Genomic DNA, 192,553 nt, shown 5'->3' with positions numbered 1-192,553 from the left:
CCTTAAAATTCAGGGGGTGGCAAGTTTTTTGCATTCATTCCCCTATAAATCAAGGGGTTATTAACTTTTTACTATAGATTATTTGACAATACGCTTTTGTAGTTAGGAGGTAAGGAGATGAAAACAATCATTTTAGCTGGGGGTCAATCAAGACGAATGGGCCAAAATAAATCTTTAATGAAGCTGGAAGGTATTCGCCTCATTGATCGGATTATTCATGAATGCATGCCAATTTCCGAAAAGGTGATTTTAGTGTCCAATCATGATCTTGCTGATATTCCTGAAGAGGTATTAATGGTTGCTGATTTTCCTCCATTTAAAGGAGAAGGTCCCCTTGCTGGAATTTGGACCGGATTGACTTTGGCGAAAGAGGGAACTTGTTTAGTTGTGGCTTGTGATATGCCATTTATTTCGAAAAGCTTTGCGCGGAAATTTGAGAAAATGATGTTGGAGAAAAAAGTAGATGCGGTCATACCAGTCATAGCAGGCCGTATGCATCCTCTTTTTGCAGTCTATCATACGAGGATAAAGGATCAAATTTATCAAACATTGCTAAATGGTAAACGATCTGTCCGATCGATGATAGCGGATATACATGTGGAATTTTATCCGATGGATGAATATGAGAAGATTCTTTGGAACATGAATACAATGAATGATTACATCCAAGCAGGAAAAATGACTGACAGAGGTGTTTTAGATGAATTGTGAAATCACAAGAGAAGCGATTCAAATTGAAGAAATATATCAGAAAGTAGTACGGAGAGAAGCGGGGGCGATTACAACTTTTATTGGAACGGTCCGTGAATTAACCCATGGCCGTAAGACACTTTATTTAGAATATGAGGCATATGAAGGTATGGCCCTGAAAAAGCTTGAGCAAATTGCTTCTGAAATGAAAAAACGTTGGCCAGGGTTAGAAGTGGCCATTAGCCATCGTATTGGTCGACTGGAAATTAGTGATATTGCTGTGGCCATTGCGGTTTCATCCCCACATCGTCCAGCAGCTTATGAGGCAAATCGCTATGCGATTGAGCGGATCAAGGAAATGGTTCCGATTTGGAAAAAAGAGCATTGGGAAGATGGGGAAGAATGGATTGGTAATCAGCAGGGGACAAAAGAATATCAAGCAGGACAACCTAAGGAGGGAGATAGAGATGAATAAAGTGCTGTTATTTGCCCATTTAAAGGAAATAGCTGGGCAAAGCTCATTGGAAATCGATGCAGCTGGTCAAACGGTTCAGTCTGTGCGTGACACATTGGTAGCGTCATTAGGAAATTTAGACGGAGTGATGATCGCTGTGAATGAAGAATTTGCCACAGATGAAATAGTTATTCAAGCCGGAGATGAGATCGCCCTTATACCTCCAGTAAGTGGTGGATGAGCCTTTACATCCAACATTAGCGGGCAGCAATCTTCCCGTTTCATGGTTTTAGATTCTACAAAAAAGCATAGGTGGGACGAACGGCCATTCAAAGTCTGGATTGGTTAGACCTGCAGGATGCGAGTCGCAAAGGCGTCGCGGCCTACAGAACGCGGTGCAGGCGAAACGATGGGATATCGTGCTTTGAGCTGTTAATAGGATGTTGCACTCTTAACCTTTGATCCTCTTAAATCTGTGGGGAATGGAAAAGGTAATTATTGAAGTTTCACCTTAGAGTCAATCAAAAAGGAGGGGAATGAATATGTATGATCGATATTCCCGACAAATCTTATTTAAACAAATTGGAGCTAAAGGGCAGGCCGAAATCAGGAAAAAGCATGTGTTGATTCTAGGTGTTGGTGCACTTGGTACTCATACCGCGGAAATGCTAGTGAGAGCTGGTGTGGGGAAAATCACCTTGATTGATCGAGATTACGTTGAAATGAGTAATTTGCAAAGACAACATCTATTTACAGAAGAAGATGCCCAGAAGAAATGGCCAAAAGCGGAAGCGGCTAAGATAAGATTACAAAAGGTGAATCATGAAGTTGAGATCGAAGCCATTGTTGGTCATGCAGATGCCACCATGTTAGAAAGCTTAATCGCTAATATTGATTTATTAATGGATGGTACAGATAATTTTGAAGCTCGTTTTTTGCTAAATGATCTAGCCCAGAAATACCATATCCCTTATTTATTTGGTTCCTGTGTTGGAAGCTTTGGGATGGTATTTACGATTATACCTGGTGTTACACCATGCCTCCAATGTCTTTTAAAGAGGCTTCCCCTTCAAGGACAAACTTGTGATACTGTTGGAATTATTGAGCCAACTGTACAGATGGTGACAGCCCATCAGGGGGCAGAAGCATTAAAAATTTTATCAGGGAATATGGAGACTATTAGGAAATCCTATGTTTCCTTTGATCTTTGGGATAATGAATATGTATCCTTGAAAGCAGACGCTCTGAAGGATAGCGGTTGTCCTTCTTGTGGTCTTGAAGCGACCTATCCTTATTTGCAGGCAGAGACAGGATTAAAAGTCGCCGTCCTTTGCGGTAGGGACACTGTACAAATACGTCCGACATCCACAAAACCATTGCCCTTGGAGCCATTAACGAAGCGATGGCGTTCAGCAGGATTAGAGGTAGGGGGAAATCCCTTCTTAGTATCCGTGGTGTTGGAAGGGAAAAGAGTAGTTTTCTTTCAGGATGGCCGGGCCCTTATTCATGGAACCAATCATGTGGACCAAGCACGAAAAATTTACCATTCTTTAATTGGCTGAAACTTTCAATCTTTTCATACGTATGGAATAAGGGAGTGGTTTTTTTAGTGGGGACGGTTACATCCACTATCACCACTTACTTTTCTAAAATTTGAAGGTTGGTCTCACTGCCAGTGGATACGGAAAAACAGAGATGGACTCAGTTTTTTATTAAGGAGATGGTAAATGTTGGTTTCTACTTCTATGTTTGTCGCACTCATTGGTTCCATAGTCATAGCGATCGGATTGCCCATTGTATTAGTCGTCTTATTTAAAAAGAAATTCGGTATTTCCCTTTACGTTCTTTTAATAGGAATGGCCACATTTTTGGTCTTTGCACTCATTCTAGAAAATATTCCGCACGTATATTTCCTAACTATTAACTCGAGTACAAGTGAATGGTTTAAGAATCCTTGGTTATATATGCTGTATGGTGGCTTAATGGCTGGGATTTTTGAAGAGACCGGCCGATTGATTATGATGAAATATGTTCTAAAAAAATACCGAGGATGGAAAGACGGTTTAGCCTTTGGTTTAGGGCATGGCGGTTTTGAAGCGGCGGTCTTAGTGGGGATTTCGAGTATTAGTACGATTGCGATGGCCATTATGATTAATAATGGATCCTTTGATTCAATAATAGCTGCAGATCCATCCCTTGAAGTTGTGAAAGAACAGCTAACAGGGAGTTCAGCCCTTGTATGGCTAGGAGGGATTGAAAGAATCAGTGCCATTGCCATTCAACTCGGATTATCGATTCTCGTCATGTATGGAGTGAAAAATAGGAAGCTTATATTCTACTTTCTTGCGATATTGATTCATGCGCTTATCGACTTTCCGGCAGCCCTTTATCAAACAGGTACGATTGAAAATATCTTCGTTGTAGAAATCATCATCGCTATCATTGCAGTAATTGCGATTATTTGGATCGTGAAATCGAGGAGATTATTTAAAGAATCAGTAACTGAAGTATAAGCTAATATAAAAAATACCTCATTTAAAATGAGGTATTTTTTATATTAGCATTTTTCTAGTGTTTCTGAGCAACAATCACAACTTGTCCTTTATCTAGGATGCTTTCATATTTCTCAGCTTCTTGTTGTGTTAGACCAACTGACTCGAATTTTGAGCGAAGCTCGTCACCTTTCTTGCGAAAGACGTTTTTTACGGAATCCATTAGTCCTTCTTCTTGAAGGCCCACTGTTTCAACTTCTGCTGCATCAGCTAAATCTTTTGTTCGATCATCGTCATGGGTGAATAAATAAATATCATCATGAGAAAACCCTTGGGCTGTTAATTGATTAATAATATTATTAGCTTGTACACCATTTTCACAAACTTCGATTCTATTCATCAAAAATCATCCTCCTCAAGAAATATGATCGGCACATTATGTATATTTCCGATTTTCGTCATTTCAAACATGCTTTTTTCTGATCTTTATAGGAGAGGTGCGAAAAAATCTAATTCAAAGAATGGATAAATCTTGATGGATATAAATTTTTGCTTTTTCAAGAAATAAAATTTAAGCTAGAGAGATAAGAGGTGATGAAATGAGCATTCCCTATGAAATATTAATTGCAAAAATGGAAGAGGAATTAAATAAAGCCAAACAAGCAAGTGAAGCATCGACTAGAAAGGCACATTTGTATACAGTCAAAACATTAGCAGAGCTTGGGGTAGGGGGAGAAGAACTGGGCCAACACGTGGAAAAAAAGGAGAAGGACTTAACATTCACGACACCTTTTACCCAACAGCCCCCATCAAAGCCAATATCGATTCCGCAATCAGATCCACTTCAAACAGAAGACGGAGCTAATGGAGATTCTATATTTGATTTTTAAAAGGGAAAGCGCAGGCGACTGTCCAGCTGCGTACAAGCTTTTATAAAAGTGTGCAGTCCTGGTGCAACACTGTTCTAACCAACATCTGTGGGCCTAACGGCTAATAGAATGAAAATAATAGCTAATAAGATCCCACAACGTCTAATAGAAAGCTTTTAACAGCTAATGGAATAAAACAGAAGTGTTTGCTCAGGTGGATTATTTTCCATATATAAAGAGATGTTAGCTATGAAAATGAATCTTTAAAAAGGAAGGTTGGACATAATGAAGATTTTTATTATCTTAGGTGCTTTGAATGCCTTTTTAGCCGTGGCATTAGGGGCTTTTGGGGCCCACGGTTTGGAAGGAAAAATAGAACCGAAATATTTGGAGGTTTGGAAAACAGGGGTTCAATATGAAATGTTCCATGCAATCGGTTTGATTGCGATTGGGATTCTTTCTGGGAAATACCCGGCATCTTCCCTGTTGTCATGGTCTGGTTGGATTATGTTGATCGGGATTATTCTTTTTTCAGGAAGTTTATATGTATTAAGTACCTCAGGAATCAAGGTATTAGGAGCGATTACTCCTTTAGGTGGTGTCGCATTCCTCGTATCCTGGATTTTACTGATTATTTTTGCAGTGAAACATCTATAGGATTGTATTTGAAAAATAAAAATGCACTGGGAAACAAGTTTGCTTTCTCAGTGCATTTTTAATCGAAATGATTTCTGTTCCACCAAAGGAATGAAGTCTTAACGCGGTGGTGCAGAGGCAAGGGGACCAGAGCCAAAGGGATATTCATATTCAACTGGTTCATTAAATGTTACATAATCTACATAAACCATTGGAATTAGATATCTCTTTCCTGTTTCCGGATCACTTAATATAATATGATCCCTTCCTGCCGCCTCAATAATACCTCTGAAGATTTTTGCGTTCCATTCACGATTGTTTTCAAATGTTGTATGAACATCGACGAGTTTCCCTTTGTTCAGTCTCAATATATTCTCAATATAGGACTCTTCAATAGGTAGCATACCTGGTACATTGACTCCACCCTTTGTGCCTGCAGTTGGGCTAGCCATTTGCATCGGTTGGGGCTGATAGAGATTTGGATTTTGCCCTTGTGGACTAGTCGGCATTTGTTGCATAGGATACATCGGATAATAGCCGGGATTCGTTTGGTAAGGATTCGAATTTGCCAAGAATCTCACTCCTTATATATAGGTTCTCCATGAAATTTGTTGCTCTTTCATTTGTATGTATCCCTAGGCCGAGATATGCCCGCAAATTTCAGTATCTGGGAGCTTGAGTATTCTCAAATAAAAACTCCCTATTCTCAATTGGGGAATAGGGAGTCTTTAGTGTTGAATCTACTTTTTATAAGAATCATGTATAATTAAACTTGTAAGAAACGGGAAAGATCGTCGTCTTCTAGGAGATTTCCGACAAAAAAGGCACCAAACTCTCCGTAACGAGCACTTGCTTCATCGAAGCGCATTTCATAGACGATCTTTTTAAATTGAAGGGCATCATCAGAGAAAAGAGTGACGCCCCATTCAAAATCATCCAAGCCAGATGAGCCACAGATAAGCTGTTTAATCTTCCCAGCATATTTGCGTCCAATTAGACCATGACTGCGCATCAACTCTCTTCTTTCCTCCATTGGAAGCATGTACCAGTTATCATTTCCTTCACGACGTTTATCCATTGGATAGAAGCAAACATGTTGTGTTTTAGGTAATATTGGATAGAGTCGACCACGGACATATGGGTTTTGATAAGGATCTTCGTCAGAATCCTTAGCCAAGTAATTACTTAATTCAACAACAGAGAGATATGAATAAGTAGGGATAGTAAATTCCGTAATGGTTAGTTTATTAAACTCATTTTCAATCTCATGTAGTTCTTCTAATGTGGGTCTTAACACCATAAACATAAAGTCAGCTTTATGGCCTAATATCGTATAAAGTGTATGACTTCCTTCTTTCTGATCTTGTACTTCATTTAATTTGTCCAAGAATTGCTGGAATTCTTGGATTGCTGCTTGGCGTTCCTCATTTGAAAGTAACTTCCAAGAAGCCCAATCTATTTTTCTAAAGTCTTGAAGTGTATACCATCCATCTAATGTGACTACTGCTTCACTCATTTATGATCCACTCCTATATATTAGAATATCTTATTTATACTCATTCTAACTATATCATAGTTTTTCCAACTCTACAGTTTCCAATCATAAATGTTGAAAAAACGACAAGAATATACATATCATTATGTGTTCTGAGTAAAAAGGTATATGCTAAGTGGGGGCCAACAGGAAGTTGGTCACAAAGGCGAAGCGACATACTAATGCAGGCAAAACGACAGGATATTGTGTTTTAAGTCTGTTAACAGGATGTTGCGATTTAAGCCTTTGATCCTTATTATTAGTAATATTATGATAGGAGGCTTTTATGATGACTCAATCAAATAATGGTTTATTTGACGAATTAAAAAGAAAAGTGCAAGGGTGGGATAGAAAGATCGTATTTCCTGAAGCATTGGATGCTCGAGTGTTAGTTGCTGCGGGACGTCTCGCTTCAGAGGAAGTTCTTACTCCTGTATTAATTGGTGACATGAATGAAATTCAAAATAAAGCAAAAGAACATAAGATTTCCTTAGATCGTATGGAAATCTATGATCCGCAAAATTATATTGAAATGGATCAAATGATCGCGGCATTTGTGGAACGTAGAAAGGGAAAAGCAACTGAAGAAGATGCTAAGAAGTTATTGCAAGATGAAAATTACTTCGGCACGATGTTGGTTTATATGGGGAAAGCAGATGGTCTAGTAAGTGGTGCTGCCCATTCAACAGCGGATACAGTAAGACCTGCTTTGCAGATTATTAAAATGAAGCCAGGATTAAGCAAAACTTCTGGTGTTTTCGTGATGGTACGGGACGATGAGAAATACGTATTTGCTGATTGTGCTATCAATATCGCTCCGAATTCTCAAGACTTAGCGGAGATTGCGGTGGAGAGTGCTAAAACGGCTAAAATGTTTGGTGTTGATCCTCGTGTTGCTTTGCTCAGCTTCTCTACAAAAGGTTCAGCTGTTTCTGATGAAACTAAAAAAGTAGAAGGAGCACTTGAGTTGGCAAAAGAATTGGATCCAGCACTTGTTATTGACGGAGAAATTCAATTTGATGCCGCGATTGTCCCGGCTGTGTCTAATAAAAAGGCACCTGATTCACCTCTTCAAGGAGATGCAACTGTGTTTGTATTTCCAAGTCTAGAGGCCGGTAATATTGGATACAAAATTGCTCAACGTTTAGGTGGATTTGAGGCAGTAGGCCCAATTTTGCAAGGGCTGAATTCGCCAGTCAATGATCTTTCTCGTGGCTGCAGTGAAGAAGATGTCTATAATTTGGCGCTTGTAACAGCTATCCAATCTATGGAGAAAAATTAATAAAGGATGTTCAAATAGGAGAAAAAGAATGTCAGAGTTATTACGACAAGAGGAATGGCGGTTTATAGATCAATCAGGATTTAATCCTTATTTTCATGCCATCCAATCGTTCGCGATGGACGATACTTTGTGTAGGTCAGTGGGGAGTGGGGAATCTCCCCCCACCCTACGTGCATGGGTGCATCCCCCCACTTTAGTGTTAGGCATTCAAGACACAAAGCTTCCTAATCTAGAGGCGGGTCTCCAGTATTTACAAGAAAATGATTACAATCGAATTGTCCGAAATTCCGGGGGACTAGCAGTGGCATTAGATGAAGGTGTGTTAAATATATCGATAATTTTCCCAGACACGGCGAAAGGGATTGATATTAACCGAGGATATGATGCCATGTGGGAGCTTATAAAGTTAATGTTTGTTGATTTTGATTATGACATTGAGGCACGGGAGATCGTTGGTTCCTATTGCCCTGGAAGCTATGATCTTAGCATTGAAGGGAAAAAGTTCGCTGGTATTTCCCAACGGCGAATTCGAAAGGCTGTGGCGGTACAGATTTATCTCTGCGTATCAGGAAGTGGGTCTAAACGGGCTGCACTTGTAAAAGGATTTTACGAGCATGCTCAGTATCAGGCATCTACAAAATTTGTGTTTCCAGATATCCAAGTGAATGTTATGGCTTCCTTATCGGAGTTATTAGGGGTGGAACTTTCTGTCCAAGCCGTAATGCAAAGATTTCTTCAAGTCATGAATACAAAGTGTGACAGACTATTTATGGACCAACTCCAAGGAATTGAATTGGAATGGTTCAAGGAATATTATGAGCGAATGGTCAAGCGAAATGAACAAATACTTTTTGAAAAATAGAGCCGCGACAGGGGGAAGTCACGGCTCTATTTTTGCATCTATGTTATAAAAACAGTTATACATGATCTGGCTCATAGGATGTTGGTCAGAACGGCGTCGCCACAGGACGGAGGCCCACAGGATGTGGGTCACAAAGGCGTTGCGCCAGGACGGCGCGTATTTAGCCTTTGGTCCATATTTTAGTCGTTCATCCTTATTGTAAAAGTTTGTACAGCGCTGAACAGGCACTTCCGCTTTTCTTGTTACTCCGCCATTTTTTCTAGGTTGCCATTGCGGTCCATTTTGAAGGAGGTAGGGGGAGTTTCTTCTTCATCAAATAAAACTAGTTTTCGTGCTCGGTTTAAAATTTTCATAAGGGTCTCATAGTCTTCCTGCATTGTGACAGAGTTGTCTTCCAATTTTGCAACTTGCTTTTGAAGGGTATTGTTTTCCGCCTCCAGGTCACGAAGTTGTTTTTTCAATCTCTCATTCTCTCTTTGCAAGATCTCTTGTTGAAAGTCCGAGTTTTGCAAATTTTGTAGATAAGAAATGACTTTCTGCATATTCATATCACCAGTTGGTTCGACAGGAGCTGGTAAAAGATTTCCTTGAAAGTCAGCAGACTCCGAATTCAGTGGCGTACTATTTAAAATTTCAAATGCTTCATCCATTTCCATATCCGCTTCATCGAGAAGGGTTATTGGTGGTTGATAGAGTAGTTTCTTTTTACCGCTTTGTTCTTTCCCCATAATGCGGTGACGTTGCTTTCGTTGCTTTTTAGCTAAATCCAAGGCTTTTTCATATTGGTGCCGCACTACGGCATTCCATCTAAATCCACATGCAGCGGAGGTACGATTTAATTTGTCTCCCACTTCCTCAAAAGCATTTAATTGAGTACTTCCTTCACGAACATGTCTTAATACCGTTTCTGCTAGTAATAAATCATTCTCTTCTGTCCATGCGTCTTGTCTTGTTTTCATTCTCACCATCTCCTATTTTTTTCTCCCAAAATTAGGTTCCTTTTTAAGCATTTGCTAGTTGAAGAAAGTCTTGATTTAGTAGAAGCTTCATCCATATTGGTTAACTTCATTTCTGTTAGAATAGACAAATGCTAACTTTTTTGATTAGTACTATCATGGACAGGTCCGATCATTTTTATACCAAAATAAAAAACAATTATGAAAAATAATGGTAAATAGTTTTTAATATGTGTAGGAATTAATGAAAAATTGTTTGAAGACTGACTAAACGACAAGGATATATTCGCCATTTTCAACTTTATTGGATGAGTTTAATCATAAGTTAATAGGAAATCGACGCTTTATATAAGTATGTAAAGCCGCTATAATAAAATTATGATAGATAGGAAGAGGGCCAGATAATGGATCATTCCAATTTAAAATTAAATGAAGAAAAAGTATTTAAAGACCCTGTTCATCGTTATGTTCATGTGCAAGATCAAATTATTTGGGATTTGATTGGAACGAAAGAATTTCAACGGCTAAGACGAATTAAACAATTAGGAACGACTTATTTAACCTTTCACGGGGCAGAACATAGTCGTTTTAATCATTCACTTGGGGTATATGAAATTGTACGGCGAATTGTGGATGATGTTTTTCAAGGACGGCCAGAATGGAATGAAGATGAAAGGCTTCTGTCATTATGTGCAGCACTTTTGCATGATCTTGGTCACGGACCCTTCTCGCACTCGTTCGAGAAAGTGTATCATACAGATCATGAACAGTTTACAAGAAGCATTATTTTGGGGGTTACAGAGGTTCACGCTGTTTTACATAAAGTTGGAGCGGATTTTCCGCAAAAAGTCGCAGATGTAATCGGAAAAACTTATCCTAATAAGCTTGTCGTCAGTTTGATCTCCAGTCAAATTGATGCCGATCGTATGGACTACCTTCAACGAGATGCCTATTTTACAGGTGTAAGTTACGGCCATTTTGATATGGAACGAATTTTACGAGTCATGCGACCAACAGAAGATCAAGTTGTGTTTAAAGCAACCGGTATGCATGCTGTAGAAGATTATATTATGAGTCGCTATCAAATGTATTGGCAAGTGTACTTTCATCCGGTTACTCGAAGTGCTGAAGTAATCTTAACCAAGATATTGCAAAGAGCAAAAGCTTTATACCAGCGAGACTATCAATTTAAATCTTACCCGACCCATTTTATTTCTTTATTTGAGGAAAAAGTGAGTTTGGAGGATTATCTAAAATTAGATGAGCCTGTGATTTTATATTATTTCCAAATGTGGGAAGAAGAGGAAGACATAATTTTACAAGATTTATGCTTCCGATTTATGAATCGGAAATTATTTAAATATGTGGAATTCGACCCATCGAAACAATATAAACTGCTCGGGCAGTTAGAGGAGCTTTTTAGAGAAGCGGAAATTGATCCTGACTATTATTTGGCTGTTGATTCCTCATCCGATTTGCCGTATGATTTTTATCGGCCTGGTGAGGAAGAGGAACGTCTCCCGATCAATTTATTAATGCCAAATCAGGAACGACACGAACTATCTCGAGAATCTGCCATTGTAGAAGCAATATCTGGCAAACGACGGACAGATCATAAATTATATTATCCACGAGAACTGCTTCTTGATGACTCGAAACATCGAGAAGTGAAGACTAGAATTTTGTCCATCTTAGAAAAGCACTGAAATTGCAAGTTCAAAAAAGGATAAAAAGGATTCGTCAGCGACTATGCTGACGCCAGTAAATCATATGCGTCGAAAAAAGGCAGACTTGCCCTTGATCCTAATTTTTGAACATCCTTTAAAGAACATTGAAAAATAGAACCAGGAGTTGATTCGTTTGCCATGCTAAATGATCATCAAAGATTAATGAATGTGTTTGCTTTATCTGGGGAAGTAACAGGACGGAAAAAATTGCAGAAAATGATCTACATAGCGAAGAAATTGGGATTTCCCTTTCAGGAAAAATTCGAATTCCACTTTTATGGACCGTATTCTGAAGAATTGAGCTTACGGGTTGAGGAATTATGTAATTTTGGCTTTTTGGATGAAAAGAAAGAAGATAAAGGGGGATATTCCCAATATAAATATAAAATGACCACAGCTGGTAGTGAGTTTTTGAAAGAATATGATACAGAAGTTCCCAATTTAAAAGAGTGCTTGTTCAGTATGAATGAACAAAATGCTCGTTTCCTTGAACTTGTTTCAACTGTGCTCTATTTTGAACAAGATTCACGGGAAGAAGTTGAGGGGAAGATCCAGACATTAAAGCCGAAACAGGGGTACACAAGTGAGGAAATTGAAGAAGCTTATCAATATATCGCAATGTTAAGAAAGACCAAAAATTCTTATAACACATCAGAAATTAGCTCTTTTCAGTCATAAACGCGGTACACTCTTTTGTAATTGGGATGGATGGGAAAAGGCTAAGGACGCAACGTCCTGTCGCTTCATCTGCACTACTACAATCTTGTACGTTGGCAGTTCAGTTCCACATCCTGTGGATCTAAAGACAGCAGGACGCAATTAAGTCGAACTGCTGTCTTAATTAAAAATGCGACCAGAATTAAAATGACTAAGAAGTAAACTATGTCTAATGTCAGGTCAAACGTAACATCAAGCAAAAATTCCGTTGCATTTTGCTGAAGCGGCAGCTTATGTTTTTCTTAAACTTCATCACTTAAGCGTTTTCCACCAACAGCGTAATGATTTTTGCTCATTTCCTCAATAAAGACAACAATTTTTTCTTTAGGGGCGTCTACCGTCTCACTTACTGCAGCTGTGACCTTATCTACAAGGGCTTTTTTTTGTTCTTCTGTCCGACCTTCAAGCATTTTTACTGTCACATAAGGCATTTTTATCACCTCTCTATTAAATTATGTACAACTAAAAGTGCGGGCTCAAAAAGGAAGATAAAAAAGCCAACGAACTTCCACAGGATGTGGTGGCTCCGACATTCGACACGGACGACGTGTTGGCATTTAGTCGAAGATCCTCTATCCCGTAGCGTGATTTTTTATCGTGTTTTTTGAACATCCTCTAAAAGTGTATTCCTTTTGTGAAGCGGAAGCAATACTTGGAACAGATTGTATGAGGTTTATCCGAAATTTTTGTATAATATGTAACAAGCGTAGATATTCTTATAATGAGGAGTTGGATATGTGGAAAGATTTCTAGAAAGTTTTTTGCGATTTCCATTAGAACAATTGCCACTGATCGTTGTGGTTTTATTGATAGCTTTTACTGTACATGAGTTTGCCCATGCTTTTACCGCTTATAAATTAGGGGATAATACAGCAAAGGAGCAGGGAAGATTAACACTCAATCCGATTCACCATTTGGACCCGCTTGGTACATTATTAATCTTAATTGCTGGCTTTGGTTGGGCTCGACCTGTGCCTGTCAATCGGTATCATTTTAAAAACCCTCGTATAGGTGGAATTTTTGTCTCCCTAATGGGACCGATTAGTAATTTTATTCTTGCGATTCTCGGCACAGGTATTTTTTACATATTTGTTGTAACAGGAGTTGCCGGATCCTTGCATCCGCTTGTGATTCAATTTTTTAATCTGTTTATTTATTTTAATGTACTGTTGTTTGTTTTTAATTTACTACCTCTTCCGCCATTAGATGGATATCGGATTTTAGAAGACCTTTTGCCAACAAAGGTGAGAGCGAAAATGACGCAATATGAATCCTTTGGCTCCCTTATTTTTATCATCTTAGTCATTACGCCATTGGGGAGATATACGATATATCCAGTTATTAATACGGCCATTCCCTTTTTCATTGAAAGCATCCAAAGAATATTTTCGATATTTTTATAGGAGGTATGTGTTATGGAGCAGAATAAGCGTAAAATTGAATTTAATATTTTAAAGAATGATCCAATTGATGGACATAAAGGATACGGTGTAGGCTCTCTAAGTTTGGAAAATGTAACGCCATTGTTGATTGATGTGGCAGAAGGAGAGGTTTGGATTGAGCCTCAAGTTATGCATGCTCGTAGTAAAACGGAACGTGGTGTAAGGTATGTAAAATCACTAGATGAGTTGCTATCACAATACCCTGAAGAGGACACAAAAAAATATTGGGTGATCTGGGTAGTTTTAGATCGGAAACCCGAAGGTCCTATTTATTCAGGAGTGTCGGCCTGTGAATTATATATCAACCGACCTGCTCGCAGAGGGTATAAGTCGATGCCACAACATGTGAATCATATGGATAAAGCTATGAAAGGACATATTATTGTCGAACATATGGACCAAGAATCAAGACTCAAACTAGGGGAGTTTTTAAAAGAATATGATGGTGAAATTTGGGAAAGAACGGAAAACGAAGTTAAAGCTGCCTTCTTCTAAAAGACAATGAGAAGACATAGGTTTATTATATTTGAATAACTGATAATCATTTCCCTTGTCAAATTTGGCGAAAATAAGTAAACTAACATATAGTTTGCACTGCAAACTAGGACACAGAAAAGCGGAAGCGTCCGTATAGCGACGTACGAACTTTTTAAGGGCCTGACAAGATAAAGGAAACACGGCGAGGACAAAGGACGAGCCGATGTTGACTTATCGTAGGAAGGCACTGAAAGTTCGCTAGACGCTGGACGCTGCAGCTGGACACAGAAAAGCGGAAGCGTCCGTATAGCGACGTACGAACTTTTTAAGGGCCTGACAAGATAAAGGAAACACGGTGAGGACAAAGGACGAGCCGATGTTGACTTATCGTAGGAAGGCACTGAAAGTTCGCTAGACGCTGGACGCTGCAGCTGGACACAGAAAAGCGGAAGCGTCCGTATAGCGACGTACGAACTTTTTAAGGGCCTGACAAGATAAAGGAAACACGGTGAGGACAAAGGACGAGCCGATGTTGACTTATCGTAGGAAGGCACTGAAAGTTCGCTAGACGCTGGACGCTGCAGCTGGACACTGCAGCTGGACACAGAAAAGCGGAAGCTACCGCCAAAAAACCTCAAGGCCGCACACCTTGAGGTTTTTATTATGAAATGATTAAGCTCTTGTGCCATGATCCCCTCATAATCCTAAGAGATGCTCAGTGCAAAATTCTTCTGGAGCGGTCCCTTTAAGGAAATAGGTGAGCCTAAAGGTTGGGCACATATCTGTGGCCCATAGTCCATTTTCTGGATCCATAGGTACGGCTTCTACACCGGCAGGCGGTTTGAAAATATGCTGTTCTTCGGGTTGATGTTCAATAGATCGTTCCATGAACTGAAGCCAAATGTTTTTGGCATATAATTTATCTGCCGTTAACGTAATTTCATCCCCTTGATCATAGCCTGTCCAGACGACGGAAGCTAATCCTGGCGTAAAACCAGCCATCCAATAATCTGTATTAGTCGAGCCAGATTTACCTGCATAATCGCGACTCATTTTACCTGCTAAAGAGGTTCCTGTAACAGATGCATAGCCATTTAACCGATGATCAAACATCCCCATCATCATATGGCTCATAACAAACGCCAATTGCGGATTCAAGATTTGTTCTTGGTTAGGCTTCGCTTCGTATAATACTTTTCCGTTACGATCTTCCACCCGTTTAATAAAGGTCGGTTCCACCTTTTTTCCGCCATTGGCAAACATACTATAACCATTAAGCAGTTCCATTAACTTTAATCCAGAAGTTCCTAAAGCTAGGGATGGTACGGGCTTCATTTCCGACTGAATGCCAAAATTTTTCACAGTATTGGCGAGAACCTCTTCACCTAAAAATAAATGTGTCTTCACGGCATAAATATTATCTGAGACAGCAAGTGCTTGTGCCATCGTAATTTCATCGTCGGCATACCGATTATTAAAGTTATGAGGGCTATATTTGGATTTTCCATGATCATACTCAAAGGTTGTCTTCTCGCTGCGAAGTTGTGTCGCAGGTGTAAAGCCATGTTCTAAGGCAGCATAATATAGAAAAGGTTTAATGGTTGAACCGGGTTGACGAACGGCTTGTGAGGCCCGATTAAATGCACTTTCTTCGTAATTTCTCCCACCTATCATCGCAGTAACAAACCCAGTCTTCGGATCCATCGCGGCAAACCCTACTTGAATATCAGAAGAATTAGGAATGACCTGATCAACGATTTCTTCCGCTATTATTTGTTGCTCAGCATCCAAAGTGGTGTATATTTGGAGGCCTCCGAGAGCAATGACTCTATCATCTAAACCGACCGTTGTTTTTAGTTCCTTTTGGACCATGTCATAAAAATAAGGGGCTATGTCGGCTCGGTGGTGGGGATGCTTGCCTATGTAGGTTAATTGTTCGTTTGTTGCTCGTTTTGCTTCCTCTGCTTCGATATAACCATTTTCTTGCATGGAATCTAAAATAAGTTTTTGCCGCCTTTTTGCTTTTTCCTCCGACCTTAATGGAGAATAAATGCTCGGTCCTTTTGGAATTCCCATAAGCATAGAAGCTTCTGCAAGTGTTAATTCCTTTGAACTTTTTCCAAAATAATATTGACTGGCTGCTTCGATCCCATATGCTCCATGTCCAAAATTGATCGTATTTAAATAGCCTTCCAAAATCTGTCCTTTATCATAATGGAACTCCAATCGTGCCGCATAAATAGCTTCTGATATTTTTCTGGTCCATGTTTTATCCATTGTTAAAAAAAGATTGCGGGCATATTGTTGAGTAATCGTACTAGCACCTTGCACTTTTTGCCCTGCCTTTATATTAGCTAAAACAGCGCCACCTATTCTTTTAACATCAAAACCATGATGTTGATAAAAAGTTTGATCCTCAATAGAAAGTGTGGCTTGAATGGCAGCAGGAGAAATATTCTCGAGGCCAATCCAATATCTTCTTTCCCCATTATGACTCTCACCAAAAACAGTTTCATCTGAAGTATAATATAAAGAAGATTCAGGAATTGTTAAAGGTGGAGGTCCAAGTATTTTAAGATAAATGACAAAAGAAATAAACATAATGAAAATAAGGATGATCATTAACAAGGCAATATAAGAAAGCAAGCGAATATTTCGCCACTTTTTCTTTATTTTTATTTCTGCTTCCATGAACCCACCTCCTAAATTCTAGCAATCTCCTATCAACCAGTATGAGGAAAGATTTCCAGTTTTATTCATGAAGTAGGTATTTTTTTGCAATTTCTAATCTTGTTAGTAGAATGGACTTTCACTTGAAACTTTCTTATAATAGTAAAGTTACTAAATAATCAAGAGGAACGGCTAGTGATGCTTAGACTGCATCCTATCGCCTAAATCTGTATAGAATGTAAAGGGTGTGCTATCCTTGCTAACTGACACACAAACTTCAATAAAGATTCACCTAACGACCAAAATTAAATTAGATCAAGATGAGGAAACGTATGAACTGACAGTTTTTGGACGGCATTATCAAAAAGGTGATACAATTTATTTAAAATATGATGAAATACAAGAACAAGGAACAATTCATACCGTCGTGAAAATTACAAAGGATGAAGCGTTCATCTTACGAACAGGTTTATTAAAAATGCGTTTGAATTTTAAATTGAATGAGCAAAAAAGAGGGTCTCACGAAAGTGAGTTAGGTACATTGTTTTTAACGACAAACACGAAGCGGTTTACACATAACGAAACAAATGACCATTGTGACGGGAAACTAAGCCTAGCTTATGAACTATCAATGCAAGGCAAATTAGCGGGTTTTTATGAGATGGAAATTGTGTATAAGGAGGAAGAAGGAAACCAATGAACATTGTGGAACAAATGCAAGAAAATTTAAAACAAGAAATTCAAGCTGCTGTCTTAAAAGCAGGTCTTGCTGAAGCGGAGCAGCTCCCAGAGGTAATGATTGAAACACCAAAAGACCAAGCGCATGGTGATTATTCAACAAATATGGCGATGCAATTAGCGAGAATGGCGAAGAAGGCACCAAGAGTGATTGCAGAAGAAATACTAGCTCATTTTGATCGCTCCAAGGCTTCGATTGAAAAACTAGAAATCGCTGGTCCTGGATTTATTAATTTTTATCTGGACAATAGTTATTTAACAAAAATTGTGCCTGTAATCCTAGAGCAAAAAGATGAATATGGATCCTCTAATGTTGGTAATGGTAAGAGTGTTCAAGTGGAGTTTGTCTCTGCTAACCCAACGGGAGATTTACATCTTGGCCATGCTCGTGGTGCTGCAGTAGGGGATTCACTATGTAATATTTTTGCAAAGGCTGGCTATGAAGTGACAAGAGAATATTACATAAATGATGCTGGGAATCAAATTAATAATTTGGCTTATTCTGTAGAAGCTCGTTACTTCCAAGCATTAGGTTTGGAAAAAGAGATGCCAGAGGACGGCTATCATGGCAAGGATATTATTGAGCTGGGGAAAAAGCTAGCAGCTGAAAAAGGCTCAAAATATGTAGAGATAGATGAACAAGAGCGTTTTGATATCTTTCGCCAGTATGGCTTGGACTATGAACTCGCTAAATTGAAGAAGGATCTAGAAGATTTTCGGGTGAAGTTTGATGTATGGTATTCTGAAACATCCTTATATGAAAATGAAAAGATTCTTCCTGCTTTAGATCAATTAAAAGAAAAAGGCTTCATTTATGAAAAAGACGGAGCTACATGGTTCCAATCTACTGCTTTTGATGATGATAAAGATCGGGTATTGATTAAAAATGATGGCAGTTATACGTATCTAATGCCAGATATCGCCTACCACCTAGATAAGCTAGCTCGTGGGTATGATCAGCTCATTAATATTTGGGGTGCTGACCACCATGGTTATATTCCGCGGATGAAAGCAGCGATTGAAGCGTTGGGCTACGAACCTGGCCGACTTGAAGTGGAGATTATCCAACTTGTTCAGTTATATAAAGATGGCGAAAAGATGAAAATGAGTAAGCGGACAGGAAAGGCGGTCACAATGCGTGACTTGGTTGAAGAAGTTGGTTTAGATGCTACACGTTACTTCTTTACAATGAGAAGTGCTGACACTCATTTGGATTTTGACCTTGATTTAGCTGTGGCTGAATCAAATGAGAACCCTGTTTATTACGCTCAGTATGCGCATGCTCGTATTTGCAGTATTCTTCGTGCTGCCGATGAGAAAGGTTTCACCTTTGACCAGAATGCGCCTGTAGATATCCTAGTTAGTGAAAAGGCGGTTAACTTATTAAAGCAACTTGGGGATTTCCCACAAATGGTTGCAGATGCGGCTGAAAAGAGAATGCCACATCGAGTTACTCAGTATATTTATGAGTTAGCTTCTGTCTTCCATAGTTTTTATAACGCTGAAAAAGTATTGAATGAGGAAAATAAAGAAGAAACGGCAGCAAGATTAGCGCTAGTTAAGGCAGTGCAGATTACATTGAAGAATGCTTTAGCGCTTATTGGCGTTTCAGCACCAGAAAAAATGTGATCAAAGAAAAACGGGAGGCGGTTGTTCAGAGGATGAACAGTTAAGTTTGCGTCGTCCCTGACGCAATACCGATGGATTCACCGCCAGCAGCTAGACATTGATAAGACGAACTGATGTTGACCTACGCAAGCGGGCTCCGAAAGCTTGCTAGTCGTTGGGTTGCTCGAGCTAGATCTAAATGTTAGCCAAATTGATCTTTTTGTTAACTTAAAAGCCTAGACAGGATATTTGTCTGGGCTTTTAACATAAGGATAAACAGATTAAAACTATATGAAAACACGTGAAGAGGCAGGCAATCACAATAGTCCTTTTACTATCCAACCAATTCCTTCCTTTACACGAACGAGCCAACCTACTTGATTGAGTCCGGGAAGGGAAAGGGTTTCTGATTGCTGGACATCCATTTGGAAGGTAGATTTCGCGTGTTCGATAAAGGCTTTGTCATAAATAAAACAAGTCATTTCACTGTTTAGAAAGAAACTCCGATTATCAAAGTTAGCTGTCCCAATTCCGCATAGTAGCTCATCAATGATCATGATTTTCGCATGGTAAAAACCTTTTTTATATTGATAAACTTTTCCACCTAGAGTCAGGAGTTGACGTATATAGCAAAAGGAGGCTTCTTTTACAATTGGGTGATCAGGTGTATTTGGAACAAGAATATTTACTTGGACCCCTCTTAATAAAGCTTTTTTTAATTCGAAGAGGAGACTTTGGGGTGGGATGAAATAAGGTGTACCAATTAAAATTGACTTTTTCGCCTGTTTGATCAGTGAAGCCCATTTTTTATCCATTCCCACTCCTTCAGTAGGATAAATTTGATATTTTGTCGTGCCAGTGCTTATGCTTTTTACTGGAATATAAGGTAGCTGATTTTTTGTTGCTTTTTGCCAATCATAATAAAACTCTTGCTGTAAGTCAGTGACCCCATCCCCTTCAATACGGATATGATAATCACGCCAAGGGGACAGTTCAGGTTTCTGGTCAATATATTCCATGCCGACATTATAACCGCCTAAATAACTAATTGTGCCATCGATAATGGTCACTTTTCGATGGTTCCGCTGTTGAAGAGAATATAAGGGGAAAAGCCAATTAGGTTGATGACAGAAGGCTATATCAATGCCATGTTGTTTGGCTTCCTTGATCCAACTGCGAGGAACCTTCCAGCTTCCAAGGCAATCGAGAAGGAGTTGAACTTTGATACCTCTATCTGCCTGTTCCTTTAATATTTTAAAAAAGGCTTGGCTTAATGCGTCATCTTTCACAATATAAAACTGCACTTGGATAGTGGACTTGGCCTTTTTTAAATCTTGAAAATATGTAATAAATAAATTGGTCCCATTTGTAATAAGCTGTATTCGTCCTTGTCGAATGGGATACTCTCTTTTTTTAAATTGAAGAACAAAATGGTGTCTGCCTAAATAATAATTTATAAAGGCAAATCCCGTGAGAATGATAATAATAAAAATGATTTTGATTAAAAACCCCATTTTGTATATCCCCCTTCGAATCTTTAATTTCCCCCATTATGAGGAAAAAGATGTCGGGTTTTATAAAAAGATGTATAATAAATGGGGTAGAAAATTACATATTTAGTGTCGGTGTCGAAAATAATGATTGTGTGGCCATTTGTTAAGCTTCAGCGCCATAGGCGGGCGGCTTCTGCTTTTCTTGTTTTCGACTTAATAGGGAAGTTGGTGTCATTCCAACGCGGTCCCGCCACTGTAAATGGGAGCTGCTACAAAATCCACTGTGCATATGTTGCATGGGAAGGGGTAGCAAGTGATGATCATAAGCCAGGAGACCTGCCGGTGCTATCGTTAATCAACCTACGAGGATGGGGAGAGAGAAAGGGTATTAGCTTTGCTGTTCTCTACATATCTCAAACATCTCCAGTAGGCGATGTTTTTATTTTTTATCCCGCTTTAACGGGCAGTAATACCCCCACCTCAAGGCTTTATGGAATACGGAGAAGCATAGGTGGGGGATACACTCCCCGTAAAAGCCCGATTGGTTCAACTAACAATCAGTGGGGGATGAAAGAACCCCCCACTGATTGAAGTTTCACTTTATATGGAGGAATTTTAGATGAGAAAATGGAATGTCACATCGATTGCAATCATTTTGCTTTTATTCACGTTATTGACTGGTTGTGGGGCAAATGCCGATCCGAACACAGAACAGCCGGAAGAGAGTAAGAATCAGAATCAGATAACAGAGGAGCAGTCGTCGGGAGATGAGGTCGCTTTTCCAGTTACAATGAAGGATGCCACTGGGAAAGAGGTAGAAATTAAAGAAGAGCCAAAGCGGATTGTTTCCTTAATGCCGAGTAATACTGAGATCGTATTTGCTTTAGAAAAGGGAGATAATTTAGTCGGTGCGTCTACCGAATATGATAATTATCCTGAAGAGGTGAATGAAATTGAAAAAGTAGCCGCTAACTTTGAATTGAATGTAGAGAAAGTACTTTCTCTTAAACCTGATCTGGTTCTTGCACATGGTTCTAATCTAACAACATGGGAAAGTGGTTTAAAGCAACTTGAAGATAGTGGAGTAACAGTGCTCGTCATTGAGGATGCGCAAAGCTTTAAAGCTGTGTACCAAACAATTGAAACAATTGGGAAAGCCCTTGGTAAAAAAGATGAGGCTAATGAAATAGTAGAAAATATGCAAGCAAAATTAGCCGATATTACAGAGAAAACAACTGAAATTGCAAATGATGAGAAAAAATCGGTCTTTGTTGAAATTTCCCCTGCTCCGGAAATCTATGCTGCTGGAACAGGAACATTTATGAATGAAATGTTGGAGGCTATTCATTCCGAAAATATTGTTGAGGAAGAAGGATACCCGACTTTAAATGAGGAAGCCGTAATTAAAAGTAATCCTGATGTGATCATTGTAAATTATAGTTATGTGGAAGATGCGGTGGATCAAGTCTTACAGCGGGCTGCTTGGAAAGACGTCACAGCGGTTAAAGAAAAACAAGTATACCAAGTAGACGAGGATCTTGTGAGTCGCTCAGGTCCGCGTATTATTGAAGGAGTAGAGGAGCTTGCTAAAGCCATTTATCCAGAAGCATACGGTGAATAAGCCAAGCATTTCATATAGCCTTTCTATCACTTTTTTAGTGATTACATTTTTTCTTGGAGTTGGGGTTGGAACGGTCCAAGTTTCTTTTAAGGAGATGATGGCTATTTTTAGCCATCATCTCCTTCCGCTTTCTAATGATGTAGATCCGTTGCTTGATAATATTGTGTTGAACATACGTTTACCACGCGTTATACTTGCTGGATTAGTAGGGGCATCTCTATCACTTGCTGGTGCCGCTTTTCAAGGTTTATTGAGAAATCCGTTGGCTGATCCCTATACTTTGGGAGTCTCTTCAGGGGCCTCGGTTGGGGCAGTAACAGTTATTTTCTTTCAAATTAGCCTCCCTTTTATGGGCTTATTAACACTACCAATTGCTAGTATTATCGCAGCTTTTATCACTATTTTTATCGTTCTCTTTTTTGCTCGGAAGATTGAACCTGGAATGCGAGTTGAGACAATTATATTAACCGGCATTATCTTCAGTTCTTTTTTAGGAGCTTTCCTCTCCTTAATCATTGCTTTGTCTGGACAAGAACTAAGGCAAATTATTGGTTGGCTACTCGGAAGTGTCTCCATGCGTGGCTGGGGTTATGTTTGGCTTAACGTGCCATTTTTCTTGATTGGGGCCTTCCTATTGTTATTCAATACACGTGAATTAAATGCGATGTCATTTGGTGAAGAGCAAGCACAGCATCTAGGCGTTAATGTGGAAAAACGCAAAAGGCTAGTTTTATTTGCAGGCTCCCTGTTGACAGGTGCTGCTGTAGCTGTTTCCGGAACTATTGGTTTTGTTGGTTTAGTTATCCCTCACTTAACAAGATTATTATGGGGCCCTGACCATAAGCATTTATTGCCATTATCCATGTTCGTAGGTGCCGGCTTTTTAATTTTAGCTGATTTGATTGCTCGGACGATTATTCAGCCAGCTGAACTACCGATTGGAGTGATTACGGCTATCATTGGTGCACCTGTTTTTGCGATTATTCTAATGAGACGAAGAAAGGAAAGTAGAGGGTAATGATGCTTGAAATTAATCATATTTCCGGTGGTTATTCCAGTTACGAAGTATTAACAGATCTTTCCTTTTCAGTAAAGCAAGGTGAGATCTTTGGTATTCTTGGACCGAATGGAAGTGGCAAAACGACAATATTGAAAATGATCAGTGGCTTGTTACGACCGAAGCACGGCGAGATTCTTCTGCAAAATAGAGCTCTTCAAAGTTTTGCCGCGAAAGAGCTCGCAAAAAAAATTGCAGTGTTGCCCCAAATTCAATCCGAAGTTTTTGCCTATACAGTAAAAGAGACTGTTTCACTGGGGCGTTATGCTTATCAAAAGGGGCTATTTCAGACGAATCGAGAAGAAGATGAACAGATAATTGAGGAGTCGATGAAGGCGACAGGCGTTCATTCTTTTCAACATAAATTATTGCATTCTCTTTCAGGGGGAGAAAGGCAACGAGTTTTCTTGGCGCAAGCTTTAACTCAAAATCCAGAAATTTTACTATTGGATGAACCAACGAATCATTTGGATCTGGCATTTCAAAAAGAGCTCTTGGATCAATTGAAGAATTGGGTTCAGGAAAGAGGACTAACTGTTATTTCTATCTTTCATGACTTAAATATTGCCAGTCTTTATTGTGATCGTTTGCTTCTATTGGATAAAGGAAAAATTCATGCACTTGGAAATGTTGAAGAGGTCATTCACAAGCAATCTATTCAGGCGGTCTATCAAACGGAAGTTGAAATGCTGGCACATCCAACAAGACCAAAGCCGCAAACGGTTTTGCTTCCAAATGACAGGAGGATCATTAACAATGCAGTGATCGATGAGAAGTCTGTTCGACTTAAAGGAACCACACTTTCTATTCAATCGCCTATCCCTCTAAAGGTCATGAGTTCAGATGGAAGCTCAGGTTGGGAAAGCCAATTTCAGGTAACAGAGACTTTAAACCGTCAAGATTGTCAATATGGGACATATGGCAAGCTTTTTATAGTGACTTGGACAGATCCCGCCAGCAGGTTTTATCACCATATTGTTTTCGTCAATGGTGTTCTATCAGATAAAGGGTATATAGAAGCGATTCTGGCGATTAGTGAAGTGGAAACATCGCTTTTAGGAAAAATGGAAGGGAAGTTTATTATTGCGGCTTCTCAAAATGGTCAGTCTATAAATCCAAGTGAATTGCGCGCTATTTTATCTGAAGCAATTAAGGAACAAATAGAGTGTATTAAATAAGCAAAATTCTATAGAGGCATCATGACATTAAGCAATTACTTGCCAAAGGTAGGTAATTGCTTTTGGCTGTTTTAGGAACCCGTGCCAGGTTATTATCCGAGCGCCTTGGGCTTTGTTCTTTGAAGATAATGGTGAACAATTTGCTATTATTAGGAATAAAGTGCACTATTACAACATATTTTGAATAGAAAACAAATAAAAAAAGATCTAATGATGATTTTTTGGCTATTGACTGAACGTTCATTCATTTTATATGATAGAGACACTAAGATATGAAAAGGGAGTGCTAGTAATGGGTGCATTGTTCTGGCTCAATTGGATTGCTTTTCTGTCTGTAACCGCTTACTCTATATATCTCTTTATTTACGTTGTGAAAACAAGAATAGCTTATATTAAACTTGGAAAAAAGACAGAATTTGATCATGATATAAAGCAGCGACTCAAAAAAATCGGTGTCAATGTTTTTGGTCAAAAGAAGCTTTTGAAAGATAAAAAGAGTGGGTTTATTCATGTTGTATTTTTTTATGGGTTTATACTTGTGCAATTCGGAGCAATTGATTTTATCTGGAAGGGCCTTGTCCCAACTTCTCATCTTCCACTAGGTTCCTTATATCCTGGGTTTAAATTCTTCCAAGAAATCGTCACACTGTTTATTTTAGTAGCTGTCATTGGCGCTTTTTATCGTCGCTACATTGAAAAGTTAGCAAGATTAAAAAGGGGCATTTATGCTGGTCTAGTTTTAATATTTATTGGAGGACTCATGCTATCCGTATTATTCGGAAATGCCATGTCCCTTATTTGGCATCAGGAACCAGTAACATGGACAGAACCTGTTGCCTCGGGAATAGCCATGGCCTTTAGTTGGATGAGTCCGCAGGCAGGGGCTGTATCGTTTTTTATTGCTTGGTGGGTCCATCTTATTCTATTGCTTGCCTTTCTTGTCTATGTTCCCCAATCAAAACATGCTCATTTGATTGCAGGACCAGCAAATGTTTACTTAAGTGAATCTGATGAAGGAAAGAAATTATCAACAATTGATTTTGAGGATGAAACACAAGAAACGTTTGGTGTAGGAAAGATAGATGAATTTACAGACTTACAACTAGTTGACCTTTACGCATGTGTTGAATGTGGGCGCTGTACCAATATGTGTCCAGCATCTGGAACTGGAAAAGCTCTATCACCTATGCATATTATGACTAAATTACGTGATCATCTCACGAATTATGGGGCAGCTGTAACGAGTAAGCAGCCTTGGGTTCCGACATATGCTTTTGCAGGAACAATGGGGAATAAATTGGCGAAGGCAGCAATAGGTAAAGGAGTGAAAGAGGCTGCTGCCACTGTAGACTATCATCCAAGTATGATTGGCGAAATTATAACAGAAGAGGAGTTATGGGCTTGTACGACCTGTCGAAATTGTGAAGATCAATGTCCAGTCATGAATAACCATGTAAGTCATATACTCGATATGCGCCGATATCTTGTATTAACAGAAGGAAAAGTAAATCCAGATGCCCAGCGTGCCATGCAAAATATCGAAAGGCAAGGGAACCCTTGGGGGCTAAATCGGAAAGAGAAGGAAATATGGCGAGAAGCTCGTGAGGATGTTTATGTTCCAACTGTAAAGGAACGGAAAAAGGCAGGAGAAGAATTCGAATATTTGCTTTGGGTTGGCTCTATGGGAGCTTTTGATAATCGCAGTCAGAAAATCGCTCTAGCTTTTGCAAAATTGTTAAATGAAGCAAAGGTGCAATTTGCGATCCTTGGGAATAAGGAGAAAAACTCCGGAGATACCCCACGGAGATTGGGAAACGAGTTTTTATTTCAAGAATTAGCTGCAGCTAATATAAAGGAGTTCGAAAAGCATCAGATTAAAAAAATAGTGACGATTGATCCACACGCTTATAATCTATTTAAAAATGAATATCCTGATTTAGGCTTCCAAGCGGAAGTATATCATCATACAGAACTTCTTTACCAACTTATCCAAGCTGGACGATTGAAGCCGAAATTTAATGTGGAGGAGAGAATTACCTTTCACGATTCCTGTTATCTCGGACGCTATAATGAAGTTTATGATCCCCCTCGTGAAATTTTAAAAGCGATACCGGGAATCACCTTGGTCGAAATGGACCGGAACCGTGAGAATGGGATGTGCTGTGGAGCTGGTGGAGGTTTGATGTGGATGGAGGAAGATGTCGGGCAACGAGTAAATGTAGCGCGCACGGAGCAAGCGTTGGAAGTAAACCCATCCATTATTAGTTCAGGCTGTCCTTACTGCTTAACCATGTTATCAGATGGTACAAAAGCGAAAGAAGTAGAAGATGATGTTAGCACCTATGATATAGCAGAACTACTGGAAAAATCCGTTTGTGGGAACCATGAAAAAGTATCATAAGTGGATAGGATCATTCATAATATAGAATAAAGTAAGCTTCAATCAGTGAGGGAGTTTCCAACCTCACTGATTATTTGGTGATCCGGGATAAATAAGAGGAAAAAGTCTTCTAAATATGTAAAAATAGATAGGGATAACACCCCTATCTATTTTTAACTTTTTTATTAAAAAGCTACTGAACAAACCTTGATGACAGGATGTGGATGTATGAAAATGGTACTTTTTATAATTGTCGGTAGTCTATTCTTAGTTGCCAGCTTTTTCCTTTATCAAAACTCGTTAGGGGCCATTCCATTTCTGCTAGCATCCATTTTTTTATTCTTTTTAGTACATAAAATCCAATCCACATCTGAAAAGGAAGAAGTGGGAAATTCAGTAAAAAATGGAGATCATCACAAAAAACAATAATAAATGGGAAAACAGTAGCATAAATGAATTTAAATTGTTTATAATGAGAAAAGCGGAAGACGGCGTTTAGGGGCGACAGGCAAATGTTCCTGAACCTAGAAAGGGCGAATTTACCCTTGATAGGTTCAGGGTTATTTGACCCCGAGCCCCTGCCGTCCGTAGCTGGACAAAGAAAAGCGGAAGACGGCGTTTAGGGGCGACAGGCAAATGTTCCTGAACCTAGAAAGGGCGAATTTACCCTTGATAGGTTCAGGGTTATTTGACCCCGAGCCCCTGCCGTCTGCAGCTGGACAAAGAAAAGCGGAAGCGACTGTTCAGCGACATACAAATTTAGAGACTTCTGACGAGATAAAGGAAACACGGCGAAGCATGAGCCGATGTTGACTTATCGTAGGAGGAAGGCGTAAATTTGCTAGTCGCTAGGAGCTGCAGCTGGACAAAGAAAAGCGGAAGCGACTGTTCAGCGACATACATATTTTTATAGTAAAGCTGAACAGCTAGGACGCGCCGTTCAGGCGCAACGCTGTTCTAACTGATACCCTGTTGACTTATCGTAAGCAAAAGTCTTAAAATAGCTAGGCAAAGAAGAATAAATGCCTGTCAGGGAGAAATCTGCACTAAAAGATTTCTTGCTGTAGATATGTTTATAAAGGTTATAAATAATATAAAGGGAGCGAATTTCCAATGTTGCAACAATCTAAGGAAGAATTACAGGAGATGTCACTTATTGAGCTTGCTTTTCAAATTTTTGAAGCGAGAGGGGAAGCAATTTCTTTCCAGGATTTAATCGATGAGATGGGTGCCAATTTAGGTTTATCCAAAGATGAAATGCGAGAGAAAATGGTTCAGTTTTATACAGATTTAAATATAGATGGAAGATTTATGACACTTGGTGAGAATCGTTGGGGACTTCGCGAATGGTATCCTATTGATCAAATCGATGAAGAGGTTGTTATGCCAACAAAGCCTAAGAAGAAAAAGAAAGCGAAAAAAGCGAAAGATGAAGATGAACTACTTGAGGATTTGGAAGAAGAGGAACTTGATTATGATCTAGAAGATGAAGACCTTCTCGATGATGAGGAAGAGGAAGAGGATGAAAGCCTTGAAGCCCTACGGGAAGAGGAATTTGAAGAAGACGATGAATTCGACGACGATCTTCTTGAAGATGATGATAAAGACTATGATTTAGATGATGATGAGGAAGAAGAGGAAGAAGAAGAGGAAGAGGAAGAGGAATAATCCATCTGACTTCCCTAAAATTATTAAGTAATATTTTTTGAGCTCCTGAATAAGGACTGTTTTTTATAACCCAACACGTTCCAACTGCACAATTGTAGTGGGACGTTTTTGTTTTTAAAGGAAATAGGAGGGGCTTACTACCTTAACTCTTGCCAATCATGTAGGTCGATACCATTAAAGATATTAAAGGATCAAAGGCTTATAATATATGGTGAGGAATTAATTGGTGAACGTCATTGGCGTCATATGAAATTAATAATGCCAATCAGAAAAATGGGATTATTTACTCTGACTTTAGTCTAGAGTTACGTCTCGTTGAAATGTTGAAATCGCAAAATCGACCTTGGTTCAAACAAGGCCAATTTCTTAACTTCCGTCCAACATACCCATTATTTTATTGTTGCTTAAAAGTAATTATGAATAAAAAATTCAAAACAGCCATTTTTGTTCAATGAGTTTGCGCAAAAATGGCTGTTTTTATAGGATAAGGAATGGGGGAATTTGCCCATTTAGGAGGCAGCAAGAGGTTCCATCCTGACCGGTGCTACGACTGGAAATCGCGTACTTAGCTATCCCTTAAACCAAATGCCTTTCGCTTTTTCTTAGTATTCGGACAAGATCTCGTCTAATACAAACTTAATAGAGGTGTAAATATATAGGCCTCCTAATAAAGAGGGGAATCCGACTCTCTCTCCATCTTCATTGGGGATTAATGGTTTTATTACATAAGTGTTTATATGAACATCCGCTAAATCTTGAAGCTGTTGGCTATCTACCTTTTTGATACCAGAAACAGCTACAAAGGGTATATCATTTTCTTGAAGCTGTTCCGCTAATTGGTTAGCCTCCTGATCATCGGAGAAACGTGTGAAAAGTAAAACACGGTCAGTTGCTTTAAGTTCAGTGGGATCTTTTAAAACTTGGACATTTTGTAAAGCTTCTTGACCATGGGTTGCTTCGATCACAACACCTTCCATTTCTCCAAAGCCTTTTATATAAATGACTCCTTCTCCCGCAGAAGCTTGCGCTAATAGTCTCGCTCCATCTTCGATTGAATAAGCTTCCTTATCCATAATTCGGTTGAAAAGTCCTGATAATTGGGTAGTAAACATTTTCTGCATGCTAAAATTTGCTCCTTTCCCTATTCCTTTTCCCATTATACTGTTGAAATATGAAGAAAAAAAGCCGACCGCTCGGAAAAAAGGGGATTTTTGAAGGACTAAGTAAAATAAACATAGAATACTATCAAGTGTTACTGAATTTATATCTTAATATCTTAAGTGAAAATATGGAGAGGGAGATTAAATGACAAAAAAAATATTAATTGTCGACGATCAATTTGGTATTCGCATTTTGCTAAATGAAATTTTACAAAAAGAGGGATATCAAATCTATCAAGCTGCCAATGGACCAGAGGCGCTATCCATCACAGAAGAGCATAATCCAGACCTCGTATTATTAGATATGAAAATTCCCGGCATGAGTGGCCCGGAAATATTAGCCGAAATGAAAAAGATGGATGCTGGTATTGGAGTTATCATAATGACGGCATATGGGGAACATGAAATGATAAAAAGTGCCCAGAAATTAGGTGTTGTTGCACACTTTTCTAAACCGTTTGATATTGAAGATGTTCGTAAGGCGGTAAAAGAATACCTATTTGGAGGCAATACCGAGGATCATTTAGGAAGTTAGGTATATTATTCCAATAATAAAATCGTTGGTAATAAATAAGTGAATTTGGTATGATAGGAAAGGAAGAAAACTAACCTTTAGGATATAGTCCTAGAAAAGCACAGCAGTGCGCAGTTTAACCCAGAGGAGGAAGAAGCAATGCCATTAGTTTCTATGACTGAAATGCTTAATAAAGCAAAAGAAGAAAAATATGCAGTAGGTCAATTCAATATTAATAACTTGGAGTATACACAAGCAATCCTTCAAGCTGCAGAAGAAGAAAAATCACCTGTTATTCTAGGTGTTTCTGAGGGTGCAGCTCGTTATATGGGTGGCTTTAAATTTGTTGTGAAAATGGTTGAATGCTTAATGGAGGAGTACGGAACAACTGTACCTGTGGCAATCCATCTAGATCATGGTTCTAGTTTTGAAGCATGTGCGAAAGCTATCCATGCTGGATTCACTTCAGTAATGATCGATGCTTCTCACGATCCATTTGAACAAAACGTTGAAACAACCGCTAAGGTCGTAGAACTTGCGCATTTCCATGGGGTATCGGTTGAAGCTGAGCTTGGTACTGTTGGTGGACAAGAAGATGATGTATCAGGAAGCATTATTTATGCTGATTCACAAGAATGTGCAGAGTTGGTTGAACGTACAGGTATTGATTGCTTGGCACCAGCATTAGGTTCTGTTCATGGACCTTACAAAGGTGAGCCAAATCTCGGATTCAAGGAAATGGAAGAGATCGGAAAATTAACAGGCATGCCATTAGTTCTCCATGGCGGTACAGGTATCCCAACTGAAGATATTCAAAGAGCAATTTCCTTGGGTACTGCTAAAATTAATGTGAATACAGAAAACCAAATTTCTTCTGCCAAAACAGTACGTGAAGTGTTAGCAGAAAATCCAGATCTTTACGATCCACGTAAATATCTTGGACCAGCACGTGATACCATTAAAGAAACTGTTATTGGTAAAATGCGCGAATTTGGTTCCGCTGGAAAAGCTTAATTTAAACCGAAAACGCTAGGAACAGGAGCTAGACACGAAATCACAGGGTACCTTTAACGGTGATACGAGGAAGAGACATACTGTGCTTTTCGTTGGATCAGTTTTTAAACGAACTTTGGCTAATTGCGCGTCATGGCGCAACCCCGATGGGGCTTAGAACTGATTAAAGGCTAGCTCCATTTATACTTATTTTTAGAAAACGAATTGACGATGGTGGCCGCTCGTTATAAGGGCGGTTTTCATTGTCCTTCCTTCAACGTTATCGCTCCTATTTAATGTTCTACAGAAAAAGATAGTTAATCTATTAATTGGGCCTCATATAATGAATTGATTACACAAATGTTAAAAATTACTACTTTTTTACATGTTTCGCCAAAATTCGTATATAATACTATATAACACTAGACCTGCAAGTAGCAGGTCCCAAAGGCATGCAACAGGATGTTGCGAAATTAGCCTTTGATCCTTAGGCCTACAGGATGTAGGTCACAAAGGCGTTGCAACAGGATGTTGCGAAATTAGCCTTTGATCCTTATTAATCGTGAGAAAGGACGACTAAGATGGAAAAGCTTAAAATTGCAGGTGGTTATCCTTTAAAAGGTACGATTAAAGTAAGTGGGGCTAAAAATAGCGCCGTTGCCTTGATCCCTGCGACACTCTTGGCTGAGTCGCCTGTGACAATAGAGGGCCTACCTGATATTTCAGATGTTCATACTTTAAAGGCATTGCTCGAAGAAATTGGGGGCGGTGTTCAATTTGATCAGGGAATTATGACGGTAGATCCTACGAATATGGTCTCAATGCCTTTACCAAATGGAAAGGTGAAAAAATTAAGAGCTTCTTATTATATGATGGGAGCAATGCTGGGGAGATTCAAAAAGGCTGTAATTGGTCTTCCAGGTGGGTGTCATTTAGGACCGCGTCCCATTGATCAACATATAAAAGGCTTTGAATCCCTTGGAGCAAAAGTTACAAACGAACAAGGGGCTATTTATTTACGGGCAGATGAGCTTCGTGGTTCACGCATTTATCTAGACGTTGTTAGTGTTGGAGCAACTATTAATATTATGTTGGCTGCTGTCAAAGCAAAAGGACGTACTATTATTGAAAATGCAGCTAAAGAACCAGAAATTATTGACGTAGCAACACTTCTAACAAATATGGGAGCGAAAATCAAAGGCGCGGGGACAGATGTCATCCGAATCGATGGTGTGGAAACATTAAATGGTTGTCGCCATACAATTATACCTGACCGTATTGAAGCAGGTACATACATGATTTTGGCTTCAGCAGTAGGCGAGGGAGTCCTTATTGATAATGTGATTCCTCATCACCTGGAATCTTTAACAGCCAAATTGCGAGAAATGGGCGTTCAAGTAGATGTTGGAGATGATCAAATCTTTATTGGTAAGGGAGATAAGTTTAAGCCGATTGATATTAAAACTCTTGTCTATCCTGGTTTTCCGACAGATTTACAACAACCATTAACGGTTCTATTAACAAAGGCTGAAGGTTCCTCCATTGTAACTGACACAATTTATTCTGGACGATTTAAGCATATTGATGAATTAAGACGGATGAATGCAAATATCAAAGTAGAAGGCCGTTCGGCTATTATTAATGGTCCGTCTGAATTACAAGGTGCAAAAGTAAAGGCATCCGATCTTCGGGCTGGTGCCGCTTTGGTTATTGCTGGCTTACTTGCTGATGGGGTTACAGAGGTATCAGGTCTAGAGCATATCGACCGTGGATATAGTGGATTGGTCGAAAAGTTAAATGGACTTGGTGCAACCATTTGGCGTGAGAAAATGTCAGAAGAAGAAATGGAACAAATAAAGAACGCATAGGTCTATATAACTTGAGATAGTTGGCGTTCCTTACTATAGGAAGTGATGAACTTTGTCGCTCATCCTTAAAACGCATAAGTTATTAAAAAGAATGCATGAAATTGAATATATAGAGTATAAATAGTCATTAAAAAGGGGAGTCTGAGGTATGAAAAAGACTCCCTTTGCAAGTTTTACCAATTCCGTGTAATATAGAGACATCTTCAAAGCATCCTACTCTTCATTGTGTAGCTAACTAGCATCCTTCCCATATATCAACAAGAGTATTATTTTATGAGTTGAATGAATCGTTGTATTTGTCTTTATTATTTTTAATATTTTTCGAAATTAAAAAAGTGTGGTGTCATAATGGCGGATTTAAATATTTCCTTACTTGAGGATATGAAGTTAAAAGAATTATATGAATTAGCTAAGGAATATAAAATTTCTTATTACAGTAAGTTAACAAAAAAAGAATTGATTTTTTCAATTTTGAAGGCTCGTGCTGAACGAGAAGGCTTTTTCTTTATGGAAGGTGTTTTGGAAATTATTCAATCTGAGGGGTTTGGTTTTCTAAGGCCGATTAATTATACAGCTAGCTCAGAAGATATTTATATTTCAGCTTCGCAAATTCGTCGTTTCGATTTAAGAAATGGTGATAAAGTCTCCGGTAAAGTTCGGCCTCCGAAAGAAAACGAACGTTATTTTGGATTGCTTCATGTCGAAGCGGTCAATGGAGAAGACCCTGAAAGTTCAAAGGAACGCGTTCATTTCCCTGCGCTTACTCCTCTTTATCCTGACCGTCAGATAAAATTGGAAACGACCCCAAGCAATCTATCAACAAGAATCATGGATTTGGTTTCACCTGTAGGTTTTGGTCAACGGGGCTTAATTGTTGCTCCACCGAAAGCAGGAAAAACAATGCTATTGAAGTCGATTGCCAATTCTATTACAACCAATCACCCGGAAGCAGAGTTAATTGTATTATTGATAGATGAACGGCCTGAAGAAGTAACTGATATTGAACGTTCGGTTGATGCTGATGTGGTTAGTTCGACATTTGACGAGGTACCGGAAAATCATATTAAAGTAGCAGAGCTGGTATTAGAAAGAGCAATGCGACTAGTGGAGCATCGGCGAGATGTAGTCATTTTGATGGATAGTATTACACGATTGGCCCGTGCCTATAACTTAGTGATCCCGCCAAGTGGACGAACTCTCTCGGGGGGGATAGATCCTGCTGCATTTCACCGTCCGAAACGCTTCTTTGGCGCGGCACGAAATATTGAAGAGGGTGGAAGTTTAACCATTCTAGCAACTGCACTTGTCGATACAGGCTCAAGAATGGACGATGTTATTTATGAAGAGTTTAAAGGTACAGGAAACTTAGAGTTGCATCTGGATCGCTCGCTGGCAGAAAGAAGAATATTCCCTGCCATTGACCTTCATCGTTCTGGAACAAGAAAAGAAGAACTACTTATTCCAAAGGAGCAATTGGATAAACTTTGGAAATTGCGTAAAGCGATGTCAGATACACCGGATTTTATGGAAAAATTCATGCGCAAATTGAAGAAGTCTAAAACGAATGAGGAGTTCTTTAATATGCTTACTGAAGAATTAAAAACACGGACAAACAATAAAACATTAGTGTAAATCATATGTTTTTCAGTTAAAATATAATTCTCATTTCCTTAATGGAAGCATTACTTTGATAGTAGAGAAATTGTTTCCAATAGAAATTCGTCGAAAATAATTGCATTCTAAATGCAGTGTTGATATAATAAAAAATGTGTTTTTATTGCATAATATGAACACAAGTTTTTCGGATTGTAATTTAACTCTGTTTCAGCAAATGATTCAGGGCATAAGGAGCTGAAAAGAATGAAAGCAGGAATTCATCCAGAATATAAAAAAGTTATGGTTAAATGTGCATGTGGAAACGAATTTGAAAGTGGTTCTGTAAAAGACGCAGTACGAGTTGAAATTTGCTCAGAATGTCATCCATTCTACACAGGACGTCAAAAATTTGCTTCTGCAGATGGACGTATTGACCGATTCAATAAAAAATACGGCCTTAAACAAAAATAAGAGCTGTAGATTAAAAAACAGGCAAGTACCTTTGCCTGTTTTTTTAATGCTAAAAAATGAAAAGAATAACATAGAAACGAAAAAGCAACTTTAATCATAATACTAATAAGAGTGCTTTAGTTGCTGAAGAGGGAGGAGTTTTAACTTCATGGAAATGATGAAGCAATTAGGCTGGATAGAGGTTGTTTGCGGAAGCATGTTCTCAGGGAAATCAGAGGAACTAATCCGTCGCGTGCGCAGAACGATATTTGCCAATCAAACTGTTCTTGTGTTTAAACCTCAATTAGATGATCGCTATAGCATAAGCGAAGTAGTCTCTCATAATGGAACAGCAATTATGGCGGAAACGATCATGTCTCCTACAGATATACTTCGCAGAATTGATGAAGGTACAGATGTGATTGCAATTGATGAGGCACAGTTTTTTGATGAGAGTTTAGTGCCGATTGTACAACAATTAGCAAACCAAGGTCATCGGATTATTATTGCCGGATTAGACCAGGATTTTCGCGGAGAGCCATTTGGACCAATGCCTAAATTAATGGCGATCGCTGAGCAAGTAACCAAGCTTCAAGCTGTTTGCGTAGTATGTGGTTCACCTGCTAGTCGTACCCAACGGTTAATTAATGGCAAACCGGCTTATTATGAAGATCCAACTATTATGGTAGGTGCTGCTGAGGCCTATGAAGCACGCTGTCGCCATCATCATGAAGTTCCTTCAAAACAATCCTCACCTACATATAACCGAGCACTTGAAAATCAGGAAGAGACTATCTAGTCACTAAAATGAAAGAATATGGACGTTATGATGTTGGGAAACAGCAGCCGAATTCGGTTTTTCCGTGGAATGGTTTGCTTTGAACCAGGTCAACGTTATATTATAGTAATCATGGAAGCCAATTTTTGAGGTGAAAAACATGTTTGATAAATTGCAATCTGTTGAAGAACGATATGAGAAGTTAAATGAGTTATTAAGTGATCCAGAAGTAGTTAGTGATTCTGATAAATTAAGGGAATACTCAAAAGAACAATCCAGTATTGCAGAAACAGTTGAAGTATACCGAGAATACAAAACAGCACAAGAAGAATATCAAGATGCTAAAGACATGTTAGATGACAAACTAGATGATGATATGAGAGAAATGGTCAAAGAAGAAGTCAATGAGCTTCAAGAAAGGCTTGGCAGCTTGGAAGAACGATTGAAAATCCTTCTTATTCCAAAAGATCCAAATGATGATAAAAACGTCATTATGGAAATTCGTGGGGCTGCTGGCGGGGATGAGGCAGCATTATTTGCAGGTGACTTGTATCGGATGTATAGCCGTTATGCAGAGGCGCAAGGCTGGAAAACGGACGTGATTGAATCTCATTCAACCGGCCTTGGAGGTTTTAAAGAAATTATCTTTATGATTTCAGGGAATGGCGCTTTCTCGAAATTAAAATATGAGAATGGAGCTCATCGAGTTCAACGTGTTCCTGAAACGGAATCAGGTGGACGAATTCATACATCTACATCGACAGTAGCTGTTCTTCCAGAAGCAGAAGAGGTGGAAGTAGATATACATGAAAAAGATATTCGTGTCGATACTTTCGCTTCTAGTGGACCAGGGGGACAAAGTGTTAACACTACTATGTCAGCTGTACGTTTAACACATATTCCGACAGGGATTGTGGTCTCTTGTCAGGATGAAAAGTCACAAATTAAAAATAAAGAAAAAGCGATGAAAGTTTTACGTGCTCGTATTTATGATAAATTCCAACAGGAAGTCCAAGCAGAATATGATGCCAACCGGAAATCAGCCGTAGGTTCTGGAGATCGTTCTGAACGAATTCGTACTTACAATTTCCCGCAAAATCGAGTAACAGATCATAGAATTGGTTTGACGATCCAAAAGTTAGATCAAATTCTAGAAGGGAAGCTGGATGAAGTAATTGATACCTTGATCATTGAAGATCAATCGAAAAAGCTCGAGAGTGTGGAAGAATAAATGGAAACAAAAAAAGTATTTGAGGCCCTGAAATGGGCTTCTTCTTGTTTAAAGAAACATAATCGAGATGAGAATGCTGGTGAATGGCTCTTACAGTGGATTTTAAATGTAGATAGATCAAAATTGTTAGCGGAACAAAGAATGCCTTTAACAGAGGACCAATGGCTGCGTTTTGAACAAACAGTTACGCAACATGCTCTTGGTAAGCCGATTCAGCATATTATGGGCTATGAAGAATTTTATGGGCGTAAATTTAAGGTGAATAAGCATGTGTTAATTCCCCGTCCAGAAACAGAAGAATTAATCGAGGCTGTATTACACAGAATCAGTAATTTTTTCCCTGAAACAAGGGATTTAAGATTAGCGGATATTGGGACAGGTAGTGGCGCCATAGCCATTACCATGAAACTAGAATGCCCTGGATTAGAAGTACTCGCAACCGATATCTCTCAAGATGCTTTAAATGTAGCGAAGGAAAATGCGCATACATTGGGGGCGAATATCCATTTTCGACAAGGGGATTTACTTGAGCCCCTTATACAAGCAGGTGAAAAACAGGACATTATATTATCTAATCCACCTTATATTCCAGTGCACGATGTTCTTGATGAAGTTGTTCAGGAACATGAGCCAGCTTTGGCTTTATTTGCTGGGGAAGATGGTCTTGATTTTTATAGAAGATTCGCTTTGGATTTGCCAAAAGTCATTCAAGGCAAGGCGTTGATTGCCTTTGAAATTGGAGCGGGACAAGGAGAAGCAGTTGTTGCCTTGATGAAAAGCATCTTTCCAACAGCGCTCACGGAAACCCTATGGGATATTAATGGAAAGGATCGCATTGTCATCGTTCAATGCAAACCCTAGGACTCCAGGATGTAGTCAGAACGGCGTTGTGCCAGGATGGCACGCCTTTAGCCGTTCATCCTTTGTTAAAAAGTTTGTACGTAGCTAATCAGTCGCCTGCGCTTTTCTATGTGTCTAGCTCCAGTCTCCAGCATCTAGCAAATTAACGTTTTCTTCCTACGATAAGTCAACATCGATTCACCCTTTCGGTTCATCGTGTTTCCTATATCTCCGGCCTACAGGATGTAGGTCAGAACGACGTTGCGCCAGGACGGCACGCCTTTAGTCGTTCATCCTTTGCTGAAAAATTTGTACGATGCTAAGCGGAGACTTCCGCTTTTCTATGTATATGATTCTATTTTTCTGTCTATACTGCATTTGTAGAGGGGGCAGTTAGAAATGAAAAAGGAATATATGAAAAAAAGATTCTATCAAAAAAATATTGCGTGGATGTATATATTAGTTTTAGTGATGGGGACTGTAGTAAGTTTAGTTTTACCAAAATTGGATGTAGCACAGGCAACAGATCCTTTAGTAATACCTGATGAAGCGATTCGTTTACGTATACTAGCGAATAGTGATAAAGAAAAGGATCAAGCGGTTAAAAGGGAAATACGCGATGCTGTAAACGAAGAAATTAATGGATGGGTGGCTGAATTAACTTCACTTGAAGAAGCTAGGGAATTAATGATCTCACGTTTGGATGTCATTGAAGAAATTGCGAATCAAAAACTAAATGAAGCCAATATAGATAATACTGTACAAGTAGACTTTAATGAAGCGCAGTTTCCGACGAAACTCTATGGACAATATCTTTATCCGGCGGGAACATATGAAGCGATTGTGATTACAATCGGAGAAGGAAAAGGTGCGAATTGGTGGTGTGTACTTTTTCCGCCATTATGTTTTTTAGACTTCTCTAATAGTTTAGCTGTAAGTGAAGGTGTAGAAGAAACGGTTGAAGAAGAGAAAACAGAATCTTCAACTGAGGAGGAAACGGAAGTTCCTGAAAAGCAAGAGAAAGTTGAAAAGAAAGACAAAGGGCAAGATGAAGATAAAGAGCAGGACAAAGATAAAGATAAGACCAAAGGGCAAGAGAAAGATAAAGAAGGGGATCATACGGATAAAGAACCAGAGTCGGATATAGAGGGGTCTGGGGATAACGAAGAAGTTGTGGATACTGAAACAGAAACAGATATTGTAGTCAATCAAGAAGATGAAGTGGAAGTGAAGTTTTTCCTAGTTGAATTATGGGATAAAATCTTTTGAAAGTCTCTCTATGGAGGGATTTTTCTATGAATAGATAGGGGATTATTCGCAAAAAGAAATAAACCACTCTATTGTAAAAAAACTTGCTTTCTTTATCGCATTTGCACTGATAAACTAGTGGTGAGCAGAATTGGTTTGACTTTATTATATGTGGATAAACTCAGGTAACATAAGTTGTGGAGTAGAATAGTATCTTGACTTTGCATTAGAAAAGGTATTTTTAGTTGATTTGTTAAGAAAGTTTTGCGTTTAGGGCATACTTATGCACATAATCAACAGGAGTTATCCACTAGGAATGAACTAGTTATCCACAGATGGGGATAACTAGTTCGCCTTTTTAATATTGATGAATGAAGAAAGACAAATATAATGGTCTTTATAGTTTGAATAGAAATGGGGAACAAATTATGAACACAAACTATTGGCCTGTGGATAGTAATGTGGATAATATTGAAGGTTATCCACGGATTGCTGAGGCTGCGCAGTATATACGGGATAATCAAATAGTAGCTTTTCCGACCGAGACAGTGTATGGGTTGGGGGCAAATGCACATTCAGATGAAGCGGTAGCTCAAATTTTCAAAGCTAAAGGGAGGCCTGCTGATAATCCACTGATTGTCCACATTGCTGAATATCAACAGTTAGAAAAGCTGGTAGCAGGAATATCTAAGCAGGCGAAACTGTTGATAGATGCTTTTTGGCCGGGCCCCCTCACCCTAATTTTTCCAAAAAGTCCTGGGGTTTTATCTGATTTAGTCACAGCGGGGTTAGATACTGTAGCGATTCGCATGCCAAGTCATCCAGTTGCACTTGCCTTAATTCGGGCATCAGGCCTTCCTATAGCAGCGCCCAGTGCAAATCGTTCCGGGAAGCCGAGTCCAACAACTGCTCTCCATGTTCAACAAGATCTTAATGGAAAAATCGCGGGGATTGTAGATGGTGGAGCAACAGGAGTTGGCCTTGAATCAACGGTGTTAGATTGCACAGGTGAGGTACCGGTTATTTTGCGGCCTGGTGGAATTACCAAGGAAGAATTAGAAAGTGTTGTATCAGATAAAATTGAAATTGCTTCGAATTTACTAGAAAAAACGGATGCACCGAGAGCACCAGGAATGAAATATAAACATTATTCGCCCAGTGCTCCACTCTATTTGGTGGATGGGGAAGTAGATTGGATTCAAAGTTTAATTAATGAAAAACGTAAACAGGGTTTAAAGGTAGGTGTACTTGCTTCAAGTGAAACAAAACAAAAATATCAAGCTGACCTTATACTTAATGTTGGTAGTAGAAAACAGCTTGATCAAGTGGCACACCAACTCTATTACACCTTAAGGGAATTTGATCAGTCTCATGTTGATTTTATTTACTCAGAAGTATTTCCGCAATTAGGTGTGGGGGTAGCGATTATGAATCGACTTGAAAAAGCGGCTGGACATCATTGGCTAATTCAAGACAAGCAAGACTGATGATTATAATTTAGTATTCGGTTTATCGCGTGGGAAATATAAAACGATAAGCCGGTCAAGCAAATGGAATAGGCGAGACTCTTGATGGAAGTAAGAGAGCGGAAGGGCCGAGCTTGAGTAGACTTGATACTCGCCCGCGGAAAGGGAGCATATGCCATTTGCGTCATTCAAAAACTATAACTTATTCCACATTATTTTCCGACTATCCTAAATTATATTCTTTGTTCACTAATTTTTATCTCCTAACTACCTTCTAGTTTTATCCCTTCCCGCATATCTTTCCTTTAGAGGCATGTCCGAGGGGAAAGGGGAAATTAGGGTGCTTGCAGAGATTGTGACAATTGTGATCATGGCTTTTGCGGTTAGTATGGATGCTTTTTCGATATCTTTAGGTATGGGTGTATATAAAATCAGACTTAGACAGATTTTTTATATTGGGATAGTCGTCGGTATCTTTCACTTATTAATGCCCTTAATTGGAATATTTGCTGGGCATTTATTGTCAGGTACCTTTGGAGAGATTACCATATATATTGGTGGGCTTTTACTTATTATATTAGGACTGCAAATGGTTCTAACTATATTTCGATCTGATGATAGCTCGGTTATCCCTGTTGGCTGGGGGGTATTCCTTTTTTCTTTCTTAGTAAGTATAGACAGTTTTTCGGCGGGCTTGAGTCTCGGTATCTTTGGAGCAAAGGCGGCGCTAGCTGTCATTTGCTTTTCCACTATGTCGATCGGATTGACTTGGAGTGGTTTATTGATTGGGCGAAAAATGCAAAATATGTTAGGAATGTACGGCGAATTATTAGGCGGAATTATCCTAATTGCTTATGGAATTAAGCTATTAGTTCCTTTTCCGTGGTAATTCATAGTGTTGAAATGTTGAAGAAAAATACAATTGTTTTTGCTGTCTTTGACTAGTTACATAAGTTAGGAACTTGAAGTTAAATCATCCGAACCGTTGGAAGTTTTTTGTCTTTCTCCGGCTTCGGAATATTTGCTATGTTTTGAATAAATGGATCTCACTTTTTTCTGATCTAACTGGAAAATGCTGTCTTTTTTTCTGGAAGTATGGGATAATTTTTACAAAGTAATATACGGCCTTTTGGCCTATGTTTTTAAAAGGATATTTGTCATGTATAAAATTTGGAGGGATCATACAGTGAACGGTTGGAAAGTTCTCTTTATTTGTACTGGTAATACTTGCCGTAGTCCAATGGCAGAAGCTATTTTTAATCATAAATGGGGAAAGAAAGGGGTAGCGAAATCTGCAGGTTTGTTTGCGATGGAAGGCGAGAGTGCAGCCCAGAATACAATTCAAGTTTTACAGGAAAATGGAATTGAATGCATGCATCAATCCAAAGGATTGAATAAAGATGACTTAGATTGGGCTACCCATGTTTTTACTATGACGACTGGGCATAAAGATATAGTTATGAATTCCTATCCAGCTTATGCTGATAAAATTTTTACATTAAAAGAATTTCTGGGAGAAGACATAGGTTCTCTTGATGTAGTAGATCCATATGGGGGAGATGGAACAGTTTATCAAATGACCTTTACGGAATTAAATGAGTTGATTGGCAGAATGTTTAAGGAGTAACGAGATCTTACTATTGACAGGAGTAGGGATTATGACAAAGAAGCAGCGATATCGTTTTGGTTTACAGAAAAAGTTAGTCGTTTTTACGACTACATTAGCAATGATTACATTTTCGACGAGTGCTATTTTCTTGTATTTTGTTTATCCGTTTGTTGATCAATATATGAATGAGCATGTATTTACTATTCTTACTTTATTATTAGGTATTATTTGGTCAGGTATTCTTGCGTATTTAAGCGCCACCATCATGACTAAGCCACTTCATAGATTGAAAGAAGCTGCCTCAAGGGCTGGAGAGGGAGATATTGGGACTGATGTGGCGATCGGCAAAACTGATGATGAAATTAGAGCGCTAGGTCTCGCTTTCAACAAAATGTTAGGTAGTTTACGAGAAATTGTCCAGCAGATTGAAGGAAATATTACTCAAACAAATGCGAATGTAATTTCAATTTCACACAAATCTAAAAAAGTAACAGAAGAAGCGGAAAGTGTTGCACATACGATTTCTGAAATATCTTCTGGGGCTGAAAGCTCTGCCGCTGCTATACAAGCTACTGCGGAATCAGTAGAGGACATCACAAGACTGGCAAAACTTGTCCAAGATAAGGCAAGAAGATCAGAAAATATCTCCCAAGAAATGTTGACTGAACTTAAGGAAAGTCAAAAGGTCGTCGACTCACTCGTGGTAGGGATCGGGCAATTAGCAGATAGAAATGATCAATCTCTTAAATCTGTTAAAAGATTGGAAGACAATGCTTCTAAAGTAGAGGAAATCATTCATCTGGTAGGAGATATTGCCAATCAGACCAATTTGCTGGCGTTAAACGCGTCGATTGAAGCGGCACGGGCAGGAGAACATGGTAAAGGATTCGCAGTAGTCGCCGAAGAAGTTAGAAAACTAGCAGATGAAAGTGCAAATGCTGTCCATGGAATTACAGACCTACTACATAATATTCAAACAGAGGTTAAACATGTAGTAAAACAGATTTCAGAGCAAGTGACTTCTGTTGATGAAGAGGTAGAGAGAGGCAAACAAACAAATCTTGTCATTGGAAAAATGACAGAAACTATCCACCAATCGGCTATATCTGTAGCTGATATTTTGCAGTTAGTAGATCGACAAATGGAAAATGTCCAAGAAACTTCGGGACAAGCAGAAGAGGTTGCGGCGATTGCTGAAGAGACTTCGGCAGGAGCGGAAGAAGTGGCGCGGGTTGCGACTAAGCAAGCTCAGGATATGGAAGAAATTGATCAATTAGCGATAGCTTTGGAGAATCAAGCTAGCAAATTAAAAGACACAGTCGCCCGTTTTTATTTATAATAGTATTATGATCATAAGACCGTTCATATAAGTTCGTGTTCAAAACAGAGGATAAAAAGCCTGAGTTGCCCAATGTATGGATATAATCCTAACGTTCATTTTAATCTTCTCATACTTCAATGGTTTGGACAGGCTGTTCTGTTTTCTACGTTGCCATAGAATGTGTCCGTACATAGTCGAGGTTCCTCACACGACAAGTTTATTTTATAGTCTTTATGAACAATCTTTATAAGAACGGTCCTTACTTTTAAGGAGGCAATCTAAATGAAAGTAGCGCTAGCGTCAGACCATGGTGGGATTCACATCCGTGAAGTGATTCGTGAATTATTAGAGGAATTAGAAATAGAATATCAAGATTTCGGATGTGATTGCGAAACATCTGTTGATTATCCTGATTATGCAATGCCTGTAGCTGAGAAAGTGGCACAGGGGGAATTTGATCGCGGAATTTTGATTTGTGGAACAGGAATTGGAATGAGTATATCAGCCAATAAAGTTAAAGGGATTCGTTGTGCTCTTGTTCATGACGTATTTAGTGCAAAAATGACTCGACTTCATAATGATAGTAATATGCTGGCCATGGGCGAGAGAGTGATTGGGGCTGGGTTAGCAAGTGAAATCGCAAAAACTTGGCTGTTAACCGAATTTGAAGGTGGGCGGCACAAAAATAGAATTGATAAGATAAGCGATTATGAGGAAGCAGAAGTAGCAGCAGGAAGTGAAAGAGGAGAATGAGCAACACGGCTATAAAGAAGTGGAGCCAAGAAGTGGATCAACTTGTTCAAGGATGTAAAGAGCATTTTCAACTCGAACAAGGAAGTATTTTAGTTGTCGGGTGTTCAACATCAGAAATTATTGGTGAAAAAATAGGGACATCTGGCACAATGGAGGTTGCAGCAATTTTATTTGAAGCACTCCATAAATATGCGCTGGAAAAACAGCTTTACTTAGCATTCCAGTGCTGTGAACATTTAAATCGAGCGGTGGTGCTTGAAAAAGAAATAGCTGAAAAAAAAGGCTGGGAAAAAGTTTCTGTCGTTCCTGCTCCTTACGCGGGAGGCTCTATGGCAACATATGCTTATCAACATTTTAAGAATCCTGTTGTAGTAGAATTTATCCAAGCGGATGCGGGAATTGATATTGGTGATACTTTTATTGGGATGCATTTAAAGCATGTCGCTGTTCCTGTTCGAATCGAGCAAAAACAAATTGGGCATGCCCATGTCACAACCGCGATCACTCGGCCGAAATTAATTGGCGGTGCACGAGCGATATATAAATAGAAATTGGTGTCTATCAGGGGGAATTTCCCTCTGATTTTTGGTTTTATCGGGCTTATACGAGCTGTTCCTTGTTGAAATAGCGGCAGTGACAAAATTTATTTCTGTATTGAAAAACATGAACGTTTTTCAGATTTTAAGCATAAACGTTAAGAATTGGCAAAAAATAATCTAGAATATGCTTGCAAGGAACTTTCTGCGTGGTAGAATAAGAATGAATATACAAAAGTTGATACGGTCAAATAATAGGGGGAATGAGAAATGAGCATCATTGCCAAACAAGATCCACAGTTGTATGAAGCGATTCAAAACGAATTAAAACGTCAACGCACAAAAATTGAATTAATTGCATCAGAAAATTTTGTGAGTACCGCAGTTATGGAAGCTCAAGGTTCTGTCCTAACGAATAAATATGCAGAAGGATATCCAGGTCGTCGTTATTATGGTGGTTGTGAATATGTAGATGTTGCCGAAAATCTTGCTCGTGATCGGGCGAAGGAAATCTTCGGAGCCGAATATGTCAATGTTCAGCCACATTCAGGAGCACAGGCAAATATGGCTGTGTACTTTACGATTCTAGAGCCAGGAGATACAGTTCTTGGGATGAATCTATCTCATGGTGGGCATCTTACTCACGGGAGTCCGGTGAATTTCAGTGGGGTTTTGTATAACTTTGTAGAATATGGTGTAGATGAAGAAACTCATTATATTAACTATGAAGATGTACGCCAAAAAGCTGTGGAACATAAACCAAAATTGATTGTTGTTGGAGCTAGCGCATATCCTCGTACGATCGATTTTAAAAAGTTTCGTGAGATTGCAGATGAAGTGGGCGCCTATTTAATGGTGGACATGGCCCATATAGCAGGCCTTGTTGCAACTGGTCATCATCCTAACCCAGTTCCTTATGCAGACTTTGTTACAACGACTACTCATAAAACATTGAGAGGCCCTCGTGGTGGAATGATTTTATGTAAGGAAGAGTTTGGCAAAAAAATTGATAAATCTGTGTTCCCTGGAATTCAAGGTGGTCCACTTATGCACGTAATTGCGGCTAAAGCGGTAGCCTTTGGTGAAGTATTGACAGAAGACTTTAAAACGTATAGCCAAAATATCATTAACAATGCTAAACGTCTTGGTGAAGCTTTACAAAAAGAAGGATTAAAACTAGTATCGGGTGGAACAGATAACCATTTGCTACTCCTTGATCTGCGCTCAGTTGGTTTGACAGGAAAAGTAGCCGAAAAAGTTTTGGATGATATTGGTGTAACTGTGAATAAAAATACAATACCTTTTGACCCAGAAGGTCCATTTACGACAAGTGGTATTAGAATTGGTACGCCTGCAGTAACGTCCCGTGGCTTTGGGCTTGAGGAGATGGATGAAATAGCATCGATTATTGGTTTAGTTTTAAAGAACCATGAAGATGAAACAAAACTTGCAGAAGCACGAGAACGAGTTTCTTCCCTAACAGCAAAATTTTCTTTATATGAATAAAATGAAAATCCACTTTTCTAACTGAAAAGTGGCAGAGTGTAGACAAAAGGGTTGGAAATCAAAATGATTTCCAACCCTTTTGCTATTCATACAGGATCATTCTATGAAAAAGAACCATAAATGCTCTCCTTATCGTTTCTATTACGCCATGGTTGGCGTTTTCCATGTCCAGCTGTCCAGCTTCTTAAGATGTAAGGCAGCAAAAGTCAGCATCGCCTGCATGGACATTTTCTTAAGTCCCCTAAGGGTATTGTCAGCATTTCCAGCTGTTCGCGTCCATTAATTTGATTCTTCGTCATCATATCCATCATCTCATTCAGTTAATAGGAAACACCGTTGATTGGAGCGGAGAGTGGCGACTCCAGCGGGAACAGCGCGAGCTGAAGACCCTGGACTGAGCGCAGCGAGGGAAGCGGCTGAAGCCGTGCCCGCGGAAAGCGTCCACTCGCAGCGGAAATCAACCTTTCTAGCTTTATCTCTAATTTAAAAGAAAAAAGACTGTAGGCAAACAGCAAAATTCATGGTGTTTGTCTACAGTCTGAATCCACTTTTCGTACTGAAAAGTGGATTTTTTAGATGGTTGAATCAATTTCATAATAGAGATTTTAGCCTTCAAATCCGAACAACGTTGATTTACGCTTCAGGTGGACGCTTTCCAGGGGGCGTGCGGTGAGCTAATCCCCCAGAAGTCGCCACCTTCCGCTCCAATCAACTAAGTTAAGGAAATACATGGACTAACAATTCATCTGCTTTAACAATAGCGCTCGTGTATTGAACATTAATAAGCAATGATGAAATTGACTCGGTTAAGAGAAATTTAATAGCTATTTTTGACATTGACCTTCAGTCAATTATTGTCTTAGACTTTGCTAAATTGCACATACTATTTTTAAGTAAAAAGATTCTATTCGAGATTCCAATTATTTCCCTTGCCCTACTAGTCCCTTTTCTGTAAAATAATCAAAGGACTGTTGAAGCTAAGGTGAAAATCAAATAGGTTCGGCAATATTTAAATTTAAAGGAGAGATACCATGGCCAAAGTATATGTGTTCGATCATCCTCTCATTCAACATAAACTTACATATATTCGGGATAAGAACACGGGGACAAAGGAATTTCGAGAACTTGTGGATGAAGTAGCGACTTTGATGATGTTTGAAATTACGAGAGAAATGTCCCTTAAAGAAGTTATGGTAGAAACGCCTGTAGCTTCTGCGAAAGCTAAGGTAATATCTGGAAAGAAACTAGCGATTATTCCAATCCTTCGTGCGGGAATTGGAATGGTGGACGGAATACTAAATCTTATTCCAGCTGCAAAAGTAGGCCATGTTGGTCTTTATCGTGACCCTCAAACACTAAAACCAGTAGAATATTATGTGAAATTGCCGAGTGATGTCCATGAGCGGGAATTAATTCTTGTGGATCCAATGCTAGCAACTGGTGGTTCAGCTATCGCTGCAGTTGATTCGTTAAAAACTCGTGGTGCAAAAAATATTAAATTTATGTGTCTTATTGCTGCTCCAGAAGGAGTAGAAGAGATGAAAAAAGCCCACCCAGACGTAGATATTTATATTGCAGGATTAGACGAAAAATTAAGTGAACAAGGCTATATTATTCCAGGACTGGGAGATGCAGGGGATCGTTTATTTGGAACAAAATAATAGTCTGATATTTGAAAGAGTGGGGATCTTTTCTTTCCTCATTAATCAAGTTAAACACAGGCTAAATTCGCCCTACTGCGGAACCGCCTAAGTGACACACCAGTAGCTCACACACAAATTTATGAATCTTGACACGGTGAATAGAGCACACTAATGTGTGTTTCACAGCGTGAACGTAAATTTGCTTGTTACTAGGTACTGGAACTGAATGAAGGAAGTGCATCCCCACCTTTGCTTATGCAAATTTTTTAAGCTTTGAGGTGGGGTTAATACTACTATGAATGGGGATAAACATAAAAGCTAGCCAGATCCAAAATCATAAATAAACGCTTGAAACCGTTTAATAAAAGTTAATCACGCTTCGAGCGTTCTGGGAAAAGGAAGTGATTTACAAATGGAGAAGAAAATCAAAGTAATGTCCGTTTTTGGGACAAGGCCAGAAGCGATAAAAATGGCTCCGTTAGTTTTAGAACTTCAAAAAAGAACAGCTCAATTTGAATCGATCGTGACAGTTACGGCCCAACACCGCCAAATGTTGGACCAAGTTTTAGAGATATTTGCTCTCCGCCCTGATTATGACTTAAATATTATGAAAGACCGACAAACGTTAATTGATGTTGCCACCCGGGGGTTAGCAGGTCTAGATAATATTATGAAAGAAGCGCAACCAGATATTGTTCTCGTCCATGGAGATACATCAACAAGTTTCATTGCTAGCTTAGCTGCCTTTTATAATCAAATAGAGGTAGGTCATGTAGAGGCGGGTCTTCGGACTTGGAATAAACTTTCGCCGTTTCCGGAAGAAATTCATCGTCAATTAACAGGTGTATTAGCGGACTTGCATTTTGCGCCAACAAAGGCGTCAGCCGATAATCTATTACAGGAAAATAAGCGTAGTGAAAGTATTTTTATTACAGGGAATACAGCAATTGATGCTTTACAAACGACAGTGAAAAATGAGTATCATCATAAAGTATTTGATAAGATTGGAAAAGATCGTCTTATCCTGATGACGGCTCATAGGCGGGAAAACTTAGGTGCGCCAATGAGAAATATGTTTCAGGCGATTAAAAGAATTGTAGAAGCGCATCCTGATGTACAAGTTGTTTACCCTGTCCATTTAAATCCCCTTGTTCGAGAATTAGCTGAAGAAATATTAGGTGGGCATAATCGCATTCATTTGATTGAACCTTTAGATGTAATTGATTTTCATAATTTCGCAAATCGAGCTGATTTAATTCTGACTGATTCTGGAGGTGTTCAGGAAGAGGCACCTTCTCTTGGGGTTCCAGTTCTTGTACTTAGAGATACAACAGAGCGTCCTGAAGGGATTCAAGCGGGGACTCTTAAACTGGCGGGAACAGAAGAAGAGAGAATTTACCAATTGGCAAATGAACTGCTCACGGATCAAGAGGAATATAATAGAATGGCTCATGCTTCTAATCCTTATGGAGATGGGAGCGCATCTGAAAGAATTTGCAACGCGATTTTATATCACTTTAATCAAAGTTCGGTGAGGCCAGATACCTTTGAATAAATGGTTTTAAATGGCTTTTAGAATGAGGCTCATAAAAAGCCGAAAATTGGAAAGAAATTTATGGAAATTATGTGAACGAATTTAGAATAAAATAAAAATCCCCTGTACTAAATTAATAGAAAATCAATTGACTTTGATATAGTGCTATTGTATGCTAAAAAAGGCTGTGGATAAACAGTCAAAACCACGTAATATATAAGCGATGGGACCACTTACATAAAGAGGTTTGTTTTATGCGAAATAGGTCATGCCTTATACGCACATTATGTCGTAGTTCGTCTAATCATAATCTCAGTTAAATGCGATCTTTATATCATTTTACTGTAAAACAGCAGAGATCTAGGTAGCGTTTTTCTCGTGGTCATCATCTTTAGCTATACTGCTGTTTTTTTCTACAGGTTAGCCTCCAAGCTTACGACTTTGGGAGATATCTAAATGTCAGAACTTCAACAAGTATTTAATAGACACTGTAAATATATGCTCTATTTCCTAGCCATCTATTTTTTAGGTTGGGGATTTACAGAATATAAAACTATATTTATGGGTCTAATTTTAGGGACCTCCGTAAGTCTTTACAACCATTGGAATCTTTATCGGAAGACAATAAAACTTGGACTGGCTATCACAGAGGGGAAAAAGGTTTATGGTATGGGAATGTTGATGCGTATGGCAGCTGTTATATTAGCGGTCTATGTAGCAATGAAATTCCCCGATGTTTTTCATTTAGTAAGTGTTATAATAGGAATAGTGACTGCTTATGCAGTTATTATGATAGATTTTGTAGTCCAGCAAATTTTCAACTCCCGAAAGTAGTGGGAAGAGAGGTGAATCTGATTTGGAAGAACATGGAACACCGTTAGTCAAGTTAGCGGGGCTTACGTTTAACCTTTCCAATGTCTTAATGATCACCGTTACGGCTCTGATTGTCATTCTAATCGCTGTAATTGCCACAAGGAAATTAGAAATGAAACCAACCGGCATGCAGAACTTTATGGAATGGATTATGGATTTCGTAAAAGGGATTATTAATAGCAATATGGATTGGAAGACAGGTGGAAACTTTCATCTATTAGGCATCACGTTACTCATGTTTATCTTTGTAGCAAATATGCTAGGATTGCCAATGGCTGTTATAGTCCAAGATGAACTTTGGTGGAAATCACCAACAGCTGATCCTGTAGTAACCTTAACATTATCTGCGATGGTAATCGCTTTATCACATTATTACGGTGTGAAGATGAAAGGATTCAAGGAGTATGGTAAGGATTATTTCAGACCAGTGGGATTTATGTTTCCTTTTAAAATTATTGAAGAAGTGGCCAACACAATTAGTTTAGGACTACGTCTTTACGGTAATATCTATGCGGGGGAAGTTTTAATTACGCTATTAGCAACAATGGCTGCAACGGGAATCGTTGGAACGATTGGTGGTTTTATACCTTTAATGGTATGGCAAGGATTTAGTATTTTTGTAGGTGCACTACAAGCCTTTATCTTTACTATGTTAACGATGGTTTATATCTCACATAAAGTGAGTTCTGACCATTAATATATACCCGTTATACATAACGGAAAACATATCTTTTTATATAAACGAGGAGGAAAATAATAATGTATGCAATCTCAGCAGCAATCGCAATCGGTTTATCAGCTCTAGCAGCAGGTCTTGGTAACGGTATGATCGTTTCTAAAACAGTTGAAGGTATGGCACGTCAACCAGAAGCACGTGGAATGCTTCAAACAACAATGTTTATCGGTGTTGGTATCGTTGAGGCGATTCCAATCATGGGTGCCGTTATCGCATTTATGCTTCAAGGAAGATAATAGATGCTCCATTTGCCGATGAGGCGGTCCATTTACATGATGTAGTAGACGCCTAGTTTCGAGTTGGCGGAGTTCATTACTAGATGAAAATGGCGAAGCTTACTTAAAAACTTCGCCATTGCTTTATTTACAAAAATTTAAAGTGAATGAATCTTTGAATCATGTACTTAATCATGTCTGTTCAAAATAGAGGGTGGAGAGGGCGAGTCAGCTAAAGGCGCTGACGTCCTGTCAACAACACCGACTAGTACATCTTATAAGTCGAAAGGTCGTAGTGGCGTCAACTTAAGAACCAACGAGCTTTATCAGGAAGTGCTGACTTTCGACATAGGAAGTATCATTTGTTTTACAGTGGTATTTTTATCGGATTTTTGAAAAAACTCTTTTAGTAAATTGCCTTGATTTTGAAGGGAGTGAAGCATACCGTGCTTGCAAAAAGTTTGGTGCTAGGGCAGGCGTTTAATGGTGGAGATATTGCTTTCACCTTGATAGCGTTCTTAGTACTATTGTTCATACTTAAAAAAGTTGCTTGGGGCCCTTTAATGGGTGTTATGATCAAGCGTGAAGAATATATTGCCACTGAAATTGAAGAGGCAGAAAAAAGTCGAGTTGAATCCAGTAAACTGTTAGAAGAACAAAAAGAATTATTAAAGCAGGCTCGACAAGAAGCACAAGAAATGATTGAAAACTCCAAACAACATGGAGAGGTACAACGTGAGGAAATCGTTCAACTAGCAAAACAGGAAGCTGAACGTTTGAAAGAATCTGCACGTATTGAAATTGAACAAGAAAAAGAACAGGCAATCACCGCATTGCGTGAACAAGTGGCCTCATTGTCTGTTATGATTGCTTCTAAAGTAATTGAAAAAGAATTGAATGAAGAAGATCAGCAAAAACTTATCGATGAATATGTTCAAAGGGCAGGAGAGTAAGTATGAGCAAAAATGTTGTTGCTGAACGCTATGGTTTAGCCTTATATCAACTAGCCAAAGAACAAAACCAAGTGAACAAATGGGAAGAAGAAGTTCGTGTAGTGAAAAAGTCTGTGAAAGATAATCCAGATCTTATTACACTGCTTTCCTCTCCTAACCTTACAATTCAGCAAAAGAAAAATGTTGCGAAAGATGTTTTTGCTAAGTTATCTCCGAGTATAGTAAACACAATTATGCTTCTAATTGATCGGAATCGCCAAGATCACATAGTAGATGTGGCAAGTTCATTTATTGAATATGCGAACCAAGATCATGGAGTGGCAGAAGCAACTGTTTATTCTGTGCGAGCATTAACAGCATCAGAAACAGAAGCTATTTCGGCAACATTTGCAGCAAAAGTAGGTAGACGTTCTTTAAACATCGAAAATATTGTGGATTCTGAACTCCTTGGTGGCATTAAGGTGAGTATAGGAAATCGTATTTTTGATGGCAGCCTTCGTGGGCAATTAGATCGTCTTGCGAAAACATTAACGACTTGATGAAGTCTTTTGAAAAATGAGGGGTGAAATTCATGAGCATCAATGCTGAGGAAATCAGTGCGCTGATAAAAAAGCAAATTGAAAATTATCAGGCTGATATGGAAGTAAGTGATGTTGGTACAGTCATCGAAGTCGGGGATGGTATTGCCCGCGTATATGGACTGGACAATGTCATGGCTGGAGAACTGATTGAATTCTCTAATGGCGTCATGGGAATGGCGCAAAACCTTGAAGAATCGAATGTTGGGGTTGTTATTTTAGGTCCTTATACAGATATTCGTGAAGGTGATGAAGTTAGACGTACAGGACGGATTATGGAAGTTCCAGTTGGGGAAGAATTAATTGGTCGTGTCGTGAATCCACTTGGACAACCTGTAGATGGACTAGGTCCGATTCATACAACGAAAACTCGTCCAATTGAGTCTCCTGCACCAGGTGTTATGGATCGTAAATCTGTTGATGAACCATTACAAACAGGAATTAAAGCTATTGATGCCCTTGTACCGATTGGTCGTGGTCAACGTGAATTAATCATTGGGGACCGCCAAACAGGGAAAACAACAGTTGCAATTGATACGATTTTGAATCAAAGTGACCAAAATATGATCTGTGTTTATGTGGCGATTGGTCAAAAGGAATCAACGGTTCGTGGAACAGTTGAAACTTTACGTAAGCATGGAGCATTAGATTATACGATCGTTGTTACAGCTTCTGCTTCACAACCTGCCCCGCTTTTATACTTAGCAGCCTATGCTGGGGTAACAATGGGCGAGGAATTCATGTACAACGGTAAACATGTACTTGTGGTATATGATGATCTTTCAAAACAAGCTGCTGCTTATCGGGAACTTTCCTTATTGCTTCGCCGTCCTCCAGGTCGTGAAGCATATCCAGGAGATGTATTCTACCTTCACTCCCGTCTATTGGAACGTGCGGCGAAACTAAGCGATGCAAAAGGTGGCGGCTCACTTACAGCCTTACCATTTGTTGAAACACAAGCAGGCGATATTTCTGCATATATTCCGACTAACGTAATCTCGATTACGGATGGACAAATTTTCTTACAATCTGATTTGTTCTTCTCAGGTGTACGACCTGCGATTAATGCTGGACTTTCCGTTTCGCGTGTAGGGGGATCTGCACAAATTAAAGCAATGAGAAAAGTTGCGGGAACTTTGCGTCTTGACCTTGCGTCCTTCCGTGAACTTGAATCATTTGCTCAGTTTGGCTCAGATCTTGATAAAGCAACTCAAGATAAACTAGCACGTGGTCAACGTACAGTTGAAGTATTGAAACAGGATTTGAACAAACCAATTAAAGTTGAAAAACAAGTTATGATCCTTTATGCACTAACAAAAGGATTCCTTGACGATATCCCAGTTCATGATATTCTTCGCTTTGAAGATGGGTTATCTGCTTGGATGGATCATAACCGTGCAGAACTTTTAGAAGAAATCCGTACGACTGGAGTTCTTCCAGATGATCAGAAAATGGCAGATGCCATCAACACATTTAAGAAAACATTTGCTAAAAGCGAATAACGATATACTTAATTTAAGGGAACGACTCTGAACATAAGTGGAATGCATTTTTTCTAAGGAAGAGAGTGAAATTTTGAACAAATGTTCGATTATGGTTCCAGGTGTTAGGGGCTACGGTGTTGCGATTGACATTGCGAAAACAAACGCCTTGCACTTTCATTAAAATGCGTTCCATTTATGTATGAGTCTAAAATACTGGGAAAGGATGGTGAATTTAGATGGCCTCCTTACGGGATATAAAATCTCGCATTACCTCTACACAAAAAACGAGTCATATTACAAAGGCAATGCAAATGGTTGCTGCTGCTAAACTTAACCGTGCAGAGATGAATGCAAAGTCATTTGTTCCTTACATGGAAAAAATACAGGAAGTGGTAGCTAGTATTGCTTTAGGTAGTAGTGATGTGACCCACCCAATGTTAGAATCGCGTCCAGTGAAAAAAACTGGCTATTTAGTCATTACAGGTGATCGCGGATTATGTGGTGCTTACAATAGTAGTATTTTGCGTGCTGTTAATACTAAAATTCAAGAGCGCCATAAATCAAAGGATGAATATGCCATTATCGCGATCGGACGTATGGGACGAGATTTTTTCCTGAAAAATGATATGAATGTTGTTTTGGAGATCAATGGATTGCCAGATCAACCGAATTTTTCCGATATAATGGAGATTACAAATAAAACAGTTGCAATGTTCTCTGATGGAACCTTTGATGAGTTATATATGTATTATAATCATTTTGTTAGTGCCATGACCCAGGAAGTAACGGCCAAGAAAATTCTTCCACTAAACGAGATTGCCACTTCTACAAAATTGATGTCATATGAATATGAACCATCACCCGAGGCCATTTTGGAAATATTGCTTCCTCAGTATGCTGAGAGTTTAATCTATGGAGCACTTCTTGATGCTAAAGCTAGTGAACATGCAGCAACAATGACAGCTATGAAGAGTGCTACAGACAATGCTTCTGATCTGATTGATGAGCTAACATTATCTTATAACCGAGCTCGCCAAGCGATGATTACACAAGAGATTACTGAAATCGTTGGTGGAGCAGCTGCTTTAGAATAATCGTAAATGTTTTAAATTTTAGTGAACCCAGGTAGGAGGGGTAAGGATGAACAATGGACAGGTTCTACAAGTAATGGGACCGGTCGTGGATGTAAAATTTCCAAGCGGCCAGCTCCCTGACATCTATAATGCGCTTAAAGTGTCGTATAAAGCGCGGACAGAATCTGAAGTGAATATTGATTTAACATTGGAAGTAGCCCTTCATCTAGGCGATGACGCTGTTCGCACAATTGCCATGGCATCAACAGATGGAGTGCAGCGTGGTATGGAAGTCATTAACACTGGTGCAGCTATTTCAGTACCTGTTGGTGATGTAACACTTGGACGAGTTTTCAACGTATTAGGGGAAAATATCGATCTTGATGAAGCCCTTGGTAGTGATACACGCCGGGACCCAATTCACCGTGATGCACCAAAGTTTGACCAATTATCAACAGAGGTTGAAATTCTTGAAACTGGAATTAAAGTAGTTGACCTACTGGCCCCTTATATTAAAGGTGGAAAAATTGGTCTATTCGGTGGAGCGGGAGTAGGAAAGACTGTTTTAATCCAGGAACTTATTAATAATATTGCACAAGAGCATGGAGGAATCTCTGTGTTTGCAGGAGTTGGAGAACGTACAAGGGAAGGTAATGACCTTTACTACGAAATGAAGGACTCCGGTGTTATTAATAAAACAGCCATGGTTTTCGGGCAAATGAACGAGCCACCAGGCGCACGTATGCGTGTAGCTCTAACAGGTCTAACGATGGCCGAATATTTCCGTGATGAACAAGGACAAGATGTTCTGTTCTTTATCGATAATATTTTCCGTTTTACTCAAGCAGGATCTGAAGTATCAGCCCTTCTAGGTCGTATGCCATCGGCGGTTGGTTATCAACCTACATTGGCAACCGAAATGGGACAATTGCAAGAACGTATCACATCAACAAATGTGGGTTCTGTAACATCCATTCAAGCCATTTATGTTCCAGCGGATGACTATACTGACCCGGCCCCTGCAACAACGTTTGCTCACTTAGATGCAACAACAAACTTAGAGCGGAAACTTTCTGAAATGGGGATTTATCCTGCGGTAGACCCACTTGCATCTACTTCACGTGCCCTTTCTCCTGAAATTGTTGGGGAAGAGCATTATGAAGTAGCACGTCAAGTTCAGCAAACTCTTCAACGTTACCGTGAGTTGCAAGATATTATTGCGATCCTAGGGATGGATGAATTGTCAGATGAGGATAAATTGATTGTTGCCCGTGCTAGAAGAATTCAATTCTTCTTATCACAAAACTTCCATGTTGCGGAACAATTTACTGGACAACCAGGTTCATATGTTCCTGTTCAAGATACTGTAAAAGGCTTTAAGGAATTGTTAGAAGGTAAATATGATCATCTTCCTGAAGATGCATTCCGTCTTGTTGGAGGAATTGAAGATGCGATTAAGAAAGCACAAGAAATGGGTGCAGAAGTTTAATATAGGGAGGGAAAGTTATGAAGACATTACAAGTTCATATTGTCACTCCCGATGGCCCAGTTTTTGATGGCGATGTAGAGATGATCACCACAAAGGCAGAATCCGGAGAGCTAGGGATCCTTCCTGGTCATATTCCGATGGTTGCGCCCTTACAGATTGGTGCCGTTCGCCTCAATAAAGGCACTGAAACAGAATTTGTTGCGGTCAATGGCGGTTTCGTTGAAGTTCAACAAGAGAAAGTTACGATATTAGCGCAAACGGCTGAAAAAGCTGATAGCATCGATATTGCCCGTGCGGAGGAAGCTAAGAAGCGTGCTGAAAGCCGCTTACAAGGAAGCCAAGATGATGTGGACTTTAAGCGTGCACAGTTAGCATTGAAGAGAGCAATGAATCGTATAGATGTTTATAAACATCATTAATAGTGCGCAGTAAAGATAATCTAACACCTTCTGATCGTTTGATTAGAGGGTGTTCGTTTTTAAGCCGATAGGGATGTATGTAAGTCAGAACAGGACATGCTACACGGAATGGACAAATAACAGCAAGAGCAATAGGCTAAAACGATATGGGTCAGGACCATGGTATAACAAGATGTTGCGCCTTGACTTATAGATTGTCAAATAATGGAGGTGTTTTTATTTGCTTGAGAATTTAGGACAACAGGCGTTGATTAATATATTTTCGCATTTGTTTTTTATAGGTATAGCGTTTATTGCCTTACAAGCTCTTCATTTTGATAAATTACTTAGAGGTAATCGTGTCTTTCAGGCAAGATTATTGTATGTCCTTTTAACAATTGTGATTGGCTCAACAGTTAGTAACTTTTTCCTTGATTACTTGGATTGGTCAAAGCAAATACAGCTTCTCTTTTAGTATGCCAATCTATTAATCCTCATAGCTCCTAGGTTACGATGGATTTGAATTGTATAAATTTGCATAATAGCAAAATGAACTCTTGAAATATGTCCAATTATTAACAAGTAAATAATTTAATTGCATAATGGTTCTTTTTACCTGTTTGCAAAACGGGATCTTTTGTATAATATGTGTAATGATGCGTGCGAATTTTGTCGCATTCAGAGGTCAATTTTCGTCTGATCTTGCGTTATATTATTTGTATGACTTTCCCCCTAAAGGAAACAATGGTATTGAGGGGGAATGGAACATGAAAACAAACATTTATAAAGTTTTAATTCTGACTGGATTTTTTGCTATTTGTTTCAATTTAATTTTTAATGGGAATAAGTTGAGTGCGAAGACAAATATAGAGGATCTTCAACAATTAGCGAATTCAGTTGAAAAAGCAGATGGAACAATTATTGAATGGTCTCTGTATGCAAGAGAATCTGTTCAGCATTTGGATATGGATCAATACGTACTTCAGTATCCAGAAATGGAATGGACTGTTAAAGAGGATTCTTTGATAGGTTCCGTAAACAAAGGTACATATAGTGAAACTATTCAGGTTATGAACAACCAACATACAAATACTCCATTTATTTCATACGAGCTAACTGGAACTTACTGGGACGAAGAAACTGGGTTGCAAGCTTCGAAAATGGCTAGCCGTCGTATGGATACCCTTTTTAATGGTGAACCAACTTTGTTCTCTTGTATTAAAGGCGAATTCAATAATAAAATCAATGAATTTACCGAGCAATCTTTAAATAATATAATGCAATCTTTACAAGCAAAAGAAATTGAATCAATTACGGAACATAACTTTCGATCTGTTTCAGCATATTCCTCTCTTTTTACCCAAACTTTAGCATTAACGGATCAACAAATGAATATACAACTGGGTTTAAGAAACAGTGAATTAGGCAATGGAACGACTTTAGTGATCGGCACACCCATCTTGACGATTGAATATTAATATAAAGACTACGGACGCGGAGGGGAATTCTCTTGGAAAAAATCATCGTCCGCGGCGGTAACAGATTGAATGGCACAGTAAAAGTAGAAGGAGCAAAAAATGCTGTTCTTCCTGTGATCGCCGCATCATTATTAGCAAGTGAGGGAAAAAGCATCATTCGGGATGTTCCATCTCTCTCCGATGTATATACGATTGGCGAAGTATTACGCCATCTCAATGCTAATGTAGAATTTGAAGATAAAATCATTACAGTGAATGCCACGGATAATCTAAATATTGAGGCTCCATTTGAATATATGCGTAAAATGCGAGCATCAGTACAGGTAATGGGACCATTATTGGGGAGAATTGGTAAAGCACGTGTCGCTTTGCCAGGAGGCTGTGCCATTGGATCTAGACCAATTGACCTTCACCTAAAAGGCTTCGAAGCAATGGGCGCCAAGGTAAAGGTGGATAACGGTTTTATTGAAGCGACAGCTGATCGTTTAACGGGAGCAAAAATCTATTTAGACTTCCCAAGTGTTGGAGCTACACAAAATATTATGACTGCAGCTGTGTTGGCAAAGGGAGAAACCATTATTGAGAACTGTGCAAAAGAACCGGAAATTGTCGATCTAGCAAATTTCCTCAATAAAATGGGAGCTCATGTGAAAGGTGCGGGAACTGGTACAATCCGTATTGAAGGTGTCGAAAAGGTTTATGGTGCTGACCATACGATTATACCTGACAGAATTGAGGCAGGTACTTTCATGGCAGCTGCCGCCATTACAGGTGGAAATGTCTTTATCGAGGGAGCTGTTCCAGAACATTTATCTTCCGTTATTGCGAAATTGGAGGAAATGAATGTTACGATTATCGAGGAAGCAAACGGTATTCGTGTTATCGGACCAGACCGCCTAAAGGCTGTTGATATCAAAACAATGCCACATCCAGGATTTCCGACAGATATGCAGTCGCAGATTATGGCATTACTTTTGTGTGCGGAAGGCACAGGACTTATTACGGAAACAGTATTTGAAAATCGGTATATGCATGTGGAAGAGTTTCGAAGAATGAATGCTGATATTAAAATTGAAGGTCGATCTGTAATCATTACAGGTCCATGCCAATTGCAAGGTGCAGAAGTTTCTGCAACAGACCTTCGTGCAGCAGCAGCGTTGATTTTGGGTGGTCTTGCGGCTGACGGATATACTCGTGTCACTGATTTATATCATTTAGATCGTGGTTATTTAGACTTCCATTTGAAATTGCGTGCTCTTGGTGCAGATATTGAAAGAGTTACGGATGAGGTAAATGTAAAACAAGAAGAAGTTATTCCCGGAAATGTGACGGAAATCTCATAACATTAAATACAATAAAACCTGAACCCTTGAGAATTATTTCTTTCTCATGGATTCAGGTTTATTTGTATCAACTGTTTTAGATTAACGACTTGGCAATTCACATAATCATTAGATGGTTTACATAAAATTTAGCTATTTTCTTATAGACATAAAAGCTTGTCCTAGCCCATATATATGGAGAAGAACACAGAGATAAGATACGTGTTCAGTTTAGCTCTTGTACCCAGCAAACCTTTGGTACCTGCTTATGTAAGTTACATAGAATAGCCTTTTTGGCTATATACAGTAAACTTTATAAAAAGTGTACAAAAGCAATAAATTATTGGCGAGGACGACGAAGACACGCGAAAGCGATCAACTTTGCCGTTCATTCTTAAGTCAGTCGGGTGCAGCGCTTTTCTTAAAAATATGGATATGGAGGAAAGGCAAATGAAATCAATCAAGCCCATTCTTATTTCTGCTACACTTTTAATTACTCTAACATTCATCATCCCCTCCTTACTCGTGTTATTTTCAAAGGACGAAAAAGCCGTAGTTCAGGAAAAGGCAAAAGTTGAATCTCCTAAAAAAGAAACATCGGAGGTTCCGGAGCCAGATGTAGCTGTGTTTCGAAGTGAATCAAAAGAAATTGAAACCTTTCCGTTAGAGGAATATGTTACTGGTGTGGTAGCGGTGGAGATGCCTGCTGACTTTGAGGTAGAAGCTCTTAAAGCGCAAGCCTTAGCGGCAAGGACCTATGTAGTGAACTTTTTACTGCAAACAGATGACAATTCTGTTCCGGAAGGAGCAAATATAACTGATACAGTCACCCATCAGGTATTTAAAAATCAAGATGAGTTGAAAGAGCTATGGGGCAAAGACTTTGATTGGAAATATAAAAAGGTTTCAGAAGCTGTTCAAGCGACAAAGGGAGAAATTCTTACTTACAAAGATAAACCGATCACAGCTTCCTTCTTTTCAACAAGTAATGGATACACAGAGAATGCAGAAGAGTATTGGAAAGACAAAATCCCTTATCTGAAAAGCGTAGAAAGTCCATGGGATAGTAAAGCACCTAATTTTGAGAGTGAGAAGAAAATCCCAGTTAAGGAGTTTGAAAACCTTCTAGGTGTAAGTATTGGCTCTCAAAAGGAAGTCGGAAAGATTACGAGCAAGACTTCAGGTAATAAAGTAGCGACAGTGCAAATTGCGGATAAGACATTTTCTGGACGGGAAATAAGAGAAAAACTCGATCTTCGTTCAACTGACTTCCGGTGGGTCCGAGAAGGTGATTCCATTACCATTACAACAAAAGGGTATGGACACGGTGTGGGAATGAGCCAATATGGTGCCAATGGAATGGCACAAGCTGGGAAGAACTATCGAGATATTGTTCAACATTATTATCATGATATCCATATATCTGAGGCAAACCAATTATTTGATAAACAACTCGCATTTAACTCCTAGAAGTTGTTTTAAATGGGCTTAAATCTGGTTTAGCTGTGAAAACAAAAAAATCCAAACAATTAACGTGAGGGCGCATTTGTCGCCCTCACGTTAATTGTTTGGGGGATTGCAAAACGCAAGGGTGCTGTTCCCGACCCTAGCGTTCAATTGTGTGATCGGATGCAAAACGCAAGGGAATTGCTCGTGAGCCTCACGTTAATTGTGTGGCCGAGGGAAAATCGCAAGGAGGATGTTCTCACTCGTTACGGTAATGGTGAGGTCGAATGCAAAACGCAAAGGTGTTGCTCGTGTGCCCTACGTTAATTGTGTGGCCGAGGGGAAAAAATCGCAAGGATAAGGATCTCGACCGTCACGTTCTTTGAGTTGAAGAGAGGAAACTTGTCAGTCATTGCACCACGATTATTCCCTATGCTCTTACATTTATTGTGTAAAAGCAGTAGGCGAAAAGGGACCATTCGACTTGAAAAAGTAGCTGCCCCCAGTCGGAAAGCTGAGAAAAGGATGAGGGTGCAAAGAAAAAAACTAAATAGGCAGTATAAATTGGTAAATTCACCCAATTTGATAATTTTATGCATAAAAATTTAGTTTTGTCGAAAAATAACTGGATAAATTCTTTAGGACAAGTATATTATCTTCATTTCCTGTTCAGAATGATTGACAGAGGTGATGAAAATGAGAGAGGAAGAAAAGAATCAATCTTCTCAATGGAAAAAAGTCCTAAAAAAGCGGTGGGTATATCCAGCAATTTATCTTGCCAGTGCAGCCTTGATTATATCTGGGATTTTCTGGTTCCAGGCGGGGAATAAAGATGTGGCTGATCCGCCAAGTGTGACAGAAAATAATTCAGATGATTTGCTAGGTAGCAACAATAACGAAGATGCAGTAGAGGTTAACCAGTCACTTGAAAATGTGGATGTGCCTGTAGCAAATGTGGATGATGTGGAGTACATCACGGAATTTTTTGATATTAATGCATCTGAAGAAGAACAGGAAGCAGCACTTATTGTGGATGGAAACAAGTATCATCCTAATCTAGGAGTCGATATTGCGACAAAGGATAAGAAAGAATTTGAAGTTCTTGCAGCTTTAAGTGGTAAAGTTACGGCTGTACGCAACGATTCTTTGCTAGGAAATGTCATAGAAATTGACCATGACAAAGGGGTTACTACTATATATCAATCTGTAAAGGATATTAAAGTTCAAGTAGGTGACTTTGTTAAGCAAGGAGATCCACTTGCAACATCTGGAACCAGTCAACTAAATAAAGATGCAAAAACACATTTGCATTTTGAAATTAGAAAAGACAATCAGGCTGTAAACCCTCAAAGCTATTTTGGACAACCAGTTTCTTCGCTTGAAAAAGAGTCTCAGGTCGAAATGCAGGAAAAAGACCAAGCAGATGAAAGCTCACAAATGAATGAAGAAACGGAATCTGAAAGTCAAACGGGTTCTAATTTGGAAGACACTGATAAGACAATGAAAGATGATCAGACGAATGCCGAAGATGAAACCATGAAAGACGATCAGACAAACACTGAAGACGAAACCATGAAAGACAATCAAACGAATACTGAAGATGAGACAATGGAAGAAACTTCAAATTTAGAAATTCAAGAGTAACTTATAAAAAAGGCGAATCCGAATCTTTCGGGTTCGTCTTTTTTTAAAAGAATTTCCCCAGTTTAAAAATCCGCGATCCTTTTCTAGTTCTAGTTCATTTTTGCTATGAAAATTGTTTTCCAAAAGGAAATAATATAGATCTATTTTTATTAAACTGTCATTTCTCGGGAAATAATAGCATTATTTTTTATTTTATTACTAAATATAGCAAGAATTGCGGTCGATTAGAAATGGCATGCGATCATAGATATGCTCCTCTCGTTTTCTTACTCAAAGAGCTTAAGCTTATGAATAATACGAATTTAGGCATATATTTTCCAATAAGCCAATAAGTATATACAAACTGTACAAAACATTGTGAGTGTTTGAGGTGAGTGATCGTTCATTGGCATCCACATTTCGTTAAAGACATGCTTAGGTCCAGAAAAAGAGAAGGCTTTCAAATAAAAAATTCACTAAACAAATACCAGTTGCGAAAAGGGTGAGATTAACCTAGCGCGAGTAGATGTAGAAATGATATAAAAAAAAGACGAGTCTCATTTCACACTCCTCACATCCAAATTGGGGAGGGCGAGAGGTGTGCACGATTACATCAAAGAGCGAACAATCAAGATTGGTAAATATATCGTGGAGACAAGAAAAACAGTTCGTGTCATTGCGAAGGAATTTGGAGTATCAAAGAGCACTGTGCATAAAGATTTAACAGAAAGACTGCCAGATATTAATCCTGATTTAGCAAATGAAGTGAAGACAATATTAGAGTACCATAAATCGATTAGACATTTACGAGGAGGAGAGGCAACAAGGCAAAAGTATAAAAAGGAAGATGAAAAAGAAGAGCAACCAAAGATGGAGGCCATTAAGTAAGTCTAATGTTCATTAAGTTTTAGAATAGTGCAGGTGGAGAGCAGATATTATTTTTCTCCACCTGCACTATTCTTTTTCTTAGACACCTTCTTTTATAAATTAAGATGTTTCCTATTCACCCTAATCGATAAAAATCTGCTGTAGAGATGCTTTTTCTTAGATAATTTGAGATTTAAATAATTCGTTCTATAAACTTTAAATATTAAGTAAAATTTAGCTGAATTATTTCCAAAATCATACGTATTCATAAAAGGTTTGTGGTAAAATAAACAATTAGGGAATATTATATGGTGAGACTTTTTACCTGTTTACTCCATGACAAATTCCAACGGTATATATCACCGTAAAATAGGAACTTAATCTGCTTTTTTTAGGCAGTAATTTGAAAAATTATAAATGACAAATGACAAATAGCCCATACAAGTGCGTGTTCAAAAAGGAGGATAAAAAGGACCAAGAAGTTCGAGGCGGCGCAGTCTTCGAGCAGCGGAATGTATGCACTTAGATACATGAGCAGCGGAGAAGCAAGCTAACGAAGAAATTCGCAGTGTCATTTTTACCGAACTTTTTGAACAACCTTTAAGGGATTGAAAATAGAAAGAAGGGAATAGGATGTTTGCAAAGGATATCGGGATCGATTTAGGAACAGCAAATGTATTAATTCATGTAAAAGGACAAGGAATCGTCCTAAATGAGCCGTCTGTGGTTGCAATTGATCGTAATCAAAATAGAGTGTTAGCAGTTGGGGAAGAAGCTAGGCAAATGGTCGGAAGAACGCCGGGAAATATTATGGCTATTCGCCCGTTAAAAGATGGGGTCATTGCCGATTTTGATGTTACTGAAACGATGCTTAAACATTTTATACATAAACTGAATGTAAAAGGTTTTCTTTCAAAGCCAAGGATCTTAGTATGTTGTCCAACAAATATTACGAGTGTTGAACAAAAAGCCATTAGGGAAGCTGCAGAAAAAAGTGGTGGTAAAAAGGTTTTTCTTGAGGAGGAACCGAAAGTAGCGGCAATTGGTGCAGGAATGGATATTTTCCAACCTAGTGGGAATATGGTGGTAGATATTGGTGGTGGAACGGCAGATATTGCAGTTCTATCAATGGGGGACATTGTAACATCCTCTTCAATCAAAATGGCCGGGGATAAATTTGATCAAGAAATATTAAATTACGTAAAAAAACAGTATAAATTATTAATTGGTGAGCGTACGGCTGAAAATATTAAAATTAATATCGGAACTGTATTCCCAGGCTCCCGCAACGAAGAAATGGATATACGCGGCCGTGATATGGTTTCAGGACTTCCAAGAACCATTACAATTCATTCCAAAGAAGTAGAAGAAGCCCTTCATGAACCTGTAGAAACGATTGTTCAATCGGCTAAAATGGTTTTAGAAAAAACTCCACCAGAGTTATCAGCTGATATTATTGATAGAGGAATTATGTTAACTGGAGGAGGGGCCCTTCTCCATGGAATGGATCAACTGTTAGCCGAAGAATTAAAGGTACCTGTACTGATTGCAGAACATCCGATGGATGCAGTAGCAATGGGAACTGGCATTATGCTTAAAAATATAGATCTTGTAACACGCAGATCGATTATTTAACTTATTTAAAGGATGCCGATATAAGAAATAACAGATAAAAATGCAAAAATGAATAAAGGTGCGTGAAGGTTTATATGTTAAGAGGATTATCAGCAGCTGCTTCCGGTATGTACGCACAGCAACGCAAGACAGATTTAATTACGAATAATCTAGCCAATATGAATACCCCAGGCTATAAAGAGAGCCAATCCGCTATGCGGGCATTTCCAGAAATGCTTCTGCAAAAAGTGGGTGGCATGGAAACTCCTAATATACCTACAGAAGTGGGATCGATTAATACTGGCGTCTATATGCAGGAAACAATGCCAAGGTATGTACAGGGTGACCTGTATCAAACCAATCAAAATACTGATTTAGCTCTTACAAATGGTCCCAATGGTACCGTGTTTTTTACAGTTGAAGATCAAGATCAAATCAAGTATACACGTAACGGGCGCTTGGTTCTAAATGAAGAAGGTTTATTAACAACGACAGACGGGTTCCCTATACTGGACAGACAAGGTAACCAAATTACATTAGAAAGTGATCAATTTACCGTGACATCAGACGGAGCGATCATGGAAAATGATAATCAAGTTGCACAGTTAGGAATTGCAATTGCCGCAGACCCTCTAGGACTAATACAAGAAGGAAATAGCTTATTACGTATAGAAGAAGGGGCAGAAGAGCTCCCATTTGCGGATCAAGAACCCTTTACTGTTACGCAAGGTTTTTATGAGCGATCGAATGTAGACCCGTCTCGGGCAATGACAGAGATGCTTAGTGCCTATCGATCCTTTGAGGCCAATCAGAAAATTGTACAAGCCTACGACAGAAGCCTAGATAAAGCCGTGAATGAAGTTGGCAAAGTGAATGGATAATAGCGGATTTGAGTGCTAAGGAGGGGTCTTAGATGAGTCATATGATGACAACGGCAGTAAATACAATGAATCAATTACAGAAACAATTTGATCTAATCAGTCATAATATCAGTAACTCACAAACAACAGGGTTTAAAACTCAAAATGCTTCATTTGCTGAGTTAATGGTTCAATCTATTAATAATCAGTCTTCAGAAGAGAAAGAAATTGGAAGAGTGACACCCTTTGAGATTCGCCAAGGAGTAGGAGCTCGACTAACAAAGTTGCCGATAAACTTGGCACAAGGATCATTAAAGACAACTGACCGTCCTTTGGATATAGCATTTACTAGTCCAAAGCAGTTTTTGAAGGTATCTGATGACGATGCACTCAGATTCACTAGGAATGGTGCATTGTATCTTATGCCTCTTGATAATCAACAAGGGCTTCAGCTTGTAACCCAAGATGGCAACCCTATTCTTGATGAGAATAATAATCGCATTACCTTGCCCAATGAAATCAGCAATATTCAAATCAATGATCATGGCCAGTTAACGGCAGAAGGGTTAGCAAACCCGATACAATTGGGGGTTATTGAAGTAAAGAAACCACAATTACTTGAACAAAAAGGGGATTCATTACTTGGTCTGCCTGATGATCCGAATGTTGAGGCTGAAGAGATCTATACAGATTTAACAACTGGTGCTGGTCTTAGAGGAAATATTGAGATGCAACAACAAACCCTTGAAAACTCAAATGTAGATATCGGTGTTGAGTTATCGAATATGACGATGGTCCAACGCGCTTTGCAATTTCAATCTAGATCAATTTCTATATCAGACCAAATGTTGGGAATTATCAACAATATTCGTTAAAATATGATATGATAAAGTGAACTTTTATTCCAATGGACAAATCTTTCACAGATTTGTGTGAGGATTGCCCCTCACTAAAGATGTTAGCAAGTAAATTTTTCGTTTTAAATCATGGCAAATGATTAAAACAAAGGAGTTTATCGCAAGATGGCCAATCAAATCAGCCAAGAGAAAGTCCAGTCAAGAGAAAAAGTGAAAATGAAAGAACAAGGAAAAAAGATTAAAAAACAAGCAACTTCAGAAGAGAAACAGTCTAACAGACGAGTACGCATTAGGCTTATTCCTATTTGGCTTCGCTTGATTTTAATTATTATCCTTTTTTCGGCTAGCCTTGCGGGTGGATTAATGGTCGGTTACGGAGTCATGGGCGATGGTAAGGCTAAGGATGTTTTTAAAAAAGAAACTTGGACCCATATTATTGACTTAGTAAAAGAAGATAAATAGTAGAAAGCTCCAAACATGAGGTCCTCAAGATCTGATCCAGGATCTTGGGGCGACTGTTCGTACTTAGTTGTGCGCATTGGTATTTTTTTACATAGATTATTGAATCGGAAGGAGAGGACGAATGTTGGATATTCAACAAATTAAGGAAACCATTCCTCATCGCTATCCTTTTTTATTAGTTGACCGAGTTTTAGAAGTAGAAGCAGGTAAAAAGGCTGTTGCAATAAAAAATGTGACTGCAAATGAACCTTTTTTCAATGGACATTTTCCTGAATATCCTGTCATGCCAGGCGTTCTTATTGTAGAGGCATTGGCACAAACAAGTGGTATAGCTATGATGCAAACTTCAGAAAATGAAGGGAAACTCGGCCTATTTGCTGGTATTGATAAGTGTCGTTTTAAACGGCAAGTTATACCTGGAGATCAATTAAGACTTGAAGCAGAAATTACGCGTATGCGAGGTTCGATCGCAAAAGCGAATGTTAAGGCAACTGTAGAAGATGAACTAGTTTGTGAAGCAGAAATCATGTTTGCAATTCAGAAAGTGAAATAATAGTGGAAGCTGACAATGCACATAAGCATGTCAGCTTTTTATATTAAAGGGTAATTTTTTGCTAATTCGCGGGAGTCCATTTATTCGAGACATATTTTATTAAGCGAGACCTATCAGCTTTTCCTTCTAGAAAGGAAATAATTACTTTAAAATGGGGTATTCTATATATCGGTGTAATGATTGAAGTGATTGTAACTCTCCTAATGATTCCATTGTACTCTAATACACAAGCTAATTTTTGCTGCAACCCTTCTACTCAGCGATAACTCTCCACTGTATTTGTGATTGTAAAACTTACAATTATTAAGAAGCCATCCATTTGAGGAATAATGGAAAGCTGAGTCTAGAGAAAATGTTTTATTAAGTTAAAAGAAGGATATGGTATGTATAGGGAACAAGCACATATCTTCTTTTAGTCATCCGCTAAACACCTTATTTAAAATGAAAGAAAGTTTTTTGCAAGGTTTTACGGATTTTGGGAAAGCTAATGTCAGGCTAAGTGCAATGTTATATTTTATTGAATATAACAAAGCCAAAAAATTTCCGCCTATATGGGGCAAATCTGAAAGGAGCTTACCAAAATGAATATGAAATGGACAAAGTATCTAGGAGCAGCTGCCATCACTTCCGTATTACTAGTAGGGTGTGCAAATAATGATAATGATCAGAATCCGCCACCCCCAGTGAATGATAATGGAGTGAATGACAATGGAACCAACGATAATGGTGTAAATGACAATGGAGTGAATGATAATGGTGTCAATGACGATGGTGTCATTGATAATGACGGAAATGACACAGATATGAACGACACGATGGATAACAATTTAGATGGTAATGACAATATTAATAATAATGATATGACTGATGATAACAATAAAGACGATGACAGGAAATAAGCAGGGGAAATCCCTGCTTTTTCTTTTGGGAATTATTGTGAAGGTATTCACGTTTGTTAACTCCCAATTTAAGTCCATCCAAAAATCTGCTCCCTTACTCAAAATTTAAGTGCTTATAATTAAAGTCTCTTTTCATTAAGATAAATACATCGTTTACGTTTAAGGTGGGAACGGGATGAAAATGAACCCAGAACAAACAAAGAAAGCAAACTCCTATGTCTTGAATCCAAATAAAAGGTACAAAATCGCTAAATTAGGAAAGGATCTTATCTCCCAAAGACAATTACAAGTTATGGCGATATTAGGTGTCATTTGGATGATTATTTTTAACTATGTACCTATATGGTTTAATCAAAAGGTCGCGACTCCTGGGTGATGATCGTGTCACAGAGCATATAGCGACAAGCAAGGTCATCGGCCAATACGTGTTTGTGTAAATCAATGTTGCTCGGATTACGTGCTAAAATTCTATTATGAAATTGATTCTAGTCAATGTAATGACAAAGCTTTGAGAGACTTCCAAGAAATCGGATCTTTAATACAGGTAAAAGGGGCGTCCACTTTGCCATAGCTTGACGCCCCATAGATAAGTAAAAGCAGAAAGTGAATACGTAAATTTATGGTTTTAGAATTTTTTGCAAGGTTTGGATATTTGCTTCCATAATACTAAAATAATCTTCATGATTGTTCAGATCATCTTCAGTTATATATTCTAAATTATGAAGTGTTACAGGCGTGGCTCCTGTTTCCTTTTTTACGACATCAGCTACTTTAGTGATTGGCGTTTGATCATATACGATATAGGTAATATCATGTTCAGCCACTGTTTTCACAATCGTTTGCAATTGCTTTTGAGAAGGTTCATTTTCAGGGTTTAAACCCGAAATACTAATTTGCTTAAGGCCATAGCGATGCTCCCAATATCCGTAAGAAGCATGGGAAACTAATATTTCTGGATGTTCGGATGAATCTATTGTTTCTTTTAACTCTTCATCTAAATTCTTTAATTCCTCCTGCAAGCTTTGATAGTTTTCTTCAAAATCCTCTTTAGCAGAAGGCATTGCATCTATTAGAGCGTTTTTTATATTTTCTGCCATACTCATTGCATGATAAGGATCTAACCAAATATGGGGATCCTGGTCATGGTGGTGATGTCCGTGTTCATCATGTCCATCACTGTTCTCTTGCTCGTTCTCGTCACCGTGATCATGCTCATCGCTAAGCTCGCTCTCGTCACCGTGATCATGCTCATCACTAAGCTCGCTCTCGTCACCGTGATCATGCTCATCGCTAAGCTCGCTCTCGTCACCGTGATCATGCTCATCACTAAGCTCGCTCTCGTCACCGTTGTCATGCTCATCGCTAAGCTCGTTCTCGTCACCATGGTCATGCTCATCACTATGCTCATGTTCATCACCACCGTGATCATGTCCATGATCGTCTCCCTGCAATAATTCGACTCCTTGTGAAGCTTCTACTAAAGTGACGTTTTCCTTTGTAAAAATGTCCTTCGTCTTATCAATGAAAGGTTCTAGACCAGCCCCATTAAAAATAAATAAATCAGCATCCGCTATTTCCATCATCTTTTTCATCGTGGGTTCAAAGGTATGGGCATCCGCTCCGGCTGGATAGACACTTTCTACCTGAACATGATTTCCCCCAATTTTTTTTGTGAAATCCTCTATTGTAAATATCGTCGTAAACACCGCCAAAGGTTGCTCTTCATTATTTGCCACTTCTGTTTTACTAGAAGAGGCTGTTTGACAACCACTAAGAAAAATAGAGATTAATAAAAAGAGAGTTAAAAAGATAGAGCTTTTTTTCATACATAACCTTCCTTTCTTTAATTGAACAAAAATAAGTGTAATTTTCTCCTTTCTAATAGAATAAATATAAAGTAAATAGTAACCATTACGATTTGTAGATTCTACTTTGCTAATGAAAATATTCAGTTCTGTAGGAGGATCAAGATCTTCATATGTAATGATGGAAAAAGCTTTATTTTTCATTCATTTCTTGTAAAATCGTAATCATTACGATTTGTATGGTATAATAAAAAAATCAAATTGGCAAGTACTTTTTTTACGTAATGGAAAAAAATTTAGGAAAACAAAAGGGTGGAGAGGTAATTGAATGTAGAAAAAGGTATAAAAACTAGTAAAAAAATTCCTGTTTATGTGTTAAGCGGTTTTTTAGGAAGCGGAAAAACCACCGTATTACTACATATGCTTCAATATTGTAAACAACAGGGATGGAAGCCAGGGATCATCTTAAATGAATTAGGGGAAGCCAATGTTGAAAGCCATTTATTTGAAAACGAAAAAGTATATGAATTATTAAATGGCTGTATTTGTTGTACGATTCAAGATGATTTAAAAGAAACGATGGATGACCTTATTTCTGAGATCGAACGCCAGCCAATAGATGTTTTATTTATTGAAGGGACTGGTGTTGCTAATCCTCTTGAGATTCAAGAGGTTCTCCTAACCTCTCCTTATTTAGATAAATTTAAATTGATGTCTATTATTACGGTCATAGATGCAAGTCATTATTTAGAATATCAAAGTGTTTTTTCAAGTTCTGGTGAAGTTCGTCGTTTGCTAAAGGAGCAGATTGTTTGTGGTAGCTTACTAGTGCTTAATAAAACAGATATTGTTCCAAGTGAAAAATTGAAAAAGCTGAGACAAAAGATAATGAAAATAGCTGGAGATAATAAGATGATAATGGAATGCGCATATGGACAAGTAACACCGAAGATTTTATTTGAACAACGAATTCAATCCATCCTTCTTGATAATCGATTACCAGTGGAGCATGCACATCACCATCACTCTGGTGTGAAAGCTATTAAACTAGAAGATCTCCCTGTCTTGAATCAAAGGAAGCTAGAGAAATGGTTAAAGGAATTGCCTGACTCTGTATTACGTGGAAAGGGATTTATTAAGCTGGAAGGAACGAATGATCTCTTCAGTTTCCAATATGCAGCAAAAAAGATGGCATTAGCCCCAGTACCGCCCTCTTTAGCGCGCGAGCCTGTTATCATTTTGATTGGTATCGGAATTGAAGAAATCCAGATTCAACAATCCTATAAGAAATTAATAACCCAGTAAAAATACTAAAAGACAGGAGTGTAAAGATGCGTGCACAAGAAAATGGCTGGTTAAAAGATGGAATCGGGATCGTCCTAATGGGGCTACTAATATTAATATTTTTATTTGCAGATCTTACGAATATAGCAGAGACTGTTCCGAAATCCTTGTTAAACGTAAACACGATTTTTTTAAGTATTGTCTTAGAAGCCCTTCCCTTTGTTTTGATTGGAGTATTTGTTTCAGCTTTGATTCAAACCTTTTTATCAGAGGAAATGGTGCAAAGGTTTATACCCAAGAATCCTTTGCTGGCCATTATTCCTGCAACAATTGTGAGTGCGATCTTTCCTGTATGTGAATGTGCCATAATACCAGTTGTAAGAAGATTGATGAAAAAAGGCATGCCATTACATGTTGGAGTTATTTTTATTGTGGGAGCACCTATTTTAAATCCGATTGTTTTTGCATCCACCTATTATGCTTTTCAATCGACCCCGTATATCGCTTATGCACGAATGGGTTTGGCTTTCGGTCTTGCTATGATCATTGGTTTAATCACTTTCTTGCTTTATAAAAATCGGAACCAATTAAAATGGACAAGTAATGAGTTAGTGAACAGGGCAACAGGGGCAGGAGAAATCAAAACAAATAAACTAAAATCTACCTTTTACCATGCAAGTGATGAGTTTTTTGATATGGGGAAGTATTTAATTATTGGTGCTCTTATTGCTAGCTTATTTCAAACTTATTTGGATCGAGATGTACTAACTCAATTAGGGACCAATGATGTAACCTCCCCGTTAGTCATGATGGGGCTTGGCTATTTATTATCTTTATGTTCGGAAGCAGATGCGTTTGTCGCCTCCTCATTTGCTCATACCTTTTCTCCTGGATCCTTGCTAGCCTTTTTAATATATGGCCCGATGTTAGATTTAAAGAATACGATTATGCTATTTGCCTATTTTCGAGCTAGGTTTGTTATTGGATTTATGATTATTGTCACAATATCTGTTTATCTAATTATTTTAGGTTATCAAATGTATATGTGAGGTGTGCTAATGCAAAACAGAGGAGATTTTAGTTATCATATTTTGTTTCAGGGAATTATTCTAATCGGTTTTTTCCTATTAATTTTTAAATTAATTGTAACCGGTAATATTCACTATTTTATCGCCCCTAAGATGGTTCCATTTGCATATTTCTCTGTGGCCGTTTTATTTATACTAGGAGTAATTCAAATTTGGCGGGCAACATCGGGAAAAATTGAAGATGTATATTGTAGCTGTGGATTTATTCATAATCAAGGAAATTCTTTTCTCCGTTCGCTCTTTGTCTACACATTGTTTATCTTTCCAGTTTTAACAGGTCTATTATTTCCTAATACGGTTTTAGATAGTTCTGTTGCTGCAAACAGGGGAATAAAGTATGGATCTGGACTTTATACGAAACCTCCTGAAGTGCAGGAAAATATGGATACATCCTTGGCGGAAGAATATTTGCAAGATCCAGAAAAATATATGGAAAACTTAGATAAAAAAGTCGAAGAGCAGGGTGTTGACCAAAATCTAGGATCGTCAGCTGGACAAGAAAGTGGTCTAGAGAATAATGATGTAGTCATTATGACACCCGAAGAGATGGATCAGTTAGCAGGGGAGCTTGCGAACAGTGAAAAAATTAACGTAGATGAAAAACGCTATCTTGCTATAATGGATCGTTTGCATTCCGATCCCCAGTCTTTTATTGGAAAAGAACTAGAAATTAACGGATTTGTTTACAGGGAACCGGACCTTGAAGAAGATCAATTTGTTGTTGCTCGATTTGCTGTATCATGCTGTGTAGCTGATGCTTCGGTCTATGGAATGATGGCCGCAACTCCAGAAGCTTCGACATTGGAAGTTGATCAATGGGTAAAGGCAACTGGAGTACTAGAAACAACTCAATTGGATGGTTGGGAGCTTCCATTTCTGCGCATCACAAAGATAGAGAAAATCGAACAACCAGAGAATCCCTATGTATATGAAATATATACTCAGTTATTAGAGTAATGATCCTAAAGCTTTCTAAAGAAGAGGCAAATTGTTAGAGGCTAGGACAAAAGTGTTTTCACTAACGAAAAACTGAACGACTAAGTGCATGTCATCCGCTCTGAAAATATATTTCGCTTTCCCCAGGTGACAGGATGCCGCGGTTTTAGCCTGCTATCCTAAAGTCGCACACGGGAATCTCACCAATGCCTTTTCGACGAACACGATGTTCTAGTTTCGGCATTGGTTACTTCCAGCAGGAGTCTACGTATATTTCTTGCGCTATAGTCATGCATCGTTTGACACTTAATATTTTAATTATGTCCCAGCTTCGGAGTATATAACCTACCCGAGATGGAAGGGGGTGAGTCCCAAACATATGGGAGGCTCACCTTTTCTTTTTAAAAAGACGCTGAAAAGCCAAAAAATCTATAAAAGATCATACCTACTTTTATTTCTATAAACACACTTGGCGAAAATTCATCTTAGGCTCCACCGTGCCAATGTTTTACTTCTCGCAAGAGTTACTGAATTTTGATCTACTAAATCTATATATTGCTTGTCTTGAAAGTTGTTTGGATAAATTGAAATTCAGAGAGTGGAACCTACGCTAAAATTTAATACTGAGGTATAAAATCAATCAAAATTATGCTTTCGGTTTTGAAATACCTGCTGGCTAGAGATTATGATTGCTTACTTTTTTGGTGTGTCTTCATCCGATTTTTAAATTCTGTTCGTAATGCTTCGCCTTTATACCCTTCCTTAATTAATTCACCTAACATTAATTCCAAGTATTCAATTCGCTTTTTGCTTAATTTGCCCTTTAATAATACACTAATATGCTGATCCAAATCTTGAATAGAATGAACTTGGACAGTAAAGGGGGCAGGATCATTCCCTGGATGGGTAATGACGACTCTAATTTCAAAAGTTTCCTTTTCATCAAGCTTCTCTTGGAATTCCTGTTTAAAACTTTTATCAATATAAGTCTCGATAATCCAATCGCCATCTTCACTTTCCATATTAATGACCAATCCATCTGTTAAAGGAATTTCAACGGTTTGTTGTTGCTTGATTAGTTGAAGAGCTATAATTTTAAAGCTTTTCATTTTTATCCCTCCAGTTCGGCCTTACCTAAAATTATAGCATGATCTTTTCATTTTTTTAAAAACTTTGTAAAAAGCGATTTTTCAATTCAAATTGAAAGATAAAATCGGATTTTGGGACATGAAATAGTTGTATTTCAATAAAAAACAGACGATAAAATCAAATTTTTCTGATTTTACGAGAGAAAAAATGTCCGTTATGATATGAGTAACTTGTCGAAAAAGGAGGGGAAATGGTGATTAATCAGGTGACTCTGGTTGGGCGATTAACAAAAGAGCCTAGTCTTCGCTATACAATGGAAGGAAAAGCTGTACTGAATGTGACGATTGCCCTCAATCGAATTTTTAAAAATGCTCAAGGAGAGTATGATGCAGATTTTGTCCTTTGTACTTTATGGGGAAAAACCGCGGAAAACACTTCAAAGTTTTGTACCAAAGGTTCGCTAATTGGTATTACAGGGAGGATCCAAACAAGAAATTATGAAAATCAAGATGGAAAGCGAGTTTATGTTACAGAGGTATTGGCTGAATCAGTAAAGTTTATGGATAAAAAATCGAAAGAGGAAAATGCCTTTTAATGGGCAGATTATAATCTGAATTTTATTAAGAATAATATAGTTGGAGGTGAATATCTGATTAGTGAAAAAGGAAAGCATTCGGTTGAAATGATGGTTGGTGATCTTATTCTTATGTTAGGGAAAGCCAATCGTGAGTTATATGAATTAAGGAATAGAGTGGATTACCTAGAAAATCTCCTACAGAAACCAGTCATAAAGAGTTCCCCAGATTCCACCCTCAATTTAGAGAGAGAAATGGCACAATAAACTTTCTCCATCTGTGCCAATTATTGCTCCTCGTTTTTTCCTCATTTTAAAGGCTGTACCAAGTGGAATGGTACAGCCTTTTTCTTAATGGATTTTTGAGATTAAGTTCTTTACTTGAGTATAATCTATGCTACCCGAAAGCTTTCCATATAAAAGCTTTTCAGCTTCCGATATAAGGTGTGGGAGGTCTTCCTCAGCTGCACATATCGCATCCCACTGCAAATGCCTTGGTAACCACGTTTTTGGGAATAAGGATGGATCTTCTAATAGTCCATCCACTTCTTTATCACAGATTCCTCGGACGAGAAAATCTGCGCGTAATTGTTGCCTTTCTTCTTGAAATTGTTTGTCTCTATCCTTTAATAAACTTAAAAACTCAGTCATTTTCTCTTGGTTCATGGAATCACTAGACATAGGAAAGATCTCCTTTCTGGATTCAGCTTTCAGCCCCGAGAGGCTCGCAAGATCGAGTCCAGCGGTATGGACATGTTCCACGAAATAATCTGAGCCAATAAGGGCACAAAGCGCCTTTCTTTATTTCAGAATATGTGCTTGTCGACGGTAGAGGGGCGTCTTGCGCTTTTCTTATTAAGCTAGCGATAATAAAGAACGCAGTTCATCATTTGATAATTCTGTTACCCATTGATCACTGCGAATAATTTCTTCGTTAAGAGCTTGCTTTTTCTCTAACATCATATCAATACGTTCTTCCAATGTTCCTGTTGTAATAAATTTATGGACATGAACAAAACGGTCTTGACCAATTCGATAGGCACGGTCAGTAGCTTGATTTTCAACAGCTGGGTTCCACCAGCGATCATAATGGATCACATGATTGGCCGCTGTTAAGTTTAATCCCGTTCCACCCGCCTTTAAGGATAATAGAAAGAAAGGATATTCACCTGCTTGAAAACGGGCCACAAATTCGTCTCTCTTTGCTTTAGGCATGCTTCCGTTTAAGAATGGAACCTCGATCGAAAACCGCTCTTGTAGAAGCTGACGAATCATTTCACCCATTTGAATATATTGAGTGAATATAATCCCTGCCTCTCCTCTTTCCACGATGGAATCTGCTAATCCAACCAATGTCTTAATCTTATTGGAACGGTCCAGAACATTTTCAGGTTGAGCTTCTTTTAAGTAAAGCGCAGGATGATTGCATAATTGCTTTAATCTGTTTAACATTTGTAAAATCAATCCCTTACGCTCAAAAAAGCTTAACGTTTCAATTTTTGAAAAGGTTTCTTGGACTAAGTCCTCATACAAAGCAGCTTGCTCAGCTGTTAAGGCACAGTATTCTTTTTGTTCTAGCTTTTCCGGTAGATTCAATTCCACCTCTGGGTCCCTTTTCGTTCTTCTTAATAAAAAGGGTTTAATCAGGCGTTGCAATTCCTTAATCTTTCTTTCAGAATTGTCCTTTTCAATCGGAGAAATATATTTCTTTTGAAATTGGCCAAAGGTTCCCAAATAGCCATGATTAATAAAATCAAAGATGGACCATAATTCAGCCAAACGATTTTCCATCGGTGTCCCTGTTAGAGCGATATGATGTACACCTGTTAATTTTCGAATGGCTCGGGATTGCTTTGTTTCAGCATTTTTAATATTCTGTGCTTCATCTAAGGCAATAGTGCCCCAATTCACCGTCGAAAACTCATCGTAATCAAGATGGGTTAAGCCATAACTGGTTAGAACGACATCAGCATTTTGAATACTCTGTGAGAAAGCAGCTTCCTTTGGACGATTGGGTCCATAATGAAGAACCACATTTAGACTTGGTGCAAACTTCTCTAATTCACGTTGCCAATTTCCCAACACAGTTGTTGGGCAAATAATGAGAGCAGGTTCCTTACTTAGATGATTGTTTTTAACATGGAGTAAATAAGCAATAAGTTGAATCGTTTTTCCTAAGCCCATATCATCCGCTAAGCAAGCACCAAAGCCAAATTGCCGCAGAAAAGCAAGCCAGTCAACGCCAAGCTTTTGATAAGGACGTAACTCGCCCAATAATTGATTCGAAATCTTAATAGATGGAATTTCATCTAATGTATGAAGCTGTTTGAGCATTTTTTTGAGTGATTGATTTAGTTCAATTTTGATTTGCGCAAAGGCACGTGGGTCGAAGTCATCTTCAGGTGTTGCAGCCAGTTCTTCTTCAGCTTCCATCGCAAAAATATCCTGCATGCGCAAGCCTTCTTTTTTGGCTTGCGACATTAATGCTTGAAGATGGGCAATCATTTTCGGATCCAGTTTCACCCAACGACCGCGAACTTTAACGAGACGGCGTTGTTCTTGAACAAGTTTCTGAAATTCTTCCTCTGATAGGTCAGCCCCATTCATGGAAAAACGCCAATTAAAATTAAGCATGGCATCTAATCCAACAAAGGAAGGTCGATATTGGGTAGCTGTTTGTTTCACTCGAGCTTTGACGGTTAAATTCGCTTCCCGCATGGCTTCCCACCAACTTGGTAGAAGAATATCTACACCAAGTGAAAGCAATTTCTCACTTGCCTCTGTGAGAAAATCCCAAGCAGCTGTTTCTTCAAGGGTCTCTGTGAGGCCTGTTTCACCTTCTAACCAAGGAAATAGCTGAATCCAACGTTTTTCCTCTTTTGCTACTTCTGCCAAATAAGGCTGCCAGCGTTTGGGGATTTTTTCATAGGTTGCATAGACTTTATCCGGATCTTTTAGATCACGAAGAACGGTTTCTAATCCCCAAGGTTCTTCATCAGTATCAGGTTCTAATAGACGTAGCCCAATCGAGAAGGGAAGTTTCTCTTCAGAAAGATTAGCCCATTCTTTCCATTTTTCTTCATCAAAATAAGTATTTAATTCTGCGGCTGTAAATGGACTTTCATGTAAAGCTGCTAACTTTTCCGCTAGACGAGGATGATGCAGCCCCTTCTCAAGATAATGGGTTAAGGCATAATGATAAAGCTTTGGAATAAAGGACTGAATAGATTCACCAAATAATGTTTGTTCCCAAAAGCTTTCCTGAAACTCATCCCATACAAGAGAAGGAACCTTCCATGTAAATAAGGCTTCTTCCTCTTCAGAAAAGTAAGGATTCCAATTGCCACTATGAATGGCTTCAAGAATAATCGGAGCAACATTTAATAGAGCTTCTTCAGGTTCCTCCCAAATCCAATGAATAAAGGGGCTAAAGCTCTCTCTTCCAAGTAGGCTCAAAAGTTCATAACTATTAAGTCTAATGCCTTCTATATGATTATGGGTTTCTCTATTTAAGAAAGAACCATAAAAGCTTTCCTCATGCCAAAGAAAAAGATTAGATTGCCAATAGGAGGTATCCATAGACTCTCCTTGTTGATTTTCGGCATAAAGGAAGAAGCTATCAGAAGCGAGTGGTCGGATATGCAGTTGTAATTGATCATTATTCTTCATGAACTAACTTTCCTTTCCGGCACTCTTCTTGAAAGGCACGTAAACGTTTCGTCTTCTTTAATAAAGTGGATAAATAAAATTCCCACTGATCTAAATTCTTTTCCTTTCGATAAACGGTGCGTAATTTCTTTAAGTAACGTACGGCTTTTTTATATGAATCCCGGTTACGTAGGTCAATTTGTTCAATAACCGCGGCATGATAAAGTGGTTTAATGGCAACAGGATCTTGCTTGGCAACCAAGTCAAGGGTGGCACGATCAATGAAATCAATCGTATCCCCCATATAAACTTGAAGGGCTACCCATTTTCGATAATCCTGTTTATTTAGTAAGTATTCATTATAACGAAAGCGACTATAAGGTAATAAAGTTGTGTATAATCTTTCGATCAAGGAAGCATCTATTTTAGTTAATGTTTCTTCATCCATTGTTTCGTATAAAGTGCGTGTAAAGTGAATTTTTTCATGTGGCAAAGTTAAGCTTGCTACATACTGCTCAATTTGGCGAATAAATTCAGGAATCAAAGGTGAAATTCGTTCCTTCGGTAGCCACTCAAAACAACTCAACAAATATGGGGCAATATTCGCTCCATAATTCTTTATTCTCTGTAAAGCCAATTCATCTTTTTCTAATAAAATCGATAAATGAATAAGTCCGATTTGAATTCGCGGCTGAGCAAGATCACTATGATTTTGGAGCTGATTCCATTCTTCCGCTCTTTCGTGTTTCTTTCTAAAAAGTGATGTCCAAATTAGTAAATACATTAGAGTAAAACTAGCATCAAAAGCTGTCTCAGTTTCTAATAAACGGATACTATTGCTTCGCAAATAATCCAAATATTCATCAAAAGCAAATGGAGAGGCAGTTGCTGACAAAGTCATGATCGCTTCTTTTGCTTCTTCTACCATTTTTTCCGCAAAAAATGACATTTCTTCCATTTTTTCAGAATTTGTGGCAATGGAGTCGAGCATAATTAAGGATTCAAAAGCAGCGAACAGTTGGAATAACGGCCGCCATTCCCGTTCAATCGGTGCGAGTCCAAGTAATCGTTGATAACGAGTCCGTGCCCATTCCTGTAATTGATAAATATTTTGTGGAGGAACATTAGAATAAGCTTGCTGAATACGCTTGACCCATTGTGACGGACCACTCTCCGGATTTGGTGATGGCTGCTGTAAGAGATCTGAGCCACGTTTTAAACTAGAAAGAATATCCTCTACTTCCCAGTGAGCCTTCCATTCCTGAGTCCAAGTAAAAATATTCTGAGCTTTACTTAAAATCGCAAAAAAAAGGGCGAGTTGATGACGACATATGCCCGCCTCAGGACAAGAACATGTATTTCTTTCCATCTCATCAAAATAGAGCTCAACAGCAACAGTACTTACATCACGTACATTCCCGACCATCTTTTTATGGCTGAACTTGACATTATACACATTCTGCTCCCGAAATAGCATCATCCCTCTTTGGACTAATCTTTGATGCACTTCCGTTCTTGGATCCAACAGATTCTGCAATTCTTCACTATATGATTGTATCGATTTTAACAAGCCCTGATTATATATCATTGCAAACCTCCAAATCCCTATTATACCGTGATTTGAGAAAATAAAAAAGAGGGAGGGGATTCTTGCGCAAACTTCCACGACATTGACAAAGAAAAAAACTATTTCTATGATTGATTTAGGAAAAAGTTTAGAATGCTCTTAGGAAAAAAGAAAGCGATTGTATTGTTTTTAGAGCAAAGTTCTTGAAAGGAATTAAGAAGATGGAACATCTATCAGGTATATTCAAATGGTTATATGGGATCGGCGATGGATTGGCAAAGATGATTTATTTACATATTCTTTGGGTGCTTTTTACCTGTTTAGGCATTGGTGTTTTTGGTGTTATTCCGGCAACAGCGGCATTGTTTTCTACTATTCATAAAACAATTGAAAGAAATAGGGATGAGTCGATTTTCCAAACCTTTTATTCTAGCTATAAAAGTCAGTTTATAAAAGCAAATGGTTATGGTTTGATTATCATAGGAACCGGACTCTTTTTATATTGGGATGTAACCATTTCCAAACAAGTCATTCAATCGGCCATTTTGCACATGATTCTACTTATTCTTTGTTTCTTCTATTTTATTACTGTTCTTTATTTCTTTCCTGTTTTTGCACGTTATGAATTGAAAGGCTTTCAATATATAAAACAAGCATTTTTGATTGCGATTAGCAGACCATTTGAGACCATTGCAATGATTCTTTGTTTATTGATTCTTTATTACATTTTTATCTTTATTCCAGTTTTATACGTATTCATGGGAGTTTCCATGCTGGCATATCCTGTGATGTGGTTCGCTATGCGGGCTTTTAATGGAATAGAAGAGAAGAAATCGTGATGGGAAATGAGGGAATGAAATATGCTGCGGAGAAAAGGTAAATCAAGCCTCATCTATAAATATATCATTTCATATTTCTTTGTTTTTTTAATTCCCTTTGTATTTATGAGTTTATTTCTTTATTATAATTCCGTTTCTAGTTTGCGGGGAGAAATTGAGCAATCTAATTTAAACAAATTAGAGCAAGTGGAAAACATGACAAATGAGCGAATGAAAGAGCTAAGCAATACGGCTACGAGGATTGCGTATGATCCAAGGCTCACTCCCTATATGTTGAAGCATGGATATTATGGTGGAGAAGCACAGAATGAATTGAAAAAGTATAAAGACAATAGTTCGATTATTCATGAGCTTTTTGTCTATTTCCATGACCAAGGGAAGTTTATATATTCTTCAAATGGACTGTATACCTTCGAAACACTTACAAACAAAAATTACCGATTTGATTCATGGTCTACAGAAAATATGGTGGAGAAATTACATACTACCCAGCCGCTAGTAATTCCTGCTGGTGACGTAACACTGAAAAATAGTGTGAAAGATCGAATTATCGCTTTTATTTTTCCGATTACCCCTAATAATCCTCATCCATATGGAGCTGTTATGTACTTTGTAGAAGAATCTGTATTAACCAATATGATAGACAATATCCTTGGAGATTTTAAAGGAAACACATATATTCTTGATGAAAAGAGCCAGCCGATCGTAGCAGCGGTAAAAGATAAGGAAGTTTCATTTGATCAGATTGAGCAATTGGAATTAAGCAAACATGGTGTCCAAACGATACAAATGAACGGAAAAAAATATTCCCTCACGACGGTAACTTCCGATGTTAGTGGGTGGACCTTTTTGACCCTTATGGATGCAGATCAATTCTTCGAACGGGTTGTCCATCGGGAAGCATTTATTATGATGCTTTTGGTCATTTTATTCCTTGTTGGTTTAATTGTCGCCATTTTATTAGGGAAAAAGCAATATCGACCAATAAGGGGTCTGTTAGAAATGACTACAATGGGGAATGGAAGGAGAAACAATTGGCAAGGCGAGAATGAACTTGATGTGATCCATAAAACGATTACGAAAGTTTTTAAGGATCATAAGAGCTTATCAGAGACAGTTGATTTGCAAAAGCCATATGCAAAAAAACAATTATTAACCAAAATGTTAAACGAAAGCTTTCCGGATGAACAGGAAATTGAATCCATGCTCCAAGCTTTAAATATGGAGATGAATAAAGGTCCGCATTTTGTCGCGATTGTAGAGTTTCAGAAGGAACAATATGAAAAAGAGCTGACTGAAAAAAAAGACCAAGTCCTTTATTCTTTGTCTACGATAAGCTTTTCAAATGCAACGGTGAATGCTGTTGATTTACTCTACCAGAATGGTTTAGCTTTTATTATTAGTTTAAGAGATGCCAATAAAGTTGAGCAGCAAAGGCGGATGCTAGGAGAGGAGCTTCAGCAATATATTCAACAGCATTCACCAATCAATGCATTGATCGTAGCAGTAGGAACAAGTTATACCAAAAAGAATCATATTAACCGCTCCTATATTGAGGCCTTGGCAACATTAGATTATAAGTTTGCCTCCCCACACGGAAGTCTTGTGTTTTTTGAAGATTTAGGGTCTGCGAACGAAAGAGCGTTAGGATATCCACAGGAAGACCAAATAAAATTAGCCCAAAGTTTGAAACAGGGAGATCAAGTTGTCGCTTTGGAGACGTTAGACACGATTTTTTCTAGTCTAGTAGAGGGAGAAGGATCAATACAAGTATTGAAATATATATGTTTCGATATTATTAATACAGTTATTAAAACAGCGATTGAACTTCAATTGATGGAAAATCTCGATAATGTAAAAGAGCTAGGAGATTTCCGTTCAGTGGAAGAGTTAAAGCAACGATTAACTCCGATTATTTCGGGAATTTGCCAACAGGTTGAGGATAAAACGGAAAATAGAAGTCAGAGTTTACGTAGGGATCTATTATTGTATATTAATGAGCATTATAAGCAGTATGATTTAAGCTTGGAGGGAATTGCTCATCATTATCATCTATCTGTCCCTTATTTAAGTAAATTTATTAAAGAACAAACAGGAGAGACTTTCACGCAATATGTATTGTCTTTGCGCATGGAAGAAGCAAAGAAGCAATTAAGAGAAACAGACTACCCTATTAAGAAAATAGTAATGGAGATTGGTTATAAGGATGTAGCAAATTTTACACGAAGATTTAAGCAAATAGAGGGTATTACACCAGGGCAGTACCGAAAATTGAATCGCTAATAAAATTGGTGGAAAATCTCGTTTCCTGAAGAGGAGCGAGATTTTTTATTATACGAGGACGTTCATAACCGCAAAATAACCATCTTTACTATACTTTTAGCTTAAGAAAAATCTACATATATAATTAAAATTGACATATTGATAATGGTCTATCCCTTGGTGTTATAAGGGTTTTAGTAAATCGGTGAACAATGTGTTAATCGCTTACATTAAAATCGACATATTGCGTACAAGGTAGCATGAAAAATAAAGTAGAGATACATTGAAAGCACTTTCAGATGAAGGGGGAATAGAGATGGATTTGAATACAACATCGGAAACTCAGCAAAAGGTACCTCTGCGAAGTCGGTCTATTACAACCAAACTCCGTAAGTCATTACAAAACTGGCAATTATATGTATTTGTATTACCAGCCTTTTTATATTTTTTAATTTTCCATTATGTACCAATGTATGGAGTGCAAATTGCTTTTAAGGATTTTATTCCTACATTAGGTATTTGGGGAAGTGAATGGGTAGGATTCGAGCATTTTATTCGATTTTTTGAATCCTATTACTTTTGGGATCTCCTTAAAAATACTTTAGGTATTAGTGTGTATGAATTAATTGTTGGTTTTCCATTACCAATTATTTTAGCTTTGGCTTTGAATGAAGCGAAGGATGGCTTATATAAAAGGTTTGTGCAAACAGTAACATATGCACCACATTTTATTTCCGTCGTGGTTATTTCCGGAATGATTATTTCTTTCTTATCACCTTCAACAGGATTGATTAATCATATTATTGGATTATTCGGAATGGACCCCATTCCATTTATGGAAGATCCAAAATGGTTTAAAACGGTCTATGTCATGTCTGGTGTATGGCAGAGCACTGGTTGGGGAACAATCATCTATTTGGCAGCTCTCGCAGGTGTAAGTCCTCAGCATCATGAGGCCGCAATCATGGACGGGGCAACGAGATTACAACGAATTTGGCATGTTAATATTCCTGCTATTTTACCAACAATGATCATACTTCTCATTATGAATGTTGGGAATATCTTAGGGATGGGATTCGAAAAAATTCTCCTCTTACAGAACCCGTTAAATAAAGAATCTTCTAATGTGATTGCAACATTTGTTTATGAATCAGGGTTATTAAATGCTCAATATAGTTTCTCAGCCGCAGTTGGTCTGTTTAATTCTGTCATTAACGCAATTTTATTAATTATCGTAAACAAAATTGCCCAAAAAACTAGTGAAACCAGTCTTTGGTAAGGGGGTAGATTCAGTTGGCATCCGTAATAAAAGATACGAAGACAGATAAAATATTTAAATTTTTCAATTATGTATTTCTAACATTAGCTATGGGAGTCGTTCTTTATCCATTAATCTATATTGTTAGTGCCTCTATTAGTGATCCAGCGACTGTAAATTCGGGAGAGATGTGGCTTTTACCTAAAGGCGTTACTTTCGAAGGGTATAAAATAATCTTTGACAATCCTGATATATGGAAAGGGTATCTTAATACGATCTTTTATACAGTGTTAGGGACAGTGATTAATTTAGCTGTTACCATTCCAGCGGCATATGCCCTATCGCGCAGGGATTTTGCGGGGCGTGGCTTATTAATGGGGATGTTTGTCCTAACAATGTTTTTTAGTGGCGGCTTAATTCCAACATACTTAGTTGTAAAGAACCTAGGATTAATCGATACTGTATGGTCGATGGTTCTTCCAAATGCAGCGGCTGTCTGGAATATCATTGTAGCCCGTGTGTTTTTCCAAACTTCGATCCCAAAGGAATTAGAAGAGGCAGCTATCATTGATGGTTGTTCCAATTTCAAGATGTTCGCAAAAATTATTTTACCATTATCAATGCCGATTATAGCGGTTATGGCTTTATTCTATGGGGTAGGTCACTGGAATGGATATTTTAACGCATTAATCTATTTATCAGACAAAGCATTATATCCATTACAACTTGTTTTACGAGAAATATTGGTATTACAGGAAATGTCTTCTAATTCAACCGAGATTTCAAGTAGTTTAGCAGAAGCAATGAATAGTAAACAACAGTTAGCGGCTGTTATTAAATATGGAGTGATGATTGTATCCACTCTACCAATTATTATCATCTACCCATTTTTGCAACGCTTCTTTGTAAAAGGCGTTATGATTGGATCATTGAAAGGGTAGAAATCATTAAGCAAATTTGAAGGGGGTGATAGCCTTCTAAATGAGGATTATGCTAGAATTCATTATGAAAAAATGGAAGGGGAAATATCTATGAGAAGATCATTGAAATTGGCCATGGTTGGGGTATTAACAGCGACACTTCTTCTAAGTGCTTGTGCCTCATCAGGAGATGGGGATAAAAAGACAACCACATCGAAAGCAAAAGAGGTTGAGGTAAATAAAGAAGGATTTCCGATAGTAGAAGAAAACATTACTTTAAGTATGATGGCCCCTGGGACAGGTCTGGCAGAGTGGAAAGATATGCCAACTTTACAAGAGTACTCGGAAATGACCAATATAGATTTTAAATATAATACACCACCATTAAGTGATTTCCAAACAAAGCTAAACTTAGCGTTTGCAAGTGGTGATATTGCGGATATCATTTATGCTGCTGGTACTAATAATTTGACTGCCGGAATGGAAGTTGACTATGGGGAACAGGGAATGCTGATCCCATTGGAAGATTTAATTGATGAATATGCACCTAATATTCAAAAGTTATTCGAAGAAAGGCCAGATGTTAAAAAGTCGGTTACAACTATTGATGGGCATATTTATTCATTGCCTACAGTTAATGAATTGACAACAGCTGCCTGGTATATCGGACCGATTTGGTATAATGGCAAATGGCTTGAAGCCCTTGATGTGAAAGAATTGCCAAAAACAACGGATGAATTTTATGAATTACTTAAGCGCTTTAAAAATGAAGATCCAAATGGGAATGGAAAAGAAGATGAAATCCCGTTGACAGATGTGAAAATGAACTCAATGCGCCCATGGTTACTTGCTGCCTTTGGTATGAAAGAATGGGACGTGGATGAAATTGATGGGAAAGTTAGATATACCCCAATTACAGATAATTACAAAGAATATTTAACATTTATGAATAAATTATATAGTGAGAAATTACTTGATCCAGAAACTTTTTCACAAGCGGACGAACAAAAAAAGGCGAAGGGACAAGATAATCGCTTAGGCGCCTTCACTGATTTCTATTCCTTTTTCACAACAGGTGAAACAGAAGAGGAGTCTATGAATAATCCGATGTTTTATCCTTTAACAAGTTCTGTCTCTCCAGAACCGATTTTACCAAGAAATCCGGCTATTCAAAGAGGCACATTCTCGATAACAAAAAATAATCCATATCCTGAGGCAAGTATTCGTTGGATTGATTATTTTTACTCCAAAGAAGGTTATGAATTCTTGAACCAAGGACCTGCAGGACATCTTTGGGAAGAAGGGGAAAATGGAGAGAAAGTGTTTTTAGAAGATCCACCAGAAGGTTTTGACTCAATGGAAGATTATCGTGGTACATTGACACCTGCTTATGGTATTTCTGCTCCTGCACTTGAAAGACCAATAGAGGGGAAAGAAGCCTCAGAGTTTGATAAGTTCATCGAAAAAGAAACAAAAGAGAAAATTGAACCATTTGGGGAAGTTCCATTTCCACTCGTATATTTAACGAAAGAAGAACAGAAGAAAATTAATAATATCCAGGTTGACTTAAAATCCTATGTTGAACAAATGGAGGCTAAATTCATTACAGGAGTTGAGCCATTAGATAACTGGGATAAATATGTAAAGACGATCGAGAATATGAATATTGAAGAATATGTGAGTATTTATCAAGATGCTTATGATCGTTGGAAAGAGAATTAAAGTTCCAGGGAGAGATTTACAAGGTGATTGCTAAATATATCCCGTAATAATAAATGATAGAAGAAATGGACAATCAGTGAGAAAGGAATGATCTTCTCACTGATTGCTATTTCATTTTATATCTACTCCGGAACTATTTTATGTGAAAGAGCAAAGGAGAATTCAGATGCCTAGTGAACAGCCCAATATTCTTTTTATTTTAACGGATCAACAGCGTGTGGATACATTAAAGGCTTATGGTGGTAAAGTATGTCAAACGCCCAATCTTGACAGTTTAGCGGCTGAAAGTGTTGTTTTTAATCATACATATGCTAGCTGCCCGGTTTGTACGCCAGCACGCGCTTCTCTGCAAACAGGATTGTATCCCCATAATCATGAAATGAGAAATAACACTTCAGAACCAGGATGTAAATATGATAGCTTACCAAATTTGAGCGATTTGCTTAGCAATAAACTAAAGGAACAAAACTATAGTGTTGGTTATACTGGCAAATGGCATCTAGGTTGGGGACCAACAGAAGTTGGCTATGAGGGAGATGATTTTCCAGGCCATGGTGCTGGAGGGCATGGTTATGAACAATATCATCATTATTTAAAAGAAAAAGGACTAGAAGTAAAACTTGAAAATAAAATAACGGGACATTATAAAGGGCATTGGGCAGCAGAAGTGGTATCTCCTGTTGAAACAACCGTTGAATACTTTTTAACCGATCAAGCCATACACTATATCGATCAATTCAGGCAAAGAGAGAACCCTTTTTATTTTCAGTTGAATTTTTGGGGACCTCATGAACCATATGTAGCACCAACAAAACATTTAGATCTCTATCGCGATATCGATATTGAACCGTGGGCGAATTTTGCTGATGATTCGACAAATAAGCCAGCCATTCATAATGTAAAAAGAGCAAAATTTACTGATTGGAAAACGTTTGAACCATATGTGAAACATTATTTTGCTAATGTGAGTCTAATTGATGAGCAAATTGGCCGATTAATCGACTACTTGAAAAAGCATGATTTGTACGATAATACGATTATTATTTTTTCTGCCGACCATGGAGAGTCTTTAGGAATTCATGGTGGGTTATGTGATAAAAACTTTTTTATGTATGAAGAGACTTGCCGAATTCCATTGATTGTGAAGCCACAGAAAAAATTAATGGAAACAAAATATGAGGATCGCTTTGTAGGTACCTGTGATTATTATTCAAGTATTTTAGATTGGGCTGGAGCGGATAAAGCGGAAACATCCCGTGATGGCCGATCATTTGTCCCGCTTGTTCATAATGAAGATGTGAAAGATTGGCCAGATCATGTTGTAACCGAGGGCAATGGTCTTGCTGAGATATTATATCCCCAGCGGATGATCCGTCATCGACAAATGAAATATATTTTTAATTGCGGAGATACGGATGAACTATACGATTTGGAAAAGGACCCTCACGAGCTCAGCAACGAAATAGATAATCAAGAGTATCAAGCTACTCTTTCGAATATGAAGGAGTTACTAGCAAGCTGGATGAAAGAACATAATGACCTTGCTTTGGAGCAATTCAAAGATTTGCGTTTCTAATAAACAGCATAAGCGTTTGTTTAGGAACATATAAACTTGATCATAGGGTTGAAACCTAGAACTTGCCGGTGAAACGATAGAATTTACTAGGCCTGTTTAAAATGATGCCATCCATGTTCAAGAACTAGATTGTCAGTTAGGGAATGACCATTCTATTGCTTTATAAACGAATTAGGAGAGTAAAATGAAAGTCTCAGGGGGAATAACAATGACAAACACACATAATGAAATAGATAAAACAGAGCAAAATGAGGAAATTGAAAACGGTGTCCACCACTATAGTAGTGAAAAAAAGTGGATACAACCGAAAGACCCGGCTCTTTTAGAGCAATTGGAATGGTTTAAGGATCAAAAGCTTGGCTTTATGATGCATTGGGGCCCCTATTCACAATTAGGATTGGTGGAATCATGGGCATTAAGTGATGATGATGCAGACTGGTCAAGAGAAGATGTGGATTGGGAAGCAGATCCTGAAGTTTTTAAACGTCAATACTTTGATCTAAATAAAAGCTTTAATCCCGTACGCTTTCAACCAGAAGAATGGGCCGAGTTAGCAAAGGAAGCAGGCTTTAAATACTTTTTATTTACGACTAAGCATCATGATGGCTTTTGCATGTGGGATACAAAGACAACAAATTATAAAATAACCGATCCAAGCTGTCCATTCCATACACATCAATATGCAGATATTGTCAAGCATGCTTTTAATGCATTCCGAGACAAAGGATTACCAATCGCCGCCTATTTCTCTAAAGCGGATTGGCATACACCGACATATTGGGCACCAAATATGGAGCGGGGCACAGAGATGTGGAGGGGACCTTCTTATGATCCAGAAAAGCATCCTGAATTATGGGAGAAATTCGTGCAATTCACCCATGAGCAAATGCTGGAATTATTAACAGATTATGGACGGATTGAGGTTCTTTGGTTGGATGCAGGATGGGTATCAGCGAAAAGCAAACAAGATATCCGTTTAGGAGAGCTAGTTGAAAAGGCACGGGAAAAGCAACCATGGCTATTATCGGCTGATCGCTTAATAGGTGGTCCCTATGAAAATATTATTACCCCTGAACAAGCAGTTCCTAAACAGCCAATGGATGTACCGTGGGAAAGTTGTATTACGATGGGATCGGCTTTTTCATTTCGCTATGAAGATGATTATAAATCAACAAGAGAGCTTATCCACCTATTAATAGAAGTCATTTCCAAAGGTGGGAATCTAGCTTTAAATGTTGCGGCCCAACCGGATGGACGCTTACCACGCGGGGCGATCAAAAGGATGAAAGAGATGGGAGCATGGTTACAAGTACATGGTGAAGCTGTCTATGGTACGAGAATGTGTGCGCCTTATATTGCAGAGAATACTGCATTTACAAAAAAGGCTGAGTCTGTCTACTGTTTTTATATGTATGAAAATGAGTACTCCCCAGTACATCAGGAGATCTTTATTCCTTATACAGAAAAGGTAAATAGTATTGAAATGGTTGATGGATCTAGGAAGGTAGATTTTACCCAAATGGAAAAAGGTTTAACGATTACCCTTCCAGAATCGGAAAAAGGTAAACAGGCACCCATTGCCCATGTATTTCGGTTTAAATAGGCTGGCGAGAATAATGGAGATAAAGTAAATCAATTGTAATTTCTCCAAGATGTAAATGACAAAAGTATCTTAAAAAGATAGATCAATGAAATAGCGAGGAGAGCCAAATGAAATATTCTATGAACCTAGCAGATAATTGGCGTTTTAGGCAGACTGGGGAAGGGGAATGGCTTCAAGCGAAAGTACCAGGATGTGTCCATACTGATTTATGGGCGAATAATAAAATAGCAGATCCCTTTTATGGAACAAATGAATTAGACATCCAATGGATTGATAAAGCAGATTGGGAATATGAAACGATCTTTGATCTAACAGAAGAGCTATTCCAGCAAAAAAATTTAGAAATGATCTTTGCAGGCTTGGATACCTATGCAGATGTCTATTTAAATGGTCAGCATATTCTATCTGCAGATAATATGTTTTGCTCATGGAAAGTGGATATAAAACCTTATGCGAAAAAGCAAGGAAATCAATTGCTTGTATCTTTTCGATCTCCAATAAAAGAAGACCTTCCGAAATTAGAAGGCCTTGGATATGATTTACCAGCATCAAATGATCACTCAGAAGATGGGGGATTAGGTGAAAAAAGGATTAGTATCTTTGCGCGCAAAGCACCCTATCATTACGGCTGGGACTGGGGACCGAGATTTGTCACGAGTGGCATATGGAAAACAGTGCAAATTATAGGCTGGACGGAATTACAGATAACAGATCTTTTTATCCGACAGGATCAGCTAACAAGTCAAACGGCTACATTAACGGCAGAAATTGGAGTAGAGGCAGAGCAAGAGTGGCAAGGAAAATTGCGGCTTGAGACAGAAGGCCTTATACTGGAAAAAGCAGTGCAGGTTCAGCAGGGAAATCAGACGATCGAGCTAGAATTCACGCTTGAAAATCCAAAGCTATGGTGGTGTCGTGGTCTTGGAGAACCTAATCTTTATCAGTTTAAGGTCAATTTTTTACAAGCGGAAGAATCGCTTGCTGAGAAGATAATTAGAACAGGATTGCGTACGATTTGCTTAGTAAGGAAAGAAGATGAAGTAGGAAAAAGCTTTTATTTTGAACTGAATGGTGTTCCTGTTTTCGCTAAGGGAGCGAATCATATTCCCAATGATAGCTTTCTAACAAACATGACCTATGAACGTTATCGTCATGAAATTGCTAGTGCCGCTGAGTCCAATATGAATATGTTACGCGTTTGGGGTGGCGGCATTTACGAAGATGATAGATTTTATGAATTATGTGATGAATACGGCATTATGGTTTGGCAAGATTTTATGTTTGCCTGCAGTATGTATCCCGGACACCAAGCCTTTTTAGCTAATGTGAAACGGGAAGCTAAGGAGAATGTCAAAAGATTAAGAAGCCATCCTTCGCTTGCCTTATGGTGTGGCAATAATGAGATGGATTCTGCCTGGGCCCATTATATTGAAAATATTGGTTGGGGTTGGAAGCAAGCATATTCCCAAGAGATTCGCGACAAGATTTGGGCTGATTACGAAGAGATATTTCACAAGATATTACCAAACATTGTGGAGGAATATTCGCCAGAAATTGATTATTGGCCATCTTCACCAATGAGTGAATTAACGGGAGATGAACGGCAGCATTCAACCTATACATCAACTAGCGGAGATATGCATTATTGGGATGTTTGGCATGGTTCAAAACCGTTAGAGGACTATAAAAAAGTGGTTGGCCGCTTTATGAGTGAGTATGGTTTCCAATCATTTCCAGAGCTAAAAACAGTCAGAACATATGCGGAAGAAACAGAGCTAGAGTTAGCTTCTCCTGTCATGCTCCATCACCAAAAAAATGGCCGTGGCAACCAACTCATTAAAGAATACATGGAGCAATATTATCAAGAACCAAAAGACTTTCCGGCATTTTTGTATATGAGTCATATTTTACAAGCAGATGCTATCAAGACGGCCATTGAAGCCCATCGTGCGCATAAGCCTTATTGTATGGGAACTCTCTATTGGCAAATGAATGATTGTTGGCCTGTTGCCTCATGGTCCAGTATGGATTATTACGGCAGATGGAAGGCATTGCAATATGCAGCAAAGAATAGTTATCGGGATATCGTGATCATTGTTGAGCAAATAAATGACCAACTAAATCTAAAAATTGTCTCTGACAGGCTTCAAGATATCAAGAGCTCAATACAGTTAACATTATATGATTTTTCAGGTACAGAGTTATGGAACTATAACAAAGATGTTTTGGTGAAAAGCAATACAGTGACAGAAGTGGACATATTTGAAGTGAACAAGATATTACAAGAAAGCAATCCCAATAATGTCGTCTTACAAGCCACACTAGAAACGGTTAATCACCAGCTTGATCAAAAATATCATTATTTTACCAAAACGAAAGATTTGTTTTTAGAAATACCACAGATCTCCATTGAATATCCAAAGGAAGATGATCACACAATTTTAGTATCAACGAATACATTTGCTAAAAATATTTGGCTAGATGCGGAACGGGAAGGGATTTTCTCAGATAATTACTTTGATTTAATCCCCGGGATCCCGAAGAAGGTTACCTTTTTGGCACGGGATAATGGTCAGTCTGCCTTAGTATTAGAAAACCCAGGGATCTTAACCGTTCAATCCATGGCTGATTTTGTAAAGCGAGACTGACATCAGTTGGGCTTATCCTTGACTGACGGTTAGCGCTGCCACGGATGAAAAGGGATTTGTACTTGCAAACATCGTCACACTAGGGAATGTCCACGACAGCAATAGGCTTGAACCATTAGTCCAGAAAATCATCGGCGAAGTAGGACGTCCAGTTGTCGTTGCCGCTGATGCAGCATACAAACGCCAGCCATTGCCAACTACCTTTTAGAGAAACAGATCCTTCCTGCACTTCCGTACAAACGACCAATGACAAAGGAAGGCTTCTTCAGAAAACATGAGTATGTCTATGACGAGCATTTCGACTGCTATCTCTGTCCGGAAGGACAGGTCCTTACCTATCGAACAACCAGGAAGGAAGGATACCGCCAGTATGCTTCAACGTCATATCTGGCAAGATTACTTGGATGTAGCTGAGGACTTGCGTCACAATCATGAAATCAAAGAAATATACGGGAAGCGTAAAGAGACGATTGAGCGTGTCTTTGCCGATGCAAAAGAAAAGCATGGCATGCGATGGACAACCCTTAGGGACTTAAAAAAATGTCCATGCAGGCGATGCTGACTTTTGCTGCCTTACATCTTAAGAAGCTGGCCAGCTGGACATGGAAAACGCCAACCATGGCGTAATAGAAACCATAAGGAGAGCATTTATGGCTCTTTTTCATGGAATGATCCTGTATGAATAGCAAAAGGGTTGGAAATCATTTTGATTTCCAACCCTTTTGTCTACACTCTGATATATATATTTATATTAAGTGAAGACATAACAAAGTATGTGAACCATACTGGCAGTAGGGGTTTAAAAAGACAATTATTACACTTCGGCTTGTGATATAATGTCATGACAAAGGGACATTAAAGTATAGGAGGTATATCAAGTATATTCTCTTTCGAAAATACAGGTAAGGAAACAGGGATGTAGCGGTTATAAAGAGGCCATAGACAAATTCTCACACGCGAGTCAATGTTATAACAATAGAATGTTAGCTTATTATGAATAAAAGCAAGCTGTGAAAGTTATATCGTGTAAGCATCTGAACAATTTTATTTATCTTAAAAAATATAAAGTTACCGGAAGATAGCATGAATTATCAAGACTGATCTTTAGATCGAACGATAAAAGACTATTTACAAGCAATTTGAAAGCGGTTCCCAGAAAGAAGCAGATGAATTAGCGTCCTACCAAGCTTTACAAAAGGGCATAGTTTTTCTAGGATTCAGTTGCCTCATAAGATGTACAATCCTTCCAAACAGATTGTATCGTTTTTCAGTGGACAAATTGCGAAGAGCATGAGGTGGATGGAACTGGGCATTCAGGCGGACTGTGTCAGGGACAAACATTAACAATAAAGATAAAGGCAAGTGATAATGGAACGCTTAGTGTTTTTAAGCTCGTCATTATAAGGATGTATACAAATGATATTACCTTTAACAATTTTTGAAAATACGAAAAACCCAGTATCTAGGATGCGACTGCATTCTTCAGATATAAATAGAATTTTCCATTTAGGAGGAGTGAGATGAAAAAGCTCTCATGGTTGGGATTGGTTTTGCTTCTAACTTTTTCAATGATACTGACGGCTTGTAGCAATGACGATTCTAAAGCTAGTAAGGAAGGTGATGAAACAAAAGATGGTAAGTTATCGTTACACTTTATGAAGAGAGGCTTTGGCAATATTCATCCACCTGCAGATGAGTTATGGATGTGGAAAAGGCTGGAGGAAATGACAGATATCCACATCGAATGGGAGGAAGTCCCCGATGAAAGCAGAGGAGAGAAAAAGAATGTCATCATGTCATCCAAGGAGTTACCAGATGCATTCTATGGAGGGTTCGGCTTTTCGACAGATGAGGTGGGAAAATATGGCCAAGAGGGTTTATTTATTCCACTTGAAGACTTGATCGCAGAGCATGCACCAAATTTAACAGCATTATTTGAAGAAAATCCATCTATTAAGCAAGCAGTTACAATGCCAGATGGGCATATTTATTCTTTACCGTATGTAGATTTCTCAGGTCCAGAACGTTCTACAAGGTATTACATTAATAAAAATTGGTTAGCAAACATAGGGATTGACGATCCTACGTCCATTACAACACTAGACCAATTTACGGATGTACTTCGTAAATTTAAATCAGAAGATGCTAATGGTAATGGGGATGCCGATGACGAGGCTCCGCTTTCATTAAAACCAGGTGGAATTGGAAGTTTCGAAATACAAATGCTTGGTCCTTTTGGTATGGGAGAGGGTGGTCTAAAGGCTGCTGAGATGAATCTTTATTTAGACGAAAATGGCGAATTACAATTAACACTTACAGATGATAAATACAAAGAACTATGGTCATACTTTAATATGCTTTGGGAGGAAGAATTATTCCACCCGCAAACATTCTCTGATATGGAATATGAAGAGTGGGTAACGGAAGGTTCTCAAGATAAGGTCGGTGTTTTCGCCCATCCAGGTCCTGATTATCTTGGCAGTAAAGTTGCGGATAACTTTGTTGGATTCCATGCCTTTGATGGACCAAATAGTGACAGAGTTTTAAACTGGATTGATCACCCTGCTCGCGGTACTACTCAGTTTATGATTACAAAGGATAATCAACATCCGGAAGAGTCGATTGAGTGGGTCGATTTCTTCTATGGCGAAGAGGGTTCTAATTTCGCTTTTTTTGGAATTGAAGGAGAAACATATGAAATGGTGGATGGAGCACCACTCTATAATGATGAAATTTTAAATTATGAAGGTGGCATACAATTAGGCGCATTCCAGTTTGTAGATAATGTTTATGGTGCATTCTATCCATATGTTGAGCCGGATCCAGAATGGCGTGTAAAAGCAAGAGGATTAGAAATTGATGACATATATAAAGTAAATACTGAAGAAATTGAAGCATTAGCACCAGAAACTATCCTACCTCAATTCCAAAGTACTGCGGAAGAAGGTGCTGAAATTTCCGCCATCTTGACAGATGTTGAAACATATGTTGAAGAGATGCGTGCGAAGTTTGTAACAGGTAAGGTCGATATCGAAACAGGTTGGGAAGAGTATGTAAACAGTTTGAAAAAAATGGGGATTGATCGTTACTTAGAAATCAGACGTGCTCAATATGAAAGAATTCAAAATCAATAATCCAAGTACTTTGATAAGGGTAAGAAAGAATGGAATATTAGCAAATGTAAGGGCTTAGTATGTTTAGCAAAAATGATGAGGTGGGCTTAAGATGAAAAAGAAATGGAAGCTATATTTAATTCAACACTCGCATACTGATATCGGCTATACAGATCGCCAAGAGAAAATTGAAAGACATCATGTGGATTATATTAAATCAGCTATTGATAGCATAGACGCAATCGAAAGTGGTACGAAAAAAGAATGGGAAGGCTTTAAATGGACTTGTGAGAATTTTTGGCAAGTGGAACAGTTTCTTGAAAACTGTAATGAAGAATATAGTCAAAAATTCAAAAAATATGTGCAAGCAGGATTTATTGATATTTCCCTCACTTATTTAAATATGACGGAATTAGTAGATAATGAGATTTTGGATCAAAAGTTTCAAAAGGGAAGGGAATATGCGGAAACGAACGAACTTGATCTAAATTCCGCAATGACGGCAGATATTAACGGTTTTTCCTGGGGGTATGCTGAAACCTTATATAAAAATGGGATTGTTAACTTGTTTACATGCGTCCATACGCATCATGGGATGTTTCCTTTATATAAAAAGCAAATTCCTTTTTGGTGGGAAACACCGAAAGGCCATAAGATTTTAGTTTGGAATGGGGACCATTACCATATGGGGAACCAATTTATGCTTATTCCAAATAGCTATCGAATTAATAAAGGTTCAGCAACAGTGACGACCTCTGATCAAATGGATATTGCAGAACAGCGAATCTTTACGTACCTAGAAAACTTAGAAGAAGAAGATTATCCATTTGATTTCATTCCTAATATGATTTCTGGAATTGGGACGGATAATTCACCTCCTAATCCGCGCCTAATGGAAATGATTCATAAATGGAATGCGAAGCATGGTGAGCAAGTGGAAATTGAACTAATCACATTGAATGAGTTTTTTCTATTTCTACGTAAGCAAGCTATCGATATTCCAACCTATTCAGGTGACTGGACAGACTGGTGGGCAGATGGAGTTGGCTCTACACCAGCACCAACAAAAATATACCGTGATGCACAACGCAAATATCACTTATCGAAAAAATTAGATCCAGAAGATAAGTTAGGGAAGCTGCCATTTTTAAAAGAGGCTGAGTATCAGCTAATGTTATACGCAGAACACACTTGGGGCTACAATTCTTCCGTAAGAGAACCGTGGAACACATTGGTTAATGATTTGGATTTTCGGAAAGCTGCATATGCGACCAACGCAAATCGACTTATATCGAAAAATTTAGATGAAGTATTAAGCAATCTCGGAGAAGTGGCCCATCAAATAGATCGAAAACAGTTCTTTAAAGTAGTCAATCCTCATCATAATCGAGTGACTGATTATACTTCTATTCAAATGAAGAATTGGGAGCATATTGATGGAGCTTATTTAGATAACTCTATTGAAGTTGTAGATTGTCAAACAAATGAAGTGCTAGATTCCCAGCTTACATCTATCTCTAGAGGGAACCAGATTGAATTTGCTATTACGTTAGATCCTAAGGAAGAAAGAATGGTTAAATTGCGGAGAGGAAAAGCTCCGCAAAAGAAAATGGTCGTGAATCATGCCGGCGTGGAAGATTTAGCCGCGTATCCTGGATATGAAAAGATGGTGAATACCCATGTTATGGAAACAAATGATTATAAAATCACGTTTAATCATAGCTCAGGAATTGAATCATTTGTTCATAAGCATAGCGGAGAGGAATTAATTCATCCAGATGCCCTCTATGCACCGTTTGCTGGTGTATATGAAAAAACGCCAATTCAAACAGATCCTAGTACAGAAAGAAGAGTGATGGGACTCAATCGCAAAGGAAGATTATCAGAGCGCCACGAAGCTAGCTTGAAAAATATGAAAGTAATAGAAGATGGAAAACTGTTTACATCGATTAAAATGGATTTCGCATTGGCCGGAACGGAAATGTATAATGTGGTCTTAAAGGTGTATAAAGATATGCCGAAAATTGGCGTTAATGTAAGGATTCAAAAGCAAAATGAGTGGGCTCCTGAAAATCTTTATATCCCACTTCCATTTAGTTTAGGGGAAGCAAGCGAGCTATTTGTCGAGAAGACAGGAAACGTATTCAGACCGGCGATTGATCAGTTGCCTGGTACCAATACCGAGTTCTACCTGCTGCAGAATGGATTAGCATTTAAAGATGAGGAACAAGCCCTACTTGTCGCGATCAAGGATACCCCATTAATCACTTTAGGGACTTTGGATCATCATGAAATTGAATTGTGTAATGAAAACACCCATAAGAAAAACAAGGACCTTGTCTACTCATGGGTAATGAATAACTTTTGGGAAACCAACTTTAAAGTAGATTTATCCGGATTTTATGAGTTTGATTATCAGCTTTATTTCGTTTCAGAGAAGCAGAGTGCGGAGCAGCTGCTTGAGAAGTGTCAAGAGTTAAACGAAGGACTTGTCACCTTTCCAGTTAACCCTGAATAAGAACGGAGTATCTCCTATAAAAGAAGAGTCTCACGTAAATAACCTACGGCTAAAATTGTCGTAGGTTATTTGGTCCTTAGCTTCTAGCTTTTATGCTCCATTAGTAGCTTTGGATTTAGATGACGAATCAGTATTTGTATTCTTATCGTATATGTAATAAGAAGTTAATGTCATGTCCATTTTTTATAAGATTTCCTTTTGTTCTGTTATGGTAAACATTACGTTTGGTTTTCCCGCTATGAGTGTTTATATAAAAGGGAATAGAAGTGCTTGACTTATCAAATGGAACAAAAGAGACTAGTGATAAGTACAAATAGAAAGCAGTGAAAATATAATGAAAATATACAATCAAGCAGCATATCCATTATACGCGCAAATTGCCGATGACATGCGATTGCATATTCAAACGGAGAAATGGCCGGAAGGTGAGCGAATTCCTACAGAAATGGAGCTGTGTGATATCTATCATGTAAGTCGGATCACGATTCGGAAGGCCATTGATGAATTAATGAAGGAAAATTTGCTCGTGCGCATTCGATCAAAGGGTACGTTCGTCAAGGATACATTTCAAGAGGAAGATCATTTTACAATTGTTAAGGGATTTACGCAAGAACTACAGGAGCGTGGGAAGCTTGCAAAAACAGTAGACGTAGAGGTGAAAATAGAGCATGCGAATAAACGTCTGGCTAAGTTTTTAAATAGTGAAGTTGGAAGCGAAGTGCTGGTCTTAAAGCGAGTACGAGGAGACGAGGATTCTATTTTTGCCTTCTTTGTCACCTATATTGCCTATGATCGCGATTATTCTTTAGATGCTAAAGATTATTATTCTTCCTTTTACGCTTATTTACGGACAAAAAATATTAGTGTAAATCAGGAAAGGGAGTACGTTGAGGCTGTATCCCCTAATCGTGAAGTGCAAAGAAAGTTAAAAATAAAGGAATCTGAACCTGTCTTGAAAAGAGTTCGTTTTACCTCACAAGCCGATGAAAATTTTTACGAGTATACTGAATGCTTTTATATTGGAAAAAGGTACCGTTACTATTTAGATTTTCGTGAATAAATGAGGTCGTGATTCAAATAAAAAACTAGGGCCATCAATCCGAAATCTATAACAAAGCTCGCTAAGCTTACTAGGATGGTGCTCTTAAAAAGACAATTTCCGTTATTAAATTGTGATAGACTCTAAAGTAATGTCATAACAAAGATACATTAGGAGGAACACAATGTTTAATCCCTTTCCAGAGGTAAAAGTTGAAGCAGAGCAACAGGCATGCAGTGGATATGACGCAATCATAGACACAATCAGACACAAGATAACTCAATCACGAACTAATGTCATAACAATAGAATGCTACCCTACTGTGAATGAAAGTGAGTTGTTAGAAGAACTCATTAAACCATTGAATCCAAGTTATATCGTGCAAGCATCTGATCAATTTTATTCATCGCAAAAGGTTTCCGAGATGATCCAAATGAATTTAACGGATGATCGAGTTTTTGGTTTAATGAGCCATCACAGTTTTTCTGATTTTGTTGATGTGCAAAAACAAAAAGAGTTGAAGACCAGTATTCAAGCAAAAATACAGAATAATGAATGGATCGTCATATATGGAGTAGGAGCTTCTTTACTCTATGAAACTGATCTTCTAATCTATGCCGACTTAGCTAGATGGGAAATTCAAAATCGTTATCGCTCAGGGGAATTCAGTAATTGGAAAGCCGATAATTTTGGGGAAGATCCTTTAAGAATGGTGAAACGTGGCTATTTTTTTGAATGGCGGGTAGCGGATAAATTGAAAAAGCAATTATTTACTAACATTGATTATTTTTTGGATACACATCAGGAACATCACCCTGTCATGATAGATGCCGGGAGTTATTTTCAAGCATTAGAGCAGGTTGCTAGACAGCCCTTCCGTTTAGTGCCCTTTTTTGACCCAGGGGTTTGGGGAGGAAACTGGATGCAAGAAAACTTTCAGGTCGGACAAGACAAAATTAATTTAGCATGGAGCTTCGATGGGGTTCCTGAAGAGAACAGTTTATATCTAAAGTTTGGTGATGTACGGATGGAAATACCGGCTAATAATGTCGTTATGCACCAACCATTGCCTTTACTAGGGGAAAGAGTTTATGGTCGCTTTGGTGCAGAATTTCCGATTCGTTTTGATTTCCTCGATACGATGGGGGGAGGAAACCTCAGCCTGCAAGTGCATCCGTTAACAGACTATGTCCAGGATGTATTTGGTGCGCATTATACACAGGATGAAAGCTACTATATTGTTGAAGCAGAAGAAGAGGCCAAGATTTATTTAGGGGTAAAAAATGGTACAGACAAAGAAGAGATGATGCAGCAACTAAGATTGGCTGAGACTGGCGCGAGACGTTTTCCAGATGAAGATTATATTTATAAACGACCAATCAAAAAGCATGATCACTACTCTATCCCGGCGGGAACGATTCATAGTGCAGGTGCAAACTCTGTTGTACTGGAAATCAGTGCGACTCCTAACCGTTTTACATTTAAACTATGGGATTGGGAACGGGTTGGTCTAGATGGGGTCCCACGACCTGTACATTTAGAGCATGGCGAACCGAATATCGTCTTCTCTCGTGACCAAGATTGGGTGGAAGAGGAACTAGCCAATCGTTTTGAAGTGCTAGTTACAAATGAAACATGGAAGGAAGAACGAACTGGGCTTCATGAAAGTGAATTTATCGAAACTCGAAGACACACTTTTTCCGGAGAAGTATTACATGAAACGCACGGGAGTGTAAATGTATTAAATTTAGTAGAAGGTGACGAGGCTGTTGTAGAGAGTGTAGATGGAAGTTTTGCCCCATTTGTTGTCCATTATGGTGAAACTTTTATCATCCCTGAGACAGTGAAGAACTACAGAATTAAACCGCATGGTAGTAGTGTTGGAAAAGAATTAATAACTATTAAAGCCTTTGTTCGTTAATTGGGGTGGAAACAATGACCGAAGAATTTTATTTGTGCTTGGATGTCGGTGGGACTGAAATAAAAGTAAACCTCTTACATGGAAATCAGGTAGAGTGCGAAAAGTATCCTTCTCATGCTGAGCGAGAGAAATTAGAAATATTGGCCCACTTTGAATCGATCGTCAAAAGACAACTTCAGGTTGTGCAGGAACAAAAGGGAGCATTAAGGGGGATAGGGGTCGCCTTCCCAGGCCCTTTTGATTATGACAATGGCATCAGTTTGATAAAGGGTTTGCGAAAATATGATGCTCTATATCAAGTCAAGCTAAAGTCTTATTTCCAGAAATGGCTGGTTGATATGGATTTTCCGGCAAACATCCCTTTTCTATTTGAAAACGATGCGGTAGCCTTTTCGATCGGTGAATATATAGATGGCGTGGGCCAACACGCAGATAAAGTGATGTTCATTATGTTAGGGACAGGCTGTGGTTCCACTTTTATTGAAAAAGGTGAGATTGTAAAAAACAAATATAGTTTACAGGAAAATGGCATGATTTATCAAGATCCATTTTTAGATGGAACGATCGAAGACTATTTATCAGCAAACGGTTTAAAAATGGTAGCCAGGCAAATGAACATGAACGAACTGGATGGATTAGCGCTCTATCAAGCTTCACAAAAAGGTTCACAAAAGGCGCAGGACGTTTTTTATAAATTCGGTTATCTGATCGGAACAGCTCTACAGCGTTATGTACAATCATTCCAACCAGATTGTATCGCTTTCGGCGGGCAGATTGCGGGGAGCATGAAGTGGATGAAGCCTGGTATCCAAGCGGGACTAGGTCAGGAGCAATCAATAAGAACCAAGATAAAGACAAGTGAGAATGGAACGCTTAGTACATGTAAGGGCTTGGTGTATTTATTAAACCAAAAAAAATAAGGATAGGTGGACTTAAGATGAAAAAGAAATGGACCTTATACTTGATTCATCACTCTCATACTGATATTGGTTGTACAGATCGTCAAGAAAAAATTGAAAGATATCATGTTGACTATATCAAATCGGTGATTGATATTTTGGACGCCGCCCGAAATGGTTCGAAAAAAGAATGGGAGGGCTACAAATGGACATGTGAGAATTTCTGGCAGGTGGAGAACTTCCTTGAAAACTGCGATGAAGAATACAAAAGGAAGTTTACAAAATATGTAAAGGGCCTTATTGATATTTCCCTCACCTACATAAATATGACGGAACTAGTAGATAATGAGATTCTAGATCAGAAGTTTCAAAAGGGAAGAGAATATGCGGAAAGGAATCAGCTTGACTTAAATTCCGCGATGACGGCAAATATTAACGGATTTTCTTGGGGATATGCCGAAACCTTAGGAAGATAGGCAATTTGATGAATTTTCTGTATCGAAAAATGCATAAAAGTCAAGTCTTGTAAAAGATCATACGTTCTCTTATGGTTGTATCTAGAGAGTTTATAAATGAATTGAATTCGTTTGAAAGTAGGTAGATATACAGTGAAGATTGACAACCCCAAGATCCCTGAAGATTTAACGGAAAAAAGATTTACAGATATTTTTTATGAAGAAGATACGGAATTTGAAATGTGTATGGTTACCGATTCAGAATTTGCCGACGAAAGACTTGAGCGAATGAGACTATATAAAACAGTCATTAGGAATTGCAATCTCAAAAATACGGATTTTAGCCGAATTGATCTTACTGATGTGTGCTTTGAGAATTGTGATTTATCCAATGCTAATTTGGGTAATGCCTCCATGAATCGAGTTGAATTTCTTAATTGTAAGTTACTTGGCTGCAACTTAACCGACTCTTATATCGGTAATACAAGATTTAGGGAATCAATTCTTAATATGGTTGCGTTCGGTAACTCAAAACTTGAAAAGGTGATTTTTGATGATGCTGCGTTAGAAAGCGTTGATCTTTTTGACTGTAAGCTTAAAAAGGTAGAATTTCTTTCATGTAATCTTAATGGTGCGAACTTTGAAGAGACACCATTAAAAGGAATTGATATAAGCTCATCCCATTTTGATTCTTTAACCGTTTCAATAGAGAACTTAAAAGGATGTATAATATCAACGTCTCAAGCAATACAATTTGCTTCGTTATTTGGTCTAAAAATTAAACAGTAGGATTTTAGTGGCAACAGACACAACGTTTGAAATGACAGCAAAAATTGATGTTACTCGAACAGTTAAAAAATGCAAAGACGAATCTATAAGTTTTTATGCTTATTCCATTTTAAATTTAACTGAATCGATTAACGAGATTCTGAATTTGAGGTATGCCCACAGATAAGCAATTTGTAGATGGCAAGAATGATTGCCAATGTTTACGAACTTTAACCAAGAAACAGAGTTATTTTATAGGGACTTCTAACCACTCTGCAGCAACTATACCTGGATGTTTTCCAGATAATGTTGCGAAAGCAGCGTTAGTTAGCTTAGTACGAACTCTTACTATTGAGTGTGACTTTTAATAAGAACGGTGGGATCGCTTCGGGATTTATTTAAACAAGTGGTGGTAATTAAATGGTTTTCGACATTTGCCGATCCTTATTGAGAGGAAGCAGATAAAAAGCATGCATCCCGCCAGTAAATTAAGGCGACCGAAGAAGTTGCGCCATTCTGTGCTGTTCTCGTCAATTCTTGTGCCGGATGGGTACGAATGGGGATTTTACAAAACTGAAAAAATTCAAAGGAAAGGAAGGATAAAATGGTAAAGAGTTAATGGGATAGATTAATGACTAATTGATTTTACATCACAAAGTAAAATTATAAAGGTGTTAGTAGAATATTACTTTCAAAGCTATAAAGTGTAATTGTACAGCTACATATGAAAAGTTTAATAGCAATGAAGTATGTGATTTATTACAAGAGGCAGCCAAGAACGGCTGCCTCTTTCCTTATAGATTAATAGAATCTCTTATACCCATCAAATTTACTCTTCCAATATGGGTTGCTCAGATTAATAACATTTACACCTTTGTCATTGGCATGTATAAAATCACCATTTCCTAGGTAAATTCCCATATGAGAAATGCCTGGCTTATATGTATCTCTGAAAAAGACGAGATCACCCGGTTGTGGGTCTTTTACATAATAAGAACGATCATAATAGCCTTCTGAACTTGTGCGACTAATGTTATGGCCACTTTGGCTAAATGCATAATAGATAAAACCACTACAGTCAAAACCAGCAGGCGTCGTTCCTCCCCAAACATATGGACTTCCAAGTACACCTTTTGCTGTATGAATGAGCTTCGTAGCATTGGTTACTTCAGTTTTTGAGGCTGACTCGGTATTCACATTTTGAGTTGTTGAAGCTGGTTTTGTTTGTGGCTTTGCAGTCGAAGTAGATGCAGATGCATTTCCTTTCACTTTTAAAACCTGTCCAACGTAAATTAAGTCAGAATTTAATCCATTCAGAGACTTTAAGTCCTTTACCGTTGTACCGTATTTACTAGCAATCCTACTTAATGTATCACCACTAACGACTTTATAAGAATCAGTTTTTTGGTTTGTGTTAGTTGAACTAGTATTGTTAGATTCATTCGGTTTTACAGATTGAGCCGGTTTTTCTGTTGCTGTTCCCGAAATTTTTAAAACTTGTCCAACACGAATTAAGTCGGAATTTAGTCCATTCAGAGACTTTATTTTACTTACCGTAGTACCGTATTTAGCAGCAATTCCGCTTAATGTATCACCACTAACGACTTTATATGTATCTGTTTTTTGACTCGTACTATTAGAGTTATTATTCTTTGCTTCACTTGGCTTAGTAGTTGTAGTTGTTTGAGCGGTTCCTGTTTTTGAATTGGAAACCTTTAGTACCTGTCCAGGGTGAATCAAGTCATTTTTTAAATTATTCCAAGCTATTAAATCGGCTAAAGAGATATTATGTTTGATAGCGATATTAAATAAGCTATCACCAGAGACTACGACATAGGTCTTAGCTGAAGCAGAAGTAGTAACCTGTTTGTTTGCATTTGTTGTCTGTGTTTTTGCCTTTGAAGCTTGAGATTTCTTTGCTTCATCAGGAGAGACAAGAATGACTTGCTTAGGATAAATCAAATCACTTTTTAAATTATTCCAGTCCTTTAGTTGGGAGACGGAAGTTTGGTATTTGGATGCGAGTTTCCAAAGCGAGTCCCCAGATTTTACTTCATGTGTTGCTCCAAGCGCGGTGCTAGTGAAAGATGTTGTCAGAATAACAGCCGTTGCCGTGCCTACTAATGCCTTACGCACTATAAGATCCCCCTATCATATACAATATAACGACAATTTTAGCATAAATTACCTATGAATAATGTAATGTTTTCAATTTGTAACAATAATTTAACTTAAAATACATTTTTTGTAAATTACCATTCTCCTATACCCTGTTATTTTTACACTAAACATAAAATTTGCATTTTTTGATTATTTTCATAGAGAGGTTTGTCATAATAACGTACTAGATTTATAATAGAAGTAAATAAACTTGTTGGAGAAAGTAGGGTGAATAAGTTGGAACAAAAGGTTGTTATAAATGCTGAGATTTATCCAGGGGGAAAAACGGAAGCGATTAAGCAAGGGTATATGCGATTTTCCGAGCGAATTATCGAAGTAGGGCCAATGAGTAAGTATAAAGAACAGGAAGCTGAAACAGTTATAGACGCGAGCGGCAGTCTGCTTATTCCCGGCATGATTGATATTCATATTCATGGTGGACATGGAATTGATTTTATGGATGCTGACCCTGAATCTAATGTGAAATTAAGTGAAAAACTAATGGGGGAAGGGGTCACTTCCTTTTTTGCGACAACGATGACACAGACGTATGAAAATATTACGAAAGCAATGGAAGCAATTAAAACAGCTAAAGAGATGGGGGCACATATTGAGGGTGTTCATCTAGAAGGTCCTTTCATTAATCCTATAAAGGCTGGGGCACAAGATCCACAGTATATGGGACCTGCTGATATTGAAACTTTCCTAAAATGGCATGAAGCTTGTGGGGAACAGATTAAGCTTGTGACATATGCGCCAGAGTTAGAGAAAGCCCGAGAATTTGAACAAGTTATGATAGAGCGAGGAATTGTTCCGTCTGTTGGCCACTCTGATGCGGTTCGTGCAGAGCTTCTTGATAGCGCTGCTTCACATGCTACTCATTTATATAATGGGATGCGTGGCCTGCATCATCGTGAAGCAGGGGTCGCTGGACATGCACTAATTACGGATGGGTTACAAGTGGAAATGATTGCCGATGGGGTCCATATTCATCCTGATATGATCAAACTTGCCTACCTTGTAAAAGGGGCAGAAGGAATAACATTAATCTCAGATGCCATGATGGCAAAAGGAATGGAAAATGGCGATTATGAGTTAGGCGGTCAAAAGGTTATTATGGTTGATGGGGAGGCCCGTCTAGAAAATGGCTCACTTGCTGGAAGTGTATTGACAATGGATTTGGCATTTCGTAACATTATGGAATTCACAGGCTGTTCGATTGCTGAAGCAGTGCAAATGACTTCTAGTAACCAAGCACGTGAATTTGGATTAACACAAAAGGGCCTATTAGAAGCAGGTAAGGATGCGGATTTTGTTTTAATGAACCCACAATTTGAAGTGGAAAATACGTATCGGCTTGGAAAAAACTTTAAAAAGTAAAATTTATGTTTTACAATTTAATTTGAATCAGGCTAAGGATTCGATGAAATGATCAATAATGTGAGGGATGAAAATGAATATTATTACAGCTAAGAATGCCCAAGAAGCATCTAAAAAAGCTTTTGCCTTGGTGCGAGAAGGAGTAGAAAACGGTACAATTCAAACATTGGGATTAGCAACAGGTAGTACACCATTAGGGTTTTATTCTGAAATGCGGGAAGCGAAGCTAAACGTTGAAAACATCACAACCGTGAACCTTGATGAATATATTGGCTTAGCAGCAGATGATCCGCAAAGTTATCATTATTATATGGAAAATGAGTTGTTTAACAGTCTAAATTTTAAAGCATCGCACTTACCTGATGGAATGGCTTCTGATTTAGAAGCAGAATGTGAACGTTACGAACAAATTCTAAATGAGAATCCGGTAGATCTGCAAATTCTTGGTCTTGGAACGAATGGACATATTGGATTTAATGAACCTGGAACATCATTTGCGACAAAAACACATGTTGTTGAACTTACAAAAGAAACAATTGATGCGAATAAACGCTTTTTTGAAAGAGTAGAAGATGTGCCGACCCATGCCCTTTCAATGGGGATAGCTTCCATTATGTCTGCAAAAAAGATTATTCTCCTTGCTTTTGGTGAAGCGAAAGCGGAGGCTGTACAGCAGATGGTAGAGGGATCAGTCACAGAAGAATGCCCTGCATCAGTATTACAGATTCATCCTGATGTAACAATCATTATCGACGAAGCGGCAGCTGGGAAATTAAAATAATTCGAAAAATGGTGAATCACCACTTTTCTAAACAAGGGACTTGAGTAAAGCCACATCTAGATAGACTGCATTTGTCTATGCTCTATCAATAGATAGGCTATGCTCTGTCCCTTTTTCATTATTGATAACAAGACACTGAAGGAAAGCTATTATGAGTCCAGCCCTTTAAAGCGGAGTAGAAGATCCCTTTTTCTCCCGAAAATTTACATGAGAGGGAGAGACAGTATGAATGATAAAAGGCCGGTAACCGTTGTCGCCCTTGTGACGGCCATCTGCTTATTAGGAGATTCAATGTTATACATAATCTTACCCGTATACTGGCGAGAAGTTGGCTTGCAATCCTTATGGGAAGTGGGAGTTTTGCTTTCCATTAATCGCTTTGTCCGCCTGCCATTAAACCCACTGATTGGTTGGTTATATAAAAGGATGTCCCTTCGGACAGGACTATTTATCGCTGTTCTGATTGGCGCCTTTACAACAATAGGCTATGGGATTTTTAAAGGTTTTATCGCCTGGTTAATTCTTCGAAGTTTATGGGGAGTAGCTTGGTCCTTTCTAAGAATGGGTGGATATTTCACCGTAATAAGTTATTCTCACGATGGCAATCGCGGTAAACATATGGGCAGTTATAATGGGATCTTTCGGCTTGGAAGCTTGGCAGGAATGCTTGTTGGTGGTTTGCTTGTTCCTCTTTTAGGAGTTCAAACCGTTTCTCTGGCTTTTGGGCTGATGACGTTTATTGCCTTAATTCCTATCATTCTATTTATATCTGATCGACAATTGTCAGAACAAGAAGAGATTCCACCAGAACAATCATTGAGAACGCAAATTTGGAAGAAGTCAATTTTGCGGGTTCTTATATGTGGTTTATGGATTGCGCTGTTACAGGCCGTATTCAGTTCAACACTTAGCTTGCTTATTGATACGAATTATTCGGATTCCATTTCGGTCTTTGGGATCATAATCAGCAGTACGGCTTTAGCAGGTGTTTTGCAATCGATAAGATGGGTTTGGGAACCTTTCCTCGCAACGAAAGTAGGGAAAATATCTGATGGATTCAAAGGAAGAATCCCCTTATTTCTTCTGTCGCTTTTAAGTGCAGCGATTGGTTATGCCTTGATTCCATGGGAACTCCCTATTTATTTATGGATAATCATTGTTCTGTTTGTCATGATAACTAGTACGGCAACGAACACATTAATGGATGCCTTAGCCTCAGATACAGCTAAGACAACATCTGTTATCGCCGTGATGACAGCCTATTCTGTGATGACAGACTTAGGCTCAGCATTAGGGCCAATGGTGTCATATTGGTTTGTTGAATGGGAGCATGGGTTATTGTTCGTCTATCTAGCCAGTGCCATTATTTATCTTGGGATTATGATCTGGTATCGTCCGCAAAGTCGTGTAAAAAAAATTATTCCTACAAGTGAACTATAGTGCGGGATAAAATGGAAGAGGTATTGCAGCCTCACGAGAATAAGAACTAGAGCCAATAAAGTTGTGATGGCATTTTTATTGGCTCAGAGTATTGGCTTGGAGAGGATCAACATCGTTAATTAGGACGAGATTGCCATATATAGGATGGTGTATAAAATTAGTATTTATTCCTAAGTCAGATAGCTTGTTATCTTTGTAATAGTCCTACCAACAGATATTTTATTATTTTGCGAGAACTAAATTCTTTCCATGTATGAAACATTTGTTTGTCCCACTGAAAACTTGTAATAAAAGGGCTTGTTTTTCTAACCTCTTTAGGGTTAGGAACATAGTATTCCCCAGTTTTCATACCACTTGTGATTTCTTGCCGTTTGTCTACGAGTAGTCCTCGTTGAATGGGTCTTTCTTCAAGGGTCCCATCTTCTGTTAAAGCCCAAAGAAAAGCCTGACGACCATTCTTTACAACACTTTTTTGCGAAACGATTGGTACCCCGTGTGCTTCAGCAAGAATAATCTTAGCCTGCAAGTGATGACCCACTCGCCATTTTTCATCTTCTGTTTCTGGCTCGATGGTGAAACGATAAAAACTAGGCTGATCCAAAGCGGCATTTTCAAGCGGAAGCTCCTCAATCAAGATGACTTTCCCGGTGATTTTCTTATCAAGTTCGCTAGAATATAGTTTTACTGGCATATCTAATTGCACTTTTTCCACTTGTTTCTCTGATAATTGTCCCTCCACTATCGTATTCTTAGAAAAAATACTCATAATTGGATTTTTTAATTCAAGGGAAAGAGCGGTCACTGTTCCTTCTACTGGACTGTAAATGGTTAAGCCGTTCATTCCATTTTGGATTGTTTCCCGTTGTGTTTCATATTGCTGAATGGTTTCCTCGATATTACTCTTCTCAAGTTCCTTCTCAGCGATTGTTTGATCAAGTGACAATGATAATCCATTGAGCGATGCAGCTTCCACTGCTTTAGCTGCTTGACTTTCCACTTCAGGTTTTTCCTGAGAGAAAACATCTATCGTATAAAAATTAGCCTTCATACGCACAAGTTCCTCAATATAAAAGTTAATATTTTCTTTCTCAGATTCCAAACGCGATATCTCTGCATCCACTACGGCAAGCTGTTCTTCTTGATGTGAACTTTCATATTCAAAAAGTGGTGTGCCTTTTTCGACTACTTCCCCATTCTCTACTAAGAAATTTTTAAAAGGAGTTTGTGGATCCAGAAAAATAGGCTGCTTTTCCGCAGGCACCACCATTCCTTCCGTCTGTAAAGTCTCTTCAAGATTACCGGAGTTTAAAACATCCCACTGAGAAAGATGAGTCACTCGCTTTGCTTTACTGCCATCTTTTTCAAGTAAAAAAATATTAATCCCAATAAACAGAACACTTAGAAGTAAAATTAGACTTTTTTTCATAAGAATCACCAGCTTTTAAGTAGGTTGAATAATCATAAAAGGCTCTTATTGGTTTAACACATGCAAAGGACATCGTTATAATAGATCCACAAAATTAAATACCGCTATCGCAGAGGTGGAGCACCAAGAAATGAGATGCACACTAAAAATGAGTAAAACTAGTGGGAAACGCGGTAGAAGTAAAATTCGTTTTAACCCACGATATTGTAAAACCATTACCCAAATCTTGAAAATCGAAATGGAACCAAGTAAATAAATAAGATATTTATGACTTGTCAGATACTGCCCGATAACCCCAAGGGAAAGTGGGGAGGAATACCAAGGCAAATCCAAACTGATCGCTAAGACTATGTAAGAAATTTGCTCAAGTAATAAAATGGACAATAGAATCGCTTGAATCATAACGAATTTTATATATGTTTCTTCAGAAAATAGCCAAAAACAAAGAGCAGGTAAGGTTAAAAATACTCCCCCAAATAAAAGGCTAAGTATGAAACGGCCGATGATAAATAGGCCTCTTAGACTCTCATATTCTGTTGGAGAATGGCGCAATAATATAGGAGATAAAGCTTGGCTGCCGGTTCCTATCCATCCTGACAAAGAAAAGATGACAGCGCTCGCCAATAAAAGGAAAAAAATACGCCAACGCCATCTCTCCATCGCCTCCGCTTTGGCTAGCTGATAAAAGCTTTGTTTAGGGTGAAATAAACCTTTAAAAATATTTAATTCATAAATCAACATGATCACCTGCTTCAAAAGTCGACATCTATATGTTAAAGAGGATGTTCAAAAAGTCTGGTAAAAATGACACCGCGTGCTAAAGGATCTTCGACTAAGTACCGACACGTCCTGTGTCGAACGTCGATGTCACCACCTCGAATTGCTTCCTCCTTTTTGAACACGTACCTTAAAGAAATTCTCCTCAAAATGTTTCTTTCCTTCTTAAGTTGGTAAAAAAGGACTTTAGATGGATGAGGAATAAGCGAATATGAAAAGCGTTAACCAACATCCTCAATAGAAGGGATATGATTGGTTAACGCTTGTTCCTACTCATCAAATCAATGCTAGAATTTTTGAACGGGTATTTTCTTTCCGTAATTATCGTTGGGCAAGTTTTAATGTGTGTGGAAGAAAATCGCTTACGAGCCGTTGAGTTTTTTCATCGGAATGAGAGAGGGAAACGAGAAACCTATATAAGTTTTCGTTGTTTTCAATCATGTCAAGAATTTTCGTTAGCTCTGAATCTTTTGTGTGCTCACGCAACATCATCGGGGTATATTCTGTACCTGTTTCTTCACCAAAAAGGATACGTATTAGGTGATCCTGTGGAATGGCGTACGCACGTTGAAATTGTTGCAGCGTTTCAATAGAAATCTGGCGTTTCCCATGTTCATAATTGGAAAGAGCTGCCTGTGTCATATGAAGCCGCTTAATCGCTTCATCTTGGCTGATCCCTAAGATTTCTTCCCGATATTTTTTTAGTTCCTGATGGAATGCCATGCTACTTCCCCCATTTAGCTTTTTCGTTAAACATACCGACAAAAAAACGGCTGAGAGGTTTTTATAACAAAACATAATAAAAAATACCATAACAATTTACGAATCATACGTATACACCATATAGGAAAGTTAATATATAGGTATATTTGACTAAGTATGGGTCTTTATACATTGGGAGGAGAATGAAATGAGTATGCATATTGAGATTAGTCAATTGTTGTCGTATGGGAAGCTAGCAGGAAGAGGATACCGGTTAATCTGCCATGGAAACATGAGGAATAATAGTGAAATTAAATTAGCCCCTGTGATTTACTTCAAAGAACCTTCAACTTTACCAAACTCCAGAAGATCTTTTCTAGACACTACTCTACTTTTATCATCATTATTATTTGTTCAAACCGTTCTTGATTTAACAGTCAAATCGGAAGAAGTTGCATGGAATATCCGGATGATCATCGATTTAAAAAAGTGGCTATTTTACATAGAAGAAGAGGGAGAGGACATATACATGCCAGATGAAATGAAGATCTTGATTTTTTCTTCCTTTAGTATACAATTTGAACGGAAAGTACTAACACTCGATGCATTAGCTTCGCGCAAACATATTATGAGTAAACATTAATCTTATAAGGGGATGGAAGCGTTTTATAAAAATGAATATGTGAAGCTACAGTTTTTTTAAAAACTTAAACGATCCGTAATTATTTAGACTTGAACTACTCACCACTTAATTTCTAACGAAATTTGAAGTGGGAGATTCCTGCGAACACCAAGGCATCCCTCGGTTATTTTAGCAGGCTCTACCCGTAGTCCCTACGGTAAAAGCTTTATATATCCTGTACGTTGACTCGCCACGCACCCTACTTTAGCTTGGTTTTCGCAACTTCGGAATGCGTGGAGGCGATAGAACGTTGAAGATTTTACGTGACAGACGTTTTTCCTGTCACAACCTTATATCTTCAGTTTTCAAAGAACAACTTACAGGAATATTGTACCATGCAAACATGCGTTTTGGATACCGCCAACCGACATTCATCTCCCACTTATTTTGGGCTATGCCCTGCGCAAAATGGATAAAGTAAATGATCGTGAAAATGGGGTACTTCTAATGATAGGGAGGTAGCAACGCATGGAGCGAATTTGGCAAACTATCTTACGTTTCGGTTGGGTGATAGATGAGTAAAGTTCTACCATATCCATACTAGGTTTAGAAGTGGTATACTATGAGAAGATGTTCAAACAATCTGCTAACTATGTGCTACATAGAAGTGGAAGGGGCGTCCGTAAGACTTTTATTCATCTATTTAAGATATATAAATTGTGATACAGGAGTTAACCATATTGAATAAAGTGGATATCCTTGGAGTGGAATTTGATTATACTACTCAGCAGGAAATATTAAGTATTTTACAAGAGAAAATTAAGCGAAATAAAAAGGCCTTTATTGTTACGGCCAATCCTGAAATCGTCATGTATGCTAATAAGGATCCTCAATATATGCATACTCTACAGTTTGCCAATCATATTATTGCAGATGGAATTGGCGTGATTTTAGGATCGAAAATTGTTCGTAAGCCACTGCCGGAAAGAATTGCCGGCTTTGATCTAATGGTGGAGTTGTTATCGATCGCCAACCAAGAAAGATTACGTGTCTTTTTTTTAGGAGCGAAAGAGCAAACACTTGAACAAATGATTCCAAAAATAAAAAGGGATTATCCAAAATTAGTTATTGCTGGGTATCATCATGGATTTTTTAAAGGCCAAGAGCATAAAGTGAACGAGATGGTCAAAGAAGCAAAAGCTGATCTTGTTTTCGTGGCTTTAGGATTCCCCAAACAAGAAGAATGGATCCAGAAAAATTTAGATTCCTTTGAAAAGGGTATTTTTATGGGGATTGGTGGTAGTTTTGATATTTTAGCAGGGACTATGAAGCGTGCCCCTGCATTTTGGCGAAAGTTAAACCTTGAATGGTTACATCGGTTGATTCAACAGCCTTCACGCTGGAAGAGAATGCTTGTTTTGCCGATATTTGTGAAGAAAATGTTCCAATATAGAAGAAAAAGGTTACGCTAATCTGTAACTTTTTCTTCTTATACACGTCAAAGATTATAAGATTAGTTGAAAATGAGATTTAATTCGGCTATTATGTGATTAGGCAAAAATCGGGATTTTTAGGCATAATACTGCTTGATAAAAGTGGTATGTGAATATTTTTACCTTAAATAATTTTATGATCTAGCGTAGTAGCTGATTTTTACAATATTCGGCTCCAACGTTTGCGGACTAGTAGAGTTTGTTTTTTACGAGATGAAACTTTTATTGACTCCTTAAGGGTTGTTGAAGTGTCTTTTTATCTCGTCGAACAGCCGTTTATAATGACTATTTGTGAGGCAGTGAAGCATTCGCTTAACTAGCAAAACACATATATAATAAATGGTTCCTAATAATGGGATAAATGTCATTAATCGATATGTCTAATTATGATAAATTATGCAATAGTAAGGGCAAGGGGGTTACAAATTGGATCTGCTTTATTTTTTTATATGCTTTGTTGCCTCAATCATTTTAACGCCATTCATTAAAAAGCTTGCAATCAAATGGAATGTAACCGATAAACCGAATGATCGTAAGGTACACAGCAAAGCAATGCCATATCTTGGCGGGCTTGCTATTTATATAAGTTTTATACTTGGCTTAATTCTGTCTCATGAAGATAGTCCCTATTTATGGCCGATTATCATCGGGAGCGGCATTATCATTATAACGGGAATCCTTGATGATATTTATGATCTTGCTCCCCGCTATAAGTTCATTGGGCAACTGCTTGCTGCCGTAGTCGCCTTAGTAGGAGGATTTGATTTAGAATTCATCAATCTTCCCTTCGGTGGCCAAATGGAATTTGGCTATCTTTCGATCCCACTCACCATCTTGTGGATCGTTGGGATTACGAATGCCATTAACTTTATTGATGGATTAGATGGGCTTGCAGCTGGAGTATCATCCATTGCCCTTGTGACGTTGAGTATTATGTCGCTAATCCAAGGAGACTTTTTTGTACTGACGATCGCACTTGTATTATTGGGAAGTACGCTTGGATTCTTACCCTATAATTTTTATCCGGCTAAAATTTTCATGGGAGATTCAGGAGCCTTATTTTTGGGCTATATGATCGCTGTGTTATCCCTACTTGGATTTAAGAATATTACGTTCTTGTCATTCGTTATCCCGATTATTATTCTCGGTGTTCCAATTTCTGATACATTTTTTGCGATGATGCGCCGTTTTATGCAAAAGAAGCCATTATCATCGGCAGATAAGCTTCACTTGCATCATCGCCTGCTAAGCTCTGGCTTCTCCCATCGGCAAACAGTGTTAGTTATATATGGGATCGCCATTATGTTTAGTCTAGCGGCCATCATTTTTTCCATGGCCACTATTTGGGGCTCACTACTTATCATTGCACTGCTGTTATTGCTGATTGAGCTATTTGCGGAACTCATTGGGCTTGCTGGAAAAGACTACAAACCAATCTTAAAATTCATGCGACCTCGAGCACAGAATAGTCGCTATGACGATCGACTATAAAAACAAGAGCTTTCGCGTCTAGTTGCGAAGCTCTTTTTCTGTGGAGAAGGGCTATTCATAACGTAATGAGCAAATGTCTCCCACAGTCATGAAACTTAATGGCTTCGCTTATACCGCCTTATATACGAAGAACATTGCTTCATACTTTTCCTTGCTTAATTGTGAGCTTCCTCATGATTGTCCTTTATCATTTGATACACGGAAAAGGATCCCATGACAGCTTTGTCTAGGGATCCATAAAAAGTTATGGCTTCGCTTTCAATTCTTCCATTTCCCTTTTCTCCAACTTTGTTACCTCTACAATGAATTCGATGGAAAGCCCCTCTTTCAGCATCTCTACTGCTACTTCTTACTTGCCACTTTTTACTCCGATCTCTTTCCCTTTCTTGATTCTATCCGCTTCGTCCAAGTAAAAAACTTCTTCTGATAGAGGCGTTAGATCACGAAAATCAACAAATGGATAGACTTCAGGAAAAAATGCCTTCAAAAACTCTTCGAAAAGCGTATGAATTAATTCCTTGAATAAGTGATCGTGTCGGATATAATCAGGAGGGCTTTCACTAACTCACTGTGCTAGAGGCATAGTGACACTTCCCTTGTAGATTGTAATGAGGATAAGTCGAGGCTGTAGTAATTCTACCTACATTATACTAAAAAAAGGGGAATAGAAAGGGTTTACTCTATTTTACACAGAATTTAGACGAAATTGAGGGGCATGCCATTAGCTCTCTGGCTTGAACTACTCACCACTTAATTTCTAACGAAATTTGAAGTGGGAGCTTCCTGCGAACACCAAGGCATCCCCCGGTTATTTTACCAGGCTCTACCCGTAGTCCTTACGGTGAAAGTTTTATATGTCCTGTACGTTGACTCGCCACGCACCCTACTTTAGCTTGGTTTTCGCAACTTCGGAATGCGTGGAGGCGATAGAACGTTGAAGATTTTACGCGACAGACGTTTTTCCTGTCACAACCTCATATCTTCAGTTTTCAAAGAACAACTTACAGGAATATTGTACAACGCAAACGTGCGTTCTGACTACCCCAACCGACATTCATCTCCCACTTATTTTTGGGTTATGCCCTGGACAAAATTGAAGAGGGAGTCTTTTGTCGGAAAATGATAAAAACCCCACTTGCAAAATAAGCAAGTGGGGGAATGAAAGGGTTATTCTACGTTAGGTGCAGGTTCTGCAACATTATTATTTGTCACATCCGTTGCAGGTTCTAAGCCTAGATGTTGTCTTAAGGCAACGGTGGTTTCAGCTAATGATTGGTCATCCAGCTGCCAATAATAAACATTATTACCAGCACTATTCGGAATATAAGTATCAAAACCATCAAGATTCATTGTATTAATCGATAAATTACCAGAAATACCATAATCAGCAAAAGCTTTAATTTCATCAAAGGTCATGTTTGTTTTCATATTATTGCCAATGGCATCGATGATCTGACCTAGTTTCGGAATCGTTGCACCAGATGCAGCCTTGTTCGTAATGGCCTTTATAACTTCCTGTTGCCTTTTTCCACGTTCAATGTCATTATCCATATGTCTTGTTCTAGCAAAGGCTAAAGCTTGTTCACCATCAAGTGTTTGGAGTCCAGCTTCTAGAGAGATCGCATTAGCACGGTCTTTAGAGTCTTGTTCAGAAAAAGCGAAAGGTACATCAATATCCACACCACCAAGGGCATCGATAATCTCCATAAATGCTTCAAAATCAACACGTACATAATAATCTACAGGAATATCTAGAAGATTTTCGACAGTCTCAATTGTTGCTTTTGGACCACCAAATTTATGAGCATGGTTAATTTTTGTTGAATAGCCAACCTCATCAATATACGCATACGTATCACGCGGAATAGATAAAAGATTAACTGACTTTTGTTTTTCGTTTAAAGTTGCTAGTAAAAGCGCGTCTGAACGTGTATTAGCGCCTTGACTCCGTTTTGAACTTTCATCAATGCCGATAAATAAGATCGAAACATTATCAATTTTGGGATCGACTTTTGTTTCACGTAAATCAGATTTCCCATCACGATCATCTTGATAAGAATTCGCCATCATATCTTCTGCTTTTGTATATATATGGACCCCATAACTTATGGCCCCAGATGCTATTAATAATATCGGAAAAATCAAAAACCAAAAAATGCGTCGATTACGTTTTTTCTTGTTTGACACTTTTATATATTGTCTTCCCATAAGGATTAGACTCCTTTATTTAAAATTTCTCTTACTTGTTACATGGCACTTAGGAAAAATAAATATGCTACAAACTATAATACTATGAAAGTAGACTCAGGTAAAATACATTTTGATGACAAATCATGTAAATCCGTGTAAAAAAAGTAGTTGGCAGAGGAAAAAACTTGAATATTTACTATGCGACCAAAAGAAAAAGGAGCCAAAAAACTTGGACTCCTTATAAGAAATATGAAATTACCAATCGATTCAGCACTTTATTCTTCTGCTGATCTTTGCGGTAAAACTTGTTCGGAAGAAGAGAATAAAGCATGTACTAATTGTTCACTCGATTGTCCTAGCGAATACTCATTCCATTCTTGGGCAAACTCTTCGATTTGTTGTAATTGGAAGGTTTGTTTTTGAATGCATTCAATTAGTTCATCTGTTGTTTGCACAATCGGTCCAGGAACAAGGTCATCGTAATTTTCCCAAAAGCCACGGGTACGACTATATTCTTCTAAATCATAAGCAAAGAAGATCATTGGCCTTTGTAATAAGGAAAATTCAAATGGAATCGAAGAATAATCTGAGATTAATATATCTGTCACCATTAATAAATGATTGACATCAGGAAAATGAGACACATCATAAACAAAATCAGGATAATGATTTTTCCAATCTGTTTGGATGGCAGGATGTAATCTTAAGAACAATACATAATCTTCATGGAATGCTTGATACATTTTTTCAAGATCAAGCGCTAGTTTAGAAACATGTAATTGATCATCGCGAAAAGTAGGCGCGTATAAAATAACATGTTTTTTTTGGATAACAGGATAATGATAAGCTAAATCGGATTCAACGATTTGTTGAGTTAATTCATCATAGAAAAAGTCGGTTCTTGGGATGCCAGTTCGCAAAATCCGCTCAGCAGGTATGCCAAAGCTCTGCTGAAAAATCTCACTCATTTTCTCACTACCAACCACGACATGGGTCTGTTGATCATATACTTTTTGAAAGCGGCTTTGGGCTCGAGGGGTACGGTAATAAATAGAGGGATCCTTTAATCCGAATTTTTTTACCGCACCTGCAGCATGCCATAACTGGACACAAATTGTCTCTTTTCTAAAGGTCGCCGCTGCTAAAAAACCAAAATAATTATCCACAAAAATATGGGACGAAGTCGCTAAATGAAAGACCGATCGTAGCCAGTGAATGGGGGATGTAAGTTCAAAATTTAATATAATCCAATCAGGATAACCGGCAAAATCTAGTTTGCAAGAATTTGTTTTTAAAATCACAATTGGTACATCTGGATGCACCTTTTTCAAGGCATTCGCTGTATATAAAACATTATCACCGAACGAAGCCACAAATGTTGCTTGTTTTCTCAATGGATACAACTTGGAAATGGAGAAAACAATTCGAAAAAGCCATAAATATAACGTAATTGCCAGTTCTCTAACCATTATTCGTTTGATTCAAATCCTCTTTTATTTTTGTTGTGGAAATACCAACTGTCCTTGGTAAATAAATCACTTCACAATATTCTTTTAAAAAGTCAAACTTACCTTGCCAATCATCACCCATGACAAAGACATCGACACCATACCTCTTCACATCATCAATTTTCTGATCCCACGAACTCTCTGGAATCACCTTATCTACATAGCGTACAGCCTCCAAAATAGCTTTACGCTGCTCATATGAATAATAAGCCTTCTTACCTTTAATCGCATTAAACTCATCCGTTGAAATGGCCACAATCAAATAATCCCCATACTCTTTCGCGCGGCGCAAAATATTAATATGTCCTGTATGAAGAAGATCAAATGTTCCATATGTGAGCACTTTTTTCATTGGGAACCTCCGTAAGAAGTATATCATGATTATATCTTTTCCGTGGTGTCATAGTAAAATTCCTAACTAAGTAGTTAGAAAAATTATTTTATAGAAAGGTCCGTGGAATTTTTTATGTTTACGTCATTGCATTAATGAAGATAATGATACAAATAACAATTAAATTCGTCAAAGGTAAAATTGCATATTTTTATATCCCATTCGGCCAATATTAATGGAGAATCTAGAGAATTGCTTACCAAATCAATACTACTGTAATATTTGTAACCGAAAAATCCCTTCATATTGCCTATTTCGTTTGGCCGTTGTCAACTTTTGCTAGCTTTCGCTATTATTGTATCAAACACCTCTACGATTTGGTACCTCTTCCCTGCGGATTAACTATGCCAAACTTAGAGGTATTTTTCTTATTATAGCCTGTTTAAAAGGCAATATTGTGATTCGACCGTATAAACGCATGCTTTTTACAGGGAAAAAGCACTGATTGTATGAGAAGTAAAGAGGAGGAAGAGCAAGAGTGGCAAAACTTGGAAGTAAGATTACTCATAGTCAATGTATGCTGTTTTTATATAGGCTTCTTTTTAAACTTATTGGACAACTTCCACCACAAAAAAACCTCATTATTTTTGAAAGTTTCCATGGGAAACAATATAGTGACAATCCAAGAGCTATATACGAGTATTTGCTAGAGCATCATCCCGAATATAAAATGTACTGGAGTATAGATAAGCGATATATTGATCAATTTAAAGAATTACATCATATAAGTTGTATCCAACGTTTTTCGTTACAATGGTTATTGAAAATGGCTAAGGCCCGCTATTGGATTGTGAACAGCAGGCTACCATTATGGATACCAAAGCCAAGAAAAACAATATATGTCCAAACTTGGCATGGTACCCCTTTAAAAAGGTTAGGTACAGATATAGAAGAAGTTCATATGCCCGGAACAAATACAGAGAAATATAAACAAAATTTCACTTATGAGGCAACAAAATGGGATTACTTAATATCACCTAACAAATATTCAACAGAAATATTTACTAGAGCTTTTGATTTCAACAAAAATATGATTGAATCAGGCTATCCTAGAAATGATTTTCTAATGAATCATAATAATAAAGAGACAATTCTAGAGATTAAAAAAAAGATAGGAATCCCCTTAAATAAAAAGGTAATTTTATATGCCCCTACATGGAGAGATAATCAATTCTTTTCAAAAGGAAAATATAAGTTTGATCTGCATTTAGATTTAGAAAAAATGAAAGAGCGTTTGGGAGATCAATACATTTTAATTCTTAGATTACATTATCTAGTTTCTGAGAGTCTTGACCTATCGGGGATGGAGGGTTTTGTAATTGATTTATCTAACCATGAGGATATAAGAGAGCTTTATATTTTTTCGGATATGTTGGTTACAGACTATTCATCTGTATTTTTTGATTATGCCAATCTTAATCGTCCTATGTTGTTTTATGTTTATGATTTGGAAGAATATAGGGATAAATTAAGAGGATTTTACTTTGACTTTGAGAAGGAAGCTCCAGGTCCGCTTGTCAAAAGCACTAATGAATTATTAGAGGAAATTGAGCTTATAGAAAAAAATGGTTATACCCTTTCCGAGAAAACGAAGGAATTCAATCAAAAATTTTGTTCCTTAGAGGATGGTCAAGCAAGTAAAAGGGTGATAAATGCCATTTTATTTAATAAATAAGATGAAATCCCTTTCTCTAGCTATTAATAAAGATTTTCTTTAATCGGAAGTATAGTATGGCGAGGATGACAAAATATAAATTGTAATATTATAATAAAAGAATTTTGTTGGAAACGAAAATGGAGTGTATATTAAATGGAAATTTATGATTCCACATTTGAAGTGATTGAGAACCATCCTGAATCAATAGAATTATACTCAAAAATAGATAATAAGATGTTTGCCATTAACATCTTGTCTCTTACTTTGAATGTACCAAAACAGGTATCAACATTGGAAACAGATGATAAGATGTTCCTTAAATATTTTCCGAGAGAAAATGTAGTTTTTTATTTATATTCGCATAACGACTTAATATATTGTGTTCTTGAAGAAGAAGAAATCTCTGCAGACGTAAAGAATGAAAATTACTATATCTACCATATTGAAAATTTTTATGAATCAACACAAATAGAGCAATTAGGAGCTTTACGAATTGGTATGGTGGAGCATAGTGGAGAAGTTTTATTTAAAATTGATGACATTCTAACCAATCAGCAAAATCAGCTTCATTTTCCATATGATATGGGCTTTACGACTACAGAGTTTCGATATACTGTAGTATCGATTATAAGTTACAGTAAATACAACATTGTCATTACATATGATTTGTTTCGGAAGGAATTTATTGCAGATAAAATCTTTTTGAAAATCGTAAAGCCTCACAAAGATGTGTACATAAAGCTATTAAGTAAAACCACTATGCAAATAAATACAGAGAATGCCTCAATAGAAGTAAAATTCGCTTCTCTTTCAAGAGGAAAAAGCTACAAACTCTTTAATCAAAATCAGGTAAAAGGAGGCGATAAAGAAAATATCTTGTCTATTATTAGCATCAATAAAACCCGTTATTATATTTTTAACAGTAATAAGGGGATCTATATGGTTAAAGGAGATCCTTATAAGGTTACGGGAAATAAATCGAATTTAAGGGTGTTCTTGACCAAACGAAATCTATATGTTTTTGGGCGTCTTACTCACTATGCCTATCGCGCGCATGGTCAATATGAATATTTGTATTTACAGAATGCAGATAGAAAAATCGGCAAGTTTTTCCGGCCATTTAGGTCAATAAAATATTTGCAAAGGTTCGGTCTATTTAAAATACCTGTAAAATCGTTAATCGTAGAAGGACGAATCCACAATAATTTATTAGTAGGGGACAAAGAGATCCCGATTCATAATTTAAGAAGAAGAAATAGGGACAAAAAAGCCATTACACTTTCATTTCAAAAGCATGGCGAGCAATTAATGGTGGTAAGAACGAATCTTGGTGGAAATTTAACAGCAACTGTTGTTCCATTTAGCGAGGAATATAAATTGATTAATCGCTTTAAAATCAAGCTTGCGCACTTTACAATAAAGCTGTTCTCAGCAAAGACAAAAAATGTGAATCTATATTTTGAAAAGAAAAGCGAAAAGGCAGATGAATCAGGATTTCGTGTGTTTGAAGAAGTAATGAAGCAAAAACCATCGACATCAGAAAACTATTTTATTATTAACAGTCATTCGAGCCGATATGCTGAATTGAAGAAAATATATGGAACAAACATTATTGCCAAATATAGTTATAAGCATTATTTAAACATATTTCGAGCGGATTATTTTATTGCTAGTGAGCTCTCCAATCATTTGCTAAATGATCGGCTATATATTGATGAAATTCGCAGCAAGATAATGTCTGTACCTCTTATATTTTTGCAACATGGTATTATGTTTGCGAAGCCTGTAGATAACCCGATGGCTTTCGGATTTCATAAGGATAAAAATTTATATAATATGCACAAATCAGTGATAAGTTCTGAATTAGAGGCGAACGAATTTTACAAAATGGGTTATAGTGATCAAGATTTATTATTAACGGGATTAGCAACCTTGGATTTTGCAAAGCTTGATGAAAATGCCAATAAGATTGCTTATATGCCGACATATCGATATTGGGAGGAAGCATTAATATATAATAATGAAATCAAGAAAACATCTTATTATAAATCCATTATGAAAGTAGTGGGCGCATTTGAAAAAGCACAACTTCTTGATCGGTTAATTATTGTTCCTCATAACAAATTTTCACAATTTATTTATGAGAATATTCCTGAATATAAGGATATCATTGAGAGTAATCCTTCTGAAGCTTTAAAAAAGGCACAAGTTTTTATAACAGATTACTCATCGGCGATTTATGATGCTACTTTTAGAGGGGCTTATCCAATTTTTTATTGGGAAGAAAAGGATTATTTAATTACAAACTATAAAGCCATTCCACCTGTAAATGATCAAAATGCACCAGGACCGATTGCTTATTCGACAGAAGAGTTGATAAAGTTTGTGAGAAATGCAATAAGCCGCCATTATGTTTTAGAAGAAGAATACAGACAACGGTATTTAAAAATAAATAAATTTGATGACCGAAAAAATACGAAGAGAATCGTGCAATATTTAATAGATGAAAATATAATTTGAAAATGTAGCTATTTTACGAAAAAGTAACTGTTTTGTTAGAAATGTAATTTTAGCCAATACTATTTCTATGTACACGGTATAATGCTGTATCAGACCCATCTTGGTATAGATGGGTTTATTTGAATTAATATAGGAATATTGATAAATTTCATAAAAGGGTATATATTTGCTATAGCAGTAGGATATAAAAAGGAATTTAGCAACTTATATTTTCGTTAGTAAGTTTATAAAGCGTTTACATGGGAGCTGTGTAGATCTCTATGTATTTACTTTTTTCATTGAAAAGGGAGTATATTTATGCAATTAGAAGCTAGCGTATCTGAATCACTTAGAAACTATAAAGAAAATACTCAGCATGAGTTCTATGAAACAGAAAATAGCATAATTGATTTAAAGTGGAACGAATCTATCTTATCCCTTAAAGGATATTGTTATATTAAGGGAATCCCTTTGACTAAAAGCTTGAATGTTAGAAAAAGCTTGCTGCTAGAGAAAGAATTAATGAATGAAGAAGAGGAAGTAACTTTTAATTACATACTGGAAGATATCCCTATAGATGAATTAAATGTGAGTGAAAGCTTTGGGGAATCTTTATACTTTTGGGCAGGATATAAAGGAAGTATTAACTTCTCTACCGCTCATGCTAACAAGCCATTGCCACCAGGTTTGTACAAGACTTATATAAAAATTGAAATCTTACAAAACAATCAAGTCGTAATTGAAGAGAAAATATCGCTTGGTGATATTCGAAAATTCTTGAAAAATGATTTTCATACAGCACAATTGAAGTTTTTTTCCGCGAAATTACAAATAGAGAATAACTTAATGGTAACCTATGATTTAGATTCGAAAAGTATGTTACTGGAGTCAATAAAAGTAAAAAGTTTAAACCCAAGTTTGCTGTACGGTGATATCAAAAATAAAACTGAAAGGCCAGGCATTCTATACAGAATTTTGAGATCCAAAGTTTTTGTAATATTGTACTACTTTTTCAACCTACTTCCAGTAAAAGAAAAAAGGATCTTATTTGCGTCTGATAGCCGCGATGAAATTGGTGGTAATTTAATGTTTGTATATGAAGAAATGCTAAGACGTGAGTTAGATTATGAATATAAATTCATGTTTAAGGAAAATAGTTTCGTTAAAAAAAGCTTAACTGAGATTGTTCAACTTGCTTATTTTGCGGCAACTTCTAAATTTATTCTTTTAGAAGAAAATTATCCTATGTTTTCTCCTTTGAAAATCAAAGCTAAGACGGAGTTAATACAACTATGGCATGGTGCAGGAGCTTTTAAAAAGTTTGGCTATAGCCGTTTAGGACAGCCTGGAGGTCCTAAAGTTCACTCTAAAGATCACCGAAATTATACTAAAGCTGTTGTAAGTTCAAAACATATTATTTCACATTACTCGGAAGGATTTGATATCAGTCCCGAAACAATTTATCCCTTAGGAATTCCCCGTACAGATATTTTCTTTGATGAGGAATATAAAAGGCAAAAAAGAGCAGAGCTATATGAACAATATCCCTTTTTAAAGGATAAAAAGGTTATTTTGTTCGCTCCTACATTTAGAGGAAAAGGGAGAAAAGAAGCACATTATCCTATAGAGGTTTTGAATTTTCAAGAACTTTATGAGAATTTAAAAGATGACTATGTTTTTCTATTTAAACTTCACTTTATTGTTTTAAATAAAATTAATATTCCTTATCAGTATGCAGATTTCTTTTATGATTTTTCAGATTACAGAGAAGTAAATGATTTATTATTGATTGCGGATCTTTTAATCACAGATTATTCTTCTATATGCTTTGAATTTTCATTATTGGACAAACCGATGCTATTCTTTGCTCATGATGTAGAAGAGTATATCAGTACTCGTGGATTTTATTATGGATATCAATCTTTTATTCCTGGGAAATTAGTAAAAACTTCAAAGCAATTGGTTGAGCATATAAAGAATAATGATTTTGGCATTGAAAAAGTGCTCCCTTTTAGAGAATATTTCTTTGACGATCTTGATGGGAAGGCCAGTAAGCGTATTGTAGATCAATTAATATTAAACTCTGGTGAGCAGGAAACACAATAGCTTAACTAATCAAAACTCTATAATAGTATGGATATTTATACTATATAGAGTTTTTTTATTTATTCTATGTAAGTTTGGGTATTGCTTCTCTCGCATAAGACTAAAGAAAGTCTAATTGGTAGGCTATGAAAAAGTTCCTAGGCATTCCTATAAACGTATATGCTTGTCATAAAATGACAAGCATAAGGTCATAATTAACTGCAATAAAATTGAACATTATTCAAATCATATAGGGAAAAATTTGACCTAATCTTTTTTTTCTATAAAATAATATTGTAATGGAGATTATTACAAGAGCAGTATACTGATTGCTTATAGGAGTTGAAATGTTTGAAAATTACTGTAGCTATCCCAATCTATAATGCAGAAAGACATTTAAATGTAACACTAGATTCTCTAGTAAATCAAACAATGGATAGTAGTGAATTTGAAGTAATTTGTGTGAATGATGTCTCAACGGACAATAGCGCCAAGGTTGTAGAATCATATATGGAAAGCCATAGTAACATTAAACTTATTAATAGAACTGAAAATTCCGGTGGTCCTATGCTACCGAGAAATGATGCGATTAATGCAGCAAAAGGTGAATATATTCTATTTTTAGATAATGATGACTTTATTGGAGAAGAAACGCTCGAGAGATTTTATAAGAATGCAATAGAAAATAATTCAGATGTTATATTTGGTAAATATGTAGGGGTTAATGGAAGGAACGTCCCGCAATCTATGTTTAAATATGGGAATTTACCAAAAGCTGAGATTTTAGAACATAACTTGGTCTTTTCATTAGCGCCACATAAAATGTTTAATGTTAATTTTATAAGAAAATATGATATCCATTTTCATAAAGAAGCTGTTGTAGGTGAAGATCAATTATTCGTTATGCAATCATTTGTTAATGCCAAAGTTATTACTGTTTTATCTGATTATGAATACTATTATGTTGTTAAAAGGGGAGACGAAAATCTAAGTTTAAAATACTTCCCAGCTGAAAACTTCTATTATTCGTTTAATAATATTATGAAGACTATAAAAGAGTCAGATTTAAGCCCTTTATACAAAACGGAATTATCTGCAGCTTTCATAAACAGATTCCTTCATGCAAGTCGATTAAGAAGTTATCTTTTAACGAATAGGTTGACAACGGAACAAAAAATTGATTGGTTAAATGAAACGAAAAGATTCGTTGATGACCATGTAAATGATGAATTGATCAAATTATTACCGTCCCGATTCCATTATTTTGTATTAATTGCGCAGGAAAATGATTTACAAAAGCTATTGATGGTTCATAAGCAAATGGATAAGGTTAGTCCGAATCAGGTAACAAGGGTTAAAAATGGATGGATTTACGCAAGGTTCAATTATTCTAGAAAACACTTGGCTTATGATGACGAATATTCTGTAAATCATCTTAATATATCCGATGTTTTTGTAAACAATATCGTGATAGATGATACACATTTTGAAATATCTGGACAGTTTTATCAAAGCCTTTTAATTAATATGAATGTACAAAATGAGTTAATTCTTGTTCATAGAAACTCTGGATTAGAAAAAAGATTAAAGAACAATCTTTTAAATAAGTCTGGCCAATTCAGTTTTAAAGTTGATTACCAAGATTTCGTTATAAGTGAGAAATCTGTTGGGCCATGGGATGTCTTTATAGAAGGAATAGTAGATGGATATACGAAAAGAAGAAGGTTGGGACAAGCAAGAAGTAGTGATTTAAAAATAAAACAACAAAAAGGTATACATGAAGCTAAAGGTTTTATAGATAAAATTACACAGTCTAATAAAGAGGAAGAAATAGTTCCTAAAAAGGAAATAATGATTGACCCTATACGCTCGTTTGGTAAGAAATATACAGTTAAAGCATATTTTACCAAAGATCATGATAATCTTTCGTTTGATGTTAAATTGACTAAGTAAAAGGATGATAATATTGGGAGTCCCGAAAATGAAAGCAATAGTTAAAAAAAACAGTGTTTTTTCCTATGCAAGGCCTTCAAAAAAAGCAATTAAGGTAAACCAATTTAATAAAAATGATGAAATTATAGTGTATCCTTTAATTAAAGGCTGGTTTGAACTTCGTCCAGTAGACACAGATGGTATTATGAATACTGAATTTATTGCAGAATCTGAAATAAAATTTGTAAAATAAAATGATAAAAAAGAGGTCTGGAAGTATCTTCATTCCGAGACCTCTTTTTTATTAATAGATATTGAAGTACTGATCTACACCATTGGCTATTGCTTCAGCTAATTTATTTTGATATGAATCACTCACCAATTTAATACGTTCGGTTGCATTATTAATATATCCAAGTTCTAATAATGTTGCTGGCATTTTCGTTTCACGAACTACCGCAAAGGATGCCCCGCCAATACCACGGTTTACTGCCCCGGTTTTCTTATGCATGTTCTGGTGAACTAAGCTTGCTAATGTTATACTCTTTTTAATTCTTTCAGGATTATTATGCATATCCTGGTTTATTTTTGAAGGATATTCTTTATTATATTTATAATAGTAAGATTCAATACCATTTACGATAGTTGTCGCAAAAGCTGTTGAGTTATGGTGGACACTAATGAATATATCAGCATCTAAATTATTTGCCATTTGAGCTCTGTCATATAATCCGACATACGTATCGTTGTTTCGTGACATATGTACAGAATAGCCACGAGCTTTTAATAGCTTTTCAACCTTTTTTGCAACGGTCAAGTTTAAGTCTGCTTCTCTTACTCCTCCAGCTACTGCTCCTGTATCAAAGCCTCCGTGTCCTGGGTCAAGAAAGACTTTAATTTTAACTGGTTGCTTGAATGCCTCGCTTGCTTTTACGGATTGTCCTTTACCTTTAGGCACTAATTTTATTTCGATAGCTTCCAAGCGTTTGGAGTTACCTTCTGATCCGGCTTTCATTCCATTCTTCGCCCAACCAAGCCATCCATATGATTGGGAATGCACTCGGTAATACACATCATAATGTTTTGCAATTTCACCAGTGAGATTAATTTGAATGGCTTCCATTCGTTTACTTTGCCCATTTGTTCCAGCTATTGCCCCGTTGGAGACGTCATTTAACCAACCATACGTTTGAACGTGGGTAGAGTAAACAATATTTCCTGAGTATGGAGAATTCTTCAGGTCTATTTTGATTGCTTCTAACCGTTTTGACTGTCCTTGAGTGCCACTCACTGCCCCATCCTTAACTGACTCTAACCAACCATACGTTTGAACGTGTGAAGAATAAACAATTGAAGGCTTAGTCAGAAATCGATCAGCAGTTGATCCAGGAGCTTTTCCTCCTTTTGCTACCAATTTAATTTCAATAGCTTCAAGTCTCTTGGACAAACCTTCTGTCCCAGCGGCTTGTCCATTTTTTGCCCAACCAAGCCATCCAAAAGATTGCGAATGCACGCGATAGTATACATCGTAATATTTGGCTACTCCTCCTGTGAGGTTGATTTTTATAGCTTCCATCCGTTTACTTTGTCCATTTGTGCCGGAAACGCCCCCGTTAGATACGTTATCTAACCACCCAAGATTCTGTACATGCGTAGAGTAAACTACATCTCCGGAGTAATTGGAATCTTGTAAACTGATTTTAATTGCTTCTAATCGCTTTTCCTTACCTGTCGTTCCGCTCAACGCTCCATTTCTAACTTGGTTCATCCAGCCATATGTTTGTACATGAGTAGAATAAACGATGGTAGGTTTCTTAATAAATGAATTACCTGTTGAAATATTATCATTAGATCCTTTTTCGATTACTTTTATTTCGATTGCTTCCAATCTTTTAGAAAGACCTTCTGTTCCAGCAGGTTCCCCATTTTTCGCCCAACCAAGCCAACCGTGAGTTTGTGCATGGACACGGTAATAGACATCGTAATCTTGGGCCTTTTTACCAGTTAATTCAATTTTAATGGCTTCTAATCGTTTTGCTTTCCCAGTGGTACCACTTACTATTCCATCAGAAACATAATCGAGCCACCCATAACCTTGAACGTGAGTAGTGTATGTAACATCCAAATCTTTTGCGTTATCGATAGAAATCTTAATACCTTCTAAACGTTTAGCTTTGCCAGATGTTCCTGATGTTTCCCCGTTGAATACGGGACTTTGCCAACCAATTCCTTGAATATGAGTAGAGTAACTAATAATAGGATCCTCGCTTTGGATGGAGTATGCTTCACTTGTAATTGTCATGTCCTTAGTGGGAGCTACTGTATTTGTTGAATTTTCATTTTCATCAGATGCAATCTTCGGTTTTTGCTCATCTACAGATTCAGCATCTGTTTCTTCTTCTTTGTTTATTCTTTTATCTGTGGTAGTAGTTTCATCTTCAGAATTATCAACTTCATCTTCCACTTCGACTTCATTTTCAATTATGTCAGTTGGAATATTAGAATCTGACAAGTTTAATTCTTCTACAATAAATAAATCAGAAGGATGTAGAGTATAATAAATACTTTTATCTTCTGGTAATTTTAACTCAATAGGATGTTCAGTCACTTCCAATATTAATTCATTAGTAGAATTTGATGTGGATGTTTGCTCACTACTTCTTAATGTAGCACGAACTGCTGACTTGGATTCATCTATCCAGCTCGTTAAAATCAATTTAGTATCATCCTCAAGTATTACCTCTTGTTCCTCACCATCGTAATGAATGGAGAAATAACTAGTTTCTTCTCCATCCCTTTGTTCGGTGGGATTTTCCTCTGCAAAAGCAATAGTTCCATTAAACGTAAAAATCATTAACAACAAACTCAAACTACTAAGTAAAATTCTTTGCATTCTGATTCTCCCTGTTAATCTAGTCTTAAATTGTATTTTCAACAAAATCCTACAATTCAATATACTATTCTAGCATAAAAATGGCTAAATACTACCAGTAAAAGAGTTCTTTGGATAGAGGATTCTATTATGGAAGTTGATTATAAAGAACTAATTTTCTGCTGATTTGTTATAGAGTAAAGTTCGAATATATGTTAATATATGACATGATTCGAGTTTTGAAAGTTACGACAAAAGATCATATAAGTAAGCTAAATTAGGAGGGTTAATTTACTAGGTTCAACTCGAATAATTCACATAATTTTGACTTAGTATTCTAAAAAGAAGATAGGTCATATGTCTCGTTTTTAAATGTTAGAGAGGTGAAAGGAACAGAAAGTCTCAATGGTACTTTTGTCTTTGCTTGTAACTAGATTAAGAGAAAATAATTTGTATTTAATAAAGCAACTAATTTTGTAAAACTTAAGTTTAGGGAGATTGATGATGCAAAGAAAGATAAGTTTAATAAGTTGTATATTATTAATGTTTTCCGTGTTGTTCTCTCAAGGCACTTTTGCTTACGCATTAGAAAGTCCGGACATAACTGACTTTGGAGAGGATTTTAGCTATTATTTTATTCAATATGATGGAACAGAGCAGGAGATAGAGATTAGTGAGAATATAAAATTATTTTTAAATGGATGGACGGATGAATCGAAGACAACTGCTATTGGGAAAATTGAAACCTTTAACGAAAAATCAAATTCAACAGAAGAGATTAAAGAGATCACTCTTGAGGATACTACCGAACTCAGTGAACTTGTTATAAAAGAGGATGAAAAGGTTGTTTATAGATTAATGCAATCTGATTCATTTGAAGTTGAAGAGGTAAGCCCTCTTGAATTAACCACCGAGACGACTATTATCGATGAAAATGAAAATGGCACTTCTATTGAATTGCTAAAAATCAGAGATGAGTATAATACTGTGATGAATCAAGAAACAGTATATTATTTAATAGATGAAGACAGTCAAAAGGTTGAAATTACAGAAGAGGAATATGAATCTTTAAATGCTGTGGAAGACGCAGAAATAATAGATGAAACCTCAAATACTGTGGAAGATAATGAAACAAATGATTATGAATCTACAGAAGTTGAAATAGTAGAAGATGAAGAATTGGTCACTGAGGAAGATGGAGAATCAATAGAAGAGGATTTATCAAAAGAGGGACAATCAAAGGAAGCGCCATTAGAAGAAGATTTAACTTCTATTGAAGAGGAATCGAATAAAGTAGTCATGAAAAGCTATATGATACAAACTAACCAAGCTCCTTCTATTAACTATTCTACCCATGTACAAACCCACGGTTGGTTGGAAACAGTTAAAGACGGGACTTTAAGTGGAACTACGGGAAAAGCAAAACGCTTAGAAGCTATTAAAATTTCAATTAGTAATATGAACGACTTAGGTTTGAAATATTCTACACATGTACAGACTTACGGTTGGCAAGACCCTGTTTCTGCAGGAGAGGTGAGTGGAACTAGTGGTAAGCACAAGCGACTAGAGGCAATTAAAATTGAATTAACTGGTAAAGAGGCGAAAAATTATGATGTGTATTATCGCGTTCATTCCCAAACGTTTGGTTGGTTAGATTGGGCAAAAAATGGTGAACCAGCAGGAACGGAAGGACTTGCTAAACGCTTAGAAGGTATACAAATCAAATTAGTGAAAAAAGGCGGTAAGGCTCCAGGTTCCACGAATAAACCATATCTCACAGAGCCATCTGTATCTTATTCCACACATGTTCAATCCTATGGTTGGATGGGTTCAGTTAAAGATGGGAAAATGAGTGGTACAAAAGGTGAATCCAAACGGTTGGAAGCAATCAAAATAGCTTTACAGGATTCCCCATATAGTGGTGGAATTACATATTCTAGCCATGTTCAAGGAAAAGGATGGATAAGCAATGTTTCCGATAATGCCTCATCTGGTTCTACTGGACAAGGTAAGCGATTGGAAGCCATTAAAATAAATCTTACAGGCGAAGTTGCGAAAAATTATGATGTGTATTATCGCGTTCATTCCCAAACATTTGGATGGTTGGATTGGGCGAAAAATGGGGAAGTCGCTGGGACAGAAGGCTTATCTAAGCGTCTTGAAGCCATAGAAATTAAATTAGTTGAAAAAGGTAAAGAAGCTCCCGGTCCAACAGCTAGACCTTCTCTTACGAAGCCATCTGTCGTTTATTCCACACATGTCCAAACTCATGGATGGATGAATTCTGTATCAGATGGGGTAATAAGTGGAACTACGAGGAAAGCGAAACGCTTAGAAGCAATTAAGATTGAATTGAAAGATGCTCCTTTTAGTGGAGGAATTACATATTCCACACATGTGCAAAGTAAAGGCTGGTTGAAAAGTGTCTCCAACGGTGCACTATCCGGAACTAGTGGAGAAAGCAAGCGTCTTGAAGCCATTAAAATTAATCTAACTGGAGAAATGGAAAAACATTATGATATTTATTATCGTGTCCACGCCCAAAACTTTGGTTGGCTAGGTTGGGCCAATAATGGAATGGAAGCTGGATCTCAAGGCTTATCGAAACGCTTAGAGGCCATTGAAGTTAAATTAGTCTCAAAGGGCAAAGGGCCAACCGTAAATAAAGAGAGTGCTTTCAGAAGAATAGGATCAGTGGAAAATTACACAAACTACACTATTGACTTTTCAAAAATGATTGATAGACAGATGGTGGTTAATCCTAAGGCTGATGGGGCTGGGGCTTTATATGCAAGTAGGGAGTTTGTTGAATATTATGCAAATCCGAATAACTTTTCAAAAAAGTCTAGTAGTTATCTGCAATTTTTAAACCTTTCAAAAACAGCTGGGTTAAGTGTTAATGAGCTAAATAATAAAGTTCTTATTGGAAAAGGGGAATTTTCCGGCAAAGCAAATGCGTTTATTGCCGCCAGCCAAAAATATAGTATAAATGAAGTGTACTTAATCTCACATGCTCTTCATGAAACAGGTAATGGGGCATCAATTTTATCAAATGGTACTATTCAAGTAGGAGAAATAAGCAAAAATAAATGGGTTTCCTTCCTACCAAATGGGACATTTATTGCTGAATATAAAGTCAATGATGATAATAAATGGATTTGGAAAATTACCGAGGATAAAAAGTTTAATGCAAAAGATGCAAAAAATATTAAACCAATCTATAATGCTTTTGGTATTGGGGCTCTTGATCAAAATCCAGGTGTTTTGGGCTCAATAAGAGCGTATCAAGAAGGATGGTTTAAAATAGAAGATGCGATTATAGGAGGAGCGCAGTTTATATCGAATGGATATATTAATAGTGGTCAAAATACACTATATAAAATGCGTTGGAATCCAGATTTTATCGAAACTCATGGATATGCAACACATCAATATGCTACTCATGTAGCTTGGGCTGAAGCTCAAACAACAAAAATGGCAAATATATATAATCTGTTAGACGCATATGTGTTACACTTGGATATACCGAAATTTAAAAATCAACCAAGTACCTCCCCTAAGCCGACGGGTGATGCTCAATATAAGCTTGATCGTAAATTAGAGGGTAAAACTGCTGTTACAACAAGTGGACTTAATTTCAGAACTGGTCCAACGACTGGTCATAGCATTATCCAAACATTACCTAAAAATACGAAAGTAACCATTGTTGGTAAAAATGCCGATTGGTACAAAATTAAAGTGGATGGAAATGAAGGCTGGGTTTCTGGTGATTATATTGAAGTTAAATAGGTCATATGCCTGAACTGAATCCCATATTTAGTATTAAAAAGGTGCATTTTGAATATTTTCAAAATGCACCTTTTTATATTATTGTAGTTGTGTATTTTCATAAAAATACCATAGAAAATGCCAAAAGATAAATTATGCATGTTAATTGTAATTTGTTATAATTGTCGGTGGGTAACAGTATTCGACTATATTTTTAATGATATTAGCTTCTCTTCAATCCCTAGATCCAATAGTGAAACTAGGAATATGATCCGAGCGCTTTAGAAACTATATAATATATTAGTAGGAGATGATTTAATGAAGGGAATTATTTTAGCCGGAGGAAGTGGAACACGGCTATATCCATTAACGATGGTAACTAGTAAGCAGTTACTACCTGTCTATGATAAACCGATGATATTTTATCCGTTATCTACATTAATGTTGGCGGGTATCAGGGATATATTAATTATTTCGACACCGGAAGATTTGCCACGCTTTAATGCCTTACTTGGGGATGGTTCTCAGTATGGAATAAGCCTAGAATATGTAGTTCAAGAAAAACCAGAAGGGTTAGCACAAGCTTTTATTCTTGGCGAGGATTTTATTGGGAAAGACCCAGTTGCTATGATTTTAGGAGACAATATTTATTACGGTAGTGGTTTAAGAAATAAATTAATTACAGCCACGAATAGAAAGAGCGGCGCTACCGTCTTTGGGTACCATGTTCCAGATCCCCAACGATTTGGCGTTGTTGAATTTGATAGTAATGGGAAAGTTATAAGCGTGGAGGAAAAACCCCGTGAACCTAAATCAAATTACGCAATAACCGGATTGTATTTTTATGATAATCGTGTTGTCGATATTGCGAAAAATGTAAAACCTTCTCACCGTGGAGAACTAGAAATCACTTCTATCAATGAAGAATATTTAAAACTTGGAGATCTCCATGTTGAATTATTGGGTCGTGGTTATACATGGTTAGATACAGGGACACATGAAAGCTTAGTAGCTGCGACAAACTTTGTAAGAACAGTGGAAGAACATCAAGGGATTAAAATATCCGCACTTGAAGAAATAGCTTATATTAATGGGTGGATAACACAAGAAGAATTATTTCGTTCAGCAAAGGCATTTTCTAAAACAGGATATGGCCATTACTTGTTAAAAGTGGCCAATGGGGAAGTTAAATACTAGAGGTGATGATAATGAAAATTATTGATACAAATTTGGAAGGTGTCAAAGTAATTGAACCAGCTGTCTTTGGAGACCATCGAGGGTGGTTCATGGAAACGTACAGTTATTCTAAATTAATAAAAGAAGGAATAGATTTAAACTTTGTGCAAGATAATCAATCTTTTTCTGCTACAAAAGGAACGTTACGTGGATTACATTATCAATTGAATCCAAAAGCACAGACCAAACTTGTAAGATGTACGAGAGGTGCAATCTTTGATGTAGCAGTAGACATTAGAAAGGGAAGTCCCACATTTGGTAAATGGTACGGAATCGAACTTTCCGCTGAAAATAAAAAACAATTATTAGTTCCACGAGGATTCGCTCATGGTTTTATGACGATTACAGAGGATGCCGAAGTACAATATAAAGTAGATAACGACTATGCTCCCGATTGTGACCGTGGAATTATGTGGAATGATTCTACAATTGGAGTTCAATGGCCAATGGATATCGAGCCTATTTTGTCAGAAAAGGATCAACATGCACCAAGCTTAGAAGAAGCTGATATCAATTTTTTCTATGAGGAGAAATAGGATGAAGATTCTAGTAACGGGCTTTACAGGCCAATTAGGTTATGATGTTGTAAATGAAGGAAAAAGAGCAAGCTTTGACATGTACGGCGTTGGAAGCAAAGATCTAGATATAACTGTGCAAAACGAAGTGAACAATTATATAGAAGATTTAAATCCAGATGCTATTATTCATTGTGCTGCGTATACATCCGTGGATAAAGCAGAGAATGAGCGAGAAATTTGCTGGAATGTGAATGTAGAAGGAACAAAGAATCTAGCAGAAGCAGCAAAAAGAGTTGGAGCTAAATTCCTTTATGTCAGTACTGACTATGTTTTTGATGGAGAAGGCGAAACATCATTTAAGGAGACAGATCAAACAAATCCTATTAACTATTATGGTCTAACCAAGTATGAAGGCGAGAAAATAGTTCAGGAAACATTAGATAGTTTTATTGTTCGAATTTCCTGGGTTTTTGGGTTAAATGGGAAGAACTTTATAAAAACGATGTTGCGATTAGCAGATTCAAATAAAGAGATAAGTGTTGTAGGTGACCAAGTTGGTTCACCAACTTATACTTACGACTTGGCCAAATTAATAATTGAAATGATTCAAACAAGGAATTATGGAATTTACCATGCGACGAATGAAGGATTTTGTAGTTGGGCTGAATTTGCTGAGGAGATATTTAGACAGAGTAATAAAGAGGTTACAGTCAATGTTATTACAACAGAAGACTTTCCTACTTCTGCAGTAAGACCGAAAAATTCAAGATTATCTAAATCAAAGCTTGATGAGAATGGATTTTCAAGATTACCAAAATGGCAAGAGGCATTATCACATTATTTGAATGAGCTAAAATATGAGGTGAAATAGTTATGTCAAAGAAAAAGATAGTAGTTACTGGTGGGGCGGGTTTTATTGGAGGAAACTTTGTGCAGTATATGGTGGATAAATATCCAGATTATGATATTTATAATTTAGATTTGTTAACATATGCAGGTGATTTAACAAAGCATAAACAGATAGAGAATAAGAGGAATTATCATTTTATTAAAGCAGATATCAGCGATAGAGACACGATTTTGGGTGTATTTGAAAAAGAAAACTTTGATTATGTTGTACATTTTGCAGCTGAAAGTCATGTGGATCGTTCTATCACAGATCCAGAAATTTTTATAAAAACAAATGTATTAGGAACGCAAATACTTTTAGACGCTTCTAAACATATCAATGTATCTAAGTTTCTTCATGTATCAACAGATGAGGTGTATGGAGAACTAGATTTTGATCCAACTGTATTCTTTACGGAGGATACTCCGATTCAACCCAATAGTCCATATAGTGCAAGTAAGGCTTCTTCTGATTTACTAGTACGCGCATATCATGAAACATATGGTTTGCCAGTTAATATCACCCGTTGTTCTAATAATTATGGACCATATCATTTCCCAGAGAAGTTAATTCCCCTTACTATATCGAGAGTTTTAAATGATGAAAGTATTCCAGTATATGGTGACGGGAAAAATATTAGGGATTGGCTTCATGTTTATGATCACTGCTCTGCAATTGATTTAGTTCTACATGAGGGAGTTGATGGAGAAGTTTATAATGTCGGGGGTCATAATGAAAAAACTAATCTTGAAGTGGTTAAAACTATTTTAAGTACCCTTGACAAACCAGAAAGCCTTATTAAGTTTGTTGAGGATCGACTTGGTCATGATAAACGATATGCAATTGATCCTACAAAATTAGAAAATTTAGGTTGGAAACCAATTTATAATTTTGAAACTGGTATTGCTCAGACCATTCAGTGGTATTTGGATAATAAGGAATGGTGGGAGCAAATTATTAGCGGCGAATACAAAGAGTATTTTGCAAAGCAGTATTTATTAAAAGACGATAAGTAATCGTACTCTTAAGAGGTTGTCATCTATTGAAGACAACCTCTTATTTAATGCCTTACTAGGATAATATGCAAGAAGTTAACCATTTCAGCCAAAGGCTTAAGAATTTCCGTATATCAATATTTGTACTTATTTGGTCACAACAGGACTTTAAAATTTATTTGAAACAACGTGAATGGTATCTTATTGCCGTCCCACCTACCCGAATTAATAGCGAAAGGGTTGATTTTTCCTTATCTCGTAAGTGTAAAAAGTAACCTATATATTTAGACAACCTGTTAAAGATAATATAAGTAACTGGTAGAGTTATTGCCAAAGGAGCAATCGGTCTAAAAATTTTATATGGGCCAAATCCCTATATTTGGAAGCTTTTTGGAAAGATAATGAGAAGAGCATTAAATTGGCCTTTCGACCGAATATTCAGAGCCTTTTTGAGGCAAACTTTACATCATTTGGCAAAAGTAATTTATAACAATCACTAGTAAATAGCGCTTCGTAAGTGCTATATTTGAATAACTATGACCATATTGATGATGATATGGGAGCCATGTTGATAAAATTTAAAAAGAAGTGTATATTTACTATGAGTTTATGACATCTTTCAACAAAAAAATTAGTTTTATATAAACATAGAAAAAAGGAGATATCACAGTGATATATGCAGAAATCTTAGCTGGTGGGAACGGCTCAAGAATGGGAAACATAAATATGCCAAAACAGTTTTTGTCTCTAAATAATAGACCGATTATCATTCATACAATAGAAAAGTTTTTGTTGAATGACCGTTTTGATAAAATTATTATTGTATCGCGTAAAGATTGGGTTAACCACACGAAAGATATTATAAAAAAATATATTGGTGAAACAGATCGAGTTGTAGTTGTTTCAGGTGGCGATGATCGGAACGAATCTATTATGAGTGGAGTTCGTTATATTGACGAGCACTTTGGGATTAATGATGACGATATTATTGTCACTCATGATTCCGTTCGTCCATTTTTGACTCATAGAATTATAGATGAAAATATTAATGCTGCTTTAGAATATTCTGCTGTTGATACGGTGATTGAAGCAATTGATACAATTATTCGATCAGAAGACCAGGAAGTAATTACTGAAATTCCTGTTCGTGACACAATGTTCCAAGGACAGACACCGCAAAGCTTTAATATTAAAAAGCTAGTGGAACTTTATCAATCACTTGATGAGGCAGAAAAAGGTATATTGACAGACGCTTGTAAAATATTCGCATTAAAAGGTGAAAAAGTAAAGCTAGTAAGGGGAGAAGTATTCAATATCAAACTAACTACCCCTTATGATTTAAAAGTGGCAAATGCCATTATACAGGAGCGGATTTCACAATGATCAATCAAGTTTATCGATTAGTTTCTGCCCGACAATTTGAGGTTACCTATAAAGACCGAAGTTTACAATCAGACTATGTAGTGGTTCGACCTGAATACCTCTCTATTTGTGCTGCGGATCAACGCTATTACACTGGTACCCGAGGAAAAGAAGCCATGAATGCGAAGTTACCAATGGCGCTAATCCACGAAGGGATTGGTAAAGTTGTTTTCGATCGTTCAGGTAAGTTTAAAATTGGGACGAGAGTTGTGATGATTCCTAATACACCTACAGAAGTTGATGAGTATTGTGCAGAAAACTATTTGCGCTCTAGCAAATTTAGGTCAAGTGGCTATGATGGCTTTATGCAGGATTATGTGTTTTTAGAAGCAGATCGCTTAGTTGAATTACCAGGAGACATTAATCCAGAAGTAGCGGCATTTACAGAGTTAATTACTATCGCAACACATTCTATTACTCGCTTTGAAACAAAAGCGCATAAAAGAAGAAATGTATTAGGCGTTTGGGGAGATGGTAATTTAGGTTATATCACTTCCTTACTTCTTAAGAAAAAGTATCCAAACAGCAAAGTCATCGTCTTCGGCAAAAATCAATATAAATTGGATCATTTTTCCTTTGTAGATGAAACTTACCAAATTGATGAGATACCTGAAGATTTATCGATCGATCACGCCTTTGAAGCAGTAGGTGGTAGAGGTAGTGAATCAGCCATCAATCAGATTATAGATTATATCTATCCAGAAGGGTCTATTGCAATTATGGGAGTATCTGAATATCCTATTCAACTCAATTCAAGAATGGTATTGGAAAAAGGAATTACCATTATTGGAAGTAGTCGTAGTGGTCGTAATGATTTTGTTGACACAGTTGAAATGATGAAGGAATTTCCTGATATTGTGGATTATTTGACAACACTTATTGGTTCCGTTCAATCGGTTACTACAATTGGAGAAATTATTGAAGCCTTTGAAAATGATTTAACTGTATCTTGGGGGAAAACAGTATTGGCCTGGAACATTTAATAGTGCAGCTATGAAGGAAGGTAGGCATAAAAGGTGAACTTGAAATTTCTACCTACAATTACAGTTAAGTATTTTTTACGGATTGTTTATATTATAATAGCCTTCGTCTTTCCAATTAAAGAGAAAAAAGTGACATTTGCTTCCTATCGTTCAAATGTTATAGAGGGAAACTTAAACTATGTATATCAAGAAATGGTTAGTCAATATCCGGACTACCAATACTCTTTTTTAATAAAAAAATTTAATGGCTCTTTATGGGGGAAATTCGAATATTTTTTTCATATGTTGAAATCTGTCTATGCGATAGCGACGTCTAGATACTTTATTATCGATGACTTCTACTTTCCCGTTTATGTGATAAAACCGAGGAAAGGGACTGATATTATTCAGCTTTGGCATGCGGTAGGTGCGTTTAAGAAGTTTGGACTCAGCACAGTGAATAAACCTTTTGGTCCGAGCAAAGAATATCTTCAACATGTAAAAGTACATTCTAATTATTCGAAGGTATATGTTAGCGGCGAAAATGTCGTTCCTTATTATGCAGAAGCATTTGGAATGGATGAGGATAAAATCATCCCATTAGGAGTGCCACGTACAGACTTTTTCTTCGATATAGGAAAAATAAATGAAGCACAGGACAAATTTTATCTTCAGTTTCCGGAGGTAATAAACAAAAAGGTGCTTTTATACGCTCCTACGTTTAGAGGGAAAAGTCATGATCCTGAGAAAATATCTTGTCCGATTAATATTGGTGAATTAAGAGCGATGCTGGGAGATGAATATGTTTTACTCATTCATCTCCATCCTTATATGCAACAAAATTCTTGGATTCACGAGAAAGATCAATCTTTTGCGACAATGATTAATGAGAATTTTACTATCGAGGAATTAATGGCTGTTGCAGACATTCTTATTACTGATTATTCTTCGATCATTTTCGACTACAGTCTCCTTGAGAGACCAATTTTGTTCTATGCAGACGATCTCGAGGAGTATCTACAAGAACGCGATTTTTATTTTGATTACAGAAGTTTTATACCTGGCCCCTTTTTCAATGAAACAGTGGGTTTAGGGGATTGGATTTTAAATGAAAAAAGTGATCTTACAAGTATTATGAAATTTAAAGAAGATTTTTTTGACTACTTAGATGGTAAAAGTGCCAAAAGAATCGTCAATCATATTCATGGAAAAGAAATTGGTGAGATTGAGCATAGAACCCTTCAACAAACCTCTGAATAGTTAGCAAGTCTGGATTGCTTGGGGTTAAGAAGAGCAAAGGGATAAGTGTTTCTCGACCAATTTTTAAATAGAGGTGATGTCTATTGTTTATCTCATCAATTGAAAATAAAAACGCTGAACTTAAACATAATAAAAAGGTTATTCATGATATTACAAAATTTAATATTTACGGTCCATACCTCGAAATCGAAGGTTATGCGACAATAGGTGGTTTGGCAACCTTTGAAGAAGATAGAATAAGAAATACCTTATTAATTGTTCCGAAGATTGATTTCGATGAATATCGAAAGAATCATAGAAGATGTGAGGAAGAGGATTTTGATAATACTTGTGAAGAAATGACCAATGATCAGATCCTTGAAAAAGAAATGTTTCATATCCCTTTAACCAATTGCAAATTAGGGGAGATTTTAACCAATGTAGACGGAGAGCAAGATCTAGAACAATTGGGTGGATTTAGAGGGAGTATTGATTTATCAACGATTAATAAAGGGAAGCCGCTAGAGGCTGGCGAATACAATCTATATGTTAGATTGGAACAAATGCCTGATGATCAAGATGATATAAAGTACCAAAAATCCGTACCACTTTCGAGTGCAAAGAAGTTACTAGGAAGCAAACTTTTAGCAACAAAACTTCATTATTTTTCACAGAAAAGGGTATTAAAATATAATTTGTTAATTGATTTGGATAGTTACACGAAGACACTTCGCCTTAAAAGTTCACTATTGCAATCGTATGATCCTAGAGAGCTTGATGAAGATAATGAAGTACGTGAGAATAAATATATCAAAGCTATGAAACGTCGGATATTTAAACTAGCTTATATTTTATTTGGTTTATTACCAATTATGAAGAAAAAGATTGTGTTTGCTTCTGATAGTCGTTCAGAATTAAACGGAAACTTCTTCTTTGTTTATGAAGAATTGTATAAACGCGATTTAAATTTAGATATTAAATTTTTATTTAATGAAAGAATTAATGATAAAAAATCACTTTTTGAATTACTCAAAATTGCATTTCATTTTGCCACAGCTAAGGTCATTTTATTGGATGACTTCTATCCGCTTATCTACCCGTTAGACATACGAAAAAAGACCGATTTAATCCAAGTATGGCATGCTGCTGGCGCGTTCAAAACATTTGGCTTTAGCAGGTTAGGTAGACCAGGAGGACCATCGCCTAAATCGAGAAATCATAGGAATTATACAAAAGCTGCTGTAAGCAGTGAAGGCGTGAGAAAAAACTATGCAGAAGGTTTTGGAATAACGGTAGATAAAGTCTTTGCAACTGGAGTTCCAAGGTCAGATATATTTTTTGATGAAGAATACAAAAAATATGTTATCAACACATTGCATATTAAGTATCCATTCTTACAGAATAAGAAAGTTATTTTATTTGCACCGACTTTTCGAGGAAATGGACAATCATCAGCTTATTATCCCTTTGAAGTCCTCCATTTAAAAAGAATTTATGAAGAATTACATGAGGAATATGTATTTCTATTTAAAATCCATCCTTTTGTTCAAAATAAACTAGATATTCCGTATGAATTTGCGGACTTTTTCTATGATGTCAGTGACTATCGTGAAATAAACGATCTTCTTTTAATTACAGATTTATTGGTTACCGACTATTCATCCGTGTGCTTTGAATATGCGTTGTTAAATAAGCCAATGCTTTTCTTTGCGTTTGATGTTGAACAATATATTCAGGACCGTGATTTCTATTATAATTATTTTGACTTTATTCCAGGCCCATTAGTTAAGACTACGGATGAATTACTGCAGAAAATACAAGAGAGTAATTTTGAAATGGAGAAAATTCCTCCGTTTGTTCAATATTTTTTCGGTAATACATTAGGCAAAGCGTCGAAAAATGTTGTCGATGAGCTAATTATCCCGAGTTTAGAGAATAGGATTGAGGAAGAGAAAGAAACCAAGATTAATCTATCGCCGCCAAGAACAAGAATTGAACTGTTTGAAAGATCGATTGCAGAGCAGGAAAAACAAGAGAAATAAGTATAATAATTTTAATTATGTGTTTGAACCTAAACTAATCAACGACTCATTAGAGCTTTTGGGTTGTTGATTAATTAAAGTCAAAAATTCTTTGTTAATTCTAAATAGAACCTCTGGAAATTAGGGGAGTAAGTCTTTATACTCGAATTGATTTAGTTATCAAAGATATTATATGGTTTTGAATCGCTAGAAGATTTTCGTGCTGTTGTCATTCAAACTTCGTACGATTATAATTTATAAAGAACATTTGATTAATGAACCTGAAAGGAAATTGTATGAAAGCTGCTATCACAGTTATTAAAGAGCAAATTAACCACTTTTATCTAATTCGTAGATTATCCCTATATGAATTGAAGAGTAACAATAAAAGTAATTATTTGGGGATGGTTTGGGAGTTTTTGAATCCACTAATTCAGGTGCTCATATACTGGTTTGTGTTCGGAAGTATACGTCAACGTGCAGACATTGAAATTGCTCCAGGAATAGAAGTACCATTTGCTTTTTGGCTATTCGGTGGATTTGTCCTATGGACATTTTTTTACCAAGCGACAATACAAGGATCTAAGTCAATTTATACACGGCTACGCATGCTGTCAAAAATGAATTTTCCCATGAGTGTCATTCCGAATATTGCTCTATTTTCACAATTTTATATACACTTAGTCATATTAGGTGTTGTTGTGATAATATTTCAGCTTGGAGGATACTATCTTAGTGTGAGTTTTTTACAAATATTCTACTTTATTTTTGCGGGATTCTGTTTAATGTTCTCTATATCTTTAATTACATCAACATTGTCGACAATCATTAGAGATGTGCATATGTTTTTAAATGCAACACTAAGAATGGTTCTATATCTATCACCAATACTTTGGCAAGTATCCATTTTAGATGAGCCCTTACCTACTCTTATGAAACTGAATCCACTTTATTATTTGATAGAAGGTTATCGATCAGCTTTATTCGGCTTAGACTGGTATTTCATTGAACATTGGCACTATACTCTCTATTTTTGGGTTTTGGTGATTATACTGTTTTTGTTTGGCTCTACGATCCATGTTAAATTCAGAAGACATTTTATAGATTATTTATAATGGTTGTGACAATTATGGAAAAAGCGATTATCGTCAATAATATTACAAAAAAATATAAACTATATACCTCAACAAAAGAACGGATATTAGATCTTTTGACACCTAAAAATTATGGGGAAGACTTCTATGCTTTGACAGATGTAAGTTTTGAGGCGGAAAAAGGAGATATTGTTGGGTTTATAGGGATTAATGGATCTGGGAAATCGACCTTATCGAATATTATTTCTGGTATCGTGCCAGAAACTTCGGGTTCTGTCCAGGTGAATGGACAAGCTGCTTTGATTGCTGTTTCTGCGGGTTTAAAAGCTGACTTATCTGGAAGAGATAATATTGAATTAAAACTATTGATGTTGGGTTTTAATAAACAGCAGATAAAAGAACTTGAGCCAGCAATCATAGAGTTCTCTGAACTAGGTAAATTTATTGACCAACCTGTTAAATCTTATTCAAGTGGGATGAAATCAAGACTTGGCTTTGCGATTTCTGTAAGTGTTGATCCTGATATCCTTATCATTGATGAAGCTCTTTCTGTGGGAGATAAAGCTTTTGCAGAAAAAAGCCTTGAGAAAATGAAAGAGTTTAAGGATAGAGGAAAAACAATGATCTTTGTCAGCCATTCGATTGGTCAAATGAAGGAATTTTGTGAAAAGATTCTATGGCTAGAATTCGGTATGGTAAAGGAATTCGGTACTGTAGAGGAAGTTATCCCAAAATACGAGAAGTTTTTGAAAGAATATAAGAGGATGTCTAAGAAAGAGAAGGATGCATACAGAGAAACTGCATTTCAAAAAAATAAATAAAACTTTAGATTTATACTATAAAAGCGTAAGAATTCTACTAAAGAGTTCTACGCTTTTTTTTGTAAATGGCGTCCTTAGCTAAGAGTTGTTTATAACAACTCTATCTTAAAATTGGTATAAAAGTGTATCCGCTGAATATTGTTAAAGAAAGCAATACATAAAAATATTTGGAGGTCCACTCATGAAAGAATACAGCTTTATTTTATTATCAGGTGGTATTGGTAAGCGGATGCAATTGAATATTCCAAAGCAGTTTTTGTTGTTGGCGGGAAAGCCCATTTTTATTCATGTGTTAGAGAAAGTAGATGAGATTCCGGAAATTAAGGAGATTTTGCTGCCTTGCCCTGTTGAGTTCCTATTGAAAACGGAAGAGATCATCAAAGATTATGGTTTCTCAACACCGATTCACTGCATGGTAGGTGGAGCTTCGAGACAGGAGTCTGTTTATAAGGCTTTGTGTGAGGCCAAGTATGAAAATGTGATGATTCATGAGGCGGTTCGCCCATTCGTTTCGAAGGAAGAATTTCACCAGTTACTTTACACTGAAAAAGAAAGCGCTATCTTTGGTCTAGACATCCCTTTTACGGTACTACAAGGAAAAAATCAAGTGGAAGGAATTTTACAACGGGATCAACTTGTGAACGTACAATTACCCCATAAATATCCAACTAAGCGTTTATTGTATGCACATGAGTGTGCGCGAGAAGATAATCTTGAGTTTACAGAGGATGCAAGCTTGTTTTTCCATTACTATCAATCTCCTATTTCGATTTTAAAAGGAAGCGAATACAATATCAAAATTACGAAGCCAATTGACCGCAAGATTGCAGAGGCAATTTATAAAGACACAATCTTAATGGAGGGTTCCTAATGACAAAAACATGTGTGATTACAGGTGCTAGCCGTGGTATCGGAAGGGCGATTGCCATTGAATTAAGTAAAAGGAAGGATATAGGCCAGTTTATTCTCTTTGCAAGAACGGAAGAGGGACTGAAGGAAACTGTCGACTTAATGCATTCTAGTAAAAATATTGACTTACATGCAATTGATCTTACAAATTATGAAGAAGTTAGCGAGATTATGCAGATGGTCGGAGTACGATATGGAACAATTGATATACTAGTGAATGTAGCTGGATATGCCAATCCTAAATCTCTCTTGGAAACGTCTGTAGAGGATTGGGAAAAAACGTATAGAATTAATGTCCATTCTGTTTTTAACATAACGAAAGAAGCGGTAAAGTATATGAAACGATCAGGGGGACAGATTTTAAATGTTGCATCAACAGCTGGAAGCTCAGCTAGACCAGGCTGGTTAGCTTATGCTTCATCAAAAGCAGCTTTGATTAGTATGTCCCAGACTTTGTCGGAAGAGTTATCCGAATATGGAATTCGTGTCTACTGTATTTCACCAGGACGTTGTGCAACAGAATTACGAAAAGTTTTGGCTCCTGACGAGGATCCGACAACAATTATGCAACCAGAGCATGTCGGTGAGGTTGTGAATCGGCTTTTATCTGATGATGGGATCTGTTTAGATGGACAAAATATTGTGGTGAGGAAGCAAGTCGTAAAGACTTCGACTCCGCAGGCCATAAAGTAAAAAAGACATCAATTGTTGAGGCGGTAAAGTATGAACGGAAAATTAATCGACTATATACAAATTATTCTTTTGCTCTTAATCTTATTATCTGTGAATCACAAGCCCCTAAAAAAGTTGAAACTAATTGCCAAGCGTGCTCTTGTAGTTTCTCTCCATTTTTGCTCTAGGGCAATCCCCAAAAAACGAAATCTTATTGTGTTTGGTGGTGAAAATGGAAGGGGATTCAGAGGGAATACAAAATACTTATTTTTAGAAATGAGGAAAAAACCACAACTTGATTGTGTTTGGATTTCGAAAAATGATCAGGTTGTGGCACAACTCAACAAGCAAGGATATCAAGCATATAAACACCATTCTCCTAAAGGGGTCTATTACCAATTACGAGCTAAATTGGTGATCCATTCTCATTCTATCAATGATGATTTCAGTAAATCTTTTTTGGGAGGTGCTATATCGTATAATACATGGCATGGTGTTGGCCTAAAGAAAGTTTGGGGGGCAAATAAAAAAACCTTTTCGTATAAAATACTCCATGAGAAAAGTTGGCTAAAGCGTTATTTTGGAACCTTTGTTGTGAAAACAAACCAAGCGAAAACTAATTATGTCGTATCGACAAGCGAAGCCGTTTCTTCTTATTATCCGGAAACTTTTTTAGTGCCTGAAAGTCATGTGCTTCAATTGGGGCAAGTCCGGAATGATGTGTTTTTTAAGGAAACAGAAGAGGATTTACTCATCCCCGAATGGATCCGTCAACGAAAAGTAATTATGTATATGCCAACCCACCGCAACTTTGGAAAATTAGAAACGGACATTAATCTTGTGTTCGATTTTCAAAAGTTAAATCAATTATGTGCAGAAAAGGGATATATATTTTTAGTTAAGCGGCATATGTATAGTAGTGGTCAAGTTCCGAGTATCTATGAAAATATTATTGATATTAGTGAGGAAGATTATGATCCACAGCTTCTTTTAAAATATTCGGATATCTTGTTGACGGATTATTCAAGCTGTTATACGGATTATTTACTACTAGACCGTCCGGTATTATTTTACAGTTATGATCTTACTTTATATTTACAAAAGTCTAATCAAATGTATTTTAATTATTTTGATGTGACGCCTGGACCTAAGGTAAATGACTTTTCAAATTTACTAAAGGAATTAAAGGGGGCAATGGAGGATCCGACAAGCTATAAAGAGGATCGAGAACGAGTGCTCAATATTTTTTATGCAAAGGAAAATCAAGGTGAAGTATTGCAGAAACAAGTTCACTATATCGAAGAACATTTATTAAAGTGATGAAAATATTAGGTGAAAGGTAGACAGTATATGAGTTCTCTCAAGCTAGTCCCTACAATTATTGTAAAATATGTATTAAAAGCCTTTCATGGAATGTTCTGTCTATGTTTTCGTATTAATCCATATAAGGTGACTTTCGCCTCTTACAGAGCGAATCAGCTTCAGGACAATTTAGCTTTTATTCATAGGGAGATGCAGCAAAGCTATCCTGAATATAAGCCCCATTATCTTTTTAAAAAAATGGATGGATCTGTACTTGGGAAGCTACTGTATATATTTCATATGATTCATGCAACCTTTCATCTTGCCACATCACGGTATTTTATTATTGATGATTTTTATTTTCCAATTTACGTCATAAAGCCACGAAATAGAGTCGACATTATCCAATTATGGCATAGTGCAGGAGCATTGAAAAAATTTGGCCTTAGTACAGTCGGCAAACCATTTGGGCCAAGTCCTGAATATTTGAAGCATGTTGCCATTCATGGAAACTATACAAAGGCCTATGTAAGTTCAACGGAAGTCGTCCCTTACTTTGCTGAAGCATTTAATATGCCTGCAGAAAATATTTATCCACTTGGTATTCCTAGGACAGACTATTTTTACTCAAAAGAAATGATTGGGGATTTACGAATCCAATTTCAAAGAACTTATCCTCAGACAAAGAGGAAAAAAGTAATTTTATATGCTCCGACTTTTCGAGGTAAAAGTCATGCACAAGGAACATTTCGGATCCCCTTTGAGGTCGAGGAGATGAAGGAAAGACTTGGGGAGCAATACGTTTTACTTATCCATTTACATCCATATATGCGTGGGGAATTTGCGTTAGAGGAGGGGAATTTCGCCTTTCAAGTAAAGGATGCATTCTCCATTCAAGAACTCCTTGCCTTATCTGATTTACTTATCACGGATTATTCGACTGTTTTCTTTGACTATAGTTTGCTCGGACGCCCAATGATTTTTTATCCTTATGATTTAGAGGAGTATATCCGCAGTCGGGATTTCTACTATACATACGAAGACATGGTCCCGGGCCCTATGGCGGCAGACACAGAAACCTTAATCCAGCTTATTCAGAATGAAGGTGGGTCAGAGGACGAAATTGCTCAATTTCGTAATCGTTTCTTTGACCACCAAGATGGTCACTCAGCAAAGCGAATTGCCCAACATATATTTGGATGAAGAAGCCCTAGAAGGGGCTTTTTTTAGTTCAGCTATCTTTCGAGGGGACTACTTTAAGTTTTCTTTATCCGACCGAACCTCAAAGTTATTAATCAAACGTTTGATTAATAAGGAAACAGTTAATTTTTAGGAAGGTGGATGAAGAATGGGCGCAAAATGTACGAAAAATTATGGTCACTCTCACCTGCTTCTCTCATCTATTTATTATCGATTTCCTGCTTTCATTAGTCTTTATTAAAATTCCGAAGACAGATAGTGTTTTTACGAATTCAGTGGGAGTACAGAAGCAAGACAAGAACAAAACACTATTTATTTCCGACTACTTCTACTAAATAAACAATGATGCTGGTGGACTAATCGGCATTTTTAGTTATTTCAAATACGGGATATACAGGCAAATTGAAATGGTTGGGTCCTATGTGATCTCTTTTATACGCTGATTGGCTAATCGCAGGTAGAGGGAAGATTAGACAGATAAAGGTCTATTTTAGTCATTCTATATAACAAAGTTTAGACCAGGTGGAATTGTCTCTTTGTTCAGCAAAATTCGCGTTAAGCCATGCGCCATTATATTTTTTGTGGAATTGGGGAATACTGGGGTCGGGAATATTTTGCAAATATTGCCCGGGAAATGGGAAGTTTTCCAAGTTTCGACGATTGGTGGTGGCAAGAAATTTTAAATAAAAAGATTTTAAAACGAAAAATTAATTATTTGTTGAATCCGATGACGAATTATCTGCTTAAGGCGGGGCATCGGCGGGTGAATCAGTACGCGTATTTTTATGAAAAAATGTCGATTAAGGAAAATACGGTTTTATATGAGAGTCGAGATGGAAAAAGCATGACAGACAGCCCATATGCGATGTTTCGTTATATGTTGGAGCATCCTGAGTTCCAGCATTATACCCATATATGGTCGATAGAAGATGAAAGGGCGCTTGAGCCAATCATAGCAAGGTATAAAAAGTATTCGAATGTGCGGTTTGTGAAACGCCATTCTCGTGCTTATTTGCAAGCCTTGGCGACATGCGCTTATTTGGTGAATAATTCCACATTTCCTTCTTATTATCTTGCAAAAGCGGGGCAAATTTATGTGAACACATGGCACGGCACACCTCTAAAAAAGATGGGGTATGATATTCCAGGTGATCCTTCCCATTCACAAAATGTTGTGCGCAATTTTTTAAGTTCAGATTACATATTAAGCCCGAATTCTCATACTACAAACGTCTTTTTAAATAGTTTTAAATTAGCTGGTTTATATAATGGCGAACTTTTGGAAGAGGGCTATCCAAGAATTGACTGGACTGTCAATGGACATCTACAGGAAGTGTGTGATCGTTTGCGAGAAATTGGATTGGCAGTTGATACTGGGAAGCAGACTGTCCTATATGCGCCGACATGGAAAGGGACTGATGTCGGTAATGTTAATGACGATGTATTACAAATTCATGCCGATATTCAAACATTAGTGAAAAAATACGGTGATCAATACAACTTTTTGATTAAGGTTCATCCATTTTTATTCGAAGAAGCGGGGAAATATCCTGATATCCAAGATTATCTAGTCCCTGATTATGTTGATACCAATGAATTACTCGCGGCTGTGGATGTATTAATCACTGATTATTCGAGTATATTTTTTGATTTTCTCGTAACAGATAAGCCGATTCTATTTTACACATGGGATTTGGATGTGTACAACGAGGAGCGGGGCCAATATTTACGACATGACGAATTACCAGGCCCCTTACTTTTTACGGTTAGAGAACTGGCAGAGGCGCTGGAAAACATCAAGGCAATTCAGGCTACATTCCAAGAAAAATACCAAAGAGCGAAACAACGATTTACAGGTCATGATGATGGGCATGTGACAGAGCGAATTATCTCCTATATTTTTCAAAATAAGGGACAGGTGAAGGCAGTTAATAATTCTCATACGAAAAAGGAGAAAATCCTGATTTATCCAGGTGGCATGCGCAATAATGGGATCACTTCATCCTTTTTAAACTTGATGAATAATATTGATTATGAGCGGTATGATGTGACATGCTTTACGGCGGCACCCCAGTCTGCAGAGGCATTGAATAATCTACGAAAAGTCCATCCGAATGTAAGGATGTTGTTCAAGCCTGGGCTTCCTGTCTACACTTTTTTCGAAGTGTATCAAGATAAGCTTGTCCATAATCGCGGTAAAAATGGAACTTTGGCTAATCGTTTATTCCCAGAGCAAGCATTTGCGAGGGAACATCGGCGCTTGTTTGGAAAAGCGCAGTTTGACTATGTGATTGATTTTAGTGGATATAGCCTATACTGGGCTAAATATTTATTGCCAGCAGAGGCGAAGCAGAAGATCTGTTTTATGCACAGTGATTTATGGGCGGATAGTGAAAAGGTTGTGAATGGCAAACGCCCACATCGTGTTAATTTACGAGGGTTATTTTCTGTCTATGATCAATTTGATAAAATTGTCGGCGTTTCCAAGGTGAATATGGAAGTAAATCGGAAAAACCTACTTAAATATGCGGATGATGAGAAATTCGGATATGTTATGAATTCCCTTCATGCAGAGAGAATTTTACATCAGCCCTTAGAAGAAGAGTTTGAAGAGGAAACAATCGTAGAAAACTTTAAAGCACGGGCTATTTTAAAAAAGGGAAGAAAAGTTTGGAACACCCTCCCTTTTTCCGAAGATGCTAAGTCCTTGACATTGGAGGAGGAGTGGATGGACAAAGAGGTTTCAATATCACGAAAAGCGACAGATCAAACCCAAGTTTATTATAAATGTCATCTTGAGCACCAATTCATTGGCTGGGTAACAGCAGATTCGATCGAATGGATCGAAGATAAAGTTTTACAAGAAAAAGAGGTCAATCAAATCGGTAAAGTGATTAGGCCAAAAGGAAATCAAATTTGGACAAAGCCTTATCGCGTCACTGGCTGTGAAAAGGTTTCAGGAAGTGCAGATTATCGGGGACTCCTCGTCGAGATAGACAGAGAAGCGAAAACACAGCATGGGACCTATAGTCGAATCGCTGTTAAAGGAACGATCATTGGCTGGATTGATCAAAGAGCCCTCCATGTATATGTCCCGTGTACTCTAAAAGAAGGGCAATCCACCATCGAAAAAGCCCAGGTGCTGGCGAAAAGAAATGTTTTACTGGCAAGAAATGAGCAGAAAAATCGCGAAATCTTACGGAATTTATCTAATCGTACCTTGCGAGAAGCGAGAATTGTGAAACCTGTATTTGCCTACATTGCGAGACCTGAAAAGCATTTGATTTGGACGCACGCCTATCCCCATTGGAAAGCAGAGGCGATAGGACCGGCAAAATGGTTGGAAGGGGAAGTCGTCACCATCCATGCTGTTATGGAAACAAGAGCTGGCCATTTTTATTTATTTTCTAAAGATGAGAAAAAAATTGGCTGGTTAGATGTGCATGTCTTTGAAAAAATTACTCGTCCTACGAAGATTCGTGAGCGGAAAGTATCCCAGCTAGCCAAATTGACATTAGATGGAAAACGTGCCATTTGGTCAAAGCCCTATGGACTTGAGGGAGCAACAAAAATTGTCGATTTTCAAAAATACAATGGAAAAATGGTTGAAGTGGATCAGGAAGTGATCACTCAGAAAGGGAGATCCGCTCATATATTAGTGGATGGTCAGGAAGTTGGTTGGGTAAATAGAAAGGCATTAAAGGTGAAAGAGGAATTTGGCTTTGAGGTGGATGGGCGTTATATCCCTGAACCAGATGAAGAAAAGACCAACTTTGTCCATATGGGGCGCCTATCACCAGAAAAAGGGCAAGACCAATTGATCCAAGCCTTTGCCCGCTACCATCAGCACAATCCGAAAAGTGCCTTATATATCATGGGAGAAGGAGCATTGAAAAAGGACCTCCAAAAGCTGATTGAGGAATTAAAGATGGAAAACGCCGTATATCTCTTAGGCCAAGTGGAAAGCCCCTTCGCCTTAATGAAAAAATGTGATGCCTTTATCTTATCCTCCCACTACGAAGGCCAACCTATGGTCTTATTAGAAGCCATGACCTTGGGCATGAACATCATCGCCACCGACATCGTTGCCAACCGCAACGTCCTAGAAAATGGAAAATTCGGGCTTCTCGTCGAAAACAGTATTGAAGGACTGGAAAAAGGCATGCACCAAGTATCAAATCTCCAACCCGCCCCATTCGACTACCAATACTATAACGAAATCGCCATGGAAACCTTTTATCGAGGGTTGGAGTAGGAAGAGGTAGCAACCGACTGGGGCCGGTTGCTTTCCTTATGGATGGAGAGCGGGGCTTGAAATGGGGCTCATACGGAATAAATGGGTTTCTCATAAGCTAAATGGGTTTCATACCCAAAGTATGGGCATTTCCAAGGGAAAATGGGCTTCTCCGTCCGAGAATGGGTTTCTCAAGAGGAAAATGGGCTCCTCACGAGAAGAATGGGTTTCCCGAAAGAGAAATCGGCTTCATGTACTGAGAATGGTTTCAAGGTAGAAAAATGGGTGTTCTCCGTCGTGGAGTAATTGTCTGCTCCACAAGTTCCGTTTTTCGCTCACAATCACTCTTTTTTAATTAGATTATTATTCTGCTCCCTATAGCGTGTGGGAGTAATGCCAAAGAAATTTTTGAATGATCTTGAAAATGAATAGATGTCAGAGTAATAGAGGGATAAGGCGATTTCACTTATATTATTGGGTGTTTCGCTGAGTAATTGTGCGGCTCTATTCATTACCTTTTTTCGAATATATTGATGGGGGCTTATCCCCAACTTTGTGGTAAATGTGTTTGAGAAATGAGTTCTATTAATCCCTACGTATTTTGCGACATCTGCAACGGAAATTCCTTCACTATAATATATGTCAATAAAGTTCTTTCCTTTGTTCAACCAGTTTTCTTCTGTGGTTGGCTGAATAATATGTTTTTTTCTGACTTCCTCATATAATTGGTCGAATAATTCATAAATCAAACTAATCTTCTTAAAGTACATGTTTTCTTCATAGACCTGAAACAATTGGATTAAGCGTTGTAGAGTGTCTCTACTGAGTGTTGTTAAGATGCCATGAAGACATGTTTTCTCTTCTGTAATGCCTAACATTTTTAGTATTGATAAGGCTTGTCTTCCATCAAAGGCGACCCATGCCATCTCTAGTGGCAGCTCCTCGGATGTATAATAGGAATGGGTGTGATTGGAATACAAGCAAAAAATATCTTCTGACTGAATTGTATATTTTTTTCCTTCATCAACATAAGTGCCTCTACCTGCTAAAACAAAATGTAAACTAAAATAAGGGATAAAGCGAGGACCAATTTGATAGTTTGGTTTAGCTTTATTTTGACCAGCACGGATAATGTTTAATCCTCCAGCATTATCTACCAGAGTAGGAGTATAAAACCAATGTTCTGCGTACTCATGTCCGTATTCCTTCATAAATCTAACCCCTTCTTATTTATTCTTTCACTGATACATCAGTAATGTTAAATCGAAAACAAACAAAATGATAAATGACTATCAAACAAAATGACATTTAAACTTATATTTAATCGTTTACAATGAACGTTATAAATTGTTTGGCCAAACAAAATATCATTAAGTAGCATATCATATTTTAATTTAGCTAGGAGGTATTTTTTTGGATTATTCTAATCTAATTTTTACTGTAACCTCATGCATCATAATTATGGTGTTAATATCAATTTTCACATATTTTAAATCTCGTGGCGAAACGAAGAGTTCGGACGGTTACTTTCTTGCGGGGAGAGGGCTAACAGGAGTATTTATTGCTGGTTCAGTACTATTAACCAATTTATCTGCTGAGCAATTAATTGGACTTAATGGACAAGCCTATCGTTCAAATCTATCAAATATGGCTTGGGAAGTAACAGCTCCAATTGCGATTGTGATCATGGCTTTGTTTTTACTACCTAAATATTTGGGGGGAGCATTTACGACTTTACCTGAATTTTTAAGTAAACGCTTTGATACAGGTGTTCAACAGATGACGGCCGGCTTATTTTTATTAAGTTATGTGTTCGTTTTGATACCATCTACGTTGTATTCAGGTTCTTTGGCTGTTTTGCAAATATTCAATGTGCCTGAGCTCTTTAATATTTCCTATACCACCTCCATTTGGGTAATTGTTTGGATCATCGGAATTATTGGCTCATTATTAGCTGTGTTAGGAGGCGCCAAAGCTGTAGCGGTTTCTGATACTGTCTATGGAATTGGCTTGTTAATTGTGGGGATTCTTGTTCCGGTGCTAGGTTTCTTCGCCCTTGGACAAGGGGATATGGTTGCAGGCATGAAACATATAGCGGTGAATAATCCTGAAAAATTAAATGCAATTGGATCTTCCGCAGATTCCGTCCCATTTGGAGCAATTTTTACAGGTTTAATTTTTGCCAATCTTTTCTACTTTGGAACAAACCAATACATTATCCAAAGATCTTTAGGAGCAAAAAATTTAAAGGAAGGTCAGAAAGGAGTTCTATTTTCTGGTTTCTTTAAACTAGCGATTCCACTTTTCATGATGATTCCCGGTACGATTGCTTTTCATTTATATGGTGGGAATCTTGAAAATGTAGACCTTGCCTATCCGACCATTGTCACGAATTTATTGCCCACATATTTATCTGGTTTTTTCCTAGCAGTTTTACTTGGGGCGGTTTTTAGCACGTATAACTCTTTATTAAACAGTGCTTCCACAATATTCGCCTTAGATATTTATAAGAAAAAAATAAATAGCCATGTAACAGATGTACAAATGGTGAAAATTAGTAAAATTTTCGGGTTGATTGTCAGTATTATTGCTCTTTTTATTACCCCTCTTTTACTCAATGCCCCTAATGGCATTTGGGATTTAATTAAGCAATTTAGTGGGTTTTTTAACATTCCGATCATTGCGATTGTATTGGCAGGGCTCATATTTAAAAAAGTCCCGGCTATAGCTGCTAAAGTTGTCATTATTTTTCATGTGACCCTTTATTATTTGCTTGTATGGGGGACAGAGCATCTCTTTGGAATTAATTTAAATATAAATTTTATTTATGTATACGGTGTATTATTTTTCGTAGAAATTTTTATCATGCTGGTTATTGGTAAATTTAAGCCATTGTCAGAACCATATCAGTTTGAACGAAATCATAAAGTCGAAATGGTTCCATGGAAATATACTATTTTCACATCGATTTGGTTAATTTCTCTTGTGGTATTAATGTATATCGTCTTTTCGCCTATTGGGTTTGCGTATCAAAAGGGTATTGTTTCCCCAATGTTTTTACCAGTTATCCTTATCCTGCTTGGGTTAACGGCTGTTTTAAGCTGGTATTCTATTAATCGCTGGAATGAAAAATACTCAAAGTTTCTAGATAGAGTTGCATAACAACATGAGGAGTGTAGATAAAATGAGTTCATCTTCAAAGCGTCCCAATATCCTATTAATAACAACTGATCAACAACATTGGAATACAATTGGTGCGTTTAATTCCGAAATTGAAACACCTAATTTAGATCGTTTAGTAAAGGAGGGGACGACTTTTACCAAAGCTTATTGTCCCAATCCGACTTGTACACCCAGTCGAGCTTCAATGATTACCGGGATGTACCCAAGTCAACATGGGGCTTGGACGTTAGGTACTAAACTACAAGAGGACCGTCATGTGGTAGGAGAGGACTTTCAAGAAGCTGGTTATAGAACCACTTTAATTGGAAAGGCTCATTTTCAACCATTACATTCCACCGAGGAATATCCTTCGATAGAAGCATACCCAATCTTGCAAGATTTAGAGTATTGGAGAGAATTTAACGGTCCTTTTTACGGGTTCGATCATGTAGAATTAGCTCGTAATCATACAAATGAAGCCCATGTTGGTCAACATTATGCATTATGGATGGAAGAAAAGGGGCTCTCAAATTGGAGAGATTATTTTCTTTCCCCTACAGGGAATATGGATCCACATGAAACCTATAAATGGAAACTTCCAGAAAAATATCACTATAATAATTGGATTGCAGAACGCTCGAATGCCATGCTAGAAGAATACAAAAATAATGACGAGAATTTCTTTTTATGGTCAAGTTTTTTTGACCCGCACCCAGAATATCTAGTGCCTGAGCCGTGGGACACAATGTATGACTCAAAGGATTTAACGATCCCTAAGGTCACTCCTAAAGAACATGAAAAAAATCCGCCTCATTTTAGGAAAACTCAAGAAGATGCACCTGACTTTTCCGATCTGTACGAAAGCGGTAAAGAAATTCATGGCTATCGTTCCCATCATTATTATGAGTATGGATCTAAATTTAAACTAACGGATTATGATAGGAAAAAAATTGTCTCCACCTACTATGGAATGATTAGCATGTTAGATAAATATGTTGGTAAAATATTAGACAAATTGGATGCATTAGGCCTAGCAGAAAACACTATTGTCGTCTTTACAACGGACCATGGGCATCTCTTTGGCCAACATGGCATGCAAGCAAAAGGTGGATTTCATTATGAAGACTTAATAAAACTTCCATTTATTGTTCGGTATCCTGGACATGTTCCAGAAGGACGTGTCACTTCCGCCATGCAATCATTAGTCGATCTTGCGCCAACATTCCTATCATTTTGTAATGTTCCGATTCCCATTTCTATGACAGGAGTGGACCAAAAACTAGTATGGCTAGGTAAAAAGGAGCTAGCAAGAGATCATATCATCTGCGAATTTCGTCATGAAGCGACAAAGATCCATCAAAAAACGTATGTAAATGAACGTTATAAATTAACTGTTTATTATAATCGGAATTATGGAGAATTATTTGATTTGGAAACAGACCCGGGAGAAATCAATAACCTATGGGACAACCCAGCATATGCATCACTAAAATCGGAGTTATTCCTTCGATATATATGGGCTGAACTTGGAAAAGAGCCTATTTATATGCCAAGAATATGGCATGCTTAAAATGAAGAAGCAACCGGCAGCGACCGGTTGCTTTCCTTATGAATGGGATTATAGCATGAGAATGGGTTTCCGAGAGCGGATATATGTTACTTTCAAGATTCTTCGTACAAAAGCTAGGGATTCCTTAACTCAATTTTCCCATAATAGAAGGGAGCACATTCCAATGTGCTCCCTTACCATTTATAGTTACGACAATGACGCGATAAGAATTTCATAGCAACCACCATTGAATAAAAAGGTAATCCCGGCTGCGATGATGATTCCGTTGGCGAAACCAGGAAGTTTTTTCTTTTGCTCATAAAAAATTAGTGGGATGACGTAGATGAACTGGGCCAGGTCGATGAGCATTAAAAAGGCAATAAAGATATCGGACACTTACCGTTTAACGAAGAATCTCTACCACTTCATTACAATTCATAAACATTAGGACAAAAGGAAGGGGGAATGGGTTCCTCGTCCGTGAATGGGTTTCTCCGCAAATAAATGGGTTTTATGGACCAAGAATGGGGTTCGCGAAGGAAAAATGGGTTTCATGAACTTCGAATAGGCTCCTCAAGAAAGAAGAAATCTATAAGGAAAACAATCGGCGCGCCGATTGTCTCCTCTTAATCAAACGTTTGATTAAAATTACAACAGGTAAATAACATCTTTTGGTATAGTATAAAAGTAATATATTTTAAAGGAGAAGGAAGCAGCATGAGGAAGATTGTCATAATGTTAGCATTGCTCTTATTGGCAGGGTGTTCGGCTGAGTCAGCGGATGCACCGAAGAACCAAGAGAAAAAAGGGGAAACGCCAGCCAAGACCATTGAATATACGGTTGATGAATTAAAGGAAGTAACTGGCTTAGATGAAATGATGGAAGAAGAGTGTGAAGGGTTTTATTCACAGTTTGAACAAGCAAATTTACGAGGGGAAAAGCATAAGCCATCCCTTATGGCGATATGTGGAATTTATAGTTCTGAAAATGGTGCTTGGGAAAAGACGTATCTAAAGATTGCTGATCCATATGATGATGGGGAGGATGCTTGGATTTTTACAGAGGTAGGAATGACTATAGCTCATCCAATCAGTTTTATTGGAAATATTAAAACGGAGGATGGAAAGGAGATTGCGATTCTAAATACGACTGAAAATGATTCAAATTCTGGAGCAGTCCAATTTCTTTACATTTATTATGATGAGGATAATGTTTCTTCAGGTTATGAAGTGGTCCCAAGTGAAAACACGATCTATGGGAACCTGCGCATAGAAGACAATAAAATTATTGTGGATGATAAAGTAGTGACTGAAACCTTTACATATAAAGATGGAAAATTTGTGAGCAAAGCGGAATTAAAGGAATTAGCTAATACTGCGGAAAAAATCATTTACTATGATAAGGATGAAAATGGAAGTCTCGTATTTTCAGAGGTAGGCGCACTAGATGTACAACCAGGTGATCGGATTAGCTTTCGCAGGAAACGTCCGCTTCAGCTTGATAAATTTCAAATTCGTGGTGGCTCCCTTGAATTAGATACAGAAGATGTAGAGACGTTTATTGTCACTGAGGAAAGTATGGGGACGACGATCGTAGCAGGTGAATATCCATTTTACGATATGACGGAATTTACGATTGGGAGATGGTAATGTTTACCTCCATGAAGAGCGGGAATACAAATACTAGACAAACTTCTTGGAGGTGCTTCAAATGGCAGAAAAATACAAAACTGGTGAAAAAGCTCCTGAAAGTGGTAAGTTTAAGGTGGACAGCCTAGTCAATGGGGACTCCCATAATGATGACACAACGATCGATATTGAAAAAGGTGAACAATTCCCACCATCCCCAAGTAGTCGAGATGCTGCCTACTGGGTGAAAGCATAAAGATAAAAGCGGCCTTCCTGATTATATCTCAGGAAGGCCTTTCGTTTGTAATGGTAGAAAAAAGATAGAAGGACTTTCGGCAAGAAGCGCGAATCCTATAAGGGAGAAGAACCATTCTTTCTCGAAAAATGAGGAAAGGTGTAATAAAAACCATGATTAAAAAAAGACGGTCCAAACCACTAGCTTTGGAAGCGATTGAAGCGGCTGATAGAAGATTACGGGAGAACCACCGCAGCAAGCCGGTCCTTATCAAGGAAATGAACATCCGTCGCGCGGGCTATCGCGGCGAAATGGCAATGGATTATCCACTCTCATTTTTAAATAAGGATGATTATTATATTCTACATGACCTTCGCCTCCCCAATCATGTTGGTACCTACTTTCAAAATGACTCCATTCTCCTATCTCCATCCATCCTCATCCCTCTATCTGTGAAAAACTTTCGGCATAAGGTCATTTTTGAAGAAGCGACAAAGCAAATGATTCACCATGTCGATGGTTTGGAACAAGGGTATGCGTGTCCCACAATACAAGCCGATCATCATCAAACACAATTGGGGCAATGGCTAAAAATAAACGGCTTTCCGCAGATCCCTATTCAGCCATTGATTGCATTTAGTAACCCAAGTACCATCATCCAAATCAATGGGGACGCCCATAACTACCAACATGTCTTCACAAGCAATCAATTACCCTCTAAAATCACCCAACTTGAAAAATCCAACCGTGCAAAATATCTAAGTAGGAAAAAGATGAATGAACTCAGTTCAGAATTCATCAAACAGCATACCCCTCTCACATATGACATCATGAAACAATTTGATATCCGACCGGAAGAAATCTTAACGGGCGTCCATTGCCCAGATTGTGGTTATTTAGCTATGAAACGAGAATATGGAAAATGGCGCTGCCCCAAATGTCAATATACTTCAAAAAAAGCTCATATCAAGGCCCTACGTGACTACTTTCTCCTATTTAACTCTTCCATTACCAATGCTGAATGTCGTAGATTTTTACATTTACAATCACGCCATCAAGCAAGATCCCTATTAAATGAATATGAAGTAAAGAAGAAAGGAAAAACCCGTGGCACCAAATATATTTATGTAAAAGGAAAATAGATAGGTAGAGAGCAACCGGCTCGCCGGTTGCTTCCTTATAGAAAAGTCCAAGGTGCAATTTATCGGGAGTCCCGCAATAAGCTACCAAAGTTGCGCATAAAAATGGAAAGTCGCGCAATCTCCATGGTAGGTTGCGCAATCTAAAGGGGAACTTGCGCAATCCCTCTCCGAAGTCGCGCAATGAATGGAATGAAAAGTCCAATCCAAATAAAATCCTCCCTAAAGAAAAAAGGTCCACGTGCTCACGCGCCCAAGGTACAATTTATCGGGGGAGTTCCGCAATAAGCTACCAAAGTTGCGCATAAAAATGAAAAGTCGCGCAATCCCCATGGTAAGTTGCGCAATTCAAAGGGAAACTTGCGCAATCCCCGTGGAAAGTCACGCAATCCCTCTCCGAAGTCACGCAATCAACCCCATTAAATCTTCTCCATAAAAGCTGGTTTTGAAAAATAATACTTGACGATTTGTTTAATTCATTGTATTTTGGTATGTATTATCAGTTATTAAAATAAGAAAAAGTATAGATATATTCAAGTGGAAATAATTTGAAATTTCCTATAATAAAGTACTTAGATCAGGAAGGTGTACACGATGTTGAGAAGGGTTGAGTCAATTACAGAGTTGGTAGGGGACACCCCACTGGTCCGGTTAAACCATCTTAATCCGTCAGGAGGGGCCGAGGTGCTGGTGAAGCTGGAGTATTTTAACCCAAGCCGGAGTGTGAAGGATCGGGCTGCCTATAATATGATTGTCGAGGCTGAGCGAGCTGGGCTTCTGAAAGAAGGGGCGACAATCATTGAGCCGACTTCCGGGAATACTGGAATTGGTTTGGCCATGAATGCGGCGGCGAAGGGGTATCGCACAATTATCGTGATGCCAGATTCATCGACACTGGAGCGGATTAATATTTTAAAAGCATATGGTGCAGAGGTTGTCCTCACACCGAGCGCGGAAAAAATGCCAGGCTGTATTCGCAAAGCCGAGGAATTAGCGGAAGGTATTCCCAATCATTTTATTCCGATGCAGTTCGAGAATGAGGCGAATGCGGATATTCATCGAAAAACGACGGCCCAGGAGATTATCGGAGCGATGGAAGAACACGGGAAAAAGTTAGCCGCCTTTGTCTGTACGGCGGGAACGGGTGGAACCATTACGGGCACAGGGGAGACACTAAAAGCATATGATTCCAACATCACGGTGCATGTTGTCGAACCAGCAGGATCTCCAGTTTTATCTGGCGGTGAGCCTGGAAAGCATAAACTAGTCGGCACAAGCCCTGGCTTCATTCCACCGATTTTAAACACCGATATATATGATGAGATTATTCAAATACAAGATGAGGAAGCTTATTCGACAACACGAGATTTAGCTGCAAAAGAGGGACTATTACTAGGACCTTCCAGCGGAGCATCCGTATTTGCCGCTTTACAGGTTGCGAAACGCTTATCATCAGATCAAACTGTTGTCTGTATTGCCCCAGATTCAGGGGAACGCTATTTATCAAGTGATGTGTTTCAGTCTTAATAGAAAAACAAGGGGCAAATGGATGAACAAGGATAGAGGATAAAGGAAAAACGGTTAAGGATGCGCCGTCCTGGCGGCAGTCTCAAAGCGCAACGTCCTGTTGCTTCGCCTGCACTAGTACATCCATGTACGTTGCAACGCCGTTTTGAACCACGGCGTATGGGCCTCCGTCCTAGCGGCAGTCTCAAAGCACAACGTCCTGTTGCTTTGCCTGTACTAGTCGCAACGCCGTTCTAGCCAACGTCCTGTTGGCTTAATTCGCAAGACCTGCGTTCTGCAGGCCTCTTTTTTAAAATATAAACTGGAGTAAAACGCTTGGTTTAATAATGTATGGAGGTGAAGGTATGTATCTCAGTTTAGAAGGGATAGAGAAGAACTTTACAAATAAGCAGAATAAGAGATTGCTTGTTTTAGATAATATTGATTTAGAGGTTGAAAAAGGTGAGTTTGTTTCGATTGTCGGGCCTTCAGGTTGCGGAAAGTCGACATTACTTTATTTAATTGCTGGGCTAGATAAGCCGGATAAGGGAAATATCGAAGTCCAAGGTAAAAAAATTGATAAACCGAGTCCTGAACGGGTCGTCGTGTTTCAGGAAGCGGGATTGTTTCCGTGGCTAACGGTTTTAGAGAATGTTACGTATGGCTTGTTATTGAAAAAGATGTCGAAACAGGAAGCAGAGGAACGGGCGCGGAAAGTGTTAAAAATGGTGCATTTAAGTCGGTATGTGGATTCTTATCCACATCAGCTCTCTGGTGGGATGAAACAAAGGGTGTCAATCGCCCGCGCACTCGTTATGGAACCGGAAGTTTTATTAATGGATGAACCGTTCTCTGCCCTTGATGAACAAACGCGGATGGTTCTCCATCGTGAGTTATTGGAAATTTGGCGCGAAACAAAGGTGACGATTATTTTTGTGACTCATAATATTCGCGAAGCTGTCCAATTATCGGAAAAAATTGTCGTTATGGCCACACGCCCAGGCCGGATAAAGGAATTAATCAATGTCCCGGTTACAAAGGATGGTATCATGCCGGATAGTGTCACCCTCCATACTGAACAGCGTGTCCTAAATATCTTGCAAAATGAAATTGAAAAAGTGTTGAAGGAGGAGATGGGGGATGACTATCGCTTTTCGGCGAATCAGTTTCATCGTGATCATAGCGGTGATATGGGAAGCCACATCTAGATTATCGGGACTACCGGATTTTATGTTTCCATCGTTAATCCAAGTGTTTGAAACATTATACAATGGCATTATCAATGGACAAATCCTCGTTGCCATTGGAAAAAGTCTAAGTCGACTATTAATCGGTTTTTCGATTGCGATTGTGTTGGGATTAATAATGGGTTATCTCATTTGGCGCTATAAATTGATTGAAGACACACTTGGTTTTCTCGTTACAGCCCTCCAATCGATTCCAAGTATCGTCTGGTTCCCGCTAGCGATTATCTGGTTTGGATTAAATGATATGGCGATTTTATTCATCGTCACAATTGGTGCAACATGGACGATGACTACAAGTGCAACAAGCGGCTTTAAAAATGTGCCGCAGTTATACCAAAGGGTGGCGAAAACCTTTGGCTCAACAGGCTTTCACTTTATTCGCACAGTCATCTTGCCCGCCTCTGTACCACAGCTTTTATCAGGCTTACGTATTGCCTGGGCATTCTCCTGGCGCGCATTAATGGCTGGAGAATTACTCGGAGCTGGTGGGGGACTTGGTCAATTACTAGAAACAGGACGCTCATTAGGGCAAATGGATTTAGTCATCTCCGTCATGATCATGATTGCCGTCATCGGTACGATTATCGACCAAATTGTCTTCACCCGTCTGGAACGTTCTGTCCAAACCAAATGGGGTGTCGCTTGAGTTTGGTAAAAAGTATTTCCTAGTACACGTAATGTTTCATCCCAAAAAAAGGGATCTAAGCATGGAGAATGAGCTTCATGCCATGCAAATGGTTTTCATTTCAACTAAATGGGTTTCTTAGCACAGGTAATGGGCTTCATAACGGAAAAATGAGGATCTAAGCATGGAGAATGAGCTTCATGCCTTGAAAATGGTTTTCATTTCAACTAAATGGGTTTCTTAGCACAGGTAATGGGTTTCATCCCGGAAAAATGAGGATCTAAGCATGGAGAATGGGCTTTATACCATGTAAATGGTTTTCATTTCAACTAAATGGGTTTCTCAGCACAGGTAATGGTTTCATTCCGGAAAAAAGGGATCTAAGCATGGAGAATGGGTTTTAGCCATGGAATTGGGGTTCATTTCAACTAAATGGGTTTCTTAGCACGGGTAATGGGTTTCATAACGGAAAAAAGGGATCTAAGCATAGAGTATGAGCTTCATGCCTTGAAAATGGGTTTCATTTCAACTAAATGGTTTCTCAGCACAGGTAATGGGCTTCATAACGGAAAAATGAGGATCTAAGCATGGAGAATGGGCTTTATGCCATGTAAATGGGTTTTATTTCAACTAAATGGTTTCTCAGCACAGGAAATGGGCTTCATAACGGAAAAATGAGGATCTAAGCATGGAGAATGGGCTTTATGCCATGTAAATGGGGTTCATTTCAACTAAATGGTTTCTCAGCACAGGAAATGGGTTTCATAACGGAAAAATGAGGATCTAGGCATAGAGTATGAGCTTCATGCCTTGAAAATGGGTTTCATTTCAAATGAATGGGTTTCTAGACAAGAAAATTGGGTTTCCATCCTTATAAAAAGGCCCCAACCTACGAAAAATGGGTTTCCTAATGAACAAACTCAAAAATTATATACGTCATCGAAAATAGAGGAGAAATGTAATGAAAAAATTATGGATCGGTTTATTGCTAATCATCTTTTTAGCAGGTTGCGGAAATGGAAAATCCGATACAGTGAAGATCGGTTATTTTCCTAACTTAACACATGTTGCCACGATTATTGGTTTGGAAAAAGGATATTTCCAAGATGAACTTGGTAAGGATACGAAAATTGAGACAAAGACCGTCAGCAATGGTGGCCTCTTTATGGAGGCAATGACAACAAAAGCCATTGATATTGGAACAGTTGGGCCCGGACCAGCGATTAATTTCTATGTGAAAAATCCGCAACATCATATTGTGTCAGGTGCTGTCAATGGGGGAGCGGTGCTAGTAGCTGGAGAAAATAGTGGAGTCGAGACATTAGCTGATCTTGACGGAAAAAGAGTCGCCATCCCAGTGATCGGAAGTACACAGGATGTGATGTTACGTAAAGCTCTTCAAGACGTTGATCTTAATGTAAAAGAAAATGGTGGCACAGTGGAATTATATGCTGCAGCGCCTGCTGACACGGCCTCTTTATTTGTCCAAGAATCGGTTGATGCTGCTGCTACTCAAGAACCATGGGGATATGTACTAGAAACTCAAGCAAACGGCAAACTCTTATTAGATTGGGAAAACTTTGCCTGGGGAAAGGATTCCACCAACACGGTAGTCGTGGCGCGGGAAGAATTTCTTAAAAATGAAGAACTTGTAGAAGCTTATCTGCGCGCCCATCAAAATGCTGTTACCTTTATCCGCGAAAACCCAGAAGAAGCGCAAGAAATTGTCATCAAGCATATTAAAGATCTAACAGGGAAAGAGGTCAACGCCGAAGAAACAGCCGCCGCATTTGAACATTTAGAAGTCACAACAGATGTGAATGAACAAGTGATCAAAGAAATGGCGGAAATTAGTAAAGAAGCGGACTATATAGAAAGTGATGATATCGACGGACTAATCAATCTCGACTATCTGAATAAGTAAAAGAATAATCATACGGAGGCAAAGTCAAGCGCTTTGCCTTCTTTTGAAAAATATTATTTAAAAATTCAATAAATGAACCGTGCTCTATGGCGATTAACGCTACGGGTACGGAATGAAAGGGAGAGCGGATGAAAAGGTTGGTTGTTGGACTGCTATGTTTAATCGTATTAGGTGGGTGTGAGGGCAATAAAACAAACACTATCAAGATTGGTTATTTTCCCAATCTCACCCATATCGTCACAATGATTGCTTTGGAAAACGGCTTTTTTGAAGAAGAATTTGGTGATAATCAAAAGATTGAAACGAAGATGGTCAATAATGGTGGTTTATTTATGGAAGCCATGACAACAAAAGCGATCGATATTGGTACAGTCGGTCCAACGCCAGCAGTTAATTTCTATGTGAAAAATCCGCAACATCAGATAATCGCAGGTGCTGTTAATGGGGGAGCAGTGTTAGTAACGAAAGAAAAGAGTGGAATAAAGATAGTAGCCGATCTTGATGGAAAAAGAGTCGCCATCCCAGTCATTGGTGGGACACAAGACATTATGCTGCGTAAAGCTTTGCAGGAAGTGAACCTAAAGACAACAGAAAACGGCGGCACTGTTGAACTATATGCCACCGCCCCAGCAGACACCGTCTCATTATTTATGCAAAACTCGGTTGACGCTGCTGCCATCCCGGAACCTTGGGGCTATATACTTGAGACACAAGCAAATGGCGAACTCTTATTGGATTGGGAAAACTTCGCTTGGGGGAAAGATTCCACCAGCACGGTTGTAGTGGCAAGAGAAGAATTTCTTAAAAATGAGGAACTTGTGCAGGCCTATCTACGTGCCCATCAAAAAGCGGTAAACTTTATCCACGAAAACCCTGAAGAAGCACAGGAAATCGTGATCAAGCATATTCAAGAATTAACAGGCAAAGAAGTCAATGCGGATGAAACAGCTGTCGCCTTTGAACACATAGAAGTGACCACAGATCTTAACGAACAAGTCATCGAGGAAATGGCAGAAATTAGTAAAGCAGCAGGTTATATTGATAGTAATAATATTGACGGACTAATCAATCTCGATCATCTTAATGAAGTAAAAGAATAGAGGGAAAAGGGCAAAGCTGGCCATAGCTTTGCCCTTGTTCTTGAGTCAACCTGCGATGCTGTTTGTATCCTGGTATCAGTTCAGTATAAATGGGGCGCTTGCGGGGCAAATGGACATTCCACTCGAGTAAATAGGTCTCCAGCAGATTATTGGATACCTTATCCGGACCCTCCCCCCAAAAAAAAAAAACCAGCAGGGTCTCAAATCCCCTGCTGGTCCATCACGTGTAACCAGCGCACTGGTTACCTTCAGGAAAAGAACGATCAAGAAAAGATAGAAGCGATGGCAAGAGTTTAAATCAAGAAATGGTGAACAACTGTCTGCATACAAGGGAAGTCACTGGAAAAGATGTAGAGTGATTAGCACAGATCATATTTCCGAGATACTAAGGCATTATCGGATGTGCCAGCCACTAAAATAATATTCATCCGTAAACGGGTGCAATTATCCAAGACAAGGAGTGGTTTTAAGACAAAGCACCCGTCCCTATTCCCCCTGAGCGTGCATTCCGTCCGCATACAAGCTCAAATGCATGAGACTGAAGTTCCCATCATTTCCGTACGAAGAAATTGCGTTCAATGAACGCAACAACAGACCAATCATAAAGCACGAGCAGTGGATCAGAACAAACCTTTTCCGTTAATTAGTAGTCACAGCAGTCATCGTGATGATGACGACGCTCAGCAGCCTCTTCACGGCGTCTACGGCATCTTCTACACTTACATACGAAATCGAAATCAGGTTCACGATCCTCTACGCCACCAACTCCAACTTCACGGCACTTACACACGATTTCCCGTGGTCTTCTCCGTCTGTCCTCAACGCCACCTACAAAATCATCGTCATGAAAATACATATACATATCTCCCCTCTGTTAGTAAAGGCCGGCCGACCTTACTATATACTACGGAAAAGCAGCTATTTAGATTGTACAAACAATCCAGTGTAAACGAGGATTTTTTTAACTTCATGACGAAATATTAGAAACCTCCACATAAAAAAATCGTAATCAGCTTCCCCATCTGCTAGGAGATGGAAAAGCCAATTACGAAATTTAAATACTTACCCTTAAATACCTAGGTCTATAAAACTAATTTATTCAAAATATAACCTCCGCATATCAAAAGGCCTATGTCATGTATTTACTTAGCAATGAAATACTCCTGCAAATACTCAAACCATACTTCATGGCCTTTCTTGTTCGGCGCACTTTCTCCACTCACGACATAATCAGAAGCATCTTCTGGCCAGTTTTCCCAATGGTTAAGATAAGGAATCTCATGTGCCTGCGCATACCTTTCCAAATCTTCCACTTGCATCGGATAAATACTGGAGTCAGGAACAGGGCGCGCTGGTTGTAAAAGCACGACCGCATCTGGAAGTGCCTCAAGGAAGCTGTCGATATTGGCGTGATTCTCATCGACATCGACAATCCCATTGTCATTTAGAATAAATGGTTCATATAAGACCAATTTAGGACTGAAATCGACAACATCTTCATACTGTTCCTCATCAATAAACTCAGTTGAGGTTGAGTCATATTCAAACAGCTTTACATCGACAACATCTTCCCCATAGCCTTCCTCTAAAGCCTTCTTCAACATCGCAGCCCAGCCATCATCACCGCCTAGAGCGAGGGAACCGACAAGCGCAATCGAATAAGATTCCCCTTTTTCAATCGCTTCCTGCAAATCCGTTTGCGCCGCATCTGGCCAATTGCTTGCTAATTCAATGACCGTAGGGTCCACGTCCTTCTCTTTCTTTTCTATTTCCTTTTTGTCTTCTTTATCAGCTGAGTCTGAACTATCATCATTTTTCAGGGTCTGATCCACTTCAGAAGCGACGACCCCAGTCCGATCCTTCCAATATAAATAACCTGAACCAAGAAAAACCAGACAAGCCAAAATAATAATGGCTGTCAATAAATTTCGCATCGTTTTAATACCCTCCTAATTTTAAAAACTAGATTCATTGCATATCCTGGCAAAAGATTCTAAGAAAAGATGGAAAAATACCAGTTTAAAATATTACATACTATGCTATAATAATACACGTTAATAGAATAGTCGACAATCATCCAGGGAGGATATTATGGAAGAAACAATCAGTCTAAAAGAGCTGATGCAGACACTACGCAAAAGAATGACCTTAATTGTACTGATTACAGTCGCTGCAATGGTCCTGAGTGGAGCTGTCAGTTTTTTTGTGCTTACACCAATCTATCAATCTACAACGCAATTATTAGTGAATCAATCCAAACAAGAACAGCCTGCATATAATGTCTCGGAAATCCAAACCAATTTGCAGTTGATTAATACATACAATCAAATTATGACAAGCCCAAGAATTTTGGATAAAGTCATTGCAGATTTGGATCTTGGTATGACTGCAAGTCAATTAAAAAATAAAATCAGTGTGGAAAGTGCGAAGGATTCACAGGTTGTAAATGTGACTGTGCAAGATCCTGATCCAAATCAAGCGACTGGGATTGCCAATAAAGTCGCAGAAGTATTTGAAAAAGATATTGTTGATCTAATGAATGTCGATAACGTGAATATCTTAACAAAGGCAGAAGTCGGGGCAAATGCTTCACCAGTTAAACCACAACCGCTATTGAATATAGCAATTGCTGCCATTGTCGGTTTAATGCTAGGAGTGGGAATAGCCTTCTTACTTGAATATCTTGATAATACGGTTAAAACCGCTGAAGATATTGAAAAATTGCTTGAATTACCGATGCTTGGCGCTGTTGCCAATATTGAAGACCAAAAGATTCAAAGAAAAGTCAATAGCAGCCGTAATGCAAGAGTAAGGAGTGAGCAAGTTGGCTAAACAAAATTTGAAACCACAATCGGGAAAGCGGAAGTTAGTTGCTAAGGCAAATCCGAAATCGCCGATCTCTGAGCAATATCGGACAATTCGGACGAATATTGAGTTTTCCGCTGTCGACGAGGAAATTCGCACCTTAATGGTAACATCTTCAGGTCCGGCCGAAGGAAAATCGACAACAACGGCTAATTTAGCTGTTGTGTTTGCGCAACAAGGGAAAAAGGTACTAATTGTTGATGCGGATATGCGGAAACCGACGGTCCATTACACATTTGGTGTGACCAATACAATCGGATTAACGAATGTGCTCACACGTCAGGCCACTCTAGAAGATGCCGCTCGGTCCACTGATGTAGAAAATTTACATGTTTTGTCATCTGGTCCAATTCCACCCAATCCAGCAGAATTGCTAGGCTCCAAAGGGATGCAGCTCTTCTTTGAGAAAGGTAAAGAATTATACGATATGGTGATCTTTGATACACCACCAGTACTGGCAGTTACGGATGCGCAAATTTTGGCGAATAAATGCGATGGAACCGTGCTGGTAGTCGCAAGTGGTAAAACAGAACTAGAATCTGCGCAAAAAACGAAGGAACTTTTAGCAGCTGCGCAAGCGAAATTACTCGGCGTTGTACTTAATAATAAGAAAATGGAAAAAACGGATTACTACTATTATTATGGTACAAATTAATGCTTAATAAATTCTTTATTGATAGAGTGTCAAGTATTTTGTGGATAATAGCCCTGATGTTTTTTAAGGGGAGAGTTCTCTATTACTAGAGAAATTCAAAGTTTTTCTTTTTTTAGGATACATTGAGAGTCACAAGTTGAATAGTCCAAAATGACCATTGTAGTTATTTTGGACTTTTGGGTTTGCTAGAGATATCAGGAACACTCTTGGAATAAAGGCTAGCGTATTGGAGTTAATTCCATTTAAGAAATGATTAATTCAGAATGCCATTTTTTATACAAGAAATTATAGACTAGTTATGAGATGATTTATAGGCTGTTACGCTCTTTTTTTGTTTCACTCAGTGAGAAAATAGAAAGCTAACTGAAGGAAAGTTATATTATTTTAGTAGAAGGGAGAAGAGGTAAATGATTGATATCCATTGCCATATACTTCCTGGCGTAGATGATGGCGCAGGTCATTATACAGACAGCTTATTAATGGCGAAACAGGCAGTCAGTGAGGGGATCCATACAATTATTGCGACACCCCATCATAAAAATGGTCATTATGTCAATGCAAAAGCAGATATTATCGAAAGAGTGAAGGGGTTAAACGAATACTTACAATCAGAGAATATCGATCTTGAGATATTACCAGGTCAAGAGAATCGCATTTACGGGGAAATCATGGCGGACTTTGAAGGAGGAGAGATCCTTACTCTTGGAAATGCCTCCCACTATTTATTTATTGAACTTCCAACTAATCATGTGCCACGTTATACAGATCAACTTTGCTATGAGATTCAGATGAACGGATTAATTCCAGTGATTGTCCATCCAGAACGCAACACGGAATTAATCGAACACCCGCATAAACTCTATGAATTAGTTAAGAATGGTGCAGCATCCCAAGTAACTGCTGGGAGTCTCACTGGTTATTTCGGCAAGAAAATACAAAAGTTTAGTTTTGATTTAATAGAAAATAATTTAACCCATTTTTTAGCCTCAGATGCTCATAATACAACAACTCGCGGGTTTAAAATGGCAGAAGCCTTTGATTTAGTCGAGGAAAAATACGGCCTTGATTATGTTGAGCTATTTCTGCAAAATGCGGAAGTGATCCTAGATGGACAAGATATTGATCGCGATATTCCGAAGCCAATTAAAAAGAAGAAATTTCTAGGACTTTTTTAACCAATAATGTATTGGTTAAAATGGTGCGTCCTTAGCTCTATACCCGTTTATAAGAAGAAAAGAAGTCAGCGTCATCGACGTTTGTAAAGCTTTATTAATATATTGAGTAACTCGAAGGGACTGGATCTAAAGGTGGATAGTATTCGGTTATGTCTCCTTTCCGTTATCAACGGAGGCACTCGACCATCCTGTGGGAGGAGGCACTACTCCTCCTTAGACACATTTGTTGTCAAAAGGGCGGTGTGAGGCCGGGTTAGATGCCCATGTTTTATTTACTTCATTACTTAACGAAAGATCATGTACATACATGATCTTTCGTTAGCTAGTGAAAACAATGTCTACCATACATTCATCTATTAATTGAGAAAGAAGGGATGCCCAGTGACTTATCCAAAACGCCTATCATTATTGATATTGCTGGATTCGGCCATTGTGTTGTTTTCCATTTATATCGGTTATTTCCTCCTGCACCCATTTTCAAATTTTTATACGTCGAAACTATTGCTAATGAGCTCATTAATTCTATTAGGAAGTCATCATTTATTTGCTTTTCTCTATCGTCTTTATAACAAAGTATGGGAATATGCGAGTGTCGGCGAATTAGTTAGTATTGCAAAGGCTGTGACGTTTTCAATACTAACTGCCGCCATTGCACAATATATTGCAGTTGGTCAAGTTTATTGGCGGGTGCTCTTTATCACTTGGATGCTACATATTTTATTAATAGGTGGTTCGCGCTTTTCATGGCGGATGGTGCGCGACCGACTAATCAAATCAAAGGCAGAAAAACGCAAAACCTTAATCGTTGGAGCTGGATCTGCAGGTACAACGGTCGCTAGGCAATTACTTCATCATGAAGAGGGAGATCAGATCCCGGTTGCATTTGTCGATGATGATTTAACGAAATATAAGTTAGAGATATTTGACTTAACTGTTTGTGGAACAATTGAACAAATTCCGGATGTTGTCAAGAAGAGAGAGATTAGAGATATTATTATCGCCATTCCATCTCTATCAAAAAAAGAAATTAGACGCATTTATGAAATCTGTGCGCAAACAGAAGCAGATGTTAAAATCATGCCTTTGATTGAGGATGTGATGACAGGAAAGGTATCGGTTAGTGCGATCCGCAATGTTGAAGTAGAAGATTTGCTTGGACGCGAGCCTGTGCAATTAGATATTAGCCGAATTTCCGAATCTATTACAGGGGCAACTGTACTTGTGACAGGTGCAGGCGGCTCAATTGGATCGGAAATTTGTCGACAAATTTGTCACTTCGCTCCGAAAAAATTGTTATTGTTAGGGCATGGAGAGTTTAGTATTTATTCGATCGATATGGAATTAACAAAGCGATATGGGGAAAAAATTGAAATTATTCCGATTATTGCAGATGTGCAAGATCGTGGCCGCATTTTCGAAGTAATGCACGACTATCAACCTGATGTTGTTTATCATGCTGCTGCACATAAGCATGTACCATTAATGGAATATAATCCAAGAGAAGCGGTAAAAAACAATGTTTTTGGCACGAAAAATGTTGCAGAAGCTTGTGATACATTTGGTATTCACACTTTTGTTTTGGTTTCAACAGATAAAGCTGTTAACCCACCTAATGTTATGGGAGCAACAAAACGGGTTGCCGAAATGATTATTCAAAACTTAGCAAAAGAAAGCCAGACGAAATTTGTAGCTGTTCGTTTCGGGAACGTGTTGGGCAGTCGGGGGAGTGTGATTCCCCTATTCAAAAAACAAATTGAAGCAGGTGGCCCAGTTACGGTTACTCATCCAGATATGACAAGGTACTTTATGACAATCCCAGAAGCTTCACGGCTTGTGATTCAAGCTGGTGTCCTAGCTCGTGGAGGGGAAGTGTTTGTTTTAGATATGGGTGAACCAGTAAAGATCTCTGATCTAGCCAAAAACCTTATCACACTTTCTGGATATACATTAGAGGAAATTGGCATTGAATACAGCGGGATTCGTCCTGGTGAGAAAATGTACGAAGAACTTCTTAATGAAAATGAAGTGCAAAAGGAACAAGTTTTTCCAAAAATTCATATAGGAAAAGCAGAGTCGTTAAATAAAAGTGACCTTCATTATATAGTAAATAGTCTGTTAGAGATGCCTACGGATGAAATGAAGGACGTTATTATAGATGTTGCAAATAGAAAATGTTCTAGAAAAATTGAAGTTGCTAAATAATAAGGAGATGTAGAGATGAACTTTGGGATAGTTGGCTGTGGTTTTATTGCCAAAAAGCATGTTGCCGCAATAGAAGCGATTAATGGTGCAAAGTTAGTCGCGGTATGCGATAAATTCGAAGAAGCAATGAAGCCATACATTAAAGAATATGGTGTCAAAGGGTATAAAGAATTAACTGATATGTTACGGGATGAAGAGATTGATGTAGTTTGTATCTGTACACCAAGTGGGCTACATGCTCCAATAGCAGAGCAAGTTGCAGATGCTAAGAAACATATTGTGTTAGAAAAGCCAATAGCAATGACGATTGAGGAAACAGATCGGATTATTGAGGCGACAGAAAAAAATAATATCAAACTTGCTATTGTGCACCCCAACAGATTCCGTCCGGTTGTGCAGGAATTGCGTTCTATTTTAGATAGTGGAGCACTGGGGAAAATTAGTCATGCGAACTGCATTGTCAATTGGAATAGAAATCAGGAATACTATGATCAAGCCCCATGGCGAGGAACAAAACAGTATGACGGTGGAGTGTTAATGAACCAAGCAATTCATAATCTTGACTTGTTACTTTGGTTTATGGGGAAACCTGAAAAAGTATATAGCATGGAAGCAACACGACTTCGAGATATCGAAGCTGAAGATGTTTCTATGGGAGTAATTCAATTTGAATCCGGGGCTTTAGCGAGTGTACAAGCCTCAACAACGGTCTATCCTCGTAATTATGAAGAATCAATAACGATTTTTGGAGAAAAAGGAACTGTGAAGATTGGGGGGCAAAACGCTCTTTATTTTGAGCATTTAGATATAGAAGGATATTCGGAGAATTATATAAATAATTTAAAGGATAAAGTTAGAGCTGAACCATGGGGAATCCCGGGTCATCAACAAATTATTCGCGATTTAATTGATTCAATCCACAATAACACTTCCCCTAGTGTTACAGGTGTGGACGGTAAAAATGCGTTGGAGCTAGTAATAGCTTTTTATAAATCTGCTGAAAACAATCAACCTATTAATATGAAAGAAGGAATATTACAATGACAACTACAGCAAACGTCCAATTAAATGATTTAGCCCAACAACTTATAGAAAAGTTAGAAACAAAGAATGCAACAATTGGTGTTGTTGGATTAGGATATGTTGGTCTACCACTCGCAGTAGAAAAGGCAAAGGCTGGATATAATGTGATTGGTTTTGATGTGCAGGAAGAAAAAGTAGCTAAAGTTAATAAAGGGGAGAATTACATTGGTGATGTATTGCCAGAGGATCTCGAGAATTTAGTCTTTTCCGGTAGATTATCGGCAACCGCTGATTATTCCTTTATTAAGGAAGTAGATGCGCTTGCTATCTGTGTTCCTACTCCTTTAGATATCTATAAACATCCAAATATGAAATATGTAGAAAGTTCAGCAAAGGCAATTGCACAGAATTTTACTAAAGGAACGTTAGTCGTTTTAGAGAGTACAACATATCCGGGAACAACTGAAGAATTGATTAAACCAATATTAGAAGAATCAGGTCTTGTTTGTGGGGAAGACTTCTTTTTAGCTTATTCACCGGAACGTGTGGATCCAGGTAATAAACAATTTAAAACAAAAAATACTCCAAAGGTTGTTGGTGGTATCACACCGGAATGTACAAAGGTAGCTGCTACAATGTACCGAAATGTATTAGAAGGTGAAATCCATGAAGTCTCTAGTCCATCGGTAGCTGAAATGGAGAAAATACTTGAAAATACATTCCGTAACATTAACATTGCGTTAGCGAATGAAATGGCTATTCTTTGTAATAAAATGGGAATCGATGTTTGGGAAGTAATTGATGCAGCCGCTACAAAACCATATGGCTTTATGCCTTTCTATCCAGGACCAGGTTTAGGTGGACATTGTATACCTATAGATCCTTGGTATTTAACATGGAAAGCACGGGAATACAACTATCACACAAAATTAATAGAAACAGCAGGGGAAATTAATGATAGTATGCCAGATTTTGTGGTTCAACGATGCGCGGAAATTTTGAATAATCAAGGGAAAGCATTAAAAGATTCTAACATTCTTGTACTCGGTGTCGCTTATAAAAGGGATATTGATGATTATAGAGAATCACCAGTCTTACCAATACTGGAAAGATTGGATGCATCTGGAGCACAGTGGAATGTGGTAGATCCATATGTCAAACAGTTTAAATTGAATGGGAAAATTAATTACACTGCCGAAAATACGGATCCGGAATTATTACGTAATGCAGACCTTGTTTTAATTGCTACGGATCATAGTGAATTTAGATATAATGAGATTCTTAATTCTGCAAGTGCTATATTCGATACTAGAAACGTATTTGAAAAAGATGCAAGCCATAATAATGTATTCAGTTTATAATAAAATGGTTTTGAACTACTTATGAACAAAATATTAAATATACTAAAGAATAAATCAAATAAGAATATATTCACTTTATTATTAGGAACAAGCACGGCCCAAGCAATACCGGTCGTTGCTTCCCTAATATTAACTCGGCTATACACCCCTGAAGAATATGGTGTTCTGGCGGTATTTACATCGATAATTACGATATTAGGCTCTATTGTTACATTAAGGTATGAATTAGCTATACTAGTTCCCGCTAAGGAGCAAGATGCGGTAAATATTTCAGTTTTATCAATGATAAGTACCCTCCTAGTCACGATAATAACATTTATAATATTAATCTTTTTTAAAGGATCGATATTAGATGTTTTTAAAATTCAAGGACTTGGTAATTGGTTGTTTTTAGTTCCTTTAGCAATCTTATTTATGGGTTTCTATAATTCCTTAAATTACTTGGCAACAAGAGTTGGACTTTTTAAAGTAATTTCTCAAACGAGAGTCTATCAAACACTATCTGGATCATTAACGCAAATAATATTAGGTATAATGAACCTAGGTGTTGGGGGCTTGATTATAGGAGCCACCTTGACCTATTTTGTTGGCAATTTAAAAATCGCGGGTAAATTATTAGATAATTATAAGAATGAGTTTAAAAATGTTAATGTTACAGACATGATATACAATGCTAGAAAGTATAAAGATTATCCGAAATATAATGTACCTTCTACGATATTTAATACTATGTCGACACAATTAATGAGTTTTATCGTTCCTATCTTTTATTCGTCAGCATTGTTAGGACAATACTCACTAAGTCAAAGAATTATAGTGCTTCCTATGAAAGTTATTGGGTCTGCAATAACCCAAGTGTTCCTAAATGAAGCATCATTAGAACTAAAAAATAGTGCAACAGCAAGAAAAACTTTTATCTCAACTTTTAGAAAGCTATTATTAATTGCTCTACCATTATATGTATTTTTATTTTTTATTATTGAATATCTAGTGGTTTTTGCCTTTGGGGATAATTGGAGAATAGCGGGAGAGATTTCTCGTGTTTTAATTGTTATGCTCTTTTTCCGTTTTATAGTCAATCCACTAAGCAATGTACTTAATTTATATGAAAGACAAAAAATAGTATTAGTATGGCAGTTTTCATTAGTACTCCTAACGGTTATTTCCGTTTTAATTTCTTTCGTTTTCAGTTTTAGCTTTTTTCAATTTTTATCTTTATATGTAGCCTTCTTAAGTATGGATTATGTATTAATGTTTGTGATTTGCTTGAATATAAGCAAGAAAAAGAAATTTTGATCTGAAAGGGATATTTTAATGAAAAAGAAGATGATAATGTTTGTAACATATGACTTTTCTGATCAATCAAGTGGTTCTAGAGTGCGGCCAATGAAAATGTATCATGCTTTTAAAAAATTGGGATATGACGTTTTCCTTCTGTCAGGTGATAAGCAAGAAAAAGAGAATGATTTCCAACGTCTAAAGAAAACAAATGAAAGGTTTGATTTTTGTTATATCGAACCCAGTTCATATCCCATGCAACCAATTATTGATTATAAGATTATTAGTTATATAAAAAAGAGAAATATACCAATTGGAATTTTTTACCGAGATGCATATTGGAAGTTCTATAATAAATTTTTGATAAAAGGATTCAAAAATTTAGAATTGAAAATTAGATATCAAATAGACTTGCAGTTTTTTAAATGGGTAAGTAGTATTATGTTTTTTCCAAGTGATGAAATGGCTAATTATTTTACGTTTAAACAGCCAAAATTTTCATTGCCACCAGCAGCGGATATCAAAAATATAACATTAAAAGGAGAAGAAATCGGAACTATACCGACAGCAATTTATGTAGGAGGTATAAGCAAAAGATATGGAACGGACATGCTGTTAAATACCTTTAATAGAATAAATAAAGAGAGAATCAGAATTAAATTAATTTTAGTATGCAGGAATAGAGAATACACTGAGAATGCTAAGTTTTTTAGTGGCATAGAGAGAGAAGGGTGGTTGGAAATAAAGCATGTTCAAGGGGAGTTACTAGAATCTGAGTATACGGATGCCGATTTTGGTATTATTCCAATCGAAAAAGATGAGTATAACGATTTTGCGGTTCCGGTAAAATTATTTGAGTATTTATCATATGGGTTACCTATTTTGTCTACTAATTGCACGGTACTAGAAAAATATATTTCTACCTATAATTTGGGAATAGTTGAAGAAGACAATGAAATTTCATTTGCGAAGGGAATAGAATATATGATTAGTAATTATGATCAATACCGTGCCGATGTTATTAGTTTCGTAAATACAGAAGGTTTGTGGGATCATAGAGCCGAAAAGGTAATTAAACTATTATCAAAATATTACTAATTAAGGAGATCGAGGCTAAGAATTATGTTTGGAGTTGTTAGCTCTGGAAGATATGGATAGAAAATTCAATTACACATTATATAAGAGAAGTTTATATTTAATCTTATTCTCCCTTTATGTTACGCCTTCAATAAAAATCTTTTCAGGGTTACCTGCGATTAGATTGGAAGAAATATTGATAATACTTATAATAATGTTTTTATTTTTGAGGTTATTAAATAGGAAACAAATATATATTGCCTTTGGCGTAAGGCAAAAATTATTGATCGGGCTTTTTTTCTTAACAATAGTATCGATAGCTTTTGGAACAATAAAGGGGTATAGCTCATCTATATTAGAAATTACGGAGTTTATCAAGTTAGCAAAATATCTTATCATATATACAATATCATTAACTTTTTTCAGTTTAAGTGATAACCCAATGTATGAAAAAGAGAAAGTGGTTCACTTTGTATTTAAATTATCAATATTTTTATTTATAATAACCATCCAGCAATATTACAATTTGTTTGGCTTAAATGAGAGATACGTTCCTTTAGTTGCTCCTACTCAATATATTACCTTAGTAGGTGGTTATTCAAACCCAAGACCAGTTGGTATGATAGGTAATCCTAACTTTTTAGCTTTCTTGTTTGTGATTTCTTCATGGCTAGTTATATATACAATTTTAAAGAGAAAAATCAAAATATATTATATGATTGTTTTGATTTTAAATATTACAGGGATGATTCTAACGTTATCTAGGACTGCTCTAGTAGCCTTTTTAGCAGGCGTAATAATATTACTCTTGGTACTTCTGCTTCCGAAATACAATAAAGTCAGCTTCAAAAATATATTTAGAATCTTTTTATTTACGTCTTTCTTCATAGGAGCTATAATTTACGTCTTTACTTATACAAACTTTAAAGAAGACTTATTTTGGCGTTATTCTCTGATTTTTGATTTAGAAAATGACAGTAGTTGGCAAGCAAGACTATATAATTGGCAAGAAAATATCAACTTGTTTAAGGAGAGTCCTTTCTTCGGGATGGGGCCGTTAAGTAGAACAGAACTTAATTCAGCGGCAGATAATGAATGGCTTTTAATTTTAAGAACTTATGGATTTGTAGGAACTATTTATTTTCTTATGTCGTTCATTATTCCATTTATTAAAAGTGATAGTAATTCATTTAAAGTCTTAACCCTTACACTTATGATTGGAGCGGCTATTTATATGATTCCATCTGCAGTGTTCAACTCCTTAATCATTATGCCATTAATTCTTATTTTATTTAGTATGTCTGATAGTAACGAAAGAATCGTTGTAATAAAAAGGTAAAGTGGTGTCTTCAAATATGAACATATTAGTAATTTCTCATATGTATCCCTCGTCTCAAAAACCTGTGAATGGTGTCTTTGTACATGAGCAGGTGAAAGCTATAGTAAAAAAGGGACATAATGTAAGAGTTATATCGCCAATACCTTACGTACCTTTTTTTCTTGATAAAATTTCAATGAAGTGGAAGAAATATAAGTTAACGAAACCACAGGAAATAGTAGAAGGTATTCCAGTGTATTATCCCACATATATTGCAATACCAAGGAACTTGAACTTTCAAACTTCTGGCGTAAGGATGTATTCGGGATTTAAACAAGTTGTTGAAAAAATTTATAAGGAATTTGAATTTGATCTTATTCATTCTCATGTTGCACTTCCAGATGGCTATGCAGCTATGATGGTTGCTGAGAAATATGCTAAGCCTTTAGTGGTGACAATTCATGGTCAAGATTTTCAACAGACAATACACAAAAACAATAAATGTAAAAATGCCATAGAGAAAGTATTGCAAGCTGCTGATAAGACTACTCTTGTGAGTGGTAAATTAAATCGGATTAGAAAAAATGCATTTCCAGTTTTACAAGATGATAATTTCAGTGTTATTAATAATGGAGTATCAGATTTTTTTATTGAAGAATCAGTAGAGAGAAAATTAAAGACTGAAATTACATTATTAAGTGTTTCAAATTTAATAGAGACGAAAGGGATAGACTTAAATATAAAAGCTCTATCTAAGATCGTGAAGCATTATCCGAAAATACGATATAATATTATTGGAGATGGTCCCCAAAAGCCCGAACTAGTCAGTTTAGCTAAGAATTTAAATTTGGAAAATAATATTTTCTTTCTAGGAACACAGTCAAGACAAGATGTTAAGAAAAATATGTTAGAAGCAGATGTATTTATTCTACCTAGTTGGAATGAAGCTTTCGGGGTAGTATACATTGAAGCAATGGCTACAGGTTTACCAGTCATTGGGTGTAAAGGTGAAGGAATAGAAGATATAGTCGAAGATGGAAAAGAAGGTTACTTGATAGACCCTAAAAATGTTTCGGAATTAAGTGAGAAAATTTTATTTTTAGTTTCTGATCTTAATATAAGACAAAAACTAGGTGAAAATGCAAGAAATAAAGTGAAAGCTTCGTTCACTTGGAGTCATAAGGCCATGGAACTAACAGAGTTATATAATAATATTCATGAAGAAAAATCCTTAGAGAGGGATTTATAAATGAAAATATTACATTTATGCTCTTATTATACTGGGAATAAACTATATTCTAAATTATTTTCTGAACTTACAAGTTATATTGACAAACAAACTATATATATACCGATTCGATCTCAAGAATTATTAAATAAAAATAAGGTTGAATTGCAAAAGTTAGAATATCATTACGATTTAATTTTAAATAAGTATGATAGATTTTTATATAGAGGAAAAATTAAAAAGCAACAGAGAAGAATTGAAAAAAATATTCCATCTTTCAAATCATTTGATACCATACATGCCCATACCTTATTTAGTGATGGTGGAACAGCTTATTTACTAAATCAAAAGTACGGAATCAATTACGTTGTAAGTATACGAAATACGGACATTCATGTGTTTTATAAATATGGGATTCATTTAAGACCGTTTATTTTTAAGGTATTAGAAAATGCTTCCTCCATTGTTTTTATATCTCATGCTTATCAGAAAAAGACGTTTGATTTGTTACCAACCAAAATTGTTGAGTTAATAAAAGATAAAACCCAAGTAATTCCTAATGGAATTGATAAAAATTGGTTTAACTCATTACCTGATGTTAAAAATGAACCTTCGAAGAAACTTAGACTATTGTTTACCGGTTCTCTTGATAAAAATAAAAATCTAAGTTCTGTACTCAAATTAGGAAAGCTTCTAATGTCGGAAAATGTTGATTTTATTTTGAATGTGGCTGGAGATGGACCATTATGTGAGCAATATAGATTGAAAACTAAACAAATGGGTCTAGATAACAGGGTTAAATTCCATGGAAATATCTCAAAAGACGAGCTAATTTGTATTGCCGACAATTCAGATGTTTTTATACTACCTTCTTACAAGGAAACCTTTGGTATATCTTACATTGAAGCAATGTCACGCGGTTTACCCATAATCTATACAAGGAATGAAGGTATAGATGGTTATTTTCCGGAAGGAAGAGTAGGGTATTCAATTGATCCAGATGATATTATTGAAATGAAAGATAGATTAAATCTTATTGTTGAAGATTTTACTGCTCTTTCTAAGAATAGTATTATCGAAGCAAGAAAGTTTAATTGGCAAGATATAGCACTTAAGTACTTTGAGTTACATACTCATATTGAACAAAAAATATAAGGAATGGTGTTCTATGAAAATCCAAATGCTAGATTTATCTGAACAATATTTATCGATGAAAGAAGAAATCATGACAAAATTGGATGAGGTAATGTCTTCATCTCGCTTTATTTTAGGAGATAATGTTAAAAAGCTTGAGGAAGATGTGGCTAAATATAGCAATGTAGGCCACGGTATAGGTGTTGGAAACGGTAGTGACGCCATCCATATTGCATTACAAGCTGCTGGTGTTGGTAAAGGAGATGAGGTAATTACTACTGCTTTTACCTTCTTTGCTACTGGTGGAGCTGTTGCGCGGCTGGGTGCTACTCCTGTATTTGTAGATATTGACCCTATTACATTCAATATTGATCCTGCAAAAATTGAGGCTGCCATCAATGAGAAAACAAAAGCAATTATTCCTGTCCATTTATATGGACAAATGGCAGATATGGAGGCTATCAAAGACATAGCCGATAAATATAATTTAGTAGTTGTAGAGGATGCAGCTCAAGCCATAGGGGCAAGACAAAATGGAAAAAGCGTGGGTGAGCTTGGGACTGCGGCTGCATATAGTTTCTTCCCTACTAAAAATTTAGGAGCGTATGGTGACGGTGGAATGATCGTTACTGGTGATGAACAATTGGCAGAGAATGCTAGAGTTATTCGGGTACACGGGAGCAAACCAAAATATTATCATAATGTGCTCGGCTATAACAGTCGCTTGGACGAACTTCAAGCAGCGATACTAAATGTTAAGTTTCCTTATCTCGATGATTTCTCAAAAGAAAGACGTGCAAGAGCTTCATATTATACAGAGAAGCTTAATGAGAAACTAAGTCATGTTATTAACACACCTGTTGAAAAAGAAGGGTATTATCATGTCTATCATCAATATACTCTGAGAGTTTCAAATCGAGATGAACTTCAAGCGTATCTAAAAGAGCAAGGGATTGCCACAATGATTTATTACCCACTTCCATTGCATATTCAACCTGTGTTTAAAGATTTAGGCTATAGTGAAGGGGATTTACCTGAAACAGAAAAGGCTACTAAAGAGGCTCTTTCGCTACCTATGTATCCCGAATTGAAACGTGAAGATCAAGATTATGTGATAGATAAAATACTTGAATTTTATTCAAAATAAATTGGTATATTAAATAAGCCTCTTGATCCATATAGAGGCTTTTTTATTTTAAGGAGAGATGAAAGTGACTAATCCTATGAATAAAGGAAATAATGTTATCATTCAAGAAGAAGTTTCTTTTGGTGAAAATGTAGTTATTGGAAATAACGTTGTTATATATAAAGGTACAAAGATTGGAAATAACGTTATTATTCAAGATAATGTTGTTATAGGAAAGCAACCTACCAGAGCTAAAGCCTCAATACTTCCGGAAACAAAACTTTTGCCTCCTACTATTATTGGAGACGGAGTTACCATTGGAACATCTTCTATCATTTATGAAAATGCAACGATAGGGGATGAAGTCTTTGTTGCGGATTTAGCGACTATTCGAGAACGAGTTACCGTTGGCGAAAGAACGATTGTAGGTCGTGGCGTAGCTATTGAAAATGATAGTAAAGTAGGAAAAAGGTGTAAGTTAGAAACTAATTGTTATATAACGGCATATTCAGAGCTTGGAAATGACGTGTTTATTGCACCGTGTGTAGTAACGACGAATGATAATTATATGGCTAGAAGCAAAGAAAGATTTGATAAGTTTAAAGGAATTACGGTAAAAGATGGGGGACGTATAGGAGCAAATTCTACAATTTTGCCTGGTAAAATTATTCATGAGGATGGAACTGTGGCTGCAGCTAGTGTAGTTACAAAAGATGTAGAGCAAGAGATAATAGTTGTTGGAACCCCGGCAAAAGAGTTAAGAAAAGTACCAGAAAATCAATTGTTAAGAAATCAATAATGAGGTATAAATGTGAATATTTGGATATTTAACCATTACGCTACGGCTCCTTTTCATGTTGGCGGATCAAGGCATTTTGACCTTTCAAAACAATTAGTTAAAAAGGGGCATTCTGTAACCATCTTTGCTTCTTCATTTAATCACTTTTCAAAACAAGAAATGGTCTTTAATACTGGGGAGAACCGAGGTTATAAATGTGAGATTATAGAAGGCGTTAATTATGTATGGGTTCATACTTCACCATACAAAAGTTCAATTGCACGCTTGAAAAATATATTCAGTTATACAAGAAGAGCATATAAAGTGGCAAAAAAGATAATGAGACGAGAAGAACCAGAAGTAATAATCGGATCGTCAGTACATCCATTTGCGGCAATTATTGCTTATTTAATATCTAAAAAAATTCCAGATTGTAAATTTTACTTTGAAGAAAGAGATTTGTGGCCACAAACATTTGTTGACTTTGGCAAAATATCACCCAAGAATCCACTTACTCAAATACTGTATAAATTAGAAAAGTTCCTGTACAAAAAAAGTGATAGAGTTATTGTTTTATTTGATAAAGCCCAGAAATATGTTGAATCAAAAGGCGTTGATCCTCAAAAGATTCTCTTTATTCCTAACGGAGTAGAATTAGAAAGATACAAATACTTAAAAAGATCAAAAATAATAGATGATTATTATTCGGGGTTAGAGGGGAAATTTATTGTAGTATACACAGGGTCTCATGGTATCGCTAATCACTTGGATCCAGTTATTGAGTTATTCTCTAAAATTCGTGATGAATCACGAATTCATTTAATAATGGTAGGAAATGGCTCTGAAAAGGATCGTTTGATAGGCTTGGCAAGCAAAAAAGAACTTACAAATATCTCGTTTTATGACTCTATTCCAAAGTCAGATATCCCCTATTTATTAAGTAGAGCGGATATGAGCATTATTTCGATCTTAGATACTCCTTTATATAAATGGGGATTTAGTATGAACAAGTTATATGATTACATGGCTGCAGGCTTACCAATTATTATGATAGCAAATCAGAGTATTGTGGGAGAACTGTCTAAACAAGAGGGAGTATATGTGGATACTAAATTGGACAATTTAGCAACGATTATTAAAAAATACGCGAATTCAGAAGGAAAATCTCAATCTCAAAGTCTAAAACAGTATGTAGAAAAAACTTACTCCTGGGGTATATTATCGGATCAATTAGAAAGTGTTATAATTAACGATACAAGGAATTGATATTATATGAAAAGGATATTTGACTTTTTATTCTCTTTTTTCCTATTACTTATTCTAAGTCCCTTTATAGTATTTGTAGGGATTTTAATTCGGTTCAAACTGGGCTCACCAGTAATATTTAAGCAACAGCGTCCAGGATTAAACGCAAAGCCTTTCTTTGTGTATAAATTTCGAACAATGACAGATGAACGTAATGATTGTGGAGAATTTCTACCGGATCATCTAAGGATGACGAGATTTGGACAGTTGCTGAGAAAATTGAGCTTAGATGAATTACCGCAACTTTTTAATGTGTTGAAAGGTGATTTGAGTTTAGTAGGTCCTCGTCCATTGTTAATGGAGTATCTCGAACTTTATACCCGAGATCAGGCTCGGCGCCATGAAGTCCGGCCTGGTATCACAGGTTGGGCACAGGTAAACGGACGAAATGCTATTACTTGGGAAGAAAAGTTCAAATTAGATGTTTGGTATGTAGAAAACCGAACTTTTTGTTTGGATTTGAAGATTTTATTTTTAACGATAATGAAGGTATTTAAAACAGAAGGAATCAGCCAAGACGGACATGTTACAATTGAAAAATTTTCTGGAACAAAGGATGCATGATATCTGTGAAACAATTGGTGATTATTGGAGAAGGTGGTCACAGCAAAGTGATCCAAGATATCATCCGTGTTTCAAATGAATATGAAATTATCGCTATATTGGATGATAAATATAAAAGTAAAAGTTTGTGTAGAGAGACTGGAATCACAAGAGGCCCAGTTTCTTGTGCTTTCAAATTTACACAGTCCGAATCCTTTTTTATTATTGCAATAGGGAGTAATCAAATAAGGAAAAAGATTACAAGTTTGTTAAAGCGACAAAACGCCAAATTTGCTTCAGTTATCCACCCTACTGCTGTAATTAGTCCAACTGTCAAATTAGGAGAAGGAATAGTAATTATGGCTAATGCAGTGATAAATTCAGATGCTGCAATAGGTAACCATGTTATAATTAATACAACTTCAGTTATAGAGCACGATAATAAAATTGCTGATTTTGTACATGTTTCCCCAGGTGCGATACTTGCAGGTGATGTCACTGTAGGTGAGGGAACTCAAGTAGGAGCAGGTTCAACTATAATTCAAGGAAAAGAAGTAAATGAATGGTCTATAATTGGGGCCGGAGCAACGGTGATAAACAATATTCCTGCAGGAGTAGTGGCAGTTGGAGTACCCGCAAAGATTATTAAGGAAATTTTATAAAGAGGTGTTTATTATGTCTCAGCATGAAAGAATTCTCCTTTCCTCACCTCATATGAGTGGAAATGAACAGAAATATATTCAACAAGCTTTTGATACAAATTGGATAGCACCACTAGGACCAAATGTGGATGCTTTTGAGAAAGAGTTAGCGGAATATGTAGGGGTGAAGGATGCGGCAGCTGTAAGTTCTGGAACAGCTGCAATTCACTTAGCTCTAATGCTGCTAGATGTACAAAAAGAAGATACCGTTTTTTGTTCATCTTTAACATTTATAGCTAGCGCTAATCCCATACTTTATCAAGGGGCAAGTCCTGTATTTATTGACTCAGAGCCCGATACCTGGAATATGTCACCACAGGCATTAAAACGTGCTTTTTCTGACGCTGAGAAAGCAGAGAAACTTCCTAAAGCTGTAATTATTGTCAATTTATATGGTCAAAGTGCAAAAATGGATGAATTATTGGCTATATGCGATGATTATAATGTACCAATTATTGAAGATGCAGCAGAATCCTTAGGGGCCACTTATAAAGGTAAGAAAAGTGGAACTTTCGGTAAATTTGGTGTTTATTCCTTTAATGGTAATAAAATAATCACTACATCTGGTGGGGGAATGCTAGTATCAGATGATGTGGAGGCACTGAAAAAGGCTCGGTTCTTAGCTACACAGGCAAGAGACGTGGCCCCACATTATCAACATAGCCAAATGGGGTACAATTATCGTTTGAGTAATATTCTAGCCGGAGTAGGTCGAGCGCAACTAGAGGTATTAGATGATCGTGTTGCTACCCGTAGAGCTATTTTTGAAAAGTATAAAAATGCTTTAGGAGAAATTGATGGTATTCAATTTATGCCTGAACTAAAAGAAACTTTTCATAATCGTTGGTTAACAACCTTAATTATTGACCAAGAAAAACTAGGATATGCTCCACTAGAATTAATTGAATATCTATCAAATGAAAATATTGAATCGCGTCCAGTTTGGAAGCCACTGCATCTCCAACCTTTATTTAAGGAAACACCTTACTATCCACATACAGTTGATAGAAGTGTTTCGGAAGAGTTATTTAGCACTGGTATATGTCTCCCTTCAGGATCAAATATGGATGAACAACAGCAAACATTAGTGATAAAAATGATCCTAAGATTTAATAAAGAGAAGTCGATGGAGAAGCTAGTTTTAACAGATTAAGTTCAGAGTAAGCCACTGAACTTAATCCCATTCTAACTCGTATAAAAGTGAGGTGATGAAAAGTTAAAAAGCTAATAATTTTTAGTAGCATAGCTATTTTTATATTTATTTTTATCCTTATTTTCTATAATAAAAAATCGGTTGAAGATTTTGAAACAAATAATATTGTTACCCAAAGTCTTTATGATAAATGGTATAGTGTAAGTTCGTGGTCTCCGGAAAAATTTCCTAGTAATAAACCAGATTTTGGAAGTCCTACTTATGCTTGGGATTGGAGCTATACAGGAAATTCCTTGATAGATATGTATAAAGCTACGGGAGAAGAAAAGTACTTAGAGTATTTTATCCCTCAGGCCACGTATATCTTTACACAAACAGATGAGAAACTTGGAATTGAGAGCTTTACCGGATTAGGAGTGTCTTTACCTGCATGGTCAGATAGAGGGCATTATACATCTGGAAAGTTTAATTACATTTATCCTGTCCATACAGGGATGATTTTAATGCCCATCCTTCGTTTTGTAGATACGGTTAAGAAAAATCAATTAGAGGAATATTATACAGTTGCTGATGACTTTTTAGAAAAGTCTAGCAGAGCTTTAGCCATACATAATAAAGATGAGATGTGGGTAGATTTATCTGAAACGGAAGGTTTTTATCTGGGACATCCTTATGGTAAGGGGATTGTATCAGAAGCAAATCAAATTGGTATTCCCAATCGTATATTTGCTTATTTAGCAGCGGCAGGTCTTTATGACAAGATAACTGGTAAAACTGAATATACTCCAAGGATAACTAAAAGTCTAAACTACTTTAAAAATTATTTATTAAAATATGATAAAGAAAATGATGCATATTATTGGAGTTATTGGGAATATGCAAATAAAGAAAGTTGGGAAGATGTTAGTCATGCAGCTCTAACGGTGTATGGAATTTATATCTTACACGAAGAAGCTGGATTTTCAACTTTTACAGAAAAAGATTTCAAAAGGTTTAGCAATATTGTTCATAAAATAGTTAAAGTTTCTAAACTAGACTCTCAACCAAAAGTGATGCAAAACATACATCAGGATGATAAAAGTAAGTATTTATCTTTTGAGGAAAATAAAAATTATTTTACCGCGCTACATTGGTCTTTTCTTGGTTCTTATGATGAAACTATTCTAGATGAATTACAAGGTATCTATAAGGAATTATCTATTCAAAATAAGCCAACTGTTACAAGCTTATATAATATTGGACTTTATTTAAGTACAGTAAATAAAGTTAAATAGTGTCTTTATTTACTGTTGAGTGAAAGTAGTTTATTTGACAAAGTAGTCATAGATAGGTAAAATAATTATCGTTTTGTTGAGAATTATAATAACAACATAGTTACTCAAACTGAAATAAAAGATCTAAAGCATTATTCAGAAGAGAAAGCTTATCGTTAAATTTACTTAGAAGAGTTGTGTTTATCATGCAGCTCTTCTCTCTTTTTTACCAATAAATGGAAGCGGTGTCATTGGTTTGTTATTAAAATTTATATAAAGATAGATAAGAAAAGGGAATCTACTAAATTTGTAGAGTGTATGAACTGGGGGATGGAAATGGAAATTTTATTTGGTCTTCTTTTTGGGGTACTCATGGTGGTTGGAGGGATTGCGACTTTTATCTTTGTCGGTTTATTATTACTTAGGGTGATTGGTAATAAGGGGCTTTCTCTTAAAAGTGGCGCTATTGGTGCTGGGGTATTATTAGTTTTGTTTATTATATCTTTTGTTACAGTGTTTATGATTATCTTGAGTTCTCCTTCTGTTGAGAATGATGTCGAGGAAGCTATTTGTAACTGCTAGACTAAAGTGGACAGATTCTGCTCGATAGAATTGAACACTTTCTGCCAAAATAACTCTCAATCAGTTAAAATATTTACGTAGAC

At 37.4% G+C, this 192,553-nt stretch carries 162 protein-coding genes, 2 pseudogenes and 1 riboswitch; of the genes and pseudogenes, 139 read left to right on the top strand and 25 right to left on the bottom strand.

The genetic code is table 11. The annotated features are described in order from the left end of the window. Nucleotides 1-117: 117 nt before the first annotated feature. From mobA to J2Z23_RS12420, 5 genes are all read left to right on the top strand, one after another. On the top strand, nucleotides 118-711 hold the full coding sequence (gene mobA, locus J2Z23_RS12440) for a molybdenum cofactor guanylyltransferase (RefSeq protein ID WP_057982729.1): 594 nt from the start codon (nucleotides 118-120) through the stop codon (nucleotides 709-711). Continuing rightward, on the top strand, nucleotides 701-1,165 hold the full coding sequence (locus J2Z23_RS12435) for a molybdenum cofactor biosynthesis protein MoaE (protein WP_057982727.1): 465 nt from the start codon (nucleotides 701-703) through the stop codon (nucleotides 1,163-1,165). The genes mobA and J2Z23_RS12435 overlap by 11 nt, the downstream gene beginning before the upstream one ends. Beyond that, nucleotides 1,158-1,385 carry a molybdopterin converting factor subunit 1 gene (moaD, locus tag J2Z23_RS12430; RefSeq protein ID WP_057982725.1) on the top strand — a complete coding sequence of 76 codons (228 nt, stop codon included), beginning with the start codon at nucleotides 1,158-1,160 and terminating at the stop codon, nucleotides 1,383-1,385. Before J2Z23_RS12435 ends, moaD begins: the two co-directional genes overlap by 8 nt. Nucleotides 1,386-1,686: 301 nt before the next feature. Beyond that, nucleotides 1,687-2,706 (top strand): ThiF family adenylyltransferase, encoded by a 1,020-nt coding sequence (locus J2Z23_RS12425; RefSeq protein ID WP_057982723.1) that lies wholly within the window; start codon nucleotides 1,687-1,689, stop codon nucleotides 2,704-2,706. A 168-nt stretch (nucleotides 2,707-2,874) separates the two neighbouring features. Continuing rightward, entirely contained in the window at nucleotides 2,875-3,657 is a 783-nt protein-coding gene (locus J2Z23_RS12420) for a YhfC family intramembrane metalloprotease (protein WP_057982819.1), read from the top strand. Between the two features lie 55 nt (nucleotides 3,658-3,712). Here J2Z23_RS12420 and J2Z23_RS12415 read toward each other — a convergent pair whose 3' ends face one another. Then, nucleotides 3,713-4,036, bottom strand: a complete 324-nt coding sequence (locus J2Z23_RS12415; RefSeq protein WP_057982721.1) for a YflT domain-containing protein — start codon at nucleotides 4,034-4,036, stop codon at nucleotides 3,713-3,715. 199 nt (nucleotides 4,037-4,235) lie between these two features. Between J2Z23_RS12415 and J2Z23_RS12410 the strand changes: the two genes are divergently transcribed. Then, nucleotides 4,236-4,526: a YwdI family protein gene (locus J2Z23_RS12410; protein WP_209974099.1), complete on the top strand. Its 291-nt coding sequence runs from the start codon at nucleotides 4,236-4,238 to the stop codon at nucleotides 4,524-4,526. 264 nt (nucleotides 4,527-4,790) lie between these two features. Then, complete coding sequence (locus J2Z23_RS12405; RefSeq protein ID WP_057982716.1) at nucleotides 4,791-5,162, top strand: DUF423 domain-containing protein; 372 nt, start codon at nucleotides 4,791-4,793, stop codon at nucleotides 5,160-5,162. A gap of 98 nt (nucleotides 5,163-5,260) precedes the next feature. Here the strand turns inward: J2Z23_RS12405 and gerQ are convergent, their stop codons facing one another. Further along, on the bottom strand, nucleotides 5,261-5,668 hold the full coding sequence (gerQ, locus tag J2Z23_RS12400) for a spore coat protein GerQ (RefSeq protein ID WP_057982817.1): 408 nt from the start codon (nucleotides 5,666-5,668) through the stop codon (nucleotides 5,261-5,263). 239 nt (nucleotides 5,669-5,907) lie between these two features. After that, nucleotides 5,908-6,657 (bottom strand): hydrogen peroxide-dependent heme synthase, encoded by a 750-nt coding sequence (gene hemQ, locus J2Z23_RS12395; protein ID WP_057982715.1) that lies wholly within the window; start codon nucleotides 6,655-6,657, stop codon nucleotides 5,908-5,910. A 307-nt stretch (nucleotides 6,658-6,964) separates the two neighbouring features. On the opposite strand from hemQ, the gene pta reads away from it, so the two are divergent. Continuing rightward, nucleotides 6,965-7,957 carry a phosphate acetyltransferase gene (gene pta / locus J2Z23_RS12390; protein ID WP_057982713.1) on the top strand — a complete coding sequence of 331 codons (993 nt, stop codon included), beginning with the start codon at nucleotides 6,965-6,967 and terminating at the stop codon, nucleotides 7,955-7,957. Nucleotides 7,958-7,985: 28 nt separating this feature from the next. After that, nucleotides 7,986-8,819 carry an octanoyl-[GcvH]:protein N-octanoyltransferase gene (gene lipL, locus J2Z23_RS12385; RefSeq protein ID WP_057982711.1) on the top strand — a complete coding sequence of 278 codons (834 nt, stop codon included), beginning with the start codon at nucleotides 7,986-7,988 and terminating at the stop codon, nucleotides 8,817-8,819. Between the two features lie 242 nt (nucleotides 8,820-9,061). On the opposite strand, the gene J2Z23_RS12380 is transcribed toward lipL, so the two are convergent. Beyond that, the gene (locus J2Z23_RS12380; RefSeq protein ID WP_057982709.1) at nucleotides 9,062-9,778 is read right to left on the bottom strand and encodes an RsfA family transcriptional regulator; all 717 of its coding nucleotides are present in this window, start codon (nucleotides 9,776-9,778) and stop codon (nucleotides 9,062-9,064) included. Between the two features lie 401 nt (nucleotides 9,779-10,179). On the opposite strand from J2Z23_RS12380, the gene J2Z23_RS12375 reads away from it, so the two are divergent. After that, a complete protein-coding gene (locus J2Z23_RS12375; protein ID WP_209974097.1) occupies nucleotides 10,180-11,481 on the top strand; it encodes an HD domain-containing protein in 1,302 nt (433 codons plus the stop codon). Nucleotides 11,482-11,640: 159 nt separating this feature from the next. Next, complete coding sequence (locus J2Z23_RS12370; RefSeq protein ID WP_057982705.1) at nucleotides 11,641-12,180, top strand: YwgA family protein; 540 nt, start codon at nucleotides 11,641-11,643, stop codon at nucleotides 12,178-12,180. A gap of 281 nt (nucleotides 12,181-12,461) precedes the next feature. Here the strand turns inward: J2Z23_RS12370 and J2Z23_RS12365 are convergent, their stop codons facing one another. Beyond that, the gene (locus tag J2Z23_RS12365; protein ID WP_057982703.1) at nucleotides 12,462-12,650 is read right to left on the bottom strand and encodes a 2-hydroxymuconate tautomerase; all 189 of its coding nucleotides are present in this window, start codon (nucleotides 12,648-12,650) and stop codon (nucleotides 12,462-12,464) included. A 306-nt stretch (nucleotides 12,651-12,956) separates the two neighbouring features. Here J2Z23_RS12365 and J2Z23_RS12360 point away from each other — a divergent pair, with 306 nt between their 5' ends. Together J2Z23_RS12360 and J2Z23_RS12355 are read left to right on the top strand one after the other, a co-directional pair. Then, on the top strand, nucleotides 12,957-13,622 hold the full coding sequence (locus J2Z23_RS12360; RefSeq protein ID WP_057982701.1) for a site-2 protease family protein: 666 nt from the start codon (nucleotides 12,957-12,959) through the stop codon (nucleotides 13,620-13,622). A gap of 12 nt (nucleotides 13,623-13,634) precedes the next feature. Beyond that, the gene (locus J2Z23_RS12355; protein WP_057982698.1) at nucleotides 13,635-14,156 is read left to right on the top strand and encodes a YwhD family protein; all 522 of its coding nucleotides are present in this window, start codon (nucleotides 13,635-13,637) and stop codon (nucleotides 14,154-14,156) included. Between the two features lie 678 nt (nucleotides 14,157-14,834). On the opposite strand, the gene J2Z23_RS12350 is transcribed toward J2Z23_RS12355, so the two are convergent. Beyond that, nucleotides 14,835-16,829 carry a transglycosylase domain-containing protein gene (locus J2Z23_RS12350; protein ID WP_057982696.1) on the bottom strand — a complete coding sequence of 665 codons (1,995 nt, stop codon included), beginning with the start codon at nucleotides 16,827-16,829 and terminating at the stop codon, nucleotides 14,835-14,837. Between the two features lie 235 nt (nucleotides 16,830-17,064). Here J2Z23_RS12350 and J2Z23_RS12345 point away from each other — a divergent pair, with 235 nt between their 5' ends. Together J2Z23_RS12345 and argS are read left to right on the top strand one after the other, a co-directional pair. Then, complete coding sequence (locus J2Z23_RS12345; protein ID WP_057982694.1) at nucleotides 17,065-17,508, top strand: YwiB family protein; 444 nt, start codon at nucleotides 17,065-17,067, stop codon at nucleotides 17,506-17,508. Continuing rightward, nucleotides 17,505-19,175, top strand: a complete 1,671-nt coding sequence (gene argS / locus J2Z23_RS12340; protein WP_057982692.1) for an arginine--tRNA ligase — start codon at nucleotides 17,505-17,507, stop codon at nucleotides 19,173-19,175. Before J2Z23_RS12345 ends, argS begins: the two co-directional genes overlap by 4 nt. 296 nt (nucleotides 19,176-19,471) lie before the next feature. On the opposite strand, the gene cls is transcribed toward argS, so the two are convergent. Continuing rightward, nucleotides 19,472-20,668, bottom strand: a complete 1,197-nt coding sequence (gene cls, locus J2Z23_RS12335; protein WP_057982691.1) for a cardiolipin synthase — start codon at nucleotides 20,666-20,668, stop codon at nucleotides 19,472-19,474. 142 nt (nucleotides 20,669-20,810) lie between these two features. Beyond that, a riboswitch (cobalamin riboswitch) is annotated at nucleotides 20,811-21,005 on the top strand. Nucleotides 21,006-21,266: 261 nt separating this feature from the next. Here cls and J2Z23_RS12330 point away from each other — a divergent pair. From J2Z23_RS12330 to J2Z23_RS12300, 7 genes are all read left to right on the top strand, one after another. Then, a complete protein-coding gene (locus J2Z23_RS12330) occupies nucleotides 21,267-22,268 on the top strand; it encodes an ABC transporter substrate-binding protein (RefSeq protein ID WP_057982687.1) in 1,002 nt (333 codons plus the stop codon). Continuing rightward, on the top strand, nucleotides 22,231-23,286 hold the full coding sequence (locus tag J2Z23_RS12325) for a FecCD family ABC transporter permease (RefSeq protein ID WP_064468826.1): 1,056 nt from the start codon (nucleotides 22,231-22,233) through the stop codon (nucleotides 23,284-23,286). The genes J2Z23_RS12330 and J2Z23_RS12325 overlap by 38 nt, the downstream gene beginning before the upstream one ends. 2 nt (nucleotides 23,287-23,288) lie before the next feature. After that, a complete protein-coding gene (locus J2Z23_RS12320) occupies nucleotides 23,289-24,503 on the top strand; it encodes an ABC transporter ATP-binding protein (protein WP_209974095.1) in 1,215 nt (404 codons plus the stop codon). Between the two features lie 292 nt (nucleotides 24,504-24,795). Beyond that, nucleotides 24,796-26,904 (top strand): (Fe-S)-binding protein, encoded by a 2,109-nt coding sequence (locus J2Z23_RS12315; protein ID WP_209974093.1) that lies wholly within the window; start codon nucleotides 24,796-24,798, stop codon nucleotides 26,902-26,904. Nucleotides 26,905-27,111: 207 nt separating this feature from the next. Beyond that, nucleotides 27,112-27,312, top strand: coding sequence for a hypothetical protein (locus J2Z23_RS12310; protein WP_057996004.1), 201 nt, complete (start codon nucleotides 27,112-27,114; stop codon nucleotides 27,310-27,312). A gap of 684 nt (nucleotides 27,313-27,996) precedes the next feature. Continuing rightward, the gene (gene rpoE / locus J2Z23_RS12305) at nucleotides 27,997-28,551 is read left to right on the top strand and encodes a DNA-directed RNA polymerase subunit delta (RefSeq protein ID WP_057996005.1); all 555 of its coding nucleotides are present in this window, start codon (nucleotides 27,997-27,999) and stop codon (nucleotides 28,549-28,551) included. A gap of 236 nt (nucleotides 28,552-28,787) precedes the next feature. Next, a complete protein-coding gene (locus tag J2Z23_RS12300; RefSeq protein WP_064468829.1) occupies nucleotides 28,788-29,006 on the top strand; it encodes a hypothetical protein in 219 nt (72 codons plus the stop codon). Nucleotides 29,007-29,153: 147 nt separating this feature from the next. Here J2Z23_RS12300 and J2Z23_RS12295 read toward each other — a convergent pair whose 3' ends face one another. Continuing rightward, nucleotides 29,154-29,672: a DUF2529 domain-containing protein gene (locus J2Z23_RS12295; protein ID WP_057996065.1), complete on the bottom strand. Its 519-nt coding sequence runs from the start codon at nucleotides 29,670-29,672 to the stop codon at nucleotides 29,154-29,156. A gap of 184 nt (nucleotides 29,673-29,856) precedes the next feature. On the opposite strand from J2Z23_RS12295, the gene J2Z23_RS12290 reads away from it, so the two are divergent. The 40 genes from J2Z23_RS12290 (at nucleotide 29,857) to J2Z23_RS12095 (ending at nucleotide 69,753) form a co-directional block, all read left to right on the top strand. Further along, on the top strand, nucleotides 29,857-30,246 hold the full coding sequence (locus tag J2Z23_RS12290) for a response regulator (protein WP_057982669.1): 390 nt from the start codon (nucleotides 29,857-29,859) through the stop codon (nucleotides 30,244-30,246). A gap of 138 nt (nucleotides 30,247-30,384) precedes the next feature. Then, entirely contained in the window at nucleotides 30,385-31,239 is an 855-nt protein-coding gene (locus J2Z23_RS12285) for a class II fructose-bisphosphate aldolase (protein ID WP_057982667.1), read from the top strand. 560 nt (nucleotides 31,240-31,799) lie between these two features. Continuing rightward, nucleotides 31,800-33,086, top strand: coding sequence for a UDP-N-acetylglucosamine 1-carboxyvinyltransferase (locus tag J2Z23_RS12280; protein ID WP_057982665.1), 1,287 nt, complete (start codon nucleotides 31,800-31,802; stop codon nucleotides 33,084-33,086). A gap of 348 nt (nucleotides 33,087-33,434) precedes the next feature. Next, nucleotides 33,435-34,718: a transcription termination factor Rho gene (rho, locus tag J2Z23_RS12275; RefSeq protein WP_057982664.1), complete on the top strand. Its 1,284-nt coding sequence runs from the start codon at nucleotides 33,435-33,437 to the stop codon at nucleotides 34,716-34,718. A gap of 228 nt (nucleotides 34,719-34,946) precedes the next feature. After that, complete coding sequence (rpmE, locus tag J2Z23_RS12270) at nucleotides 34,947-35,153, top strand: 50S ribosomal protein L31 (protein ID WP_057982661.1); 207 nt, start codon at nucleotides 34,947-34,949, stop codon at nucleotides 35,151-35,153. A gap of 148 nt (nucleotides 35,154-35,301) precedes the next feature. Beyond that, nucleotides 35,302-35,931 (top strand): thymidine kinase, encoded by a 630-nt coding sequence (locus J2Z23_RS12265; RefSeq protein ID WP_064468830.1) that lies wholly within the window; start codon nucleotides 35,302-35,304, stop codon nucleotides 35,929-35,931. A gap of 139 nt (nucleotides 35,932-36,070) precedes the next feature. Beyond that, the gene (gene prfA / locus J2Z23_RS12260) at nucleotides 36,071-37,141 is read left to right on the top strand and encodes a peptide chain release factor 1 (RefSeq protein ID WP_057982658.1); all 1,071 of its coding nucleotides are present in this window, start codon (nucleotides 36,071-36,073) and stop codon (nucleotides 37,139-37,141) included. Then, on the top strand, nucleotides 37,142-38,002 hold the full coding sequence (gene prmC, locus J2Z23_RS12255; protein WP_064468831.1) for a peptide chain release factor N(5)-glutamine methyltransferase: 861 nt from the start codon (nucleotides 37,142-37,144) through the stop codon (nucleotides 38,000-38,002). Nucleotides 38,003-38,380: 378 nt separating this feature from the next. Then, complete coding sequence (gene spoIIR / locus J2Z23_RS12250; RefSeq protein ID WP_128738691.1) at nucleotides 38,381-39,250, top strand: stage II sporulation protein R; 870 nt, start codon at nucleotides 38,381-38,383, stop codon at nucleotides 39,248-39,250. Nucleotides 39,251-39,657: 407 nt separating this feature from the next. Beyond that, complete coding sequence (locus tag J2Z23_RS12245; protein WP_064468896.1) at nucleotides 39,658-40,716, top strand: L-threonylcarbamoyladenylate synthase; 1,059 nt, start codon at nucleotides 39,658-39,660, stop codon at nucleotides 40,714-40,716. Between the two features lie 313 nt (nucleotides 40,717-41,029). Next, entirely contained in the window at nucleotides 41,030-41,584 is a 555-nt protein-coding gene (locus tag J2Z23_RS12240) for a manganese efflux pump MntP (protein WP_082881488.1), read from the top strand. A 297-nt stretch (nucleotides 41,585-41,881) separates the two neighbouring features. After that, complete coding sequence (locus tag J2Z23_RS12235) at nucleotides 41,882-42,322, top strand: low molecular weight protein arginine phosphatase (protein WP_238456226.1); 441 nt, start codon at nucleotides 41,882-41,884, stop codon at nucleotides 42,320-42,322. 31 nt (nucleotides 42,323-42,353) lie between these two features. Next, nucleotides 42,354-43,643, top strand: coding sequence for a methyl-accepting chemotaxis protein (locus J2Z23_RS12230; RefSeq protein WP_057982650.1), 1,290 nt, complete (start codon nucleotides 42,354-42,356; stop codon nucleotides 43,641-43,643). A gap of 264 nt (nucleotides 43,644-43,907) precedes the next feature. After that, nucleotides 43,908-44,378 carry a ribose 5-phosphate isomerase B gene (gene rpiB / locus J2Z23_RS12225; RefSeq protein WP_057982648.1) on the top strand — a complete coding sequence of 157 codons (471 nt, stop codon included), beginning with the start codon at nucleotides 43,908-43,910 and terminating at the stop codon, nucleotides 44,376-44,378. Further along, entirely contained in the window at nucleotides 44,375-44,926 is a 552-nt protein-coding gene (locus J2Z23_RS12220; RefSeq protein ID WP_064468833.1) for a TIGR01440 family protein, read from the top strand. The genes rpiB and J2Z23_RS12220 overlap by 4 nt, the downstream gene beginning before the upstream one ends. 258 nt (nucleotides 44,927-45,184) lie before the next feature. After that, nucleotides 45,185-46,420 carry a serine hydroxymethyltransferase gene (gene glyA, locus J2Z23_RS12215; protein WP_209974091.1) on the top strand — a complete coding sequence of 412 codons (1,236 nt, stop codon included), beginning with the start codon at nucleotides 45,185-45,187 and terminating at the stop codon, nucleotides 46,418-46,420. Nucleotides 46,421-47,451: 1,031 nt separating this feature from the next. Beyond that, on the top strand, nucleotides 47,452-48,081 hold the full coding sequence (upp, locus tag J2Z23_RS12210; RefSeq protein WP_057982642.1) for a uracil phosphoribosyltransferase: 630 nt from the start codon (nucleotides 47,452-47,454) through the stop codon (nucleotides 48,079-48,081). Nucleotides 48,082-48,475: 394 nt separating this feature from the next. Continuing rightward, nucleotides 48,476-49,618, top strand: a complete 1,143-nt coding sequence (wecB, locus tag J2Z23_RS12205) for a non-hydrolyzing UDP-N-acetylglucosamine 2-epimerase (protein WP_057982640.1) — start codon at nucleotides 48,476-48,478, stop codon at nucleotides 49,616-49,618. A 435-nt stretch (nucleotides 49,619-50,053) separates the two neighbouring features. Then, nucleotides 50,054-50,431 (top strand): ATP synthase subunit I, encoded by a 378-nt coding sequence (locus J2Z23_RS12200; RefSeq protein WP_057996009.1) that lies wholly within the window; start codon nucleotides 50,054-50,056, stop codon nucleotides 50,429-50,431. Nucleotides 50,432-50,453: 22 nt separating this feature from the next. Then, nucleotides 50,454-51,167: a F0F1 ATP synthase subunit A gene (gene atpB, locus J2Z23_RS12195; protein WP_057996010.1), complete on the top strand. Its 714-nt coding sequence runs from the start codon at nucleotides 50,454-50,456 to the stop codon at nucleotides 51,165-51,167. Between the two features lie 62 nt (nucleotides 51,168-51,229). Next, a complete protein-coding gene (gene atpE / locus J2Z23_RS12190) occupies nucleotides 51,230-51,442 on the top strand; it encodes a F0F1 ATP synthase subunit C (RefSeq protein WP_057982634.1) in 213 nt (70 codons plus the stop codon). Between the two features lie 404 nt (nucleotides 51,443-51,846). Then, entirely contained in the window at nucleotides 51,847-52,374 is a 528-nt protein-coding gene (gene atpF, locus J2Z23_RS12185) for a F0F1 ATP synthase subunit B (protein WP_238482745.1), read from the top strand. 2 nt (nucleotides 52,375-52,376) lie between these two features. Beyond that, nucleotides 52,377-52,913: a F0F1 ATP synthase subunit delta gene (locus tag J2Z23_RS12180; RefSeq protein WP_057996011.1), complete on the top strand. Its 537-nt coding sequence runs from the start codon at nucleotides 52,377-52,379 to the stop codon at nucleotides 52,911-52,913. 32 nt (nucleotides 52,914-52,945) lie between these two features. Further along, the gene (atpA, locus tag J2Z23_RS12175; RefSeq protein WP_057982628.1) at nucleotides 52,946-54,454 is read left to right on the top strand and encodes a F0F1 ATP synthase subunit alpha; all 1,509 of its coding nucleotides are present in this window, start codon (nucleotides 52,946-52,948) and stop codon (nucleotides 54,452-54,454) included. Nucleotides 54,455-54,672: 218 nt separating this feature from the next. Further along, nucleotides 54,673-55,530, top strand: a complete 858-nt coding sequence (locus J2Z23_RS12170) for a F0F1 ATP synthase subunit gamma (protein ID WP_057982626.1) — start codon at nucleotides 54,673-54,675, stop codon at nucleotides 55,528-55,530. Nucleotides 55,531-55,576: 46 nt separating this feature from the next. Beyond that, nucleotides 55,577-56,998, top strand: a complete 1,422-nt coding sequence (gene atpD, locus J2Z23_RS12165) for a F0F1 ATP synthase subunit beta (RefSeq protein ID WP_057982624.1) — start codon at nucleotides 55,577-55,579, stop codon at nucleotides 56,996-56,998. 17 nt (nucleotides 56,999-57,015) lie between these two features. Further along, nucleotides 57,016-57,417 carry a F0F1 ATP synthase subunit epsilon gene (locus tag J2Z23_RS12160; protein ID WP_057982620.1) on the top strand — a complete coding sequence of 134 codons (402 nt, stop codon included), beginning with the start codon at nucleotides 57,016-57,018 and terminating at the stop codon, nucleotides 57,415-57,417. 220 nt (nucleotides 57,418-57,637) lie between these two features. Next, on the top strand, nucleotides 57,638-57,871 hold the full coding sequence (locus J2Z23_RS12155; protein ID WP_057982611.1) for a DUF1146 family protein: 234 nt from the start codon (nucleotides 57,638-57,640) through the stop codon (nucleotides 57,869-57,871). Nucleotides 57,872-58,163: 292 nt separating this feature from the next. Beyond that, entirely contained in the window at nucleotides 58,164-58,874 is a 711-nt protein-coding gene (locus tag J2Z23_RS12150; RefSeq protein WP_209974090.1) for a YwmB family TATA-box binding protein, read from the top strand. Nucleotides 58,875-58,906: 32 nt separating this feature from the next. Next, entirely contained in the window at nucleotides 58,907-60,217 is a 1,311-nt protein-coding gene (murA, locus tag J2Z23_RS12145) for a UDP-N-acetylglucosamine 1-carboxyvinyltransferase (RefSeq protein ID WP_057982607.1), read from the top strand. Nucleotides 60,218-60,646: 429 nt separating this feature from the next. Then, the gene (spoIID, locus tag J2Z23_RS12140) at nucleotides 60,647-61,666 is read left to right on the top strand and encodes a stage II sporulation protein D (protein ID WP_064468834.1); all 1,020 of its coding nucleotides are present in this window, start codon (nucleotides 60,647-60,649) and stop codon (nucleotides 61,664-61,666) included. Nucleotides 61,667-62,329: 663 nt separating this feature from the next. Then, on the top strand, nucleotides 62,330-63,286 hold the full coding sequence (locus J2Z23_RS12135) for a stage II sporulation protein SpoIIQ (RefSeq protein ID WP_338018427.1): 957 nt from the start codon (nucleotides 62,330-62,332) through the stop codon (nucleotides 63,284-63,286). A 579-nt stretch (nucleotides 63,287-63,865) separates the two neighbouring features. Next, a complete protein-coding gene (spoIIID, locus tag J2Z23_RS12130) occupies nucleotides 63,866-64,153 on the top strand; it encodes a sporulation transcriptional regulator SpoIIID (RefSeq protein ID WP_057982602.1) in 288 nt (95 codons plus the stop codon). 612 nt (nucleotides 64,154-64,765) lie between these two features. Next, nucleotides 64,766-65,767 carry a rod shape-determining protein gene (mreB, locus tag J2Z23_RS12125; RefSeq protein WP_057982600.1) on the top strand — a complete coding sequence of 334 codons (1,002 nt, stop codon included), beginning with the start codon at nucleotides 64,766-64,768 and terminating at the stop codon, nucleotides 65,765-65,767. 74 nt (nucleotides 65,768-65,841) lie between these two features. Next, on the top strand, nucleotides 65,842-66,627 hold the full coding sequence (locus tag J2Z23_RS12120; protein ID WP_057982598.1) for a flagellar hook-basal body protein: 786 nt from the start codon (nucleotides 65,842-65,844) through the stop codon (nucleotides 66,625-66,627). A 32-nt stretch (nucleotides 66,628-66,659) separates the two neighbouring features. Continuing rightward, on the top strand, nucleotides 66,660-67,481 hold the full coding sequence (locus J2Z23_RS12115) for a flagellar hook-basal body protein (protein ID WP_057982596.1): 822 nt from the start codon (nucleotides 66,660-66,662) through the stop codon (nucleotides 67,479-67,481). 147 nt (nucleotides 67,482-67,628) lie between these two features. Continuing rightward, on the top strand, nucleotides 67,629-67,925 hold the full coding sequence (locus J2Z23_RS12110; RefSeq protein ID WP_057982588.1) for a DNA-directed RNA polymerase subunit beta: 297 nt from the start codon (nucleotides 67,629-67,631) through the stop codon (nucleotides 67,923-67,925). 121 nt (nucleotides 67,926-68,046) lie between these two features. After that, nucleotides 68,047-68,478: a 3-hydroxyacyl-ACP dehydratase FabZ gene (fabZ, locus tag J2Z23_RS12105; RefSeq protein WP_057982586.1), complete on the top strand. Its 432-nt coding sequence runs from the start codon at nucleotides 68,047-68,049 to the stop codon at nucleotides 68,476-68,478. A 587-nt stretch (nucleotides 68,479-69,065) separates the two neighbouring features. Next, a complete protein-coding gene (locus J2Z23_RS12100) occupies nucleotides 69,066-69,377 on the top strand; it encodes an outer membrane protein assembly factor BamD (protein ID WP_128738693.1) in 312 nt (103 codons plus the stop codon). 175 nt (nucleotides 69,378-69,552) lie between these two features. Then, nucleotides 69,553-69,753: a hypothetical protein gene (locus J2Z23_RS12095; RefSeq protein ID WP_057982579.1), complete on the top strand. Its 201-nt coding sequence runs from the start codon at nucleotides 69,553-69,555 to the stop codon at nucleotides 69,751-69,753. Nucleotides 69,754-69,994: 241 nt separating this feature from the next. On the opposite strand, the gene J2Z23_RS12090 is transcribed toward J2Z23_RS12095, so the two are convergent. Further along, nucleotides 69,995-71,386: a metal ABC transporter solute-binding protein, Zn/Mn family gene (locus J2Z23_RS12090; RefSeq protein WP_238482744.1), complete on the bottom strand. Its 1,392-nt coding sequence runs from the start codon at nucleotides 71,384-71,386 to the stop codon at nucleotides 69,995-69,997. 120 nt (nucleotides 71,387-71,506) lie between these two features. Here J2Z23_RS12090 and J2Z23_RS12085 point away from each other — a divergent pair, with 120 nt between their 5' ends. The 3 genes from J2Z23_RS12085 to J2Z23_RS12075 are packed head-to-tail and all read left to right on the top strand — an operon-like array spanning nucleotide 71,507 to nucleotide 74,511. Further along, nucleotides 71,507-72,487: a CobW family GTP-binding protein gene (locus tag J2Z23_RS12085; protein WP_057982575.1), complete on the top strand. Its 981-nt coding sequence runs from the start codon at nucleotides 71,507-71,509 to the stop codon at nucleotides 72,485-72,487. A 26-nt stretch (nucleotides 72,488-72,513) separates the two neighbouring features. Then, nucleotides 72,514-73,515, top strand: a complete 1,002-nt coding sequence (locus tag J2Z23_RS12080) for a permease (protein ID WP_209974086.1) — start codon at nucleotides 72,514-72,516, stop codon at nucleotides 73,513-73,515. A 9-nt stretch (nucleotides 73,516-73,524) separates the two neighbouring features. Further along, a complete protein-coding gene (locus J2Z23_RS12075) occupies nucleotides 73,525-74,511 on the top strand; it encodes a TIGR03943 family putative permease subunit (protein ID WP_209974084.1) in 987 nt (328 codons plus the stop codon). A 662-nt stretch (nucleotides 74,512-75,173) separates the two neighbouring features. Here the strand turns inward: J2Z23_RS12075 and J2Z23_RS12070 are convergent. Next, the gene (locus tag J2Z23_RS12070) at nucleotides 75,174-75,599 is read right to left on the bottom strand and encodes a YwpF family protein (RefSeq protein ID WP_057982569.1); all 426 of its coding nucleotides are present in this window, start codon (nucleotides 75,597-75,599) and stop codon (nucleotides 75,174-75,176) included. 233 nt (nucleotides 75,600-75,832) lie between these two features. Between J2Z23_RS12070 and ssb the strand changes: the two genes are divergently transcribed. Then, nucleotides 75,833-76,174 (top strand): single-stranded DNA-binding protein, encoded by a 342-nt coding sequence (ssb, locus tag J2Z23_RS12065; RefSeq protein WP_057982567.1) that lies wholly within the window; start codon nucleotides 75,833-75,835, stop codon nucleotides 76,172-76,174. 87 nt (nucleotides 76,175-76,261) lie between these two features. Continuing rightward, nucleotides 76,262-76,420: a hypothetical protein gene (locus tag J2Z23_RS12060; RefSeq protein ID WP_209974081.1), complete on the top strand. Its 159-nt coding sequence runs from the start codon at nucleotides 76,262-76,264 to the stop codon at nucleotides 76,418-76,420. A gap of 84 nt (nucleotides 76,421-76,504) precedes the next feature. On the opposite strand, the gene J2Z23_RS12055 is transcribed toward J2Z23_RS12060, so the two are convergent. From J2Z23_RS12055 to J2Z23_RS12045, 3 genes are all read right to left on the bottom strand, one after another. Then, the gene (locus tag J2Z23_RS12055) at nucleotides 76,505-76,834 is read right to left on the bottom strand and encodes a hypothetical protein (protein WP_057982565.1); all 330 of its coding nucleotides are present in this window, start codon (nucleotides 76,832-76,834) and stop codon (nucleotides 76,505-76,507) included. Nucleotides 76,835-77,008: 174 nt separating this feature from the next. Beyond that, a complete protein-coding gene (locus J2Z23_RS12050) occupies nucleotides 77,009-79,822 on the bottom strand; it encodes a DEAD/DEAH box helicase (RefSeq protein ID WP_209974079.1) in 2,814 nt (937 codons plus the stop codon). Next, nucleotides 79,812-81,389, bottom strand: a complete 1,578-nt coding sequence (locus tag J2Z23_RS12045; RefSeq protein WP_209974077.1) for an SWIM zinc finger family protein — start codon at nucleotides 81,387-81,389, stop codon at nucleotides 79,812-79,814. The genes J2Z23_RS12050 and J2Z23_RS12045 overlap by 11 nt, the downstream gene beginning before the upstream one ends. Before the next feature lie 182 nt (nucleotides 81,390-81,571). Here J2Z23_RS12045 and J2Z23_RS12040 point away from each other — a divergent pair, with 182 nt between their 5' ends. From J2Z23_RS12040 to J2Z23_RS11965, 16 genes and pseudogenes are all read left to right on the top strand, one after another. Beyond that, nucleotides 81,572-82,207: a YesL family protein gene (locus J2Z23_RS12040; RefSeq protein WP_209974075.1), complete on the top strand. Its 636-nt coding sequence runs from the start codon at nucleotides 81,572-81,574 to the stop codon at nucleotides 82,205-82,207. Between the two features lie 21 nt (nucleotides 82,208-82,228). After that, nucleotides 82,229-84,490, top strand: coding sequence for a helix-turn-helix domain-containing protein (locus J2Z23_RS12035; protein ID WP_209974073.1), 2,262 nt, complete (start codon nucleotides 82,229-82,231; stop codon nucleotides 84,488-84,490). A gap of 295 nt (nucleotides 84,491-84,785) precedes the next feature. After that, nucleotides 84,786-85,748: an ABC transporter permease gene (locus J2Z23_RS12030; RefSeq protein ID WP_057982552.1), complete on the top strand. Its 963-nt coding sequence runs from the start codon at nucleotides 84,786-84,788 to the stop codon at nucleotides 85,746-85,748. Nucleotides 85,749-85,762: 14 nt separating this feature from the next. After that, complete coding sequence (locus J2Z23_RS12025) at nucleotides 85,763-86,668, top strand: carbohydrate ABC transporter permease (protein WP_205634432.1); 906 nt, start codon at nucleotides 85,763-85,765, stop codon at nucleotides 86,666-86,668. Nucleotides 86,669-86,758: 90 nt separating this feature from the next. Next, complete coding sequence (locus J2Z23_RS12020) at nucleotides 86,759-88,369, top strand: extracellular solute-binding protein (protein ID WP_057982548.1); 1,611 nt, start codon at nucleotides 86,759-86,761, stop codon at nucleotides 88,367-88,369. Between the two features lie 166 nt (nucleotides 88,370-88,535). Next, complete coding sequence (locus J2Z23_RS12015) at nucleotides 88,536-89,945, top strand: sulfatase family protein (RefSeq protein ID WP_209974071.1); 1,410 nt, start codon at nucleotides 88,536-88,538, stop codon at nucleotides 89,943-89,945. A 208-nt stretch (nucleotides 89,946-90,153) separates the two neighbouring features. Next, nucleotides 90,154-91,548, top strand: coding sequence for an alpha-L-fucosidase (locus tag J2Z23_RS12010; protein WP_057982545.1), 1,395 nt, complete (start codon nucleotides 90,154-90,156; stop codon nucleotides 91,546-91,548). A 107-nt stretch (nucleotides 91,549-91,655) separates the two neighbouring features. Next, nucleotides 91,656-94,196, top strand: coding sequence for a beta-mannosidase (locus J2Z23_RS12005; RefSeq protein ID WP_209974069.1), 2,541 nt, complete (start codon nucleotides 91,656-91,658; stop codon nucleotides 94,194-94,196). A 34-nt stretch (nucleotides 94,197-94,230) separates the two neighbouring features. Next, a pseudogene (locus J2Z23_RS12000) lies at nucleotides 94,231-94,823 on the top strand (transposase); the annotation flags it as partial. Between the two features lie 893 nt (nucleotides 94,824-95,716). Then, nucleotides 95,717-97,330: an extracellular solute-binding protein gene (locus J2Z23_RS11995; protein ID WP_057982540.1), complete on the top strand. Its 1,614-nt coding sequence runs from the start codon at nucleotides 95,717-95,719 to the stop codon at nucleotides 97,328-97,330. 91 nt (nucleotides 97,331-97,421) lie between these two features. Beyond that, entirely contained in the window at nucleotides 97,422-99,827 is a 2,406-nt protein-coding gene (locus J2Z23_RS11990) for a glycoside hydrolase family 38 N-terminal domain-containing protein (protein WP_057982538.1), read from the top strand. 334 nt (nucleotides 99,828-100,161) lie between these two features. Then, nucleotides 100,162-100,887 (top strand): GntR family transcriptional regulator, encoded by a 726-nt coding sequence (locus J2Z23_RS11985; RefSeq protein ID WP_057982537.1) that lies wholly within the window; start codon nucleotides 100,162-100,164, stop codon nucleotides 100,885-100,887. A gap of 163 nt (nucleotides 100,888-101,050) precedes the next feature. Beyond that, nucleotides 101,051-102,787, top strand: a complete 1,737-nt coding sequence (locus tag J2Z23_RS11980) for a class I mannose-6-phosphate isomerase (RefSeq protein ID WP_209974068.1) — start codon at nucleotides 101,051-101,053, stop codon at nucleotides 102,785-102,787. 14 nt (nucleotides 102,788-102,801) lie between these two features. Then, nucleotides 102,802-103,707 carry an ROK family protein gene (locus tag J2Z23_RS11975; RefSeq protein ID WP_209974066.1) on the top strand — a complete coding sequence of 302 codons (906 nt, stop codon included), beginning with the start codon at nucleotides 102,802-102,804 and terminating at the stop codon, nucleotides 103,705-103,707. Nucleotides 103,708-103,724: 17 nt separating this feature from the next. Further along, nucleotides 103,725-104,162: a glycoside hydrolase family 38 N-terminal domain-containing protein gene (locus tag J2Z23_RS11970; protein WP_209974064.1), complete on the top strand. Its 438-nt coding sequence runs from the start codon at nucleotides 103,725-103,727 to the stop codon at nucleotides 104,160-104,162. Nucleotides 104,163-104,294: 132 nt separating this feature from the next. Then, nucleotides 104,295-104,930 (top strand): pentapeptide repeat-containing protein, encoded by a 636-nt coding sequence (locus tag J2Z23_RS11965; RefSeq protein ID WP_064468845.1) that lies wholly within the window; start codon nucleotides 104,295-104,297, stop codon nucleotides 104,928-104,930. A gap of 780 nt (nucleotides 104,931-105,710) precedes the next feature. On the opposite strand, the gene J2Z23_RS11960 is transcribed toward J2Z23_RS11965, so the two are convergent. Beyond that, entirely contained in the window at nucleotides 105,711-107,045 is a 1,335-nt protein-coding gene (locus J2Z23_RS11960; protein ID WP_318249083.1) for a C40 family peptidase, read from the bottom strand. A gap of 261 nt (nucleotides 107,046-107,306) precedes the next feature. Here J2Z23_RS11960 and nagA point away from each other — a divergent pair, with 261 nt between their 5' ends. From nagA to J2Z23_RS11945, 3 genes are all read left to right on the top strand, one after another. After that, nucleotides 107,307-108,449: an N-acetylglucosamine-6-phosphate deacetylase gene (gene nagA / locus J2Z23_RS11955; protein ID WP_064468897.1), complete on the top strand. Its 1,143-nt coding sequence runs from the start codon at nucleotides 107,307-107,309 to the stop codon at nucleotides 108,447-108,449. A gap of 73 nt (nucleotides 108,450-108,522) precedes the next feature. Further along, nucleotides 108,523-109,230, top strand: a complete 708-nt coding sequence (nagB, locus tag J2Z23_RS11950) for a glucosamine-6-phosphate deaminase (protein ID WP_209974063.1) — start codon at nucleotides 108,523-108,525, stop codon at nucleotides 109,228-109,230. A 225-nt stretch (nucleotides 109,231-109,455) separates the two neighbouring features. After that, nucleotides 109,456-110,670: an MFS transporter gene (locus tag J2Z23_RS11945; protein ID WP_209974061.1), complete on the top strand. Its 1,215-nt coding sequence runs from the start codon at nucleotides 109,456-109,458 to the stop codon at nucleotides 110,668-110,670. 187 nt (nucleotides 110,671-110,857) lie between these two features. Here the strand turns inward: J2Z23_RS11945 and J2Z23_RS11940 are convergent, their stop codons facing one another. The 3 genes from J2Z23_RS11940 to J2Z23_RS11930 all read right to left on the bottom strand — a co-directional run bounded on the left by J2Z23_RS11940 (nucleotide 110,858) and on the right by J2Z23_RS11930 (nucleotide 113,596). Further along, complete coding sequence (locus J2Z23_RS11940) at nucleotides 110,858-112,096, bottom strand: efflux RND transporter periplasmic adaptor subunit (protein ID WP_057982521.1); 1,239 nt, start codon at nucleotides 112,094-112,096, stop codon at nucleotides 110,858-110,860. A 75-nt stretch (nucleotides 112,097-112,171) separates the two neighbouring features. Continuing rightward, nucleotides 112,172-112,837 carry a hypothetical protein gene (locus J2Z23_RS11935; protein ID WP_209974059.1) on the bottom strand — a complete coding sequence of 222 codons (666 nt, stop codon included), beginning with the start codon at nucleotides 112,835-112,837 and terminating at the stop codon, nucleotides 112,172-112,174. A 357-nt stretch (nucleotides 112,838-113,194) separates the two neighbouring features. Then, nucleotides 113,195-113,596, bottom strand: a complete 402-nt coding sequence (locus J2Z23_RS11930; RefSeq protein WP_057982519.1) for a helix-turn-helix domain-containing protein — start codon at nucleotides 113,594-113,596, stop codon at nucleotides 113,195-113,197. A gap of 187 nt (nucleotides 113,597-113,783) precedes the next feature. Between J2Z23_RS11930 and J2Z23_RS11925 the strand changes: the two genes are divergently transcribed. The 3 genes from J2Z23_RS11925 to J2Z23_RS11915 all read left to right on the top strand — a co-directional run bounded on the left by J2Z23_RS11925 (nucleotide 113,784) and on the right by J2Z23_RS11915 (nucleotide 117,181). Beyond that, nucleotides 113,784-114,218 carry a hypothetical protein gene (locus tag J2Z23_RS11925; protein ID WP_209974057.1) on the top strand — a complete coding sequence of 145 codons (435 nt, stop codon included), beginning with the start codon at nucleotides 113,784-113,786 and terminating at the stop codon, nucleotides 114,216-114,218. 728 nt (nucleotides 114,219-114,946) lie between these two features. Next, nucleotides 114,947-115,669, top strand: coding sequence for a WecB/TagA/CpsF family glycosyltransferase (locus J2Z23_RS11920; protein WP_318249086.1), 723 nt, complete (start codon nucleotides 114,947-114,949; stop codon nucleotides 115,667-115,669). Nucleotides 115,670-116,116: 447 nt separating this feature from the next. After that, nucleotides 116,117-117,181, top strand: coding sequence for a glycosyltransferase family 4 protein (locus J2Z23_RS11915; protein ID WP_128738694.1), 1,065 nt, complete (start codon nucleotides 116,117-116,119; stop codon nucleotides 117,179-117,181). 349 nt (nucleotides 117,182-117,530) lie between these two features. On the opposite strand, the gene J2Z23_RS11910 is transcribed toward J2Z23_RS11915, so the two are convergent. The 4 genes from J2Z23_RS11910 to tagD form a co-directional block, all read right to left on the bottom strand. Beyond that, nucleotides 117,531-117,668: a hypothetical protein gene (locus J2Z23_RS11910; protein WP_209974055.1), complete on the bottom strand. Its 138-nt coding sequence runs from the start codon at nucleotides 117,666-117,668 to the stop codon at nucleotides 117,531-117,533. A 680-nt stretch (nucleotides 117,669-118,348) separates the two neighbouring features. Further along, the gene (locus J2Z23_RS11905; protein WP_057982517.1) at nucleotides 118,349-119,389 is read right to left on the bottom strand and encodes an LCP family protein; all 1,041 of its coding nucleotides are present in this window, start codon (nucleotides 119,387-119,389) and stop codon (nucleotides 118,349-118,351) included. Between the two features lie 257 nt (nucleotides 119,390-119,646). After that, nucleotides 119,647-120,840, bottom strand: a complete 1,194-nt coding sequence (locus J2Z23_RS11900) for a CDP-glycerol glycerophosphotransferase family protein (protein ID WP_209974054.1) — start codon at nucleotides 120,838-120,840, stop codon at nucleotides 119,647-119,649. Beyond that, nucleotides 120,833-121,231 carry a glycerol-3-phosphate cytidylyltransferase gene (tagD, locus tag J2Z23_RS11895; RefSeq protein ID WP_057982516.1) on the bottom strand — a complete coding sequence of 133 codons (399 nt, stop codon included), beginning with the start codon at nucleotides 121,229-121,231 and terminating at the stop codon, nucleotides 120,833-120,835. The genes J2Z23_RS11900 and tagD overlap by 8 nt, the downstream gene beginning before the upstream one ends. 499 nt (nucleotides 121,232-121,730) lie before the next feature. Here tagD and J2Z23_RS11890 point away from each other — a divergent pair. The 5 genes and pseudogenes from J2Z23_RS11890 to J2Z23_RS11870 all read left to right on the top strand — a co-directional run. Beyond that, a pseudogene (locus J2Z23_RS11890) lies at nucleotides 121,731-122,945 on the top strand (CDP-glycerol glycerophosphotransferase family protein); the annotation flags it as partial. Nucleotides 122,946-123,080: 135 nt separating this feature from the next. Then, complete coding sequence (locus tag J2Z23_RS11885) at nucleotides 123,081-125,447, top strand: CDP-glycerol glycerophosphotransferase family protein (RefSeq protein WP_209974052.1); 2,367 nt, start codon at nucleotides 123,081-123,083, stop codon at nucleotides 125,445-125,447. Nucleotides 125,448-125,744: 297 nt separating this feature from the next. Then, nucleotides 125,745-127,532: a CDP-glycerol glycerophosphotransferase family protein gene (locus J2Z23_RS11880; RefSeq protein WP_238482741.1), complete on the top strand. Its 1,788-nt coding sequence runs from the start codon at nucleotides 125,745-125,747 to the stop codon at nucleotides 127,530-127,532. A gap of 330 nt (nucleotides 127,533-127,862) precedes the next feature. Further along, nucleotides 127,863-129,464 (top strand): glycosyltransferase, encoded by a 1,602-nt coding sequence (locus J2Z23_RS11875; RefSeq protein WP_209974050.1) that lies wholly within the window; start codon nucleotides 127,863-127,865, stop codon nucleotides 129,462-129,464. A 28-nt stretch (nucleotides 129,465-129,492) separates the two neighbouring features. Continuing rightward, nucleotides 129,493-129,696: a hypothetical protein gene (locus J2Z23_RS11870; RefSeq protein ID WP_209974048.1), complete on the top strand. Its 204-nt coding sequence runs from the start codon at nucleotides 129,493-129,495 to the stop codon at nucleotides 129,694-129,696. 51 nt (nucleotides 129,697-129,747) lie between these two features. On the opposite strand, the gene J2Z23_RS11865 is transcribed toward J2Z23_RS11870, so the two are convergent. Further along, a complete protein-coding gene (locus tag J2Z23_RS11865) occupies nucleotides 129,748-132,336 on the bottom strand; it encodes an N-acetylmuramoyl-L-alanine amidase (RefSeq protein ID WP_209974046.1) in 2,589 nt (862 codons plus the stop codon). A 483-nt stretch (nucleotides 132,337-132,819) separates the two neighbouring features. On the opposite strand from J2Z23_RS11865, the gene J2Z23_RS11860 reads away from it, so the two are divergent. The 16 genes from J2Z23_RS11860 to J2Z23_RS11785 all read left to right on the top strand — a co-directional run bounded on the left by J2Z23_RS11860 (nucleotide 132,820) and on the right by J2Z23_RS11785 (nucleotide 155,618). After that, nucleotides 132,820-136,104, top strand: coding sequence for an SH3 domain-containing protein (locus J2Z23_RS11860; RefSeq protein ID WP_209974044.1), 3,285 nt, complete (start codon nucleotides 132,820-132,822; stop codon nucleotides 136,102-136,104). A 297-nt stretch (nucleotides 136,105-136,401) separates the two neighbouring features. Then, complete coding sequence (gene rfbA / locus J2Z23_RS11855) at nucleotides 136,402-137,280, top strand: glucose-1-phosphate thymidylyltransferase RfbA (RefSeq protein WP_209974042.1); 879 nt, start codon at nucleotides 136,402-136,404, stop codon at nucleotides 137,278-137,280. An 11-nt stretch (nucleotides 137,281-137,291) separates the two neighbouring features. Then, nucleotides 137,292-137,855, top strand: a complete 564-nt coding sequence (gene rfbC / locus J2Z23_RS11850; RefSeq protein WP_209974040.1) for a dTDP-4-dehydrorhamnose 3,5-epimerase — start codon at nucleotides 137,292-137,294, stop codon at nucleotides 137,853-137,855. A 1-nt stretch (nucleotide 137,856) separates the two neighbouring features. Then, entirely contained in the window at nucleotides 137,857-138,708 is an 852-nt protein-coding gene (rfbD, locus tag J2Z23_RS11845) for a dTDP-4-dehydrorhamnose reductase (RefSeq protein ID WP_209974038.1), read from the top strand. Nucleotides 138,709-138,710: 2 nt separating this feature from the next. Further along, nucleotides 138,711-139,742 carry a dTDP-glucose 4,6-dehydratase gene (rfbB, locus tag J2Z23_RS11840; RefSeq protein WP_209974036.1) on the top strand — a complete coding sequence of 344 codons (1,032 nt, stop codon included), beginning with the start codon at nucleotides 138,711-138,713 and terminating at the stop codon, nucleotides 139,740-139,742. A 648-nt stretch (nucleotides 139,743-140,390) separates the two neighbouring features. Further along, entirely contained in the window at nucleotides 140,391-141,104 is a 714-nt protein-coding gene (locus J2Z23_RS11835; protein ID WP_209974034.1) for an IspD/TarI family cytidylyltransferase, read from the top strand. Continuing rightward, nucleotides 141,101-142,126 carry a ribitol-5-phosphate dehydrogenase gene (locus J2Z23_RS11830; protein ID WP_209974033.1) on the top strand — a complete coding sequence of 342 codons (1,026 nt, stop codon included), beginning with the start codon at nucleotides 141,101-141,103 and terminating at the stop codon, nucleotides 142,124-142,126. The genes J2Z23_RS11835 and J2Z23_RS11830 overlap by 4 nt, the downstream gene beginning before the upstream one ends. Nucleotides 142,127-142,159: 33 nt before the next feature. Next, on the top strand, nucleotides 142,160-143,365 hold the full coding sequence (locus J2Z23_RS11825; protein ID WP_209974031.1) for a CDP-glycerol glycerophosphotransferase family protein: 1,206 nt from the start codon (nucleotides 142,160-142,162) through the stop codon (nucleotides 143,363-143,365). A gap of 83 nt (nucleotides 143,366-143,448) precedes the next feature. Further along, complete coding sequence (locus J2Z23_RS22305; protein WP_238482740.1) at nucleotides 143,449-145,386, top strand: CDP-glycerol glycerophosphotransferase family protein; 1,938 nt, start codon at nucleotides 143,449-143,451, stop codon at nucleotides 145,384-145,386. A 275-nt stretch (nucleotides 145,387-145,661) separates the two neighbouring features. Then, a complete protein-coding gene (locus J2Z23_RS11815) occupies nucleotides 145,662-146,480 on the top strand; it encodes an ABC transporter permease (RefSeq protein WP_209974029.1) in 819 nt (272 codons plus the stop codon). A gap of 14 nt (nucleotides 146,481-146,494) precedes the next feature. Continuing rightward, nucleotides 146,495-147,280 carry a teichoic acids export ABC transporter ATP-binding subunit TagH gene (gene tagH / locus J2Z23_RS11810; RefSeq protein ID WP_209974108.1) on the top strand — a complete coding sequence of 262 codons (786 nt, stop codon included), beginning with the start codon at nucleotides 146,495-146,497 and terminating at the stop codon, nucleotides 147,278-147,280. 181 nt (nucleotides 147,281-147,461) lie between these two features. After that, the gene (locus J2Z23_RS11805) at nucleotides 147,462-148,151 is read left to right on the top strand and encodes an IspD/TarI family cytidylyltransferase (protein WP_057982496.1); all 690 of its coding nucleotides are present in this window, start codon (nucleotides 147,462-147,464) and stop codon (nucleotides 148,149-148,151) included. Next, on the top strand, nucleotides 148,151-148,882 hold the full coding sequence (locus J2Z23_RS11800; protein ID WP_209974027.1) for an SDR family oxidoreductase: 732 nt from the start codon (nucleotides 148,151-148,153) through the stop codon (nucleotides 148,880-148,882). Before J2Z23_RS11805 ends, J2Z23_RS11800 begins: the two co-directional genes overlap by 1 nt. 30 nt (nucleotides 148,883-148,912) lie before the next feature. After that, nucleotides 148,913-150,181: a CDP-glycerol glycerophosphotransferase family protein gene (locus tag J2Z23_RS11795; protein WP_209974025.1), complete on the top strand. Its 1,269-nt coding sequence runs from the start codon at nucleotides 148,913-148,915 to the stop codon at nucleotides 150,179-150,181. A 30-nt stretch (nucleotides 150,182-150,211) separates the two neighbouring features. Continuing rightward, nucleotides 150,212-151,366 carry a CDP-glycerol glycerophosphotransferase family protein gene (locus J2Z23_RS11790; protein ID WP_082881475.1) on the top strand — a complete coding sequence of 385 codons (1,155 nt, stop codon included), beginning with the start codon at nucleotides 150,212-150,214 and terminating at the stop codon, nucleotides 151,364-151,366. 559 nt (nucleotides 151,367-151,925) lie between these two features. Further along, nucleotides 151,926-155,618 carry a CDP-glycerol glycerophosphotransferase family protein gene (locus J2Z23_RS11785; protein ID WP_238482739.1) on the top strand — a complete coding sequence of 1,231 codons (3,693 nt, stop codon included), beginning with the start codon at nucleotides 151,926-151,928 and terminating at the stop codon, nucleotides 155,616-155,618. Between the two features lie 320 nt (nucleotides 155,619-155,938). Here the strand turns inward: J2Z23_RS11785 and J2Z23_RS11780 are convergent, their stop codons facing one another. Further along, nucleotides 155,939-156,808: an AraC family transcriptional regulator gene (locus J2Z23_RS11780; RefSeq protein ID WP_057982486.1), complete on the bottom strand. Its 870-nt coding sequence runs from the start codon at nucleotides 156,806-156,808 to the stop codon at nucleotides 155,939-155,941. Between the two features lie 202 nt (nucleotides 156,809-157,010). Here J2Z23_RS11780 and J2Z23_RS11775 point away from each other — a divergent pair, with 202 nt between their 5' ends. Both J2Z23_RS11775 and J2Z23_RS11770 read left to right on the top strand, forming a co-directional pair. Further along, nucleotides 157,011-158,759 (top strand): solute:sodium symporter family transporter, encoded by a 1,749-nt coding sequence (locus tag J2Z23_RS11775; RefSeq protein WP_083492312.1) that lies wholly within the window; start codon nucleotides 157,011-157,013, stop codon nucleotides 158,757-158,759. Nucleotides 158,760-158,781: 22 nt separating this feature from the next. Next, entirely contained in the window at nucleotides 158,782-160,329 is a 1,548-nt protein-coding gene (locus J2Z23_RS11770; protein ID WP_057982484.1) for a sulfatase family protein, read from the top strand. 186 nt (nucleotides 160,330-160,515) lie between these two features. Here J2Z23_RS11770 and J2Z23_RS11765 read toward each other — a convergent pair whose 3' ends face one another. Next, complete coding sequence (locus J2Z23_RS11765; RefSeq protein WP_209974023.1) at nucleotides 160,516-160,704, bottom strand: hypothetical protein; 189 nt, start codon at nucleotides 160,702-160,704, stop codon at nucleotides 160,516-160,518. Between the two features lie 321 nt (nucleotides 160,705-161,025). Between J2Z23_RS11765 and J2Z23_RS11760 the strand changes: the two genes are divergently transcribed. From J2Z23_RS11760 to J2Z23_RS11725, 8 genes are all read left to right on the top strand, one after another. Further along, nucleotides 161,026-161,958, top strand: coding sequence for a hypothetical protein (locus J2Z23_RS11760; RefSeq protein ID WP_209974022.1), 933 nt, complete (start codon nucleotides 161,026-161,028; stop codon nucleotides 161,956-161,958). 61 nt (nucleotides 161,959-162,019) lie between these two features. After that, nucleotides 162,020-162,193: a YjzC family protein gene (locus J2Z23_RS11755; protein WP_057995879.1), complete on the top strand. Its 174-nt coding sequence runs from the start codon at nucleotides 162,020-162,022 to the stop codon at nucleotides 162,191-162,193. A gap of 152 nt (nucleotides 162,194-162,345) precedes the next feature. Further along, a complete protein-coding gene (locus J2Z23_RS11750) occupies nucleotides 162,346-163,314 on the top strand; it encodes an NERD domain-containing protein (RefSeq protein ID WP_057982478.1) in 969 nt (322 codons plus the stop codon). A 591-nt stretch (nucleotides 163,315-163,905) separates the two neighbouring features. Continuing rightward, nucleotides 163,906-164,838, top strand: a complete 933-nt coding sequence (cysK, locus tag J2Z23_RS11745) for a cysteine synthase A (RefSeq protein ID WP_238482738.1) — start codon at nucleotides 163,906-163,908, stop codon at nucleotides 164,836-164,838. A gap of 344 nt (nucleotides 164,839-165,182) precedes the next feature. Then, nucleotides 165,183-166,025, top strand: a complete 843-nt coding sequence (locus tag J2Z23_RS11740; RefSeq protein WP_057982476.1) for an ABC transporter ATP-binding protein — start codon at nucleotides 165,183-165,185, stop codon at nucleotides 166,023-166,025. Beyond that, nucleotides 165,958-166,710, top strand: coding sequence for an ABC transporter permease (locus J2Z23_RS11735; RefSeq protein WP_057982474.1), 753 nt, complete (start codon nucleotides 165,958-165,960; stop codon nucleotides 166,708-166,710). The genes J2Z23_RS11740 and J2Z23_RS11735 overlap by 68 nt, the downstream gene beginning before the upstream one ends. Nucleotides 166,711-167,650: 940 nt before the next feature. After that, nucleotides 167,651-168,613 carry an aliphatic sulfonate ABC transporter substrate-binding protein gene (locus J2Z23_RS11730; RefSeq protein ID WP_064468865.1) on the top strand — a complete coding sequence of 321 codons (963 nt, stop codon included), beginning with the start codon at nucleotides 167,651-167,653 and terminating at the stop codon, nucleotides 168,611-168,613. 128 nt (nucleotides 168,614-168,741) lie between these two features. After that, complete coding sequence (locus tag J2Z23_RS11725) at nucleotides 168,742-169,713, top strand: ABC transporter substrate-binding protein (protein ID WP_209974020.1); 972 nt, start codon at nucleotides 168,742-168,744, stop codon at nucleotides 169,711-169,713. Nucleotides 169,714-170,855: 1,142 nt separating this feature from the next. On the opposite strand, the gene J2Z23_RS11720 is transcribed toward J2Z23_RS11725, so the two are convergent. After that, nucleotides 170,856-171,647 carry an SGNH/GDSL hydrolase family protein gene (locus J2Z23_RS11720; protein ID WP_209974018.1) on the bottom strand — a complete coding sequence of 264 codons (792 nt, stop codon included), beginning with the start codon at nucleotides 171,645-171,647 and terminating at the stop codon, nucleotides 170,856-170,858. A 157-nt stretch (nucleotides 171,648-171,804) separates the two neighbouring features. On the opposite strand from J2Z23_RS11720, the gene J2Z23_RS11715 reads away from it, so the two are divergent. From J2Z23_RS11715 to J2Z23_RS11625, 19 genes are all read left to right on the top strand, one after another. After that, nucleotides 171,805-172,545: a YveK family protein gene (locus tag J2Z23_RS11715; protein ID WP_209974017.1), complete on the top strand. Its 741-nt coding sequence runs from the start codon at nucleotides 171,805-171,807 to the stop codon at nucleotides 172,543-172,545. Continuing rightward, nucleotides 172,538-173,233 (top strand): CpsD/CapB family tyrosine-protein kinase, encoded by a 696-nt coding sequence (locus J2Z23_RS11710; protein WP_238482737.1) that lies wholly within the window; start codon nucleotides 172,538-172,540, stop codon nucleotides 173,231-173,233. Before J2Z23_RS11715 ends, J2Z23_RS11710 begins: the two co-directional genes overlap by 8 nt. Before the next feature lie 407 nt (nucleotides 173,234-173,640). Beyond that, nucleotides 173,641-174,408, top strand: coding sequence for a tyrosine-protein phosphatase (locus J2Z23_RS11705; RefSeq protein WP_064468870.1), 768 nt, complete (start codon nucleotides 173,641-173,643; stop codon nucleotides 174,406-174,408). Between the two features lie 381 nt (nucleotides 174,409-174,789). Then, nucleotides 174,790-176,610, top strand: a complete 1,821-nt coding sequence (locus tag J2Z23_RS11700; RefSeq protein ID WP_209974014.1) for a polysaccharide biosynthesis protein — start codon at nucleotides 174,790-174,792, stop codon at nucleotides 176,608-176,610. A gap of 15 nt (nucleotides 176,611-176,625) precedes the next feature. Next, nucleotides 176,626-177,654, top strand: a complete 1,029-nt coding sequence (locus J2Z23_RS11695; protein WP_209974012.1) for a Gfo/Idh/MocA family protein — start codon at nucleotides 176,626-176,628, stop codon at nucleotides 177,652-177,654. Continuing rightward, complete coding sequence (locus tag J2Z23_RS11690) at nucleotides 177,651-178,994, top strand: nucleotide sugar dehydrogenase (protein ID WP_209974010.1); 1,344 nt, start codon at nucleotides 177,651-177,653, stop codon at nucleotides 178,992-178,994. The genes J2Z23_RS11695 and J2Z23_RS11690 overlap by 4 nt, the downstream gene beginning before the upstream one ends. Before the next feature lie 21 nt (nucleotides 178,995-179,015). Then, nucleotides 179,016-180,290, top strand: a complete 1,275-nt coding sequence (locus tag J2Z23_RS11685; RefSeq protein WP_209974008.1) for a lipopolysaccharide biosynthesis protein — start codon at nucleotides 179,016-179,018, stop codon at nucleotides 180,288-180,290. An 18-nt stretch (nucleotides 180,291-180,308) separates the two neighbouring features. After that, nucleotides 180,309-181,370, top strand: coding sequence for a glycosyltransferase (locus tag J2Z23_RS11680; protein WP_209974006.1), 1,062 nt, complete (start codon nucleotides 180,309-180,311; stop codon nucleotides 181,368-181,370). 28 nt (nucleotides 181,371-181,398) lie between these two features. Then, the gene (locus J2Z23_RS11675; RefSeq protein ID WP_209974003.1) at nucleotides 181,399-182,688 is read left to right on the top strand and encodes an O-antigen ligase family protein; all 1,290 of its coding nucleotides are present in this window, start codon (nucleotides 181,399-181,401) and stop codon (nucleotides 182,686-182,688) included. Nucleotides 182,689-182,692: 4 nt separating this feature from the next. Beyond that, entirely contained in the window at nucleotides 182,693-183,916 is a 1,224-nt protein-coding gene (locus tag J2Z23_RS11670; RefSeq protein WP_209974001.1) for a glycosyltransferase, read from the top strand. After that, nucleotides 183,917-185,050, top strand: a complete 1,134-nt coding sequence (locus J2Z23_RS11665; protein WP_209973999.1) for a glycosyltransferase — start codon at nucleotides 183,917-183,919, stop codon at nucleotides 185,048-185,050. It abuts the gene before it with no gap. Between the two features lie 13 nt (nucleotides 185,051-185,063). Beyond that, complete coding sequence (locus J2Z23_RS11660) at nucleotides 185,064-186,176, top strand: DegT/DnrJ/EryC1/StrS family aminotransferase (protein ID WP_209973997.1); 1,113 nt, start codon at nucleotides 185,064-185,066, stop codon at nucleotides 186,174-186,176. A 58-nt stretch (nucleotides 186,177-186,234) separates the two neighbouring features. Further along, nucleotides 186,235-186,954, top strand: coding sequence for an acyltransferase (locus J2Z23_RS11655; protein ID WP_238482735.1), 720 nt, complete (start codon nucleotides 186,235-186,237; stop codon nucleotides 186,952-186,954). Nucleotides 186,955-186,966: 12 nt separating this feature from the next. Continuing rightward, nucleotides 186,967-188,199 (top strand): glycosyltransferase family 4 protein, encoded by a 1,233-nt coding sequence (locus J2Z23_RS22615; RefSeq protein ID WP_209973994.1) that lies wholly within the window; start codon nucleotides 186,967-186,969, stop codon nucleotides 188,197-188,199. Nucleotides 188,200-188,205: 6 nt separating this feature from the next. Beyond that, nucleotides 188,206-188,802, top strand: coding sequence for a sugar transferase (locus tag J2Z23_RS11645; protein WP_209973992.1), 597 nt, complete (start codon nucleotides 188,206-188,208; stop codon nucleotides 188,800-188,802). Nucleotides 188,803-188,807: 5 nt separating this feature from the next. Further along, on the top strand, nucleotides 188,808-189,443 hold the full coding sequence (locus J2Z23_RS11640) for an acetyltransferase (RefSeq protein WP_209973990.1): 636 nt from the start codon (nucleotides 188,808-188,810) through the stop codon (nucleotides 189,441-189,443). A 13-nt stretch (nucleotides 189,444-189,456) separates the two neighbouring features. Further along, complete coding sequence (locus tag J2Z23_RS11635; RefSeq protein ID WP_209973988.1) at nucleotides 189,457-190,635, top strand: DegT/DnrJ/EryC1/StrS family aminotransferase; 1,179 nt, start codon at nucleotides 189,457-189,459, stop codon at nucleotides 190,633-190,635. A gap of 302 nt (nucleotides 190,636-190,937) precedes the next feature. Then, a complete protein-coding gene (locus J2Z23_RS11630; RefSeq protein ID WP_209973986.1) occupies nucleotides 190,938-191,909 on the top strand; it encodes a hypothetical protein in 972 nt (323 codons plus the stop codon). 315 nt (nucleotides 191,910-192,224) lie between these two features. Beyond that, a complete protein-coding gene (locus tag J2Z23_RS11625; RefSeq protein ID WP_209973984.1) occupies nucleotides 192,225-192,470 on the top strand; it encodes a hypothetical protein in 246 nt (81 codons plus the stop codon). Nucleotides 192,471-192,553: the final 83 nt, after the last annotated feature.

The organism is Lederbergia galactosidilytica (assembly GCF_017873565.1).
In the GTDB taxonomy this organism is placed as follows: Bacteria; Bacillota; Bacilli; order Bacillales; family Bacillaceae_C; genus Lederbergia; species Lederbergia galactosidilytica.
Note: the sequence above shows the minus strand (reverse complement) of the source record. Positions and strands in the feature narration are given on the sequence as shown.

What these genes read in the sequence shown, in the direction of transcription:
- cls (WP_057982691.1), bottom strand. Translation starts at nt 20,668, where the DNA reads ATGGGGTTTTTAATCAAAATCATTTTTATTATTATCATTCTCACGGGA.
- J2Z23_RS12330 (WP_057982687.1), top strand. Translation starts at nt 21,267, where the DNA reads ATGAGAAAATGGAATGTCACATCGATTGCAATCATTTTGCTTTTATTC.
- atpE (WP_057982634.1), top strand. Translation starts at nt 51,230, where the DNA reads ATGTATGCAATCTCAGCAGCAATCGCAATCGGTTTATCAGCTCTAGCA.
- nagB (WP_209974063.1), top strand. Translation starts at nt 108,523, where the DNA reads ATGAATATTATTACAGCTAAGAATGCCCAAGAAGCATCTAAAAAAGCT.
- fabZ (WP_057982586.1), top strand. Translation starts at nt 68,047, where the DNA reads ATGTTGGATATTCAACAAATTAAGGAAACCATTCCTCATCGCTATCCT.
- J2Z23_RS11805 (WP_057982496.1), top strand. Translation starts at nt 147,462, where the DNA reads ATGAAAGAATACAGCTTTATTTTATTATCAGGTGGTATTGGTAAGCGG.
- J2Z23_RS11945 (WP_209974061.1), top strand. Translation starts at nt 109,456, where the DNA reads ATGAATGATAAAAGGCCGGTAACCGTTGTCGCCCTTGTGACGGCCATC.
- J2Z23_RS11630 (WP_209973986.1), top strand. Translation starts at nt 190,938, where the DNA reads ATGTATAAAGCTACGGGAGAAGAAAAGTACTTAGAGTATTTTATCCCT.
- J2Z23_RS12230 (WP_057982650.1), top strand. Translation starts at nt 42,354, where the DNA reads ATGACAAAGAAGCAGCGATATCGTTTTGGTTTACAGAAAAAGTTAGTC.
- J2Z23_RS12380 (WP_057982709.1), bottom strand. Translation starts at nt 9,778, where the DNA reads ATGAAAACAAGACAAGACGCATGGACAGAAGAGAATGATTTATTACTA.
- rfbA (WP_209974042.1), top strand. Translation starts at nt 136,402, where the DNA reads ATGAAGGGAATTATTTTAGCCGGAGGAAGTGGAACACGGCTATATCCA.
- J2Z23_RS11970 (WP_209974064.1), top strand. Translation starts at nt 103,725, where the DNA reads ATGAAAAAGAAATGGACCTTATACTTGATTCATCACTCTCATACTGAT.
- J2Z23_RS11990 (WP_057982538.1), top strand. Translation starts at nt 97,422, where the DNA reads ATGAAAAAGAAATGGAAGCTATATTTAATTCAACACTCGCATACTGAT.
- J2Z23_RS12290 (WP_057982669.1), top strand. Translation starts at nt 29,857, where the DNA reads ATGACAAAAAAAATATTAATTGTCGACGATCAATTTGGTATTCGCATT.
- J2Z23_RS11930 (WP_057982519.1), bottom strand. Translation starts at nt 113,596, where the DNA reads ATGGCATTCCATCAGGAACTAAAAAAATATCGGGAAGAAATCTTAGGG.
- atpA (WP_057982628.1), top strand. Translation starts at nt 52,946, where the DNA reads ATGAGCATCAATGCTGAGGAAATCAGTGCGCTGATAAAAAAGCAAATT.
- gerQ (WP_057982817.1), bottom strand. Translation starts at nt 5,668, where the DNA reads ATGTATCCTATGCAACAAATGCCGACTAGTCCACAAGGGCAAAATCCA.
- moaD (WP_057982725.1), top strand. Translation starts at nt 1,158, where the DNA reads ATGAATAAAGTGCTGTTATTTGCCCATTTAAAGGAAATAGCTGGGCAA.
- J2Z23_RS11925 (WP_209974057.1), top strand. Translation starts at nt 113,784, where the DNA reads ATGAGTATGCATATTGAGATTAGTCAATTGTTGTCGTATGGGAAGCTA.
- J2Z23_RS11750 (WP_057982478.1), top strand. Translation starts at nt 162,346, where the DNA reads ATGATTAAAAAAAGACGGTCCAAACCACTAGCTTTGGAAGCGATTGAA.
- upp (WP_057982642.1), top strand. Translation starts at nt 47,452, where the DNA reads ATGGCCAAAGTATATGTGTTCGATCATCCTCTCATTCAACATAAACTT.
- atpD (WP_057982624.1), top strand. Translation starts at nt 55,577, where the DNA reads ATGAACAATGGACAGGTTCTACAAGTAATGGGACCGGTCGTGGATGTA.
- J2Z23_RS12150 (WP_209974090.1), top strand. Translation starts at nt 58,164, where the DNA reads ATGAAAACAAACATTTATAAAGTTTTAATTCTGACTGGATTTTTTGCT.
- J2Z23_RS11885 (WP_209974052.1), top strand. Translation starts at nt 123,081, where the DNA reads ATGGAAATTTATGATTCCACATTTGAAGTGATTGAGAACCATCCTGAA.
- lipL (WP_057982711.1), top strand. Translation starts at nt 7,986, where the DNA reads ATGTCAGAGTTATTACGACAAGAGGAATGGCGGTTTATAGATCAATCA.
- J2Z23_RS11975 (WP_209974066.1), top strand. Translation starts at nt 102,802, where the DNA reads ATGACCGAAGAATTTTATTTGTGCTTGGATGTCGGTGGGACTGAAATA.
- J2Z23_RS12220 (WP_064468833.1), top strand. Translation starts at nt 44,375, where the DNA reads ATGAGCAACACGGCTATAAAGAAGTGGAGCCAAGAAGTGGATCAACTT.
- J2Z23_RS11735 (WP_057982474.1), top strand. Translation starts at nt 165,958, where the DNA reads ATGACTATCGCTTTTCGGCGAATCAGTTTCATCGTGATCATAGCGGTG.
- cysK (WP_238482738.1), top strand. Translation starts at nt 163,906, where the DNA reads ATGTTGAGAAGGGTTGAGTCAATTACAGAGTTGGTAGGGGACACCCCA.
- J2Z23_RS11860 (WP_209974044.1), top strand. Translation starts at nt 132,820, where the DNA reads ATGCAAAGAAAGATAAGTTTAATAAGTTGTATATTATTAATGTTTTCC.
- pta (WP_057982713.1), top strand. Translation starts at nt 6,965, where the DNA reads ATGACTCAATCAAATAATGGTTTATTTGACGAATTAAAAAGAAAAGTG.
- argS (WP_057982692.1), top strand. Translation starts at nt 17,505, where the DNA reads ATGAACATTGTGGAACAAATGCAAGAAAATTTAAAACAAGAAATTCAA.
- J2Z23_RS11880 (WP_238482741.1), top strand. Translation starts at nt 125,745, where the DNA reads ATGCAATTAGAAGCTAGCGTATCTGAATCACTTAGAAACTATAAAGAA.
- mreB (WP_057982600.1), top strand. Translation starts at nt 64,766, where the DNA reads ATGTTTGCAAAGGATATCGGGATCGATTTAGGAACAGCAAATGTATTA.
- J2Z23_RS12015 (WP_209974071.1), top strand. Translation starts at nt 88,536, where the DNA reads ATGCCTAGTGAACAGCCCAATATTCTTTTTATTTTAACGGATCAACAG.
- J2Z23_RS12285 (WP_057982667.1), top strand. Translation starts at nt 30,385, where the DNA reads ATGCCATTAGTTTCTATGACTGAAATGCTTAATAAAGCAAAAGAAGAA.
- J2Z23_RS11725 (WP_209974020.1), top strand. Translation starts at nt 168,742, where the DNA reads ATGAAAAGGTTGGTTGTTGGACTGCTATGTTTAATCGTATTAGGTGGG.
- J2Z23_RS11695 (WP_209974012.1), top strand. Translation starts at nt 176,626, where the DNA reads ATGAACTTTGGGATAGTTGGCTGTGGTTTTATTGCCAAAAAGCATGTT.
- J2Z23_RS11795 (WP_209974025.1), top strand. Translation starts at nt 148,913, where the DNA reads ATGAACGGAAAATTAATCGACTATATACAAATTATTCTTTTGCTCTTA.
- J2Z23_RS11645 (WP_209973992.1), top strand. Translation starts at nt 188,206, where the DNA reads ATGAAAAGGATATTTGACTTTTTATTCTCTTTTTTCCTATTACTTATT.
- J2Z23_RS12410 (WP_209974099.1), top strand. Translation starts at nt 4,236, where the DNA reads ATGAGCATTCCCTATGAAATATTAATTGCAAAAATGGAAGAGGAATTA.
- J2Z23_RS11665 (WP_209973999.1), top strand. Translation starts at nt 183,917, where the DNA reads ATGAAAATATTACATTTATGCTCTTATTATACTGGGAATAAACTATAT.
- J2Z23_RS12100 (WP_128738693.1), top strand. Translation starts at nt 69,066, where the DNA reads ATGAAATGGACAAAGTATCTAGGAGCAGCTGCCATCACTTCCGTATTA.
- J2Z23_RS12310 (WP_057996004.1), top strand. Translation starts at nt 27,112, where the DNA reads ATGAAAATGGTACTTTTTATAATTGTCGGTAGTCTATTCTTAGTTGCC.
- J2Z23_RS11980 (WP_209974068.1), top strand. Translation starts at nt 101,051, where the DNA reads ATGTTTAATCCCTTTCCAGAGGTAAAAGTTGAAGCAGAGCAACAGGCA.
- J2Z23_RS11740 (WP_057982476.1), top strand. Translation starts at nt 165,183, where the DNA reads ATGTATCTCAGTTTAGAAGGGATAGAGAAGAACTTTACAAATAAGCAG.
- spoIID (WP_064468834.1), top strand. Translation starts at nt 60,647, where the DNA reads ATGAAATCAATCAAGCCCATTCTTATTTCTGCTACACTTTTAATTACT.
- rpoE (WP_057996005.1), top strand. Translation starts at nt 27,997, where the DNA reads ATGTTGCAACAATCTAAGGAAGAATTACAGGAGATGTCACTTATTGAG.
- J2Z23_RS12070 (WP_057982569.1), bottom strand. Translation starts at nt 75,599, where the DNA reads ATGAAAAGCTTTAAAATTATAGCTCTTCAACTAATCAAGCAACAACAA.
- J2Z23_RS11785 (WP_238482739.1), top strand. Translation starts at nt 151,926, where the DNA reads ATGCGCCATTATATTTTTTGTGGAATTGGGGAATACTGGGGTCGGGAA.
- spoIIR (WP_128738691.1), top strand. Translation starts at nt 38,381, where the DNA reads ATGAAAAAGGAATATATGAAAAAAAGATTCTATCAAAAAAATATTGCG.
- J2Z23_RS12095 (WP_057982579.1), top strand. Translation starts at nt 69,553, where the DNA reads ATGAAAATGAACCCAGAACAAACAAAGAAAGCAAACTCCTATGTCTTG.
- J2Z23_RS11940 (WP_057982521.1), bottom strand. Translation starts at nt 112,096, where the DNA reads ATGAAAAAAAGTCTAATTTTACTTCTAAGTGTTCTGTTTATTGGGATT.
- J2Z23_RS12415 (WP_057982721.1), bottom strand. Translation starts at nt 4,036, where the DNA reads ATGAATAGAATCGAAGTTTGTGAAAATGGTGTACAAGCTAATAATATT.
- wecB (WP_057982640.1), top strand. Translation starts at nt 48,476, where the DNA reads ATGGAGAAGAAAATCAAAGTAATGTCCGTTTTTGGGACAAGGCCAGAA.
- J2Z23_RS11720 (WP_209974018.1), bottom strand. Translation starts at nt 171,647, where the DNA reads ATGCGAAATTTATTGACAGCCATTATTATTTTGGCTTGTCTGGTTTTT.
- J2Z23_RS11905 (WP_057982517.1), bottom strand. Translation starts at nt 119,389, where the DNA reads ATGGGAAGACAATATATAAAAGTGTCAAACAAGAAAAAACGTAATCGA.
- glyA (WP_209974091.1), top strand. Translation starts at nt 45,185, where the DNA reads ATGAGCATCATTGCCAAACAAGATCCACAGTTGTATGAAGCGATTCAA.
- J2Z23_RS11800 (WP_209974027.1), top strand. Translation starts at nt 148,151, where the DNA reads ATGACAAAAACATGTGTGATTACAGGTGCTAGCCGTGGTATCGGAAGG.
- J2Z23_RS11715 (WP_209974017.1), top strand. Translation starts at nt 171,805, where the DNA reads ATGGAAGAAACAATCAGTCTAAAAGAGCTGATGCAGACACTACGCAAA.
- J2Z23_RS11770 (WP_057982484.1), top strand. Translation starts at nt 158,782, where the DNA reads ATGAGTTCATCTTCAAAGCGTCCCAATATCCTATTAATAACAACTGAT.
- rpmE (WP_057982661.1), top strand. Translation starts at nt 34,947, where the DNA reads ATGAAAGCAGGAATTCATCCAGAATATAAAAAAGTTATGGTTAAATGT.
- hemQ (WP_057982715.1), bottom strand. Translation starts at nt 6,657, where the DNA reads ATGAGTGAAGCAGTAGTCACATTAGATGGATGGTATACACTTCAAGAC.
- J2Z23_RS12425 (WP_057982723.1), top strand. Translation starts at nt 1,687, where the DNA reads ATGTATGATCGATATTCCCGACAAATCTTATTTAAACAAATTGGAGCT.
- J2Z23_RS12055 (WP_057982565.1), bottom strand. Translation starts at nt 76,834, where the DNA reads ATGTCTAGTGATTCCATGAACCAAGAGAAAATGACTGAGTTTTTAAGT.
- mobA (WP_057982729.1), top strand. Translation starts at nt 118, where the DNA reads ATGAAAACAATCATTTTAGCTGGGGGTCAATCAAGACGAATGGGCCAA.
- J2Z23_RS12045 (WP_209974077.1), bottom strand. Translation starts at nt 81,389, where the DNA reads ATGATATATAATCAGGGCTTGTTAAAATCGATACAATCATATAGTGAA.
- J2Z23_RS12020 (WP_057982548.1), top strand. Translation starts at nt 86,759, where the DNA reads ATGAGAAGATCATTGAAATTGGCCATGGTTGGGGTATTAACAGCGACA.
- J2Z23_RS11625 (WP_209973984.1), top strand. Translation starts at nt 192,225, where the DNA reads ATGGAAATTTTATTTGGTCTTCTTTTTGGGGTACTCATGGTGGTTGGA.
- J2Z23_RS11995 (WP_057982540.1), top strand. Translation starts at nt 95,717, where the DNA reads ATGAAAAAGCTCTCATGGTTGGGATTGGTTTTGCTTCTAACTTTTTCA.
- J2Z23_RS12365 (WP_057982703.1), bottom strand. Translation starts at nt 12,650, where the DNA reads ATGCCTTATGTGACAGTAAAAATGCTTGAAGGTCGGACAGAAGAACAA.
- J2Z23_RS12120 (WP_057982598.1), top strand. Translation starts at nt 65,842, where the DNA reads ATGTTAAGAGGATTATCAGCAGCTGCTTCCGGTATGTACGCACAGCAA.
- J2Z23_RS12080 (WP_209974086.1), top strand. Translation starts at nt 72,514, where the DNA reads ATGCGTGCACAAGAAAATGGCTGGTTAAAAGATGGAATCGGGATCGTC.
- J2Z23_RS12170 (WP_057982626.1), top strand. Translation starts at nt 54,673, where the DNA reads ATGGCCTCCTTACGGGATATAAAATCTCGCATTACCTCTACACAAAAA.
- J2Z23_RS12005 (WP_209974069.1), top strand. Translation starts at nt 91,656, where the DNA reads ATGAAATATTCTATGAACCTAGCAGATAATTGGCGTTTTAGGCAGACT.
- rfbB (WP_209974036.1), top strand. Translation starts at nt 138,711, where the DNA reads ATGTCAAAGAAAAAGATAGTAGTTACTGGTGGGGCGGGTTTTATTGGA.
- J2Z23_RS12060 (WP_209974081.1), top strand. Translation starts at nt 76,262, where the DNA reads ATGATGGTTGGTGATCTTATTCTTATGTTAGGGAAAGCCAATCGTGAG.
- J2Z23_RS11730 (WP_064468865.1), top strand. Translation starts at nt 167,651, where the DNA reads ATGAAAAAATTATGGATCGGTTTATTGCTAATCATCTTTTTAGCAGGT.
- J2Z23_RS12035 (WP_209974073.1), top strand. Translation starts at nt 82,229, where the DNA reads ATGCTGCGGAGAAAAGGTAAATCAAGCCTCATCTATAAATATATCATT.
- prmC (WP_064468831.1), top strand. Translation starts at nt 37,142, where the DNA reads ATGGAAACAAAAAAAGTATTTGAGGCCCTGAAATGGGCTTCTTCTTGT.
- J2Z23_RS12370 (WP_057982705.1), top strand. Translation starts at nt 11,641, where the DNA reads ATGCTAAATGATCATCAAAGATTAATGAATGTGTTTGCTTTATCTGGG.
- J2Z23_RS12115 (WP_057982596.1), top strand. Translation starts at nt 66,660, where the DNA reads ATGAGTCATATGATGACAACGGCAGTAAATACAATGAATCAATTACAG.
- tagH (WP_209974108.1), top strand. Translation starts at nt 146,495, where the DNA reads ATGGAAAAAGCGATTATCGTCAATAATATTACAAAAAAATATAAACTA.
- J2Z23_RS12050 (WP_209974079.1), bottom strand. Translation starts at nt 79,822, where the DNA reads ATGAAGAATAATGATCAATTACAACTGCATATCCGACCACTCGCTTCT.
- J2Z23_RS12110 (WP_057982588.1), top strand. Translation starts at nt 67,629, where the DNA reads ATGGCCAATCAAATCAGCCAAGAGAAAGTCCAGTCAAGAGAAAAAGTG.
- J2Z23_RS11815 (WP_209974029.1), top strand. Translation starts at nt 145,662, where the DNA reads ATGAAAGCTGCTATCACAGTTATTAAAGAGCAAATTAACCACTTTTAT.
- rfbD (WP_209974038.1), top strand. Translation starts at nt 137,857, where the DNA reads ATGAAGATTCTAGTAACGGGCTTTACAGGCCAATTAGGTTATGATGTT.
- rpiB (WP_057982648.1), top strand. Translation starts at nt 43,908, where the DNA reads ATGAAAGTAGCGCTAGCGTCAGACCATGGTGGGATTCACATCCGTGAA.
- J2Z23_RS11900 (WP_209974054.1), bottom strand. Translation starts at nt 120,840, where the DNA reads ATGGTTAGAGAACTGGCAATTACGTTATATTTATGGCTTTTTCGAATT.
- J2Z23_RS12295 (WP_057996065.1), bottom strand. Translation starts at nt 29,672, where the DNA reads ATGCAGAAAATGTTTACTACCCAATTATCAGGACTTTTCAACCGAATT.
- J2Z23_RS11760 (WP_209974022.1), top strand. Translation starts at nt 161,026, where the DNA reads ATGAGGAAGATTGTCATAATGTTAGCATTGCTCTTATTGGCAGGGTGT.
- J2Z23_RS11935 (WP_209974059.1), bottom strand. Translation starts at nt 112,837, where the DNA reads ATGTTGATTTATGAATTAAATATTTTTAAAGGTTTATTTCACCCTAAA.
- J2Z23_RS12355 (WP_057982698.1), top strand. Translation starts at nt 13,635, where the DNA reads ATGGAGCAGAATAAGCGTAAAATTGAATTTAATATTTTAAAGAATGAT.
- J2Z23_RS12315 (WP_209974093.1), top strand. Translation starts at nt 24,796, where the DNA reads ATGGGTGCATTGTTCTGGCTCAATTGGATTGCTTTTCTGTCTGTAACC.
- J2Z23_RS12435 (WP_057982727.1), top strand. Translation starts at nt 701, where the DNA reads ATGAATTGTGAAATCACAAGAGAAGCGATTCAAATTGAAGAAATATAT.
- J2Z23_RS11660 (WP_209973997.1), top strand. Translation starts at nt 185,064, where the DNA reads ATGAAAATCCAAATGCTAGATTTATCTGAACAATATTTATCGATGAAA.
- rho (WP_057982664.1), top strand. Translation starts at nt 33,435, where the DNA reads ATGGCGGATTTAAATATTTCCTTACTTGAGGATATGAAGTTAAAAGAA.
- J2Z23_RS12030 (WP_057982552.1), top strand. Translation starts at nt 84,786, where the DNA reads ATGGATTTGAATACAACATCGGAAACTCAGCAAAAGGTACCTCTGCGA.
- J2Z23_RS11755 (WP_057995879.1), top strand. Translation starts at nt 162,020, where the DNA reads ATGGCAGAAAAATACAAAACTGGTGAAAAAGCTCCTGAAAGTGGTAAG.
- J2Z23_RS11680 (WP_209974006.1), top strand. Translation starts at nt 180,309, where the DNA reads ATGAAAAAGAAGATGATAATGTTTGTAACATATGACTTTTCTGATCAA.
- J2Z23_RS11685 (WP_209974008.1), top strand. Translation starts at nt 179,016, where the DNA reads ATGAACAAAATATTAAATATACTAAAGAATAAATCAAATAAGAATATA.
- prfA (WP_057982658.1), top strand. Translation starts at nt 36,071, where the DNA reads ATGTTTGATAAATTGCAATCTGTTGAAGAACGATATGAGAAGTTAAAT.
- J2Z23_RS12375 (WP_209974097.1), top strand. Translation starts at nt 10,180, where the DNA reads ATGGATCATTCCAATTTAAAATTAAATGAAGAAAAAGTATTTAAAGAC.
- J2Z23_RS12180 (WP_057996011.1), top strand. Translation starts at nt 52,377, where the DNA reads ATGAGCAAAAATGTTGTTGCTGAACGCTATGGTTTAGCCTTATATCAA.
- J2Z23_RS12405 (WP_057982716.1), top strand. Translation starts at nt 4,791, where the DNA reads ATGAAGATTTTTATTATCTTAGGTGCTTTGAATGCCTTTTTAGCCGTG.
- J2Z23_RS11870 (WP_209974048.1), top strand. Translation starts at nt 129,493, where the DNA reads ATGAAAGCAATAGTTAAAAAAAACAGTGTTTTTTCCTATGCAAGGCCT.
- J2Z23_RS11865 (WP_209974046.1), bottom strand. Translation starts at nt 132,336, where the DNA reads ATGCAAAGAATTTTACTTAGTAGTTTGAGTTTGTTGTTAATGATTTTT.
- J2Z23_RS11705 (WP_064468870.1), top strand. Translation starts at nt 173,641, where the DNA reads ATGATTGATATCCATTGCCATATACTTCCTGGCGTAGATGATGGCGCA.
- J2Z23_RS11635 (WP_209973988.1), top strand. Translation starts at nt 189,457, where the DNA reads ATGTCTCAGCATGAAAGAATTCTCCTTTCCTCACCTCATATGAGTGGA.
- J2Z23_RS12280 (WP_057982665.1), top strand. Translation starts at nt 31,800, where the DNA reads ATGGAAAAGCTTAAAATTGCAGGTGGTTATCCTTTAAAAGGTACGATT.
- J2Z23_RS12090 (WP_238482744.1), bottom strand. Translation starts at nt 71,386, where the DNA reads ATGAAAAATAAAGCTTTTTCCATCATTACATATGAAGATCTTGATCCT.
- J2Z23_RS12245 (WP_064468896.1), top strand. Translation starts at nt 39,658, where the DNA reads ATGAACACAAACTATTGGCCTGTGGATAGTAATGTGGATAATATTGAA.
- J2Z23_RS12075 (WP_209974084.1), top strand. Translation starts at nt 73,525, where the DNA reads ATGCAAAACAGAGGAGATTTTAGTTATCATATTTTGTTTCAGGGAATT.
- rfbC (WP_209974040.1), top strand. Translation starts at nt 137,292, where the DNA reads ATGAAAATTATTGATACAAATTTGGAAGGTGTCAAAGTAATTGAACCA.
- J2Z23_RS11780 (WP_057982486.1), bottom strand. Translation starts at nt 156,808, where the DNA reads ATGAAGGAATACGGACATGAGTACGCAGAACATTGGTTTTATACTCCT.
- J2Z23_RS12350 (WP_057982696.1), bottom strand. Translation starts at nt 16,829, where the DNA reads ATGGAAGCAGAAATAAAAATAAAGAAAAAGTGGCGAAATATTCGCTTG.
- J2Z23_RS11985 (WP_057982537.1), top strand. Translation starts at nt 100,162, where the DNA reads ATGAAAATATACAATCAAGCAGCATATCCATTATACGCGCAAATTGCC.
- tagD (WP_057982516.1), bottom strand. Translation starts at nt 121,231, where the DNA reads ATGAAAAAAGTGCTCACATATGGAACATTTGATCTTCTTCATACAGGA.
- J2Z23_RS11830 (WP_209974033.1), top strand. Translation starts at nt 141,101, where the DNA reads ATGATCAATCAAGTTTATCGATTAGTTTCTGCCCGACAATTTGAGGTT.
- J2Z23_RS11655 (WP_238482735.1), top strand. Translation starts at nt 186,235, where the DNA reads ATGAAAGTGACTAATCCTATGAATAAAGGAAATAATGTTATCATTCAA.
- J2Z23_RS12320 (WP_209974095.1), top strand. Translation starts at nt 23,289, where the DNA reads ATGCTTGAAATTAATCATATTTCCGGTGGTTATTCCAGTTACGAAGTA.
- J2Z23_RS11790 (WP_082881475.1), top strand. Translation starts at nt 150,212, where the DNA reads ATGAGTTCTCTCAAGCTAGTCCCTACAATTATTGTAAAATATGTATTA.
- J2Z23_RS12160 (WP_057982620.1), top strand. Translation starts at nt 57,016, where the DNA reads ATGAAGACATTACAAGTTCATATTGTCACTCCCGATGGCCCAGTTTTT.
- J2Z23_RS12010 (WP_057982545.1), top strand. Translation starts at nt 90,154, where the DNA reads ATGACAAACACACATAATGAAATAGATAAAACAGAGCAAAATGAGGAA.
- J2Z23_RS12200 (WP_057996009.1), top strand. Translation starts at nt 50,054, where the DNA reads ATGTCAGAACTTCAACAAGTATTTAATAGACACTGTAAATATATGCTC.
- J2Z23_RS11690 (WP_209974010.1), top strand. Translation starts at nt 177,651, where the DNA reads ATGACAACTACAGCAAACGTCCAATTAAATGATTTAGCCCAACAACTT.
- J2Z23_RS12265 (WP_064468830.1), top strand. Translation starts at nt 35,302, where the DNA reads ATGGAAATGATGAAGCAATTAGGCTGGATAGAGGTTGTTTGCGGAAGC.